Annotated in this window: 226 protein-coding genes, 1 tRNA gene, 2 pseudogenes and 1 riboswitch (1 of these 230 only partly in view); of the genes and pseudogenes, 119 read left to right on the plus strand and 110 right to left on the minus strand. The window is 70.7% G+C overall.

Annotated elements, in window-relative coordinates:
• Positions 1–449: the 5' portion of a PhzF family phenazine biosynthesis protein gene (locus IW248_RS21815; RefSeq protein ID WP_196928466.1), read on the minus strand. It extends 421 nt beyond the left edge of the window; the window shows 449 of its 870 coding nt (coding positions 1–449); it begins with the start codon at positions 447–449; the stop codon falls past the left edge of the window.
• Between the two features lie 33 nt (positions 450–482).
• Here IW248_RS21815 and IW248_RS21820 point away from each other — a divergent pair, with 33 nt between their 5' ends.
• The 3 genes from IW248_RS21820 to IW248_RS21830 all read left to right on the plus strand — a co-directional run bounded on the left by IW248_RS21820 (position 483) and on the right by IW248_RS21830 (position 3637).
• Complete coding sequence (locus IW248_RS21820; RefSeq protein WP_124819993.1) at positions 483–1769, plus strand: magnesium transporter MgtE N-terminal domain-containing protein; 1287 nt, start codon at positions 483–485, stop codon at positions 1767–1769.
• Entirely contained in the window at positions 1762–2412 is a 651-nt protein-coding gene (locus tag IW248_RS21825) for a DUF1003 domain-containing protein (protein ID WP_124819994.1), read from the plus strand. The genes IW248_RS21820 and IW248_RS21825 overlap by 8 nt, the downstream gene beginning before the upstream one ends.
• A gap of 76 nt (positions 2413–2488) precedes the next feature.
• Entirely contained in the window at positions 2489–3637 is a 1149-nt protein-coding gene (locus IW248_RS21830) for an Mrp/NBP35 family ATP-binding protein (RefSeq protein ID WP_124819995.1), read from the plus strand.
• Between the two features lie 107 nt (positions 3638–3744).
• Here the strand turns inward: IW248_RS21830 and IW248_RS21835 are convergent, their stop codons facing one another.
• Together IW248_RS21835 and IW248_RS21840 are read right to left on the minus strand one after the other, a co-directional pair.
• Positions 3745–4167 carry a twin-arginine translocase TatA/TatE family subunit gene (locus tag IW248_RS21835; RefSeq protein WP_196928467.1) on the minus strand — a complete coding sequence of 141 codons (423 nt, stop codon included), beginning with the start codon at positions 4165–4167 and terminating at the stop codon, positions 3745–3747.
• 76 nt (positions 4168–4243) lie between these two features.
• Entirely contained in the window at positions 4244–5716 is a 1473-nt protein-coding gene (locus IW248_RS21840; protein ID WP_372432764.1) for a S1C family serine protease, read from the minus strand.
• A gap of 299 nt (positions 5717–6015) precedes the next feature.
• Between IW248_RS21840 and IW248_RS21845 the strand changes: the two genes are divergently transcribed.
• Positions 6016–6585 (plus strand): O-methyltransferase, encoded by a 570-nt coding sequence (locus IW248_RS21845; protein ID WP_124820012.1) that lies wholly within the window; start codon positions 6016–6018, stop codon positions 6583–6585.
• A gap of 7 nt (positions 6586–6592) precedes the next feature.
• On the opposite strand, the gene IW248_RS21850 is transcribed toward IW248_RS21845, so the two are convergent.
• Complete coding sequence (locus IW248_RS21850) at positions 6593–8068, minus strand: leucyl aminopeptidase family protein (RefSeq protein WP_196930307.1); 1476 nt, start codon at positions 8066–8068, stop codon at positions 6593–6595.
• Between the two features lie 147 nt (positions 8069–8215).
• Positions 8216–8383: a DUF3117 domain-containing protein gene (locus IW248_RS21855; RefSeq protein ID WP_007455245.1), complete on the minus strand. Its 168-nt coding sequence runs from the start codon at positions 8381–8383 to the stop codon at positions 8216–8218.
• Positions 8384–8573: 190 nt separating this feature from the next.
• Between IW248_RS21855 and IW248_RS21860 the strand changes: the two genes are divergently transcribed.
• From IW248_RS21860 to IW248_RS21875, 4 genes are read left to right on the plus strand one after another with little or no spacing between them, the layout of a single operon-like run.
• Positions 8574–9392: a PaaX family transcriptional regulator gene (locus tag IW248_RS21860; protein ID WP_091394799.1), complete on the plus strand. Its 819-nt coding sequence runs from the start codon at positions 8574–8576 to the stop codon at positions 9390–9392.
• A gap of 4 nt (positions 9393–9396) precedes the next feature.
• Positions 9397–10188, plus strand: coding sequence for an enoyl-CoA hydratase-related protein (locus IW248_RS21865; RefSeq protein WP_124819997.1), 792 nt, complete (start codon positions 9397–9399; stop codon positions 10186–10188).
• Positions 10189–10247: 59 nt separating this feature from the next.
• On the plus strand, positions 10248–11546 hold the full coding sequence (locus IW248_RS21870; RefSeq protein ID WP_196928469.1) for a DUF1800 domain-containing protein: 1299 nt from the start codon (positions 10248–10250) through the stop codon (positions 11544–11546).
• 14 nt (positions 11547–11560) lie between these two features.
• Positions 11561–12802: a DUF1501 domain-containing protein gene (locus IW248_RS21875; protein ID WP_196928470.1), complete on the plus strand. Its 1242-nt coding sequence runs from the start codon at positions 11561–11563 to the stop codon at positions 12800–12802.
• Here IW248_RS21875 and IW248_RS21880 read toward each other — a convergent pair.
• The 4 genes from IW248_RS21880 to IW248_RS21895 all read right to left on the minus strand — a co-directional run bounded on the left by IW248_RS21880 (position 12799) and on the right by IW248_RS21895 (position 15225).
• Positions 12799–13422, minus strand: a complete 624-nt coding sequence (locus IW248_RS21880; protein WP_196928471.1) for a hypothetical protein — start codon at positions 13420–13422, stop codon at positions 12799–12801. The two genes, IW248_RS21875 and IW248_RS21880, sit on opposite strands and share 4 nt — an antisense overlap.
• Positions 13423–13435: 13 nt before the next feature.
• Complete coding sequence (locus IW248_RS21885; protein ID WP_196928472.1) at positions 13436–14017, minus strand: DNA-3-methyladenine glycosylase I; 582 nt, start codon at positions 14015–14017, stop codon at positions 13436–13438.
• A 78-nt stretch (positions 14018–14095) separates the two neighbouring features.
• A complete protein-coding gene (locus IW248_RS21890) occupies positions 14096–14593 on the minus strand; it encodes an SRPBCC family protein (RefSeq protein ID WP_196928473.1) in 498 nt (165 codons plus the stop codon).
• Positions 14590–15225, minus strand: coding sequence for a DivIVA domain-containing protein (locus IW248_RS21895; protein ID WP_196928474.1), 636 nt, complete (start codon positions 15223–15225; stop codon positions 14590–14592). The genes IW248_RS21890 and IW248_RS21895 overlap by 4 nt, the downstream gene beginning before the upstream one ends.
• Positions 15226–15381: 156 nt before the next feature.
• Between IW248_RS21895 and folP the strand changes: the two genes are divergently transcribed.
• Complete coding sequence (gene folP / locus IW248_RS21900; protein ID WP_196928475.1) at positions 15382–16251, plus strand: dihydropteroate synthase; 870 nt, start codon at positions 15382–15384, stop codon at positions 16249–16251.
• Between the two features lie 67 nt (positions 16252–16318).
• Here the strand turns inward: folP and ndhC are convergent, their stop codons facing one another.
• Positions 16319–16696, minus strand: coding sequence for an NADH-quinone oxidoreductase subunit A (gene ndhC, locus IW248_RS21905; RefSeq protein ID WP_124820007.1), 378 nt, complete (start codon positions 16694–16696; stop codon positions 16319–16321).
• Between the two features lie 129 nt (positions 16697–16825).
• Between ndhC and IW248_RS21910 the strand changes: the two genes are divergently transcribed.
• The 3 genes from IW248_RS21910 (at position 16826) to IW248_RS21920 (ending at position 21469) form a co-directional block, all read left to right on the plus strand.
• Positions 16826–18313 carry a hypothetical protein gene (locus IW248_RS21910; RefSeq protein WP_196928476.1) on the plus strand — a complete coding sequence of 496 codons (1488 nt, stop codon included), beginning with the start codon at positions 16826–16828 and terminating at the stop codon, positions 18311–18313.
• Positions 18314–18594: 281 nt separating this feature from the next.
• Complete coding sequence (locus tag IW248_RS21915) at positions 18595–20442, plus strand: 2-oxoacid:acceptor oxidoreductase subunit alpha (RefSeq protein ID WP_196928477.1); 1848 nt, start codon at positions 18595–18597, stop codon at positions 20440–20442.
• A complete protein-coding gene (locus IW248_RS21920) occupies positions 20435–21469 on the plus strand; it encodes a 2-oxoacid:ferredoxin oxidoreductase subunit beta (protein WP_124821747.1) in 1035 nt (344 codons plus the stop codon). The genes IW248_RS21915 and IW248_RS21920 overlap by 8 nt, the downstream gene beginning before the upstream one ends.
• Before the next feature lie 72 nt (positions 21470–21541).
• Here IW248_RS21920 and IW248_RS21925 read toward each other — a convergent pair whose 3' ends face one another.
• Both IW248_RS21925 and IW248_RS21930 read right to left on the minus strand, forming a co-directional pair.
• A complete protein-coding gene (locus tag IW248_RS21925; protein ID WP_196928478.1) occupies positions 21542–23302 on the minus strand; it encodes a trypsin-like serine protease in 1761 nt (586 codons plus the stop codon).
• 476 nt (positions 23303–23778) lie between these two features.
• Positions 23779–24423, minus strand: a complete 645-nt coding sequence (locus IW248_RS21930; RefSeq protein WP_231396396.1) for an FMN-dependent NADH-azoreductase — start codon at positions 24421–24423, stop codon at positions 23779–23781.
• Positions 24424–24505: 82 nt separating this feature from the next.
• Between IW248_RS21930 and IW248_RS21935 the strand changes: the two genes are divergently transcribed.
• A complete protein-coding gene (locus IW248_RS21935) occupies positions 24506–24985 on the plus strand; it encodes a MarR family winged helix-turn-helix transcriptional regulator (RefSeq protein WP_196928480.1) in 480 nt (159 codons plus the stop codon).
• Positions 24986–25040: 55 nt separating this feature from the next.
• Here IW248_RS21935 and IW248_RS21940 read toward each other — a convergent pair whose 3' ends face one another.
• Complete coding sequence (locus IW248_RS21940; protein WP_196928481.1) at positions 25041–26054, minus strand: potassium channel family protein; 1014 nt, start codon at positions 26052–26054, stop codon at positions 25041–25043.
• Between the two features lie 279 nt (positions 26055–26333).
• Here IW248_RS21940 and IW248_RS33755 point away from each other — a divergent pair, with 279 nt between their 5' ends.
• From IW248_RS33755 to IW248_RS22005, 13 genes are all read left to right on the plus strand, one after another.
• Entirely contained in the window at positions 26334–26831 is a 498-nt protein-coding gene (locus IW248_RS33755) for a helix-turn-helix domain-containing protein (protein ID WP_196928482.1), read from the plus strand.
• A 137-nt stretch (positions 26832–26968) separates the two neighbouring features.
• A complete protein-coding gene (locus IW248_RS21950) occupies positions 26969–27568 on the plus strand; it encodes a ClpP family protease (protein WP_196928483.1) in 600 nt (199 codons plus the stop codon).
• 85 nt (positions 27569–27653) lie between these two features.
• Entirely contained in the window at positions 27654–28970 is a 1317-nt protein-coding gene (locus tag IW248_RS21955; protein ID WP_196928484.1) for a M23 family metallopeptidase, read from the plus strand.
• Between the two features lie 202 nt (positions 28971–29172).
• Positions 29173–30093 carry an ABC transporter ATP-binding protein gene (locus tag IW248_RS21960; protein WP_196928485.1) on the plus strand — a complete coding sequence of 307 codons (921 nt, stop codon included), beginning with the start codon at positions 29173–29175 and terminating at the stop codon, positions 30091–30093.
• Complete coding sequence (locus tag IW248_RS21965) at positions 30090–30860, plus strand: DUF2705 family protein (protein ID WP_196928486.1); 771 nt, start codon at positions 30090–30092, stop codon at positions 30858–30860. The genes IW248_RS21960 and IW248_RS21965 overlap by 4 nt, the downstream gene beginning before the upstream one ends.
• A gap of 142 nt (positions 30861–31002) precedes the next feature.
• Positions 31003–31131 (plus strand): lasso RiPP family leader peptide-containing protein, encoded by a 129-nt coding sequence (locus IW248_RS21970; protein WP_196928487.1) that lies wholly within the window; start codon positions 31003–31005, stop codon positions 31129–31131.
• Between the two features lie 199 nt (positions 31132–31330).
• A complete protein-coding gene (locus IW248_RS21975) occupies positions 31331–33091 on the plus strand; it encodes an asparagine synthase-related protein (protein ID WP_231396397.1) in 1761 nt (586 codons plus the stop codon).
• Complete coding sequence (locus IW248_RS21980; RefSeq protein WP_196928489.1) at positions 33088–33366, plus strand: lasso peptide biosynthesis PqqD family chaperone; 279 nt, start codon at positions 33088–33090, stop codon at positions 33364–33366. Before IW248_RS21975 ends, IW248_RS21980 begins: the two co-directional genes overlap by 4 nt.
• Entirely contained in the window at positions 33363–33791 is a 429-nt protein-coding gene (locus tag IW248_RS21985; RefSeq protein WP_196928490.1) for a lasso peptide biosynthesis B2 protein, read from the plus strand. Before IW248_RS21980 ends, IW248_RS21985 begins: the two co-directional genes overlap by 4 nt.
• Entirely contained in the window at positions 33788–34726 is a 939-nt protein-coding gene (locus tag IW248_RS21990; RefSeq protein WP_196928491.1) for an ABC transporter ATP-binding protein, read from the plus strand. The genes IW248_RS21985 and IW248_RS21990 overlap by 4 nt, the downstream gene beginning before the upstream one ends.
• Positions 34723–35595, plus strand: a complete 873-nt coding sequence (locus tag IW248_RS21995; RefSeq protein WP_196928492.1) for an ABC transporter permease — start codon at positions 34723–34725, stop codon at positions 35593–35595. Before IW248_RS21990 ends, IW248_RS21995 begins: the two co-directional genes overlap by 4 nt.
• Entirely contained in the window at positions 35592–36083 is a 492-nt protein-coding gene (locus IW248_RS22000; RefSeq protein WP_307788130.1) for a MauE/DoxX family redox-associated membrane protein, read from the plus strand. The genes IW248_RS21995 and IW248_RS22000 overlap by 4 nt, the downstream gene beginning before the upstream one ends.
• Positions 36080–36790: a DsbA family protein gene (locus tag IW248_RS22005; RefSeq protein WP_196928494.1), complete on the plus strand. Its 711-nt coding sequence runs from the start codon at positions 36080–36082 to the stop codon at positions 36788–36790. The genes IW248_RS22000 and IW248_RS22005 overlap by 4 nt, the downstream gene beginning before the upstream one ends.
• On the opposite strand, the gene IW248_RS22010 is transcribed toward IW248_RS22005, so the two are convergent.
• The 3 genes from IW248_RS22010 to IW248_RS33570 are packed head-to-tail and all read right to left on the minus strand — an operon-like array spanning position 36762 to position 39348.
• Positions 36762–37454, minus strand: a complete 693-nt coding sequence (locus IW248_RS22010) for a response regulator (protein ID WP_196928495.1) — start codon at positions 37452–37454, stop codon at positions 36762–36764. The genes IW248_RS22005 and IW248_RS22010 overlap by 29 nt on opposite strands.
• Positions 37451–38623, minus strand: a complete 1173-nt coding sequence (locus IW248_RS22015; protein WP_196928496.1) for a sensor histidine kinase — start codon at positions 38621–38623, stop codon at positions 37451–37453. The genes IW248_RS22010 and IW248_RS22015 overlap by 4 nt, the downstream gene beginning before the upstream one ends.
• An 11-nt stretch (positions 38624–38634) precedes the next feature.
• Entirely contained in the window at positions 38635–39348 is a 714-nt protein-coding gene (locus IW248_RS33570; RefSeq protein WP_269155092.1) for a response regulator transcription factor, read from the minus strand.
• Positions 39349–41529: 2181 nt separating this feature from the next.
• On the opposite strand from IW248_RS33570, the gene IW248_RS22025 reads away from it, so the two are divergent.
• The 12 genes from IW248_RS22025 to IW248_RS22080 all read left to right on the plus strand — a co-directional run bounded on the left by IW248_RS22025 (position 41530) and on the right by IW248_RS22080 (position 48802).
• A complete protein-coding gene (locus tag IW248_RS22025) occupies positions 41530–41673 on the plus strand; it encodes a hypothetical protein (RefSeq protein WP_196930471.1) in 144 nt (47 codons plus the stop codon).
• An 82-nt stretch (positions 41674–41755) separates the two neighbouring features.
• On the plus strand, positions 41756–42631 hold the full coding sequence (locus IW248_RS22030; protein ID WP_196928497.1) for an FtsK/SpoIIIE domain-containing protein: 876 nt from the start codon (positions 41756–41758) through the stop codon (positions 42629–42631).
• Positions 42628–42837 (plus strand): hypothetical protein, encoded by a 210-nt coding sequence (locus tag IW248_RS22035; RefSeq protein ID WP_196928498.1) that lies wholly within the window; start codon positions 42628–42630, stop codon positions 42835–42837. The genes IW248_RS22030 and IW248_RS22035 overlap by 4 nt, the downstream gene beginning before the upstream one ends.
• Before the next feature lie 86 nt (positions 42838–42923).
• Positions 42924–43322: a DUF6197 family protein gene (locus IW248_RS22040; RefSeq protein ID WP_196928499.1), complete on the plus strand. Its 399-nt coding sequence runs from the start codon at positions 42924–42926 to the stop codon at positions 43320–43322.
• A complete protein-coding gene (locus IW248_RS22045; RefSeq protein ID WP_196928500.1) occupies positions 43319–43618 on the plus strand; it encodes a hypothetical protein in 300 nt (99 codons plus the stop codon). The genes IW248_RS22040 and IW248_RS22045 overlap by 4 nt, the downstream gene beginning before the upstream one ends.
• Positions 43615–44025, plus strand: coding sequence for an RRQRL motif-containing zinc-binding protein (locus IW248_RS22050; protein ID WP_196928501.1), 411 nt, complete (start codon positions 43615–43617; stop codon positions 44023–44025). The genes IW248_RS22045 and IW248_RS22050 overlap by 4 nt, the downstream gene beginning before the upstream one ends.
• The gene (locus IW248_RS22055) at positions 44022–44318 is read left to right on the plus strand and encodes a hypothetical protein (protein ID WP_196928502.1); all 297 of its coding nucleotides are present in this window, start codon (positions 44022–44024) and stop codon (positions 44316–44318) included. The genes IW248_RS22050 and IW248_RS22055 overlap by 4 nt, the downstream gene beginning before the upstream one ends.
• A complete protein-coding gene (locus tag IW248_RS22060) occupies positions 44305–45123 on the plus strand; it encodes a DUF2637 domain-containing protein (RefSeq protein ID WP_196928503.1) in 819 nt (272 codons plus the stop codon). Before IW248_RS22055 ends, IW248_RS22060 begins: the two co-directional genes overlap by 14 nt.
• Positions 45120–45383, plus strand: coding sequence for a hypothetical protein (locus IW248_RS22065; protein WP_196928504.1), 264 nt, complete (start codon positions 45120–45122; stop codon positions 45381–45383). The genes IW248_RS22060 and IW248_RS22065 overlap by 4 nt, the downstream gene beginning before the upstream one ends.
• Entirely contained in the window at positions 45383–47182 is a 1800-nt protein-coding gene (locus IW248_RS22070; protein WP_196928505.1) for a replication initiator, read from the plus strand. Before IW248_RS22065 ends, IW248_RS22070 begins: the two co-directional genes overlap by 1 nt.
• Before the next feature lie 25 nt (positions 47183–47207).
• Entirely contained in the window at positions 47208–47396 is a 189-nt protein-coding gene (locus IW248_RS22075; protein WP_030504500.1) for a helix-turn-helix transcriptional regulator, read from the plus strand.
• A complete protein-coding gene (locus tag IW248_RS22080; RefSeq protein ID WP_307788133.1) occupies positions 47393–48802 on the plus strand; it encodes a tyrosine-type recombinase/integrase in 1410 nt (469 codons plus the stop codon). Before IW248_RS22075 ends, IW248_RS22080 begins: the two co-directional genes overlap by 4 nt.
• A gap of 483 nt (positions 48803–49285) precedes the next feature.
• Here the strand turns inward: IW248_RS22080 and IW248_RS22085 are convergent, their stop codons facing one another.
• On the minus strand, positions 49286–49528 hold the full coding sequence (locus IW248_RS22085) for a hypothetical protein (protein ID WP_196928506.1): 243 nt from the start codon (positions 49526–49528) through the stop codon (positions 49286–49288).
• Between the two features lie 926 nt (positions 49529–50454).
• Here IW248_RS22085 and IW248_RS22090 point away from each other — a divergent pair.
• The 5 genes from IW248_RS22090 (at position 50455) to IW248_RS22110 (ending at position 54988) form a co-directional block, all read left to right on the plus strand.
• Complete coding sequence (locus tag IW248_RS22090) at positions 50455–50688, plus strand: hypothetical protein (protein ID WP_196928507.1); 234 nt, start codon at positions 50455–50457, stop codon at positions 50686–50688.
• A gap of 9 nt (positions 50689–50697) precedes the next feature.
• On the plus strand, positions 50698–51792 hold the full coding sequence (locus IW248_RS22095; RefSeq protein ID WP_196928508.1) for a WXG100 family type VII secretion target: 1095 nt from the start codon (positions 50698–50700) through the stop codon (positions 51790–51792).
• 109 nt (positions 51793–51901) lie between these two features.
• Entirely contained in the window at positions 51902–52069 is a 168-nt protein-coding gene (locus tag IW248_RS22100; RefSeq protein WP_196928509.1) for a hypothetical protein, read from the plus strand.
• Positions 52070–52922: 853 nt separating this feature from the next.
• The gene (locus IW248_RS22105; protein WP_196928510.1) at positions 52923–53399 is read left to right on the plus strand and encodes a hypothetical protein; all 477 of its coding nucleotides are present in this window, start codon (positions 52923–52925) and stop codon (positions 53397–53399) included.
• 407 nt (positions 53400–53806) lie between these two features.
• Positions 53807–54988, plus strand: a complete 1182-nt coding sequence (locus IW248_RS22110) for a Fic family protein (RefSeq protein ID WP_196928511.1) — start codon at positions 53807–53809, stop codon at positions 54986–54988.
• 194 nt (positions 54989–55182) lie between these two features.
• On the opposite strand, the gene IW248_RS22115 is transcribed toward IW248_RS22110, so the two are convergent.
• Complete coding sequence (locus IW248_RS22115; RefSeq protein ID WP_196928512.1) at positions 55183–55845, minus strand: HIRAN domain-containing protein; 663 nt, start codon at positions 55843–55845, stop codon at positions 55183–55185.
• A 334-nt stretch (positions 55846–56179) separates the two neighbouring features.
• Between IW248_RS22115 and IW248_RS22120 the strand changes: the two genes are divergently transcribed.
• Positions 56180–57073: a hypothetical protein gene (locus tag IW248_RS22120; protein ID WP_196928513.1), complete on the plus strand. Its 894-nt coding sequence runs from the start codon at positions 56180–56182 to the stop codon at positions 57071–57073.
• Between the two features lie 1019 nt (positions 57074–58092).
• Positions 58093–58362 (plus strand): helix-turn-helix domain-containing protein, encoded by a 270-nt coding sequence (locus IW248_RS33995; RefSeq protein WP_504739304.1) that lies wholly within the window; start codon positions 58093–58095, stop codon positions 58360–58362.
• On the opposite strand, the gene IW248_RS22130 is transcribed toward IW248_RS33995, so the two are convergent.
• Positions 58349–59593 (minus strand): helix-turn-helix domain-containing protein, encoded by a 1245-nt coding sequence (locus IW248_RS22130; protein ID WP_231396398.1) that lies wholly within the window; start codon positions 59591–59593, stop codon positions 58349–58351. The genes IW248_RS33995 and IW248_RS22130 overlap by 14 nt on opposite strands.
• A gap of 220 nt (positions 59594–59813) precedes the next feature.
• Here IW248_RS22130 and IW248_RS22135 point away from each other — a divergent pair, with 220 nt between their 5' ends.
• The 15 genes from IW248_RS22135 to IW248_RS22205 all read left to right on the plus strand — a co-directional run bounded on the left by IW248_RS22135 (position 59814) and on the right by IW248_RS22205 (position 68735).
• On the plus strand, positions 59814–60134 hold the full coding sequence (locus IW248_RS22135) for a hypothetical protein (protein ID WP_112681382.1): 321 nt from the start codon (positions 59814–59816) through the stop codon (positions 60132–60134).
• Between the two features lie 235 nt (positions 60135–60369).
• Entirely contained in the window at positions 60370–60798 is a 429-nt protein-coding gene (locus IW248_RS22140) for a DUF3307 domain-containing protein (RefSeq protein ID WP_196928515.1), read from the plus strand.
• 32 nt (positions 60799–60830) lie between these two features.
• Positions 60831–61013, plus strand: a complete 183-nt coding sequence (locus tag IW248_RS22145; protein WP_196928516.1) for a hypothetical protein — start codon at positions 60831–60833, stop codon at positions 61011–61013.
• 104 nt (positions 61014–61117) lie between these two features.
• Positions 61118–62056, plus strand: a complete 939-nt coding sequence (locus IW248_RS22150; protein WP_196930311.1) for a hypothetical protein — start codon at positions 61118–61120, stop codon at positions 62054–62056.
• An 81-nt stretch (positions 62057–62137) separates the two neighbouring features.
• Positions 62138–63007 (plus strand): FtsK/SpoIIIE domain-containing protein, encoded by an 870-nt coding sequence (locus IW248_RS22155; RefSeq protein WP_196928517.1) that lies wholly within the window; start codon positions 62138–62140, stop codon positions 63005–63007.
• Entirely contained in the window at positions 63004–63213 is a 210-nt protein-coding gene (locus tag IW248_RS22160; RefSeq protein WP_112681378.1) for a hypothetical protein, read from the plus strand. Before IW248_RS22155 ends, IW248_RS22160 begins: the two co-directional genes overlap by 4 nt.
• Positions 63214–63296: 83 nt before the next feature.
• Positions 63297–63737, plus strand: a complete 441-nt coding sequence (locus IW248_RS22165; protein ID WP_196928518.1) for a DUF6197 family protein — start codon at positions 63297–63299, stop codon at positions 63735–63737.
• Complete coding sequence (locus IW248_RS22170) at positions 63734–64036, plus strand: hypothetical protein (protein WP_196928519.1); 303 nt, start codon at positions 63734–63736, stop codon at positions 64034–64036. The genes IW248_RS22165 and IW248_RS22170 overlap by 4 nt, the downstream gene beginning before the upstream one ends.
• Positions 64033–64440, plus strand: coding sequence for an RRQRL motif-containing zinc-binding protein (locus tag IW248_RS22175; protein ID WP_372432719.1), 408 nt, complete (start codon positions 64033–64035; stop codon positions 64438–64440). The genes IW248_RS22170 and IW248_RS22175 overlap by 4 nt, the downstream gene beginning before the upstream one ends.
• Positions 64437–64598 carry a hypothetical protein gene (locus tag IW248_RS22180; RefSeq protein WP_196928520.1) on the plus strand — a complete coding sequence of 54 codons (162 nt, stop codon included), beginning with the start codon at positions 64437–64439 and terminating at the stop codon, positions 64596–64598. Before IW248_RS22175 ends, IW248_RS22180 begins: the two co-directional genes overlap by 4 nt.
• Positions 64595–65296 (plus strand): superantigen-like protein SSL4, encoded by a 702-nt coding sequence (locus IW248_RS22185; RefSeq protein WP_196928521.1) that lies wholly within the window; start codon positions 64595–64597, stop codon positions 65294–65296. Before IW248_RS22180 ends, IW248_RS22185 begins: the two co-directional genes overlap by 4 nt.
• Positions 65293–65559 carry a hypothetical protein gene (locus IW248_RS22190; RefSeq protein ID WP_196928522.1) on the plus strand — a complete coding sequence of 89 codons (267 nt, stop codon included), beginning with the start codon at positions 65293–65295 and terminating at the stop codon, positions 65557–65559. The genes IW248_RS22185 and IW248_RS22190 overlap by 4 nt, the downstream gene beginning before the upstream one ends.
• Complete coding sequence (locus IW248_RS22195; protein WP_196928523.1) at positions 65559–67364, plus strand: replication initiator; 1806 nt, start codon at positions 65559–65561, stop codon at positions 67362–67364. Before IW248_RS22190 ends, IW248_RS22195 begins: the two co-directional genes overlap by 1 nt.
• Before the next feature lie 19 nt (positions 67365–67383).
• On the plus strand, positions 67384–67590 hold the full coding sequence (locus IW248_RS22200) for an excisionase family DNA-binding protein (protein ID WP_196928524.1): 207 nt from the start codon (positions 67384–67386) through the stop codon (positions 67588–67590).
• A complete protein-coding gene (locus tag IW248_RS22205; protein ID WP_196928525.1) occupies positions 67590–68735 on the plus strand; it encodes a tyrosine-type recombinase/integrase in 1146 nt (381 codons plus the stop codon). The genes IW248_RS22200 and IW248_RS22205 overlap by 1 nt, the downstream gene beginning before the upstream one ends.
• Before the next feature lie 21 nt (positions 68736–68756).
• On the opposite strand, the gene IW248_RS22210 is transcribed toward IW248_RS22205, so the two are convergent.
• The 4 genes from IW248_RS22210 to IW248_RS22225 form a co-directional block, all read right to left on the minus strand.
• Positions 68757–68832: transfer RNA gene (locus IW248_RS22210), tRNA-Arg, on the minus strand.
• A 327-nt stretch (positions 68833–69159) separates the two neighbouring features.
• Positions 69160–69567: an arsenate reductase ArsC gene (locus IW248_RS22215; protein WP_124817007.1), complete on the minus strand. Its 408-nt coding sequence runs from the start codon at positions 69565–69567 to the stop codon at positions 69160–69162.
• A 17-nt stretch (positions 69568–69584) separates the two neighbouring features.
• Positions 69585–70676, minus strand: coding sequence for an ACR3 family arsenite efflux transporter (gene arsB, locus IW248_RS22220; protein ID WP_196928526.1), 1092 nt, complete (start codon positions 70674–70676; stop codon positions 69585–69587).
• 140 nt (positions 70677–70816) lie between these two features.
• Entirely contained in the window at positions 70817–71194 is a 378-nt protein-coding gene (locus IW248_RS22225; protein WP_196928527.1) for an ArsR/SmtB family transcription factor, read from the minus strand.
• An 84-nt stretch (positions 71195–71278) separates the two neighbouring features.
• Here IW248_RS22225 and IW248_RS22230 point away from each other — a divergent pair, with 84 nt between their 5' ends.
• The 4 genes from IW248_RS22230 to IW248_RS22245 all read left to right on the plus strand — a co-directional run bounded on the left by IW248_RS22230 (position 71279) and on the right by IW248_RS22245 (position 74096).
• Positions 71279–71428 (plus strand): hypothetical protein, encoded by a 150-nt coding sequence (locus IW248_RS22230; protein WP_196928528.1) that lies wholly within the window; start codon positions 71279–71281, stop codon positions 71426–71428.
• A gap of 350 nt (positions 71429–71778) precedes the next feature.
• On the plus strand, positions 71779–72105 hold the full coding sequence (locus IW248_RS22235; RefSeq protein WP_196928529.1) for an ArsR/SmtB family transcription factor: 327 nt from the start codon (positions 71779–71781) through the stop codon (positions 72103–72105).
• A complete protein-coding gene (locus IW248_RS22240; RefSeq protein WP_196928530.1) occupies positions 72105–72602 on the plus strand; it encodes a GNAT family N-acetyltransferase in 498 nt (165 codons plus the stop codon). The genes IW248_RS22235 and IW248_RS22240 overlap by 1 nt, the downstream gene beginning before the upstream one ends.
• Positions 72603–72677: 75 nt before the next feature.
• Positions 72678–74096: an FAD-dependent oxidoreductase gene (locus IW248_RS22245; RefSeq protein WP_196928531.1), complete on the plus strand. Its 1419-nt coding sequence runs from the start codon at positions 72678–72680 to the stop codon at positions 74094–74096.
• A gap of 307 nt (positions 74097–74403) precedes the next feature.
• Here IW248_RS22245 and IW248_RS22250 read toward each other — a convergent pair whose 3' ends face one another.
• The 5 genes from IW248_RS22250 to IW248_RS22270 form a co-directional block, all read right to left on the minus strand.
• The gene (locus IW248_RS22250) at positions 74404–75378 is read right to left on the minus strand and encodes a hypothetical protein (protein WP_196928532.1); all 975 of its coding nucleotides are present in this window, start codon (positions 75376–75378) and stop codon (positions 74404–74406) included.
• 6 nt (positions 75379–75384) lie between these two features.
• Positions 75385–76395, minus strand: coding sequence for a S1 family peptidase (locus IW248_RS22255; RefSeq protein WP_196928533.1), 1011 nt, complete (start codon positions 76393–76395; stop codon positions 75385–75387).
• Entirely contained in the window at positions 76392–76763 is a 372-nt protein-coding gene (locus IW248_RS22260; protein WP_196928534.1) for a CU044_2847 family protein, read from the minus strand. Before IW248_RS22260 ends, IW248_RS22255 begins: the two co-directional genes overlap by 4 nt.
• A 213-nt stretch (positions 76764–76976) precedes the next feature.
• Positions 76977–78359 carry a glycoside hydrolase family 6 protein gene (locus IW248_RS22265; RefSeq protein ID WP_196928535.1) on the minus strand — a complete coding sequence of 461 codons (1383 nt, stop codon included), beginning with the start codon at positions 78357–78359 and terminating at the stop codon, positions 76977–76979.
• Positions 78360–78577: 218 nt separating this feature from the next.
• Positions 78578–79972, minus strand: coding sequence for an aminotransferase-like domain-containing protein (locus tag IW248_RS22270; RefSeq protein WP_196928536.1), 1395 nt, complete (start codon positions 79970–79972; stop codon positions 78578–78580).
• On the opposite strand from IW248_RS22270, the gene IW248_RS22275 reads away from it, so the two are divergent.
• Entirely contained in the window at positions 79971–80942 is a 972-nt protein-coding gene (locus tag IW248_RS22275) for a DMT family transporter (protein WP_196928537.1), read from the plus strand. The genes IW248_RS22270 and IW248_RS22275 overlap by 2 nt on opposite strands.
• Here IW248_RS22275 and IW248_RS22280 read toward each other — a convergent pair.
• The 8 genes from IW248_RS22280 to IW248_RS22315 form a co-directional block, all read right to left on the minus strand.
• On the minus strand, positions 80923–82206 hold the full coding sequence (locus IW248_RS22280) for a CE1 family esterase (RefSeq protein ID WP_196928538.1): 1284 nt from the start codon (positions 82204–82206) through the stop codon (positions 80923–80925). The genes IW248_RS22275 and IW248_RS22280 overlap by 20 nt on opposite strands.
• A gap of 212 nt (positions 82207–82418) precedes the next feature.
• Positions 82419–83564, minus strand: coding sequence for an alanine racemase (locus IW248_RS22285; protein WP_196928539.1), 1146 nt, complete (start codon positions 83562–83564; stop codon positions 82419–82421).
• Positions 83561–85159, minus strand: a complete 1599-nt coding sequence (locus IW248_RS22290; protein ID WP_196928540.1) for an IucA/IucC family protein — start codon at positions 85157–85159, stop codon at positions 83561–83563. The genes IW248_RS22285 and IW248_RS22290 overlap by 4 nt, the downstream gene beginning before the upstream one ends.
• A complete protein-coding gene (locus IW248_RS22295) occupies positions 85156–86784 on the minus strand; it encodes an IucA/IucC family siderophore biosynthesis protein (protein WP_196928541.1) in 1629 nt (542 codons plus the stop codon). The genes IW248_RS22290 and IW248_RS22295 overlap by 4 nt, the downstream gene beginning before the upstream one ends.
• On the minus strand, positions 86781–87950 hold the full coding sequence (locus tag IW248_RS22300; protein ID WP_196930313.1) for an ATP-grasp domain-containing protein: 1170 nt from the start codon (positions 87948–87950) through the stop codon (positions 86781–86783). The genes IW248_RS22295 and IW248_RS22300 overlap by 4 nt, the downstream gene beginning before the upstream one ends.
• Before the next feature lie 104 nt (positions 87951–88054).
• Positions 88055–88753, minus strand: a complete 699-nt coding sequence (locus IW248_RS22305) for a hypothetical protein (RefSeq protein ID WP_196928542.1) — start codon at positions 88751–88753, stop codon at positions 88055–88057.
• Positions 88754–88777: 24 nt separating this feature from the next.
• A complete protein-coding gene (locus IW248_RS22310) occupies positions 88778–89446 on the minus strand; it encodes a DUF305 domain-containing protein (RefSeq protein WP_231396399.1) in 669 nt (222 codons plus the stop codon).
• A gap of 14 nt (positions 89447–89460) precedes the next feature.
• Entirely contained in the window at positions 89461–91338 is a 1878-nt protein-coding gene (locus IW248_RS22315; protein WP_196928543.1) for a sigma-70 family RNA polymerase sigma factor, read from the minus strand.
• Positions 91339–91660: 322 nt separating this feature from the next.
• Here IW248_RS22315 and IW248_RS22320 point away from each other — a divergent pair, with 322 nt between their 5' ends.
• Both IW248_RS22320 and IW248_RS22325 read left to right on the plus strand, forming a co-directional pair.
• Positions 91661–91846, plus strand: a complete 186-nt coding sequence (locus tag IW248_RS22320) for a hypothetical protein (protein ID WP_196928544.1) — start codon at positions 91661–91663, stop codon at positions 91844–91846.
• 227 nt (positions 91847–92073) lie between these two features.
• Positions 92074–92874, plus strand: coding sequence for an RNA polymerase sigma factor SigF (locus IW248_RS22325; RefSeq protein ID WP_196928545.1), 801 nt, complete (start codon positions 92074–92076; stop codon positions 92872–92874).
• A gap of 345 nt (positions 92875–93219) precedes the next feature.
• Here the strand turns inward: IW248_RS22325 and IW248_RS22330 are convergent, their stop codons facing one another.
• The gene (locus IW248_RS22330) at positions 93220–94719 is read right to left on the minus strand and encodes an MFS transporter (protein ID WP_196928546.1); all 1500 of its coding nucleotides are present in this window, start codon (positions 94717–94719) and stop codon (positions 93220–93222) included.
• Positions 94720–94852: 133 nt separating this feature from the next.
• On the opposite strand from IW248_RS22330, the gene IW248_RS22335 reads away from it, so the two are divergent.
• A complete protein-coding gene (locus tag IW248_RS22335) occupies positions 94853–95437 on the plus strand; it encodes a TetR/AcrR family transcriptional regulator (protein ID WP_196928547.1) in 585 nt (194 codons plus the stop codon).
• Here IW248_RS22335 and IW248_RS33900 read toward each other — a convergent pair.
• The gene (locus IW248_RS33900; RefSeq protein WP_196928548.1) at positions 95356–95901 is read right to left on the minus strand and encodes a MerR family DNA-binding protein; all 546 of its coding nucleotides are present in this window, start codon (positions 95899–95901) and stop codon (positions 95356–95358) included. The genes IW248_RS22335 and IW248_RS33900 overlap by 82 nt on opposite strands.
• A gap of 64 nt (positions 95902–95965) precedes the next feature.
• Complete coding sequence (locus tag IW248_RS22345) at positions 95966–96589, minus strand: NAD(P)-dependent oxidoreductase (protein ID WP_196928549.1); 624 nt, start codon at positions 96587–96589, stop codon at positions 95966–95968.
• 290 nt (positions 96590–96879) lie between these two features.
• Here IW248_RS22345 and IW248_RS22350 point away from each other — a divergent pair.
• Both IW248_RS22350 and IW248_RS22355 read left to right on the plus strand, forming a co-directional pair.
• Positions 96880–97612, plus strand: a pseudogene (locus IW248_RS22350) (transposase).
• Positions 97613–97619: 7 nt separating this feature from the next.
• The gene (locus IW248_RS22355) at positions 97620–98027 is read left to right on the plus strand and encodes a hypothetical protein (RefSeq protein WP_196928550.1); all 408 of its coding nucleotides are present in this window, start codon (positions 97620–97622) and stop codon (positions 98025–98027) included.
• Positions 98028–98052: 25 nt separating this feature from the next.
• Here IW248_RS22355 and IW248_RS22360 read toward each other — a convergent pair whose 3' ends face one another.
• The 10 genes from IW248_RS22360 to IW248_RS22405 all read right to left on the minus strand — a co-directional run bounded on the left by IW248_RS22360 (position 98053) and on the right by IW248_RS22405 (position 107827).
• Positions 98053–99120 (minus strand): DUF2855 family protein, encoded by a 1068-nt coding sequence (locus tag IW248_RS22360; RefSeq protein ID WP_196928551.1) that lies wholly within the window; start codon positions 99118–99120, stop codon positions 98053–98055.
• A gap of 90 nt (positions 99121–99210) precedes the next feature.
• A complete protein-coding gene (locus IW248_RS22365; protein ID WP_307788138.1) occupies positions 99211–100428 on the minus strand; it encodes a PP2C family protein-serine/threonine phosphatase in 1218 nt (405 codons plus the stop codon).
• 28 nt (positions 100429–100456) lie between these two features.
• On the minus strand, positions 100457–101947 hold the full coding sequence (locus IW248_RS22370; protein WP_196928552.1) for a glycoside hydrolase family 130 protein: 1491 nt from the start codon (positions 101945–101947) through the stop codon (positions 100457–100459).
• The gene (locus tag IW248_RS22375) at positions 101944–102996 is read right to left on the minus strand and encodes a glycosyltransferase (RefSeq protein ID WP_196928553.1); all 1053 of its coding nucleotides are present in this window, start codon (positions 102994–102996) and stop codon (positions 101944–101946) included. Before IW248_RS22375 ends, IW248_RS22370 begins: the two co-directional genes overlap by 4 nt.
• Positions 102993–104129: a glycosyltransferase gene (locus IW248_RS22380; RefSeq protein WP_196928554.1), complete on the minus strand. Its 1137-nt coding sequence runs from the start codon at positions 104127–104129 to the stop codon at positions 102993–102995. The genes IW248_RS22375 and IW248_RS22380 overlap by 4 nt, the downstream gene beginning before the upstream one ends.
• A 116-nt stretch (positions 104130–104245) precedes the next feature.
• Positions 104246–105250, minus strand: coding sequence for a glycosyltransferase family 4 protein (locus IW248_RS22385; protein WP_196928555.1), 1005 nt, complete (start codon positions 105248–105250; stop codon positions 104246–104248).
• Complete coding sequence (locus IW248_RS22390) at positions 105247–105420, minus strand: hypothetical protein (RefSeq protein WP_167492970.1); 174 nt, start codon at positions 105418–105420, stop codon at positions 105247–105249. Before IW248_RS22390 ends, IW248_RS22385 begins: the two co-directional genes overlap by 4 nt.
• A gap of 299 nt (positions 105421–105719) precedes the next feature.
• Complete coding sequence (locus tag IW248_RS22395) at positions 105720–106751, minus strand: medium chain dehydrogenase/reductase family protein (RefSeq protein WP_196928556.1); 1032 nt, start codon at positions 106749–106751, stop codon at positions 105720–105722.
• A gap of 89 nt (positions 106752–106840) precedes the next feature.
• On the minus strand, positions 106841–107398 hold the full coding sequence (locus IW248_RS22400) for a TetR/AcrR family transcriptional regulator (RefSeq protein ID WP_196928557.1): 558 nt from the start codon (positions 107396–107398) through the stop codon (positions 106841–106843).
• 96 nt (positions 107399–107494) lie between these two features.
• Positions 107495–107827 (minus strand): nuclear transport factor 2 family protein, encoded by a 333-nt coding sequence (locus IW248_RS22405; RefSeq protein WP_196928558.1) that lies wholly within the window; start codon positions 107825–107827, stop codon positions 107495–107497.
• Positions 107828–107936: 109 nt separating this feature from the next.
• Here IW248_RS22405 and IW248_RS22410 point away from each other — a divergent pair, with 109 nt between their 5' ends.
• Positions 107937–108446 carry a winged helix-turn-helix transcriptional regulator gene (locus IW248_RS22410; RefSeq protein ID WP_196928559.1) on the plus strand — a complete coding sequence of 170 codons (510 nt, stop codon included), beginning with the start codon at positions 107937–107939 and terminating at the stop codon, positions 108444–108446.
• A gap of 5 nt (positions 108447–108451) precedes the next feature.
• Here IW248_RS22410 and IW248_RS22415 read toward each other — a convergent pair whose 3' ends face one another.
• Entirely contained in the window at positions 108452–109333 is an 882-nt protein-coding gene (locus IW248_RS22415; RefSeq protein WP_196928560.1) for a helix-turn-helix domain-containing protein, read from the minus strand.
• 132 nt (positions 109334–109465) lie between these two features.
• On the opposite strand from IW248_RS22415, the gene IW248_RS22420 reads away from it, so the two are divergent.
• The gene (locus IW248_RS22420; RefSeq protein ID WP_196928561.1) at positions 109466–110338 is read left to right on the plus strand and encodes an oxidoreductase; all 873 of its coding nucleotides are present in this window, start codon (positions 109466–109468) and stop codon (positions 110336–110338) included.
• Here IW248_RS22420 and IW248_RS22425 read toward each other — a convergent pair.
• Positions 110335–111882 (minus strand): MFS transporter, encoded by a 1548-nt coding sequence (locus tag IW248_RS22425; protein WP_307788145.1) that lies wholly within the window; start codon positions 111880–111882, stop codon positions 110335–110337. The two genes, IW248_RS22420 and IW248_RS22425, sit on opposite strands and share 4 nt — an antisense overlap.
• A gap of 103 nt (positions 111883–111985) precedes the next feature.
• Here IW248_RS22425 and IW248_RS22430 point away from each other — a divergent pair, with 103 nt between their 5' ends.
• Both IW248_RS22430 and IW248_RS22435 read left to right on the plus strand, forming a co-directional pair.
• Positions 111986–112465: a winged helix-turn-helix transcriptional regulator gene (locus tag IW248_RS22430; protein WP_196928562.1), complete on the plus strand. Its 480-nt coding sequence runs from the start codon at positions 111986–111988 to the stop codon at positions 112463–112465.
• Between the two features lie 100 nt (positions 112466–112565).
• Positions 112566–113816: an HNH endonuclease signature motif containing protein gene (locus IW248_RS22435; protein ID WP_196928563.1), complete on the plus strand. Its 1251-nt coding sequence runs from the start codon at positions 112566–112568 to the stop codon at positions 113814–113816.
• A gap of 268 nt (positions 113817–114084) precedes the next feature.
• On the opposite strand, the gene IW248_RS22440 is transcribed toward IW248_RS22435, so the two are convergent.
• The 6 genes from IW248_RS22440 to IW248_RS22465 form a co-directional block, all read right to left on the minus strand.
• Positions 114085–114510: a hypothetical protein gene (locus IW248_RS22440; protein WP_196928564.1), complete on the minus strand. Its 426-nt coding sequence runs from the start codon at positions 114508–114510 to the stop codon at positions 114085–114087.
• Positions 114511–114743: 233 nt separating this feature from the next.
• On the minus strand, positions 114744–116966 hold the full coding sequence (locus IW248_RS22445) for a DUF8189 domain-containing protein (RefSeq protein WP_196928565.1): 2223 nt from the start codon (positions 116964–116966) through the stop codon (positions 114744–114746).
• Positions 116967–117012: 46 nt separating this feature from the next.
• On the minus strand, positions 117013–119100 hold the full coding sequence (locus tag IW248_RS22450; protein ID WP_196928566.1) for an alpha-galactosidase: 2088 nt from the start codon (positions 119098–119100) through the stop codon (positions 117013–117015).
• A complete protein-coding gene (locus tag IW248_RS22455) occupies positions 119097–119918 on the minus strand; it encodes a carbohydrate ABC transporter permease (protein WP_196928567.1) in 822 nt (273 codons plus the stop codon). Before IW248_RS22455 ends, IW248_RS22450 begins: the two co-directional genes overlap by 4 nt.
• Positions 119915–120835, minus strand: coding sequence for a carbohydrate ABC transporter permease (locus IW248_RS22460; RefSeq protein WP_124818439.1), 921 nt, complete (start codon positions 120833–120835; stop codon positions 119915–119917). Before IW248_RS22460 ends, IW248_RS22455 begins: the two co-directional genes overlap by 4 nt.
• A 1-nt stretch (position 120836) precedes the next feature.
• The gene (locus tag IW248_RS22465; protein WP_196928568.1) at positions 120837–122132 is read right to left on the minus strand and encodes an ABC transporter substrate-binding protein; all 1296 of its coding nucleotides are present in this window, start codon (positions 122130–122132) and stop codon (positions 120837–120839) included.
• A 159-nt stretch (positions 122133–122291) separates the two neighbouring features.
• On the opposite strand from IW248_RS22465, the gene IW248_RS22470 reads away from it, so the two are divergent.
• From IW248_RS22470 to IW248_RS22505, 8 genes are all read left to right on the plus strand, one after another.
• The gene (locus tag IW248_RS22470; protein ID WP_196928569.1) at positions 122292–123038 is read left to right on the plus strand and encodes an SDR family NAD(P)-dependent oxidoreductase; all 747 of its coding nucleotides are present in this window, start codon (positions 122292–122294) and stop codon (positions 123036–123038) included.
• A 35-nt stretch (positions 123039–123073) separates the two neighbouring features.
• A complete protein-coding gene (locus IW248_RS22475) occupies positions 123074–123784 on the plus strand; it encodes a FadR/GntR family transcriptional regulator (RefSeq protein WP_196928570.1) in 711 nt (236 codons plus the stop codon).
• A complete protein-coding gene (dgoD, locus tag IW248_RS22480) occupies positions 123781–124926 on the plus strand; it encodes a galactonate dehydratase (protein ID WP_196928571.1) in 1146 nt (381 codons plus the stop codon). Before IW248_RS22475 ends, dgoD begins: the two co-directional genes overlap by 4 nt.
• A complete protein-coding gene (locus IW248_RS22485) occupies positions 124920–125759 on the plus strand; it encodes a hypothetical protein (protein ID WP_196928572.1) in 840 nt (279 codons plus the stop codon). The genes dgoD and IW248_RS22485 overlap by 7 nt, the downstream gene beginning before the upstream one ends.
• 10 nt (positions 125760–125769) lie before the next feature.
• Positions 125770–126390, plus strand: a complete 621-nt coding sequence (locus IW248_RS22490) for a bifunctional 4-hydroxy-2-oxoglutarate aldolase/2-dehydro-3-deoxy-phosphogluconate aldolase (protein ID WP_196928573.1) — start codon at positions 125770–125772, stop codon at positions 126388–126390.
• Positions 126387–127328: a sugar kinase gene (locus IW248_RS22495; RefSeq protein ID WP_196928574.1), complete on the plus strand. Its 942-nt coding sequence runs from the start codon at positions 126387–126389 to the stop codon at positions 127326–127328. Before IW248_RS22490 ends, IW248_RS22495 begins: the two co-directional genes overlap by 4 nt.
• A 21-nt stretch (positions 127329–127349) precedes the next feature.
• Complete coding sequence (locus IW248_RS22500) at positions 127350–128231, plus strand: SMP-30/gluconolactonase/LRE family protein (protein WP_196928575.1); 882 nt, start codon at positions 127350–127352, stop codon at positions 128229–128231.
• Positions 128232–128331: 100 nt separating this feature from the next.
• Complete coding sequence (locus IW248_RS22505; RefSeq protein ID WP_196928576.1) at positions 128332–129435, plus strand: L-dopachrome tautomerase-related protein; 1104 nt, start codon at positions 128332–128334, stop codon at positions 129433–129435.
• A 22-nt stretch (positions 129436–129457) separates the two neighbouring features.
• Here the strand turns inward: IW248_RS22505 and IW248_RS22510 are convergent, their stop codons facing one another.
• Complete coding sequence (locus tag IW248_RS22510; RefSeq protein ID WP_196928577.1) at positions 129458–130213, minus strand: dienelactone hydrolase family protein; 756 nt, start codon at positions 130211–130213, stop codon at positions 129458–129460.
• A 163-nt stretch (positions 130214–130376) separates the two neighbouring features.
• On the opposite strand from IW248_RS22510, the gene IW248_RS22515 reads away from it, so the two are divergent.
• On the plus strand, positions 130377–130787 hold the full coding sequence (locus IW248_RS22515) for a hypothetical protein (protein WP_196928578.1): 411 nt from the start codon (positions 130377–130379) through the stop codon (positions 130785–130787).
• A gap of 57 nt (positions 130788–130844) precedes the next feature.
• Positions 130845–131228, plus strand: a complete 384-nt coding sequence (locus IW248_RS22520) for an SAV_915 family protein (RefSeq protein ID WP_196928579.1) — start codon at positions 130845–130847, stop codon at positions 131226–131228.
• Here the strand turns inward: IW248_RS22520 and IW248_RS22525 are convergent.
• From IW248_RS22525 to IW248_RS22560, 8 genes are all read right to left on the minus strand, one after another.
• Positions 131129–133138 carry an FAD-dependent oxidoreductase gene (locus IW248_RS22525; RefSeq protein WP_196928580.1) on the minus strand — a complete coding sequence of 670 codons (2010 nt, stop codon included), beginning with the start codon at positions 133136–133138 and terminating at the stop codon, positions 131129–131131. The genes IW248_RS22520 and IW248_RS22525 overlap by 100 nt on opposite strands.
• A gap of 103 nt (positions 133139–133241) precedes the next feature.
• Complete coding sequence (locus IW248_RS22530; RefSeq protein WP_196928581.1) at positions 133242–133922, minus strand: response regulator; 681 nt, start codon at positions 133920–133922, stop codon at positions 133242–133244.
• The gene (locus tag IW248_RS22535; RefSeq protein WP_196928582.1) at positions 133919–136468 is read right to left on the minus strand and encodes a sensor histidine kinase; all 2550 of its coding nucleotides are present in this window, start codon (positions 136466–136468) and stop codon (positions 133919–133921) included. The genes IW248_RS22530 and IW248_RS22535 overlap by 4 nt, the downstream gene beginning before the upstream one ends.
• Before the next feature lie 73 nt (positions 136469–136541).
• Entirely contained in the window at positions 136542–137423 is an 882-nt protein-coding gene (locus IW248_RS22540) for a potassium-transporting ATPase subunit C (protein ID WP_196928583.1), read from the minus strand.
• Positions 137423–139618, minus strand: a complete 2196-nt coding sequence (gene kdpB, locus IW248_RS22545; protein WP_196928584.1) for a potassium-transporting ATPase subunit KdpB — start codon at positions 139616–139618, stop codon at positions 137423–137425. Before kdpB ends, IW248_RS22540 begins: the two co-directional genes overlap by 1 nt.
• Positions 139619–139638: 20 nt before the next feature.
• Positions 139639–141294 (minus strand): potassium-transporting ATPase subunit KdpA, encoded by a 1656-nt coding sequence (kdpA, locus tag IW248_RS22550; protein ID WP_196928585.1) that lies wholly within the window; start codon positions 141292–141294, stop codon positions 139639–139641.
• Positions 141294–141383, minus strand: coding sequence for a K(+)-transporting ATPase subunit F (gene kdpF, locus IW248_RS22555; RefSeq protein ID WP_036390805.1), 90 nt, complete (start codon positions 141381–141383; stop codon positions 141294–141296). The genes kdpA and kdpF overlap by 1 nt, the downstream gene beginning before the upstream one ends.
• 439 nt (positions 141384–141822) lie before the next feature.
• Positions 141823–142863 carry a TRM11 family SAM-dependent methyltransferase gene (locus tag IW248_RS22560; RefSeq protein ID WP_196928586.1) on the minus strand — a complete coding sequence of 347 codons (1041 nt, stop codon included), beginning with the start codon at positions 142861–142863 and terminating at the stop codon, positions 141823–141825.
• Between the two features lie 72 nt (positions 142864–142935).
• On the opposite strand from IW248_RS22560, the gene IW248_RS22565 reads away from it, so the two are divergent.
• Positions 142936–143835 (plus strand): zf-HC2 domain-containing protein, encoded by a 900-nt coding sequence (locus IW248_RS22565; RefSeq protein ID WP_196928587.1) that lies wholly within the window; start codon positions 142936–142938, stop codon positions 143833–143835.
• A 37-nt stretch (positions 143836–143872) separates the two neighbouring features.
• Here IW248_RS22565 and IW248_RS22570 read toward each other — a convergent pair whose 3' ends face one another.
• Together IW248_RS22570 and IW248_RS22575 are read right to left on the minus strand one after the other, a co-directional pair.
• Positions 143873–144517: a TetR/AcrR family transcriptional regulator gene (locus tag IW248_RS22570; RefSeq protein ID WP_196928588.1), complete on the minus strand. Its 645-nt coding sequence runs from the start codon at positions 144515–144517 to the stop codon at positions 143873–143875.
• 194 nt (positions 144518–144711) lie between these two features.
• On the minus strand, positions 144712–145110 hold the full coding sequence (locus IW248_RS22575) for a VOC family protein (protein ID WP_196928589.1): 399 nt from the start codon (positions 145108–145110) through the stop codon (positions 144712–144714).
• Between the two features lie 99 nt (positions 145111–145209).
• Between IW248_RS22575 and IW248_RS22580 the strand changes: the two genes are divergently transcribed.
• The 6 genes and pseudogenes from IW248_RS22580 to IW248_RS33200 form a co-directional block, all read left to right on the plus strand.
• A complete protein-coding gene (locus IW248_RS22580) occupies positions 145210–146187 on the plus strand; it encodes a helix-turn-helix transcriptional regulator (RefSeq protein WP_196928590.1) in 978 nt (325 codons plus the stop codon).
• 186 nt (positions 146188–146373) lie between these two features.
• The gene (locus IW248_RS22585; protein WP_196928591.1) at positions 146374–147540 is read left to right on the plus strand and encodes an acyl-CoA dehydrogenase family protein; all 1167 of its coding nucleotides are present in this window, start codon (positions 146374–146376) and stop codon (positions 147538–147540) included.
• Positions 147530–148744: an acetyl-CoA C-acetyltransferase gene (locus tag IW248_RS22590; protein ID WP_196928592.1), complete on the plus strand. Its 1215-nt coding sequence runs from the start codon at positions 147530–147532 to the stop codon at positions 148742–148744. The genes IW248_RS22585 and IW248_RS22590 overlap by 11 nt, the downstream gene beginning before the upstream one ends.
• A gap of 14 nt (positions 148745–148758) precedes the next feature.
• Complete coding sequence (locus tag IW248_RS22595) at positions 148759–150924, plus strand: 3-hydroxyacyl-CoA dehydrogenase NAD-binding domain-containing protein (protein ID WP_196928593.1); 2166 nt, start codon at positions 148759–148761, stop codon at positions 150922–150924.
• Positions 150921–152051: a CaiB/BaiF CoA transferase family protein gene (locus IW248_RS22600; RefSeq protein ID WP_196928594.1), complete on the plus strand. Its 1131-nt coding sequence runs from the start codon at positions 150921–150923 to the stop codon at positions 152049–152051. The genes IW248_RS22595 and IW248_RS22600 overlap by 4 nt, the downstream gene beginning before the upstream one ends.
• 205 nt (positions 152052–152256) lie before the next feature.
• Positions 152257–152604 (plus strand): annotated as a pseudogene (locus IW248_RS33200) (SDR family oxidoreductase); the annotation flags it as partial.
• Between the two features lie 155 nt (positions 152605–152759).
• On the opposite strand, the gene IW248_RS22610 reads toward IW248_RS33200, so the two are convergent.
• Together IW248_RS22610 and IW248_RS22615 are read right to left on the minus strand one after the other, a co-directional pair.
• Complete coding sequence (locus IW248_RS22610) at positions 152760–153935, minus strand: cytochrome c oxidase assembly protein (protein WP_231396402.1); 1176 nt, start codon at positions 153933–153935, stop codon at positions 152760–152762.
• A 2-nt stretch (positions 153936–153937) separates the two neighbouring features.
• Positions 153938–154420, minus strand: coding sequence for a DUF2243 domain-containing protein (locus tag IW248_RS22615; protein WP_196928595.1), 483 nt, complete (start codon positions 154418–154420; stop codon positions 153938–153940).
• Between the two features lie 189 nt (positions 154421–154609).
• Here IW248_RS22615 and IW248_RS22620 point away from each other — a divergent pair, with 189 nt between their 5' ends.
• The 3 genes from IW248_RS22620 to IW248_RS22630 all read left to right on the plus strand — a co-directional run bounded on the left by IW248_RS22620 (position 154610) and on the right by IW248_RS22630 (position 157626).
• Complete coding sequence (locus IW248_RS22620) at positions 154610–155872, plus strand: DUF2786 domain-containing protein (RefSeq protein ID WP_196928596.1); 1263 nt, start codon at positions 154610–154612, stop codon at positions 155870–155872.
• Between the two features lie 147 nt (positions 155873–156019).
• Positions 156020–156376 (plus strand): YciI family protein, encoded by a 357-nt coding sequence (locus tag IW248_RS22625; protein ID WP_231397627.1) that lies wholly within the window; start codon positions 156020–156022, stop codon positions 156374–156376.
• On the plus strand, positions 156373–157626 hold the full coding sequence (locus IW248_RS22630; protein ID WP_196928598.1) for an RNA polymerase sigma factor: 1254 nt from the start codon (positions 156373–156375) through the stop codon (positions 157624–157626). The genes IW248_RS22625 and IW248_RS22630 overlap by 4 nt, the downstream gene beginning before the upstream one ends.
• Before the next feature lie 51 nt (positions 157627–157677).
• On the opposite strand, the gene IW248_RS22635 is transcribed toward IW248_RS22630, so the two are convergent.
• The 7 genes from IW248_RS22635 to IW248_RS22665 form a co-directional block, all read right to left on the minus strand.
• On the minus strand, positions 157678–159138 hold the full coding sequence (locus IW248_RS22635; protein WP_196928599.1) for an alpha/beta hydrolase: 1461 nt from the start codon (positions 159136–159138) through the stop codon (positions 157678–157680).
• 125 nt (positions 159139–159263) lie between these two features.
• A complete protein-coding gene (locus tag IW248_RS22640; RefSeq protein WP_124818382.1) occupies positions 159264–159533 on the minus strand; it encodes a hypothetical protein in 270 nt (89 codons plus the stop codon).
• Positions 159530–159877: an ArsR/SmtB family transcription factor gene (locus tag IW248_RS22645; protein ID WP_124818380.1), complete on the minus strand. Its 348-nt coding sequence runs from the start codon at positions 159875–159877 to the stop codon at positions 159530–159532. The genes IW248_RS22640 and IW248_RS22645 overlap by 4 nt, the downstream gene beginning before the upstream one ends.
• 163 nt (positions 159878–160040) lie before the next feature.
• Positions 160041–160214 (minus strand): CsbD family protein, encoded by a 174-nt coding sequence (locus IW248_RS22650; protein ID WP_196928600.1) that lies wholly within the window; start codon positions 160212–160214, stop codon positions 160041–160043.
• 74 nt (positions 160215–160288) lie between these two features.
• Complete coding sequence (locus IW248_RS22655; protein ID WP_196928601.1) at positions 160289–162535, minus strand: heavy metal translocating P-type ATPase; 2247 nt, start codon at positions 162533–162535, stop codon at positions 160289–160291.
• A 12-nt stretch (positions 162536–162547) separates the two neighbouring features.
• Entirely contained in the window at positions 162548–163483 is a 936-nt protein-coding gene (locus tag IW248_RS22660; protein ID WP_196928602.1) for a DUF8832 domain-containing protein, read from the minus strand.
• A gap of 13 nt (positions 163484–163496) precedes the next feature.
• Positions 163497–163706 (minus strand): heavy-metal-associated domain-containing protein, encoded by a 210-nt coding sequence (locus tag IW248_RS22665; protein WP_124818372.1) that lies wholly within the window; start codon positions 163704–163706, stop codon positions 163497–163499.
• Positions 163707–163801: 95 nt separating this feature from the next.
• On the opposite strand from IW248_RS22665, the gene IW248_RS22670 reads away from it, so the two are divergent.
• From IW248_RS22670 to IW248_RS22680, 3 genes are all read left to right on the plus strand, one after another.
• The gene (locus tag IW248_RS22670; RefSeq protein ID WP_030329541.1) at positions 163802–164098 is read left to right on the plus strand and encodes a metal-sensitive transcriptional regulator; all 297 of its coding nucleotides are present in this window, start codon (positions 163802–163804) and stop codon (positions 164096–164098) included.
• Between the two features lie 300 nt (positions 164099–164398).
• Complete coding sequence (locus IW248_RS22675; RefSeq protein ID WP_196928603.1) at positions 164399–165769, plus strand: YibE/F family protein; 1371 nt, start codon at positions 164399–164401, stop codon at positions 165767–165769.
• A 166-nt stretch (positions 165770–165935) separates the two neighbouring features.
• Positions 165936–166066, plus strand: a riboswitch (cyclic di-AMP (ydaO/yuaA leader).
• A gap of 4 nt (positions 166067–166070) precedes the next feature.
• On the plus strand, positions 166071–167090 hold the full coding sequence (locus tag IW248_RS22680; protein ID WP_196928604.1) for a coiled-coil domain-containing protein: 1020 nt from the start codon (positions 166071–166073) through the stop codon (positions 167088–167090).
• A 59-nt stretch (positions 167091–167149) separates the two neighbouring features.
• Here IW248_RS22680 and IW248_RS22685 read toward each other — a convergent pair whose 3' ends face one another.
• A complete protein-coding gene (locus IW248_RS22685; protein WP_196928605.1) occupies positions 167150–167878 on the minus strand; it encodes a carbonic anhydrase in 729 nt (242 codons plus the stop codon).
• A 226-nt stretch (positions 167879–168104) separates the two neighbouring features.
• On the opposite strand from IW248_RS22685, the gene IW248_RS22690 reads away from it, so the two are divergent.
• Both IW248_RS22690 and mycP read left to right on the plus strand, forming a co-directional pair.
• The gene (locus IW248_RS22690) at positions 168105–168440 is read left to right on the plus strand and encodes a helix-turn-helix transcriptional regulator (protein WP_124818364.1); all 336 of its coding nucleotides are present in this window, start codon (positions 168105–168107) and stop codon (positions 168438–168440) included.
• Between the two features lie 53 nt (positions 168441–168493).
• On the plus strand, positions 168494–169726 hold the full coding sequence (gene mycP / locus IW248_RS22695) for a type VII secretion-associated serine protease mycosin (protein ID WP_307788153.1): 1233 nt from the start codon (positions 168494–168496) through the stop codon (positions 169724–169726).
• 91 nt (positions 169727–169817) lie between these two features.
• Here the strand turns inward: mycP and IW248_RS22700 are convergent, their stop codons facing one another.
• The 3 genes from IW248_RS22700 to eccCa all read right to left on the minus strand — a co-directional run bounded on the left by IW248_RS22700 (position 169818) and on the right by eccCa (position 174601).
• The gene (locus IW248_RS22700; protein WP_030329555.1) at positions 169818–170096 is read right to left on the minus strand and encodes a WXG100 family type VII secretion target; all 279 of its coding nucleotides are present in this window, start codon (positions 170094–170096) and stop codon (positions 169818–169820) included.
• Between the two features lie 25 nt (positions 170097–170121).
• Entirely contained in the window at positions 170122–170430 is a 309-nt protein-coding gene (locus IW248_RS22705) for a WXG100 family type VII secretion target (protein ID WP_030329557.1), read from the minus strand.
• Positions 170431–170635: 205 nt separating this feature from the next.
• Entirely contained in the window at positions 170636–174601 is a 3966-nt protein-coding gene (gene eccCa, locus IW248_RS22710) for a type VII secretion protein EccCa (protein WP_196928606.1), read from the minus strand.
• A 165-nt stretch (positions 174602–174766) separates the two neighbouring features.
• On the opposite strand from eccCa, the gene eccD reads away from it, so the two are divergent.
• Positions 174767–176164, plus strand: coding sequence for a type VII secretion integral membrane protein EccD (eccD, locus tag IW248_RS22715; RefSeq protein WP_196928607.1), 1398 nt, complete (start codon positions 174767–174769; stop codon positions 176162–176164).
• Between the two features lie 9 nt (positions 176165–176173).
• Here eccD and IW248_RS22720 read toward each other — a convergent pair whose 3' ends face one another.
• Entirely contained in the window at positions 176174–177361 is a 1188-nt protein-coding gene (locus tag IW248_RS22720) for a type VII secretion protein EccE (protein ID WP_196928608.1), read from the minus strand.
• A 161-nt stretch (positions 177362–177522) separates the two neighbouring features.
• Here IW248_RS22720 and eccB point away from each other — a divergent pair, with 161 nt between their 5' ends.
• The 8 genes from eccB to IW248_RS22760 all read left to right on the plus strand — a co-directional run bounded on the left by eccB (position 177523) and on the right by IW248_RS22760 (position 184113).
• On the plus strand, positions 177523–179145 hold the full coding sequence (gene eccB, locus IW248_RS22725; protein WP_196928609.1) for a type VII secretion protein EccB: 1623 nt from the start codon (positions 177523–177525) through the stop codon (positions 179143–179145).
• Positions 179146–179191: 46 nt separating this feature from the next.
• Entirely contained in the window at positions 179192–179602 is a 411-nt protein-coding gene (locus IW248_RS22730) for a hypothetical protein (protein WP_231396403.1), read from the plus strand.
• Positions 179595–180890 (plus strand): WXG100 family type VII secretion target, encoded by a 1296-nt coding sequence (locus IW248_RS22735; RefSeq protein ID WP_196928610.1) that lies wholly within the window; start codon positions 179595–179597, stop codon positions 180888–180890. Before IW248_RS22730 ends, IW248_RS22735 begins: the two co-directional genes overlap by 8 nt.
• A 235-nt stretch (positions 180891–181125) precedes the next feature.
• Entirely contained in the window at positions 181126–181461 is a 336-nt protein-coding gene (locus tag IW248_RS22740; protein ID WP_196928611.1) for a hypothetical protein, read from the plus strand.
• Between the two features lie 154 nt (positions 181462–181615).
• Positions 181616–182434, plus strand: coding sequence for a hypothetical protein (locus IW248_RS22745; RefSeq protein ID WP_196928612.1), 819 nt, complete (start codon positions 181616–181618; stop codon positions 182432–182434).
• 33 nt (positions 182435–182467) lie between these two features.
• A complete protein-coding gene (locus tag IW248_RS22750; RefSeq protein ID WP_196928613.1) occupies positions 182468–182806 on the plus strand; it encodes a YkvA family protein in 339 nt (112 codons plus the stop codon).
• A 31-nt stretch (positions 182807–182837) separates the two neighbouring features.
• Entirely contained in the window at positions 182838–183245 is a 408-nt protein-coding gene (locus IW248_RS22755; RefSeq protein ID WP_196928614.1) for a pyridoxamine 5'-phosphate oxidase family protein, read from the plus strand.
• Between the two features lie 223 nt (positions 183246–183468).
• Positions 183469–184113, plus strand: coding sequence for a C39 family peptidase (locus IW248_RS22760; RefSeq protein WP_196928615.1), 645 nt, complete (start codon positions 183469–183471; stop codon positions 184111–184113).
• A 10-nt stretch (positions 184114–184123) separates the two neighbouring features.
• Here IW248_RS22760 and IW248_RS22765 read toward each other — a convergent pair whose 3' ends face one another.
• Complete coding sequence (locus IW248_RS22765) at positions 184124–185449, minus strand: terpene synthase family protein (protein ID WP_196928616.1); 1326 nt, start codon at positions 185447–185449, stop codon at positions 184124–184126.
• A 172-nt stretch (positions 185450–185621) separates the two neighbouring features.
• Between IW248_RS22765 and IW248_RS22770 the strand changes: the two genes are divergently transcribed.
• Positions 185622–186227, plus strand: a complete 606-nt coding sequence (locus tag IW248_RS22770) for a hemerythrin domain-containing protein (protein ID WP_196928617.1) — start codon at positions 185622–185624, stop codon at positions 186225–186227.
• A 64-nt stretch (positions 186228–186291) separates the two neighbouring features.
• On the opposite strand, the gene IW248_RS22775 is transcribed toward IW248_RS22770, so the two are convergent.
• Complete coding sequence (locus IW248_RS22775) at positions 186292–186462, minus strand: antitoxin (protein ID WP_231393380.1); 171 nt, start codon at positions 186460–186462, stop codon at positions 186292–186294.
• 213 nt (positions 186463–186675) lie between these two features.
• Here IW248_RS22775 and IW248_RS22780 point away from each other — a divergent pair, with 213 nt between their 5' ends.
• Positions 186676–187776 carry an AI-2E family transporter gene (locus IW248_RS22780; RefSeq protein ID WP_196928618.1) on the plus strand — a complete coding sequence of 367 codons (1101 nt, stop codon included), beginning with the start codon at positions 186676–186678 and terminating at the stop codon, positions 187774–187776.
• On the opposite strand, the gene IW248_RS22785 is transcribed toward IW248_RS22780, so the two are convergent.
• Positions 187777–188430: a dienelactone hydrolase family protein gene (locus IW248_RS22785; protein WP_196928619.1), complete on the minus strand. Its 654-nt coding sequence runs from the start codon at positions 188428–188430 to the stop codon at positions 187777–187779.
• Positions 188431–188623: 193 nt separating this feature from the next.
• On the opposite strand from IW248_RS22785, the gene IW248_RS22790 reads away from it, so the two are divergent.
• Entirely contained in the window at positions 188624–188818 is a 195-nt protein-coding gene (locus tag IW248_RS22790; protein WP_124817091.1) for a hypothetical protein, read from the plus strand.
• Between the two features lie 74 nt (positions 188819–188892).
• On the opposite strand, the gene IW248_RS22795 is transcribed toward IW248_RS22790, so the two are convergent.
• From IW248_RS22795 to IW248_RS22840, 10 genes are all read right to left on the minus strand, one after another.
• Positions 188893–191265 (minus strand): glycoside hydrolase family 65 protein, encoded by a 2373-nt coding sequence (locus IW248_RS22795; RefSeq protein WP_196928620.1) that lies wholly within the window; start codon positions 191263–191265, stop codon positions 188893–188895.
• The gene (locus IW248_RS22800) at positions 191262–192065 is read right to left on the minus strand and encodes an HAD family hydrolase (protein WP_196928621.1); all 804 of its coding nucleotides are present in this window, start codon (positions 192063–192065) and stop codon (positions 191262–191264) included. The genes IW248_RS22795 and IW248_RS22800 overlap by 4 nt, the downstream gene beginning before the upstream one ends.
• A 59-nt stretch (positions 192066–192124) precedes the next feature.
• Positions 192125–192589 carry a DUF4442 domain-containing protein gene (locus IW248_RS22805; protein ID WP_196928622.1) on the minus strand — a complete coding sequence of 155 codons (465 nt, stop codon included), beginning with the start codon at positions 192587–192589 and terminating at the stop codon, positions 192125–192127.
• Positions 192590–192652: 63 nt separating this feature from the next.
• Positions 192653–193663, minus strand: coding sequence for a hypothetical protein (locus IW248_RS22810; RefSeq protein ID WP_196928623.1), 1011 nt, complete (start codon positions 193661–193663; stop codon positions 192653–192655).
• Between the two features lie 94 nt (positions 193664–193757).
• Entirely contained in the window at positions 193758–195056 is a 1299-nt protein-coding gene (locus tag IW248_RS22815) for an ABC transporter ATP-binding protein (protein ID WP_196928624.1), read from the minus strand.
• A gap of 123 nt (positions 195057–195179) precedes the next feature.
• Positions 195180–197390 carry a bifunctional glycosyltransferase/CDP-glycerol:glycerophosphate glycerophosphotransferase gene (locus IW248_RS22820; protein WP_196928625.1) on the minus strand — a complete coding sequence of 737 codons (2211 nt, stop codon included), beginning with the start codon at positions 197388–197390 and terminating at the stop codon, positions 195180–195182.
• A gap of 15 nt (positions 197391–197405) precedes the next feature.
• Positions 197406–199466 (minus strand): DUF5941 domain-containing protein, encoded by a 2061-nt coding sequence (locus IW248_RS22825; protein WP_196928626.1) that lies wholly within the window; start codon positions 199464–199466, stop codon positions 197406–197408.
• On the minus strand, positions 199463–200209 hold the full coding sequence (locus tag IW248_RS22830) for an ABC transporter ATP-binding protein (protein WP_196928627.1): 747 nt from the start codon (positions 200207–200209) through the stop codon (positions 199463–199465). Before IW248_RS22830 ends, IW248_RS22825 begins: the two co-directional genes overlap by 4 nt.
• A gap of 1 nt (position 200210) precedes the next feature.
• On the minus strand, positions 200211–201038 hold the full coding sequence (locus IW248_RS22835) for an ABC transporter permease (protein WP_196928628.1): 828 nt from the start codon (positions 201036–201038) through the stop codon (positions 200211–200213).
• A gap of 72 nt (positions 201039–201110) precedes the next feature.
• Entirely contained in the window at positions 201111–202481 is a 1371-nt protein-coding gene (locus IW248_RS22840) for an L-serine ammonia-lyase (RefSeq protein ID WP_196928629.1), read from the minus strand.
• A gap of 361 nt (positions 202482–202842) precedes the next feature.
• Here IW248_RS22840 and IW248_RS22845 point away from each other — a divergent pair, with 361 nt between their 5' ends.
• A complete protein-coding gene (locus tag IW248_RS22845; protein WP_030486383.1) occupies positions 202843–203052 on the plus strand; it encodes a PspC domain-containing protein in 210 nt (69 codons plus the stop codon).
• Between the two features lie 193 nt (positions 203053–203245).
• Here IW248_RS22845 and IW248_RS22850 read toward each other — a convergent pair whose 3' ends face one another.
• The 7 genes from IW248_RS22850 to pdxH all read right to left on the minus strand — a co-directional run bounded on the left by IW248_RS22850 (position 203246) and on the right by pdxH (position 209426).
• Positions 203246–204151 (minus strand): DUF4230 domain-containing protein, encoded by a 906-nt coding sequence (locus IW248_RS22850; protein WP_231396405.1) that lies wholly within the window; start codon positions 204149–204151, stop codon positions 203246–203248.
• Between the two features lie 99 nt (positions 204152–204250).
• On the minus strand, positions 204251–205414 hold the full coding sequence (locus tag IW248_RS22855; RefSeq protein WP_196928630.1) for an acyl-CoA dehydrogenase family protein: 1164 nt from the start codon (positions 205412–205414) through the stop codon (positions 204251–204253).
• A 44-nt stretch (positions 205415–205458) separates the two neighbouring features.
• Positions 205459–205764 carry a type II toxin-antitoxin system VapB family antitoxin gene (locus tag IW248_RS22860; protein WP_030329612.1) on the minus strand — a complete coding sequence of 102 codons (306 nt, stop codon included), beginning with the start codon at positions 205762–205764 and terminating at the stop codon, positions 205459–205461.
• Between the two features lie 187 nt (positions 205765–205951).
• Positions 205952–206554 carry a nitroreductase family protein gene (locus IW248_RS22865; RefSeq protein ID WP_196928631.1) on the minus strand — a complete coding sequence of 201 codons (603 nt, stop codon included), beginning with the start codon at positions 206552–206554 and terminating at the stop codon, positions 205952–205954.
• Positions 206554–207483 carry an aldose 1-epimerase family protein gene (locus tag IW248_RS22870; protein ID WP_196928632.1) on the minus strand — a complete coding sequence of 310 codons (930 nt, stop codon included), beginning with the start codon at positions 207481–207483 and terminating at the stop codon, positions 206554–206556. The genes IW248_RS22865 and IW248_RS22870 overlap by 1 nt, the downstream gene beginning before the upstream one ends.
• An 18-nt stretch (positions 207484–207501) precedes the next feature.
• Positions 207502–208800, minus strand: coding sequence for an MFS transporter (locus IW248_RS22875; protein ID WP_196928633.1), 1299 nt, complete (start codon positions 208798–208800; stop codon positions 207502–207504).
• A complete protein-coding gene (gene pdxH, locus IW248_RS22880) occupies positions 208797–209426 on the minus strand; it encodes a pyridoxamine 5'-phosphate oxidase (protein ID WP_196930319.1) in 630 nt (209 codons plus the stop codon). The genes IW248_RS22875 and pdxH overlap by 4 nt, the downstream gene beginning before the upstream one ends.
• Before the next feature lie 278 nt (positions 209427–209704).
• On the opposite strand from pdxH, the gene IW248_RS22885 reads away from it, so the two are divergent.
• From IW248_RS22885 to sepH, 3 genes are all read left to right on the plus strand, one after another.
• A complete protein-coding gene (locus IW248_RS22885; protein WP_124817122.1) occupies positions 209705–210811 on the plus strand; it encodes a citrate synthase 2 in 1107 nt (368 codons plus the stop codon).
• A 205-nt stretch (positions 210812–211016) separates the two neighbouring features.
• On the plus strand, positions 211017–212144 hold the full coding sequence (gene serC / locus IW248_RS22890) for a phosphoserine transaminase (RefSeq protein WP_124817124.1): 1128 nt from the start codon (positions 211017–211019) through the stop codon (positions 212142–212144).
• Positions 212145–212329: 185 nt separating this feature from the next.
• Positions 212330–213406 carry a septation protein SepH gene (sepH, locus tag IW248_RS22895; RefSeq protein ID WP_196928634.1) on the plus strand — a complete coding sequence of 359 codons (1077 nt, stop codon included), beginning with the start codon at positions 212330–212332 and terminating at the stop codon, positions 213404–213406.
• 54 nt (positions 213407–213460) lie between these two features.
• On the opposite strand, the gene IW248_RS22900 is transcribed toward sepH, so the two are convergent.
• Positions 213461–214291 carry an alpha/beta fold hydrolase gene (locus tag IW248_RS22900; protein ID WP_124817128.1) on the minus strand — a complete coding sequence of 277 codons (831 nt, stop codon included), beginning with the start codon at positions 214289–214291 and terminating at the stop codon, positions 213461–213463.
• A 15-nt stretch (positions 214292–214306) separates the two neighbouring features.
• The gene (locus tag IW248_RS22905) at positions 214307–214972 is read right to left on the minus strand and encodes a DUF4097 family beta strand repeat-containing protein (RefSeq protein ID WP_196928635.1); all 666 of its coding nucleotides are present in this window, start codon (positions 214970–214972) and stop codon (positions 214307–214309) included.
• Between the two features lie 237 nt (positions 214973–215209).
• Here IW248_RS22905 and IW248_RS22910 point away from each other — a divergent pair, with 237 nt between their 5' ends.
• Positions 215210–215977, plus strand: a complete 768-nt coding sequence (locus IW248_RS22910; RefSeq protein WP_196928636.1) for a helix-turn-helix domain-containing protein — start codon at positions 215210–215212, stop codon at positions 215975–215977.
• A gap of 93 nt (positions 215978–216070) precedes the next feature.
• On the opposite strand, the gene IW248_RS22915 is transcribed toward IW248_RS22910, so the two are convergent.
• The 4 genes from IW248_RS22915 to IW248_RS22930 all read right to left on the minus strand — a co-directional run bounded on the left by IW248_RS22915 (position 216071) and on the right by IW248_RS22930 (position 220066).
• On the minus strand, positions 216071–216580 hold the full coding sequence (locus tag IW248_RS22915; protein WP_124817134.1) for a hypothetical protein: 510 nt from the start codon (positions 216578–216580) through the stop codon (positions 216071–216073).
• A gap of 87 nt (positions 216581–216667) precedes the next feature.
• Positions 216668–217951, minus strand: a complete 1284-nt coding sequence (locus IW248_RS22920) for an MFS transporter (RefSeq protein WP_124817136.1) — start codon at positions 217949–217951, stop codon at positions 216668–216670.
• Between the two features lie 72 nt (positions 217952–218023).
• Complete coding sequence (locus tag IW248_RS22925) at positions 218024–218473, minus strand: MarR family winged helix-turn-helix transcriptional regulator (protein WP_196928637.1); 450 nt, start codon at positions 218471–218473, stop codon at positions 218024–218026.
• Between the two features lie 114 nt (positions 218474–218587).
• Positions 218588–220066 carry an NCS2 family permease gene (locus IW248_RS22930; protein ID WP_196928638.1) on the minus strand — a complete coding sequence of 493 codons (1479 nt, stop codon included), beginning with the start codon at positions 220064–220066 and terminating at the stop codon, positions 218588–218590.
• Between the two features lie 88 nt (positions 220067–220154).
• Between IW248_RS22930 and IW248_RS22935 the strand changes: the two genes are divergently transcribed.
• Entirely contained in the window at positions 220155–220400 is a 246-nt protein-coding gene (locus IW248_RS22935; RefSeq protein WP_091395273.1) for a DUF2530 domain-containing protein, read from the plus strand.
• Positions 220401–220436: 36 nt separating this feature from the next.
• Here the strand turns inward: IW248_RS22935 and IW248_RS22940 are convergent, their stop codons facing one another.
• Positions 220437–221276 carry a DUF3027 domain-containing protein gene (locus IW248_RS22940; protein ID WP_231396406.1) on the minus strand — a complete coding sequence of 280 codons (840 nt, stop codon included), beginning with the start codon at positions 221274–221276 and terminating at the stop codon, positions 220437–220439.
• 88 nt (positions 221277–221364) lie between these two features.
• Here IW248_RS22940 and IW248_RS22945 point away from each other — a divergent pair, with 88 nt between their 5' ends.
• Both IW248_RS22945 and IW248_RS22950 read left to right on the plus strand, forming a co-directional pair.
• Positions 221365–222972: an MFS transporter gene (locus IW248_RS22945; protein ID WP_196928640.1), complete on the plus strand. Its 1608-nt coding sequence runs from the start codon at positions 221365–221367 to the stop codon at positions 222970–222972.
• Entirely contained in the window at positions 222969–223619 is a 651-nt protein-coding gene (locus IW248_RS22950; protein ID WP_196928641.1) for a futalosine hydrolase, read from the plus strand. Before IW248_RS22945 ends, IW248_RS22950 begins: the two co-directional genes overlap by 4 nt.
• A 13-nt stretch (positions 223620–223632) precedes the next feature.
• Here IW248_RS22950 and IW248_RS22955 read toward each other — a convergent pair whose 3' ends face one another.
• Entirely contained in the window at positions 223633–224511 is an 879-nt protein-coding gene (locus tag IW248_RS22955) for a helix-turn-helix domain-containing protein (RefSeq protein ID WP_307788162.1), read from the minus strand.
• Between the last annotated feature and the right edge of the window lie 470 nt (positions 224512–224981).

Genomic DNA, 224981 nt, shown 5'->3' on the forward strand with positions numbered 1-224981 from the left:
CGTGGGGCGGGCCCGATGTGGTCGTCGGCTACCAGCCCGGCAATCTCCAGCAACGGCTCCGGGTCCAACTCCGGCCCGAGGGTCGGGGCGCCCCCGGTCAGCGTCGCCCCGGACGCGGTCACCTCGATCGGCAGCACACCGGCCCCGCACTCCTGGGTGACCTGCCCCACACCGAACATGCCCCGCCGGCACGCGGTGACCGCCGCGCCGACGCTGGGGTGCCCCGCGAACGGCAACTCCTCCACCGGTGTGAAGATCCGGGCCCGGTAGGTGATGCCGACCTGGGTCGGCGGCAGCACGAACACCGTCTCGGAGAGGTTGAACTCCAGCGCGAGCGCCTGCATCTGCTCGGTGGCCAGCGCCTCCGCGCCGAACACCACCGCCAGCGGGTTGCCGGCGAAGGGGCGGTCGGTGAAGACGTCCACGATCTCGTAGGCCAAGGTCGACATGTTGATAAACCCTAGGCGCTTAGGCTGGTGCCCGTGAGCACGCCGAACCGGGTCTACATCGCCCGTCTCGCCGGAGTCGCCGTCTTCGACCCGAACGGCGACCAGGTGGGCCGGGTTCGTGACGCCGTGGCACGGCTCCGGGCGACCAAGCGTCCGCCCGAGGTGGTGGGCCTCGTCGCCGAGATGCCGATGCGCCGTCGGATCTTCCTGTCCATCAACCGGATCACCTCCATCGACGCGGACGCCGTCGTGCTCGGCTCCGGCACCCTCAACCTGCGCCGGTTCGAGAAACGCCAGAACGAGCTGCTGGTGCTCCAGGAACTGCTCGACCGGCGTGTGCAACTCGACCCGGGCGGCCAACCCGGCGCGGTCGTGGACGTCGCGATGGAGTGCACCCGGGGCGGCGAGTGGTCGCTGACCCGTGTCGCCGTACGCGAGCAGACCGGTCGGCTCAGCCGCCGCGGCCACCTGCACCAGGTCGAGTGGGACCGGGTGCGCGGGCTCAGCGGCATCGCCGACAACCGGGGTACGGCGAACCTGCTCGCCGTCCTGGAGGACATGCGCCCCGCCGACCTGGCCAACGCGTTGCAGGATCTGCCCGACGCGCGGCGCAACGAGGTCGCGGCCGCGCTGGACGACGAGCGACTGGCCGACGTGCTCAGCGAGCTGCCGGAGCACGACCAGGTGGAGATCCTCGCCGCCCTGGACCGGGAGCGGGCCGCCGACATCCTGGAGGAGATGGACCCGGACGACGCCGCGGACCTGCTCAACGAGCTGCCCCCGCCCGAGCAGGACGTGCTGCTGGACCTGATGGAGCCGGACGAGGCCGACCCGGTACGTCAGCTACTGAAGTACACCCCCGGCACGGCGGGCAGTGTGATGACCTCGGAGCCGGTCATCCTGCCGCCGGACGCCACCGTCGCCGAGGCGCTGGCCCGGATCCGGGAGCCCCAGCTCTCCCCCGCCGTCGCCGCGCAGGTCTTCGTGACCCGGGCACCGCAGAACACGCCGACGGGCCGCTACCTGGGCATGGTGCACTTCCAGGCGCTGCTGCGCGAACCACCGGCCGACCTGCTGGGCAAGGTGGTGGTCAACGACATCGACCCGCTGCGCCCCACCACGCCGCTGCCGGAGATCACCCGCCGGATGGCCACCTACGACCTGGTCGCCATGCCGGTGATCGACCGCAACAACCGGCTGGTTGGCGCCGTGACAGTGGACGACGTGCTGGACCACTCGCTGCCCCGGGACTGGCGAGACCGTGACGCCCTGGTCGCCCCGGGCACCGCGGACGTGGCGCTGGACGGCGCGGATGGCTGAGCAGCGGCGGGCGGAGCGGCTCGACCAGCCGCGCGAGCCCCGGGGCATCAAGCTGCCCCGGTTCGACGCGGAGGCGTTCGGTCGGTGGTCGGAGGGCATCGCCCGGGGCATGGGCACCGCGAACTTCCTCGTCGTCATGACGGTGGTGATCGCGATCTGGTTCGGCTGGAACACCCTGGCCCCGGCGAACCTGCGCTTCGACCCGTACACCTTCACGTTCCTGACCCTGATCCTGTCCCTGCAGGCCAGCTACGCGGCCCCGCTGATCCTGCTGGCCCAGAACCGGCAGGCCGACCGGGACCGGGTGGCCCTCGAGGAGGACCGGCGGCGAGCCACCGCGCAGAAGGCGGACACCGAGTACCTGGCGCGGGAGATCGCGGCCCTGCGGATCGCGCTGGGTGAGGTCGCCACCCGCGACTTCCTCCGCTCCGAGCTGGCCCGGCTGGCCGAGGAACTGGACGAGATGGGGCAACGCCGGCAGCGACTGGAGCGCCGCCAGCAGGAGAAGGACAGCCGGCAGGAGCGACGTGGCCAGCGGCCGACCGACGGTGTCGGCCTCGACGAACCCCGTGACGACCTGGACGGCGACTTCACCCGGGGCGCCCGGCCGGACGGCACCGGCCCGCGCCGGTCGGAGGGCTGACCAACTGGTCATCGATTGGCTCACACCGCCCCGGGCAGCGGCGGCAGCGGATGCCCCGCGACGTAGCATTGCGGGCATGTCAGCACCCGTGAGCACCGTCGAGGACGCGATCCAGGCCGCCCTGGCCACCGTCAACGACCCGGAGATCCGCCGGCCCATCACCGAGCTGGGCATGGTCCGCTCCGCCACGATCGGTGCCAGCGGCGTCGTACGCGTCGAGCTGCTGCTCACCGTCGCCGGCTGCCCGCTGAAGGACAAGCTGCGTAACGACATCACCGCCGCCGTCGCCGCGGTACCCGGCGTCACCGGCGTGGAGATCGACTTCGGTGTGATGACCCCCGAGCAGCGGCAGGGGTTGCAGTCGCAGCTGCGCGGCGGCGGCGCCACCGAGGAGCCCGTCATCCCGTTCGCCCAGCCCGGTTCACGCACCCGCGTGTACGCGGTGGCCAGCGGCAAGGGCGGCGTCGGCAAGTCCAGCGTGACTGTCAACCTGGCGGCGGCGCTCGCGGCCCGTGGGCTCTCCGTCGGGGTGGTCGACGCGGACATCTACGGCCACTCGGTGCCGCGGATGCTCGGCACGGAGGCCCGGCCCACCCGCGTCGAAGACATGATCATGCCGCCGCAGGCGCACGGCGTGAAGGTGATCTCCATCGGCATGTTCACCTCCGGCAACGCCGCAGTGGTGTGGCGTGGCCCCATGCTGCACCGGGCGTTGCAGCAGTTCCTGGCCGACGTCTACTGGGGCGACCTGGACGTGCTCCTGCTCGACCTGCCGCCGGGCACGGGTGACGTGGCCATCTCGCTGGCCCAACTGCTGCCCAACTCGGAGATCCTGATCGTCACCACCCCGCAGACCGCCGCCGCCGAGGTGGCGGAGCGGGCCGGCGCGATCGCCCTGCAGACCCACCAGCGGGTGGTCGGCGTCATCGAGAACATGTCCTGGCTGGAGCTGCCGGACGGCTCCCGGATGGAGATCTTCGGCTCCGGCGGTGGCACTGCCGTCGCCGAGTCGCTGAGCCGGACCATCGGTGCGCAGGTGCCGCTGCTCGGTCAGATCCCACTGGACACCCGGGTCCGCGAGGCCGGCGACGCCGGCAACCCGATCGTGCTGGCCGAGCCGGCATCCCCGGCCGCGCAGGCACTCGGCACGATCGCCGACCGGCTCGCCCTGCGCCGCGAGTCACTGCTGGGCAAGCCCCTCGGCCTCAAGCCCGCCGGCCGCTGACCACCACGAACACCCCTCAGCCCGTCGGCCACCGTTGGCCGGCGGGCTGAGTCGTCGTACGGCCGAGGCGGGTACGGGCCGGGCCAAGGCGCGGAGTACGGGGTTGGTCAGGTGGCGTCGTCGTAGCTGACGCGAGGGGCTGGCGCCGAGGGGCTGCTGGTGGCCGTGCCGGAGCGGGCCTCGTTCGACCGCAGGTCGGCGGCGTTGGCCACGTCCTTCAGGTCGTTGTGCACGCCGCTGACGTCCGCGCGCAGGTTGTCGTAGACGCCCTGCAACGGCTTGCGGATCGCCGCCTCGTCCTCCTCGCTGAGGAGGTGCTTGCGGATGAACGCCTTCGGGTGCAGGTCTTCCAGCTGGATGTCGGTGCCCAGCTCGCGGCTCAGGTCACCGGTGGCGTTGCGGGCCATGTTGCGCAGGTTGCGCACCAACCGCAGGCCGTCGGTGATCACGGCGGGGAGCCGGTCGCCGAAGATCAGCAGCGCCAGGAGCAGCAGCGCACCGATCTCCCACCAGTTCAGGTTGTCGAGCATCCTGCGGGCCTCCTCTCGGCGTCAGCAGCAAGACTACGCACGCTGGACTGCTTTCGGGCAAGGGGTGCGCCGCTGTTCACTTCGCGTCCGCGGCGAGAGTTACCGAGGTGTTCTGCCGGGTGGTGCCCCGCCGATACTCGACGGTCACGACCGAGCCCGGCGCGTACTTGCGGACCAACGCGGTCAGGTCCGTTGGCTCGGTCATCGGCCGCCCATTGATCTTGAGGATCACGTCGCCGACCTTCAGCCCTGCGCCGTCCGCGGGGCCGGACGGCTCCACCTCGGCCAGCCGCAGGCCACCCCCGACAACCCCGGTCGGGCCGTCGGCTCGGGCGCCGATCACCGTACGCCGGGCCTTGCCGGTGCCGATGATGTCCTGGGTCACCCGCTTGGCCTGGTTGATCGGGATGGCGAAGGCGAGCCCGATGTTGCCCGCTTCCTGCCCCTCGGTGACGAGTGACTTGATTGTGGAGTTCACCCCTACCACCCGGCCGGCGCCGTCGACAAGCGGGCCGCCCGAGTTGCCGTGGTTGACCGCGGCGTCGGTCTGAATGGCGGCGTAGTAGCGCACCGGACCGCCCGGCTCGCCGGCCTGCATCGTCCGGTCCAGGGCACTCACGATGCCGGCGGTGACCGTGTTGGCCAGCGACAACGGCGAGCCGATGGCGAGCACGGGGTCGCCGACCGCCAGCGCGTCGGAGTCACCGAACTCCACCGGCCGTAGCCCGGGACGACTCACCTTGATCACGGCGATGTCCGACTCCGCGTCCTGCCCGACGATTGTCGCCGGCGCGGTGCTGCCGTCGTTGAAGACCACCGAGGCCTTGCCGGTGCCACCGGCCACCACATGGTCATTGGTGATCACATGGCCGTCGGCGGTGGCGATGAACCCGGAGCCCTCACTGGTCCCGCCGAGGCTGCTCACCCGCACGGTGACAACGCTGGGTAGGACTCGCTCGGCGACCCCGGCCAGCGACTCCGGTTTGCGCTGCGCCAGTGCCGGCACCTCCGCGGGCGCACCACCGAGGACGGCCGCGCCAGCCCCGCCGCGTACCGCGAACGCGTAGCCCAGCGCACCACCGAGGGTGCCGGCCAGGAGCGCGGTGATCACCGGGATGAGCAACAGGTGGCGCAGTGTCGGCCTGCCCGGCGCATCGGGATCGGTGACCGGCTCGGGCTCGGTGCCGGGGGCCACCACCCCGGGCACCACCACCGCGGTCGGCGCCGACGGGTCGCGCCAGGGGTCGGCGAGCGCGTCCGACCACCAGGGCGACGCGTCGGCCGAGTTGGACCCGCCCGCGGCCGGTCCCGGCCAACCAGGTGCCATCCCACCGGGAGACGCCGGCCCGACCGGAGGCGCCATCCCACCGGGAGACGCCGGCCAACCAGGTGCCGGCCCGCCGCCTGGCGGGGCGAGGGGCGTGTGGTCAGCCCCCGGCATGGTCGGCGGCCCCACCGACGGGGCTCCTACCCCGGGCGGTCGCGCCGGAGCCGGAGTCTCACCGCCCCGGCGCCAGTCCCAGCCGTCGGTCACGTCGGTGCCTCCCAGTCCGTCCCCGGATCCCGCGCCGCGTCGCCCGGCCACGGGCCGGTCTGGTCGCGGCTGACGGGATACCGCCTCCAGGATTGCACGGATGTACGCGGTGCAGTCAGCGGTTGCCCCGGTGATCGCTTCCGGTGGAGGCGCGGCTGCGCCCCGCGACGGTCGCCTCTACGCTCACAGTGCCAACCCGCCCCCGCACCACGCACCGCCCCCGGAGGTGCCCCATCGCCACGGTCGCCGGTTCCGGCAGTTCGACGACGCAGGCTCAGCAGTTCGCCGAGTCGTACGTCACCGAGGACCTCGTTCTGCGTACCGCCCGCAGCCTGGCCCGGGAGGTGGGCCTCGACGCGGTCACCCCCGGCGCGGGAGCGGCGCTGCGGCTGCTCGCCGCCGCCGGCAATGCCCGTGCGGTGGTGGAGATCGGCACCGGCACCGGGGTGAGCGGGGTCTGGCTGCTGCGCGGCATGCGCGCCGACGGCGTGCTCACCACCATCGACCTGGAGGTGGAGCACCAGCGGATCGCCCGGCGGATCTTCGCCGAAGCGGGTTTCGCGGCCGGGCGCACCCGGATCATCACCGGCCGGGCGCTCGACGTGCTGCCCCGGCTCGCCGACGGTGCGTACGACCTGGTCTTCGTGGACGCGGAGGCGACCGGCTTCCATGCCTGCGTGGAGGCGGCGCTGCGGCTGTTACGCCCGGGTGGCGTGCTGGCGCTCAACGGCGTGCTGGCCAGTGGCCGGATCGGCGACCCGTCCGCCCGGGACGCGGAGACGGTGACGGTTCGCGAGACGATCAAGGCGGTCCGGGAGTCGGAGCACTGGATCCCCGCGCTGCTTCCGGTCGGGCATGGGCTGCTCGCCGCGGTGAAGTGCTGACCGGACCTCAGTGAACGTCGGCCAGCCAGCGCAGCAGTGACCGGACGCCCCAGCCGGTGGCGCCGCGGCTGACCTCGGCCTGGTCGCCGTCGGCCCAGGACGGGGCCGACATGTCCAGGTGCAGCCAGCGGTCTCGTAGTTCGCCGGTGAACTCGCGCAGGTAGAGCGCGGCCAGCACCGACCCGGCACCCTGCGTCGGTGCGCTGTAGAGGTCGGCGATCTCGCTGCCGAGGTACTCGACGTAGTCGGTGTGCAGCGGCATCCGCCACGCCGACTCGCCGGCCGATTCGGCGGCCGCCAGCACGCCGGCGGCCAACTCGTCGTTCTCGCTGTACAGGGCGGCGGTGCGCTTGCCCAGCGCCACCGAGTTCGCGCCGGTGAGCGTGGCCAGGTCGAGAAGCAGGTCTGGTTCGAGCTGCTGCACCGCGTACGCCAACGCGTCGGCGAGGACCAGTCGACCCTCGGCGTCGGAGTTGGTCGTCTCGCTGGTCGTGCCGCCGTAGTGCCGGATGACGTCGCCGGGGCGGAACGCCGAGCCGCTGACCATGTTCTCGGCGAGCGGGGCCAACGTGGTGATCCGGACCGGCAGCCGCAGCGCGGCGGCGCCCAGGGTGGCGGCGACGACCGCGGCCGCGCCGGCCATGTCCTTGCGCATCAGCTTCATCGCCGCCACCGGCTTGATCGAGATGCCGCCGGTGTCGAAGGTGATGCCCTTGCCGACCAGCACCACGTGGGTGCGCGCGTTGGCGGGGTGCCAGTCCAGTTCGACGAGCCGGGGTCCGCTGGCGGAGCCACCGCCCACGGCGAGGATCCCGCCGAAGCCCTCGGCGGCGAGTTCGGCTGGGCCACGGACCCGCAGCCGCAGGTCCGGAAGGTCGGCCGCGGCGGAGGCCACCTGGTCGGCGAACCACTGCGGGGTCTTCACCGAGGAGGGGGTGTTGGTCAGGTCCCGGGCGAGATGGGTCATCGCGGCAGTGGTCCGGGCCGTGGCGACGGTGTCCTCGTACGCGGTCGGGTCGGCGAGCAGCAGGTCGACGCCGCTGAGCGTCGGCCGGTCGCCGGCCTCGGTGAGTCGGAAGCGGTACGGGGCGAGCAGCAGCCCCTCGGTCAACCCGCGAATCGCGGCCGAGGTCACCTCGGCCGGCAGCGCGATGGTGATATGCGTCTCAGCTGCGTTGGAGCGGGCCAGGGCCGCCCCGGCCGTCCGCCAGGCCGCCTCGTCCCCGTCACCGATGCCGAGCAGCTGCAGCCGGCCGGGGGTACCCCCGGGGCGCAGCTGGGTGTGGATCTCGCCGGTTCGGCCCGTCAGTCGGGCCGCCGACACCAGCGCGACGGCCTCGTCGGCCGTGCCGTCCGGGGCCGCCACGGCTGTCGGCATCGGCTCGGCCGAGGTGTCACCCTCCGCCGTCGATTCGGCGGGCCGGACGGGCAGGACGAGGGCGTCGAGCCGGTCAGGCTCGGCGATCAGACGGATGTCGAGCACGCGGAACCGTACCTCCAGGAAAGTGTCGCGGACCGGAGGCGAACCCACCTGCCCGCAGCATTGAAGACCCTGAGCCACCGGCGATTCCGGTGGCTCAGGGCCCAAAGAACGTTCCGGGCGGCGTGAGCCGCCCGGAGCACTCCTCACTCAGCCGGCCGCTGCCTTCAGTGCATCACCGAGCGCGTTGGCCTCGTCGGGAGTCATCTCGACGACGAGCCGGCCACCGCCCTCCAGCGGGACCCGCATGACGATGCCCCGCCCCTCCTTGGTGACTTCCAGCGGACCGTCGCCCGTCCGCGGCTTCATCGCCGCCATGTTGTCTCCCCTCAGACCTACACCAGGGTCGGTGGGTTGCCCCACAGCCACTTCGTCACGACCACCCGCAACGGTCACGGGGGTGTCGACCAACGATTTTCCCTGATGAACACCGCCGGACCCAAACCGGAGCAGCATTGATGTAACAGCATCTAGCTTATCTTGAGAAGGCCTGTCACAATGTGCGGTCATGCAGGCACGGTCGGCACTCTTCGACCTGTACGGCGACCACCTCCGTCCGAGGGGTGGCCGGGCACCGGTTGCTGCCCTGGTCAAGCTACTGGCGCCGCTGGGAATCGCACCGCCAGCAGTTCGCACCGCCGTCTCCCGGATGGTGCGTCAGGGCTGGCTCGAGCCCCTCCGGTTGGTCTCCGGACCGGGATATTCGATCACACCGAAAGCTGCCCGCCGACTCGACGAGGCAGCGGCCCGGATCTACCGGACCGGCCGGGTCACCTGGGACGGCCGGTTCGATCTGCTGGTGTTGGAGGCTCCGGGCTCCCGGCGGGACCGCCAGCGGCTCGCCGCCAACCTGAGCTTCCTCGGTTACGGGACGCTCGACGAGCAGACCTGGGTCGCCACCCGCCCCGCGGAGGACGTCGACCTGCTCCTCGCCGAGACCGGCATCCGGTTCGAACGGTTCACCGCGTCACACTTCTCCGGCACCCCCGGCGCGATGGGCGTGGTCCGACGAGCCTGGAACCTGGCCGAGATCGGCCGCGCCTACGAGCGGTTCGTCGCGGACCAGCGCCCGCTGCTCGCCGCGGTCACCGTGCGCAGCAGCGACGAGGAGGCGTACGCGACGCGGTTCCGCCTCGTGCACGCGTGGCGTACCTTCCTCTTCCAGGACCCGCAGCTGCCCCCGGCGCTGCTGCCCGAGCGGTGGCCCGGCACCGCCGCGGCCAGTTTCTTCGACCGGCACGCGGCTCGCCTGCGCCCGGCCGCCGACCGGTACGTCGAACAGTGCCTCGACGCCGGCAACCGCATCGTCCGACAGAAGGGTCGTTAGACACGTGACCGAGCCGCTGCTGGTCGACCGGACCGATGCCGTCGTCACCCTCACTCTGAACCGGCCGAACGCGATGAACGCGCTCGACGTGGCGCTCAAGGAGGCGCTGCGGGACGCCCTGGCCGAGTTGGAGACCGACAGGTCCTGCCGCGCGGTCGTCCTGGCCGGGGCCGGCGGGTCGTTCAGCGCCGGTCAGGACCTGCGCGAGCACGTGTCGACGCTGGAAAACTCGTCCAGTGACCCGCTGGGCACCGTGCGGGCGCACTACAACCCGATCGCCGCCCGGCTCGCCAACCTGCCCAAGCCGGTGATCGCCGCGGTCCGTGGGATGGCCGCCGGGGCGGGCGCGTCGCTGGCGTTCCTCGCCGACATCCGCATCGGCGGTCCGACCACCAGCTTCCTGATGGCCTTCGCCAAGGTCGGTCTCGCCGCCGACACCGGCGCCTCCTGGACGTTGCCCCGACTGGTCGGCCACGCCAAGGCTGTGGAGTTGCTGATGCTGGCCGAGCCGGTCCGCGCCGAGGAGGCCTGCCGGTTGGGCCTGCTCAACCGGTTGACGGACGACGACGAGCAGGTGTTGCCCGTCGCCCAGGAACTGGCCGCCCGCCTCGCCGCCGGCCCGACCGTCGCGTACGGGGCGATCAAGCGGCAGCTCTCCATCGCCGACGCCGGCACCCTCGCCGACGCCCTCGCCGCCGAGGCGCAGGCCCAGTCCATCTGCGGCGCCACCGCCGACCACCGAGCGGCCACCCTCGCCTTCGTCGGCAAGCAGAAACCGGTCTTCGAGGGACGCTGAACGCGATCCGGACGTCGCCCTTACCGTCCTCGAACAGGGGACGCCTAGCGTCGGCCGGTATGAGCGATCGTGAAGCGGTGGCGCACCTGCTGCGCCGGGCCACCTTCGGGCCGACCGCCGACGAGGTGGACGCGGCCGAGCGGGCCGGGCCGGCGGCGACCCTGGACCGGGTGCTCACCCGGTCCGGCGCGGACCGGGGCGCGGCGGCCACGCCGCTCCCGGCGCTTGCCCCCGACCCGTACGCCGAGCTGACCAAGGACTCCAGCCGCGAGCTGCGGCAGCAGGCCAACGCGGAGCGCCGCAAGCAACTCCAGCAGGTCACCGAGTGGTGGCTGGACCGGATGGTGGCCGCCGAGGACGGGCTGACCGAGAAGTTGCTCTTCTTCTGGCACGGGCACTGGGCCACCAGCGCGCAGAAGGTCAAGTCGGCGCGGCTGATGCTGGGCCAGTTGGAGACCCTGCGCCGGCACGGCCGTGGGCCGCTGGGCCCACTGGTCGCGGCGATGGTGCGCGACCCCGCCCTGATCGTCTGGCTGGACGGGCAGAAGAACACCCGCAAGGCACCGAACGAGAATCTGGCCCGCGAGTTGATGGAGCTGTTCACCCTCGGCATCGGCGCGTACAGCGAGGCCGACGTGAAGGCCGGCGCGCGGGCCCTGACCGGCTGGGTGGTCGACCGGCGCACCGGTGCGGCCCGGATCGAGGCCCGGCGGCACGACCCCGGCGAGAAGAGCATCCTCGGGCAGAGCGGCCGGTTCGACGCCGAGGCGTACGCCGGTCTGCTGGCCGCCCAACCGGCGGCGGCGACCTTCGTGGCCGGGCGGCTCTGGTCCCGCTACGCCGGCTCCGACGCCCCGCCCCCGGGCGGTCTGGCCGGCGCGAACACCATCGCGACCCTGCGCGCGATCTTCTCCGCACCGGCCTTCGCGCAGACCCGGGGCACGCTTGTGAAGCAGCCGGTGGAGTGGCTGGTCGGTGCGCTACGGCAACTCGGCATCCGACCGTCCGCTCTGCCCGAGCAGCAACGCAAACAACTGCTGGCCGGCCTGAACGCGCTGGACCAGGTGCCGCTGCGTCCACCCAGTGTGGGCGGCTGGCCGGCCGGGGCCGCCTGGCTGACCACCTCGTCGTTGCAGGCCCGACTACGGACGGCCGGGGTGCTCGCCGCCGCCACGGCACCAGCGGCGCTGGCCCGGCTGACCGCCGCGCCCAGCGCCGGCCGACCGGACGCGCTGGCCCGACTGCTTGTGGTCGACGGCTGGGGGCCGCGCACCCGCGCCGCCCTCACCCCGCTGGCCGGTGAGCCCCGCAAGCTGCTGGCCGCCGGCCTGGTCAGCCCCGAATACACAGTCAGCTGAGCGGAGGAGTCGACATGGACAGCCTGACCCGACGCAGGTTCCTGCTGACCAGCGGGGTGGTCGGCGCGGGCGCGCTGGCCGCCGGGGCCGGCGCGTACAGCCTGCGGGACCTGCTGGACACCACCGGGGACCGGGACCCGCAGTCCCGCACGCTGGTGCTGGTGACCCTCTACGGCGGCAATGACGGCCTCAACACTGTCATTCCGTACGGCGACCCGGCCTACCGGGCGGCGCGCCCCGAGCTGGCGTACCCGGACGGGGAGGTGCGGCGGTTGGACGACGACTTCGGCCTCAACCCGGCGCTGGCCGGCCTGCACCAGCGCTGGTCCGGCGGTGGGCTGGCGATCGTGCGGGGGGTCGGCTACCCGAAGCCGGACCGCAGCCACTTCCGGTCGATGGACATCTGGCACACCGCGCAACCGGACCGGCCCGGCAACACGGGCTGGCTCGGGCGGTGGCTGGACGGAGCCGGTGGTGACCCCCGGCTGGCGGTCTCCTTCGAGCCGGCGCTGCCGCCGCTGCTGGCCGGGGCCCGAAGCGCCGGCGCCGCTGTGCCGGTGACCGACCGGAAGGCCGCCAAGGGGCTTCCCGCGGAGACGCTCACCGCGTTCTCCGCCGCGGAGGCGGGCGAGTCGCCGGCCCGGGGTCGCGCCGCCGCCTGTTTCGCCGACCTGCGGTCGGTGGACGAGATGATCCGCCAGGTACGCGACTCCGCCGACCCGGACACGGCGGACCCGGACGGCGAGCAGGCCCCCGCGACAGCCACCGGCGGGGCACGCACACCGCTGGACGCACAGCTCGACCTGGTCGCGCAGTGTGTCGAGGCGGGAGTGTCCACCAGGGTCTTCTCGGTGTCGCTGGGCGGCTTCGACACGCACGCCGACGAGAAGCAGTTGCAGGCCGTCCTGCTGGGGCAGTTGGACCGGGCGTTGACCGGGTTCGCCGACCGGATGAGTCGCACCGAGGCCGGCCGGAAGGTGGTGGTGGCGGTCTACTCCGAGTTCGGCCGTCGGGTACGGGCCAACGCCTCGGACGGCACCGACCACGGCACCGCCTCGGACGTGCTGCTGCTCGGCGCGGGCGTCCGTGGTGGCTGGCACGGCGCACCACCGAGCCTCACCGACCTCGACGACGGCGACCTGAAATACACCACCGACTTCCGGGATGTCTACGCCACGCTGCTGGAGCGGGTGCTGGACACCGACCCGGGGCCGGTCCTCGCCGACTGGCGGGGACGAGTGGAGAAACTTTTTTAGTCGTCCTCTTCCGGGTCCTGGTTGGCCTGCTCGCCCAGCACGAACGCCTGCATGGCCAGCTCGTCACCGGCCGGCGACACGAAGGCGGGCAGCTCACGCGGCCCCAACTCCTGCACGTAGGACCAGAACAGCCGAACCGCCTCGGCGGGCGTGCCGGCCTCGATCGGCAGGTCGAGGCTGACCAGCCAGGTGCGCCGCGCCGGGGGCGGGCCGAGCCGGTCGGCCAACGCCCGGAAGGCCGCCGGCTCCAGTGCGGTGACCGGCCCGTCGAGCGTCAGCAGGTCGGCCGGCACCGGCTCGTCGAAGGCCCGTCGGGTGTACGCGACGACGAGCGTCCCCGGCTCGACCGGGGACTGCGGGTCGTCCGGGTCTTCGCGGTGGCGTCGACCCGGCGCGGTGACCCGGCCGAGGGCCACCAGCCGTGGCGGCCCGTCGACCAGCACGGCCACCTGGTCTCCCGGCCCCGGCCGGGCGACGTCGGTCAGCGCGGTCAGCTCCAGCGTGTCGTGGTGCACGAGCCGCTCGGCCTCGTAACGCTCGGCGGGCAGCAGCACCGCCCAGGTGCCCGCCCCGTCGGCGTTGCCGGCCGCACCGGCCCGGTGCGCGGTCTCGGTCGTCATGCCTGCCATCTCATCACGCCGCCGGTGGGAGGGTGACGTGACAGCCGACGATGTGATCGTCGACCATTCCGGTGGCCTGCATCAGCGCGTACGCGGTGGTCGGGCCGACGAACCGGAAGCCGCGCTTCTTGAGTGCCTTGGCCATCGCCGTCGACTCCGGGGTGATCGGCGGGAGCTCGGCGAACGAGGCGGGGCGAGCCGGCCGGGGCTCCGGGGCGAAGGACCAGAGCAGCGCGGACAGGCCCTCCGGCAGATCCAGTGCGGCGCGGGCGTTGGCGATCGCCGCCTCGATCTTGGCTCGGTTGCGGACGATGCCGGCGTCGGCGAGCAACCGGGTCACGTCGGCGTCGTCGTAGCGGGCGACGGTCGGGAGGTGGAACTCGTCGAAGGCCAGCCGGAACGCCGGACGCTTGCGCAGGATGGTCAGCCAGGACAACCCGGACTGGAACGCCTCCAACGTCATCCGCTCGTAGAGCGCGTCGTCGCCGCGCAGCGGCCGCCCCCACTCGGTGTCGTGGTAGATGGCGTAGTCGGGGGTGCTCGACCCCCAGGCGCAGCGAGGCAGCCCATCGGCACCGATCACCAGGTCAGTCACCTCGTACACGCTAGGGCATCCGTCCGACACCCCATCGCCACCGGCGGCCGTGATGACGCGGCGCACCGGGCCGCACAGTCAGGGCAGCCGGCCCTGCTCGACCAGACGGGCAAACCTCTTCAGCGCCTGGGTGAGGCCGAGCTTGGAGCCGGGCCAGAGCACCGGCCACGCCAGTCGACCGGCCCGACCGCCCGGCAGGTGGAACCACTCGTGCCAGACGACCTGGGTGCGGTCCCGACCCAGTTGGGTGCAGCGCAGCACCCCCGGGCCGCGCAGCAGTTGGCCGTAGTGCACCACACCGATCTCGTACGGCTCGTCGACCCGGACCACCCGCATCTCGTCGCGCAGCGTCGCCCGGCCGAGCGCGGTCACCGCCTCGATCCGGCTGCCCTCGCGCCCGTCGCCCTCGACCACGCGGACCCGGGTGAACGGAATCCAGTCGGACTGACGTTCCCAGGCGAGCAACGCGGCGAAGACCCGCTCCGCCGGGGCGTCGACGATCACCGTGGCGGTCACCTCACCGGCACCGGGTCGGGCCGCCTCCCGAAGATCGTCGGCGCCCTCCGAATCGGTCACGCCGACTCCGACCGAACCACCGCGTCGCGCTGCTCGGTGCCGTCGGCGGGCCGCGCACGATCGGCCGACTCGTCGTCGGCGGGGGTGGCGGCAGGCGCCACACCATCGGAATCCGCCGGGGACGAGGTGGCGGCGGGCAACGAGCCGGGGGTCGTCGAGCCGACCGGGGCCGAACCCGCCTCGCCGGTCAGCGGCGCGTCTTTGCCCGGCTCGACCGCCGTACCCGGCTCTGCTGCCTCGCCCGGCTCCGCCGCTTCCGCGGTCGTCGCCTTGCTGGCGGACTGCTCGCGGGCCTGGCGCAGCACGTCCGCGTCGTCGGTGCGCCCCTCACGCAAGGCGATGACCTCCGACTCCAGTACGCCGATCAGCTCGGACTTGTAACCGATGTCGTAGGCGGCACGGCGCATCGCCTGATCGACCTGGTCCATCCGGTACCCGCGCAACCCGGTGTCGAAACGGACCGCCCCCACATCGGATTCGCGTAACGGGCGGGTGCCCGGCAACGCCACGGCCTGCGAATCCGGCTCGGCTGGCACCAGGCCGGGATCACGGCCGCTGACCAGCACCGTCACGCCGAATATCACCGCCGCGACGGTCAACGCCACGACCAGGAGGAGCAGAAGCTGACCCATGTACTGATCGTGGCATGGCAGCCGGCCGGGAGCGACCCCGCCACCCGCCCCGATCACGATCGGCGCCGACGCCCGCCCGGAATTGCGGACGGACGACCGACTAGCGTCGGGACCGGCCGACGCGGCGGCGACGGCGCGAACTTCCAGGAGGCGGGCATGGCCGGGGCGCTTCGGCTGGGTGGGCGCACGTTCGCCCCCGGCGAGCTGGTGGTGATGGCGATCATCAACCGCACGCCGGACTCGTTCTTCGATCGGGGGGCGACCTACGCCGCCGACAACGCTCTGCGGGCTGTGGAGCGGGCGGTGGACGAGGGCGCGGCCATCATCGACATCGGCGGGGTCAAGGCCGGGCCCGGTGCGGACGTGGGCGTCGCCGAGGAGATCCGGCGCACGGTGGACACCATCGCCGCCGTCCGGGCCGCGTTCCCGGAGGTGGTGATCTCGATCGACACCTGGCGTGCCGAGGTGGCGACGGAGGCCGTGGCGGCCGGCGCCGACCTCCTCAACGACACCTGGTCGGGCGCCGACCCGACGTTGGTCCGGGTGGCCGCGCAGACCGGCGCCGGCCTGGTCTGTTCGCACGCCGGCGGCCTGACGCCGCGGACCAGGCCGCACCGCGCCGCCTTCACCGACGTGGTCGCCGACGTGGTCGCGACGGTGACCGGGCTCGCCGAGCGCGCGGTGGCGGCAGGGGTACGCCCCGACGGCATCCTCATCGACCCGGCGCACGACTTCGGCAAGAACACCCGGCACTCGCTGGAGATCACCCGCCGACTGGACGAGCTGACCGGGAGCGGCTGGCCGGTGCTGGTGGCGCTCTCCAACAAGGACTTCATCGGCGAGACGTTGGGCCTGCCGGTGGCCGAACGGCTGGAGGGGACGCTCGCCGCGACGGCGGTCTCGGCCTGGTTGGGCGCCCGGGTATTCCGGGCCCACCAGGTCGGCCCGACCCGCCGGGTGCTGGACATGGTTGCCTCGATCCGAGGCGACCGCCCGCCCACGGCGACCCGCCGCGGGCTGGCCTGACCGGTTGTCGCCGTGGGCGACCGCGAACGGCCGGACGGACCGACACGATCGCCGGAGGCCGCGGCGCTCAGGTCCAGCGGAGGATGTTCCTGCGCCAGGCGTAGAGGATGCCGAGCGCGAGCACCGCCACGAACACCGCCATCTCCACCACCGTCACCAGACCGAAGCCCGGCCGGTCGAAGACCACCGCCCAGGGGAAGAGGAACACCGCCTCGACCGCGAACAGCACGTACAGGTAGGCGTACACGTAGTAGCGGATCTGCATCTGCGCCCAGTCGCCGCCGACCGGGTCGAGCCCGCACTCGTAGCTGGCCCGCTTGCCCGCCGGGTCGGCCGGACGCGCCGGGCGTAACACCCGGTTGGCCGAGAACGCCGTAACGAAGAAGAGAACGCTGGCGAGCAGCAGGAGCCCGAGCGTCGCGTACGAGCCCAGGTATCCGGTCACAGTCGGCAGCCTACCGTCCGCCCGAACGGGCCGTCCCAAACACGTTACGGATTTGTTTCCAGATGGGACTAGTGCACTGGGGCAACTGTTACCGAATATTGGACACCCACCCATGTCACCGGAGGACAGATGGCCCGCGTGAAGGCATCGCCCGGTAACCGGGCGGAGGGGCGGCGTTCCACGCCCCTGCTGGCGACCGCGCTCGTGCTCGGCCTGCTCGCGGCGCTCGCCGTGGGACCGGCCTGGGCCAGCGCGGCCGCACCGGACGCGGACCCGGTCGTGACCTCGGCCGAACCGGTCAACGAGCCGGGAGACGGAGGGCCACCGACCACGCCGGCGGAGGAGCCCACCCCGACCGAGGCCCCGGGCGGCGAACCGGTGCCGACCGACCCGGCCCCGGAGACCACCGCCCCGCCACCGGAGACGACGCCACCGGCGCCGGTGACCACCGCCCCGGAGATCCCGCCGGCGCCGACCACCAACGCGCCCGCGCCGGGCGGCACCACCCGACCGCCCAGCCCGACGCCCCCGGTGCCACCGACGGCGCCGCCGGTCCCACCGGCCCCGCCGACACCCCCGGCTCCGCCGGTCCGCCCGCCCGCGCAGGGTTCGGTGCCGCCGCCGCAGAACCCGCTGGGCGTGCAGGTCACCACCGGCGACGTCACCCTCACCGAGGCGTACTGGAACGCGGCGAGCACGGCCGCCACCCTGCAGGTCACGGTGCACAACACAGGTACCACCGCGCAACGGATCCGACTCTCGTACACGCTGCCCGCCGGGCTGACCGACGCCGGCACGAAGGGCTGCGCCGCCGCCGGTGGTGGCGCGTACCGCTGTGGGGCCTGGACCGCCGGGGCTGGCGTCCGGTTCAGCACCGTGCTGCGCCTGCGGGTCGCTGGCACGGCGTGGAAGCAGATGCCGCTCAGCGGCTCCGTCCAGGTCGTCGCGGACGCGCCGGCAGTGGCCGGGGAGGCGACCGACGACCAGGGCTTCGCGGTGCTCATCCCACCTGGCCCGCCGGTGCCCGGGATCGCGCTCGCCGCCGACGAGGTGGCCTTCGACATCAGCGGCAGCCCCAGCACCCTCACCCTCCGGCTGGGCAACACCGGCACGGTGGACGCCGCCGGCCGGGTCGAGGTCGTCCTACCGGCCGGGGTGACCGTGCCGACCCCACCGCCCGGCTGCGTTGCCGTCGACCCGACGCGTACCCGCTGCGACGCCGGCCTGGTGCTGGCGGGGGCGACCGCCGAGGTGCAACTGCCGGTGGAGGCGACGCCGCAGGCCCAGCGGGAAGCGCCGTTGTCCGGTGCCGTGATCGGTCAACTCGATCCACGCAGCGGCCCGACCCGTCGGGTGCAGATGAGCTTCCGGATCACCGCCGCTGCCGCCCTGGCCACGCCGGTGGTCTCGCCGCCCGCGCCGACCGGCTCGCAGGGCGTACTCCCCGCCGGTGCCGCGACCGGAGACGGCGGGTTGACCTCGGTGCAGCGCACCGCGGTCATCCTGATCGCGGTCTCCGCGCTGCTGGTGGTGCTGGCTCTCACGCTGACCATGACCTCGCTGCGCCGCCGGTTCGGCGGTCCACCGGCCGAGCCCACGCTCAATCCCGCCGACTGATCGGCGGACGACCCCGGCAGCGCGCGGCCGGGGTCGTCGGCGGGGGCCCGGTGGTGATCTGAATTACGGCGGGCGGGGCGTAACACCGCAAAGGTGGGCATTTATCGTCTCTATCGGGTCCCAGTCGGCGGACCTCCAGCGATGGTTAGGGCTCCCTTAGACGTAGGCTCTCAGATGAGGAACGACAGCGGCCGGACCAGCCTGGGGCGGTGCGGTGAAGCGTTGCGTCAAGGAGGTTCCGTGGCCGGGCAAGCCCCGCAGTCGCGAACGAAGGTGGCACAGTGACCAAGCAGATCCGTCAACTCGACCGGGTGGTCATCCGGTTCGCCGGTGACTCCGGCGACGGCATGCAGCTGACCGGCGACCGGTTCACCTCGGAGACGGCGCAGCTCGGCAACGACATCTCCACGCTGCCAAACTTCCCCGCCGAGATCCGGGCGCCCGCCGGCACGTTGCCGGGGGTGTCGAGCTTCCAGGTGCACTTCGCCGACTACGACATCCTCACACCGGGTGACGCGCCCAACGTGCTGGTGGCGATGAACCCGGCGGCCCTCAAGGCCAACCTGGCCGACCTGCCGCGCGGCGCGGACATCATCGTCAACACCGACGAGTTCACCAAGCGCAACCTGGCCAAGGTCGGTTACCAGGCCAGCCCACTGGACGACGACTCGCTGGCCGGCTACGTGGTGCACCCGGTGGCGCTGACCTCGATGACTGTCGGCGCGCTCGCCTCCCACCAGGTGTCCAAGAAGGACGCCGAGCGCTCGAAGAACATGTTCGCGCTCGGCCTGCTCTCCTGGATGTACTCCCGGCCATTCGAGTCGACGCTGCGCTTCCTGGAGCGCAAGTTCGCGTCCCGTCCGGAGCTGGTCGCCGCGAACGTCGCCGCCTTCAAGGCCGGCTGGAACTTCGGCGAGACCACCGAGGACTTCGCCGTCCGCTACGAGGTCAAGCCGGCGAAGATGAAGCCGGGCACGTACCGCAACATCACCGGCAACGCGGCGCTCTCGCTGGGGTTGGTCGCCGCCGGGGTCCGCTCCGGGCTGCCGGTCTTCCTCGGCGCGTACCCGATCACGCCGGCATCGGACATCCTCCACGAGCTGAGCAAGCACAAGCGCTTCGGCGTGATCACCGTGCAGGCCGAGGACGAGATCGCCGCTGTCGGCGCCGCGCTCGGCGCCTCCTACGGCGGGTCCCTCGGTGTGACCACCACCAGCGGCCCCGGCGTGGCGCTCAAGAGCGAGACGATCTCGCTCGCGGTGGCCCTGGAGCTGCCGCTGGTGATCGTGGACGTGCAGCGCGCCGGCCCGTCGACAGGCATGCCGACCAAGACCGAGCAGGCCGACCTCAACATGGCGCTCTACGGACGGCACGGCGAGGCGCCGGTCGCGGTGATCGCGCCCCGGTCACCGTCGGACTGCTTCTTCGCGGCACTGGAGGCGGCCCGGATCGCGCTGACCTACCGCACCCCGGTGATCCTGCTGTCCGACAACTACGTTGCCAACGGTTCGGAGCCGTGGCTGCTGCCCGACGTGGAGTCGCTGCCCGACCTGCGGGTCGAGTTCGCCACCAAGCCCAACGGCGACGACGGCACCACCTTCCTGCCCTACCTGCGTGACCCGGAGACCCTGGCTCGGCCATGGGCGATCCCTGGCACGGCGGGCCTGGAGCACCGGATCGGCGGTCTGGAGAAGGCCGACAAGACCGGCGACATCTCCTACGACCCGGCCAACCACGACTTCATGGTGCGCACCCGGGCCGCCCGGATCGAGACCATCCCGGTGCCGGACATCGAGGTGGAGGACCCGGACGGCGACGCTCGGGTGCTGGTCCTCGGCTGGGGCTCGACGTACGGGCCGATCGGCGCGGCATGCCGCGGCGTACGCCAGCGCGGCCTCTCCATCGCCCAGGCGCACCTGCGGCACCTGGCACCGATGCCGGCCAACCTCGGTGAGGTGCTCCGCTCGTACGACAAGGTGGTCATCCCGGAGATGAACCTGGGCCAGCTGGCGCATGTCATCCGGGCCCGCTACCTGGTCGACGCGATCAGCTACAACCAGGTCCGCGGCCTTCCGTTCACGGCCGCCGAGCTGGAGACGACGCTGGAAGAGGTGCTGAAGAATGTCTGAGCCTGTCGCCGTCAAGCTCACCGCGAAGGACTTCAAGTCCGACCAGGAGGTGCGCTGGTGCCCCGGCTGCGGTGACTACGCGATCCTGGCGGCCATCCAGCAGTTCATGCCGGAGCTGAACATCCCCCGGGAACGCACCGTCTTCGTCTCCGGGATCGGCTGCTCGTCCCGCTTCCCGTACTACATGAACACGTACGGCATGCACTCGATCCACGGCCGGGCCCCGGCGATCGCGACCGGCCTGTCGGTGTCCCGGCCGGACCTTTCGGTCTGGGTGGTCACCGGCGACGGCGACGCGCTCTCCATCGGTGGCAACCACCTGATCCACGCGCTTCGGCGCAACGTCAACCTCAAGATCCTGCTGTTCAACAACCGGATCTACGGTCTGACCAAGGGCCAGTATTCTCCCACCTCCGAGGTCGGCAAGATCACCAAGTCGACTCCGGCCGGCTCGGCGGACGCCCCGTTCAACCCGCTCTCGCTGGCCCTCGGCGCGGAGGCCAGCTTCGTCGGCCGGACCATCGACTCCGACCGTAAGCACCTGCAGTCGGTGCTGCGGGCCGCCGCCGAGCACGAGGGTTCGGCGTTCGTGGAGATCTACCAGAACTGCAACATCTTCAACGATGGGGCGTTCGAGCAGCTCAAGGACCCGTCCACCCGGGACGACTACCTGATCCGCCTGGAGCACGGCCAGCCGATCACCTTCGGGGCCGACGGGCAGTTCTGCGTGGTGCACCCGCCGGGTGGCTTCGGCCTGGAGGTCCGGGACACCAGCTCGGTCCGCCCGGAGGAGATCGTCGTGCACGACGCGACGGTCAACGACCCGGCGTACGCCTTCGCGCTGTCCCGGCTGCCCGGCCTGGACCTGCGCAACACTCCGATCGGGGTGTTCCGCTCGGTGGACCGGCCGTCCTACGACAGCGTGGTGCAGGCTCAGCTCGCGGCCGCCAAGGCGACTGTCACCGAGACCCCCGAGCAGCAGCTCGCCGGCCTGCTGGGCAGCGGCGACACCTGGACGATCATCTGACGCCCGAAAATGGGACAGGGCCCGCAACCGTTCGGTTGCGGGCCCTTCCCGTTACTGCTGCGGACAGCCTGGTCAGAAGACCAGGTTGAAGACTCCCCAGCCGGTGCCGATGACCCCGCCGCTCGAGTCGATCCACTGGCCGTAGCCGTTGGTCGTGTAGAGCCGCATCCGGCCACTGCCGTCGACGCCGAGCATGTCCATCATGTTGTCGCCGCTCCAGTCGCCCGGAACCATGATGTTCTTGAAGCCCTGCCAGCCGCTACCGATCTTGGTGCCGAGCGGGTTGGTCCAGCCGCCCTTGCTGTCGGACTGGTACATCTTCAGGTCGCCGGTCGAGGTACGACCGATCAGCACCTCACGCCCGTCGCCCTTCCAGGCCCCGGGGGTGAGGAACAGGTTGAACCCGTTCCAACCGTTGCCGATCTTGGTGCCCAGCGGGTTCTCCCAGCCGCCATTACCGTTGCTGGTGTAGCGGATCAGGTCGCCGTTGGACTTGCGCACCAGAAGGCTCGGCCGGTTGTTGCCCAGCCAGTTGTTCGTCACCATGAGCGCGGTGAAGCCCTGCCACCCGGTGCCGATCTTCTTCGCGCCACCGACGAAGTTGCCCTTGCCATCGGTGTTGTAGATGAACAGCTCACCGTTGGGCTTCATCGCCATGATGGACGGCTTCTTGTCGCCGTTCCAGTTGTAGACGCGGAAGACCCGGCTGTAGATGTTCCAGCCCGCGCCGATTTGCTGAACCCCGTAGAAGCCGCCGTACCCGTCCTTGGAGAAGCCACTGCCGTACCACAACGCCAGGTTGCCGGCGGCGTCGCGGGCGAGCAGGTCGGTGTGACCGTCGCCCGTCCAGTCCGCGTTGACCAGCGACGGACGGGTGAGGTCCGCCTTGATGGAGTTGTTGTAGTAGCTCAACCGCTCGTAGTAGCCGGGCGACGAACCACACGGCCGGAAGCCCCAGTCGGTGATGCCGACCTGGACCCCGTTGACGAGCAGCGGACCGCCGGAGTCACCCCCGCAGGTGTCGCTGCTCGGCGTGGCGTCGGTGCCCGCGCCAGCACAGATCATCCGGTCGGCGAGGTAGAGCCCGGCGACGTTGCAGTCCTCGTTGGACCGCATCGGAACAGTCGCCTTGCGCAGCCGGCTGTCCGGGTTCTCGTCGTCGGACGCGGTGACGCCGTAGCCCGCGATCTGGGCCTGCGTACCAGCCACGTACGGAGTCTGGTCACCCTGGGCGCTCAACGACACCGGCTTGTACACGCTGGGCAGGTTCTGCTTCAGCGTGAGGACCGAGACGTCGTCCACGATGGGCGCGGTGTCGGGGTTCTCGTACTGCTCGGCGATGTTCCAGCCCGGGTGGGTCCAGGTCGAACCAACCTCGGCGACGAACCCGCTGCCACCGACGAGCTGGCCGTTGCTGTCGACCAACCGGTCGTTGCCGGCGATGACCCGAGTCGCCCCGGGCCCGTCGGCGGTGCAGTGCGCGGCCGTCAGCACCTTGTTGGGGGCGATGATCGTGCCGGTGCACCAGTACCAGTAGAAGTCCGGGCCATCCTGGAAAGTGGTGACGATACCCACGATGTACGGGAACTCGGAGGCGCTCGCCAGGGCCCCCTGGAAGACCTTGGGGGAGGCACCCGTACCGGACTGGAAGGTCCGGCCCTGGGCGCCCGGCTTGGGAAGCGTGAGCTTCCCCTTGTGCAGGTTCGGCAGCTTGCTCAACCGGTCCGGTCGCTCGCTGCTCGCCACGTCGTACGCGCCGCCGCCGGCGGGGGCGGCGCTGGCACTGGTCGTGGGTGCCACGGCCGCCACGCCCGTGAGAGCGAGGCCCGCCATGACGCCGGCGTACCATCGCCGCCGGGCTCCTGCGGATGTTGCCACTTCAGCCACTGATTGCTTCCCGTCGTTCGATTAACGAGGCACTCGGAACTGCCCGGGATGACCTGCGTGGGACGCGACGGGGTGAACGACAAACCGCACCAGGGCGAGTCCGCCCGGCTCTAGAAGCTTTCCCCGTCGTGCCTGCGCCAACGACGCTGCACCGGCAAGTCCCGGCAGCGACACCCATTGACAGCTCTAAGCCGGGACACCGTAGCAAGGGTTCGATCGGGAAGCTGCCCGGTAACGAGGTTTTTCCATGATCCGCAACCAGGCCGCGACGAACCGGCGGGGTCAGCGCAGCCGCGACTCATCCGGACGGGTTGCGGCTCCAGCCGCCTGGTGCTCAGAAACTGGATGTCCCGCCCCGGAGGGGTGGCCGTTCCGGTGTGGAGCGGCCGCCCTCCGGGCGACGAGCGACGAGGGACGACTGGTCAGCGGGCGGCGCCGGCCGGCTGCCAGAGGTTGTCGATCTCCTTCTCGGCCGCCGTGAGACTCGCCTCGTGCAGCGGGATCAGCTCGGCCATCGCCGGCACCGACGGCGCCAGGGTCAGCTCGGCGCTGATGAAGCGCGGCTGCATGCCGGTCATCGACAGGCCGTGCGGGAGCCACGGCTCGGCGTGGTCCCAGCCGGAGCGCGGGGTGCCCTCGCCGTAGCCGCCGCCCCGGGTGGCCAGCACCACGAACTCGCGTCCGCCGAGCAGGCCCTCCTGGGTCGTCGGGTCGAACGACAGCCCGGGAACGATCAGGTGGTCGACCCAGGACTTGACGCTGCTGGGCGCGCCGAAGTTGTAGAGCGGCAGGCCGAGCAGCACCACGTCGGCCTGCTTCACCTCGTCGACCAACCGCGCGCTGAGCTCCCAGGAGTCACGCTGGGCCGGCGTGTGCTGGTCCGGAGGCGTCATCCGCGCCAGCCCGCCCTCCGCGTCCAGGTGCGGTAGTGGCTCGGCGCCCAGGTCCCGGTAGGCCACGGTGCCGTCCGGGTGGGCCGCACGCCATGCGTCGACCGCGCGGGCGGTGAGCCGTCGGCTGATCGACCAGTCACCACGGATGCTCGAGTCAATATGCAGCAGGTGCATCATTCCTCCTCTAGGAATCGTCTGTGCAGCACCAACTATTTATAGCAGGCCGATGTTCCGTCAAGTCGGTAGACTGGGTCACATGTCCGCGCAGCCGCTCGACTCCTCAGAGCACCGCTCGGGCGCACTCCTGGACCATCTGGCCCGGCGGATGCGGCTGCGGTCGGAGTCGGTACTGGCGCCACTGGGGCTGCGCCCCCGGCACCTGGTCGCGCTCACCGTGCTGCGCGCCGGCGGCGGCACCGGTCAACAGGCGCTCGCCACCATCCTGGAAATGGACAGCACCAACATCGTCGGGCTGCTCAACGACCTGGAAGCCAAGCAGCTGATCGAGCGGCGGCGCTCCCCCGAGGACCGTCGCCGACACGTCGTCGAGCTCACCGAAGATGGGACGAAACGCCTCAGCGAGGCCGAATGCGCCCTGGCTGGCGCCGAGGACGAGGTGCTGGGCGCACTGGATCCCGCCGAGCGGGAAACCCTCTACAAGCTGCTCAGCCGGGCCTCCACCGGCACGTCGATCAACTGCACCGAGGCGATCTGCGCCACCGACGACACCTGCTGACGCGGCGTCACCTCAACGACCGAGCGGCCAGGCCCGCCCAGCAGTGGCGGGACGATCAGGCGTTCGTGGCCGACTGGGGGCGGTCGTCGCGTACGTGCACCAGCATGTCGCCGGTCTCGATCACCGCGCCGGCCCGGTCCGCCAACGTGACCACCTTGCCCCGCCGCACCAGGGCGATCACCAACGACTCCAGCTCGCGCGGCGAGCGACCCACCTCGTCCCGCTCCGCGGAACGCATCGCCAGCGCCATGCCCTGACCGGGAGTGAGCAGATCTTCCACCACGTCGATCAACGGCGGCGCCGAGGTGGACAGGCCGAGCAGCCGGCCCGCCGTGGCCGAGGAGACGATCACGTGGTGCGCGCCACTCTGCTTGAGCAGCGGGGCGTTCTCCGCCTCCCGTGCCGCCGCGATGATGCGGACCTGTCCGGCAGTGAGCTGCCGTACCGTCAGCGCGACCAGCACCGACGCGTCGTCACTGTCGGTCGCGATGATTACGGCCTTGGCGTTCTTGACGTGCGCCTCGTTCAGCACTGATGAGCGGGTCGCCGAGCCCTCGATCGCCACCAGCCCAGCGGAGGTGGCCTGCCGCAGGGCTGCGGCGCTGCGCTCCACCACCACGATCCGCGAGCGGTCCAGACCGTTCTCCATCAGGGCGGAGACAGCGCTGCGCCCCTTGGTGCCGTAGCCGCAGATGATGACGTGGTCCTTCACGGCTCTCCTCCACCGCGACAGGCGACGGCCGGTCCGGTACTGCTCGGTCAGAACTTCCAGGGTGGTGCCGACCAGGATGATCAGGAAGATCACTCGGGCCGGGGTGATGAAGAGGACGTTGACCAGCCGGGCCGACGGCGCGGCCGGAGTGATGTCCCCGTAGCCGGTGGTCGAGAGCGACACGACCGCGTAGTAGAAGCAGTCGAGCAGGGTGAGGCCGTCCTCATTGACATCGCGGTAGCCGGCCCGGCCCAGATAGACAGCGGCGACCACGGCGAAGACCAGGCCCAGGGCTGCGGCGAGCCGAAGGCTCAGCGCGCTCAGTGGGCCCCGGCGCTGCGCGGGAAAATGGATCACTGTCGGACCTGCTCCCCCACCGTCGCCTGCACGCCCACAACATAGCGGGTACACCGTCGATCGGACGGCCGGGTCGCGGCGGACAACCGGCACGGCGCCCGCACCCGACTACCGGACGGTGACACTGGTGGCCGAGCCGCCCACCTGGCACACCCACCTGCGTCGGTGACGTGTCGGGCCCGCGCCGGGCGGCGGCGCGGGCCCGCACGGGCAGCCGGCGGGTCCGGCAGCGGGCATGATGGGGATGTTCCCGACGACGACCGCGAGAGTGAGGCCCGCATGTCGTTACTGCGACGAGTGATCGGCGGGGTGCTGCGCCGGCACCGCCAACGTCAGGGCCGCACGCTGCGCGAGGTGGCCGCGTCTGCCGACGTCTCCGTGCCCTACCTCTCCGAGGTCGAGCGGGGCCGCAAGGAGGCCTCGTCGGAGGTGCTCGCGGCGATCTGCCGGGCGCTCGGCATCAGCCTCGCCGACCTGCTCGGCGAGGCCCGCGACGACATGCGCCGGGTCGAGCCCCGCCTTCCGGCCGCGCCGCGCGCCGCGCTGACCCACCTGGAGCGGGTCGACGCGACCCGGCGCGAGATCGGCAACGCCACCCTGCTGGTGGGTCCCCGCACCAGCGGGTTCGTCCTGCACCAGGGAGCAGGGTTCAGCGAACCCACCCTCGGCGTCGACGCGTTGGCCTCCGCTGGCGGCTCGCGCCCCGGTCCGCGTACCGCCGCCCTGGCTGACGGCGCAGAGACCCGGCTGGGCCTGCGGCGGCTGACCGCCGCGTAGGCCGCGCCGGTTCTGCCGTCGGCGGATCTGCCGGCGGCAGAATCACTGGGCCAGCCACCGCCGTCGCCCGCACGCTCAAAAGGCCGGTCCACCGGGCGGTCCCCGCCGCCCGCCGGCGCGGTGGAAGGCGGCGGCACATGATGAGGTACGGCGCACAAATGCTGGAGAGCGCGCAGCCAACCTTCGGTGACCATGTGTTCGAGCGGCTGCTGCGGGAGCGGATCGTCTTCCTGGGCACCGAGGTGACGGAGGAGTCGGCCAACCAGATCTGCGCGCAGATCCTGCTGCTCGCCGCCGAGGACGCCGACCGGGACATCCACCTCTACATCAACTCGCCGGGCGGTTCGGTGAGCGCGGGGATGGCGGTCTACGACACGATGCGCTACGTCCACAACGACGTGGCGACGCTGGCGCTCGGGTTCGCCGGCTCGATGGGGCAGTTCCTGCTCTGCGCGGGTACGGCCGGCAAACGGTACGCGCTGCCACACTCGCGGATCATGATGCACCAGCCGTCCGGCGGAATGGGCGGGACCGCCGCCGACATCACCATCCAGGCGGAGAACATGCTGCACGTGAAGCGGACGATGCAGGAGCTGATCGCCCAGCACAGTGGACGATCCCTCGACGAGATTCAGCGGGACTGGGACCGGGACCGTTGGTTCACCGCCGAGCAGGCCCGGGAGTACGGCCTCATCGACCAGGTGATCACCCGAGCCGATCAGCTGCCGACGCTCTGATCAACGTCTGGTGGCCGCGGTACCGCTGGACCACCCCCACCCATTAGCCTCCGTGGATATCTTGGCGGGCGCAGAAGGAGTGGGAATGACGGACAGTTACGAAGGCAGCTGCTGCGGCGACGACACGACCACCTCCGCCGTGAGTCGCCGCACGATGTTGCGCGCGGCGGTGCTGGGGGCGGGCGCCATCGGCACCGGTGGCCTGCTGGTTCCCGAGGCCGCGCAGGCCGCGCCGGCGATCTACAACCCGTTCGGCGCCTACCCGATCACCGACACCTGGGAGGGTCACCTCAGCCGCGGATCACTCGGCGGCATCGACTTCGGGATGGGGGTGGGCACGGCGTTGCCGGCCTGCGGCGCCGGCACCATCCAGAACATCCCGAACAACGGCACGGGCGGGCACACCGTCACGATCCAGCACGCGGACGGGTACCGCAGCCAGTACCTGCACCTGTCGCAGTTCCTCCTCGGCAACGGCGCCAGCGTGGGCGCGGGCACGATCGTGGGCCGCTCCGGTGGCGCCGCCGGCGCACCCGGCTCGGGCAGCTCGACGGGCCCGCACCTGCACTGGCACATGATCGACCCGTCCGGCACCCGGATCAGCCCGCTGGTCTTCATCCAACAGAACCCCGCCGACCAGCCCCGTCAGGTGTTCGAGGCGGCCAGCAACGCCGGCTGGCGTGCCCTGCCGGTCGCCGGCAGCGCGGGCGCGGTGACCGGCACGGCGACGACCGCGATCACCCTGGGATCCACGAAGATCCTCTACACCCTCAACGGCGGCCGGATCCACGAGGCCGCCAGCAACGCCGGCTGGAACAACCTGTGGACCGGCATCCACGGCGCACAGGGCACCGCCCTGGCCGCGCTCAACCTCGGCGGGGTGAAGCACATCTACAACGTCGTCGACGGGTACGTGCACGAAGCCGCCAGCAACAACGGTTGGCGCAATCTCAACACCGGCATCGGCGGCGCGAGCTCGTCCTCGATCTCGGTCATCGCGCTGAACGGCGTCAAGTACATCTACAGCATTGTCGGCGGCTACGTTCACGAGGCGCACAGCGCCAACGCCTGGCGGAACCTGAACACGGGCATCCCGGCCTCGGCGGTAGCGGCGATCAGCCTGGGCACCACGAAGATTCTCTACACCCTCAACGGCGGCCGGATCTACGAGGCCGCCAGCAACGCCGGCTGGAACAACCTGTGGACCGGCATCCACGGCGCACAGGGCACCTCGCTGGCCGCGCTCAACCTCGGCGGGGTGAAGCACATCTACAACGTCGTCGACGGGTACGTGCACGAAGCCGCCAGCAACAACAGTTGGCGGAACCTGAACAGCGGGGTCCGTGGGACCCGGGCCGCAGCTCTGGGGCTGGATGGCGTCAAGCTCATCTACGCCGCCTGAGTCGCCCTCCGCGCCGCGAGCCCTTCGGGGTTGATGGGGCTTCGCGGCGCGGGGCACCACTTTTGTGGAGCCCGCGCAACGTGCCGATCACGTGTGGTGATCGCGCTGGCGTGCCGAGAGGAAGCGCACAGCTGCTCAGCCATGGGCATTGTCAAACCGTGGTCTGACGCGGCGGACAGGGCCCCGCCGGCAGGCTGAGGGCATGATCGAGGCGACTGAGCTGACCAAGCACTACGGTGCCAAAACTGCCGTCGACGGGCTCACGTTCACGGTGACGCCAGGGCGGGTCACCGGCTTTCTCGGTCCCAACGGGGCCGGGAAGTCCACCACCATGCGGCTCATGCTGCAACTGGACCGGCCCACGTCGGGGCACGTGAGAATCAACGGCAAGGAGTACGGCGAACTGACCGAGCCCCTACGGCAGGTCGGTGCGCTGCTGGAGAGCCGGGCGGCACACCCTGGGCGATCCGCGTACAACCATCTGCTCAGCCTGGCGGCCAGCAACCGCATCCCGCGGCAGCGCGTGCGTCAGGTGATCGAGATGGTCGGGCTGGAGAGCGTCGCCGGCAAGCGGGTTCGAGGGTTCTCGCTGGGCATGACACAGCGGCTCGGGTTGGCCGCCGCGCTGCTCGGCGATCCGCCGGTGCTGCTGCTGGACGAGCCGATCAACGGGCTTGATCCGGAGGGTGTCCGCTGGATCCGCCAACTGTTGACGGGATTGGCGGCCGAGGGGCGCACCGTGTTGCTGTCCAGCCATCTGATGACCGAGATGGCGGCCACCGCCGATCATCTGATCATCATCGGCCGGGGACGCATGCTCGCCGATATCTCGACCAGCGAGTTCGTGGCGCAGCACGCGGGTTCGTACATCCGGGTGCGCTCGCCCGAGGCGGCGAGCCTGCGCAGCGCCCTGACCACCCGCGGGATAGAGGTGACCGAGGCGGGAGAAGGCGTCCTGCACGCGATGGGCGCCGAGCTTGAGCAGGTCGCTGCGGTCGGCCGCGACGAGGGCCTGATAATCACCGAGCTCACGCCCTGCACAGCCTCGCTCGAGGACGCGTTCATCAAGTTGACAGCCGATGCCGTCGAGTATCGCGGTGGGATCACGGAGGCAAGCCGGTGAGCAGCAACACGGTACCCGCAGTCCTGCACTCAGAATGGATCAAGGCACGGTCAACGGTGGGCAGTCTGGTGACGCTGCCACTGGCGCTGGTCATCAGTCTCGGTCTGGCGCTCGCGGGTGGCCTGTCCACCCGCAACGCCATCGACAGCGGCAGCGCCATGCTGGCCTCGGACTTCAACCCCATCAACTCGGGGTTCAACGCCCTCCTCTACGCCAATTTGGCCTTCGTCGTGTTCGCGGTGCTCGTGTTCAGTTCCGAGTACACGACCGGGATGATCCGCGCCTCGCTGGCGGCGGTGCCCACCCGGGGCCTGTTCTACCTGGCCAAGCTATTGGTCGTGGCGGCAGTCGCGCTGATCGTCGGCGGGGCGGCCGTGATCGCATCTTTCCTGATCACCCAAGCCGCGTTGGGACCACACGGGGCGAGCCTGTCCGACCCCGGGGCCATGCGGGCCGTGCTCGGCGGAGTCGCGTACGTCGTACTGATCAACGTCTTCTCGGCCGCGGTCGCGGCCCTGCTCCGCAGCACCGCACTCGCGTTGGGCATCCTCATGCCGCTGTTCTTCGTGGTAGGGCCCGCTCTCGGCACGATCTCCGGCACCAGGCCGGTGGCGCAATTCCTCCCGGACCAGGCCGGCATGCGCGCGATGCGGGTGACCGCCGAATCAGGCGACCTGACGGCCGGACAGGGGATCCTCGTGCTTCTGCTGTGGACGCTCGCGGCGGCGGCGGCCGGGTACTGGTTGATCCGTCGGCGTGATGCATGACAGATGTCCCCTCCGCATAGACACAGTTCGACTGAGTCCTCTTTCCCATTTCGCCGGGCCCTTGGCACTCGTAGCGTCTAACCCGGGCCTCCACTGAGACCCACCGCCGGCGGAAAAGTCCAGCATTACCGAGGGAGAGAGCATGAACCAGAACGAGTACGTGGCGCCTTCGATCACCGACCTGGGCGATTTCACCGAGCTGACCCTGTGCACCCCGTGGGGCGACTGCCGTGACTTCCTCGGTTGCGCCCGCGCGCCGATCTGCATCTGATCGCAGTCAGGGCCGCAGCTGCCGAAAGAGCAGCTGAGGTGCGTCTGAGCAGTTAGCAGGCCGTCGGCGGCCGGCTCGTTTCCGGCCGGCCGCCGACGTGCGGGTCACTGCGGAAGAAAGGGCGTCTCGCCTCGTGGAATTCGTCGTCCTGCCGGACCGGGATTGCGTCGCGGAAAGGCTCACCTCAACAACGGGGAAAATGGTCGCGCACGCCTCCGGGCGGCCATGGCTCATCGGACAATGGCAGTCCGACGAAATCATCGTCCTGGCTGCCGGAAACACCCGGCTCGCCATCGCCGGCCGGACCGCGATCCGGGAGTCGGAGGTAACGCGGGCACTGGCCGCTGTCAGGATGCCGTCCGATCTGGACGAACTGGCGCGGCGGATTCCGGGAGCGGTCCATCTCCTGCTCTCGCAGAACGGCACCACCCGCTCGCAGGGAACGGTGTCGACCGTACGACAGATCTTCCACGCGACCGTCGACGGCGTCACGGTGGCATCCTCGTCCATCGCCTCGCTGGGTCGGCTCGCCGGCGCCAGGATCGACCCGGAAGCGCTCGCGTTGCGGCTACTGTCGCCACTCGGCGCACCGTGGCCGCTCTCACAACGGACGTTCTGGGCCGGGATCCAGGCTGTACCGGTCGGTCACTGGCTGGCAGTCGACCGCGCCGGGTCGGCACGGACACACCGCTGGTGGCATCCTCCGGAGCCGGTCAGGCCGCTGGACGAGGCGGCGTCCGAGGTGCGGGAGTCGTTGTCCAGGGCGATTGCCGGTCGCGTGCCGGGCGGCCGAGTGGTCACCGCGGACCTTTCGGGTGGCCTCGACTCGACAAGCGTCGCTTTTCTGGCCGCCGCGGCCGGCGCCGACCTGACCACCTTTCATGTGCAACCGCTCGACCCGGCCAACACCGACACCGTCTGGGCGGAGCGGGCCGCCGCGGCCCTTGCCGGCGCAAGACACCGGGTCGTACCCCGCAGCCGTCCGGCGAACCTCTTCCAGGTCGACGTCGAGCAGGGCACCGGCGCGGGGCAGTGGGAGGGGCCGCAACTGTGGATCGGCGGCTGGGCGCACCTTGAGGACCTGGAGCGACGCGTCACGGCCGAGGGATCCGATCTGCACCTGATGGGGTTCGGCGGCGACACCCTCTTCGGGGCGATGCCCGCGCACCTGTGGTCGCTGGCCCGCCGGCACCCGCTGCGTGCCCTGCCGACGGTCCGCCGGTCCCGACTGCTCAATCGCTGGTCCTGGTCGGCCTGTCTGCGGGGGCTCACCGACCGGTCGACGTTCGCGCAAGCCGTCGCCGCGCTGCCCGCGCAGATCGACGCGCCGCCCCCACGTCCGCCGCACCTGGACCTGGGCTGGGTGCCGCCGGTACGGATCCCGCCCTGGGCGACGGCCGCCGCGGCGGAGACCGTACGGGATGCCCTGCGTACGGCAGCGGCCTCCCAGCCGCAGCCCCTGGATCCCGACCGGGTACGCCACCAGGTCCTGGAGGCGATGGCGTTCGAGGGTGCACTCCTGCGCCAGATGCGTGCGGCCACCGGACCGAGCGTGGAATGGGACGCGCCGATGCTGGACCACCAGGTCGTCGAGGCGGCGCTGTCGGTCCGGATCGCGGACCGGAGCGCTCCCGGGCAGTACAAGCCGCTGCTCACCGCCGCCATGCGCGGACTCGTGCCGGACGCGATCCTGGACCGTCCGGACAAGGGCGAGTTCAGCGCCGAGATGCACGAGGGACTACGCCGAAACCGGCAGACCCTGCTGGAGCTGTGTGACGGGTCCCTGCTGGGCGAACTCGGCCTCATCGACGTGGCCGCGCTGCGAGCCCGTCTGCTGAACCCGGGGCCGGTCGCTCATCACCTCACCATTCTGCAGAACACCCTTGCCTGCGAGAGCTGGCTGCGATCCTCGGCCGTGGCGTCCGCGCGGTCCGGACGGAAGACTGGAGTGCTGCGATGACCCTGTCGCTACGCCGTGACGTCGTGCTCAACGAGGTGGACGACGGACTGGTCCTGCTGGACGAACGAACCGGCCGCTACTGGCATCTCAACGGCACGGCCGAGCAGATGCTGCGTGAACTCCTCGCCGGGCACTCGCCGGCCGAGACCGCTCACCGGCTGACCGCCGTCCCGGCCAATGACGCACCGGTCGACGACGAATTCCGAAACCGGGTCACTGCCGACGTGCAGGCGTTCGTCGACGGCCTCGTGCGAGCCAAGTTGGTGACCACATGAGCATGCCGGTCACTGCGGAGCGTTCCGTACGGCTCACCGCCGGGCAGCGCGTCGTCGCGCTGGCGGCGGTCGGTGTGGCCCGTCCACTCGCTGCGCTGCCTCCGCGCCGGTTACGTCAGGCGCTGCGGCTGCTCAGCAGGGGTGCGCGTCCTGGCCGATTCGAAGAGACCCTGCACGCCCGGTCCGCGACGGTGACCGTCAGCACCCGCTGCGCCGGGCTCGGCTGCCTACAGCGATCGGTGGCGACGGCACTGATCTGCCGACTTCGGGGCCGGTGGCCGGACTGGTGCACCGGATTCCGCACCAACCCGTTCGGGGCGCACGCCTGGGTCGAGGTGGATGGCCGACCGGTTGGAGAGCCGGCGGACGTGGCGCGTTTCGTGACCGTGCTGGCCGTACGGTGCCCGGAAGGGACAACGACGTGACAGCGATCGCCGTACGGAATCTCGCGAAATGGTACTCCGGCAGCATCGCGGCGGTCGCGGATCTCACCTTGGACGTCCCGACGGGTTCGATCTTCGGTTTCCTTGGCCCCAACGGTGCGGGTAAGACCACCACCATCAGCATGCTGGCAACGCTGCTGCGGCCGACCGCCGGCACCGCCGAGGTAGCCGGTTTCGACATCCGCCGGCACCCGGACGACGTGCGGCGCTCGATCGGCATCGTCTTCCAGGAGTCCACGCTGGACCCGGACCTGTCCGCCGAGGAGAATCTGCGCTTCTACGCCAGCCTCTTCGGCATCGGCGGCCGCGCCGCCCGGGGCACCATCGCCGACCTGCTCACACTTATGGATCTGAGCGATCGTCGGAAGTCACCGATCCGGACCTTCTCCGGCGGGATGCGTCGCCGGCTCGAAATCGCGCGGGCCCTGCTGCACGCGCCGAAGGTCCTGATCCTGGACGAGCCCACGACCGGGCTCGACCCACAGACCCGGATCCTGATCTGGGACCAACTGCGCCGCTTCCGCGCCGAGTACGACCTGACGGTCTTCATGACCACGCATCACCTCGAAGAGGCTGAGCACTGCGATCGCATCGCGATCATGGACCACGGCGATCTGGTCACCGAGGGCACACCGGCCGAGCTCAAGGCCGTGGTCGGGGACGACCTGGTGGAGATGCGCACGGAGAACGACGAGGCCGCCGCCGCCAGCATCCGCAAGCAGTTCGACCTGGACGTGGTCGTCGGGGATCCGAACCTCCGCATGCGGGTTCGCGACGGCGCCGCCCTGGTGCCCCAGTTGTGCGCGGCGATCCCGGTGCCGGTGATGTCGGTGACCGTCAGACCGCCGAGCCTCGACGACGCGTTCCTGCACTACACGGGCCGCACCATTCGCGAAGAGGAAGGGCCGCGCAAATGACCATCACCCACGCGGATCGAATGCCCGTCGCCTTCGTCCCGGCACAGCCGCTCGACACCCGTGCGGCCGGAGTACGCCGCAACCTCGGGGCGATCGGCATGCTCTGGCGCCGCGAGGTCATCCGGCTCACCCGCAACCGGCTTCGCGTGGTGATGGGTCTGGTGACTCCGCTGATGTTCATCGTCGTGCTGGGCACCGGGCTCGAGGCGGTGGGCGGCGATGCGGTGGTCATGGAGCACTACCGGACGTTCCTGTTCCCCGGCATGCTGATGATGGCCGTCCAGTCGCCCGCGATGGGTGTCGGCATCTCCATCGTCTGGGACCGGCAGAGCGGTTTCCTGCGGCAGACTCTCGCCGCCCCGGTCCGGCGGATCAGCCTACTGATCGGTCTCTGCCTCGGCGGTGCCACGACCGGCGCGCTCTATGCGTTCCTGGTGCTGCTCGTCGCCCCGTACGCTGGCATGAGTTACAGCCCGGGCCTGCTGCTCGGTCTGGCCGTGGCCGCGCTCATCGCCTTCACGTTCACCGCGTTGGGCATCCTGGCCGCGGTGACGATCCGGTCTGTCGACACGTTCGAGGTCGTGGTCAGCCTGGCGCTGACGCCACTGCTCTTCCTGTCCGGCGCGGTGTTCCCACCGAACGGACTGCCCGGCTGGCTGGGCACGCTGGTGCTGATCAACCCGCTGACCTACGCGATCGACGCGACCCGCCGGGTCCTGCCCGGCGACTTCTTCCTCGACGGCATGTCACAGTCTCCGCAACTCTGGGGATGGACGCCTCCGGTCTGGGCCGAACTGCTGATGATCACCACGTTGGCTCTGGGCACCCTCTCGGTGGCGGCCCACCGCTTCGCCAAGGCCCAGCAGTGATCCGGTCGGCCTGGCTGACGACCGCGGCGCGCGCCGGGCTGGCCGCGGTGTGGCTCGTCGCCGGTGCGGCCAAGGTCGGTGATCTGGCCGCCTCAGGCCGCACGGTCAACGCCTACCGCATCCTGCCGTACGAGGCGGCCACCGCGTTCGGCGCGATGCTGCCGTTCATCGAGCTGGCCCTGGGCGTGTTGCTCCTGCTCGGGCTGGGAACGCGCCTGGCCGCCGGGATCTCGGCCGTCCTGCTGATCGGCTTCATCATCGGGATCGTCTGGGTGTGGGCGCACGGCTACCGGATCGACTGCGGATGCTTCGGGGGCGGCGGTGACCTGGCCGCCAACCAGCGCCCCACCTACCTGCTCGACCTGCTGCGCGACGGCTTCTTCCTGCTACTCGCCGGATTCCTGACAGCTCGGCCGGCCGGCCGGCTGGCGATCGACAACTGGCTGCAGGCCACGCCCGTGGTCGCCGGCCGAACGGGGTTCTCATGACAACCAGTCGCACTCCGACACCAAGCGCGGCTGTGGCCGCACAGTTCGCGGCCGATCGGCGCCGACGGCGTGCGTTCTGGTCCGCCACGATCGTCGTGGCCGTCCTGCTCACCGCCGGCACCGTCGGCTACCAGCGTTTTCAGAGTCAGTCGGCCGAGCCGGTCCGGTACCCGGCGGGGACCGCGGCGCATGGCGGCACCGGCGTGGCCCGCGGCAGCGGCCCGGTCACCATCGACGTGTACGCCGACTTCATGTGCCCCAACTGCAAGCGATTCGAGGATTCGACGGCGACCATGCTCGACGGTGCCGTAACGGCCGGCCAGGTCACGGTGGTCACCCACCCCGTCGCCTTCCTGGACCGCATGAGCCAGGGCGCGAAGTATTCCACCCGGGCCGTGGCCGCTGCCGGGTGTGCCGCCGACGGCGGCAGGTTCACCGAGTACGTCCGGATGCTGTTCCAGCAGCAGCCGGCCGAACAGACCCCGGGGCTCACCGACGACCGGCTCGTCACGCTCGGCCGGGACGCCGGACTCCCCGAGGGCTTCGCCCAGTGCGTGCGTGACGGGACGTACCGCGGCTGGGCGGCACACGTCAGTGAGCGGGCTGCCCGCGACGGCGTGATCGGTACGCCCACGGTCAAGGTGAACGGCGAGGTGACGGCGGCGGACCCGACCGCGGTCAGAGCGGCCCTCGGCGATGCCGGCTGACCTCGGACCGCGCGCCGGCGCTGACCAGCCCGTTCTCGTACGCGGCGATCACCAGCTGGGCACGGTCGCGAAGGTCGAGCTTGGCCAGGATCCGGTTGAGGTGCGTCTTCACGGTGGCCATGCTGATGTGCTCGCGGTCGCAGATCTGCGTATTGGACAGACCGTTGGCCACGAGCGTCAGGATCCCCCGCTCCCGGTTCGTCAGGACCGCCAGGCGGTCCGTGCCGGAAGTGGCCTCGGCCGCACTGAACCGGGCGATCATCCGCCGGGTGACGCTGGGAGCGAACAGCGCGTGCCCGCCGGCAACCACGCGGACGGCTGTCAGCAGGTCCGCGGGGGCGATGTCCTTGAGCAGGAAACCGCTCGCGCCGGCGCGCAGGGCCGAATAGACGTACGGATCCAGGTCGAACATGGTCAGGATCAGAATCCGAGCGCCCGCGGTGGCCTGGTCGCCGGTGATCAGGCGGGTGGCCTCGATGCCGTCGGTGTGCGGCATGCGTACGTCCATGAGAATGACGTCGGGCCGCTCGCGACGTGCCAGCCGGACCGCGGCCGCACCATCCGCCGCCTCCCCGACCACCGTGCACTCCGGATCGGAGTCCACAAGCATGCGGAAGCTGTCGCGCAACATCGGCTCGTCGTCGGCGATCGCCACCCGGATCACCGCTGGCCGCCCGCTGGTGCGTACGGGAGCTTGACCTGGACCTGGAAGCCGCCGGCCGCGAGCGGACCGGCCGTCATCTCGCCGTCGTGCATCTCCACCCGCTCCCGCATGCCGGCCAGGCCGAACCCATCAGCCGTGCCCCGGCGGACCGGCCGTCCGTCCCTCGGCCCGTCGTCCGCGACCTCGACGAGAAGCTCACTCCCGGTGCTCCGGACCGTGAGGCGGCAGCGGGTCGGCCCGGCGTGCTTGATCACGTTTGTCAGGGTCTCCTGGACGATCCGGTACGCGGTCAAGGACACGCCCGACGGGATGTCGTCCTGCTCCGGCAGCTCGCTCTGGACGGCCAGGCCGGCCTCCCGTGCGCGGCCCACCAGAGTCGGGACGTCGTGCAGGCCAGGAGACGGGCCACGAGGCTCGTCGCTGTCCCGTAGAAGCCGGAGGGCTTGCCGCATCTCGGCGAGCGCCTCCCGGCTGACCTGCTCGATCACTTTGAGCGAGACCAGAGTCTCGGCCGGCCGTTCCCGAGCAAGGTGCCGGGTCACGGCGGCTTTGACCGCGATCACCCCGAGGTTGTGGGTCACGATGTCGTGCACCTCGCGGGCAATTCGCAGCCGTTCGTCGGCGACCGCTCGTTCGAGGCGGTCCGCGGCCCGCCAGGCCGCGTACGCCCGCCGCTGCGCGATGGCGATCCCGGCGGCCCAGGAGGCGCCGACGAGGGCAAGGCCGGGCAGCAGTGTGCCGAACCGGCTTTGCCACGGTTGCGGCGACCCGGTGGCGACGGCCAGGAACATCAGCACCACGCTCGACGACGCGATCACCAGCCAACTGCGACGGCTCCGATGACCACCGATGGACGCAGCCGTGTAGGCGGTGAAGGCCAACGCGAGCAGCGGGTCCGGCAGGATCCCCAGTGAGAGGCCGACGATCGACGCGAGGGCGACGCCGGCGAAAACCGGCATCGGCCAGACCCTGCGGACTGCGGTCGGCAGCGCGATGAGGGAGACCAGCAGGGCGTGCAGCCAGTCGGGAAGCGCGCTCGATCGGGACAGGGCCGTCAGGTAGACCGCGGCGAGCAACCCGGCGACGACGAGGTCGACGGCGACCAACTCGCTGTGGGTTAAGGGCCGGACCGGCAGTCGGGTGCCCTCTACCACTCCCTTCGGGTGCACGAACAACCCTTCTAGGCGAAGTCCCCGGAGAGACTCATCAATTTGCGTGCCACCAACGCCGCTCGGAGCCGATCCTGCACGCCGAGCTTGAAGAATATTCGACTGAGGTGGTTTCGGACAGTGCGCTCGGAGATGTTCAGTCTCCGCGCAATACCGCGATTGTTTTGACCGTCTGCCAATAACGCAACCACCTCGCGTTCCCGGTTCGTGAGCGAGTCCAGTAGGCCCTTCGCGGACGACGGCGCGCGATTCATATCGTGCCCGGCCAGCGCGGCCAGACGTGATGCCGCCGAACCGGTGATTCCGGTGCCGCCGCGCGCCACGAGACCGACGGCCAGGCATAACGAGTCGAAGTCAGCGTTGTTGCCGAAGTAGCCTCGCGCCCCGGATCGCAGACAGCGGACCATCTCGTCATCGCTCTCCGATCCGGACACCACCATGACATGGGTGCCGGAACCGGCGGCGACCGCCCGCACGGCAGTCTCGATCGCGCTATCCACCTGCGCAACGTGCAAGATCAGGACATCCACGGGGCAGCCGGCCCAGGCGTCCCCGTCGACCAACTCGGCCATGGATGTGACGTGCGCCACCACCTCGACATTCCACTGCTGAGAGAAAAGTTTGTTCAACATCCCGGACAACAGCGGATGGACATCTGCGATGGCCACCGACACTGATCTTTCATCGCCTTTCTCGGCGGCGATCAACGGGCGCGCAGAACTCATCCTTTTCCCCCGTCAAGCATCGAGGTTCCCTGACAAGCATCGAGCTGACTCCGGGAGCCTAGCATCGAACACGGAGAATGTGATGCCCGATTACGCTGAGTCGCCATGACGAAGAGCCCAAAAATATGCAGCACCGGTGCTTAAAGTCGCCGCCGAAGCTGAACGCCCACTCGGCTCTTAACATCCGGGGGACCGTCGGTCTGCCGTCCGCATTGCCTGGAACGACCACGTGCGCGATCCCTGATATCCCATCGGATTCGCGGGTATTGACGCAGAGGCGTCGATAAGGGACCTGGTCGAGCGGTGCGACTCCGAGAAGCAGTCCGGCCGCGACACGGGCCGACTCAAGTTCAGCCAGGCGCGAGCCATCGGGTCACCGTGTCACTGAAGACCACCTCTTAGGGCAGACCTCGGATGCCTTCCGCAGTCGCGCCAAGGCCGCGAGCCCGAGCCAGCTCGGCCAGCCATGACCAAGGATGCTCCTGCTCCTCTGCGCACCCTTCGTCGTCGGGAAGCACGGCGTTCAGCACGGCTGGCTCAGGAGCAGTAGAGCCTTCCCCGGCGGATGCCCCATGACACCTAGGCAGCGCCGGGTGCAGGACCTCGTTCTCCTGCTCCAGCTCCTTCGTGCCTGGGAGGCCGCCGATGACGCTCGGCGCATCGGCAACCGAGCCCATGCCGTCGGGAAGCTGTCGCGATCGAGGGGCCGCTGTTGGTGCTGCTGCAGGATGAGCCGTTCGAGACCGGCATCCGGCTGGGCCGGAGCGTTGACCACTACAGCCAGGTCACCGTCCGGACCAACCGCTACTCCGGCGCGCTTGGTCGGCCGGCAGGTTCGGGGCTTCAAACGGCGGCTATGGGTGGCATCTGGCCGCGCAGGTAGGCCAATCGAAGCTGGAGCCCACCCGCAGCCCAGATGGCGTTTTAGCTGATTTTCGAGGTGCCCCCGGCAGGATTCGAACCTGCGACACACGGTTTAGGAACGGTTTAGCGGCTGCTGGGCCATCTGCCGCCTCACCAGGGGATTCGCGTGAAGGCTCCGCCGTGATGTGCTTGATCGTTCCGCGTATGTTCCGGATGACTCTCTACCTGGCTAGCCCTTGAAGTTTGCAACCGGCGCGGCTACCGTCCGGCGAATGCCAGATGATCCACTTGATTCAGGCAGGCCGCGCGAAGGGCTAGCCCGGGGCCTGCGTGCGATGCTCATCTGGACCCTCATCGGGCTGCCAGCGATTGGGGTCCAGTACCTCGTCTGGGATGCGACTGGCGGCTACTGGCTCGGGTATCTGGCGGGTTCCGTCCTGCCGGTGGCGGTGACGCCATGGCTCGCCCCTCGGGTTTCCTACCGACGTCGGGATGCACTGATCACTGCGATCGCGTGGCCGTACATGGCGGGTGTGATCGCGTCTCGAATGGCGTTGCTGCCATACCGGAACTGGGCTCCCCGGACAGACGAGGTGCGGCGCTCGCGCTGGCACCACAACCCGCGATACGCCGGCTACTGGTGGATCTCCCAAAACCCGTCACCGTGGCCGCCGAAGAAGTGACAGGCTTGCGCCCCGGTGCGCCGTCAAGCGTGTGTCCACCCTGCGGACAAGGAGCAGGCGAGCTTGACTCCTTCGTCCCGAAGGAACCACCAGCCGGCTATGAGGTGCGCCAGTCGCTGGGCTGAGCTGTCTGAACCGTCCACCGCAGTCCACGGACGTCCGGCCTTGCCCGCGCCTGTCGTCACCCAGCTGGTCACCCAGGCCCGAGTGTCAGACGTTGAAGCGGAACTTAGACCGGCTCGGCCGTGACCTGCGGCGACCTGGTCGGCTTGCTGGTGGCGCCCCTTCGCGGGTTGCCGTCGCTGCTGGCTGGTTGCCGACGTTTGACGGTGTCTTGTGCCCCCTGGGTGCCCCGAGCGGGTCCGCCACAGCCCGCCGTCCCCGGCGTTCAGCACACAGAGTTCAGGAAGGCAGTTGCGCTGGCAACACGAGAGGCCGCCTGCCAGGACAAGGACTGGACCCCTTGCAGGGCTTGCGGTTAGTCATTCCGTGCATGTTCTGGATCTTGCCTAACCGCCATGTCGGTTGCTCACCCCTGGCGGCCGGGCCCGCCATGACCGGGGTTTTGGTGCGCCACCTTCCGTCCTCGCCCAACTTGAGTAGACGCAAGTCGCGAGGAATGGGATTCCCACACGTGACCGCTCCGACGATCACCCTTCCGGCCCAGGGCAAGCCCGCCGGCAAGAAGCCGGCCTCGGCTACGACGGCCAACGGCAGCAAGCCCGCGGCTTCGTCCGTGTCGTCCGTGGAGGACGACGACACCTCCGACTGGATCTGACTCCTACCCACCCCGGGACGCGAGGAGCCATGGCGGCTCGTTCGTGTGGCTTCTCGCGCCCACAACGCCCAGGAGGGCACCCATGACCACCACGATTCCCACCACTGCTGAGGCGGTGCCGGTGGGTCCTGGCCTGTCGATGTTCGACCCGATCTTCATCGGGATCGACGAGTTCGGCCAGCCCGTCTACCTGGACGTCATCTACCGCAACCTGCTCACCGCAGGCGAACCCGGCGGCGGTAAGTCCGGCCTCATCAACAACATCTGCGGCCACGCCGCCCTGTGCGACAACACCCGCCTGGTGCTGTTTGACGCCAAACTCGTCGAACTCGGCCCCTGGCGCGACCTCGCCGACGCGTTCATCGGCCCCGACATCGACCAGGGCATCGACGTCCTACGTCGCCTCCTGGTCGTCGCCACCAACCGCTACGCCTGGCTGCTGGCCAACCGGCGCCGCAAGCTCGCCGACGGCGACGGCATGTCCGTCATCGTCACCATCATCGACGAACTCGCCATGTTCTCGACCGTGCTCGGCACCAAGCAGCAACAGGAGGAGTTCTCCACCCTTCTACGAGGGCTCGTCTCCCTCGGCCGGGCCTGCGGCATGCCCGTCGTCGCCGCCACCCAGCGCCCGAGTTGGGACATCATCCCCGCTTCGCTGCGGGACTTGTTCGGCTACCGGGCCGCGTTCCGGTGCACCTCGCTGAACAGCTCGAACATCATCCTCGGACAGGGCTGGGCCGAGCAGGGCTACACCGCCTCCGACATCTCACCCACCAACCAGGGCGCGGCCTACCTCCTGGCCGAAGGCGGCGTCCCCCGCCGCATCAAAGCGGCCTACCTCACCGACACCGACATCTACAACATCGCCGACTACGCCGCCTGGACTCGCCGCCCTGTCGGCACCAGCGCCAGCACCCCCACGGTCGACCCCACCGAGTGGGAGATGGCGGCATGACCACCCGCGAACGCGCCTATGCCAAGGCCAACAACCAACGCGCCGCCCAGTTCACCGAGCTGTGGGTCATCGGCCGTCCTGAGGACATCGCCGTCATGGTCCGCGCCGCGTCCGCCAGCGGCCGACTTGTCTACCTGTCCTCGCCCAGCCCGATGGGCGGCGACGACAACCGCCAACGCCGCTACCTGCGACTGCGCACCCACTGATCGGCCGACAGGACCGGACGACGCCTGGCAGCAAATGCCGGTCCTGCCGACCTCCCACCAAGCCCTTTCGAAAGGACGTGGCTGCCATGAAGGCTACCCACAACCCACCCACCACAGCAGCGGTCACACCGGCCGACCTGCTGCGGATGGCCGCCCTATACGTGCGCCGGCACGGCTGGACCCAGGGCGACTACTACACGATCGTTTTCGACGCCGCCACTCCACGGGCCTGCGTCTCCGGCGCTATCGCCATGGCTGCCTACGGCACTGCCACCGACTTCCCGTTTGGTGTCGACCGTCCCGAGCGGCCCGACTTCCGTACCGCCTTGGGCGTCCTGCGGGACTTCCTCGACCTGAGTTGCACCTCCCGCCTATTCGGGTGGAACGACAAGCCCGGCCGCACCGCCGACGACGTCATCAACGCACTCACCGCCGCCGCTGACCAGTGGGACTCCCTCCACACGCAGGGAGGCGACAACCGATGAGCACCGTCAAGAAGCCCTTGACGCCACGTGTGCCCCGGCAAAAGCGCCGGACCGTAGTCGAGAACGACGAGTTCGCCGCGTTCGGCCGCCGGATCATCCGCGCCCACGGTCGCCGCGTCGCCACCGGCGATGTGGAAGCACTACGCGACCTGGTCGCCCTCTCATCGGTCATCGATGACGCCATCGGTGAAGCCGTGATCGGCCTCCGAGCGTTCGGCTACTCCTGGTCGGAGATCGGTTCCCGGCTCGGGATCTCCAAGCAGGCCGCCCAGCAGCGCTGGGGAGACAAGCCATGACCGACCTTCGCAGCGTCGACCTCGACAACCTGGCCGATCGCACCGGCATCCGGGTCGAGTTCTACGACCCGCTGGGCACCCGCTACGGGTTCCCCACCTTCCCCTACCACTGCGCCCCTGACGGCCTGGCCACCGTGCGGCAGCTCCGCGCCGCCGGCCTTCGCCCCAACGGCCAAAACCCCATCGCGCAGATCTATTGGCGGCACCGCAACAACCGGCGAGTCGCCTACCTCTACCGCCTCGACATGGCCGCGCCCAAGCGCACCGCCACGCCCGCGCAGCGGGAGGCCATCGCCAAGGCGCTTCGCGCCCGCCGGACCTGCCGCGTCTGCACCCAGGTCAAGCCCTACTACATCCCCCGCCGCTACGGCGAATGCCTCGACTGCCACGAAGGGAACCCGTCGTGAGCTTCCACCTATCTGACCCCTGCCTGTGGTGCATCGAGGGCAGCTCGCCCGCCGGCATCCACGACATCCTCGGCCCGGTCTACAAGCCCTGCCCCGTCTGCCTCGGAGCCTGCGCCCTCTGCGAGGGCGACGGACTGTTCCCGGCCGACTTCGCCTGCCTGCCCTGCTTCCGGGAGCAGCTCGCCGCCCAAGGGCTGACCCCCATCATGTGCGCCCACTGCTCCGGCGTGGTCGACCTCATCCCCCTCGACGCCATCCCGGCCCCGGAGGTGACTCCCCATGGCCAGCACTGACCCCGCTGCCGTCACCGAGCAGTTCGCCGCCGAGTACGCCCGCAACGCCGTACCGACCATGCTCAAGGCGATCGGCTCCATCAAGCGGTACAACCGCTTCGTCCTGCTCGGTGCGCTGCTGACCAGCTACCTGCACCAAGCCCACTACCTGTGGACCCAAAACGCCGGCTACTTCGCCTACCTCGTACCACTGATCTTCGACGCCGCGATGGTGTCGATGCTGACCGTCGTCCGCACCTCCGGCATCGCCAAAGACGCCAAACGCGGAGCCATGGTCGTCTTCGCCGCCGCCGCCATGCTGTCGGCCACCATCAACTTCGCCTCCCCAGGCAGCCTCGGCCTCCGCCTGGTCTTCGCCCTGGTCGTCGTCCTCGTCATCGGCGTCGAACTCGTCGCCGGACGCATCCGCCCCGACTTCGCCGCCATCCAAGCCGAAGCCGCCGCCCTCCTCGCCGCCGTCAACGACCTCACCGAAACGACACCAGCCACCGAGCCGACCAACACCCCGACCGTCGACACCACCCCGGATCCTGCTCCGGTCGTCGACACCCCGCCGGCACCTGCCGCCATCACGGCACCCGCCTTCACCCCGATCCCGGCCGCCCGGCCCGAGGTCCCGGCGCACCTGATGCCCACCGCCCGATTCGTCATCGGACGCCACGAACAGAGCACCGGCCGACCCATCACCACCGACGAACTCGCCGGCCTGCTCTCCGTCACCCCGGACATCGCCCGGGAACTGCTGCACACCATCACCGGCCACACCCCGGCCGTCAACGGCACCCCCGTCGGTGGTGCCCGATGACCATCCACGTCGTCGACATCGACTACACCTTCCACACCTGCCCGGCCTTCGCCGAGCCACACATCTACGACACCCGACGCACCGTCATCGACGTCATCCCCGGCGGACCCTGCCGGACCCCGGTCACGATCCGCTGCGGCGACACCATCGCCACCATCGCGTGCCACCGGCACGAACCGGCCGACCGCCAGTGCGGCGCCTGCCGCATCATCGTCACCCAACACACCATCACCAACCGGCACCTCTCCGAGGCTGCCTGATGGTTTCGACGCTGGACCTCACACCCCGCGCTTCGGCCCGGGGTGTGGGCTCGAACGCCGACACCATCACCCCCCACGTCGGCTACACCGCCGCCGGCTCCGCGTTCACCCGCGCCCAACAACCCGACTACTTCGGCTGGATCGAACACGTCCGCGCCGCCGCCGGCTGCACCCGCCCCATCCGCCTCGCCGGCCAACTCCTCACCGTCGAACCCGCCACCGGCCGACTCCTCGACGCCCGACACACCGACGCCATGCCCGACGCCGCGATCTACAAGGCGTGCGGCAACCGCCGCGCCACCGTCTGCCCCACCTGCGCTGGCGTCTACCAACGCGACGCCTACCAACTCCTGCGCGCCGGCCTCGTCGGCGGCAAAGGCGTCCCCGAAACCGTCTCCCGACACCCGGCCGTGTTCGCCACCTTCACCGCCCCGTCCTTCGGCCCCGTGCACGTCCGCGCCGTCAAGCGGCACACCTGCGCCAACCGCAAACGCTGCGACTGCCGACCCGACCCCTGCCACGCCCGCCGCAGCACCGACCCCACCGCCGGCCTGTGCACCCACGGCCGCCCGGCCGTCTGCTGGGCACGCCACGAACCCGGGGACCAGGTGCTCGGCCAGCCGCTGTGCCTGGACTGCTACGACCACGACCACCAGGTCGTATGGAACGTGTTCGCAGGCGAACTGTGGCGACGGACCAAGCAAGCCGCGGAACGCCACCTCGCCCAACTCGCCCGCCGACGTGGCATCCCGCCGGCCCGGATGGTCACCGCCTCGGGCAAGGTCCGCACGGTCGCCCCGGTCCGGCTGTCCCACGGCAAAGCCGCCGAGTTCCAAGCACGCGGCGCAGTCCACTTCCACGCCCTGGTGCGCCTCGACGGCGTCGACCCCACCGACCCCACCGCCGTCATCCCACCACCGCACGCGTTCACCGCCGCCGACCTCGACGACGCCATCCGCCACGCCGTGGGCCACGTCAGCTACACCACCCCCACCCACCCCGACCGCCCCGAAGGCTGGTCAATCGTGTGGGGCGACCCGACCAAGGGCCTCGACATCCGACCCATCAGCCTGACCGGGACCGGTGAGGTCACCGACGGCATGGTCGCCGGCTACCTTGCCAAGTACGCCACCAAGAGCACCGAGGTAACCGGGCACCGCTCCGTCAGGCTCGACGCCGACTCCATCGGCGACTACGCCGACCCCGACGGCGACCACACCGCCCGCCTCATCGACGCCTGCTGGCGACTCGGCCGACCCACGAGCACACCCGTCCCGCTCTCGCAGCGGCCCCGGGATCACCGACCTCGGCCCGGCTTTGTGCAGCGCTGGGAATGCCCCGACTGCGTCACCCACACCCGCTACGCCGCCTGCCCCGTCTGCATCGCCGAACGTCAAGCCAGCCTTGACGCCGAACCGGCGAAACCAGCCACGGGCAACCCCTACGCCCGGCTGCGCCGCTGGGCACACATGCTCGGCTTCGGCGGCCACTTCCTCACCAAAGCCCGCCGCTACTCCGTCACCTTCCAACTCCTGCGCGACACCCGCGTCACCTACCGACGCAACGACGACCAGGACCAGGACGTCACCGACCCCATCAAGGCCGTCGACCACCTCGACGACACCACCCTGATCGTCGGCACCCTCACCTTCGCCGGCGTCGGCTGGCACACCACCGGAGACGCACTCCTCGCCAACACCGCAGCCGCCATGGCCCGCGCCCGACACGCCACCGGCCGCGAGGAACTTGCTCACGAACTCGGCATCACCCCGGCCGGCTCCACCCCGGTCGCCGCTTGATTCGACAGGAGGAAGGACTCTGACCGTGGATGACGACCTGATGACCGTTCCGGAGGTGCTCGCCGCGCTCAACAACGTGTCCCGCCGGACGTTTTACCGGTGGCGCGAACTCGGCATCGCTCCGGCCTGCATCCGGCTTCCCAACGGAGAGCTTCGGATATCGAGGAAAGACCTCCGAATCTGGCTGGAACAGCGGCGCGAGGTGGCGGCGTGAAGTCTCGTCGCGTCCGCATCTGGGCGATCAAAGCCAACGCCGGGGCTGGCGGGTCGAAGAAGGCCAAGCGGTCGTACACCGTCCGGTGGGTGGTGGCTGGCCGCGAGAAGTCCCGCACGTTCGTCACGAGAGCACTGGCCGACAGCTTCCGCTCCGACCTGATGCAAGCCGCCAACCGGGGCGAGGCATTCGACATTGACACCGGGCTACCCGACTCGATGACGGAAACCCCGGCGGCTACGACCTGGCTGGACTTCGCCAAGAAGTACGCCGACATGAAGTGGGCGGGCGCTGCGGCCAAGTCGCGAGACAGCATGACCGAAGCGCTCGCCGCCGTCACAGCGGCACTCGTCAAGGACGCCACCGACCGACCGCCGGTCGAGCTGCTTCGCCAAGCGCTGCGTAACTACGTCCTGCCGCCGCCAGCTCGTGGCCTGGACATGCCGCCGCACATCGCTGACGCGGTGCGCTGGCTGCGCCACGCTTCCCTGCCGCTGCCTGATCTCCGCGAAGCGGGGACCGTTCGGAGTGCCCTCGACGTCCTGGTGGTGAAGCTCGACGGCAAGCCGGCCGCCGCGACCACCGCGCGTCGTAAGCGGTCGGTGTTCTACAACGCGCTTCAGTACGCGGTCGAGCTGGAAGAGTTGGAGTTCAACCCGATCGACAAGCTTCGCGTGCGGTCGCAGCGCAAGAAGATCGCCGAGGTCGTCGATCGTCGGGTGGTCGTCAACCAGCGCCAAGCGCTGGAACTGCTGATCGCTGCCACCTACGTTGGCCAGCGAGGTCGGAAGGCGAAACGTGGTGAGCGCCTGGTCGCGTTCTTCGCCTGCCTCTACTTCGCCGCCCTCCGTCCAGCAGAAGCGTTGGCGCTGCGAGAGCAGGACTGCGACCTACCCGAGAACGGATGGGGTCGGCTGACGCTGGCCAAGAGCCGACCCCAGGCGGGCAAGCGGTGGACCGATAGCGGCGAGGTTCACGACGACCGAGGGCTGAAGCATCGAGCCGAGGATGAGCCGCGTAACGTACCGATCCCGCCCGCGCTTGTGGCGATCCTGCGCGCCCACATCGAACGGTTCGGGTTCGCGAAGGACGGCCGCCTGTTCCAGAGTGAGCGGGGCAACGTGGTTGCGGCCTCGACCTACTCGCGCGTCTTGGATGAGGCGCGTCGACTGGCGTTGACGCCGCGCCAGGTTGACTCTCCGCTTGCTGGTCGGCCGTACGACCTGCGGCACGCCGCCGTGTCGCTGTGGCTGAACGCTGGTGTGCCGGCAACCGAGGTAGCCGACCGGGCCGGACACTCCGTGGACGTACTACTGAAGGTCTACGCCAAGTGCATCGACGGCGCGGAGGCAACCGTCAACGAGCGGATCTCTGAGGCTCTGACCGGCGTGGCCTGGCCCGCATGATGTTCGCCGTTCCGGATCTTGCTTCGGCCGTGTCGCCTGACCTGGGCAGATGCCTTCAAGGTCATTCCGTACCTGTTCCGCGACCTGCGACAAACGACGGCTTCCGGTGACCTACGGTTGCACACCTGTTCTAATCGAACAGTGTGCGTATCGCCAGCTCGAACGGCGTTTCGGCTGCATAACGAGGTGCCCCCGGCAGGATTCGAACCTGCGACACACGGTTTAGGAATCCTCTGATCCTTTGCCGGCTCGGGGCCTCAGCCTGTGGCTGGCGCTGGTCGACGAGGTCAGGACGCCGCCATCGTTGACCGCTGCTACCCCTCGGTGTCCGTCGTATCGGGCACGTAACGGGCACGAGTTGGCGAGGTGGCGAGCCGCGCTGCATTTGGTGTGGGCGACGGCAGGCCGTTGTGTGCCACCCGCGATCCCGGGGCAGTGCCCTGCTCTGCGGTAACAAGGCAGGGCACTGCTTCTCGGGTTTCGCTACTGGACGAGCCTGTGAAGCCTGTTGGCCACTACCAGGCCGGTCAGAACCAGAGTGACGACGCCGCAGGCGACTCCCAGGGCGATGCTGGGGCCGAACCCTAGTGCGGGGTTGGTCTGGACAGCCGTGGTCAGACCGGTGACCACAGCAGCGAGCAACCCGACAATCAGCGTGATCACGAGGATGAGCAAGTCCCGCTGCGTCAAGAGGTATCGGTCATGGTTTGTTGCTCCGTCGTCCACGGATTCTGCCTGCCGTGGGATGCGTCGGGGACTACTACGGCTGGACGCAGAGACAGGGCGCGCCGACTCTCGCCGGCTGGGGGCATTCTTAGTCATGTTTCCTCGATGTGAACGATTATCAAATTGGCTGTAGGCAGTAGGGACGGTTGACCTCGGACCCGTGAGAAACCCGCCTGGGAGGGCACTTGCCGGTTACCGCCGCGCACGTGCGACGGGCATCTCACTCCCGCTAACGAGGATTTCCATTCAAGGTCACGGCACAGCCCCAGTGCGACATGCCACTCACACAACGTGTCCGTTGTCCGTCGCACGTACCGCTCAAAAACGGACTCGTCGACCCAAACTTCGTCACTCTGAGTAACCTTGAATCTTTCATGAAATGTGACTACTCAGTTGATAACTGTCGATATTTTGCATCGGCAACCAAGTTCGAAATCACAGGAGCGACGTACCCTGACCTGGAGTTAAACCGAATAAACTTAGGCTTGCATCGATGCCTCGGAAGTGACTTACGAGTAGGATACTCAAGGCGTGAGACGCCACCCCCGAGCAGAGAGCGCGTACCGAAGTAGAAAAGGCATCGTTATGAGTAACGAGATGTGAGCCATGGCTTGAGTAGGCGCACACCTCGGACTGAACGGCCCTCTGTTACCGCAGAGGGTCGTTCGCGTGGAACCAACTCTCGTGGTGCGGCTCCCCGCCCGTGAGCACGGCCTCGTTCGGGCCGGCCTGCGCAGATGGCACGTCGGCGGCCTCACGCAGGGCAGCGGCAGTGTGACTCTCGTTGTATCTTCGGCGGCATGAGTGGGGGCCGGAGGTCAGGCAGCCGTAACAGGCGGCGACAGGTCAGCGAGGATGAACGCGCTGCTGCGGCGGAGGCTTACCGCACGTCGGTCTCTCGTCTGCAGCACACCGCTCACCGAAACATGCGGCAGACCGTCGCCTACGCCACAATCTTCGTCGCGGTCATGGCCACCTGGATGATCTTCATCGGCCAGCCCACGCCGACGACGTTCCCGTGGTACGCGATCTCCATCCTCAGTGGCGCGTTCGGGCTGTCCACCTACGTCGTGCGCGAGCCACGCCCGCGGCTCTACGTGCTCGCCGCCGCCGTCGTCTTCGCCGTCGTGGGCGTGACCGGCATCTTCCTCACGGACTAGGCGGCACCGATGACGCTGTCTGTCGAGCCGCAAGCTTTGGTCGGCTTCGCCAGCCAAGTCGACCGTGCCGCCGTCGACGTGTGGGCAATGCGCAGCTACCTCTACCGTCACGCCGACGTCGCAACCGGTGGCGAGCAGATTGAGATCGCCAAAGCCGCGCACGAGCAGGCGGTGCAGGCCATCAACGGCACCCTCAACCGACTCGCCTGCCTCCTAGAAAACTCCGCCCCCGAGCTGAGGGCCGCCGCGGCCTACTACCGCACAACCGACCTGGCCAACGCCGACCGCCTTGACCGCACCCTCCCGCCAGCAAGCGACCGGTGCATCACCACCCTTGAACTGGAACTGGCGAACAACCCCTGCGCCCCCGCGAACTTCGTCGACGTCCGCGACGTACGCGGCCACCTCGACACCCCGGGCGACCCAGACAAGCCCGCGAACTCGCTCGGCTGGATGGACTACATCAGCCCAGCGAGCTGGCTCAACGAGGTGTTCAACCACGTCTTCGGCTTCGACCCCATCGGCAGACTCCAAAGCGAAGTTTCCGGCGACTGGGAAGCCCTGGCCAAGATGGCACCCGTCGTCGACAACATCGGAGGCGCCCTCCATGACTTGGCCTACAACGTCCAGGCCGGCACCACCACCCTGCACCCGCTCTGGCACGGCGTCGCTGGCGACGGAGCCTTCCGCTACTTCACGACCACCGCCAACGCCACCGCCGACCTCCAAACTCCCATGTCCGCCATCAGCAAGGCTTACCGGGAGATGGCCGACGCTGTCTGGTCCGCCGGGGAAGCCCTCGGCGGCGTGGTCAAAAGCCTCATCGACGCCGCCATCATCACCGGCCTCGCCGCCGCTGCCGGCACCGCCACCTCGGCTACCGGCGTCGGCGCCCTCGTCGGCTACGGCGTTGCAGCCGCCGAAGTCGCCAACATGTTCCGGCTCTGGGCCGAAGCAACCAAGCTTTGCCAACAGATCGCCGCCGCCGTCCTCGCCTTCCGCGCCGTCCTCACCCGTGAACTCAGCGGCCTCGACACCGTCGCCCTCCCCGCACTCCCCGACGGCGGCCGATACGACCACCCCCTCGCCGACGCGAAGGCATGAGCACGTGGACTACCTAGAAGACATCACCGGCGGCGACGAGAACCGAACCCGCGCCCTACGCCGGATCCTGGACCAGCTCGCTCACAGCAATAATCCCCTACTCCGCGAGATGGCCACCGCCGTCCAACAAGGCCAACTCACCCTGCGCGAGGCAGCCACCAGCCCGACCTACGGCACCGAGCTAACAGCGCCCTTTCAAACCTTCTGGAACGCCCACCAGCAGATGACCCCGGACGAGCGCAACGACCTCGCCTCCCGCTCCCGACTGCCAGAGTGACGCCTCGTTGTGAGCTCGGTGCACCGCGTCCGTGCATGTCTGGCGACGGCCACACGCTCAAAACTTCGTCCGCCCCAGCGCTCGTCAGCTCGCCGCCGTCCCGCGACGTTGCTGTCGACAGCAGTACCGCCGATGGCGTAGCCGACCGTTAGTGAGGGAGCGGAAGAGCAAAGCTTGAGCGGGTTATACTTTGTTAGCTGACCTCGTCCTGCCTGGTCTAGGTCTGGCGGCCTGTTCGAAACGGGCCTCGCGTTCGTAGTCGTTGGCCTTCTCACCTTCGTTGCTCCCCTGCTGAAGCACCTGGCAAGCGGTCACAACAGCCGCACTCGTTCAGTAGGACGGAAGAGGAGGGCGACCATGGGTGAAGCGGCTCGCAAGATCGCCTCTGGCGTTTTGACCACTGTCTACGCCATCGGTTGCAACGCGGCAGGATCGGCTTTCCTGGCCTGGACCAGACAGGATGAGCAGCAGCAAGAAATGCGTGGGCAACAGCCCCACCAGTTCAACAACTACAGGTAAGGCAAGCGACCCACCGCAGGTCACTTCCTCGCTTACGCTGCGCTACCTGCGCAAAGGTTGTCGCCAATGGTCAGCGTCGGTCGGCGTTGTCCGACGCTTCACGGCCTGGTGACGGCCTGGCCTTGACCGGCGTGCCTGCCCTCCCATCGTCCGTTCGGAGTTCGCCGTGCCGAGATGGTCGGAATTGGTAATGCCGCTCATCACGGTGGTGGGCACCCTAGCGGGCGTCGGTCTCGGAGCGTGGTGGCAGGGACGCAGTTCGCTACGGCTTCTTCGTGAGCAATCCCGGGAGACCTGGTCGGTACGTCAGCACCAGGTCCGTCACGAACAGACTATGAAGCTGTTCGACGACAAACGAGCATCATATGTACGTCTCTTCGCCGCTGTGGATCAGCTCGCCGCTTCGTACAGCGACTTGCAGCCTTGGCCGACCGACCTTGAACCGGAGTCGGGCGAGGCCAACTTCGTGAGTACTTTAGAGCTGCCCCAGGGGCGGAGGGGCGACATGACCCCGGAAGAGAGATCGACGGACGCCGCCTCAGAGGTTGACGAGGTGCTAGCCATCATCGAGCTTCTTGCGCCCCTGCCTGTATACGAGGCCGGGGTGACCTACTCCACCGCTGCGATGAGCAACGGGCCGCACCTCTCTTCTGCCTTCTCAATCTTCGTCGACTGCGTGCGCTATGACCTCGGCATCGACGAGGCGCTACCACCCGGCTGGAAGCGGCATGACGTCGCCAAGACGCCGAACGAGTCTAGTCAGCCGACCGCAAGGGGGCCGCGGCGATGGCCTCGCAGCCGGCAGCCCTAGCGATCCTTGGCAGCTTGAGCGTTGGTGCGAGGTCGCAACAAACCCTGTGCGCGGCACAGCTGACAGCGCCGGATCAGATGCAGTCCGCCAAGCTTGCTCCTAGCGGTGGGCAGTACTCCCGGGTGCCAGCCAGGCGGGCAGGACTCACATAACCCCAACGATGCTTGGCTTCTCACTAGCTTCTGCCAACACGACCGCATGAACGCTTGGCAAGACGCTCTACATGCCAACGACACTTGGCCTACCACACCCTCCTGCCAAGACAACCGCGTGAACGCTTGGCAAGACGCCCTACATGCCAACGAAACTTGGCCTACCACACCCTCCTGCCAACGCGACCGCCGACACGCTTGGCATGACGGCATCTATGCCAAGGATCCGGGGGCTTTCGTTGCTATAGTGCCGGCATGGAGGCGGCAAACTACCAGAAGACGTTGTTTGGCTACCCAACGCGACGTCCTGGCGATAAGTGGGCTTTCACCTACTATCGACCCGAAATGATCCCACGTGATCTTACCTTCGAGACAGACACTGTGTTGCTACTGTCGGAGGCCGACAATGCTCTAGGCCACCTACAGGGCCTCGGACGCCTCATTCCGCAGCCTGAACTTTTGGTGGGTCCCTTCCTAACACGTGAAGCGATCGCTAGCTCACGTATTGAAGGAACCAAAGCGTCGCTGTCAGATGTTTTGAAGGCAGCCGAAGACGTTTCTGAGAAAACCGACGACATTGCAGAAGTCGGACGCTACCTTTCAGCAACCCGAGCCGGGCTCCAGCTAATCAAGGAACTCCCTCTCTCCGTCAGACTCATCAAGGCGGTGCACGAGATTCTGATGGAAGGAGTTCGCGGGGAAGAGCGGCTGCCCGGAGAGATTCGGCATTCTCCCGTCTGGATCGGCGGATCAACTCCAAACAACGCGATCTTTGTGCCACCCTTGCATGACCACCTGCCCGAACTCCTCACGGACTGGGAGCGGTTCGTTAACGAACGTAGCCGACTCCCATTGCTTGTACGTAGCGCACTCATGCACTATCAGTTCGAAACGATCCACCCGTTCTTGGATGGCAACGGCCGTATAGGCCGCCTCTTGATCGTGCTTCAGATGATCGCCGAGCAGCGACTCACTTCGCCTCTCCTCTACCTTTCGGGCTACCTTGAAACCCACCGACGTGAGTACTATGACCACCTGCAGGCAGTGCGTGAGACGGGCGCCATCCAAAGTTGGATCCAGTTCTTCTGCCGAGCGGTTAAAGAGCAGTCGGAAGACGCCGTCGCACGAGCAGCTCAACTCGTAGAACTTCGTGAGAAATACTACAAGCAGGCGGGTGACGACCGATCGCGAGTCAACATGCTGATTCCGCTGATGTTTCAGAATCCCTTCATGACTGCGAAACGCGTACAAAGCGCCGTCGGAGGAACCCCGCAAGGGGCGCGGAATCTTTTGGAAAGAGCGGTGGAGTACGGATGGCTTCAATTCATGGGAGCACAAGGGCGTGGCGGTAGGCTCTACTATGCCGCAACAGAGGTTCTTGAAGCGATCGAGTCACCCACGACGTATGAACGGCCGCAGCCAACGTACGGTGCCTAACCCCTATCGGCCGATGCCATCCCGATGGCCCTATGGATGTCAACCGGTGACCCCTTGACCCCAGGCAACGATCAGGACTCGTCGACCTGCCCTAACCACGCCCTGGGCTGGCATCCGCGTCCTTCATCGTCCGCCGCCGTCCACGTGTGTACGCCGTGATCGTCACCGATTTAGTCACTCAGCCTGGTTGTCGGTCACCGCTCGTGCGCGGGATGGGGCGCGTCTGTCGGACGAGGACTCAGCACGTGCCGCAGCACCTCGGAGCTCGCTGCCAGGATGGCGACCTGATCGCATGCCAAGCCGGAACGGGTTCCCCGGATTGAGATGGCCTCGATTTCGGCACCCGAGTCAATCAGCTTCGCCAGCGTTCGCGCCTTCTGCTTGTTGACGTACGCGGCCATGTGCTTCCCCGTGGCGTCGTACACTGCCACCGCGTTTCGATCGTAGGGGTTTTCCGGCTCGCGAACGAGCCGCACCGGCTCGCCGGGGTAGAAGTTGCCAGCCCGGCACTCGGCCTGGTGGTGAGCCTCGCCGCGAAGCTGGGAAACGTACATACCTGCACGGGCAAGTCGGTGATCCGTCGGCCCGACGAGAAGGCCAGTACCGTCCTCGCAGAGCCGCAAGACCTGCTCACCGCCCGTGTCCCGGTAAGGAATCAGGCGCAGCGTCGGTAGACCCGTCGCACCGATGAATCGATCAGAGTTGCCGTCCTGCGGCACATACCACCTGTCCGGCAGGCCGTCGCGCTCTCCCGCCTGGCTCGCTACGGCATCGACCGGTGTTGCGCGCTGCGGGGCTTCTTGGCTCCCATCGTTCGGCCGGACGGTCTTCCGAAGCAGCTTGTCCATGAAACCCATTTGCACACACTGTCAGTCGACGCCCCTGCCCTCTACCCGAGCCCTCTGCCGCGTCGGATACCCGACGGTCACGCACCGCCCCACCCATAGTCGGGCGATGTTCAAGATCGCTGCCGGTTTCCTGCCGTCGAAGAAACCCACGTGTCCCCACTTGGCTTCCCTGCTACCAGTTCGACGTATAGCAAGCAGTCGATGTCGTTGGGTTATTATGATCCACTACGCAGATCCGAGGCACCTTCCAGAGGGCCGACCTTCTGTCAGGTGGACGACAGTCCACCCACTACCCACGGCCGCAGGGCAGCCGTTGTTGCAATCTGCGTCCACAATCTTGGGCATGATTCCCCACCACCGCCCCGCCAGTGACCCGGTCCACCGGCCACCTCCGAGGCGTTTTGAGCGTGTGGGAAGCGCGGAGACTGAGGCAACGAACGCGCCTACGTTTGGCAGGCTCGGCGGTGAGGGGTGGTTGGCGGGCCTTCTCACCCTCCTCCCAGTAACTCTTGCAGGATTGTCCCTCCTTGCCGCCTCCAATGGGAACGTCACTGTATTCAAAACACTCGTCACAACCCTGAACGTTCCTGCCATCCTCATCACCAGTTACGTAACTGCACTTCCGGTTTTTCTCCCCGTAGCTTTCGCCGTTCACGCCTTTTTTCTTATGGTTCGCGCCGGCCTGTTGGCTAACGTGAGGAGAGATCGTCGAACATTCTCATTCTGGATGTCGTTCATTATAGTCGACGTCATGTTTATTCCGCACGGGGTCCTTGATTGGATCATTATCTCGATTGCCGTCGCAAGTGGCCTGACCTTCGTCATAATCGTGCCACAATTCATGATGAATCAGGGGGGCGCGATTCGGGAGATCTTGTCAAGTGCGGCCGACAGACACGCAAGGGGTATGGCCAGAGAGTTGTTGAGAGACGTACCTCTGGCGGCAGTAGTCGCCCTCCTCCTGACTCAGATGGCGCTCCTTAACGGCATGTGGCTCCCTCCGGAGGTAATTGCGATAAAAGGTCAGTCACCGATCAGCGCAGGATATGTTTTGCAGGAGAGCGAGAATGAACTACTCATATACTGGGCAGACGCCAGGGGCGTCCAGCGGTATCGCGCTGATCGAATCGAATACAGACAGATATGTGAAATGAAGCCCCACAACACGTATTCCCTGGTGCCCAATCAGTCTCCTCGTCCACGTCAACAGCCATGCCCTCTGCCCGATCGCCATTAGCCGCCAAAAACGTTGACTGAGACTCAATGGTTGTCGTTGCCTGCTCAGTGCTGCCACGCCCCTAGTCGACGGCGCTTCGCCGCCCACCAGGACTGCCGCACGTTCCACAGCGCTGCCACCCTGCTCTAGCCGGCGGCAGCAGCCCCGAGCGGTGTTGCCATCCCGTCTGCCGTCGACCCGCCCTCCTGGGGAGCGGGCCGCCGCCCGGCCCGCCACGTCAAGACGGCCTTGACGCAAGTTCGGACGCTGGCGGGTCGGGCGGTGGTCTGCTCGGCTTGCCCGGGTCGTCGGCAGGCGGGACGGCCTGCGCAACCACCCACGGACCGCAATGCGCCGACGGGGTTGCAACCATCTCGGAGCCCGAGCGCCCCCGCCGGAGGCGCAGCGAACCGCAACCCAGCGACCGCCGCCAGCTCGCCGACGCGGCCGGCGTGCGCTCCCCTACGCCGCGCGGGCTCGTGGCCGCGCGGCCCGGCCGGCTGCCGGCCCACCACCTCACTCGTCAACGGCCTGTCGTTCTGCGGCGGCCCCTTGGGCTTCCCGCTTCCGCGCCAGCCGCCGGGCGTGTTGCGTGGCCGGAGTCGGAGCGCCAGCGGAGCGACGGGACGCGCGCCCAGGCGGCGGCGCGTGCGGCCCGTTCAGGGCCGCCTTGAAGACGTACAGAAACTTTGAACCACTTCGCCGGCAGTCCGGCCGCTGGCCTCACTCCGGCGGTTGCGTGGCTGCGTCACGCGAGTGCTCACGCCAGGGACTCCCGTCAGCCTGGACGAGACGCCGCACCATCCGACGTGCCTCGTCCTCCGTGTCGAACTCCCATCGGAGCACCCTGCCCGTCTCGGAGTCGCCAGCCCTGGCGATGACGTGCCAACGCACCTCCCTAGCAAGCCACACGTCACGTCGGGTCAGTCGTCCCCACACGCCGTTCCACCAACGCGTGACCAGCTCCTTCGTCACGTGAAGATCGTACACATGTTCGACAGGCGGAAGTGAGAGGCAGCCCAGGAGCAAGGAATGTCAGAATGAAGGGCGTGGGAGCTGGCCCAGATACAACCGCGGAGTGGTGGACGACCTCCGACGTGGCCGCGTACCTCGGGGTCAAGGTGGCAACCGTGTCCAACTACCGGAAGCGGGGCCAGATGCCCGAGCCCGATGCGACAGTCGGTCGAACCCACATGTGGCGCCCTACCCGCGTTGTGTCCTGGCACGAGAGCCGACCGCGTCCCGGAGTCGGTGGTCGCCCCAGTCAGGTCAGCAAAAGCGAGAGCGAACCCGAAGTCAGCTCGGGCTGAGGGTCCGCACCTCGTCCAAGTACGACAGGGCCTCCGGCTCGTTCGGGTACCGCTCGCGCATTAGCGTCGCCAACTCCCGGGAGCACATCAAGAGAGACGGCAGCGACTTGCGGTCGCCGTCCAACGCCCGACGCCCGTGAGCGACCGCCAACTCAAGGTCCCCTGACCGGGCAGCGACTACCCCGAGCGTGACCCGCGCCTCTGCGATCCGCATCGGCTTACGCTCGGTGCCATCCGGGTCCATCGACGAGCGGATGACCTCGGCGGCGTACATCTCCGCTAGGCGATCCTCACCTGCCAGCCGGTAGCAGTCCATGGCGTAGAAGTCGAACTTTGCGGGATCCACGACGAAGTGGTGATCCGTGTTCTCGGGATACGGCAGCGATTCAAGCAGCGTCCGGCCCTTGTCTAGCGCCATTTCGACTTGCCGCCTATCGCCGAGTCGAGCCCACGCCTTGGCGCGCTGGCCAGCAAGCTGCACGGCGGCACTGCTGTTGGCCGCGATCGACTCGCCAGCCTCCGCCGCCGCGATGACACCTCGGTAGTCGCCCTGTGTCAGCGCGTACCAGGCTCGCATCTCATAAGCCCATCCTGAGACAGCAGTGTTTCCAGCTTCCTCGCCGAGCGTCAATGCCGCCTTGCGCGTTCCCTCAGCGATGCGGCGTAGCCCCATGTCGTACTCGACGCAGCCAACGAGCAACGCGACCCATCCCGCAAGGGTTAGCACCTCCTGGTGCTGAGCGAGGGTAAGCCGGCGGTCCATCAGCGCAGTGATCCGACGCAACCAGGCTCGCCCCTCGACACGAAGCTGATCGGACGACATGTACGGATACTCGCTGCAAAGCCGGTCGGCGGTGATGCGCAGGGCTTCCAACGTTGCGTTCGATACGTCAGAGGTCCGCAGGCGAGCAAGGATTTCCACGGTTTCCATGCCCGTGCCGGCGATTAGTTCAACATCGGCGTCATGCCGAACGGGCGGCGGAAAGAAGGCCGCCGTGACAGTCCCGAACGTTTTCGCGATCAACGACCTGTAAAAGCTGTCGGGCTCCGAGCTGCCGGCCTCCCACCTTTTCCAGTTCCGCAGGAGCGTGCTGTCCGCCGGCAACTGCTCGCTGGCATGCACTCTCATGGCGCGCACAGCCTCGCCCTGCGACCAGCCCCGAGCGGTGCGCTCGGCCCTGAGCCGCGATGCCCAGGCTGGTCGATCGAGGTCAGCAGCAACGTCAGCCATACAGCCAGTATCGCCCGACACAGGGGGACATGGCGAGGGGACTTTGACCTGTCACCGTAGTGACACCTGTCGTTCCAACGCACTCAAGGTCATCGTTATTGGTGTCAGCGAGACACCGGAAAGAATCCGGCGAGAGTCTGGCGCAGTACCAACTGAGTTGGTACTTTGATTGCAAGGCAGTCGTCCAACAAAGGATGCGCCTAGACCCAGGAGGTTTGTTGTGAAGCTGTACGTGGACACCCAGAGCAAGCAGGTCCAGGTGACGAAGGACCCGGAGCCGAAGAACGACCAGAACGGCAACCAGCGGTCGGAGAAGAACACTGGCCGGCTCATGTGGTCGACCCAGGTCTTCGTGCTCGACGAGACTGGCGGCGAGATCATCACCATCACCACGGCGGGTGAGAAGCCGGGCGTGACGGTGGGACAGCTCGTCGCTGTCGAGCAGTTGGAGGCTATTCCGTGGGCGACCAACGGGCGTAACGGCGTCGCGTTCCGTGCGATCACGCTGAAGCCGAAGGCTGGTAACTCGGCGGCTAAGTAGGTCCCTCGCTCACCGCACTGTGTGAGCCCTGGTGTCTGACGCACGAAAGCGGCCCGATGGTCCGCTGATCCATCTCTGATTCGTCCGGAAGCGGTTCTGGTTCGCACGTTTCCGGCCGGTGATCACGTCAGGTGGTCACATCCCACAAGGCACGGGGTCGGTACTGGCTCGCATACCTGCCGACCCCGTCTGCCTTTCCAACCTGTCTGCCCTCGTCATAGGGAGTGGTTGTCTCATGCTCGTTTCCGCCATCGTGTTCGCCGTTGTCGCGGCGACCCTCTACGCCGGCCACCAGCTGGCCGATCACGTTCTTGGCCAGTCCGACAAGCAGGCCGCACACAAGGCCGCCCCTGGTTGGGACGGCTGGCGTCACCTGTTGGGCCACGTGATGGCCTATCACCTCGTGGTGGTGGTCATGCTCGCCATCACCATCGCCGCCCTGGACCTGCCCGTCACCGCCCTCGGGCTTGCCGCTGGGCTCGGCTTCTCCGCCGTCTCGCACGCGTTTCTTGACCGGCGGTGGCCGGTGCGCTGGCTGCTCACTCACACGGGAAGCGGCGACTTCGCCGACCGTCAGACCCCGATCTGCGGGATGTACCTGGCCGATCAGTCCCTACACGCGGCGTGCCTCTGGGCGTCCGCGCTGCTCATCGCCTGCCTCTGAACCCCTCACTCTGAGCAAGGGAGATCCCTGCCATGGGCAAGAAGTACCTGTTCAGCGAGGACACCACCGGTCGTGTCCGTGAGGTCAAGGTCGACCCGAAGCACCTGGACAAGCAGCTCCGCGAGGAGCGCGCCGCTGGGCGCACCCCAACCGTCCTCGACGAGGACGACCGCATCCGCTTCGGCCTGCTGGGCAACAAGCTGCGCGACCGCTGACCTCGGTCAGCTCTAGGAAACGAGCGCGGGGCCGGTACTGGCTCGCAACCTGCCGACCCCGCTCTCTCCAACCCATCCAACCCAGTCTCTTGGGAGGACGTGTCATGTCCAAGTCTAGCCCTCGCCGCTTCGGTGGCAGGTCAACCGGAACGGTGACGGTCATCGAGGCCAAGGTCCACCGTTCCTCCGCGCGTAACGCCCGCATGGCGTTCATCCTCACGGCGGTCATCGTCGGCCTCCTCTCGGCCGTGGTGGCCGCTTCCTCCATCCACCCGATCCTCGCCGTCTTCATCGGCGCCCTGATCGGCGTCCCGACCGGTGGCCTCGTCTGGCTGCTCGTCCGGATCTGGCCGGTAATCCGGCTGCTGTGGTGGTGGACCCCGGAAACCATCCTCGGTGCCCTGCTGCTCACCGCCTGGGTGCAGCTCGCCAACCACACCCCAACCCTGGTGACCCTGCCCGTGGTCGCCCTGCTCGTCGGCGTCCCCGCCGCCATCCGCCCGGTCCGCCGCCAGGTCAAAGCCTGGACCTGGTGCCTGATCGTCCGGCACCGGCTACGCGTGTGCTTCGCGCAGTTCATCATCGCCAACCAGTCCGGCAGCCTCCCGCTGATCCTCTGGGCTAAGCCCACCCCGGTCGGCGAACGAGTCTGGGTCTACCTGCGCCCCGGCCTGTCCGAGAAGGACTTGGAAGGCCGCCTCGACAAGATCGCGGTCACCTGCCACGCCTCCACCGTGCTCATCGAGCGCGCTTCGGAGAACAACGCCGCCTACTTGCGGTTCGACATCAAGCGCCGTGAGGTGCTGACCGCTCACGTCGGTTCTCCGCTGGTCGACGTGATCGACCCTGCGGCACCGGTCTCGGCATCGCCGTTGACGGTCCCCACCGCGCTGGACCTGCCGGACGTCGAGGCTCCGACGATCAGGATCCCCGCCCAGGGCAATCCCGACAGCAAGAAGCCGGTCGCAACGACGGCCAACGGCAGCAAGCCCGCGGCTTCTTCCGCGTCGCCCGAAGCGGACGACGTCTCCGACTGGATCTGACCCAACCCAACCCGGACGCGAGGAGCCACGGCGGCTCGTTCGTGTGGCTTCTCGCGCCCACAACGCCCAGGAGGGCACCTCATGACCACCACGATTCCCACCACCGCCGCTGCGGTTCCGGTGGGTCCTGGCCTGTCGATGTTCGACCCGATCTTCATCGGGATCGACGAGTTCGGCCAACCCGTCTACCTGGACGTCATCTACCGCAACCTGCTCACCGCAGGCGAACCCGGCGGCGGTAAGTCCGGCCTCATCAACAACATCTGCGGCCACGCCGCCCTGTGCGACAACACCCGCCTCGTGCTCTTCGACGCCAAACTCGTCGAACTCGGCCCCTGGCGCGACCTCGCCGACGCGTTCATCGGCCCCGACATCGACCAAGCCATTGAGGTGCTGCGTCGCCTCCTGGTCGTCGCCACCAACCGCTACGCCTGGCTCCTGGCCAACCGGCGCCGCAAGCTCGCCGACGGCGATGGCATGTCCGTCATCGTCACCATCATCGACGAACTCGCCATGTTCTCCACCGTCCTCGGCACCAAGGCACAGCAGGAAGAGTTCTCCACCCTCCTGCGAGGGCTCGTCTCCCTCGGCCGCGCCTGCGGCATGCCCGTCGTCGCCGCGACTCAGCGCCCCTCGTGGGACATCATCCCCGCCAGCTTGCGGGACCTGTTCGGCTACCGGGCCGCGTTCCGGTGCACCTCGCTGAACAGCTCGAACATCATCCTCGGTCAGGGCTGGGCCGAGCAGGGCTACACCGCCTCCGACATCTCACCCACCAACCAGGGCGCGGCCTACCTCCTGGCCGAAGGCGGCGTTCCCCGCCGCATCAAAGCGGCCTACCTCACCGACACCGACATCTACAACATCGCCGACTACGCGGCCTGGACCCGCCGCCCCAGCGGCACTAGCACCCCGGCGGTCAACCCCACCGAGTGGGAGATGGCGGCATGACCACCCGCGAACGCGCCTATGCCCGCGCCAACAACCAGCGGGCCGCCCAGTTCACCGAACTGTGGGTCACCGGCAGTCCTGAGGACATCGCCGCTCTGGTCCAGGCCGTCGCCCGCAGTGGGCGACTGGTCTACCTCTCCGCACCGACGCAGATGCCGGGTGACGACAACCGGCACCGCCGCTACCTGCGGCTGCGCGCCCGATAGCCGGTCGACAGGACCAGTCAACGCCTGCCAGCAACCGCTGGTCCTGCCGACCTCCACCAACGCCCCGAAAGGACGTGGTTGCCATGAAGGCTACCCAAAACCCACCCACCACCGTTCAGGTCACACCTGCTGACCTGCTGCGGATGGCTGCCCTCTACCTACGCCGGCACGGCTGGCACCAGGGCACCTACTACGCCAAGAACCCCAACACGCTCACCCCGCCGGCCTGCGCCGCCGGGGCCATCGGCATCGCCTGCGCCGGACACACCGTCGAGCACTTCTCCCAGCTCGACCCCGACGCCCTCGCCGACTACCTCGCCGTCCTGGGCGTGTTCGTCGACTACCTCGACACCACCGCGCCCATGTTCTTCATCGACGAGGACGGCTACCTCCTCGACGAGCACACCTCCCCCTACTCGTGGAACGACGACCCGGCCCGCACCGCCGAGCAGGTCATCACTGCTCTTGAGGCGGCTGCCAACGAGTGGGACTCCCTCCGCACCATCGGAGGTGAGATCCGATGAACACCGTCAAGAAGCCCTTGACGCCCAACCTGCCCCGGCAACGGCGTCGGGACGTCGTTGAGAACGACGCCTTCGCCTCGTTCGCTCGGCGTATCATCCGCGCCCACGGTCGCCGCGTCGCCACCGGAGACGTCGAAGCTCTCCGCGACCTCATCGCCCTGTCCGCCGTCATCGACGACGCGATCGGTGAAGCCGTGATCGGCCTTCGCGCCTTCGGCTACTCCTGGGCTGAAATCGGCTCCCGCCTCAACATTACCCGTCAAGCCGCCCAGCAGCGCTGGGGCGGTGACAAGCCATGACCGACCTACGCAGCGTCGACCTGGACAACCTGGCCGAGAGCACCGGCATCCGGGTCGAGTTCTACGACCCGCTCGGCACCCGCTACGGGTTCCCCACTTTCCCCTACCACTGCGCACCCACCGGCCTGGCCACCCTGCGGCAACTCCGCGCCGCCGGCCTCCGCCCCGGAGGACACGACCCGGTCGCCCAGATCTGTTGGCGACACCGCAAAAACAGGCGGGTCGCCTACCTCTACCGCACCGACCTCGCCAAAGCGAAGCGCACCGCCACCCCCGCGCAGCGGGAGGCCATCGCGAAAGCGCTGCTCGCTCGCCGGACTTGTCGGCACTGCGGCCAGGTGAAGCCCTACTACATCCCCCGTCGCTACGGCTGCTGCCTCGACTGCCACGGAGGCCCCCGATGACCGTCCTCTTCCCCTGCCCATGCGGCGACTACTACTGCGCCGACAACATCCCGCTGACCACCATCGACCGCAGCGACTGCTGCCAGTACTGCGGCTTCTTCAACTGCGACGTCTGCGGCTGGACCGCCCTCACCCCGACAGGGGGTGACCAGCAGTGAAGCCCACCGCTGGAACCCGTCTGGAGGGCCTGGTCCTGGTCCTCATCCTCATCATCGTCGGCGGCTCCGCCGGGGCCGCCTCATTCACCCACGTCCACGACTGGACCATGGCCAACAGCCCCGACAACACCCCGGGATGGTTCGGCTGGGCCAACGCCATCATCTCCGAACTCGTCCCCATCGCCGCCCTCCTGACCATTCGCCGACGCCGCCGCACCGGCGCTCCCATCGGCTATCCGATGGTCCTGCTCATCGCCGCCGCCGGCCTCTCCCTGGCCGCACAACTCGCGGTCGCCAAGCCCGGCCCGTCCGGGTGGCTCCTGTCCGCCGTTCCCGCGTTGGCGTTCATGGCCCTGGTCAAACTCGTCCTCGCCCCCGGACCCACCGCCCAGCCCATGACAGCCCCCTCTGAGCCGGGGCAGCCGATCCGCGTCCAGGTGGCCGAGCAGGTCACCACCGAGCCGACACCACCGGCCGCCATCACCCCAGCACCCGAGCCAACCCCGGCCGTCACCGTGCCGGCCTCGGAGCCGGTCGACGTCCCCGCCCACCTGCTGCCCACTGCCCGCTTCGCGGCCGTGCAGCACGAACAGGCCACCGGTCAACCCATCACGCCCGCCGAGCTGGCCGACCGCCTCGACGTCAGCACGGTCGTCGCCGGGAAGCTCCTCGCCACCATTCCCCGGGGTGCCCGATGACCATCGTCTTGGTCGACATCGAGCAGGTCACCCACACCTGCCCCGCCTACCCCGACGTCCACCCGTTCGACATCCGCCGAACCCTCATCGACGTCATCCCCGGTGGTCCCTGCCGGGCACCGGTCACCATCCGCTGCGGTGACACCACCGCCCTGATCCAGTGCCGTCGGCACGAACCGGTCAAGCGCCAGTGCAGCGCCTGCCGGGTCATCGTCACCGAACGCACCATCACCACCCGCCACCTCACCGAGGTACGCGGCTGATGGCCTCGACGCTGGACCTCACACCCCGGACCGCTCTGGCCCGGGGTGTGGGCTCGAACGCCGACACCATCCCCGTCCACGACTACACCGCCGAAGGCTCCGCCTTCACCCGCGCCACCCGCCCGGACTACTTCGGATGGCTGGAACACGTCCGCGCCGCCGCCGGCTGCACCCGACCCATCCGCCTCGCAGGAAGTCTTCTCACCGTCGAGCAGAGGACCGGCCGGGTCTTGGAGCAGCGGCACACCGACGCCATGCCGGATGCCGCGATCTACACCGCCTGCGGCAACCGCCGCGCCACCGTCTGCCCCGCCTGCGCCCATACCTACCAACGCGACGCCTACCAACTTCTACGCGCCGGCCTTATCGGCGGCAAAGGCGTCCCCGACACGGTCACCCAGCATCCAGCGGTGTTCGCGACCTTCACCGCGCCCTCGTTCGGCAGCGTGCACGTCCGAGCGGTGAAGCGGCACACCTGCGGTAACCGGAAGCGTTGCGACTGCCGGCCCGACCCGTGCCACGCCCGCCGGGCCACCGACCCCACCGCCGGCCTCTGCCCCCACGGTCGACCGGCCGTCTGCTGGGCCAGGCACGAGTCCGGGGACCAGGTGCTTGGGCAGCCGTTGTGCCTGGACTGCTACGGCCACACCCACCAAGTCGTGTGGAACCTCTTCTCGGGCGAACTGTGGCACCGCACCAAGCAAGCTGCGGAACGATGGCTCGCCAAACTCGCCCGCCGCCGGGGCATCCCCCGCGTCCACGTCGTCACCGCCTCCGGCAACATCCGCAAAGTCCCACCCGTGCGGCTGTCACACGGCAAGGTGGCCGAGTTCCAAGCACGCGGGGCCGTGCACTTCCACGCCCTGGTCCGCCTCGACGGCGTCCACCCCGACGACCCCACCGCCGTCATCCCACCGCCGGCCGCATTCACCGTCGCGGACCTCGACGACGCGATCCGGGCCGCCGTCGAGCAGGTCGCCTTCACCACCCCGACCCACCCCGACCAGCCCGATGGTTGGTCGATCGCTTGGGGTGACCCGGGCAAGGGCCTCGATATCCGGCCCATCAGCCTTACCGGAGACGGTGAGGTCACTGACAGCATGGTCGCGGGCTACCTTGCCAAGTACGCCACCAAAAGCACCGAGGTAACCGGGCACCGCTCCGTCAGGCTCGACGCCGACTCCATCGGCGACTACGCCGACCCCGACGGCGACCACACCGCCCGCCTCATCGACGCCTGCTGGCACACCGGCCGACCCACCAGCACCCCGGTCCCGCTGTCCCAGCGACCCCGGGACCACCGGCCCACACCAGGTTTCGGGAAGCGCTGGGATTGCCCCGACTGCGGCACCCACACCCGCTACGCCGCCTGCCCCGTCTGCGTCGCCCAGCGTCAAGCAGCCCTTGACACCGAACCGGCGGAACCAGCGACGGCCAACCCTTACGCCCGGCTGCGCCGGTGGGCGCACATGCTCGGCTTCGGCGGCCACTTCCTCACCAAAGCCCGCCGCTACTCCGTCACCTTCCAACTCCTGCGCGACACCCGCGCCATCTACCGGCGCCACGAGCACGAGCACCAGGCCGACGAGCAACCCGGCACCCTCCGCGCCGTCGACCACCTCGACGACGACACGACGCTCGTCCTCGGCACCCTCACCTTCGCCGGAGTCGGCTGGCACACCACCGGAGACGCACTCCTTGCCAACACCGCCGCCGCCCTCGCCCGCGAGCGACGAACCACCGGCCGCGAAGAACTCGCCCACGAACTCGGCACCACCGATCACCTGCAACCCATCGCCGCATGACTAGCTGAGGGGAGAGACCATGGACAGGCTGTTGACCGTTGAGGAAGCCGCCGCGCTACTCGGGACTACTGATCGATTTCCACGCCGGCTGATCGCTGAGCGACGAGTCGCCTTCGTCAAGCTCGGCACGCACGTCCGCATCAGAGAGAGCGTCCTCAACGCTTACATCGCCGAATCAACCGTCGAACCGCTCTCGGTTCGCTGGCGTAACGGGGAGGTGGCGTGATGGCCCCTCGTAAGCGCCGGTTCGGTCGGATCCGCAAGCTGCCATCCGGGCGCTATCAGGTTCGCTACCTCGGTCCTGACGGGCTCGACCACCCTGCGCCGAGCACGTTCCGCAGCAAGGCAGAGTCGGAACGGTTCCTGAGCATCGTTGAAGCCGACATCGCCCAGGGGCGGTGGATTGCTCCGTCCGCCGGCCGGACGACGATCGGTGAGTGGGCCGAACTGTGGTTCAGTGCGGCGGAGTCAGGGTGGAAGCCCAAGACCGTGCACACCTACCGGTCGGTCCTGGACCGCCTCATCGTTCCGCACCTCGGCCGTACCCAGCTCTCGATGCTCCGACCCATCGCCGTAAGCAAGTGGGTCGGGAAACTGTCGCAGACGCTGAGCGCCTCGCAAACGCGGCAGGCATACCGGTTGCTGGCTCAAGTCATGGCCTCGGCGGTCGACAACGGCATGATCCCATCGACTCCCTGCCGTGGTGTGCGGCTGCCCCGAATACCGGAGGCGGATCCGCGCATCCTTACCGTCGAGGATGTCGGCCGTCTGGCCGCAAACTGCGAACTCGGTGACCGGGTCCTAGTCCTGCTGTTGGCATATGGCGGGCTGCGCATCGGTGAGGCGCTACCGCTGCGCCGACGACACATCGACACGGCAGAGGGCCGAGTAGTCATTGCCGATGCGGTCAGCGAGTTGCCTGGCGGCCCTGTCATCGATACACCTAAGAACCACCAACGGCGGGAACTGCTGGTGCCCGCATTCGTCGCGCAACTCGTCGAAGAGCACCTTGCCACGCTGCCCGACAACCCCGACACCTTCGCCTTCCCTGGTCGGCAGAAGCACACTGCCCACCGGCAGCAGAGCTACCACGGATTCCGGCGTCGCTTCGTCCAGGCCATCGCCGCCGCCGGCCTCGACGACGTGACCCCGCACGACCTGCGGGCCACCCACGCGAGCTGGGTGGCTGACTCTCACGGTGTGCTCGTTGCTGCCCGTCGGCTCGGACACGCCAACGCGAGCGTCACCACACGGCACTACGCCCGCGCGATTGACTCCCGAGATGCTGAGGTCGCCGCTCACCTGGACAACCTCGGACGGGCACGATCGGGCACGCATCGGGCACGGAAGTCGCGCAAGAGCGAAGATTGATCGGTGATCAAGGCTCTGACCTGGTGCCCCCGGCAGGATTCGAACCTGCGACACACGGTTTAGGAAACCGATGCTCTATCCCCTGAGCTACGGGGGCGCGAGTGGTCAGTGTAACGACCTGCGGGTCAACCCGAGTTGGCAGGGAGTGACCCGCGTTGACCTGCGCTGTCCGGCGGACCGCCCCGGCTGACTGCCAGAGGACAGCCTCAATGTGATCCCGAGTGATCTTGGTGGGCAGGGTGCAGCGGCCGGCGCGGTCGGGACGTCGGCGGTGGGGGGCCACGTACGAGGGCCTGGAAGCCGAGATCCGCCGCCGTCCGTAGAAATCCATCCGTCGATCAGCGCAGCGGCGCTGCGCTATGTCCGTTGGGTGTCGTGCACGTGCCGGGTCAATCCGCACCCCATGGGGGCGGATGCGTGTGACTCAGGGGACGGGGATGAGGTCGGTGAGGAGTGCCTGCACCCGGGCCCGGATCTCGTCGCGGATTCCGCGAACGGCATCGACGCCCTTGCCGGCGGGGTCGTCGAGTTTCCAGTCCTCGTAGCGCTTGCCGGGGAAGACGGGGCAGGCGTCCCCGCAGCCCATGGTGACGATGACGTCGGACGATTCCGCGGTCGCGTACTCCAGCAGTTTCGGGGTCTGGTCGGTGATGTCGATGCCGACCTCGCGCATGGCCTGCACGGCGGCGGGGTTGACGGTGTCGGCGGGGGCGGAGCCGGCGGAGCGGACCTCGACGGTGTCGCCGGCGAGGTGGCGTAACCAGCCGGCGGCCATCTGGGAGCGGCCGGCGTTGTGGACGCAGACGAACAGGACGCTGGGCTTGTCACTCACTGTGGTTCCCTTACCGGTTAGGCGGATGGCGTGGACGTGAAGTAGCGGCGGCGTGCCCAGAGCGAGACGTAGACGAGTCCGACGAGGACGGGTACCTCGATCAGGGGGCCGACGACTCCGGCGAGGGCCTGGCCGGAGGTGACTCCGAAGGTGCCGATCGCGACGGCGATGGCGAGTTCGAAGTTGTTGCCGGCGGCGGTGAACGCCAGGGTGGTGGTGCGTGCGTAGCCGAGGCCGATGGCCCGGCCGAGGGCGTAGGAGCCGGCCCACATCAGGGTGAAGTACACCAGCAGGGGCAGCGCGATGCGGACGACGTCCAGGGGCCGGCTGGTGATCGCGTCGCCCTGCAGCGCGAACAGGATCACGATCGTGAACAGCAGCCCGTAGAGGGCGGCCGGGCCGATGCGGGGTAGGAAGCGGGCCTCATACCAGTCGCGGCCCTTGGCGCGTTCGCCGAGCCGGCGGGTGAGGTAGCCGGCGACCAGCGGGATGCCGAGGAAAATGAGTACGTTACCGGCGATGTCCCACGCTGACACGTTCAGCTCGGCCCCGGACAGCCCCAGCCATTGGGGGAGCACGGAGAGGTAGAACCAGCCGAGCAGACCGAAGGCGACAACCTGGAAAACGGAGTTGAGCGCGACCAGCACCGCCGCGGCCTCACGGTCGCCGCAGGCGAGGTCGTTCCAGATGATGACCATGGCGATGCAGCGGGCCAGACCGACGATGATCAGACCGGTGCGGTAGGCGGGCTGGTCGGCCAGGAAGATCCAGGCCAGGGCGAACATCACCGCGGGGCCGACGACCCAGTTGAGGACCAGCGAAGAGATCAACAGCCGGCGGTCGCCGGTGACGGTGTCGAGCCGGTCGTAGCGGACCTTCGCCAACACCGGGTACATCATGATCAGCAAGCCGACCGCGATCGGTAGCGAGATCCCGTCGATCTGCACCGCGTCCAGCGCGCTGTTCAGCCCGGGGATCAGGCGACCGAGGAGAAGGCCGGCGACCATCGCCAGCCCGATCCAGACCGGCAGGAACTGGTCGAGTCGGGACAGGCGGCCGACGACGGCGCTCTCGCCCGGGTCGGTGTCAGGGGTGGTTCGGGTGCTCACTGGCACTCCCGTCGGTTCTCGGTCGCGTCTGTCATGCCGGGTGGGCGACGCGGGGGTGTCAAATGACGGTTGGGTGGCGGGCGCGGGGTAGTCCGCCCACGTCGCCACCGCCCTGGCCGGCCCGGGTCGCCGCCCAGGCCTCAGACCACGGCGGCCGGTTCGACGCTGAGCAGTCCGGCGAGCTGGCGCAGGATGGCCGGCCGGGCCCGGTAGTACACCCAGGTGCCGCGGCGTTCGGCATCGACGAGGCCGGCCTCCCGCAGCGTCTTGAGGTGGTGCGAGATCGTCGGCCCGGTCAGGTCGAACGCCGGGGTCAGGTCGCAGACGCACGCCTCCCCGCCCTTCGCCGAGGCGATCATCGACATCAGCTGCAACCGCACCGGATCGCCGAGCGCCTTGAACGCCGGCGCGAGCACCGCGGCGGTCTGCGCCGGCACCCGGCTCTGCGCCAGCGGCGGGCAGCACGGCGTGTCGGCGGTGAGGTCGATGACGGGAAGCGACCCGGCTTGCTTTGACATGCCTCTAGGTTGACAGGTGTCTAAGCAGCGTGCAACTCTCTGATTCGACGAACGTCAAGACAGACGTCGTGGGAAGGGGTCGTCATGTTCGGCGCGGCACGGCGTTCAGCGCAGGCCCGAGCGGGAGCGCGGTTCTGTGACTCCTGCGCTCGGGTGTCCACCTCGGCACAGCGGGCGCAGCGGCGCTACGACCAGGTCCGTGACACCGCCTACGCCCTGATCGGCGTCCGGTAGCCCCCTGATCGAAAGGTTGTGTGATGAGCTAGAACACCCAGACCGGCCCCGCGACGGCGGGCGGATTCGCCGGTGATCCGGGCGCCGCCCTGACCGTGACCGGCTCCGGTTCCTGCTGCGGCAGCCCCGCGCAGGCGGTCGGCTCGATCCTCCCGCCCGCCGGGCAGTCGCCGACGACGGGACCGTGCTGCGGCAGCCAGCAGGCCGCCGAAGCGGACACCCCGGACCGCGTCGACCCGCAAACCCTGAAGGCGATCGCCCGCCTCGTTGTCGCGACCGTCGGCCTCGCCGCTTTCGTGCCCGGTACACTTCCATCGCCAATCGGCGATAAACGATAGAAGGGGTGGGGTGTGGACGAGTTGCTCGACCGGAGCACCGCGCAGCAGTACGCGTCGTGGTTCCGGGCCCTCGCGGACCCGACCCGGGTCCAGATCGTCGAGTACCTCGCCCGCCACGCCCGGCCGATGAGCGTCGGCGAGATCGTCGCCGCGATCGGCCTGGCCCAGTCCACCGTCTCGCAGCACCTGAAGATCCTTACCGAGGTGCGGTTCGTCCTCGTCGAGGCGGTCGGCACCGCCCGGCACTACCGGATCAACGACGCCTGCGTCGACTGCTTCCCCTCCGCCGCCGACGTCGTCATGGGCCGACCCGCCCCCCACCCGAACGGAGCCTGCTGATGGCCGAGATCACCGTTCGCCCCATGACGGCCGGCGACGCCGCACGGGTGCTCGCGATCTACCAAGCGGGTCTCGACGGCGGCGACGCCAGCTTCGAGACCACGGCGCCGACCTGGGCAGAGTTTGACGCAGGCAAACTGCCCGCGCACCGCCTCGTCGCTGTCGGCGACGACAGCATGGTGATCGGCTGGATCGCCGTCTCACCCACCTCCGCCCGCGCGGTCTACGCCGGCGTGGTCGAGCACTCCGTCTACGTCGACCCCGCCGCCCGAGGCCGCGGCGTCGCCCGCCTCCTGCTCGACGCCCTGATCGCCTCCACCGAAGCCGCCGGCGTCTGGACCATCCAGTCCGGTGTCTTCGGCGAGAACACCGCCAGCCTCCGCCTGCACGAGCGCGCCGGTTTCCGGGTCATCGGCGTACGCGAGCGCGTCGCCCGCCACCACGGGCGGTGGCGCGACGTGATCCTGCTGGAACGCCGCAGCCCAGTCATCACCTGACCAACCCTCCACCCCGCCGCACCGCCGCCGTCCACCTGCTTGATTCGACAACTCTCGACACAGAGGAGATACCTGATGAACGCCCTGGATGACCTGCCCGTCGCGGTGATCGGCGCCGGCCCGGTCGGCCTGGCCGCCGCTGCGCACCTGAACGAGCGTGACCTACCGTTCCTCGTCCTGGAGGCCGGCGACACCCCCGCCGCCGCGGTGCGGCAGTGGGGACACGTGCGGGTCTTCTCCCCGTGGCGCTACAACATCGACCCCGCCGCCCGCCGCCTGCTCGACGACGCCGGTTGGGTCGCCCCCGACCTGGAGGCCCTGCCCACCGGCGCCGAGTTGGCCGACGACTACCTCCAACCCCTGGCGGAGGTGCCGCAGCTCAAGCCGCACCTGCGCTACGGCGCCCGCGTCGAGGCGATCAGCCGCCTCGGCCTCGACCGCCTGCGCACCGCCGGCCGCGACAGCACGCCGTTCCTCGTTCGCCTCGCCGACGGCCAGGAGGTGCTCGCCCGCGCGGTCATGGACGCCTCCGGCACCTGGAGCAACCCGAACGTCCTCGGCTCCTCCGGACTGCCCGCTCGAGGTGAGCGCGACGTCGCCGGGTATCTGGAGCACGCGCTGCCCGACGTCCTCGGGACCGACCGGGACCGGTTCGCCGGCCGGCACACCCTCGTCGTCGGGGCCGGCCACTCTGCCGCGAACACGCTGCTGTCCCTGGCCGAGTTGGCCGAATCCACGCCAGGCACCGAGGTGACCTGGGCGATCCGCACCGCCTCACCGGCGCGCACCTACGGCGGCGGCGACGCCGACGCGCTGCCCGCACGCGGCGCGCTCGGCTCCCGGCTACGCGCGCACGTCGACGCCGGCCGGATCCGCCTGCTCACCGGGTTCGCCGTGCACGCCCTCACCCCCACCGACGGTCGGGTCAGCGTGGTCGTGCGTCACGCCGACGGCGGCGAAGAGCAGACCACAGTGGACCGCATCGTCGCGGCCACCGGCTTCCGCCCCGACCACTCCATCGCCGCCGAACTACGCCTCGACCTTGACCCGGTCATGGGCGCCACCCGCGCCCTGGCCCCGCTGATCGACCCCAACGAGCACTCCTGCGGCACCGTGCCCCCGCACGGCGTGGACGAGCTCACCCACCCCGAGTCGGGGTACTACGCCGTCGGCATGAAGTCCTACGGGCGGGCGCCGACGTTCCTGATGGCCACCGGCTACGAGCAGGTCCGCTCCGTCGTCGCCGCCCTTGCCGGCGACTGGGCCGCCGCCCGCGACGTCCAACTCGACCTCCCAGAGACCGGGGTGTGCAACAGCAGCCCGGACGAGTCCGCCGACACCGACGGCTGCTGCGGGCCGGCACCGGCCGCCCAGAACTCCGGACGGGGCCTGGCCACCGGCATCTCCGGCGGGCTGCTCGCCGCACCCTTGAGCCTGGTCAGCCTCGATGCCGCACCCGCCGAGACGCAGACCGGCGGCTGCTGCGCCAGCTGATGCACACCACCATCACGGTGCCCGCCGACCCTGTTGTCAGCGGGCACCACCGGTGGCGCATCGTCGCCGCCCTCGCCGTCACCTCCACCATCGCACTCGCCGCCGCCGACATGCGGAGCGGAACCACCACAGGCAGGCCCAGTGAACGGGAGTCGCCGAGAAAAGCGCGAGTTGCTCCGTAACGCGGTGCTCAACACCGCCCTCACTGCCGACCCGGACGAAGACCAACGTTGGTGGTCACGGCGCTAGCGTCCTCAGCCTGCGGGCCTGCCCGCTTGCACCGAACGCCAGCCACCGCCGGCGCTCGTCACTCCGGGCCGAGCGGCGGTAGCGGAGGGAGGCTGCTGGGTACGCTCGTCTGCCCTGACATGCCACCGTTGTGGCGGCGTAGGTATTCCCGAAGGGTATGGATCATGCCCTCCGTGGTCGAGCCCGAGACGCCCTCGATGTGGAGTTGGTCTGTGGCGGAGATACCCATCACCAGCTCGATGGCCGGCCGTCCTGCGACCATGAGCCGTAGGGTCTGCCTGCCGGTCACGTGCACGATGCTCCCGCTGGCGGTGGCGATCGGGATCGCCGTCGGTGTCTGCGGCATCGGTTGGCCGGGGGGCGGCGCCGCCTGGTTTCCAGGCGGGAGGAAGAAGTTCACCCGGTCACTGGCAGTCTCCAGCCCGTCCACGCTCTGCAGGTGGTATTCCTTCGTGGCGTCGCTGACCGTCGCGCCGGTGCGCATGTCGAGGGTGGCCTCGTAGGTCAGAAGCCGATAGTTCGACAGGTAGACGACCAGGATCTTGTAGAGCGAGGCGCGCAGGACGCCGTCAGCACCGCGAGCGATCTGGTATGGGACATCCGGCGGGAAGCCGTGGAAAACCAGGAGGTCCTCACCCCACTTGAGGGTGACTTCGCCCGGGTGGCGGTTCAATCGCCGACGGCCGGCGTCCGCTGCGTAGTTCTCACCCTCCTGCAGCCAGCCGTCCATTTGACTGTCGGAGGCGCGAGGAAAGGCCGCGGCGATTCCGGAATTGTAGGCCGAGTACGTCCCGGCGAGTTTGATCCCGCCGAAGATGACGGCCGCACCACCGCCGAGGAAGCCCAGGCAGCCGAGGCATGCCAAGCCTGCCAGGCCACTGTCGGCGGAGGCACCGATGAGCGACAGGACGCCGACGACAAGGAGAAGGCCGCCGCCGCCGAGCGCGATCAGGGCCCCGACGTACGAGGGTTTCTGCGGCACCAGGTTGAAGTATTTGTGTACCAGCTCTTGCCTACTGTGGTTCTGCGTCATGCCATCTCATCCCATGGATCGCCGATAGAGACTGCGCCAGGTCAGACACTCCGTCGCCGGGACGTGGCTGACGATTTCGATCGCGTGGCCGGTCGACACGTGGCTTGCGGTCAGCTCGTGGTGGCCACCGCGACCTGACACCGGCAGACTGCGCAGGCCGTAGTAGTCCTCCCGGACCAGCGCCAGGAGCGCCTGCGCGTGCGCCGAGCCGGAGTCGAGGCGGCATGCTTCGCCCAGCAACCGCTCGATGCCGTCGATGACCTCGCCGGAGTGGTTCGCCGGGCGGACGCCTTGTAGCAGCACGATCGCCCAGTAGTAGTACAGATCCGAGCTGCGGCGGTGCCTGCTGTGCAGATCGGGAAGCCGATCGCGAGCCGCGGTGTAGCGCCGGGAATTGAGGGACCGCAGCACGGCAACGAAGTCGGGGTCTCCCGAGAGTGGATCGGCGAGCACCGCGGCGAGCCATGGCGCGCTCGCGGCGATGGTGTCGTTTGGAATGACCCAGGCCGATCGCTCCGAGAGCGACCTGTCCGCGCTGACGACCATGCCGACCACGAGTCCCGTGCCCACGTCCGTAGCGGCACCGCCGCTGAAGCCGGGCTCGACCCATGCCGTGTGGCCATGGACGGCGTCGATCTGGATCCACTCGCCGGTGCGGCTCGGGCCTGACACCCGCGCTTGACTTCGACGCCCTTCCCGGCCGCGGTCGGGGAGCCCAAAGAGATCGAGGACCGTTCCCGCGGTGGGCCGATTTGCCGGTCCCATTGGCGCGACGGCGTCCGCCGGGTGACCGGCAATGTCGATCGTGGCGATGTCCGGAATTGGGTTGACGTGCTTGTCGTACGCGCTGGGGACGGCTACCGCACGGGTGCCGGGCAGCGAGGCGACCCGACAATGCCGCTGCCCGCGCCCGATGAGGTGGGCGCAGGTGAGTGCGCGGGTCGGCGTGACAGCGAAGCCACATCCCGTGGCCTCACCGATCACCTCCAATCGCCACACCTCATCGGCAGCGGTCATGGCTCGCGGATGTCCGTGGAACCATCGCGCCGCCAGAGCAGCTCAACCGAGATGTTGCCCTCGACGGCCGAGCGGGCGATCACAGCGCCGACCTCGGTCGTCAACTTCACACCGAATCCGATCTTGATCTCGTCGGGACTCGACGCTTTGCGCAGATCGGCGAGTACGGCTTCGGCCGCATCGCGAATATGAGTCAGATTCGATTCGAAGAACTCGCGTGCGTCCCGAACGCCATTTACCCGCCTGCCGGCGGGAGTCGAGCCGCGCCGCTCCTCCTCCACCTCGACAATGACCGAGGTGCCATCACGGACAACAAATCTGACCAGCTCGGTTTCCGGCATCGATCCCCCAGAGTCGAGATCGACCATACCAAGATGGACGGTCGTCCATGACGCCCGAAAGTCCACCTTCGACAAACACATGGCTGTCCGACGCGAGGCGTTGGGCTCGTCTGCACCCAGACCAAAGTGCTGCCCGCCGCCGAAGACGGACGCCAACGCCCCCGGTCCGTACCGCAGGACAGGGACGGGCCCGGCGCGGAGTGTGGTTTCTCCGCGCCGGGCCCGCCGCATCGGTTGGGGTCAGCTGGTCGCGCAGGTGGCCGTCGTGCTCGGGCCGGTGCCGGTGCCCTGGAAGCCGAAGCTCGTCGACTGCCGGCCGAGGACCCGCCCGTTGTAGCTCACGTTGGTGAACCCGACGGTTCCGCTGGTGCCGCTGGCCTGGGCGCTCCAGGTGCTGGTAACCGCGCCGCTGGGCAGCGCGACGGTCACGGTCCAGCCGTTGATGTCCGACATGCCGGCGGTGACCGTCACGCTCGCGGTGAAGCCACCGGCCCACTGGTTGACAGCGACCGACGCGTAGCAGCCGTCACCGGCCGGCGGCGTGGTCGGCGGCGTGGTCGGCGGCGTGGTCGGAGGGGTCGTCGGCGGGGTGGTCGGCGGCGTGGTGGGCGGCGTCGTCGGCGGGGTCGTGGTCGGCGGATTGGGCGCGCCGTTGGCCAGGCTGAAGGCCAGGTCGGGCTGGAACGAACCGGCCGTGTAGCGGCAGCCGTCCGCCTCTCCCGGCGGCTTTACCCAAAGGTACGCGTCGATGTTTCCGTCGCCGGTGTTGGTCGTCGGGTACTGCCCGATACGCCGGTCGGTGTTGTCGTCGCCGCACCAGTCGCCGCTGGCGCCCCCGTTACGGCTGGTGTCGATGACCTGGCGCTTGCCCGAGATGCCCATGCCGTTGAGCGCGGAGATGACCGCGCGGCCGAAGTTCGCCTCGTTGGAGGTCGAGTTGTAGTTCGACACGTTGGTGAAGAAGCCGTCGGCGTACTGCACGCCGGCCGCCCGGAGCCGGTTGGCCGTCTCACCCGCGCTGTTCCAGGTGGAGTGGCCGCCGTCGAGGTACACCTTGGCGTTGGGGTTGCCCGCCTTGATGGTCCGGGTGGCGGTCGAGATCGCCTGGTTGCGCGCATTGATCTCGGCGCTGCTCAGGCACGTCAGTAGGGCGAGCGAGTCGGTCTCCAGGATGATGATGACCGTCTGGTTGCCCAGTCCTCTGGCGAAGTTGGACACCCACGTCTGGTACTGGTTGAGGTCCGGCGCGCCACCGGCGCTGGCCCCGCCGCAGTCCCGGTTGGTGATCTCGTACACCGCCAGCACCGGGATCTGCTGAGCCGCGTTGGCGGTGCCGATGAACCCGGAGACCTCGGACTGCACGGTCGAGGGGCTGAAGTTTGCGAACCAACGGGCCTGCGGCTGACTCGCGATCTTGTCGCGGATGACGGCGGCACGCGAGTCGCCGGGGTTGGCGGCGACCCAGCGGACGACGGCCGAACTCGGGTCGCGGTAGAGCGATCCGGAAAGCGTGCCGGCGGAGGCGCTGCTGACGGCGAGGCAGACGCCGACGGCTGTGGCGCCCGCGATGGCCGCCACGCTGACGGCCGCCGATCTGCGGCGAAGCGAGGAGAGGATAGCCACGACGTGTTGCCTCCAGATCACATTGACGTTTCTAAGTTTGTGGGAGCGTTCCCATGGACGGTAGCGGAGGCACGCACCGCTGCCAAGGTGTACAGACCCGTCGATGGCTCGGATACCCGAGTTTGTGTGCCAGGGCCGCACGGGGCCTGCGTGGCGCGGCCGCCGCCTTCGCGCGGATCGAAACCCGCCGCGCCCCACCAGTCGGTGCCCGGTGGACGCTATCGCCGGTCGAGTGCCGCGGCGAGCCGGCGGACCGCCTCGTCCATCAGCTCTGCCGGGGCCGCGGCGTAGGTGAGACGTAGGTGCGGCGCCGGAGCCTCGGCGGCGTACCAGGGGCGGCCGGGAAAGACGACGACACCCTTGGCGGCAGCGGCGGCGGCCAACGCCACGTCGTCCGTGCCGTCGGGCAGCCGGACCCACAGGTGCAGTCCGCCGCGGGGAATGCTCTGCGGGGTCAGCGACGGCAGGTGCCGCGCCAGCGCGGACAGCAGCGCCGCACGGCGGGAGCGCAGCTCGTTTCGCAGTGTTCGGCGATGCCGGGCCCAGGCCGGTGCGGTGACGAACTCCAGCGTGGCCTGCTGCAGTGGCCCGGCGACGAAGAAGTCGTCGAGCAGTCGTGCAGCCCGCAGTCGGGTGCCGGCCGGGCCGCGAGCACCGATCGCGGCGATCCGCAGGCCCGGTGCGGCGGACTTGGTCAGCGAGCGCAGGTAGATGACGTGCCCGTCCGGGTCGTCCGCGGCCAGTGGCGGTGGCGGCTCGCCGTCGATGGTCAGGTCGCGGGCGTAGTCGTCCTCGATCAGGAACGCCCCGTTGTCGCGAACCGTGGCCGCGACCGCGGCTCGGCGCTGGACGGCGAGCGTCGCGCCGTGCGGATTGGCGTAGAGCGGCTGACAGTAGAACAACCGGGCGCCGGTACGGGCGAACGCGCCGGCGAGCTGGTCGGGCTGCACGCCGTCGACGTCGGCGGGCACGGGTACCAGACGCAACCCGGCCGCGCGCGCGGCGGCCAGCGCGCCCAGATAGGTCGGGGACTCCACGAGCAGGGTGTCGCCGGGCGTGGTCAGCGCGCGCAGCGTCGACGACAGCGCGGCCTGCCCGCCCTGGCAGATCACCATGTCGTCGGGGCGCAGCCCCGTGCCGGTCTCGCGGGCGAACCAGGCGCGCAGATCTCCGCGCCCCTCGGCCGGGCCGCGCTCCCAGGAGGAGGGCTGCCGGGCAGCGCGGGCCAACGCCGCACCGAGCGGACCGGCAGGCTGGAGGTCCGGCGCCAGATAGCCACCAGAGAGCGGTATAGCCCCTGCGGGCGGTAACGCCAGTAACGCCTGCATCTCCTCCTCGCCCGGCCGGCGGGGACCGAGCGCCACCGTCTGCCACGACAGGTCCGGTGCGCTCCGTTGCTCCGGCCGACTGGCCACGAACGTGCCCCGGCCCGACCGGGTCTCGATGAGCCCCTGGGCCACGAGCTGTCGGATCGCCGCGGCGACCGTGACCGGGGAGGCGTGGTGGCGGGCGGTCAGCTCGCGCACCGAGGGCAGGCGCGCGCCGGGTGCCGCCCGGTCGATCAGCCTCCGCAGATCCTGCACGACAGGATCAACAGCGTTACTGTTACCCATGACGGCACAGAGTAGCGCTACTCACCCCACGGCAGTAACGGCGGGACGGGCGGCCGGCCTCGCCCTCGGCGCACTGGGAGTGCTCGCCTTCAGCATGTCGCTGCCGGCCACCCGCGTCGCCGTGCAGGATCTCGACCCGTGGTTCGTCGCCTTCGGCCGGGCGGTCGGCGCGGCGCTACTGGCATACGCGTACCTGCGGTTCACCGGTGCGCCGCCGCCCACCCGCGGGCAGTGGCGGCGGCTCGCGATCGTCGCGCTCGGTGTCGTCGTCGGCTTTCCGCTGTTCACGTCGCTCGCGCTCACCACGCAGACCTCCGCGCACGGCGCGGTCGTCATCACCGTGCTGCCCGCCGTGACGGCCGTCTTCGCGGTGCTGCGATCGAACGAGCGCCCGCCGCCGTTGTTCTGGATCGCCAGCGGCGCCGGACTGCTGTCGGTGCTCACGTTCCTCGCCGCCAGCGGCGCGGTGCACGGTGCCCCGTCCCTGGCCGACCTGTTCCTGCTGGCGGCGGTCGTGCTCTGCGGCCTCGGGTACGCCGAGGGCGGGGTGCTCGCCCGCGAGCTCGGCGGCGCCCGGACGATCTGCTGGGCGTTGCTGCTCTCGCTGCCCGCCACGGTTCCCATCGCGGCCGTGGCGGCCGTCGCCCGTCCCCCGCAGGCGGACGCCGTTGTCTGGTCGGCGTTCGGCTACCTCACCGTGATCTCGATGTTCCTCGGCTTCTTCGCCTGGTACGCGGGTCTCGCCCGAGGTGGCATCGCCAAGGTCGGCCAGATCCAGCTCGCCCAGCCGGTGCTGACCCTGATCTGGTCGGCGCTGCTGCTCGGCGAGACCGTCACACAGGCCTCGGTCGTGTCGGCGGTGGTGGTGCTTGCCTGCGTCGTGCTGACCCAGCGCACCCGTGCCGGCAGGGCCCGGAGTCAGTTGACCCCGGGCCCTCGTCCTGCCCCGGTCAGGGGCTCGTGCAGGTGACGTTGCTGGGTGCGGTGGCGCCGTTGCCCGTGGCGGTGAAACCGAAGTTGGTCGAGGCGCTCGGGCCCACTGTGCCGTTGTAGGCGGCGTTCTTGACGGTGACGCTGCCGGTGGTGCCCGTGTTGGTGCCGCTCCACAGGCTGCTGATGGCCTGGCCACTGGCCAGGGTCAGACCCACGGTCCAGCCGTTCAGGGCCGTGGTGGAGTTGTTGGCCACTGTCACCTCGGCCTGGAAGCCACCCGGCCAGGTGTTCAGCGTCCGGTAGGTGGCGGTGCAGGCGCCGGGTTCGCCGGTGGGCGGCGGAGTGGTCGGCGGGTCCGTGGGCGGATCGGTCGGCGGCGGGGTCGTCGGAGGTGTGGTCGACTCGAACTGGCTGAAGAACCTCCAGATCTCACCCGAGGTCCAGGTCCGCGAGTCGTTGGGGCTGCCCGACCCGTCGACCGGGCTGGGGGTGTGGTCCCCGTCGAACGCCGCCCACTGCACCGGGTAGCCGGCTCGGCAACCCGAGTAGGCGGTGGTGATGTGGGTGAGGCTGCCCCGGCTCGGCTCACGCGGGCTCTGCGCGGTACAGCCGTTGTTTCGCACGAACGTGTCGCGCAGCTGTCGACCCTGGGAGATGTTCAGCACGCTGTCGTAGATGCCGTGGATGCCGAAGTAGGCGACGGGCTGGGTGCCCCCGTTGCACCCGCTGAGGTTGGCGCCGGACAGCACGGTGACCGCGCGGATGATCGTGGGCCGGGCACAGGCCACCGCGTAACTCATCGCCCCGCCGTAGCTCCAGCCCAGGGCGAAACGCTGGGTGGTGTCCACGCAGAGGTCATTCTCGATCTGCCGGGAGATGTCGTCGAAGAGGGTCAGGTCCCGACCGTTGGTGTTCGCCCAGCCGGCGTTGAGACCCTGCGGGGCGACGAAGATCGTGCTGTTGTTCGACAGCGGCTGGAGCCCGTAGTAGCCGGCCGAGGTGACGTTGTTGGCCGAGCCGTTCAACCAGTGGAAGCCGAAGATCAGTCGGTACGGGTGGTTGCGGTCGTACCCGTCCGGGATCCGCAGGTTGTACGTACGACTCTGTCCGCTGCTCTGGATCGTTCGCGTTCCGCTGGCGAGGGTGGGGGCCTTGCCGCAGCCGGCGGTCGCCGCGAGGGTGCCGTTGGTGGCGGCCACCGCCGTCGCACCGAAACCGCCGCTCAACACGCCGCCGGTGGCGGCCGCGAGGAGAAGCGCCGCGGCCGTGATGGATGGGAGGAAGAACCTACGTCTCAGCATTGCTTGGGCTCCTTGCCGTTAGACGACCAACAGTGGTCGCCTGGCATCAACGGGGGGCCCGGACTGGTCACCGACCGGAAGGGCGGCGGGAGGGCGGGGCCCTCGGCGCGTCTTCGTCGGCTGGCTCGGGTGACCGGGAGCGTGCCCTTCACTCCCGGATCGAAAGATAGCATGTTATCGATAACAGGCCGAGCCAACCGAGCCTCTCGTGCTCACGTCCCGAACGGCCGGGCCGCCCACTCGGCGGCGACTTCCCGCAGGTCACCGGTGCGAAAATGCGGAGGCTCGTGCAGCAGGAAGTCACGGTGGCTGATGTTCCAGGCGTACGCCCCGGCCATGGAGAAGGCCAGCACGTCGCCCACGCCGATCGGCCCGGCGGTGGCCGACCGGGACAGCACGTCCTTCGGGGTGCAGAGTTGCCCGACCACGGTGACCGGCCCGCCGTCGGTACGGGGACCACCCGCAGCACGTCGGGGGTGCACGGTGAACGGCTGCGAGTGCCCCTTCGCCGCCGGTGTCCGCAGATGGTGCGTCCCGCCGGCCACCACGACGAACCACTCGCCGTACGAGCGCTTCACGTCGATGACCTCGGTGAGGTACGCCCCACAGTGGGCGGTTACCGACCGGCCCGGCTCGATGCGCAGTCGCACTCCCGGGTGCCTGTCGACGACGTTCGCCAGGGCCCGGCCATAGCCCTCCCAGTCGAAGCGCGCGGCCGGGTCGGTGTAGTCGACGGTCATGCCTCCGCCGACGTCGACCTCGGCGGCGTCGACCTCGGCCACTGCCCAGTCGACCACGGCGGCGGCGACGGTCGCGGCGAGCGGCGCGTCCAGACCGCTGGCCAGGTGGGCGTGGATTCCGCGTACGTCGATGCCGGCGGGCGGGCGGCGGGCGCACGCGACGGCGTCGGCCGGGTCCATGCCGAACGGGCTGGGCCCACCGCCCATGACCAGGCTCGCGCCCGGCGCGTCGACCGGCAGGTTCACCCGCAGCAGCACCTGGGCCGACCGGCCCGCTGCGGTGGCCAGCGCGCCGAGTCGCGCCAGCTCGGTGGGCGACTCGACGTGGATGCGACGCACCCCGGCGGCGAGAGCGGCGGTGAGGTCCGTGTCGGTCTTGCCCGGCCCGGCGTACGCGGCCGGCGCCCGCCCCGGCAGTACCTCGGCCAGCCTCCGCAGCTCACCCCGACTCGCGGCCTCGAACCCGTCGACGATCGGAGCGAGGGTTCGCAGCACACCGGGATCCGGGTTGGCCTTGACCGCGTAGAGCAGCTCGACCGGCCGGGGCAGCGCCGCCCGGATGGCTCGGGCCTGCCCGGCCAGCGCGTCGAGGTCGTGGACGTAGACCGGTCGGGTCATCGTGACCCAACCAGCGGGTTCGGCACCGGCACGAACGGTGCGGCCCGGTCGGCGTCGCGCCGCCACCGGACCAGCAGGTTCGCCTTGGCCAGCAGCGGCTCCCCGGTCAGCAGCGCGCGCAGCTCGGCGGGATCGCCGAGGTCGGCGGCCACCGCCTCGACGACGGCCCGCAGCTCCTGCCACAGCCGCCGTTCGATTCCCGGCCGCGCGTCGGCGAGGGCCCCGCTGATCCCACCGAGGTGGTTGACGAACAGGCAGTAGACGATCCGGCGGTGGGCGGCCCGGGGACCGTAGCGGACCTGCGCCGGGACGCCGTCCGGCCAGGCGCCCCACCGGTCGGCGTCCAACTTCACCCCCTCCAGGTCGCGCAGCAGCATGCGTACCGGGCGGCGATCCCGGTCGAGCACGACGACCACGTTCTGCAGGTGCGCCTCGTGCACGACGCCGTGGCTGAGCCAGCTGCGCAGCACCGCCGGCACCAGCAGGGCGACGTACGCGCGCCACCAGGCCACCGGATCCGGTGTCACCAGCGGCGTCGCCGCCAGCGCCGCCGCCAGCACCGGGGTGTCGCCGGGACGCAGGTGCGGGCGCAGACCGGCGCGCAGGATCGTCCCGTACGCCTCGTCCGGGCCGGGGACGTCGACAGTGCGGTAGGCGGGCTCGGCGAGCAGCCCCACCCCGTCCGGCAGCGGCACCCGGGCCAGCAGGTCGGTCAGCGCCACCGCGCCGGTGAGTTCGTAGCGGGCGTTCTTGCGCAGGCAGTTGGTGATCCGCACGTGCAGGCTCGTCTTCACGAACAGGTCGGCCTCGGGGGCGTAGAGAGTTCGGACGCTCGCCGTGGGTCGTACCGGCACACCGGCCGCCCCCAGGTCGCGCAGCCGTGGGTGGGTGGGCGGGATCAGCGACAACTGCCAGGGGTGCACCGGCAGGACGCGGTGCCCGCGCGGGGGCCGAGGCGGGTCGAGGGCGGCCACCAGCGGATCGAACGGCCCGGCCTCGGCGATCAGATCGTCAGGTACGGCGAGCCAGTGCAGCCGGAACGCGGTGCGCAGCTCCGGCGCGTACGCCCGCCAGCTGTCCGGGTCACCGCTGCGCCACTTCGGGGTGGGGTGGTGCGGGTGGCCGAAGACAAGTGACTGCTCGGAGTCGACGTACGCGTCGATGGCGGGCTCACCGGTGGGGGTGGGATTGTCGGCCGGTCGGTCGGCCAGGAGCCGGGCCACGGTGTCCCGGCTGGCCCGGACCTGCTCGACGAACTCGTTGTTCGTCAGGCCGGTACGACTGGCGAGTTCCGCCGCGACAAGAGCGGCCAGCCCGTCCGCGTCCAGGTCCTCCCACCGTCCGCCGCCGATCTTCCGTTGCACCGGCCCGGTGTAGCGGTGCGCGCCGAGCGGCGAGGCTCGCGCGACCTCGCAGCGCACTGTGACGTCGAGGTGCCGCAGCAGCAGCCGTACGGCGCCGTCGACCACGGCCGGGGTGCCGTCCGGCGGGGCCAGCTCGCGCAGCAGGCAGCCGAAGACGGCGTGGGCGGCGGCCAGGTCGGCGAGCTGACCGGCGTCGGTGACCGGCCGGGAGCGCAACTGCGCGCTCGTCATCGTGTCTCCCGGAGGTAGTTCGGGCCGGTACGCAGGTAGTACTTGTTGATGTCGGCGCAGCCCAACCGCTGTTTGGGCAGCAGCGTGCCGGCGGTGAGCATCGCCTTGATGGGCAGCCGGGTGGCGTGCAGGACGCGCTCGGTGAAGGTTCGCGCCGCCGGTCCGTCGCCCCACCGGTCGCGGGCGGCGGCGAGCCGGGGCACCAGCGCCTCGGCGGGTGACGGCACGGGCAGCCCTCTGGCCGCCAGGGCGACCAGTGGCGCGGCCGCGGCCAGGTGCAGGGTGATGGTGATGAACACGTCGGCCAACTCCTGCGGGTCACGCGCCCACATCCGGTCGTCGTGCAGGGTGAGCCCATCCGGGCCGTCGTGCCGCGCGTCCAGCCGGGCGCCGTCGTTGTCCTTGTAGAGCAGGCCGACCGTGCCGTCCGGATGCACCAGCAGGTGGATGTTCTGCGGGTGCGCCTCCAGGGCGATCCCGTGGCGTAGCCAGAGGAAGACGTGCCAGTCGAGCAGCAGGTCCAGGTAGGACTCCAGCAGTGATACGGGCCGGTCGGGGCTGATCCGTTCGAGGACCGTGCCCGCCACCGGGTCGGCGGCGGCCAGTGCCGCGACCGGCACCACCTGGACGCCGGCCAGGTCGCGCGGGAATCGGCGCAGCAGGAAACCGCGCCGCTCGTCGCCGTCGACGTGCGCCCAGGTGCTCTCGTCGGCGTGCCGGATCCGACCGGCGAAGGTGGGTTCGCCGGCGGCGATCCGGTCGAGCAGTGCGGCGACGGCCGCGCCGTCGGCGAGCGAGCCCGGTTGCAGCGTGCGTCGGTTGCGCGCGCCGAGACTCGCGGTCGGCAGCGGCAGTTTGAGGTGCACGTACGGGTCGTGGTCGAGTGCCACCGTCCGCATGGACAGGGTGGGTCGCACCGGGGTCACCGGCAGGTCGGTCACCGGAAGCGCGTCGCGGGCCACGGTGATCGGATGTGCTGGCAGCAGCAGCTGATCCGGTCGCGGCGCGTGCGGCCACCACGGTGGGAGTTCGCCCGCGAGCCGGACGTCCTCGGCGGGGACGGCGTACCAGCGCAGCGCGAAACGGGGGGCGTGCTCCGGGGCGTACCGGAGCAGTTCGTCGTCGCGGAGACCGTGCCGGCACCGGTCGGTGGGGTAGACGGGGTGGCCCTGGTGGGCGGCGAGCACGTCGTCCAGGAGCGCCGACGGCAGGCCGCCCGGGGTGCTCGCGCGTTCGGCGGCCACCTCGGTGAGCACCCGCTGCCGGTTGCGGGCAGCGAGCCGTCGGGCCCGCAGGTCGGCGCGACACTCGACGCCGAAGTCCCGCCAGCCGGCCTCGGCCTCGGCGTTGTCGCGCGGGGCGAGCAGCGTCAACAGCCCGTCCACCGTCTCCGTACGCTGCGGGTCGCCGTCGTCGACCACCAGCAGCACCATCGGCGCGGCACTGCGCAGGGCCTGCTGGAACCCGTCCACCCGGACCGGGATGCGCAGCAGGCCAGCGCGGTGCGGCACCTGCCACCAGTCGGGCCCGTCCGCTCGGCCGGCGCTGAACAGACCGAGGTGGTCCTCGCGCAGCAGGCCGTCGAGCACCCGGGCGAAGACCTCCCGCTCGCAGTCGTCGCTCACTCGGCGATGGTCCACTGGAGGTCGCCGCGGAGGGCGGCCAGCGAACGCCGGACGGTGGCCTCGTCGGGGCCGATCCCGTGCAGTACGGCGAGGTAGTCGCGGTTCGTGCCGGTGTGTTCGGCGGTACGGCCCACCTCGCGCAGCGGATGGCAGCCCAGCCGGACGTCGCCGTGAACGGTGTCCAGCGGGCCCGGTGCGGCGACGAGTCGGCCGGACCGGTCCGCGCAGACGTACTCGACCCGGGCGTAGCGGTCGACGGTGTCGGGCAGGCCGAGGGCGGTCAGCGGTTCGCCGAGGTGCAGCCGGATGACGTGCTCGAACAACGGCACACCGAGCAGTTCGGCGAGGATCAGGTCCATCCGGTCGCCGATGAGGCGGTAGTTCACCTCGATGAGCCGGACCCGGCCGTCGGAGATGACGTACTCGGTGTGGCAGGCGCCGAAGCCGACGCCGAGCGCGTCGAGCCGCGCCCGCAGTTGGGTGCGCGTCCGCTCCGCCGGGGGCGACCAGGCGAGGGTCTCCTCGGTGAAGGTCGGTGGCGGGCCGAGGCCGGTGTGCCACCCGCCGAGGGAGGCCAGCTCGGTGCCGTCGCCGAGGGTTTCGAAGGTCCGCAGCTCACCGTCGAGGTACTCCTCGACCACCAGTGCCACGTCGGGCCGTCGGCCACGGATCTCGGCCACCCGGGCGACCAGTTCGGCGTGGTCGGCCACCAGGTACGCGTCCTCACTGGCAACCCCCTCGCGGGGTTTGACCACCGCGGGGAACACCTCGGTCGGCACCTCCGGGGCGGCGCCGGGGTCGATGGTGACGGTGCGTACCAGATCGAGGCCCGCAGCGGCGATCGCCCGGCGGGCCGCGGCCTTGTCCTTGCAGAGACGGGCGGCGTCCGGGTCCTTGCCGGGCAGGCCGAGCTTTCGGGCGGCGATCGCGGTGGCCTCCTGGAGATGGTCGCTGTTGGACAGTAACGCCACCGGTCGGGTCGGTGCCGCCGCCGCGACCACAGCGGCCGCGTCGCGAACCGCGCACCTCGTCACCCGCACGTCCGCCGGCCATTCGGCGGGCCGGTCGGTCAGCACGGTGGCCGGCAGCCCGAGCGACGCCGCCGCCGGGAGAAACCCGTCCAGGACGGCGTCGGTGGGGTTGAGCGCGGTCAGGTAGAGCCGCATGCCGCCTCCGTCGACTACCACGATGAGACGATTAGGGTAGCCTACCCTTATTGAGAGGTATGGTGCCCGGTCGGCGGGTGCCGGACCGACGCGACAGGCGACCGTCAGCCGTTAGCGTTCCAGAAGCCGACGAGGGTCGCGGTCCACCACGCGATCTGCGAGATCGTGGCGGCGGCGACGCCGGGCAGCAGGGCGGACAGAGGCGGACGGCCCCGCACGGCCACGAGTCGATCCCGCACCCGGCCGAGGAACAGCCCGTTGATGCCGACCACCAGCACGGCGAGCAACTTGACCCAGACCAGCCCGGACGACGTGTCCGGGCCGAGGACCGCCCCACTGGCGAGCAGACCCACCAGGCCCAGCCAGATGAGCAGGTGCGCGCCGCGCGCGGCGGTCAGCACCGTGCCGAGCGGTTCCCGGCGCAGCAGCCAGCGGAGGCTGAACCAGTCCACCGTCAGCACCGCGCCGAAGCCCACCACGAGGCAGGTCAGGTGGCAGAAGAGGGCGACCATCCGCGCACCCGGCGAGAGGGTGACGTGCGGCGCCACGAGGATCGCGAGCAGCCACCCGAGACCGACCGACACTACCGAGGCGACGACCGCGGCGCGGCCGGCGGCGCGACGGTGACCACCACGCCAACCTACCGCCGGCGTCGAGGTGTCCGCGTCGGACGGCGGTGCGCTCCGGGGCCGGTGCGTCGCGCGCCGGGCCGGGCGGGCGACGTCCGACGTGACGGCACGGTGGGCGGGGCGGGACGCCCGGGACGCGGGACGAACGTCGGCGCGCAGGTCAGACGTCCGCATCGGCCGGCCCTCTGGACGGCATGCTCAGCCACCCGGTGCAGCTGTGGGCGCGCCGGGCCGGTCGTCCAGCGTGCGCAGCTCGGCGGCCCGCGCCTGCTGCATCCGGCCGGCGAGCGCCTTCAGCTCCGGGCTTCCCCCGGCGTTCTGCTCACCCCGGCACAGCACCACAGTCTGCGTGAGGTGCGCCCGGATCAGGGCAGCCGCCCGGGACGACACCTCGGCGCCGGACGCGGCTCGCAACTCGGCGAGGCTGGCATCGGTGACCATGCCCGGCATCTGATGCCCCTCGTGGATGTTCAGCTCCGGCACGTTGCCGGCGGCCAACAGCCCCCGCAGGTCCCGCAACTCCGCCTGATGAGCCTTCCGAAGTTCGCCGAGAAGAGCCCGCAGCGACGGATCCGCGTCCGCCGGTCGGGCGTCGAGCTGGTCGATCAGCGCGAGGGCGCCCTCGTTCATCGGGATCAGCAGTTGGATGAAGGCGTCGTCGGTGCCGTTGAGCACCACCGGCGCGGTCGGCACCGCGGCGGCCGACGAGGCGGTTGCCGACGAGGGCACCGGCGCCTGCTCGGTACGGCCCCAACGCTGGGTGAGACCGACGGTCAACGCCGTGGCGACCAGGGTCACGACGACACCGGCCAACCGTCCGACCCGGACGTGGGACCCCTGGCGCTCCGCCATGATCTGCTCGTCCATCCGTTCGCCAGTGCTCAACGGGCGGCTTGGAAGGCGCGGCCGACGACTGTCGCCTCGGTCCCGTCGCTGAACAACCCGGACCGGTCCTTGTCCGTGGCGGGTAGACCGAACCAGGCGTAGCGCTGCAGGTAGGAGAGCTGGCCGAGCATGGCGGTGGCCGCCGTCAGGAAGGCCGCCTGCTGCTCCTGACTGGGGAACTGCGGACCGCCCCCGGCGAAGCGGATCAGCGCGAACTCGGTCAGCCAGATCGGCTTCCGGTACCGCTGGTAGACAGCCTGGAGGTACTGCCGGAGTTGGGCCACCGCGGCGGCGGTCGTGAAGTCGGCGCCGAACCAGTGCAGCGTGATGAAGTCCACCCGGTGGCCGCGGGCCTCGGCGCCGGTCATGAACCTGTCCAGCCAACCCTGCGGGTCCGGACCACCCCAGGCGACCGCCGGGCTGCCCAGCCTGCTGCCCGTCGCCATCAGCTGCGGCCACAGGTCCAACGCCTGCTCGACTGTCATGTTCGCCTGCTCGGGCATGTCCGGCTCGTTGAAGGTGAGCAGGTACGGTCCGGCGGCCTTGGCTCGAGCCAGCTCCGCGGCGGTGACGTTCTCCGCGCTGCGGATCATCGGCACGAACGTCGCACCGCGCGGAGTGCTGATCCCCGGATGCTGGGTGCCCCACGTGTAGTACCAGCCGGCCTTGGAGTTCGCCAACGCCTGACTCGCGCCGGCGAAGTTCCAGACCCCGACGCCCTTGCGCGCGGAGCTGACCACCGGCGCGACCGGAGCTTTCGACGAGGGCCGTGCGCTCGGCGAGGGCGCGACGCTCGGGGTGACGACGGCGCTGGGCGCCGCGGGCGGCGGCGCCGCCCACGAGGGTGCGGACGGCTCGTCCGGCAGGATCACCACCGCCATGGTAATGGCCAGGACGGCGGCGGCCACACCGGCGGCGAGGGACGGTACGAGGCCACGGGGCCGGTTCAGCGCGAGGTCGACGACGCTCTGGCCACCGCCCGCGTCGGTGGCGCCGGGTGGTGTCGGCCCGGCGGCGGGTCCGGGCGTCGGGCTCGGGGGCGCGACGGCCTGCGCGGCGGCTGCCGGGGCCGCCGCATGCGGCAGGTGGGCGCCGAGACCCGCCGGCAGCGGCAGCAACGGCAGGCCGGCGAGCAGCCGGTCGATCGGCAGAAGCGTGGTGCCCAGGCGTCCGCAGAACGCGCAGTCACGGACGTGTCGAGCCAGTCGCTTGCGCCACAGCGAGCTGGGAATGCCGTCCCACTCGGTGGTCACGGCGCCCAGATCCGGGCAGCCAGGGCGGGCGCGGAGCGCGCGTACGACGCCACGGGCGCTCTGGATCTGCTCCTTCATCCGGTGGATCCGCACCGCGACGTGCCCGGGTGACAACCCGAGCGCGTCGGCGACCTCGTTCCGGGTGATCTCGCCGGTCTCCTCCAGCCACCACAGCGAGAGCAGCTCCTGGTCGTCCGGGTCGAGCCAGCGGGTCGCCTCGGCGACCTCGCGTCGTTGGTCGGTGAGGCCGAGCCGGAGAATCGTCATCCCCGCGAAGTCGGAGGCGGGGTCGGGCACGTTGTGGATCACGTCGAGCCCGGCATCGCGGTTCAGCGCGACGCGCCGACGCGTCTCCCAGTCACGCACCTGGCGGATGGTGATCGCCACCAGCCAGGACCGGTAGGCCGCCGGGTCGTTGAGCGCGGGCAGGTACCGGATCACCCGTACCAACGTCTCCTGGACCACGTCGTCGACGTCGGCGTGCCCGCGCAACGCACGGCCGACGATGTTGTAGACCAGCGGGAGCGAGGCCGCGACGACGTCGTCGAGAGCGCGCTGGTCGCCCTGCCTGGCCGCGACGACCAACCCGACATCGGGCAGTGCTCGACCGGCTGACGACATCTGTCTCACTCCTCGTGTGCTGATCCGCGCGGCGCCCACGCTGGGTGTGCTGACCCGCCCTCAAGATCGGAGACTCGCGGCAGCGGGTGGGATTACAGAATTCCCGGGCCGCTGGTTCGCCACAAGCGGAGCGGGTCCGTCGGCGGCGCATACAGGTCGACCGCGCCGGGTATGGTGCGGGGTGTCGGTGTCGCCGGGCGTTCGCCCGTGCACAGGACACCAGCATTCGAGCGCCAGCGTGTGCGCCGAAGCGTCATCAGGTCGCACGGCCGAGGTTGCCGAGGCCCCAGACGCACCCCTTCAGTAGAGACAGGATCCCTGCATGACATCGAACGACAGTGGTCGACCCGCCCTGTTCCTCGCCACGTCGCACGGCGACGGGCCGGACGGACCGGCGGTGACCTTCGACAGCAGCGAGGAGGCCATGCGGCAACTGCGCCACCCGTTCGCGGTGAAGCCGGCCCAGCCGGCCGCGACCGCTGTCGACGCCTCGGAGCAGCGCGGCTGATCCCGCCCGCTCCCTCTCCAAACGCCTAACCTCATACTTTCGGCTAGAAAATAGTCGGCCTTTCGGGTAGTGTCGGGTCATCAAGTAGACGACATGACGCGGTGGCGAGGCCCGTGCTCGTGGCCCTGCGACAGCGCACCTTCGCCCGTACGTGCGCCCCGGCGACAGCCGGTTCGGAGACCCTTCCGGTCGACTCGATTGACGGGCCTGCGGGAAGGACCACCCACATGGCCACCATCGTCGACAACGCCACCAGCACCGATCAGCGGAGCAGCGAGCAGAGCCCTGACGACCTCCTCGCCGCCCTGGCAGCGACCCCGGCGGACGACCCCCGCCGCCCAGCGGTGCGGGACCGCGCCATCGAGGCGTGGCTGCCGCTCGCCCGGCACCTCGCGCGCCGCTACGGCGGACGCGGCGCACCCGACGACGACCTGGCCCAGACCGCCTGCGTCGGCCTCATCAAGGCCGTTGACAACTTCGACCACGACCGAGGTGTCGACTTCAGCGGGTACGCCATTCCCACGATCATCGGCGAGATCAAGCGGTACTTCCGGGACCGCACCTGGGCGGTGCGCGTCCCCCGTCGCCTCCAGGAGCTGCGCCTGTCGATCACTGCGGCGAACAGCGCCCTGACCCAGAACCTCGGCCGCTCGCCTACCGTCGCCGACATCGCGTCCTACCTCGACGTGTCCGAGGAGACCGTCCTGGAAGGGCTGGAGGGTGCGCGCGCCTACCGGGCCACGTCGCTGTCCACCCCGACCGGGGCTGACGGCAGCCGGGAACTCGGGGACACCCTCGGCGACGACGACCGCGCGTTCGATCTCGTCGAGATCCGGGTCGCCCTCGGTCCGGCCCTCGCCACGCTGCCGGAACGCGAGCGCCAGATCCTGAGCCTGCGCTTCCACGGCAACCTGACCCAGGCCCAGATCGCCGACCGGATCGGCGTCTCGCAGATGCACGTGTCCCGGCTGATCACCCGCTCGTTGGCTGCGCTGCGCCTCCAGCTCACTCCGGACATCGCCGCCTGAGAGGGCGGTCCGGGAGGTTATGTCCGTTCCGGGTTGAGGGTGAATGACCGGGTTGGCTCTCGGTCAGGATCTGCCGGTTGACCAGGCGTTTCAGCTTGGCTCGGACACCTTCGGTGTCTTTGGGTTCGGTGTCATGCGGCAGATACGCCCACTGACACCCGGTCCGGTTCTGATAGAAGCCCCAGCGACTCCATCGGCAAGCTCGGGCGTCGTGATACATGTGGCGGCCACCGTTTCTGCCGGACAGGAACCGTTGTGTACCGGACTCCAGCAGCTCACTTCGACACCGCCACCAGCCCGTTGTCCGCATACGTGTCGCCGAAGGAGCGACACCGCAGCGGCGTGTCAGCCGATGTGTGCGGGCGCCGCGTCCTCGGTGCGCTGCTGGGGGCTTGCGTTGAGCGTGGCGACGGTGATGACCAGCGCGGCCAGCAGGAAGCCGACGGCGGAGGCGAACGCGACGGTGTAGCCGTGGGTGAGCGCGTCGGCCGCCCGCTGGATCAGGGGCTGGTCGCCGCTGGCCAGGCCGCGGAAGAACGCGACGTCGGCGTGCGGCAGTTTGTCATCGGCGGCGCTGGTGGAGACGGCGGCCAGGACGGCCAGGCCGACGGCGCCGCCGATCTGCTGGGCGGTGTTGAGGATGGCCGAGGCGATGCCGGTGTCGTTGCGGTCGACGCCGGAGATCGCGCCGAGCGTCATCGGCAGGAAGCTGGCGCCGAGGCCGAGGGCGGTGATGAACATGGCCGGCATCAGGTGGGTGAAGTACGACGAGGACGGTTCGAGCAGGCTGAACCAGAGCATCCCGCCGGCCGCGACGACCAGGCCGGGGCCGGCGAGCGTGCGTGGCGCGAACCGGCCGGCCAGGCGTGAGCCGATCCCGGCGGCCATCCCCATGCCGAGGCTGAACGGCAGATAGGCGAACCCGGCACGAACCGGGCTGTAGCCCTTGACCTGCTGCATGAAAAGCGACAGGAAGTAGAAGGTGGCGAACATGGCCGCGCCGATGAACAGCATGGTGACGTAGGACCCGGCCCGGTTGCGGTTACGCAGCAGCCGCAACGGCAGCAGCGGGTGCCGGTTCCTGCGCTGCGAGCGCAGAAAGGTGATCAGCAGGATTGCCGCGACGGTGAACATGCCGAGGGTGACGGGGTCGGTCCAGCCGCGGTCGCCGCCCTGGGTGATGGCGTAGACCAGGGCGGTCAGGCCGCCGGTGGCGGTGGCCGCGCCGCGCACGTCCAGTTCGCCGTGCAGCTTCTCGCCGCTGGCCAGCACGCGGGCGCCGAGCAGTACGAGCACGCCGATCGGGACGTTAACGAACATCACCCAGCGCCAGCTCAGGTAGTCGGTGAGCACGCCGCCGAGCAGCAGGCCAACGGTGGCGCCGAGCCCGGACATCGCGGCGTAGACGCCCATCGCCCGATTACGGGCCGCACCCTCGGCGAACGTGGTCGCGATCAGCGACAACGCGGTCGGCGCGATGACGGCCGCGCCGAGGCCCTGCAGGACCCGGGCGGCGATCAGCAACTCCACGCTCGGGGCCAGGCCGCCCAGCAGGGACGCGCCGGCGAACACTGTCAGGCCGATCCGGAACACCCGCCGTTTGCCGTAGAGGTCGCCGGTGCGCCCGCCGAGCAGCAGCAGCCCGACGAAGGCCAGGACGTAGGAGTTGACGATCCAGGACAGGCCGGAGGCGGACACCTCGAGGTCCTTCTGGATGCTCGGCAGCGCGATGTTCGTGATCGTGCCGTCCAGCACGACCATCAGCTGCGCGGCCGCGATGACGATCAGCGCGAGGGCCGGATGGGTGGAGATGCGCGGCGGAGCCGATTGTGCGGGGACGGACATCAGAAACTCCAGAACTAGACGGGTGTTGAGTTTTCGTGAGGCCGCGACAATATCTCAACGGTTGTCTAGTTTTTCAAGTAGGGGTGTGCCGGCTTGTACGATCGGACGCCGACGTACGGAAGGGTGCTGCACGATGACCGAGGCCGCCGCAGAGGCGCCGCAGGGTGAACGCAAGGGCGAGCGCACCCGGCGGCGCATCCTGGAGGCCGCTCGCGCCCTGTTCGCCGAGCTCGGCTACGAGCGCACCACGATCCGTGGGATCGCCGCGGCAGCCGAGGTCGACAAGTCGTCGATCCTGCAGTATTTCGGCAGCAAGCAGCAGCTGTTCCGGGCCGCGGTGCACTGGCACATCCCGATCGCGGAGCTGACCGCCGACGATCCGGCGCAGAGCGTGCACAACTTCATGCACGGCATGCTGAGCAGCTGGGCCGCCGACCCGAACAGTCCGATGGCGGTGCTCGTGCGCGCGAGCATGACCAGCGAAGAAGCCGCCGAACTGCTGCGGCGTCACATCACCACCGAGGTCGTCGACGCGATCGCCGCGACCGTCGACGATCCGGAGGCCCACCTGCGCGCTTCCCTGGCCGGCGCCATGATGATGGGCATCGCCGCGCAGCGCTACCTGCTGCGGATGCCCTACATCGCCGACGCCGACCTCGACGACGTCCTGCGCCTGGCCGGCCCGGCCATTCGCAACGTCATCGCCCCGCCGGCCTGACGCCTACGCGTCGGCGCCGAAGATCGCCGGCACCTGCTCGGCTGCAATGATGCTGAAAGCCGTCTGCCCGAACTGCTCTCGCTCGCCCTGTCGGCAGGTGCGCGACGGCACACCGCATCATGAAGTACTCCCCCCGGCTCGCAGCGTGGCGTGCCGGGGCAGCGGCTGGCTTCATCGAGGCGTACAGGTCCCTGACCACGTTCCGCGAGGCCGCCGTCCGGGTTCAACAGACCACGCGCCTTCATCCAGAGGCAGCCGCAGCCGATACAGCCGACGAGCTGATACTCAAGGTTCTCGATGAAGCGCCGGCGGCCCTCCAACTCCCGTTTCCAATCGCGAGACATGCCCTCAATCCCTCTGGGTCGGCGCCGGCCGATCGGCAGCGTCGCGACGATCTCCGCGACATCGGCAAGGTGAATGCCGAGTCGCCGAGCAACGAGGATCAGCGAGACGCGGCGCAGCATGTGCCTGCGGTGAGACGCTGGTTGCCCTCACTGCGCTCTGCGACGATCAGCCCCCACGATGAGATCAATAGGTCAGCGTCGGGGCAGCCTTGCTCCACCGGCTGGTGTCGAGTTGGTCGAGCAGGAAGTTCGCCAGATCGGCGCGGCTGAGCCGCGACCCACCGGGCGGGTTCTTCCCGTCCTCGACCCGGAACGTCCCGGTGGCCGGCTTGTCGGTGAGGTAACCGGCGCGGACCAGAGTCCAGTCGAGCCGGCTAGACCGCACGATGTCCTCCATCACGCCCATGTCCTCGTACAACTCACGCAGGAACAGCGGAATCATCAGCCGGAACCACCAGGGCAACCCGGGGTCCTTAGGCTCCACCCCGCCGGAGGAGACGACGATCAACCGCTGCACCTGAGCGTCCTGCAGCGCAGTGACTACCGCCTGGCCACCCTTGGAGTAGATGCCGTTCGGATTCCGGGCCGTGCTGCCGATCGCGGAGATCGCCGCGTCGTGCCCGACAGCGATCTCCCGCAACGGGCGGCCACCGGCCAGCACGTCGGCGGGTTGCAACGCGAGATCGGGATGTGACAGCAGCCCGTCGAGGTGGCGGGCCACCGCGGTCACCTGGTACCCGCGGTCGAGCGCGCCGGAGACCACGAGGCGTCCGGTGCCGCCGCTGGCCCCGAAAACGATCAGCTTCATACGAATTCCTCAACCTGGTGGGTTCGTCGCAGGCAGGTCCCGGCAAGGGCGGAAGCCTCACCGGCAACCCAAAAACTAGACAAGCGTTGAGATATTAGTCAGGCAGTTCCGGAGAAGCAACCCGGCGCTCACCGCAGGCAGCGACATCACCCAGAGTGAGCTGATCTACACCCGAGCGCGCTGCTGCACTGGGGGCGGTTTGTGAGCTTTCTGTAGTTTGTCATCGCTCGATGTCGTGACCTTTGAGCTGCGCCGATGTCTGGTTGGTGGGCATGCTGGTTGAGCAGGTCATGGACGAGCGGAGGGCGTATCCCAGCGATCTCACCGATGAGCAGTGGGCGGTGGTGGGCCCGTATCTGGACGCGTGGAAGGCAAAGCATCCGTCGGCATGACCTGCCGCCGAAGTCCGCGACGTACCACTACTTCCCGTTGTGGCGTGACGACGGCACCGACCAGGCCATTCACGATCTGCTGCGCTGCCAGGTGCGGGAGAGGGCCGGCCGCCGAGAGGACCCGTCCGCGATCATCTTGGACACCCAGTCGATCCGGGCCGCGAACCATGTTCCGGCCGCCACGACCGGCAAGGACGCCGGGAAGAAGGTGCCAGGCCGTAAGCGAGGGCTGGCCGTCGACGCTCTGGGACTGATCATCGCGGTGGTGGTGACCGCGGCGTCGGTCACCGACACCGTGATCGGGGTGCGCCTGCTGGACAAGGTCGTCGAGCACACCCCGACCGCCACTCGGGCGTGGGTGGACGCCGGGTTCAAGCACGACCTGGGCATCCATGGCGCTGTGCTCGGTGTCGACGTCGAGGTGGTCAAGCGATCCGACACCAAGCCCGGGTTCGTGCCGATCGCGAAAGGGTGGGTCGTCGAGCAGGTCAACGGCACGTTGATGCTGCACCGGCGCCTCGTGCGTGAGTACGAGAGTCGCCCGGAGTCATCGGTATCGCGCACGTTGTGGGCCTCGGCAGCCAACCTCGTGCGCCGGCTGACCGGCACGAGCACACCGTCCTGGCGGTGACCTGGGCGTGAATACCACGACCGTTCTCGACCTGATCGCCGCCCATGAAACGGCCGCGTCGGCTGCCCGCGACGAGTTACTCCAGCAGCAGGCCAAGCTTGCTGCCGAGGCGGCCGCCATCGACGCGGAGCTGGCCGACCTGGCCACCACCCGTCAGACGCTGACCAAGATCCTCGAAGACGAGATGACCTCATCCGAGCCGGCCGTCATCAGCGAGCCATACCAGCAGATCCTCGCCGTGTTCACTCCCGACCGCGGTGGCCTGCGCGCCAAAGACGTATGCCGCGTACTCGGCATCGGCACCGAACCCAAAGACACCGAAGGCGTCCGAGCCAAGCTGAAACGCCTGGTCAACCGGCAGATCCTGACCGAGAGCCAACCCGGCCCATTCACCCTTAACCCGGAACGGACATAACCTCCCGGACCGCCCTCTGAGCTGATCAGAGTTGGACGACGTGACCCACCCGTGGCGGCGTACGACCAGCGAGAACGTCGAGCCACGCGTGCTGGAGCGCCGCCGGCCCGGTGCCCACCCGAACGTCGAGCCACCCGCTCACGACGGCGGTGAACCGTTGCCATGCCTCGGTGAACCGCTGGTCGAGCCCGTCGCGGCCCCAGTCGTTGCTGCGCTTGCGCATCTGCACCGGCGCGAAGAACACCTCCTCGGCGGCGTCGGCGTTCGGCGTCTGGTTGGTGAGCCCGACCGCGATGTCCCGGAGGAGCCGGTCGCCGAGGCGTCTCCGCAGGGCGGCCCGGGTCGAGGGCGCGCCGGACAGGTCGAGGTAGGCGGTCGGGACCACGTCGAGGGCGTCGATGTCGTCGTACGACACGACCTCGTCGTAGCAGCCGAGCGACCGGGTGAAGGCCAGGTTGCCGGGTGAGGTGAGGCCGACCAGGCGCGGTCCGCGCCGGTGCAGCTCGAACGCGGCGGCGTACGCGGTCTTGCTCGACGCCGATGACACCAGCAGCGCCTCGGCACCGTAGAAGTCGTTGTCGGCCACCTGGTCGGCAAGCATGAACGAGGTGAAGAACAGCGGCCGGAACAGGATCAACAGATCCTCCTGGTCGCGCTGGTACGCAGGGTCGCCGGTGGTCGCCCGGTACGCGTTGTACGGCGAGGGCAGCTCGGCCCGGTGCGGGCTCGCCTCGCGGAATCCGGACGCGTCCACCCGGTCCGGCCGTACGACGAGGTGACCGGCGGGCGGGAGGTAACCGTAGATCCGTTGCCCCACCTCGACCCCCGCCACCGCCGAGGCGACCACCTCGGCGAAGCCCCAGAGCGGCGGCAGGCCCCACTGCGGCCCGAGCCCCTGGACCGCCGGCGGGAAGAACTGCCAGTAGCGCATCGAGTCGCCGAGCACCGCGTAGGTCACGTTGTTGGCGGTGAGGCCGACGCGGTCCACGCGCAGCAGCGCCTCGCCGTCGGCCACGGCGGGGATGGTGCCATCGACGAGCGTGGTCTGCCCGAGGTCGTCACGCGCCACGGCGAAGGTCCATGAGTCAGCCATGAGGTGACGCTAGACAGCCTCACAATCGGAGACAAGTGCACTGCGAGTGCAAAATCCCACTGCGGCGCGGTCGGGGTCGCGGCGGCGCGGTTACGGGCCGGTGGTGGCGGCGAGGTCGCGGAGGTGTGCGAGCGGCAGGTGCGGTGGCTGCCACTCCACGAAGAGGGCCGTCGCGTCGTCGTCGAGCTGGGCGTCCTGGTAGCCGACGACCGCGCGGACGAGCCGACGCATCGTCTCCGGGCTGGGCAGCCCGTCATTGAGGGCACGGTTGACGAAGTCGACGAGCCGGTCCAGCCCGAACTGCTCCCCCTCGGCGCTACGGGCGTCGGTGATGCCGTCGGTGTAGGCGAGGATGCGGTCACCCGGGTGCAGATTCTCCTCGTGCACCCGCGGTCGGCGGGGGGACAGGTGGCCCAGGCCGAGCGGCAACACTGTCGGCCCCGGAAGCTCCCGAACGGCCTTGCCGTCACGCAGCAACATCGCACCGGGATGCCCCGCGTTGATCATGCTGAGACGACCGGTCCGACGGTCCAACTCGATGAGCAACCCGGTCGCGAAGAAGTTCGGGTGCTCGGACCGCACCCACCTGTCGATGCTGATCGCCGTATCGACCAGATCGAGGCCACACCGACGGGCGTTGCGGTACGCGCTGACCACCAACGAGGCCAGGGTGCTGGCCTTGATGCCGTGCCCACAGGTGTCGAAGAGCCCGACGCTGAGCACGTCACCGTTCAACGCGTAGTCGAAGATGTCGCCGCCGACGTCGTAGCACGGTTCGAGGATGGCGGTGACCACCAGGTCGTCGGTGGCGAAGGTCAGCGGCGGGAGCAGGCCCCACACGATCTCGGCCGCGACCTGCATCGGCATCCGCCGCCGCATCCGCTCGATCACGTCGCCGTAGAGCCGGCGGTTGACCAGGATCTGGGCAATGTTGACCGCCACCTCCCAGGCCGGACCGTCCATCGCCTGGTCGGCGGCGGCCGGCGAGACGATCTCCAGTACGCCCATCCGCTCGCAGCCGAGCAGCAGTGGCACCCACACCCGGTCCGGGTTGTCGGGCGCACGCTGGATGTCGAGGGTGGTGAACGCCCGGCCGGCGAGCGTCGTCTCGATCGGCAGCTGGTCCCGGTCGAGACCCGCACCGAGCAGCGGCACGAGGAGGGTCTGCGTGTAGTCGGCCAGATAGATCACGATCTCGCTGGCATCGATCCCGGGCGCCGCGCGGGCGACCAGCTGCGACACCTCGTCCGGGCCACCCCGGGGCGCGTTGAGCTGCAACCAACGCACCACCTCGCCGACGTCGCCCACGCCCACCTCCCCCTGTCCAGCGGTGAGGCTACCCCGCCCCAGCGCATTCTCCGCCCGCCCCGACCATCGCGCTGAGGAGCGCGGACAGCGGCACGGTGGCGAATCCCACCCGGGCGTCACTCGCCCCGTACGGCACCCACAGCTCACCGTCGTACACGAGAGCACCGCAGGAGTAGACGACGTTCGGTACGTACCCGTCCCGGTCCTTGTCGTCGGGGGCGAGAAGCGCACCGGGCAGGTGCGCGACGACCCGCTCCGGCGTGTGCAGGTCGAGCAGGAGCGCACCGATCGCGTACCGACGCATCGGCCCGACACCATGGGTGAGCACGAGCCAGCCGACGTCGGTCTCGATCGGTGATCCACAGTTGCCGACCTGGATCAACTCCCAACTCTCGTCCGGTGCGTGCAACGGAGTCGGGGCCTGCCAGCGGTTCTCGCCGTCGAGGGCGGTCAGGCCGATGGTCTCGCCGTCGGCACGGCACAGTGCCAGGTGCCGGCCGCCGACGGTACGCGGAAACAACGCGAGCCCCTTGTTCCGGGCACCCGGACCGCGCATCGGGGTCATCTCAAACTGTCGCAGGTCGTCGCTGGCCAGCGCGCGGGTGGCGATGTTCCGGCCGTCGTAGGCGGTGTAGGTGGCCCGGTACACAGGTCCGGATTCATCGACGAAGCGGACGAACCGCGCGTCCTCCATGCCGTTGCTCTCCGCCGGGGTGGCCGGCCAGAGCACCCGTTGGTGCAGGACCGTGTCGGCGGGGAAGGCCGTGGCGTAGCTACCGGCGTTGGTGCGACGCAGTTGTTCGACGGTCCCCAACCCGGTGCTACGGGAGAGCAGATCGGGTGGCAGGTTGCCGAGCACCCGCTCGAAGGCTGCCTCGTCGTACCACTCGGGCAACGCGTCCAGGACCGTGGCCGCGACCTCGTTGTCGCAGTCCTCCTCGGCCAGGCCGGCAACGAGCAGGTCCCGGCGGTGCCGTACGCCCGTCCGCTGCCCGACGGCCAACGGTCCGGTCCGTTCGGCGATCGTGAGCTGTCTCCCAGGTCCGACGATCGCGGTGGCGAAACCGATCGAGGACACGTGACCCTCCCCGACCTGGCGCAGGCTGATGGCGACGCGCAACTGCCCGGGGTCGAGACCGGTCTGGTCCGGGTGGGCCACCATCGACGGGTTGCACAGGGCGGCGGCCTCGACGGCGTACTCGTGGCTGAAGTAGGCGCCGACCAGCAGCCGGCTGTTCGGCGAGAGGTCCCGGGCCCGCGCGGCGCGGTGTCGGACCAGGTCGTAGTGGTGGCGGAAGGTGTCGGCCAGGTCGCGGTGCCGGGCGCCGAACCGGTCGAGGGTGTCCCGCAGCAGCCGGGTGGTCTCCTCGTCGTCGAGGTGCGCGACCCGGTCGATGAGCGCCTGCGCGCGGGTCCGTACCACCGCGGCATCCTCACCCGGCACGAAGAGCTTGATGATGACGCGGCGTGGATCCGGGGTGAGGATGACGTCGTGCCGGACGGCCAGAGACCCTGTCACGACCACCGCCGGGCGTGCTGCAGGGTGGAGATGAGCGCGAGGGTGGACTCGGCCCCCTGGTTGAGGTTGGGCCCGTGCGCGGTCAGCCCGTCGTAGCCACCGCCGGTCGCCGGGTCCCACATCGGCGTGCCGAGGTCGTTGTCGCCGAGGAACCACCCGACGGCCTGCCGCACCCCGTTGTCCCACTCCGGGTCCCCGGTGACCGTGGCGGCGGTGGCGCAGGCGTCGGCGAGGGCGGCGACCTCGATCGGCTGCTGGTCGTGGTGCAGTCGTACGCCGCCGTGCCGCCATCCCCCGACCGGAACGACAGACAGCCGTCCGCCGCGGAACTGGACACCGCGCAGCCAGGTCAACATGCGCAGACCGTCGTCGAGAGGCGGGCCGCCCTCGCGAAGCTGGCTGGCGGCGATGACCACCTCGGCGAGGGCCGCGCTCGCGTAGGTCAGCTCCGGTGATGGCCACGGCCACCGCGGGTCCGGACCGGCCCGGCCGATCGTGCTGGCCGCGTCCGCCAGCAGCGACGCCGCGGCGACGTGGCCCGGGTGACGACGAAGCACCTCGGCCGCGCCGAGACCGGCGAAGGCCATCGTGTGTGGGGCCTTGGTCCGCCGGGTCGCGCCCCGGCTGAAGGCGACAAGCGCCTCCTCGCGTACCCATGCGGCGGGGCTGCGGGCGACGGCCGTGCCCAGGCCCCACAGAGCGCGACCCCACCAGTCGCCGAGCCCTGGTTCGTCGACCCAGCGCCGGTCGTACCCGAGTCGGTTGTGGAACGCGCCGCCGGCGTCCTGCGCGTGGGTCAGGAACGCCAGGTATCGCTCCGCCAGCCGGAGCAGTTCCTCGCTCGGCTCCGGCTCGCGGCTGACGACCACCAGGCCACGGGCCACGTCGTCGGTGCAGTAGCCGTGCTCACGCCGGACGATGGCGTGCCGTGCGTGCTCGAACAGACCGGTGTCGTCGCTCAGCCGGGCCAGGTGCGCGAAGCTGGGCGCGGGTGCCGTCACCCAGCGCCCACCCGTCGACGTCCGGGGGCGTCCGGTGGTCGCCGTCACGCCGGCACCGCTGCGACGGCGGGCGAGCGGGCATCGACCAGCTCTTCGGCGAGGGCGCCGTAGCGGGCCGCGACCGCAGGCCAACTCAGGTGCGCGGCCAGCGGACGAACCCGCCCGGCCAACCGGGCGGTCAGACCCGGTTCGGTCAGTACCCGCCGGATCGCCTTGGCCAGTGCCGCCGGGTTCTGGTGGGGTACGACCAGACCGGGCCCACCGGTCAGCAGCTCGACGGCGTGCGGGAACGCCGTCGCCACGACGGGCACCCCGGCGGCCACCGCTTCGATGAGCACACCGGAGGTGACCTGTTCGCGGGAGTCGTAGGGCAGGACGACCACGTCGGCGGAGCGGATCAACCGGCCCAGCGCCTCCTGGTCGTGGTAGATGTCCTGGTAGTCGACGGCGTGTGCGACGCCCAACTGGGCGCCGAGCTGGTGCAGCCCCGCCCGGTACGCCTCACCGTGGTGCTCGATCACCTTCGGGTGGGTCCGTCCCGCCACCGCGTAGGTCGGAGTCGGTTCCAGATCCTGCAACCGGGCGAGGGCCCGCAACGACCACTCGATGCCCTTGCCCGGCCCGAGCAACCCCCACGTCAGCAGGTGCGGGCGGGTACGCCGGTCGACGGGTACACCGGCGAGCTCGGCCGCTCCGTGGGGGATCACCGTCACCTTGCCCGCTGGCACGGTGTACCCGACGAGCAGCCGGTCGCGGGCCGTGTCGGTCATCGTGACGACCGCCCCGGCGGTCGCCACGATCTGCTCCAACAGGGATCTCTGCCGGGCCGAGGGCTGGCTGAGCACTGTGTGCAGGACCACGATGCTCGGCACGCTGAGCCGCCGCAGCAACGGCAGCACCTCCTCGCCGTCGGTGCCGGGGTAGATGCCGTACTCGTGCTGGACGATCGCCACGTCGTACGCGTTCAGGGCGGCCGCCGCCTCCCGCCAGCCGGCCGGGTCACGCGCCGACCAGGTGTGCACCACCCCGGGCACGGGCCGCTGGTCGTCGCCGTGATCGGTGACCCGGACGATGCCACCGCGGGTGCCGTCGGCGGTCAGCTGGGCGGCGAGTGCGGCGTTGAACGTGGCCAGTCCGCACCGGGTCGGTGGGTGGGTGCTGAGGAATCCGTAGCTGGGCATGAACGTCGGGCCTTCCGGTTGTCGGCCACCGCAGAGGTACGGGGTGAGCCTCACGCGGGGACAGCGCACGCCGGTCAGCGTGTGTGACCGGCGGAACGAAGAGCGGTGCGGTTCGGTCAGTTGCCGACGAGCTGGTCGTAGACGGCGAGATAGTCGGTGACCATCCGGTCCGCGCTGAAGCGCTTCAGAGCCCGCTCCCGACACTCCACCCGGTCGAGGCCGCCGACCCGGGTGATGGCCTCGACGGCCTGGTCGACGGTGGAGACGAGGAAACCCGTCACCCCTTCGTCGACGACCTCGGGCATGGACCCCCGCCGGTAGGCGACGACCGGGGTGCCACAGACCATCGATTCCACGACCGACAGCCCGAACGGCTCGTCGAAGTCGATCGGGTGCAGCAGTGCGGTGCTGTCACCCAGCACCTCGGCACGCCGCCGCGGACCCACCGAACCGAGGAAGACGACCTGGTCGCCATCGATGTGTGGGGCGACCTGTTCGGCGAAGTACTGCTCGTCCTGCACGATCCCGCAGATGGTCAGGGGCCGGCCGGCGCGGCGGGCGATCTCGATCGCGGTGTGGGTGCCCTTGTCCCTGTGGATCCGGCCGAAGGCGGCCAGCCCAGGGCCGGCCTGGCTGGTGAACGGCAGTCCGCCGACGTCGACGCCGTGGTACACCGTGGCCACGTAGTCGAGCTCCGGCGCCCGGTCGGCGTCGGAGATCGACACGTACGACGAGCGGGCTCGGCCGTAGGCGGGCAGGATCCCCGCGCCGGAGAAGCCGTGCACTGTGGTCAGCAGCGGCGCACGGCAGTGTTCCGCGAACGCCAGGGGCAGCCAGTCCAGGTGACTGTGCACCAGGTCGAACTGCGCCGAGCGGGCCATCGCGTGGGAGACGTGCATCGCCTCCCACACCCGGCCGTCCAGGTCCGGGTCGTCCGCGTACCCCCGTGGGCAGACTCCGTCGAGCTGGGCGGACGTGACGGAGTCAAGTGTCGCGAAGAGCGTCACGTCGATCCCACGACTGACCAGCCCCTCGGCGAGCAGGCCGGTCACCTGCTCCCACGGGCCGTAGTGGTGTGGGGGCGTACGCCAGGCGACCGGTCCGAGCAGCGCAATCCTCAAGGGGATGACGCGTCGACGAGATCAGCTGGGTTGAGGTTCAGGGTGGCGAGCAGCCCCGAGTGCTTGGCCGGGTCCACCCACTCGGGCAGTTCGCGCTCGACCCAGGCGGCCCGGGCCACCTGACCCCGGTCACGAAGTGCGGTGACGATCCGGTCCCTGGCGATCCTCATCTGGTACTCCCCTGGCTAAGGTGTTCAAAACGATCATTCGCACGGACAGTGGTGTGCACGTGCAGTCGGATCCGGACCACCAACCGTTCCGACCGCGATGGCGGGCGAAACTGACGGCCGGGACGTGGTCGGCGATCGGCCAACACCACCAGCGAGTCGCGGCGACGGGGATGACGTTCGGTAACGCCCCTGATGGGCTGGTGGCGACGGCGTCTGGCGGCCACCGGGGTCCCGGGCGACATGTTCACCGTACGCCCTCGCGGCGGTCCGCCGCACCAGCGCCCTGGACGGACCGGAGGTCAGGGCTCCAACACCACCTTGCCGGCCCGGCTGCGATTCTCGGCGAACACAAGCGCGGCGGAGACCTCGCTGAGGGGGTAGCGGGCGGCGATCTGCGGAACGATCACTCCCTGCCGCAGCAGGTCGAGCACGATGCCGAGGTCGGTGCGCAGGCGACGGCGGAACGCGGCACGACGGGTGAGCTGACCTGCCCAGAAGTTGTAGAAACCGGCCCGGTGGCCGTTCGGCAGCGTGTTCCAGGTGTAGAGGCGGGCCAGCAGCTTCACGAAGACCCACACCACCGACTGCCCGGTGCCCACGGCGGCGGCGTTGCCGTAGACGACCAGTTTGCCGCCGGGGGCGAGCAGGGCGTACGAGGTGCGTACGCCCGGGCCGGCGACCGGGTCGAAGACGGCGTCGACGCCACCCGGCGACAGCTCGCGGACCCGAGCGGCCATGTCCGGGTCGCGGTAGTCGAGTGGTTCGACGCCGAGTTCGCGCAGCCCGGCGTGGTGCCGTGCGGCGGCGGTGCCGATGACCCGCAGGCCGAGGTGTCGGCCCAGCTGCACGAGCACGCTCCCGACGCCGCCGTTCGCGCCGTGCACGAGGATGGTCTGCCCGGCCTTCAGGTCGGCGTCCCGCAGCATCTGCCAGGCGGTCACCCCGTTGACGACGACGGTCTCGGCCGCGGCGGGGTCCAGCCCCACGGGTACGGGGGTCAGGGCGTCGATGTCGACAAGCGCGTGCGTGGCCCAGGCGCCGGTCTTGGTGACCGCCGCCACCCGGGTGCCGACCAACGTGTCGTCGCCGCCGGGACCGACCGCCCGGACCGTGCCGACGAGGTCGTACCCGGGCACGAACGGGAACTTCGGCTGGCCGGGGTAGAGCGCGTGGCGCATCTGCTGCTCGGCGAACGAGATGCCGGTGGCCTCGACCTGGACGAGCGCCTGTCCCCGGGCGGGGACGGGCATCGCGCGACGGTGCAGCAGGAGGCCGTCGGGCTCCACCACGCCGGGCAGCACCACTTCGGTGATCGTCGTGTCGGTGGTCATCAGGGTTCTCCTTTGTTTGTAAGTGCGCACTCACACACTTGTCGGGTCCAAAGAGTGGGCCGCCGAAGCGGCCCAGCATCGGGGGTCGGTCAGGGGTTACTCGGTCCGGGGTGGCGAATGCCGGCGGTCAGGGCGCGAGCCCAGGGCTCCGGGACCTGCTCCAGGCCGGCGGTCACGATCAGGTGGCACAGCTGGCCGTACGCGAAGAACTGCTGCACCTGCGCGTCGCTGGCTCCGGCACGACTCTGCACGAAGGTCGCGACCCGCCGGTAGCCGGCCCGCACCGCCTCGGCGACCTCCGGGATGTCCGTGACGGCCTGCGCCTGCACCTGGAAGAGCAGAAGATCACGATCGGCGATCAGTTCCGCGTACGCACCGCCCATGGCGTCGAGGATCTCCTCCGGGCTGTCACCCGCGGCACGCTCGGCACCCGCCTCGATCGCGTCGGCGATCCGGTCGAAACACGCTCCGGCCGCCGCCACGAACAACCCGAGCTTTCCGGAGAAGAGCCGGAAGACGTACGCCTCGGAGATGCCGGCGGCCGCGGCCACTGCGGTGACCGGGGTGGCGTGGAAGCCGGCGCGCGCGAACACCGACACCGCGGTGTTCAGGACGGTGACCCGGCGGGCCTCGGCGGTGGATCGCATGTTTGTAAGTGTGCACTCACAAACAAGTGCCGTCAAGCCCACTGCCCAGTCGCAGTCCGGTCGCCCAGCCCGGTCGCCCAGCCCGCCGCTTGGTCGTCAGGGCGCGATGCGCAGCATCCGGATCGCGCTGTCGTCGTAGTCGCTGAAGCGGTACCGGAGGCCGGCGAACGGGCTGCCGGGGAAGTCGCCGGTGATCGTCGCCGTCACGACGGTGCCGGCGGGAGTGTCCTCGACGTCGGTGATCTCGTACGACACCAGCGGCACGGCACGGCGCCACTGGCGGATCGCCTCAATGCCCCGGTGTTCGGTCGACTCGTCCTCGACCACGGCGTCCTCGGCGAAAAGGGCGAAGTAGTCCTCGGAATCGGGCTGGCCGGCGAGCTCGAAGTAGCGGCGAATGATGGCCGGCGCGGCCTGGGTGGCGGTCATGGCTTCGCATCCCTCTCCGACGTGGCTCTGCACCCGTCGTCGTATAGTTACTTCTGAAACAGCACCTACTAACTTCGACACTAGCATCCACTCGGGAGAGGGCACGGTTGTGGCCGGAAAGATCCGCTTGGAGGACCGCGAATGCCCGCTGTCCAGCGCGCTGGGCCACGTGGGCGAGTGGTGGACGCTGCTGATCCTGCACGACGCCTTCGACGGCTACACCCGGTTCGATCAGTTCCAGGCCAACCTGGGCGTCTCGTCCAGCATCCTGACCAGCCGGCTCAAGACCCTCACCGGTCAGGGGTTGCTGGAACGTCGCCGTTACCAGACCAGGCCCGACCGCTACGAGTACGTCCTCACCGACCTCGGCCGCAGCCTGCGGCCCGTCGTCGTCGCCCTCGCCGCCTGGGGCAACTCACGCCTCGACCCGAGCGAGCGCAGCATGATCCTCGTCGACCGGACCACCGGGGTGGAGGCCGACCCGGTGATCGTGGACCGCAACACCGGTCGCCCGCTCGACGACGCCGACTTCGTGTTCGCCGCCGGCCCGGCCGCCAGCGAGACCATGCGCAAGCGCTACGAGCACATCCCCACCCGGGCGGCCGCGCACCGGCCCTGACCGGCTCACTCCAGCGGATAGAGGCGGGCCGAGTCACCGGGACGGACGCTGTCCGCCACGTGGTCAGCAGTGCTGGCGGCGATCGAGCCGAGCAGCGCCAACGAGCGGGCGGACTCCGTACCGGGCTCGGCGTGGTAGATCACCAGCAGCTGCCCGTCGGCGCCCGCCACCGCGAGCTTGTCGCAGTACAGGTCGAGGTCACCCACCTCAGGATGGTGCAGCCGACTGACGATGCCCTCCCGTCGACGCACCTCGTGGCGCGCCCACAGCTGCCGAAAGCAGTCGCTCTTGAGTGACAGCTCCCCCACCAGCGCCGTCAACCGCGGGTCGTCGGTGGCCCCGCCCGAGTCGGCACGCATCTGCCCCACCACGCTCTGCATCGCCTGCCGCCAGTCGCGGAACAGCTCCCGCTCGGCCTGGTCCAGGAACACCGCGCGGAGTCGGTTGGCGCCGGGGGCGAGATTCGGCGACAGTGCCCTCGCCATCGAGTTCGAGGCCAGGATGTCGAGGTAGCGATTCTGCACGAAGGCCGGCATGGAGAGCTGCCGCAGCAGGTGCAGGATGCTGGCCGGCACTCGCTCGACGGCCGGTCGGGCCGCCCGCCGCGACCGCGTACGGCTCAACCCGATCATGTACGCGGTCGCCTCCGGATCCAGTCCCAGCACTCCGGCCAGGGCGTCGAGGACCTGCACCGAAGGGTGCCGCTCGCGACCCTGCTCCAACCGGAGGTAGTAGTCGGCGCTGATACCGGCCAGCATCGCCACCTCCTCGCGCCGCAGCCCTGGCACCCGGCGCAGGCCCACGCCCGGGCCCAACCCGACGTCCTCGGGCCGGGTCTGCTCCCGGCGGGCACGTAGGAAGTCGCCGAGCGGGTTCGTTGCGTCCATGCCACCGACGGTAGATCGCCGGGCGGCCCGGTGACTGGCTGTGTCACTACCAGGAACAGCTCGCCCTGCCGCCTGGGCGGCTCCCGGCGCACAGTCGACGTGTACCCACTGCGATCACGGATAGAGGATGAGATGAGCGAGAACCTTCCCGGCGGTGCCCTCACCCCCGCTGACGGCCTCACCCTGAGCCGAATGGGCTACGGGGCGATGCAGCTGGCCGGGCCCGGTGTCTTCGGCCCGCCCCGCGACCGCAAGCAGGCGCTGGCCGTGCTCCGTGAGGCCGTCGACTTGGGCGTCCGACACATCGACACCAGCGACTTCTACGGGCCCGTGGTGGTCAACGATCTGATCCGCGAGGCGCTGTTCCCGTACCCCGAGGATCTGCACCTGGTCACCAAGGTCGGCGCGCGACGTGGCGCCGACCGCTCCTGGATCCCGGCTCTGGAGCCGGACGACCTCAAGGCCCAGGTACGGGAAAACCTGGAGCACCTCGGTCTGGACGTTCTCGACGTGGTCAACCTGCGGGTCGGCATGGCGGAGGGCGCCGGCGACGCGCCGCTCGGGGCGCAGTTCGCCGCCCTGGCGGAGCTGCGACAGGAGGGGCTGATCCGGCACCTCGGGCTCAGCAACGTCACGCTCGCCCAGCTCACCGAGGCCCAGGCCATCGCGCCGGTGGTCACCGTGCAGAACCTCTACAACCTCGCCAACCGGCAGGACGACGCCCTTGTCGACAGGTGCGCGGAGGAGAACATCGCGTTCGCGGCGTTCTTCCCGCTCGGCGGGTTCACGCCGTTGCAGTCCGACACGCTCGACGGCGTGGCCGCCCGGCTGGGTGCCTCACCGCAGCAGGTCGCCCTCGCCTGGCTGCTCCAGCGGTCCCCCACCACCGTGCTGATCCCCGGCACCTCCAGCGTGGCGCACCTGCGGGAGAACATGGCGGCGGCCGACCTGAAGCTGCCGGCCGACGCGATCGCGGAGTTGGACGCGTTGGCTCCTAGCGCCTAGTGCTGGTGCGGCCGGTTGCGGATGAGGGTGAGCGCGAGCACGGCGGTGACCAGGAAGACGATGCCGTTGATCCGCAACCCGGCCTGGACACCGGAGGTCAGTGCCTCGGCGATCGCCGCCCGGACCGGTTCGGGCAGCGGCTGGTCGCCGTTGGCGCCGGAGGCCACCGCCGCCTGCACGGCGGTACTGGTGGGTTCGCCGACCTGGTGCGCGGCGAGTCGGTCCGGCAGGTCGGCCACCATCGTGGTGGTGAGCAGCGTGCCGAGCACTGACGAACCGAGCACCGAGCCGACCTGCCGGGCGGCGTTGACCGCCCCCGAGGCCATGCCGGCCTGGTCGGGCGCGACGCTGGCCAACGCCGCCGCCGTCGCCGGGGCGACCACCAGCCCGCTGGCCGCCCCGAACAACGCGAACAACGCCCAGCGGTGACCGAACGACGTGGTCGGCCCCTGGTTCGCCAGAGCGAAGCTCGCCACCGCACCGAGGACCAGGCCGAGGGTCAACGGCGCTTTGAATCCGGTACGACGGATCGCGCGACCGGCACCGAAGGCGACCAGCACGTAGGCGCCGAACAGCACCAGCATCCGCCAGCCGGTATCCAGCGGGCTGAGCGCCTGGGCGCGTTCGTGGAAGAGGACCAGCAGGATCGCCACGCCGGTGAAACCGAACAGCGACACCGCGCCGACGACCATGACAGCGCTGAACGACGCGGACCGGAACAGCCGTACGTCGAGCATTGGCGCGCTGGTCCGCAGCTCGACCAGCACGAACGCGACAAGCGCGACGGCCGCGACGACCCAGGCCGCCGACACCACCGGGTTGGTGTGGCCGACCTTGCCGCCCTGGATCAGCGCGTAGACGGCGGCCGCGATGGCGACGGTGCCCAGCAGCAGGCCGGGCACGTCGAGACGGGCGGCGCTCGGCCGGGACTCGGCCACCCCGACGACGGCGACGACGAGGGTGATCAGGCCCAGCGCGATCGTCGACAGGTAGACGCTGTGCCACTGGTAGTGCCGTAGCAGGAAGCCGGCGATGAGTGGGCCGATCGCGAGCCCGATGCCGGACGCCGCCGACCACGCGGTGATGACCTCGGTCCGTCGGTGCGGGTCGGTGAAGGTCGCGCCGAGGATCGCCAGGCTGTTCGGCAGGATCAGTGCCCCACCGAGGCCGGCGACCAACTGCCCGACGATCACCCACGCGACGCTCGGAGCGCCGGCCACGACGGCTGCGCCCAGGATCATCGCGACGACCCCGGCACCGAACATGCGCTTACGCCCGTAGCGGCTGCCCAGGGTGGCCGCGGACAGCACGACGCTCGCCACCATCAGGGTGTAGGCGCTGGGGATCCAGACCAGAGTGGTGGGGTCGACCCCCAGGTCCCGCTGGATCGTGGTCAACGCGGAGACCGTCGCGGTGATCTGCAGGAACGTGATCATCGCGCCCAGGCACATGGCGATCAGGGTCACCGGGCGGGAGCCGCGGAAGGCTGAGCGGTCGGTGGCGGCCGCTCCGGACGGGGTCGGGGCCGTGGTGCTGGTGGTCACTGAAGATCCTTCAGGCTGGTGGTCTGACTTCCGTATGCGTAAGTCAGCACGATCCAGTGAAGCACCTGGCTAGCCTTCATGCAAGTCAGGTACGCTGGAGGGCATGGAGGACCTACGAGACGATCGCGACTCCTGGACGAGCGAGAACTGCTCGGTGGCCCGGGCGATGGACATCGTGGGCAGCAGGTCGACGGTCCTGATCATGCGCGAGGCCCTGCTCGGCACACGCCGCTTCGACGACTTCGTCCGCCGAGTCGGCGTCGGCGAGCCCGCCATGGCCGCCCGACTCAAGGAGATGGTCACCGCCGGGCTGCTCGAACGATTCCCCTACCGGGAGCCGGGGCAGCGCACCCGCCACGAGTACCAACTCACCCACAAGGGCCGCGAACTCCTGCCCGTCATCACCGCACTGCGCAACTGGGGCGACACCTGGGCCGCCACCGACACCGGCCCGTCCATCGTCGCCACCCACCACGACTGCGGCGAGCCGATCCGCGCGGTTCTCCGCTGCGCCGCCGGCCACGAGATAGCGGACGGCGACATCGACATCATCGCCGGCCCGGGCCTCGTCCGGCGCGACTGACCCTCCGCGCCACGACCGGACCGGCACCTCACGTCGCGTGCCGTCACTTCTATCGATCATGGTGACTGGAAGTGTCGTACACCTGTTCTAACCTCGGGGCATGGTCGAGGAGTTGGCGCAGGCGGATGACGTGGTCGCGGCCTGCGTCGACGCCCCCGCCTGGCCGCTCCCGGAACATGACCTGATCGCCGCGCTCGACGCCGCGCACCGTCTTCAGCAACGCCTCGCCGCCGTCACCCTCACCCTCATCCGCGAGATCGACGGCCGCGGCACCGCCCACACCCAAGGAGCCTCCTCCACCGCTGTCTGGCTCCGCGAACGCCTCCGGCTGACCGTTCCCGCCGCCCGCCGCCTGATCGACCTCGCCACCGCCCTCGACACCGGCAACCCCGGCATCCGACAAGCGCTGGCTGATGGCGCCATCAGCCAGGACCAGGCCCGGGTCATCGCCGACACTGTCGACACCGTCAGCACGTCGGCCGACGCCGTGACCGCCGACAAAGCGGTAGGTGTGCTCGTCGGCTGGGCCGCACAGTTCGACCCCACCCACCTGCGCAAGCTCGGCACCCGCATCCTCGACCACGTCGCCCCCGACATCGCCGACGCCGCCGCCCAAGCCGCCCTCGACGCCGAAGCACGCCGCGCCACCCGCGACCGCCACCTCACGTTGTCCGAGCAGACCGACGGCCGACTGCGGCTCACCGGCACCCTCGACGCCGAAACCGCCAGCCTGCTCCGCGCCGCCATCGACCCGCTGAGCGCACCCTCCGGGCCCGACGACCAGCGCTCCGCCGCGCAACGTCGCCACGACGCCCTCGCCGACCTCTGCCGGCTCACCCTGCGCACCACCGAACTACCCGAACACGGCGGCGACCCCGCGCAGATCGTCGTCACCACCAGCTACGACGGGCTGACGCGACAACTGAGCAGCGGCGCCCTCGACACCGGCCTCGGCCTCACACCCGAGGCCGTGCGTCTGCTGGCCTGCGACGCGACCCTGCTGCCCGCCGTCCTCGGCGGCGCCGGCCAGGTCCTCGACGTCGGCCGACAACGCCGCCTCATCACCGGGCCGCTACGCCGCGCCCTCGTGCTCCGCGACCGCGGGTGCGCCTTCCCCGGCTGCGACCGACCACCCCGCTGGTGCCACGCCCACCACATCCACCACTGGGCCGACGGCGGCACCACCAGCCTGGCCAACGCCGTCCTGCTCTGCGGCCACCACCACCGACACCTGCACCACAGCGACTGGACCGTCCACCTCAGTGGCGACGGCCACCCCGAATTCGTGCCGCCCGCCTGGCTCGACCCCGAACAACTCCCCCGCCGCAACCACTACCACCGACGAACGTAGGAACAGCCGGCCGAGAACGATCACCCCTCAGCCGGCCAACCACATCCGCACTCGGGTCACAGTGAGGGGACTTGATCTCGGCGGCCGGGCCGGCCGTGACGCGCCCCTCGCCCGGGCCGCCCTGCGCCAATGCCGCGACCTCGTCCCGGCCTGAACCGGCCTGACGGATGGTGCGGGGTGGGGGACCGCCCGGTACGTCTCCAGAGGTCTGCGGCAATACCGGCTCGGTCGCCGCGCCGGGTGCCGCGCAACAGCGGCCCGACCGGTGTCAGCGGACGATCCGCACCACCTGTTCGGCCTGGGCGAATTCGCAGTTCGCCCCCGGACAGGCGGAGATCGACGCCAGCAGCAGCGCCTCGCCGGTGCGGAACGGAACGCCGGCGACATCGGCCTGGAAGAGCGCCGACAACGGCTGTGCCTGACCGGTACAGGTCCAGGCAGGGTACTGCGGTTCGGACGCGTAGGCGATGCGGTTGCCGACCGCCTGGGTGATTCTGGCACGCACCTCTCCGGAGGCGCCCTCGTCACAGGTCACCACGTAGTCCAGGCGCACACCGGCGCCCTTGGCCACCAGGGTCACCGAGCTGATCTGGAGGGTGGGGGTGGCGGCGGCCGCCGGAGCGGCGCCAGCGAGCACGAGCATCGGCAGCACGAGGGCCAGGGTCATCGCGGTCAAGCGGCGGGTGCGTGGCATTGGACGGGCTCCGTCTCCGGGTGGCCCCGCCCGCCCGGAGTGGACGGAGGACGACCGAGTCATATCATCGACCGCAGTCACTGGCTCAGTCAACGTCCCGGACGCGCTGACCTCGACCTTCCGGTCGCGGGCCCACCAGCCCTCCCAGCGGCGGGGCAACCGGGGTGGCGGGGCAGGGAAACCGAGGTGGCGGGCCGCCGCCGCAACCTGGCCGGCGGCCCGCCACCCGCGGATCAGAGAACGATCTGGTGTACCCGGTCGTCCACGCCGCGTACCGTCAGCCAGGCGCTGCCGTTGGCACCGGCGGCGGCCCCGGGCGCACCCCGGAACGCGTCGGTGGCGAACTCACCGCGTCGGAACCAGCCGCCCCAGGCCCCGTCGGCCAGGTTGCGCTGCCAGAGCCGGTTGTCGGCGGCCAGCGCGAACAGGTACACCCGGCCGGAGGTGGCGAGCAGTGTCGGGCTGCCGCTGGTGGTGCCGCCCAGGTTGGTCCAGGCCGACCAGGTGGTGCCGGTCCGGCTGCTCCACCACACCTCGTCGGTGCGGCTGCGGACCGCCACGTGCAGCACACCGGCGTCGTCGACGACAGCGCTCGGCCGACCGTAGAACGGCCGGTTCTCGGGAGTACCGACGCCGGTCCAGCCGGCGCTCGGCGTACGCGACCAGAGCTTGCCGTCGGCGCCGCGGGCGACCATCGTCCACTGTGTCGGGTTGGTCCAGGCCACAGTTGGCGCGTCGGTCAGCGTGCCACCGAGGCTGCGCCACGGTCCCCACCTGCCGGCCACGTAACTGCGCTGCCAGGCGGCGTTGTCGGTGCCGCGGACGAAGACGTCGAGCCGCCCGTCGGCGGAGCCGTACGCCGCCGGCTGGCCGAGAATCCGGCCGCCGACCGGGCCGCCGAGGGAGGTCCACCGGCTCCCCCAGGTCGTACCGGAGCGGGTGTTGACGGCCAGCGCACCGGAAGCGTCGCGGACGAAGGCGGTGGCGTGGGTGTCGTCCACCCGGACCAGCGCCGGGCTGGCGCTCGCGGTGCCACCGAGGTCGGCGCCGGCGACCTGGTCGGTGCCGGTCAGGCCGAGCATGGCCACCCCGTGCGCCGGCACCTCGACGGTGTACGAGCCGGTGAACCGCTGCTCGCCGGGGGTGCCCGGCTGGGCGTCCAGGGTGGATCGGGACCACAGGTCACGGACCTTCACCGACCCGCCGAGGGCGACGTCGGCGAAGTTCACGGTGATCTGCTGGGCGGTGTCGTGCCGGTTGAGCAGCGCGACGGCCCGCTTGCCGGATCCGGCGAGCACCTTGCTCCAGACCTGCGCGTCGGTGCCGGTGTCGGCGACCTTGACGCCCTGCCGGACCAGTGGGTCCTGGTCCACCGCGATGATCTCCGGGTTGGTCAGCGCCGAGATCATCTCCTTCGGCAGGCCGCGCGGGTCGGAGCCGATCACCAGCGGCGCGGCCATGATGGCCCACATGCCGAGCTGCGTCTTCGACTCGTCCAGGCTCAACTCGTACCCGCCGTCGGGCAGCGGGCGCATCGGCAGCAGGTAGTCCGGGTCGTTGTAGTGCCCCGGTCCGGTGGCCGCCGGGTGGTACGCGTTGACGTCCATGTTGCGCAGCACCCACGGGTACGCCCACTGCGGGGTCGGGTCGGTGAGCCCCACGTCGGTGTAGGTCCGCCAGGAGTCGGCGATGGTGGGCGCGTACGTGTAGCTCCAGGTGGAGAGCTGCTCCGGGGTGTACGGGCCACCGCCCCAGTCCGAGCTGACCGGGTTGCAGATGTTGAGCAGCATCGGCCGGGGCGACTGGCGTACCGCGTCGGCCAACTCCCGGAAGGTGGTCTCCGGGTCGAGGCCGGCGGCCCGGCCGCAGAGCCAGTCGGCCTTCAGCGCGTCGAAGCCCCAGCCGGCGAACTGGGCGATGTCCGCCCGGTAGTGGCCGTTGCTGCCGAGCCCGCACTGTCCCGGCAGGTACGGGCCGGCGTCGGTGTAGATGCCGGCCTTCATCCCCTTGCTGTGGATGTACGCGGCCAGCGCGGCCATCCCACCGGGGAAGCGGGCCGGGTCGGCGACGAGGTTGCCGGCCTCGTTGCGCGGGGTGGGCGCCGCCCAGTTGCCGTCGATCCAGACGTAGGTGTAGCCGGCATCGCGCAGACCACTGTTGACCATGTAGTCGGTGACCGACCGTACTTCGGCCTCGGTGGGGTCGCCACCGAGACCGAAGTAGGTGTTCCAGCCCTGGTAGGGCGTCGGGGCGAGCCCGCTGTTGAAGAAGGTCGGCGCGCCCTGGTCCTCCGCGCCGGTAGCCGCCGGGGCGTGGCCGGGATGGCCGGGATGGCCGGGCCCGTGGCCGACCTGCGGTGGGTCGGCGTGGGGTGGGCCGGCCATCGCCGGCATCGGGCTGGCCAGGCCCAGGCCGAGCACGGCCAGGGCAGCGGTCAGCTGTCGGTTCAGGCGCATGGAGGTACTCCTGTCCCTCGGGGGTGGGGGTGGTGGTGCTCCGAACTCAGTCGCGGGTCAGCACGATGAGGTCGGCGTCGTGGGTCGCGCTCCACTGCACGGGCAGGCCGACGGCGGCGAGGTGGCTGCCGGAGTAGTGCCGATCGCCGTGCGAGTAGCGGGCCGTCGGGTCGAGGCCGCGCAGGGGCAACCGGGCCGGGCGGGACGGAAGCAGCCCGGCCCCGTCGAGCCGGCCGGTGTGCCAGGCCAGCACGACCACCCGGCTCTCGTCCGGCGCGGTGTACTGCACCGCACAGCGGGCCTGGTCGGGGCCGCCGATCAGGTGCACCTCGCCGTGCGTGACGACGTCCCGGATCTCCTTGTAGCGGGCGATCCAGCCGGCCGCCTCGGCCCGCTCGGCCGGGGTCCACGCCCGGATGTCCGCGCCGATGCCGAGCACACCTGCCATCGCCAGGACGAACCGGAACGCCAGCGACCGGGGGCGACTGTCGAACAGGCCGGGAGCGTCGGTGACCCAGGAGCTGAGCAGGTGCGGGGCGTTGGCGTGCAGGAAGCCGTACTGGATGGCCAGCCGGTCCAGCGGCCCGGTGTTGTCGCTGGGCCAGAAGACGTCGGCCCGGGCGGCCATCGCCAGGTCGGTCCGCGCGCCCCCGCCGGCGCACGCCTCGATCAGCACCCCTGGGTGGTCCCGACGCAACCGCTCGTAGATCCGGTGCAGGTTGGCGACGTGCGCGCCGTCCAGGTCGAGCGGGCCCATCCCGCCGGACCGGCCCGGCTCGGTACGCGGCCTGTTGAAGTCCCACTTCAGGTAGTCGATGTCGTACCGGCGCAGCAGGCCGTCGACTGTGGAGTGGACGAACTCGGCGACCTCCGGCCGACCCAGGTCGAGCAGGTACTGGTTGCGGACCGGGGTGAGGGGCCGCCCGTCGACGGAGTAGACCCAGTCCGGGTGCTCGGCGTACAGGGACGACTTCGGGTTGACGCACTCCGGTTCGACCCAGAGCCCGAAGTTCAGCCCGAGCGCGCGGACGTCGGCGATGAACGCGTCGAACCCGGCCGGGAACTTCGCCGGGTCGGGCCTCCAGTCGCCCAGCCCGGCGGTGTCGTCGTTGCGGCCGACGAACCAGCCGTCGTCCACGACGAACGTCTCCACGCCCAGCTCGGCGGCGATCCGGGCGAGCGCGAGCTGGCTCTGTGCCTCGACGGCGAAGTACGTCGCCTCCCAGGAGTTGTAGAGCACCGGGCGTCCGGTGAGCCGCTCCCCGGCCAACAACCGCTGGTGGGTGTGCCAGACCCGGGCCAGCCCGTCCAGGCCGTCCGGGCTGTACGCCCCGGTGACCACCGGCAGGGTCAGCCGCTCGCCCGCGGCAACCTCCAGCGGGCCGTCGACCAGCTGACGGCCGACCCGTACCCGGGTCAGGCCGCCGGTGTCCCGCTCGGCGCTGATCTCCCACGAGCCGGTCCAGGCCAGAGCCATCCCCCACGCCGGACCGGCCGGCTCTGCGGTGTCGCGCACGGCCAGCCAGGGCACGTGCAGATGCCCGGGTACGCCTTGGGAGCTGCCGATGCTGAACGTGCCGTGGCCCAGCTCGACGTGGGCGAGCTGGAACTCCTGCGACCATTGCCCCCACTGGTGGCTGAGCAGCGCGCCGTGCGGCGTCGGTACGCAGAACCCGCCCGATCCGGCCCGGACCACCCGCAGCGCGTCGGTGCCGTCGTTGGTCAGCTCGACCCACCGCTGCACCACGTCGGTGCCGACGGGCACCCGGTAGTGCACTGTGGCACGCAGCCCGGTGACCGGGTCGGCGAACTCGACGGCCAGCTCACGCTGGTCGGCGTCGATCCGCGCGTCGGTGTGCACGAAGCCCACCCGGCGCTGCCCGTTCGAGGTCTCGATCACCAGGTCGGTGCCTGTGAACGGGCGGTCGGCGTCGGTGGCGTACTCGATGGGGGCCGCGTCCCCGGCGGTGAGGAACGGGACCGGGCCGTCGTAGGCGACCGGCGAGGGCCCGTCGGAGACGCCGTGCGGCCCCCACGCGACAAGTTCCAGCCAGCGACCGTGCGCGGGCACCCGCACTGTGTACTCGGTGTGCGTGCCCCGCAGCGTCCAGCGCTGCCCGGCCTCGGCGGTCACTTGACCGCTCCGAGCGCCAGGCCGGAGACGAAGTGTCGCTGGAAGCGGAGGAACACCGCGACGGTGGGGACGGCCGCGATGACCGTACCGGCGGCGATGACGTTCCAGGACGAGACGAACTGTCCCTGGAGGGCGAGCAACGCCGGGGTGACCGGCATGTTGTCATCGGTACGCAGCACGGTGATCGCCCAGAGCAGGTCGTTGAAGATCCAGGTGAAGGAGAGCGCCCCGAGAGCGGCCAGCGCGGGTCGGGTCAGCGGCAGCATCACCTTCGTGAAGATCTGCCCCGTGCCGGCACCGTCGATGGTGGCCGCCTCCTGGATCTCACCCGGCAGGTCCCGCATGAAGCCGTGCAGGACGAAGGTGTAGAAGCCGAGCCCGAAGCCGACCTGCACCGCGATCAACGCCCAGAGCGTGTCGTACAGGCCGGTGAGCTCACTGAACTTGGCCACCGGGATGAGCAGGATCTGCGGTGGGAGCAGGTTGCCGGCGAGCATCAGCAGCAGGATCGTCCGCCGGCCGGGGATCCGGAAACGGCTCAGCGCGAACGCGGCCATCGCGGCCAGCCCCAGGCTCAACGCCACCGACGGGACGGTGACCAGCATGCTGTTGATCAGAGCGCGCAGCTCGCCGCCGTCGGTCCACGCCTGCCGGTAGGTGTCCAGTGTGAAGGAGTGGGGCAGGCTGCCCACGCCGTGTGCGGCGATGTCGTCGAACGACCGGGTGGACATCACCACCACCCAGAGCACCGGGCCCAGCCAGAGCAGCGAGAGCAGGATCATGCCGGTGTGGAAGGCCCCGGTACGGAGCTTGTTCATGACGCTTCCTCCCGGAACGCGCGGACCAGGTAGCCGAGGATCACGGCCAGCGCGAGCACGAAGATCACGACAGCGATCGCCGAGGCGTAGCCCAGCCGCAGGCTCTGGAACGCGGTCGAGTACATGTAGGTGCTGAGCAGCTCCGACGAGTGGTACGGCCCGCCCTTGGTCAGTGACCAGACGATGTCGAACGAGCGCAGCGAGTCGATCACGATGACCGACAGCACCACGGCGTTGACCCCCTTCATCTGCGGGATGGTGACGTGCCACAGCCGCTGCCAGGAGTTGGCGCCGTCCATCCGGGCCGCCTCGTGCAACGCCGGGTCGATCGCCTTCAACCCGGCCAGAAACAGCACCATCACGTACCCGATCTGCCGCCACAGCGCGGGCAGGATCACCGCGTACAGGGCGGTCTGCGGGTCGGCGAGCCAGGGCCGGATCAGTTGCTCCAGGCCGACCGCCCGCAGCAGCGTGTCGGCGATCCCGTCGGGCTGGTAGAAGACCCGCCAGACCAGCGCGGTCACCACAAGTGAGAACACCACAGGGGTGAACAGCGCGGCCCGATAGAAGCCGACGCCGCGCCGCTCCTTCTGCAGGACGAGCGCCATCCCGAAGCCGCCCAGCACGGAGAGGCCGCCGAAGAGCACGAGCCAGATCACCGTGTTGACCAGCGCACCCCGGAAGGTGGCGTCGCCGGCCAGCTCGACGTAGTTGTCGGTGCCGACGAAGGTCGGCGGTGTCATCCCGTCCCAGCGGGTGAGGGAGAACCAGAAGCCCTGGATCGCCGGCCAGAACACCCAGACGCTCTCGACCGCGAACGGCACGAGGACGAACGCCACCAGCAGCGGCGACAGTCGAGCCGACCGTCGCCGCCGCCGGGTGGGGGTGACCGAAGTCGTGGAGATCGTTGCTGTCACGTCAGCCCTTGAAGACCTTCTCGGCGCCGGCCTGCCACTCCCGCAGGATCGCGTCGATCTGGTCCGGCTTGTCGATGAACTTGGTAAGCGCGGTGTCCGCGGTCGGCTGGAGTGCGTCGCTGGAGTCGCGGTTGAAGAACTGGGTCAACTCCTTGGCCTCGTTCAGCATCGCCTTGCCCTTGACCACCAGCGGCGAGTCCGACGCCTTGGCCTTGGGGTTGGCCGGCAGCACGATGCCGGAGCTGGCCTTGACGTACGCCTCCTGGGCCTCGACCCCGGAGAGGTAGCTGAGCAGGGCCTTGGTGCCGGTCGGGTTGGCGGTCTTCGCGCTGGCGAAGAAGCCGTCGGTCGGCGCCTCCTCGGCCAGCGGCACCGCCGGGTCGATGATCGGGAACCGGAAGAAGTCCAGGTCGCCGAGCGCGTCCTTGGGTGCCGCGTCGGCGAAGAACGTGCCGATCAGGAACATGCCGGTCTTGCCGGCCAGCAGAGCTGTGGTCGCCTCCTGGAACGGGTACGCCTTGCCCTTGGGATCGAAGTAGGGCAGGGCCTCGCGCCAGCGGGTGAAGACCGCCTTGACCTTCGGGTCGTCGAAGCGCTGCTTGCCGGCGAGCAGCTCGCGGTGGAACGGCGCGCCGTTGATCCGGATGTTGAGGTAGTCGAACCAGGCCGAGGCCACCCACGGGGTGTCGCCGAGGCCGATGCCGATCGGCGGGACGCCCTTGCTCTTCAGCGTCTCGCACAGCGCCAGGAACTCGGTCCAGGTCTTCGGCTCCTGTACGCCCCACTTCGCGAAGTTGGACTTGCGGTAGAAGAAGCCCCACCAGTAGTTGTTCATCGGCACGAAGATCTGCTTGCCGCTGGCGTCGGTGGAGAGGGTGCGCAGCGACTCGGGGTAGTCGTCCAGCGACTTCCAGACCTCGGAGACGTCCAGCAGCAGGTTCTTGCTGGCGTAGTCGTTGGCGACCGAGCCCGCGTACCAGGTGTAGAGGTCCGGCGGATTGGCCGAGGTCAGGTAGGTCGGCAGCTGGGTCCGGAAGGTCTCCGAGGCGATCGTGTTGAGGCTCGCCGTGCCCTTGCCCTGCGCGTTGAAGGTCTCGATCAGCTTCTCCATCGCGGCCTTGGCCTGCGGCGAGGAGAGGTTGGACTGGATGGTGACCGCGCCCGAGCCATTGCTCGTCGTCGGCCCGCTGGCGGAGCTGGCGCACGCGCTGAGGAACGAGCTGGCGCCGAGCGCGCCCAGGCCGGCGAGCCCGAGGTGGCCAAGGAATCGCCGGCGACCGGGGTCGAAGTCGCTCACGGAGGTATCCCTTCCTTTACGACACTCAGCGTCACCACGCGATGTGTCGTCCATGTGAATGCTGTGACGAGAAGGTTGCATCGACCCTCGCCGGCTGTCAAGATATCTTCGTAATTAATGATTAGACGAGACCAAGGCGAGGGTCAGGTGGATCAGCCTATGCGCCGGCTTGAGGGCAAGAACGCGCTGGTCACCGGCGCGATGGGTGGGATCGGCGCGGCCACCGCCCGGCGGCTCGCCGCCGAGGGGGCAGCTGTCGCGCTGCTCGACGTGGCCGACACGGCACCGCTTGCCGAAGAACTGACAGCGCGAGGCGACCGCGCACTGTCCGTAGTGGGCGATGTCAGCGACGAGGCCGACTGGACGGCCGCCGTGCGCGCCGTACGGGAACGCCTCGGCCCGGTCGACATCCTGGTCAGCACCGCGTACGCCGTGCGGGTCGCCCCGGCCCACGAGACCAGCCGACAGTCCTGGGACCACCAGCTCGGCGTCAGCCTCACCGGCTCGTTCCTCGGCGTCCGCGCCTGCCTGGACGACCTGCGGGCACGCTCGGGCGCGGTGGTGCTGATCTCCTCGGTGCACGCGCTGGTCGGGTTGCCCGGCCGGCCCGCGTACGCCGCTGCCAAGGGTGGCCTGCTCGCGCTCGGCCGCCAACTCGCCGTGGAGTACGGCCCGCAGGTCCGGGTCAACACCGTGCTGCCCGGGCCGATCCTCACCGCCGCCTGGGCCGACGTGTCCGAAGAGGACCGGCAGCAGAGCATCGCGGAGACCGTCGCCAAGCGCTTCGGCACACCGGACGAGGTGGCCGCCACTGTCGCCTTCCTCGCCTCGCCGGACGCCGCCTACATCACCGGCGCGAGCCTCGTGGTGGACGGTGGCTGGACAGCGGTGAAAGCCTCGGCCTGAGAGATCGATACCGACCAGCGAAAAGGCCAGGAGCATTGGCACAGTACGCACGCCGCGGCGTCCACGGGCAGACCGTCGAAGCGATCGCCCGTCGCATCCTCACCGGCGAGATCGCCGCCGGCGCGACACTGAACATCGTCGCGTTGCAGGAGGAGTTCGACGTCAGTCTCACGGCGCTCCGCGAGGCGCTGAAGGTCCTCTCGGCCAAGGGCATCGTCGACGCCCGGCAGAAGCGCGGCACCTTCGTCCGACCCCGCGCGGACTGGAACCTGCTCGACGGTGACGTGATCCGCTGGCAGTTCGCCGAGGGCACCGACCAGCGGTTGCTCGACCAACTGCACGAGGTGCGCGCCATCATCGAGCCCGCCGCCGCACGGCTGGCCGCCACCCGCGCCACCGAGGACGACCTGATCGCCCTCGACGGAGCACTTGCCGAGATGGCCCATGCCAACGGTGATCCCGCCGCCGCCATCGCCGCCGACCTCGCCTTCCACCGCGCGCTGCTCACCGCCACCCACAACGAGCTGCTGGAGCGGATGGAGGTGGTGATGGAGACCGGGCTCGCCGAACGGGACCGTCTGGTGCACGGCGGCACCCCGCACGACGACCCGGTGCCCAGCCACCGCGCGGTGGTCGACGCGCTGCGCGACCGGGACGAGACGGCGGCCGAGACCGCGATGCGTCAGTTGCTGGACAAGGCCGTCCGCGACGTCGAGAAGGTACGGGGACGAAGGGGCAGTCAGTGAAGATCGAGCGGATCGAGACCTTCCTGGTCGCGCCACGGTGGTTGTTCTGCCGGGTGGAGACCGACGACGGGCTGGTCGGGTGGGGTGAGCCGGTGGTCGAGGGCCGCGCCGAGGTGGTGCGCAGCGCCGTCGAGGTGCTCTCCGAATACCTGATCGGCGCCGACCCGTTGCGCATCGAGCAGCACTGGCAGGTGCTCACCAAGGGCGGCTTCTACCGGGGCGGCCCGATCCTCTCCAGCGCGGTCGCCGGCCTCGACCAGGCGCTCTGGGACATCGCCGGGCAGGCGTACGGCGCACCGGTGCACGCGCTGCTCGGCGGGCCGGTGCGCGACCGGGTACGGATCTACTCGTGGATCGGCGGGGACGAGCCCGGCGAGGTGGCCGACGCCGCCGCCGCGCAGGTCGCCGCCGGCCTCACCGGGGTCAAGATGAACGCCTGCGGGCGGCTCTCGCCGATCCCCACCTCGGCCGAGGTGGACGAGGTCGTCGGCCGGGTGGCCGCCGCCCGCGAGGTGCTCGGCCCCGACCGGGACATCGCTGTGGACTTCCACGGTCGCGCCGGAATGGCCGCGGTCCGCCGGATCCTGCCCGAGCTGGCCGCCCTGCGCCCGTTCTTCGTGGAGGAGCCGGTCCTGCCCGATCAGGCTCACCACCTGCGCGACATCGTGGCCAGCACGCCGATCCCGGTGGCCACCGGCGAGCGGCTCTACGGTCGCTCCGAGTTCCTCGGCCCGTTGCAGGCCGGGGTCGCCGTGGTCCAACCGGACCTGTCGCACGCCGGTGGGATCTCCGAGGTCCGCCGGATCGCCGCGCTGGCCGAGACGTACGGCGCGCTGCTCGCCCCGCACTGCCCGCTCGGCCCGATCTCCCTGGCGGCCAGCCTCCAGGTGGCCTTCGCGACACCGAACTTCCTGATCCAGGAGCAGAGCATCGGCATCCACTACAACGCCGGCTCGGAGTTGCTGGACTACCTGGTCGACCCGGAGCCGTTCCGGTTCGTGGACGGGCACATCGCCCGCCTCGACCGGCCCGGGTTGGGCATCACCGTCGACGAGTCGGCCGTCCGCAAGGCCGCCCAGACCCCACACGCCTGGCGCAACCCGGTCTGGCAGCACGCCGACGGGTCGTTCGCCGAGTGGTGACCGGCGCGCGGCCGGTGGCGCTGCGGGTGGCGTACGACGCGGCGCACGGCGGTCGGTGGACGAGCCTGCGCGGCGGTGGCCGGGAGTGGCTGTGGCACGGCCCGGAACCCGGCCGGCACGAGGTACGCCCCGACGACGCGTTCGTCGACGCCGGCGGGCTGGAGGAGTGCCTGCCCACAGTGCGCGGCGAGCCCGACCACGGCGAGGTGTGGTCGCGGCCGTGGCGCAGCGCCGGCCCCGGAACCGTGGTCATCGAGCGGCCGACGTTCACAGTCGACCGCCGGATCACCGACTCCGGCGGTGTGGTGGTGGCCGACTACCGGCTGGCCGCCGACCCCGGGCACCGGTTCGTCTGGGCCGCGCACGCCCTGCTGGACCTCTCCCCCGCCGCCCGTCTCGACGCGCCCGCCGGCACCCCGACCCGGCTGCACCCGGAGGCCGCCGCGCACCTGCCACCGGGCAGCTGGCCCACCGGCGACAGGTGGTTGACCGGGCCGTGGCCGGCCCCCGCCGGGCTGACCCTGGACACGTTCGGTCCGGACGACGGGACCGCGCTCGGCGCGGTGCTGCTCGACTGCCCCCGGGTCCAGGTGATCGACGGCGCCGACCGGCTCACCATGGAGCTGGAGTGCGCGGACCAGCCCCGCAGCACCGCGCTCTGGCGCAACCTGGGCGGCTGGCCGGTCGACGGCCCCTACCGCAGCGTCGGCGTCGAACCGATGCTCGGCGCGGCCTTCGACCTGGCCGACACCGGCCCCGACGACGCGGCGGTCGTGCCGCCCACCGGCGAGGTCACCTGGCGACTCACCATCTCCGCCCACCGCATCCCCTGAGGACACCGTGATGAACCTGCTCGACGAGTTGCGTACCCATCGACTGCTGGCCATCGTTCGCGGCCCGGACCCGGCCGCCGCGCTGACCGCCGTGCTCACAGTGGCCGAGAGCGGCGTCGCCCTGGTCGAGGTCTCGTTGACAAGCGCCGACGCGCTCGGCGTCCTCCGCCGCGCCCGGGCCGCTCTCGGGCCCGACTTCGCCCTGGGCGCGGGCACCGTGCTCAGCGCCGAGGACGCCCGCGCGGCGGCCGACGCGGGCGCCGGTTTCCTGGTCACCCCGGCGATCGCACCGAGCCTCGCCGAGGGTGGCCGGCTCGGTCTGCCGGTGCTCGCCGGTGCCCTCACCCCCACCGAGGTGGTGCGGGCCACCGACGGTGGGGCCGCCGCGATCAAGCTCTTCCCGGCCTCCCTCGGCGGGCCCGACTACCTCGGCGCCCTGCGCGACCCGTTCCCCGGTACCGCGTTCGTGCCGGTCGGTGGGGTCGACGCGGACAGCGCGCGGCGCTACCTCGACCGGGGGGCGACAGCAATCGGCGTCGGTTCCCCGCTGCTCGGCGACGCCGTCCGAGGCGGCGAGCCGGCGGCGTTGCGCGAGCGCGTCGCCGCCTTCCTCGCGGCGGTGCGGCCGTGACCGACCTGCTCACGCTCGGCGAGACGATGGCGGCGTTCCGCACCACCGGCCCACTGCGGCTGGGCGGCACCGCCGGGATCTCCGTCGCCGGCTCCGAGTCGAACGTGGCGATCGGCCTGGCCCGGCTCGGCCACCAGGCTGCCTGGGTCGGTGTCACAGGCGCCGACGAGCCCGGCGAGCTGGTCCGCCGTACGCTGCGCGCCGAGGGCGTCGACCTGACCTGGTCCCGGGTCGACGCGACAGCCCCGACCGGGCTGATTCTCTTCGAGAACCGGGTCGCCGACATCAACCGGGTCACCTACCACCGCTCCGGGTCGGCCGGCTCCCGGCTGGGCCCGGCCGACGTCACCCGGGCCTTCGACGCGCCCGGACCACCACCCCGGCTGCTGCACGTCACCGGGATCACCTGCGCGCTCGGCGTCGAGCCGTACCAGGCGGTGGTGGAGGCCGTCCGGCGCGCCCGCGCGGCCGGCGGCACGATCTGCCTGGACGTCAACCACCGCAACCGGCTCTGGTCGGTCGCGGAGGCGGCCGCCGCGCTGCGCCCACTACTGCCCTCGATCGACCTGGTGATCGCCTCCGACGACGAGTTGGCAGTGCTGACCGACGCGACCGACCCGGCCCCGGCGCTACTCTCGGCCGGAGTCACCGAGGTCGTGGTCAAACACGGCGCCGGTGGGGCGACAAGCCACAGCGCGAACGGCACCATCCACTGTCCGGCCCGGACGGTGCCGGTGGTGGACACCGTCGGCGCGGGCGACGCCTTCGTCGCCGGGCTGCTCTCCGGCTGGCTCGACGGCGTCGACGCCCCGACCCGACTGGACCGGGCCGTCACCACCGGTGCGTTCGCGGTCGCCACCCGGGGCGACTGGGAGGGCCTGCCCGATCGGGCCGAGCTGGCGCTGCTCGACCACGGCCCCGGCGGTACGGTCCGCTGACGATCCTTTGGGAGGAACACCATGGAGCTGACCGAGCCGACCGTCTGGAGCACCGACCGGCTGGAGTTGGGTGAGGGCCTACGCTGGGTCGACGACCGGCTGGTCCTCGTCGACCTGCTGGCCGGGCGACTGCTGGAAACCGACGGCAACGCCCCGACCCCACTGCGGGAGCTGCGCCGCCTCGACGTGCCGCTCGGCGCAGTCGCCCCGGTGGTCGACCGACCCGGTGAATGGCTGGCCGCCGCCGGGACCGGCGTCACGGTGCTGCCCGCCACCGGCGACCCCCGACCGGTCGCCGAGCTGGTCGCCGACGCGTCCGAGCCGACCCGGATGAACGACGCGGTCGCCGACCCGCACGGCCGCTTCTGGGCCGGCAGCATGACGTACGCGATGGTGCCCGGCGGGGGCACACTGTTCCGCCTCACCCCGGGTGCCGAGCCGGTCCCCGCGGTGACCGGGCTGACCATCCCGAACGGGCCGGCGTTCGACGCGGACGGCACCACCATGTACCTGGCCGACACCCCGCGCGGCGAGATCGACAGGTTCACCGTCGACCCCGCCACCGGAGACCTGCGCGGGCGGGAGCCGTTCCTGCGGCTCACCCCCGCCGACGGCGGCCCGGACGGCATGACGGTCGACGCGGCCGGCCACCTCTGGATCGCGCTGTGGGGCGGCTCCGCGGTACGCCGCTACCGGCCCGACGGCACCCTCGACCGGGAGATCCGGCTACCGGCCAAGCAGCCGGCCGGCATCTGCCTGGGCGGCCCGGACCTGCGGCGACTCTTCATCGGCACCGCCCGGGTGGGGCTGGACACGGCGGGCCCGCAGGACGGTGCGCTCCTCGCGGTGGACGTCGCGGTGCCCGGCCTGCCCGCCGCGCGCGCCGGCGCGCCAGCGAGCTGACCGGAGGCATATCGGACGCCGAGGCGGGAACAACCGCACCGAAGCGCGGTAACAGCCGACCGGTAGGGAGCGAGCCGATGAGCACCGTGGGACGGACGTCATGAACGGGCCGGTCGGCGACGAGCCGATGGGCGAGCTGGAATTGGTGCACACCTTCACCGGCCCGATGCCGACCGGTGTGAGCGTCTCGCACCGGGGCCGGATCTTCGTCAACTTCCCGAAGTGGGGCGACGAGGTGCCGGCCACAGTCGTCGAGCTGCGCGACGGCCAGGAGATGCCCTACCCCGACCAGGCGTGGAACGACCCGTCCGGCGACGACGACGCCGGCGCGTTCGTCTCGGTGCAGAGCATCGTGGTGGACCCGGCAGACCGGCTCTGGGTGCTGGACACCGGCAGCCCGATGTTCCAGCCCACGAAGCCGGGCGGCCCCAAGCTGGTCCGGATCGACCTGGAAACCGACACGGTCGCCCAGGTGATCACCTTTCCGACGGACGTGGCGCCGCCGACGACGTACCTCAACGACGTCCGCTTCGACCTGCGGCGGGGCGAGTCGGGGGTCGCGTACATCACCGACTCGGCGGCTTCCGGGCCGAACGGGATCATCGTGGTCGACCTGGCCAGCGGGGCCTCCTGGCGGCGGCTGCACGACCACCCGTCCACCAAGGCGGAGCCGCTGACGACGTTCCGCCCGGTGGTCGAGGGCCGACCGTTCCTCGAACGGCCGGCCGACGGGCCACCGAAACCACTGACAATGGGCTCCGACGGCATCGCCATCTCCGCCGACGGCGATCGGCTCTACTACTGCCCGTTGGCGTCCCGGCACTTGCACAGCGTCTCCACCGAGGCGCTGGCCGACCCCGGCGTCACCCAGGAGGCGGTCGCCGCGACAGTGGTCGACGAGGGCGAGAAGGGCACCGCCTCGGACGGCTTGGAGAGCGACGACGCGGGGCGGCTCTACCTCACCTCGTACGAGCACAACGCGGTGCTGCGTCGACTGCCGGACGGCGAGTACGAAACCCTGGTGCACGACCCGCGACTGCTCTGGCCGGACACCATGTCGGTGGCCACCGACGGATACCTCTACGTCACCGCCAACCAACTGCACCGGCAGCCGCAGTACCAGCGCGGCAAGGACCTGCGACGCAAGCCGTACGCGCTGTTCCGCACCCGCATCGACGCCGGCCCGGTGCTGCTCCGCCCCTGAGCGGGTGACGCTGTCGCCGCGCTCAGCTGACGGGCAGGGTGCGGTCCAGGAGGTCGAACAGGGCGGCCCAGTGACGCTCGGTGGCCTGCTCGTCGTACGCCGGGGTGTCGGCCATGGTGTAGCCGTGGTGCGCCCCGGTGTACACCTCGGAGCGGTAGCGCACTCCCGCGGCGTCGAGCGCCTTCTCCAGCGTGGCGATCTGCTCGGGCGTCATCGACTGGTCGGCGTCGGCGTGCCCGAAGTACAGCTCGCCGGTGATCGAGGCGACGCCCAGGTGTGGGCTGTCTGGTGCCTCGGTGACGATCCGCCCTCCGTGGAAGCTGGCAATCGCGGCGATGCGGTCCGGGTGGGCCTCGATGGCCCGTAGCGCGTTCGTGCCGCCCATGCAGTAACCGGTGATCGCGACCGGGCCCGGCCGGACGTCGTCGCGGGCGGCCAGGAAGTCGAGGAACGCTGCGGTGTCCCGGCTGATCACCTCGGGGGTCAACGCGCCGACCAGCGGCATGATCTTCTCGAAGAGCGCGGCGCGCTGGTCGGCCTCGCCGAGGCGGGACAGGTCGAACAGCGGTGCCCGACCGGCCCGGTAGAACAGGTGGGGCGTCAGCACCAGGTAGCCCCGGGCGGCGATCCGCTCGGCCATCTCGACCAGGCGCGGGCGCGGCCCGAAGGCGTCCATGAAGAGCAGCACCGCCGGGAACGGGCCGTCGCCGTCCGGTCGGGTCAGGCTCGCGTCCGCCACTCCGTCGCTGGTCGGGATGTCCACCGTCGTCGTCAGCACTGTGCCTCCTCGTACGCCGATCTTGGTCCGTTCGGAACGTTACTCGCCGTATCGGCGTGCCCGGCGGGCAGCCGCGTGAACGCGGCGTCAAGAAATGGCGGTGACCCGTCGAAACGGCGTATCGACCGGTGCTCCGCCGCCGCGCGGTGGTGACGATGGGTCCATGAGTCCTTGGCGGATGACACGCTGGGAACGCGGCGAGCCGCCGCCCGGCACCGACACGGCCAGCGAGCCCGGCGAGCCCGCGACCAGAGCGGACGAGCCGGAGCGGCGGCACGAGGCGCTGGTCAGCGTCCGGCTCGGCCCGTCCGCGCCCGGCAGCCACCTTGTGGAGTACCTGCGCCACGAGCCGTGCGCCGTCGCGGCGTGGTGGATCGCCGCCGACGTCGACGCCGTGGTCCGCCTCTCCGCCGACAACATCACCGTGCTGCACCGAGCCGTGGCCGACCTGCGCCTGCGCGCCGGGGTCGAGGTGGCGGAGGTCAACTACATCCTGCGCGCGCTCGACCTGACCACCCCGGCCGACAGGCGTACCGCGAAGGAAAGCCATGCCTGGGTGAGGTCCGCGGCATGAGCCGCTGCACCGACGCCCACCGCTTCCGTGACACGTGTGGAAAGGACCAACCGAACCATGGACGAGGCCCCGATAATCTTCGCCGTTCCGGTGCGCGACCTGCCGGGACGGTTGGTGCGGACGGTGCGGACCGGCCGTTCGCCGCAGGGGCAACGGGTGGGCATCGCCTTCACCCGACCGGAGCTGCTGGTCGCCGCGATGGGCGCGGACCAGCAGTGGGTAGAGCTGTGCGAGTCCGCACTGCGGGGCATGCTGCGCCCGCTCGGCATCGACCGGATCCAGGTCGACCCGCTGCTGGTGGCGCCGCCACTCGACCGGGTGGATCCGATGCCTCGCGTCGATCAGGCACGGACGAAGCGGACCGCGTCGGCGACCACGAAGCCGTTGGTGTCTTCGGTACGGATCAGCACGCTGCCGTCGGTGCCCGCCGTGAACGGGTAGGTGCCCAGCGCCATCCACTGGCCGCCGGCCTGCCGCTGGTCCACCGTCCGGGTGATCAACCCCCCGGAGTACGCGATGTCCACAGGCACGTTTGTCGCCCGGTTCGGATCCGCGGTCCAGCGCAACTGCACGGTCCACGACCCGGAGGTGGGCAGGATCGGGCGGAACCGCAGCCGGTTGACGCCCTTGGCGGTGTTGCCGTCGTGCTCGTAGTCGGGGCCGTAGTAGCCGCCGATGCTGGTGCTGCGCAGCCACGTCCCGGCCCGGGTGATCCCGCTGGTCGACGCGTTGTCCAGGATCACCTCGCTGGTGGAACCCCACTCCAGCACGGCGCCGTCCTGGCGTAGCCGGGCCTGGAGGGCGGGCACGGAGACGGCCTGCACGGCGAGGTTCCCGGTGAGCGCCAGGGACGCCGCGGTGGCCGCCGCCTGGCCGAGGATCATGAACACGGGTTCCATCCGGATCGAGCCGTACGCGATGTGGCTCGACGAGAGGCAGACCGGCACCACCAAGTTGGCGCACTGGGCCTGGTGCGGAACGATCGCGCGGTAGCTCACCGGGTACGGCGCCGGTACGCCGATCTGCACGTCCCCCTCGTTGCGCACCTTGCCGTCGACGACGACCCGCTGACAGTTGTGCGAGTCCATCGTGTAGCTGGCCAGCCCCACCGAGTCGCTGGCGCGTACCCGGCCCCGGCAGTCGGCCTCGGTCATCACGTACGCGGAGACCATCCGGCGGGCCTCGCGGATGTAGAGCATCGGCGGCCAGCCACCGGTGCTGGTGAACTCGTCCACGGGCAGCCCCCACCGGGCGGTCGAGTCGCGGACCGACGCCGGCAGTCGGGGGTCGTTGGCCAGGAACCACATCAGCCCCTGCTGGTAGGTGCGGTGCTCGGCGATGATGCTCTCCCGCGCCGCCCAACTCGCCGTCGGGTACGCGTAGTTGAAGCCGATGTTGTCGGTGGAGACGGCACCGTTGTTGTTGGAGTCGGTCTTCCCGCCGCCGATCGAGTGGGTGGTGAAGTACGGTCCGGCGTAGCCGGCCTGGATGTGCCGCAGCAGCAGCTCGTACCGGATCGGGTCGTAGCCGGACGGTTTGCCGAACGGGATCCGGTTGGCTGTCTGGGTCAGGCACATCCGGAAGCAGTACGCCTGGATCTTGTCGTCGCCGCTGCCCTGCGGGGCGAGTGGGGCGGCGGAGATGCCCGGCAGCAGGCCGCTGGCGGGCGAGCCGGCCGTGACGTACGGGTCGATCGGGTACGCGAACTGGTGGGTGTTGCGCGACTGCACCCCGTTGATCGTTTCGCCGTAGGTGTCGTTGGACTCCCGTCCGACGGTGAACCCCACTCCGGCCATGGCCAGCAGATCGCCCTCGTAGGTGGCGTCGACGAACACCCCGCCCCGGTAGATCGACCCGTCTTCGGTGCGCAGCTCGGTGATCCGGTCGCCGGTGCGACCGATACCGGCCAGCCGGGCGTCGATGACCACCGGGACGCCCGCCTCGGCCAGCATCTCGGCGAAGACTGTGGCGGCGACGTGCGGTTCGAAGGTCATCCGCAGCGGCGACGTCGGCGTGAGGGTTCCGCCGTGGTACTTCACGTACACCCGGCGGTAGAACTCGGCGGCCAGCCCACCGATGGACGCCTGGACGCCGGTGTCGGTGGCGCCCAGCCCGGCGGTGCTCAACCCACCGACGTGGCTTGTGGGTTCCACCACCACTGCGGTGCGGCCGAGCCGGCGCATGGTGATCGCGGCGGCCAACCCGCCGGAGGTGGCGCCGTAGACGACCAGGTCGGCGGTGGTGACGGCGGCTCGGGCGGGGCCGGCCCGGAACGGGTCGGTGAGACCGGCCAGGACGAGGCCGGCGCCGCCGGCGGTCAGCAGCCGACGACGGGACAGGTGCAGAGACACGGCGGGGCTCCCGAGGGGTAACCGGTGAGGGGGACGGTTACAGAAGCACGCCGCTGCCGCTGCGAACGAGATTCTTCAATCTCTGCCGGCGGGTGTCAACGGTTCACGGCCGGTAGCGGTAGCCCATTCCCGGCTCGGTGACGAGGTGGCGGGGGCGGGCCGGGTCGTCCTCCAGCTTGCGCCGCAGCTGGGCCAGGTACTGCCGCAGGTAGTTCGTCTCGTTCTGGTATTCCGGCCCCCACACGTCCTGCAGGAGCTGACGTTGACTGACCAGCTTGCCGGGGTGACGCAGTAGCTTCTCCAGCACGCTCCACTGGATGGGGGTCAGCTTGACCTCGGTGCCGTCGTCCTTGCGCACGCTGTGGTCGGCCAGGTCGACTGTGTGCTGACCGATCCGCAGTGCCGGCACCGCCTCGCTGGGCCCGCCGAGGCGGCGGGTCACCGCGCGGATCCGGGCCAGCAACTCCTCCACCCCGAACGGCTTGGTGACGTAGTCGTCAGCACCCGCGTCGAGTGCCGCGACCTTGTCCTCGCTGCCGGCCCGACCGGAGAGCACGATGATCGGCACTGTGGTCCAGCCGCGCAGGCCCCGGATCACCTCGACGCCGTCGATGTCGGGCAGGCCGAGGTCCAGCACCACCAGGTCGGGTGGGTGGCTGGCGGCGGCCTTCAACGCGGCGGCGCCGGTTTCGGCGACGTCCACGTCGTACCGGCGGGCCCGCAGGTTGATGCGCAGGGCACGCAGGATCTGCGGTTCGTCGTCGACGACCAGGATGCGCGTCATTCCCGCGGCCCCTCCGAGGTGTTCTGCGCGGCCGGCAGCCGCAGCACCATGGTGAGCCCACCGCCGGGGGTGGTCTCCGGGGTGATGCTGCCACCCATCGCCTCGGCCAACCCCCGGGACAGGGCAAGACCGAGACCGACGCCGGTCTGGTTGTCGCGGTCACCGAGGCGTTGGAACGGCAGGAAGACGTGCTCCCACTGGTCCTCCGGGATGCCCGGCCCTCGGTCGATCACCCGCAGCTCGACCTGACCGGCGTGGGCGCTGGCGGTGATCGTGGGCGGCTGTTCGGGTGGGCTGTACCGCAGCGCATTCGCGACGATGTTGACAAGCACCCGTTCCAGCAGGCCCGGGTCGGCGGTGGCGGCCGGCAGGTCGGCCGGGATGTCCGTGCCGACGGTCGCGGCAGCCGGGCCAAGTTCGTCCAACGCCAGGGGTACGGCGTCCTCCAGGCCGATCGCGGTCGCCGAGATGCCGAGGACACCGGCCTGGAGCCGGCTCATGTCCAGGAGGTTGCCGACCAGCCGGGCGAGGCGGTCCAGCGACTCCTCGGCGGTCTCCAACAGCTCCTCGCGGTCGGACTCGTCGAACTCGATGTCGTGGCTGCGCAGGCTGGTCACTGCCGCCTTCGCGGACGCCAGTGGCGTACGCAGGTCGTGGCTGACCGCGGCGAGCAGCGCGGTGCGCATCCGGTCGGCGGCGGCGAGAGGTCGGGCGGTGGCGGCCTCCTCGGCGAGCCGTTCCTGGCGCAGAGCGACGGCGGCCTGGGCGGCGAACGCCTCGACGATCCGCCGGTCGGCGGCCTCCAGGCGCCGGCCGCAGAGCACGACGGTGATCCGCTCGTCGACAGGTACCGCCGTCTCACCGCCTTCGGGAGTGCAGGCCGGGCCCTCGCCGACGCTGGCCACGACGCTCCAGGCGTGCTCCTCGCGGGCCCGGTCGGGGCGCCCGCTGGCGTCCTCGGCCAACTCCAGGACGCTCACCGCGCGCAGCCCGAAGGTCTCCCGGAGCTGTTCCAGCAGTGCGGGAAGGGGACGTTCGCCGCGCAACACACCGCCGGCGACGGTGGCGAGGGTCTGCGCGTCGGCGGCGGCGCGGGCGGCCTCCCGGGTACGCCGGGCGGCCACGTCGACGACCCAGCTCACCGCCAGCGCCACGGCGACGAAGACGGCCAGGGCGAGCAGGTTGTCGGCCTCGGCGATGGTCAGCGTGCGGAAGGGCGGTGTGAAGAACCAGTTGAGCAGCAGCGAGCCGCCGAGCGCGGCGACCAGGGCCGGCCACACCCCGCCGACCAGCGCGACCCCGACCACCCCGGCGAGAAACAACAGGATGTCGTTCGTCAGCGTCAGGTCGGGCAAGGTCTTCAGCAGCACTGTGAGCAGCGGCATGCCCAGTACCGCCAGGCCGAAGCCGAGCAGCCGGCGGCGTCGGGACAGCGCCGCCGGCACGGCCGCCGCCCGGCGACCCTTGCCGGCCTGCCGGTGGGTGACCAGGTGCACGTCGATCGAGCCGGAGAGCGCCGTGGTGGTCACCCCGACACCCCGGGCGAAGATCTGCGCGAGGCGACCACGTCGACTGGCCCCGAGCACCAACTGGGTGGCGTTCACACCCTGGGCGAAGTCCAGCAGCGCGGCCGGCACGTCGGTGCCGAGCACCTGGTGGTACGTGCCGCCCAGGCTCTCCACCAGCACGCGTTGCCGGGCCAGCTGGGCCGGGTCGGCGCCGGCCAGGCCGTCGCTGCGGGCCACGTGCACGGCGAGCAGGTCGGCGCCCTTGCTGCGGGCGGCGACCCGGGCGGCCCGACGGATCAGCGTCTCGCCCTCCGGGCCGCCGGTCAACGCGACCACCACCCGTTCCCGGGCCTCCCAGGTGGCGGCGATCCCCTGCTGGCTGCGGTAGCGGTCGAGCTGATCATCGACCTTGTCGGCCAGCCAGAGCAGCGCCAGCTCGCGCAGCGCGGTGAGGTTGCCGACCCGGAAGTAGTTGCCCAACGCGGCGTCGATCTTGTCGGGTCGGTAGATGTTGCCGTGCGCCATCCGCCGACGCAGCGCCTCCGGAGTCATGTCGACCAGCTCGACCTGTTCGGCGGCGCGGACGATCTCGTCCGGCACTGTCTCCCGCTGGGTGGTGCCGGTGATCTGCGCGACGACGTCGTTCACCGACTCCAGGTGCTGCACGTTGACAGTGGACAGCACGTCGATCCCCGCGTCGAGCAACTCCTGGACGTCCTGCCAGCGCTTGTCGTGCCGGGAACCGGGCACGTTGCTGTGCGCCAGCTCGTCGACCACAGCGATCTGCGGCCGGCGGGCCAGCACCGCGTCCAGGTCCATCTCGGTGAACTCGGCGCCCCGGTAGTCCATGGTCCGGCGGGGCACCTGCTCCAGGTCGCCGAGCATCGCTGCGGTGTGTTGGCGGCCGTGGGTCTCCACGAAACCGATCACCACGTCGGTGCCACGCGCGGCCCGCCGCTGGGCCTCCTCCAACATGGCGTACGTCTTGCCGACGCCAGGGGCGGCCCCGAGATAGATGCGCAGTTCTCCGCGTGGCACGGGGACCATCCTCCCTGGTCAGATCGGCGGGCGGGGCCGCGCCCGGTCGGCACGGCCCCGCCCGCGAGGGTGCTCAGCGTGCGGCGAACTGCTTGTCGAGCGCGAGGTTGAGCTCCAGCACGTTGACGCCGGGTTCACCCATGAAGCCCAGCCCACGCCCGTCGGTGTGCTCCTTGACCAGCTCGCGGACCGCCGCCGGGTCCGCGCCGCGCTCCCGCGCGACCCGGTTCACCTGCAACTCGGCGTACGCCGGGCTGATCTGCGGGTCGAGGCCGCTGGCGCTGGCGGTTACCGCGTCGGCCGGCACCGCCGGGTCGGCGGGCGCGTCGCCCCGGATCGGGGTGACCACCCCACCGGCGGCCACGTAGTCCTCGCCGGGCTGGGCCAGCTCCACAGTCACCCCCTCGTAGGTGGGGACGAACGGAGTGGCCGGGGCGGCCTGGTTGACGCTGACCACCCGGGTGACCGGACCGGTCAGACCGTCGGCGCGGAAGACCGCGAGCACGGCGCCCACCCCGTCGTCGGTGCAGAACGGGCGTCGACCGTCGACGCCGTTCAGCTCGCCGACCTCCTTGCTGCGCCCGCACACCTGGGTGAGCAGGCTCTCGCTGGACTCCTCCGGGTCGGTGGCGATGGTGTCGACGACGCTCTCCGGCCCGAGGTTGCTGGCCGAGGTGGACGTCGGGTCGTACCCGTCGCCGGCGGCGGAGGGTCGGGACTGGAAGTACCGAGCGACCGGGTTGCCGTCCGCGTCGGTGAAGGACTGACCGATCAGCGCGCTGCCGACAGTCGTCCCGCCCGAGGTGATAAGCGATCCGTCGGTCTTGTGGTTGAGGCCGGGTAGCTGACCGACAGCTACCAGGGCCAGCGGGTAGACCAGGCCGAGCAGCACCGTGAAGACGAGTACGGCGCGCAGCGCGGCGAGGTGTTGGGCGATCCAGGTGGGTAGACGCATCACGAAATCCCCGGGATGAACTGGATGAGCAGGTCGATGAGCTTGATCCCGATGAACGGCACGATGATGCCGCCCAGCCCGTACACCAACAGGTTGCGGCTGAGCAGCTTCGACGCGGCGGCCGGCCGGTACCGCACGCCCCGCAGGGCGAGCGGGATCAGTGCGATGATCACCAGGGCGTTGAAGATGACAGCGGACAGGATCGCCGACTCCGGGCTGGACAGCCGCATGATGTTCAGCGCGTCCAGGCTCGGGTAGAGGCCGGCGAACATGGCCGGGATGATCGCGAAGTACTTCGCGATGTCGTTGGCGATGCTGAACGTGGTCAGCGCGCCACGGGTGATCAGCAACTGCTTGCCGATCTCCACGATCTCGATCAGCTTGGTCGGGTCGGAGTCGAGGTCGACCATGTTGCCGGCCTCCTTCGCGGCCGACGTGCCGGTGTTCATGGCCACCCCGACGTCGGCCTGCGCGAGCGCCGGCGCGTCGTTGGTGCCGTCACCTGTCATCGCGACCAGCCGGCCACCCTCCTGCTCCCGCTTGATCAGCGCGAGCTTGTCCTCCGGCGTCGCCTCGGCCAGGAAGTCGTCCACCCCGGCCTCGTCGGCGATCGCCTTCGCGGTTCGCGGGTTGTCACCGGTGATCATCACGGTTCGGATGCCCATCCGGCGCATCTCGTCGAACCGCTCCCGCATGCCGGACTTGACCACGTCCTTGAGGTGGATGACGCCAAGCGCGCGGGCGGGCTCACCGTCGACGTGCTCGGCGACCACGAGTGGGGTGCCGCCGGTGCCGCTGATCGCGTCCACGATTTCGCCGACCTGCTCGGTCGGGTGACCGCCGTTCTCCCGTACCCACTTCATCACCGCGGCGGCGGCGCCCTTGCGGACCCGGCGGGCCGTGCCCACCGCGCCGGCATCGACGCTGGCGTCCGGGGTGAGGTCGACGCCGCTCATCCGGGTCTGCGCGGTGAACGGTACGAAGGTGGCGTGCGGCATCACGCCGGGTTGACGCTCGCGCAGCCCGAACTCGTTCTTCGCCAGGACGACCACCGAGCGCCCCTCCGGGGTCTCGTCGGCCAGGCTGGACAGCTGCGCGGCATCGGCGAGCGCCGCGGGGTCGACCCCCTCGACAGGTACGAACTCGGCGGCCTGCCGGTTGCCCAGCGTGATGGTGCCGGTCTTGTCCAGCAGCAGGGTGTTGACGTCACCGGCCGCCTCGACGGCCCGGCCGCTCATGGCCAGGACGTTGCGCTGCACCAGTCGGTCCATGCCGGCGATGCCGATGGCGGAGAGCAGCGCGCCGATGGTGGTGGGGATCAGGCAGACCAGCAGCGAGATCAGCACCACGCCTGTGACGCCGGAGTCGGTGATCGCCCCGCTGTTCGGCGCTGCCGCCTGGTACGCCTTGGAGAAGATAGCCAACGGCTGGAGGGTGACAACGGCCAGCAGGAAGATGACAGTGAGCGCGGCGAGCAGGATGTTCAGCGCGATCTCGTTCGGCGTCTTCTGCCGGTTGGCGCCCTCGACCAGGGCGATCATCCGGTCGATGAAGCTCTCCCCCGGCTTCTGGGTGATCTTCACGATGATCTGGTCGGAGAGCACCTTGGTGCCGCCGGTGACCGCGCTGCGGTCGCCGCCGGACTCCCGGATGACCGGGGCGGACTCGCCGGTGATGGCCGACTCGTCGACGCTGGCGATGCCCTCCACGATGTCGCCGTCGCCCGGGATGATGCCGCCCGCCTCGACGAGCACCACGTCGCCCTGACGGAGGTCCGGTGCCGGCACCGCCTCATCGCGGTAGGTGTTGGCCCGAGCACCCGGCTTCCAGTCGATCAGCCGGGTGGCGATGGTGTCCTTCTTCGCCTGCCGCAGGGTCGCGGCCTGGGCCTTGCCCCGACCCTCGGCCACCGCCTCGGCCAGGTTGGCGAAGACCACTGTCAGCCAGAGCCAGATGGTGATCGCCCAGGCGAACACCGACGGGTCGATCACCGCCAGGACTGTGGTGAAGGCCGCGCCGACCTCCACGATCAGCATCACCGGGTTGCGCCACAGCGTGCGGGGGTCGAGCTTGCGTACCGCGTCCGGCAGGGACCGGATCAACTGCTTGGGGTCGAGCAGGCCCCCGCCGATCCGGTTGCCCTGGGTAGCGGGCGTGCCGGCGAGTTGCTCTGTCGGGGCGGACGTGACGGACATGTCCTCGTTCCTCATGGTGGTCAGAGCCCCTCTGCCAGCGGGCCGAGGGCCAGCGCGGGCAAGAAGGTCAACGCGACGAGGACCACGGTGACGCCGACGACCATGCCGATGAACAGCGGTCGGTGGGTCGGCAGCGTGCCCTCGGACGCGGGGGTGGGTGCCTGGCGGGCCAGCGAGCCGGCCAACGCGAGCACGAAGATGAGCGGCAGGAACCGGCCCAGCAGCATGCACAACCCGAGCGCGGTGTCCCACCAGGTGGTGTTGACGGTGATGCCGCCGAACGCGGAGCCGTTGTTGTTGCTGGCCGAGGTGAACGCGTACAGCACCTCGGAGAGGCCGTGCGGGCCGACGTTGAGCGCCGTCGAGTTGTTGCCCGTGGCGAACGCCGCAGCCGTACCGACGAGCACCAGGATCGGCGTGATCAGGAAGTAGAGCGAGGCGAACTTGATCTCGCGCGACCCGATCTTCTTGCCCAGGTACTCGGGAGTGCGGCCCACCATCAGCCCGGCCACGAAGACCGTGATCACGGCGAGGATGAGCAGGCCGTAGAGACCCGAACCGGTGCCACCCGGCGCGACCTCGCCGAGCATCATGTTGACCATCGTCATCATGCCGCCGAGCGAGGTGAACGAGTCGTGGAACGAGTTGACAGCACCGGTCGAGGTGAGCGTGGTGGCGGCGGCGAAGGTGGCCGAGTTCGACACGTCGAACCGCACCTCCTTGCCCTCCATCGCCGCACCGACCGCCTGCGGCACCGTGCCGTGGCCGGCCAGCTCGAAGATGTTGGTGATGGCGACGCTGAGGAACGCGAGGATGCCCATCACCGCTGCGATGGCGTAGCCCTGCCGGTTCTGCCCGACCATCCGGCCGAAGACCCGGGGCAGGCTGAACGGGATCAGGAAGATCAGAAAGATCTCCAGCCAGTTCGTCCAGCTGGTGGGGTTCTCGAACGGGTGCGCGCTGTTGACGTTGTAGAAGCCGCCACCGTTGGTGCCCAGCTCCTTGATCACTTCCTGGCTGGCGACCGGACCACCCGTGATGGTCTGCGTGCCGCCGGTCAGCGTGCTCACGTCGGTGCCGCCGGAGAGGTTCTGCACCACGCCGCCGATCATCAGCGCGATCGCGCCGAGCACCGCGATCGGCAGCAGGATCCGCAGCACGATCCGGGTCAGGTCGACCCAGAAGTTGCCGAGCTGCCCGGTGCGGCTGCGGGCGAAGCCGCGTACCAGCGCGACAGCCACCGCGATGCCGACCGCCGCCGAGACGAAGTTCTGCACGGCCAGGCCGGCCATCTGCACCAGGTGGCCCATCGTCGACTCACCCGAGTACGACTGCCAGTTCGTGTTGGTCACGAACGACACTGCCGTGTTCCACGCGCCGTGCGGCACCACCGGGTCGAACCCCAGCGACAGCCACAGGTGGTTCTGCACCCGCTGGAACAGGTACAGGAACAGGATCGAGACCGCGGAGAACGCCAGCACGCTGCGGGCGTACACGCCCCAGGTCTGCTCGGCCGCCGGGTTGACCCCGACCAGTCGGAAGATGCCCCGCTCGACCCGCGACTGCTTCGTGCCGGCGACCGCCCGGAACATGTAGTCGCCGAACGGCTTGTAGACGGCGACGAGGGCCGCCACCAGCGTCACGATGAAGATGACGCCCGCTGTTGTCATGGTCATCAGAAGCGCTCCGGAAACAGCAGGGCGAACACCAGGAACGCGCCCAGGACGATCGCGAGCACCAGACCGACGGCGTTTACCGCGTTCACAGCTTTTCCACCGCCCGGACCACCAGGGCGAGCACTGCGAACAGCGCCACCGTCAGGATCACGAACACCACGTCAGACACGCTGACTCCTCAGCCGGAAAGGTTCGTCGCGACCGCCTTCCGGTCGCGCCGGGCAATCAAAGCCCCACCAACCGCCGGACGGCAGCTGTCATAACGCGACCATGACGGAGGCAAACCTTTTCTTGACGTGGTTTTCACATCTGCACACTGAACAGGTGAAATGCGGCACAGGCCCTCGGTGGGCCGCGAGGTCGAGACCGGGTTGTCCGCCCTTTGCTCTGCACCCGCGGAGGCGACACTCACGGTCTGTAGCTGGTGCCTCCGCGGGTGCAGAGCAAAGGGGGGATGCAGGGAGAGAGGCCATGCGCGACCCGGACGGGGTGGCTCTATGGCGCGGCGGGGCGGAGGTGCGAGGCCGTTCAGGCCGGGCGGCGGGCCACCAGCACGTCGCGCATGATCGACTGGTCCACCCGGTGCCGCAGCGCACGGTAGGGCTCGGCGTCGACCACTGTCAGGCCGGCGTCGGCCAACGCCGCCGCCGCGTCGTCCCGGCTGGCGACGTGGGTGTTCCAGGAGACACCGAGCGCACCGCCGGGGCGCAACAGCCGGGCCCAGACCGGCGCGGCGTCCGCGAGCAACGCCAGCGGGTCGCGGGTCAACCCCTGCCCAGCGGTACGACTGCCGTGCTGCACGCCGTACGGCGCGTCGGCGACGACCAGGTCCACGGTCTCCGGGCGGAAGAACTCCGCCGAGCGGGCCGTGTCGGCGTTGACCACGTCCAGCAACTGCGTCTGGCCGGCCTTGTGCTCCTCGCGGGTCGGCGCCAACTCGATCCGCAACCGCCGGCCGACCACCTTGCGCTCCCGCCGCACCGGCCCCGACTCCAGCACCCGGTGCTTGACCCGCTTCTGCTTCAGCCAGGTGGTGATGAACGCCCGGTACGCCTCGACGTCCTTCTGGTCGCGCTCGATCCCGGCGGCGTCGAAGCCGTACATCAGCGCCTGGTTGAGGGTGGTGCCCCGACCACAGAGCGGGTCGAGCACCCGGAACCGGCGGCTGGTCATCTCGGTGGCCCAGTCCGAGGCGAGCAGTGTGACGTTGAGCAGCAGCTTGGTGAACTGCTCGTTGGTCTTGCCCGGGTACTTCTGGATGGTGAGCAGATCGTCGTCGTAGCGGTCCAGGCGGCTCCACTCGATCGGCCGCAGCAGCTCGCCCACGATCTCGAACAGCGCGTACCCGGCGGACAGGTTGCCCAGGACGGCCAGGTCCCGCTCGGTCAGCCCATCCCCGCTGAAGGTGACGTAGGACGCGCCTCCGACCACCTCGGTGTCCAGCTCGCCGATCCGACCGTCCAGCGCCGAGCGGCCGAAGATCTCCAGCTCGGCCCGGGTGAGGTCGACGGCGGCGCGGGCGTACACCCGGTTGGTGGCGGGCAGGATCAGCAGGCCGTAACGCGTCATGATCCGGCGAGTATTCCACAACCAGTCACGGTTGCCGGGAACCGGAGCGGCTGCCGGAGCGACTACCGATACATGGGGTGTGAGCAGTGGCGGGAGGTCCTGTCCGCGCAGCTGGACGGGGAGGAGACCGCCGCCGAACTGACGGCGGTGCAGGGGCACCTCGACGGGTGTGCCGAGTGCCGGGCCTGGTTCACGGCGGTGGCGGCGGTGACTCGTCGGGTTCGTACCCGATTGGTCGTTGAGGTCCCCGACCGGACGGCGGCGATCCTGGCCGCCACCACGGCGGCGCCGGCCCACCGGTCGCGGTGGCGGCGCCTGGCCGGAGGAGGTCGGTTGGCAACCGGGCTGCGCTCGGTGTTCGGGCGTGGTGGGTCGGTCGCCGGACTACGCGCGGCGTTCGGACGTGGCCCGCTCGTCGCCGGCCTGCGCTCGGCGCTCGGGCTGCTCGGCGCGGTGCAGTTGGTGCTCGGCCTGGCCCAGGTGGGCCGAGGCGCGACAGCCGACCACCTGCACCCCACCGGCCAGCACCTGTGGCACGAGTCCGCGGCGTGGAACGTGGCAGTGGGCGCGGGCTTCCTGTTCGTGGCGCTGCGCCGCAGCCCACCCGCCGGGCTGCTGCCGATGCTCAGCGCGTTCGTCGGCACGTTGCTGCTGCTGTCGGTCAACGACCTGGCCACCGGATCGGTGGGCGGGGAACGCCTGATCAGCCACGGCTTCCTGGTGGTCGGCTATTTGATCACCGTGCTGCTGTCCCGGCCCGGTCTGCGCCCCGGCGGGCCGGTACCGCAACGGCAGCCGACACCGTCCCGCTGGCGCTTCGGGGCCGACGAGGTGGACCGGCCGCTGCGGGTGGTACGCCCCGAGTCCTACCCGGCCCAGGCCGCCGACCGTTACGCCGCCCCGGCGGCGCGTACCGGCCCGGCCACTCCGGCGGCCCGTACCAGCACGGCCGACGAACGGCGCGCCGCCTGAGGGTCGGCGGCCCGGCGGAACGCTCGGCCCACGGCGCTCAGCGCTCTGGTCGCGTCGGCTCGCGGTCGGCAATGACCTGCGGAATGACCTGTTCGACGATGGTCAGCAGAGTCGTGGTGAGCAGCAGGTGCACCTGAGCGCGGGTCAGCACGCCGCGCTGGAGCCATTCTCGGGCGGTCGACGTCGCCAGCCCCCCGTACGCCCGGACCATCCCGCGCAGCTCCTCGCGGTGCTCCGCCTCGCCGGCCAGCCCGACGGCGACCAGCATGCGGTCCGCGGCGACCTCCTCGGCCTCGGCGAGCACCCGCTCCACGTCGGCGTCGCCGCCCATCCCCCGGGCGGTGACCGCCGCCAGCCACGAGGTGCTGTGCCGGGACACCACGTCGAGGAACCAGGTGACGCTTGCGTCGACACGGGTCCGCAGATCCCCCTTGGGCAGCCGCTCCAGGGCAACCTCGGGGATGGTCACCATGACCCGTACGACCTCCAGGTAGAGGTCCTTCTTCGCACCGAAGTAGTGATTGACCAGGCCGCGAGCGACACCAGCCTCGCGGGCGACGTCGGTGGTCGACACGTCCGCGTACGGGCGCTCGCCGAACAGCCGGACCGCGCAGGCCAGGATCTGCCCACGCCGGGCGTCCGGCTCCAAACGGCGGCGGCGCGGAGCGGTCTCGACACTCATCTGCCCGACCCTATCGACAGCTCACCGATCGGCCGCCGTTCCTCACCTTGATCACTTGATGCTCAGCAGTCGTCAGCGCTGCGTCCGAACTACTCAGCATCAAGTGATCACCGCACGCCCCGGCGACGCCGGACCACGTGTCGTCCCAGATGGCTGGGTCTGCCGGCTTATGAGCCAAGGCTGCGCCAACCTGGTCAGCGGCCGAACTTCTCGATCGCGTCGGGGGTCACCGGGGTGAAGAAGTTGACCAGGTTGCCGTCGGGGTCGCGGAAGAGCAGGGCTCGGTTACCCCAGGGCATGGTCGTGGGCTCGTTCACGAAGTCCTTCACCACGTTCTTCAGCTTCTCGTAGAGCGCGTCCACGTCTGCCACGAGGAACTCGATGATCACGGTGTGGTTGTCGGCCGGGCGGGCCGACCCTGGCGCGAACAGTGGGACGGTGCGGGTACTGCCGATCGCCAGCGTGCCGTGGGCAGTGCGCAACTCGGCGAAGTCCTCGTTGCCCCGGGCCGCCTGCACGCCGGTGATCTTCTCGTAGAAGCCGACCAGGCGGTTGATGTCGTCGGTGATGATGCGGATCGAGACAAGATCCATGTCTTCTCCCTGCTCAGTACGGTCGGGACCGGTCTGTCGTCAGCACGTTAGCCCGAATACTGGACAGATCTGGTCCAGTATTCGGGCTAGGTTCAGACCATGGCACGACCGACAGCCCAGGTGCTCGCACTGCTGGGGCTCTTGCAGTCCGGCGGCGTCCGGACGATGGCCGAGCTTGCCGAGCGCCTCGGTGTCGAACCGCGCACGGTGCGGCGCTACGTGAGTCACCTGGTCGACCTCGACGTGCCGGTGGAGTCGGTGCGCGGTCGCTACGGCGGGTATCGGCTCGCCGCCGGCTATCGTCTGCCGCCGCTGATGTTCAGCGACGACGAAGCCTTGGCGGTCCTACTCGGCCTGGTTGCCGGCCGCCGTGCCGGGCTGGCGACGGCTACAGGTACGGCGGGTGAGACTGCCGCCGCGAAAATCCGGCGCGTCCTGCCTTCGCGGATCGCGGACCGGCTGGACGCCGTACTCCAGTCCCTCGCCTTCACCACCGAACCCGACGACTTACCCGCGCCGCAGACAGACGTACTACTCACGGTCGCCGAGGCGGTCCGCCAGCACCGGCCGATCTCACTCCAGTACACCTCGCGCAACGGCAGGCGTAGCGTCCGCGCTTTGCATCCGTTCGGGCTGGTCAACCATGCCGGCCGGTGGTATGTCATCGGGGCCGATCCGGATGTCGGTGAGGATCGAACCCTTCGGCTCGACCGCGTCGCGGGCGCGAGAACGCTGCCCGGCTCGTTCGAGCCGCCCGCCGGGAACGATCCCGCAGGGCAACTCCTCACCTCGATGGCACAGGCGCCGTACCAGCATGCGGTGTCGTTGCGGATACAAGGAACACGTGAGCAGATCCGCAGGCAGCTACCTGCCAGCATCGCCGATGTGCGAGAGGGCGCGGACGAAGGCTGGCAGGACGTGGAGATCCGGGCAGAAAAGCTCGACTGGTTACCCACTGTGCTCGCCGCGCTCGACCTGCCGTTCGTCATCGAACGCCCGGACGAACTCCGCGATCGTGTCGTCGCACTCGCCGAGCGGTTGGCGGCCTCCGGACGACGTGAGTCGACCCGCGGCTAGTCGCCCGACCGGCCGGCCGTCGTCCCTCACCTTGCGCGCGCCTGATGACGGAGTCAGTTCTCGCAATCTTGGACACTTTCCGTTAGCTCGTAACGGAAACTGTCCAAGATCTCCGCGCACCCGGTGACGGGGGCAGCCGATCACGACTTATTGACATGCCGCCAACAGCGCGCGAGGGTGGTGCACATGCCGACTCCCCCGCCCGACGGCTCCCCCTCACCCTGGCGCGAGCCGGAGCATGACGATCTGGCAGACCTGGCCCGCACCTTCTTCACCAAGGAGGTGTTGCCGCACGACGAGCGTCTGCAGGCGCAGGGCCACCCGGACCGCGAGCACTACCGGCGCGCCGGGGAGTTGGGGCTGCTCGGCCTGTCGGTCCCGGAGGAGTACGGCGGTGGGGGCGGAGGGTTCACCCACGAGGCGGTGCTGCTGCACGAGCAGGCGTACGCCGGGGAGAGCAGCCTCGGCCTGGCCGTCCACAGTGGCATCGTCACCGGTTACCTGGTCGCGTACGGCAGCGAGGAGCAGAAGCGACGCTGGCTGCCCGGCCTGTGCAGCGGTGAGCTGGTCGGCGCCATCGCGATGACCGAGCCGGACGGGGGCTCCGATCTTCAGGCGATGCGTACCCGGGCGGTCCGCGACGGCGACGACTATCTGGTGACCGGCGCGAAGACGTTCATCACCAACGGCGGTCTGGCCGATCTGGTCATCGTGGCCGTGAAGACCGACCCCGAGCAGCGGGCGTCCGGCGTCTCGCTGCTGGTGTGCGAGGTGGGTGGCGACCCGGCGGGGTTCCGGCGAGGCCGACTGCTGTCGAAGATCGGGCTGCACGCCAACGACACTGCGGAGTTGTTCTTCGACGAGTTCCGGGTGCCGGCGGCCAACCTGCTCGGCGGCGCCGAGGGGCTGGGCTTCGTCCAGCTCATGCAGCTACTGCCGCAGGAGCGGCTGGTCATCGGCGTCGGCGCGGTCGCGGCCATGGAACGGGCGGTCGCGCTGACCGTCGCGTACGCCAAGGAGCGCACCGCCTTCGGCAAGACCCTGATGGGTCACCAGAACACCCGGATGGTGCTCGCCGAGTGCGCCACCCGCGCCCGGGTCAGCCGGGTCTTCCTGGACGACTGCATCGTCCGGCACACGCGTGGCGACCTGGACGTGGCCACCGCGGCGATGGCGAAGTCGTGGCTCACCGACGGGCAGTGTGAGGTCGTCGACAGGTGCCTTCAACTCTTCGGCGGCTACGGCTACACGACGGAGTACCCGATCGCCCGGATGTACGCCGACGCACGCGTCCAGAAGATCTACGGCGGCACCAACGAGATCATGAAGGAGTTGATCGCCCGTGCCCTCTGAGGCGTACGTCTATGACGCGGTCCGCACCCCGCGCGGACGCGGCCGGGACACCGGGGCGCTGCACGGGGTCAAGCCGATCTCCCTGGTGGTCGGTCTGATCGACGCGCTGCGGGAGCGCAACCCCGGCCTGGACGTTGGCCGGTTGGAGGATCTGCTGCTCGGCATCGTGACCCCGGTCGGTGAGCAGGGCGGCGACCTGGCCCGGGCGGCCGCGTTGCTGGCCGGGCTGCCCGACCAGGTGGGCGGGGTGCAGCTCAACCGGTTCTGCGCCTCCGGGTTGGAGGCGGTCAACTCCGCCGCCGCGCGGATCCGCTCCGGCTGGGAGCATCTGCTGCTCGCGGGTGGTGTCGAGTCGATGTCCCGGGTGCCGATGGGCTCCGACGGCGCGGCCTGGGCCACCGATCCGCAGACCGCGCTGGCCACGTCGTTCGTGCCGCAGGGCGTCAGCGCCGACCTGATCGCCACCCTGGAGGGCTTTACCCGCGACGATGTGGACGGCTACGCGCTGCGGTCGCAGGAGCGGGCCGCCAAGGCGTGGGCCGGCGGGTACTTCGCCCGCTCGGTGGTGCCGGTCCGCGACGGCAACGGGCTGGACATCCTCACCGTCGACGAGCACCCGCGCCCCGAAACCACCCGGGAGGCGCTGGCCAGGCTCACCCCGTCCTTCGCCACGATGGGCGCGGCGGCCGGCTTCGACGCTGTCGCGTTGCAGAAGTTCCACTGGTTGGAGGCGATCGAGCACGTCCACCACGCGGGCAATTCGTCAGGCATCGTGGACGGCGCCGCGCTGGTGCTGATCGGCTCGGGCGACGTCGGTCGGGACCTCGGCCTCACCCCGCGCGCCCGGATCGTCGGCGCGGCGGTCAGCGGCGCCGACCCGACACTGATGTTGACCGGCCCGATCCCGGCCACCCACAAGGCGCTCGCCGTCGCCGGGTTGACAGTCGACGACATCGACCTGTTCGAGATCAACGAGGCCTTCGCCGCGGTGGTGCTCAAGTACGTCAGTGACCTGGGCCTCGACCCGGACCGGGTGAACGTCAACGGCGGCGCGATCGCGCTCGGCCACCCGCTCGGCGCGACCGGAGCGATGCTGCTCGGTACGGCGTTGGACGAGTTGGAGCGCCGCGACCTGCGCCGCGCCGTGGTGACCCTGTGCATCGGCGGCGGCATGGGCGTCGCCACAGTTCTCGAGCGCTGCTGACCCGGAGGACGACAATGACCAACACCATCCGGTACGACCGCGGCGCCGACGGCATCGTCACGCTCACCCTGGACGACCCCACCCAGTCCGCCAACACCATGAACCGGGCGTACGCCGCCTCGATGAGCGCGGTCCTCGATCGGCTGGAGGCCGAGCCCGATCTCGTCGGGGTCATCGTGACCAGCGCGAAGTCGACCTTCTTCGCCGGCGGTGACCTGCCCGAGATGATCCGGGCCACCCGCGCCGACGCGCCCGACCTGGCCGTCCTGCTCGGCACCATCAAACGGGACCTGCGCCGGCTGGAAACGCTGGGCCGACCGGTGGTCGCCGCGGTCAACGGCTCGGCGCTCGGCGGTGGCCTGGAGATCGCGCTGGCCTGCCACCACCGGATCGCGTTGGACGCGCCCGGCAGCCGGCTCGGGCTGCCCGAGGTGACCCTGGGCCTGCTGCCGGGGGCGGGAGGTGTCACCCGGACGGTACGGATGCTCGGCCTGGCCGGCGCGCTGACCACTGTGCTGCTCACCGGTCGGCGGATGCGCCCAGCCGACGCCCTGTCCGCCGGGTTGGTCGACGAGGTGGTCGCCACGCCGACAGAGCTGCTGAAGCACGCTCGGGCCTGGATCGCGGCGAACCCGCACCCGGCACAGCCGTGGGACCGGCCGGACTATCGGATGCCGGGCGGCACCCCGGCCAGCCGCTCGCTTGCCGCACAGCTGCCCGCGTTCCCGGCGACGCTGCGCAAGCAGCTCAAGGGCGCCCGGCTGCCCGCGCCCGAGGCGATCCTGGCCGCCGCCGTCGAGGGCGCACAGGTCGACCTGGAGACCGCCCTGACCGTGGAGACCCGGCATCTGATCGGCCTGCTCACCGGGCAGGTCGCCAAGAACATGATCGGCGCGTTCTTCTTCGACCTGAAGGCCGTCAACGGCGGCGCGGCCCGACCGGCCGATGTGGACGTCCCGCCGGTACGCCGGGTGGCGGTGCTCGGAGCCGGCATGATGGGCGCGGGCATCGCGTACGCCTGCGCCAGCGCCGGGCTGGACGTCGTGGTCAAGGACGTCACGCCGGAGGCCGCCGGCCGGGCCCGGGAGCACGCCGAGCGGTTGCTGACCCGCGCGGTACGCAAGGGCCGCGCGACCGAGGCCGACGCCCGCGCCGTCCTGGACCGGATCACCACCACCGACCAGGTGGACGCGCTGACCGGCTGTGACGCGGTCATCGAGGCGGTCTTCGAGGACCCGGCGCTGAAGAAAGCCGTGTTCGCCGAGGTGTTGCAGGTGCTGGCGCCCGACGCGCTGCTCGCCTCCAACACCTCCACCCTGCCGATCACCGGACTGGCCGCCGGGGTGGACCGACCGGCGGACTTCATCGGCATGCATTTCTTCTCTCCGGTGGACCGGATGCCGTTGCTGGAGATCGTGGTGGGCGAACGGACCGGGGACGTGGCGCTGGCGCGGGCGTTCGACCTGGGCCGGCGGATCGGCAAGACCCCGATCGTGGTGAACGACGGCCGGGGCTTCTTCACCAGCCGGGTGATCGGCCGGTTCATCGACGAGGCGGTCGGCATGGTCGCCGAGGGTGTCCCCGCCGCGTCGGTGGAGCAGGCCGCCCTGCAGGCCGGCTACCCGACCGGGCCGCTGGCGCTGGCCGACGAGGTCAGTCTCACGCTGATTCAGCGGATCCGCCGTCAGTTCGAGGCGGCCAGCGAGGAGTTCCGACCGTTGCCGGCGCACCGGCTGGTGGACGAGCTGGTCGACGCGTACGACCGGTCGGGACGCGCCACCGGACGCGGCTTCTACTCCTACGACGACGGCGCCCGGGGCCGGTTGTGGCCCGGTCTCGCCGACCTGACCAGCGACGCGGGTCGGGCGGTGCCGTTCACCGACCTCCAGGAGCGGATGCTCTTCGCCGAGGCGCTGGACGCGCTGCGCTGCCTCGACGAGGGGGTGCTGCGCACCGAGACCGACGCCAACATCGGCTCGATCTTCGGCATCGGTTTTCCCGCCTGGACGGGAGGGGTGATCCGCTACGTCCGGCAGTACGCGGGCGGCCCGGCCGGCTTCGCGGCCCGTGCCACCGAGTTGGCCGACCGCTACGGCGACCGGTTCACGCCCCCCGCCGACCTGGTCGACCGGCTCGCCGCCTCGGCCGACGGCCCCGCCGCACCGGTGGGGGTCGCGTGACGGCGACGCGCGGTGGGCCGCTGGCCGGGGTTCGGGTGGTCGAGCTGGCCAGCCTCGCCCCGGCGCCGTTCGGCTGCATGGTGCTCGCCGACCTCGGGGCGGACGTGGTGCGGGTGGACCGGCCGGGCGCCCCGGGAGCGGGCCGGCTTGCCGCACCGACCAGCGGTCCGTTGCAACGCGGGCGGCGGGTCACCGCGCTCGACCTGAAGTCCCCGGCCGGGGTGGCGGACCTGTTGCGCCTCGTCGAACGCGCGGACGTGCTGGTCGAGGCGTACCGGCCCGGGGTGGCCGAGCGGCTCGGCTTCGGCCCGGAGGTGTGCCAGGCCCACAACCCCCGTCTGGTGTACGCGCGGATGACCGGCTGGGGTCAGGACGGCCCGCTGGCAGCCCGCGCCGGGCACGACATCGACTACATCGCGGTGGCCGGGGCTCTGGAGCCGCTGGGACGGGCCGGCGAACGCCCGTACGCGCCGATGAACCTGCTCGGCGACTTCGGCGGCGGCGGCATGCTGCTCGCCGTCGGGGTGCTGGCCGCGCTGCTGGAACGGGAGCGCTCCGGCATCGGCCAGGTGGTCGACGCGGCCATGGTGGACGGCTCGGCGCTGCTCACCTCGTTCCTGCACGGGCTGCTCGGCACCGGCCTGTGGGCCGCCCCGCGCGGGCGCAACATGTTCGACGGCGGGGCGCCGTTCTACGACACGTACGCCACCGCCGACGGTGGATTCATGGCCGTCGGCGCGATGGAACCAGCCTTCTACGCCGTACTCCTCACCGGCCTCGACCTCGCCGACGACCCGGACCTGCCCGCCCAGTACGACCCGAGCGGCTGGGACGAGTTGCGCCGCCGGTTCACTGAGCGGTTCGCCGAGCGCACCCGGGACGAGTGGACGGCGGTCTTCGCCGACCTGGACGCCTGTGTCGCTCCGGTGCTCGCCCCCGGCGAGGCGCACCAGCACCCGCACAACGCCGCCCGGGGCACGTTCGTCGAGGTGGGTGGCGAGATCCAGCCAGCACCAGCGCCCCGCTTCGACCGCACCCCGACCGACCGCCCAACCCCGGCACCAGATCCGGAGCGGGAGGTCCAACCGGTCGAGGAGATCCTCACCGCCTGGCCGCAACACCCCTGACCTGGCGCGTGCAGGCGCGCCGACGGCCCGGCCCGCCAAAGCGGTGGCTGGTAGCGTTGACGACCTCACGATCCGCAACCTCCCGTCCAGCGGGAGGCGCAAGATCTCCGCTTTCCTGCTGGAGGGTCTTGCCATGGCTGAAACCGATCGGGTGGCGGCTGCCTCACGCACTCGCCTGCTCCTGCTGACCGCTGTCAACGCCCGGATGGACGCGGGCAGCAGCCCCACGGGGATTGTCGGGCGGAGCCTCGCGCGGCAACTGCTGGACGCTGGTGACCGGGTGCGTGTTCTCGCCGAATCCGACCAGGTGGATGGCTGGCCCGACGGGGTCGAGGTCGTCGAGGGATCCATCACCCGGCCGCTCGAGCACGTCCAGGTCTACGACGACGTCGACGGCGTCTTCCTTGCCGGAGCCTCGCCGACGACGGTGCGGGATGCCCTGGATCTCGCCGGTGGTGCCGGTGTGCGGCGAATCGTCGTGCTGTCCTCGCACGGGCCGGAGTACGAGGAGAGGTACCCGCCCGAGACCTGGTTCTGGCTGGCGATCGAGCGGGCTGTCGAAGGCTCCGGGATGCAGTGGGTACACATCCGGCCGTCGGCGGTGATGGGCGCGGTGATCGAGGGCACCTATCCGGCCACCGGATCGGACTGGCCAGAGACGATCAGGGGCGAGGGCACCGTACGGGAGGCGCACCTGGACGGCGGGCACTACCCCTTCATCCACGAGGACGACCTCGCCGCTGTCGCGTTGGCGGCGCTGCGTACCGACGACCATGTCGGCGCTGTCCTCGAAGCGGTCGGGCTGCCGATCAGCAGCCGTTCGCGGGTGGCGAGCATCGCCAGAGCGGTCGGTCGCGACATCGTCGCCATCGAGGTGACGCCCGACCACAGCCGCGCGAGTTGGCGGCGTCGCGGCTGGCCCGACAGCGGTATCGACGTGACCCTGTACGCCCTTGAGGAGTACGGCACGAGGCTCGCTGACCTCACCCAGTGGACGCTCGACCAGCGGCCGACAGTGCGCGAGATCATCGGCCGCCCGCTACGCGACTTCGACGGCTGGGCGGTCGAAAATGCTCGATTGTTCCGCTGAACGCGCCGCAACCGGGGTGGGCGCCGACGGCCAGGACGGTTGTACCAGGTGGCGAAGACGGCCACAGCCAGGAGCAGCTCTGCCAGGTCGCCGCCGTAGTACATGAGTTGGGCGGCCGCGCGGAACGCTTCCGGGTCCCGGTCGGCGAGGCCGGGCGGGAGGGTTTCGGCGTGCGCGTACAGGTACTTGGCCAGCACGGCGTGGCCGGCCGCCGCGCCCAGTAGCGCACCGATGCGTACCGCCAGGCCGGGGCGACGCGGCGCCGGGTCCGGCCCGGCCAGGGACCAGGCGAAGAGATAGCCGGCGGCCACATAGTGCAGGTGCAGGGCGTGGTGCAGCGCGGAGTGCCGTTCGGCCGCCGCGTACAGCGGGGTGAGCAGCACCAGCGCCAGCCCGCCGGTGCTCAGCAGCGCGGCGGTGACCGGGTGGGCGAGCAGGTGCAGCGGGCGGGCGCGCAGCAGTCGGCCGATCGCCCGGCGTACCGGTGGTGGGGCGACCCGCAGCAACAGCGTCACCGGGGCGGCGAGCACCAGCCCCAGCGGGGCCAGCATGCCGAGCAGGAGGTGCTGCGCCATGTGCCCGCTCGGGTTGTCGGGGAGTTGGGCCAGCGGCCCGACGGCAACCGCCAGCAGGGCGCAGCCGACCAGCCAGGAGGCGGTGCGGCGGTGGTCCCAACCCCTGGGGTCGCGGACGGCGGCCAGCACGTAGCCGGCCGCCAGCAACACGACCGGGAACAACGGGGACCAGGCCGACCCGGCCGTGCCGTGCCCAGCGTGCGCCAGCTGCCCGGCCATCGTCATCGGGGACCGGCGCCGCGCCGGCGGGACCGGGCCCACCACAGGACAGCGACGCCGGCCAGCAGCAGGACCGCGCCGGCCACGTTCCACACCACGTCGTACGGCACCAGGTGTACGCCGTAGCGGATCTGGTGCAGCCGGAGCACCTTGTGGTCGACGAGCCCGTCGAAGAGCTGGAATCCTCCGGCGCCGAGCAGGAAGCCACCCCAGGCCAGTCGGCTCGACAGGGCGCGGCGACGACGCAGGTCGGCGAACCAGAAGAACCCGCCCACCAGGGCGATCACCTCGGCGGCGTGCAGCAGCCCGTCCGAGAGCAGCGCCACCGAGGGGGTGGAACGGTCGTAGAAGTGGTGCCAGGCGAGAAGCTGGTGAAAGACGATCTCGTCCACCGCGGCCATGATCGCGATGCCGATCAGGACGCCGACGAGGGTGGAGGCACGAACGTCGGCGCTGCGTGTCCTCGGCAGGCTCGAATCGACCACCACACACCTCGCAGTCAGTCCGGATCAGGTCACAAATACCCCGAACCGCACGAAACATGCCGAGCCGAACCGGCGGGAAGGCGCAATGGGCCGGTGGCACATCCCCGTTTCGTGACTCCCGGGCCACTGACGGCATGATCATGGAGCCTGGAGGGGCAGCGACAGCCAGATCCCGAGAAGGAGGTGCCCGTGCCGGACGCGGACGAACTCGTCGCCAACGCGCTCGCGGCGGTGCGCGGCACTGACGTACGGCAGGCCGAACGGCAGCTGGACCAACTGATGGTCGGCACCGGCGCTGCGGACGGCACCACGGCGGTGGACGCGGCGCTGCTGCGTCGCCTGGTCCGCGGCCTGGGCCAGCTCTGGCCGCGCGGTTGGCAGCCGGTCGACGTGGACCGGATCACCGGTCGGCGGCTCGACGCCCGCGCGGCCCGGCTGGTCCGGCACGCGCTGGCCGCCCAGCGGCGCGACCAGGCAGAGCCGGTCCCCGCCTGGTGGGACGACCAGCTACGCGAGCTGGCGGCCACCGAGGGTGGTGCCGAGCGGAGCGTGCTGAGCGGCTGGGCGACCAGGGAGGGGCTGGACCGGGCCGACGCGCTCCGGACGGCCGTGGACACTCTCGCGCTGGTGGAGAGCCTGCCGCCGATCGCTGTGCTGCGCCCGCCGCCGGGCACCAGCGGCGCGGCACTGCCCCGCACGGCCGGCACGGCTCGCAGCGGGTCGCCGATGCTGGACCGGGTACGGGCGCTGCTGGCCAAGGCCGAGTCGACCACCTTTCCCGCCGAGGCGGAGGCGCTGACCGGGAAGGCCCAGGAGCTGATCGCCCGGCACAGCATCGACGAGGCGCTGCTGGCCGCCGGGTCCGAGCGCGGGGACGTGCCCGGCGGTGTACGCCTCAGCACCGACGCCCCGTACGCGGGCGCCAAGGCGCTGCTGGTGCAGGAGGTGGCGGCGGCGAACCGGTGCGAGGCGGTCTGGTCGGACGATCTCGGCTTCGCCACAGTGCTGGGCTGGCCGGCGGATCTGGTGGCGGTGGAGTTGCTCTACACGTCGCTGCTGGTCCAGGCCACGGCGGCGATGCTGCGGGGGCGGGCCGAGCGGCGGCCGGGGTCGGGGCGGCGGACGAAGGTCTGGGACGAGTCCTTCCTCAATGCGTTCGCGCTGCGGATCGGTGAGCGGCTGCGGGCGGCCACCGAGGCGGCGACCGACGCGGCGGATCGGGCGGCGGCCGAGACGGCCGGCGCGGAGCGGCTGTTGCCGGTGCTCGCGGCGCGGGGCGAGGCGGTCCGGGAGCGGCTGGACACGCTCTTCCCCGGCGTCACCCGGCACCGGCTCAGCGTGCGCGACGCCGAGGGTTGGTCGTCCGGCACCTCGGCCGCCGACCGGGCCTCGTTGGACGTCGGCGGCGGCCGGAAGCCCCGACAGGTGCCCGGCCGACCCGATCCGCGCTGAACCATCCGGCGTGGGAGCACCCCCGGCGGGCGTTTCTGCGATTTTCTTCGGTACGCGGTAGGGATCGGGGGAACGACTCCGACCCTCCGGTGAGCCGCGCCCCGGTCGGGGTGCGACCAGAGCCTGAGGAGCATCGCCGTGAAGTACATGCTGCTGATCTGGAACCGGCCCGGCTTCACCGAAGGGCTGAGCGAGCAGGATCGCACCGCCCTCTTCGGTGAGGTCGACGAGATCATGAAGGAGCTGACCGAGACCGGCGAGCTGATCGGCGGCCAGGCGTTGGCCAACCCGTCGCAGACGTTGACGGTCCGGCTCGTGGACGGCAACCCCGAGGTCCTCGACGGCCCGTTCATGGAGAGCAAGGAGCAGTTCGCCGGGTACCTGGCCGTCGACTGTGACAGCCCGCAGCGGGCTGCCGAGATCGCCGCCCGCTGGCCGGACGTCCGGTACGGCGGCGCGATGGAGGTCCGCCCGATCATGGACGAGGCCGGGACGGAGATGTGACCGAGGACCGGACGGTCGAGGATCTGCTGCGCACCTTCGCGCCGCAGGTCCTCGGCCTGCTGGTCCGTCGGCACGGACAGTTCGACAGGTGCGAGGACGCGGTCCAGGAGGCGTTGCTCGCCGCCGCGACGCAGTGGCCCGGGCAGGGCGTACCGGACAATCCGCGCGCCTGGTTGCTCACCGTGGCCACCCGCCGGCTCACCGACGAGTGGCGCAGCGAGAGCGCGCGCCGGGACCGCGAGGTGACGGTGGCGCGGCGCGAGCCGGCGTACGCCGGGGTGGCGCCGGCGGCGGACGCGGAGCCCGCCGTTCCGGCCGACGACGACACCCTCATGCTGCTGTTCCTCTGCTGCCACCCGGCGCTGCCCGGATCGGCGCAGGTGGCGCTCACCCTGCGGGCGGTCGGTGGTCTCAGCACCGCCCAGATCGCCCGCGCCCATCTGGTGCCCGAGGCGACGATGAGTCAACGGATCCGGCGGGCCAAACAGCGGGTCGAGGCCGCCGGGGCACGGTTCACCATGCCCGGGCCGGCCGAGCGGGCCGAACGGCTGGGGACGGTGCTGCGGGTGCTCTATCTGATCTTCAACGAGGGCTACACCGCGTCCAGTGGCCCGGACCTGCGCCGGGCCGAGCTGACCGGCGAGGCGATCCGGCTCGCTCGCATCCTGCGCGGGCTGCTGCCCGACGACGGTGAGGTGACCGGGCTGCTGGCGCTGATGCTGCTGACCGACGCGCACCGGGCGGCCCGGGTGGGGTCGGACGGGGAGTTGGTGCCGCTGGCGGAGCAGGACCGTTCCCGGTGGGACGCCGCCGCCGTCGCGGAGGGGATCGCGCTGATCACCGAGGCGTTGACCTGGTCACCGCCCGGCCCGTACCAGCTCCAGGCGGCGATCGCGGCCGTGCACGCCGAGGCGTCGACGGCGGCGGAGACGGACTGGCGGCAGATCGTCGCGCTCTACCGACTGCTGGCCCGGATCGCGCCGAACCCGATGGTCACCCTGAACCAGGCGGTGGCGGTGGCCATGGTGGACGGGCCCCGCGCCGGACTCGCCCTGCTCACGCCGTTGGACGCCGACGAACGCACGGCCGGGCACCACCGGCTGGCCGCCGTCCGGGCTCATCTGTTGGAGCTGGCCGGGGAGGTCGGCGCGGCACGGGAGGCGTACCTGGCCGCCGCGCGGGGCACCACCAGCCGGCCCGAGCAGCGCTACCTGGAGGTGCGGGCGGCCCGGCTGACCGGGCAACCCTGACGGCTGCCGACCGCCGGGCGGCCCAGACCACCCGACGGTCGGCAGCGGCGGTCACACCTCGGGTTCGACGGCCGGGCAGCTGGCGCCCCGGGCGGGCACCACCTGATCGATCAGGTAGGAGTCGACGGCCCGTTCCACGCACGGGCTGCTGCTGTAGCTGCCGTGTCCCCACCCCTGGTAGGTGAGCAGCGCGCCGTGTCGGCCCAACTGTCGCGCCACGTTGCGCGCCCAGCCGTAGCCGCTGGCCGGGTCGTGCACGGTGGCGGCGATCAGCAGCGGCACATCGGTGCGGACCCGTAGCCGATGCTGCGGGTTGGCCACCGGCGTCGGGGTGCCCAGGCAGGTGACCAGGGCGAACAGCGCCGGCGGGTAGCGCAGGTCCGGCGCGAGCCGGGCCGCCCGGCGCAGATGTCCGACGTACTCCCGGTAGTCGCGGACCGGCAGGCTCCAGTCCTGACAGAAAACCGCGAAGGGGTACGGAGCCACGGCCTGGTCCGCCAACGGACGGACGCTCGGCGTGGTGGCGGCGCCCTCCAGTCGGACGATCCACTCGGCCAGCCCCGGCCACCGCCAGGTGTCGTAGAGCTTCTTGTGGGCGAGGCGGCTCAACTCGAACGGGGCGAGCGCCGCTCCGCCGCTGTCCGGGTCGGTAAGCGAGCCACGCTCGGCCCGGGTGTGCAGCCCGGCCCAGCTGGCACGGATGTCGCGACCGTGCAGGACGCAGTCGGCCGAGCGGGCGCACCAGGCCAGGAACTCGTCGAACGCGCCCTCGGCGGTGGCGGCCTGGGTGTCCAGGAAGGCGCGGGTGCCGAGGCTGTGGTCCATCGCGGCCTCCAGCACCATGGCCCGGACCCGGTCGGGGTACAGCTCGGCGTACCGCTGCCCGAGCAGTGTGCCGTACGAGCTGCCGTGGAAGGTCAGTTGCCGTTCGCCGAGCGCGACGCGGACCGCGTCCAGGTCGCGGGCGGCGCTTGTGGTGTCGACGTGGTCGTAGATTGCCCCGGTGCGGGCCCGGCAGTCGGCCCGCAGCAGCGCGTTGTTGGCCAGGACGGCGTCGAACTGGGCCTGGTCGGCGATCAGCTGTGGTTGCCGGACGAGCAGGTCCCGGGCGCAGACCACCGGGTGGCTGTCGCCGGTGCCGCGTGGGTCGAAGCTGACGATGTCGAACCGGGCACGCAGGTCGGCACTGAACCGGGAGCTGCCGTTCACCACCCGGTCGACCCCGCTGTCGCCCGGCCCGCCGGGGCCGAAGACCAGCGCACCTTCCCGGGTGGCCGGGTCGGCGACCCGGCGGGCCAACGCCAGGTCGAAGCGCTCCCCACCGGGTCGGTTCCAGTCCACCGGCAGCGACAGGGTGCCGCACTCGGCGGTGGTGTCCGTGGCGCAGGGCCGCCAGTCGATCGTCGGGGCGGGCTGTGGTCGGGCGGCGGCCGGGCTCGCCGGGGTCAGGCCGGCGGCCGTGAGGGCCAGGGCGACCGCCCAGCCGACTGCGGATTTGCGTACGCGCAGCATGAGGTGCTGTCCTCTCCTCGAAGGAGCGTTGCCTGTGAAACTCGCCCACTGGGCGAGGTGATGCTGCTTCCACCCGGGCCGTCGAGTAGCCGCTCGACGGCCCGGGGCCGCTCTCGTCCGCCGGGTCAGTCGACCTCGCGCAGGACGCGTTCGAGCGTGGTCATCCGGGTTTCCATCCCGCCCAGCCGGCCATCCATCGCCGCGAGCAGTCGGGTGTTCTCCGCCTGGGCCTGAGCGGCCGTCTCGGCGAGCCGGCGGTAGTCGTCCGCGCGGGCCGCCTCGTACCGTGCCCGCCGGGTCTTGGCGAGTTGGACGACGGTCACCGTGACCACGCTGATCAGGAAAGCGAAGATGCCGATCGCCCCGACCACCTCGGTCCAGTCGTGCTCGCTCATCGCTGTGCCCCCGGCTGCTCGCCCGAGTCGGGCACGGTAAGCGTCTCGACCGCCGCCGCGATGACTGCGGGGGTGAGTGTGAGCACGAACGGCTCCACCTCGTAGTAGTTCATGGCCTTCCCGTCCTCCGACAACTCCAGGCGGGCGGTGACCAGCCCGGCCGCCGCCAGCTTCCGTAGGTGGACCTGCAACAGCGCCCGGCTGATGCCCAGTTGCCGGGCCAGCCCGCTGACGTACGCACGCTCGCGGGCCAACGCGGCGACGACCCGCAGCCGGTGCGGGTTGGCCAGGGTGGCCAGCACCCGGACCAGGTCGTCGCCGGTCGGCGGCGGAGCGGTGCTCATAACCAGCCCTTGCACATGCCAAGGAAAGTTAGCAGGTGCCGCCGTGCGGCGCTACGGGACGGAAGCGGAATCAGGGGGATCTCAGGGGCGACGAAAAGGACCACACACACAGCACGCCGGGCCGGTGATGATCACCGGCCCGGCGTGCGGGTTACGTCGTACGTCAGCTCTTGAAGGCGTCCTTGATCTTCTCGCCCGCCTGCTTGAGCTTGGAGGTGGACTGGTCAGCGCGACCCTCCGCCTCCAGCTGCTCGTTGCCGGTGGCCCGACCGGCGCCTTCCTTCAGCTTGCCGGTCGCGTCCTCGGTGGCGTTGTTGATCTTGTCGTCGATACCCATTGCCAACCTCCATTGCAAGCGTCGCTACGACCACAGAGGTACCCCCGCCGTCGCCGGCCCAACCATTACCCCTGTCACAGATCGGCAGCGGCCGAGCGAAAGCGACGCAGGCGCAGGCTGTTGGCCACCACGAAGACCGAGGACAGCGCCATCGTGGCACCGGCGATCATCGGGTTGAGCAGCCCCGCGGCGGCCAGCGGCAGGGCCGCCACGTTGTAGCCGAACGCCCAGAACAGGTTGCCCCGGATGATGCCGAGCGTGCGTCGGGACAGCCGGATGGCGTCCACCGCGGCGTCCAGGTCACCCCGGACGAGGGTGAGATCGGCCGCCTCGATCGCCACGTCGGTGCCGGTGCCCATGGCCAGCCCCAGGTCGGCCTGGGCCAGCGCCGGGGCGTCGTTGACCCCGTCACCGACCATCGCCACCGACCGCCCCTCGGCCTGGAGCCGCTTGATCACGTCGACCTTCCCGGCCGGCAGCACCTCGGCGATCACCTCGTCGATGCCCACCTCGGCGGCGACCGCGCGAGCCACTGTGGTGTTGTCCCCGGTCAGCAGGACCGGGGACAGCCCCAGCCCGCGCAGCCGGGCCACCGCCGCCCGGCTGCTCGGCCGGACCACGTCGGCGACCGCGAGCACGCCGCGGGCCCGTCCGTCCCAGCCGGCGACGATCGCCGTACGGCCGGCGGCCTCCGCGTCGCGCACGGCCCACTCGACCTCCGGCGGTACGTCGATCTCGTGCTCGCGCAGCAGCCGGACCCGGCCGACCAGCACGGTCCGCCCGTCGACAGTGCCGGTGACACCCAGCCCTTCGAGGTTGCCGAAGGCGGTCACCGGGGGCAGCGCGCCCTCGTCGCTGGCAGCGGCGGCGACCGCACGGGCGATCGGGTGCTCGGAGGCGGCCTCCACCGCCCCGGCGAGCCGCAGCAGCTCGGCCCGGTCCACACCGCTGGCCGGCACCACGTCCACCAGTGTCATCCGGCCGGTCGTCACGGTGCCGGTCTTGTCGAGCACCACAGTGTCCACCCGGCGGGTCGACTCCAGCACCTCCGGGCCCTTGATCAGCACGCCGAGCTGGGCGCCCCGACCGGTGCCGACCAGCAGCGCGGTCGGTGTGGCCAGGCCGAGCGCGCACGGACAGGCGATGATCAGCACGGCCACGGCGGCGGTGAACGCGGCGGTCGGGCCGGCCCCGGTGCCGAGCCACCAGCCGAGCGTGCCGACGGCGAGGGTGATGACGATCGGCACGAAGACCCCGGAGATCCGGTCCGCCAGCCGCTGCACGGCTGCCTTGCCGCTCTGCGCCTGCTCCACCAGGTCGGCCATCCGGGCGAGCTGGGTGTCCGCGCCGACCCGGGTGGCGGTGACGATCAGCCGCCCACCCGCGTTGATCGTGGCGCCGACCACGCCGTCACCCGGGGCGACCTCGACCGGCACCGACTCGCCGGTGAGCATGCTGGCGTCGACCGCGGAGGTGCCCTCGTCCACCACCCCGTCGGTGGCGATCTTCTCCCCGGGGCGGACCACGAACCGGTCACCGACGACCAGCCGGTCCACCGGGATCAGGGTCTCCACGCCGTCGCGCAGCACCGCCACGTCCTTGGCGCCGAGGTCGAGCAGGGCACGCAGGGCGGCGCCGGCGGTGCGCTTGGACCGCGCCTCGAAGTAGCGACCGGCCAGGATGAACACGGTCACCCCGGCGGCCGCCTCCAGGTAGATGTTGCCGGCGCCGTCGGTGCGGGTGATGTCGAAGCGGAACGGGTGCGTCATCCCGGGCATGCCCGCGTCACCGAGGAAGAGCGCCCAGAGCGACCAGCCGAACGCCGCCAGGGTGCCGAGCGAGACCAGCGTGTCCATGGTGGCCGCGCCGTGCCGCAGGTTGGTCCAGGCGGCCCGGTGGAACGGCAGCCCACCCCAGACCACCACCGGGGCGGCCAGGGTCAGCGACAGCCACTGCCAGTAGTCGAACTGCCAGGCCGGAACCATGGCCAGCAGGACCACCGGCACGCTCAGGGCCACCGAGACCCAGAGCCGGGTACGCGGGCCCCGCAACGGGTCCACCGGGGGTTCCGCGCTGGGCGGGGCCGGCAGCGCCGCCGTGTAACCGGTCTTCTGGACGGTCCCGATCAGGTCGTCCGGCGTGACGCCGTCGGCGTACCGGACTGTCGCCTTCTCGGTGGCGTAGTTGACTGTGGCGCTCACCCCGTCCATCCGGTTGAGCTTCTTCTCGATCCGGGCGGCACACGCGGCGCAGGTCATCCCGCCGATCGCCAGTTCGATCCGGTTCGGCGCCTCGGGCAGCGGTCTGCTGGTGGTGGTCATCGTCTGGTCCCGTCAGTTGTGTCCGTGCCCGGGGGTGCCGTGGTCGGCCTCGCCGGTCGGTGCGGGCCCGCTCGGGGTGGGGACGTCGCCGGTCGGGGCAGCGCCGGCGACCACCGTGAACTCGGCCGTGTGCACCCGCCCGCCGTGTTGGAAATCGAGATAGAGGCGGTAGCTGCCGGACGAGGGCACCTCGGCGAGGAAGGTGACGGCCGGACCGGGCCGGGTGCGCCCGTCGCCGGGCGTCCCGTCCGGGTGCACGTGCAGGTACGCCAGATCACCCCGGCGCAGTGCCACCAGGTGCCCGTACGCGCCCAGGTAGGGCTCCAGGTCGGTGACCGGCTGCCCGTCCCGGCTGACGGTCAGGGTCAGCGATGACGTGCGGCCCGGCTGCGGCGCACCGGTCAGGGTGACCGTGTAGCCGTCGACGGTGGTGCTGGTCGCCGGGGCGGGCAACTGCCGTTCGGTCAGCTCCCCGGGGACCGTCACGTCCACGCCGAGGGTCAGCGGCTCGCCCCCGGTTGGCGTGAAGTCGGCGAACGCCCGCCACTGCCCGGGGCCGGTCAGCGGGGAGTCGACCCGCCAGGTGCCGTCCGGGGCCAGGTCGGGGTGGACGTGACGGAAGCCGGAGAGGTCCCGGCGGGCGACGATCAGGTGCATCAGCTTGTCGTGCGCCACCTCGTACCGGGTGACCGGGCGGCCGTCCGGGCCGGCGATCCGGAAGGCGAACTCGCCGGGCGGGGCGTCGACCGGTTCGAGGGTGTAGCCGCGTTCGGAGACGAGCAGCCCGCCGGGGATCCGGTCTGTCGTCCCGCCGCGCTCGTCCGCCGACGGGGCGGCGGCGGCGACCGGGGCGGGGTCGGGGTCGACGACCCGGCCGACCCCGTACGTCGCGCCGAAGACCGCCGCCAGGCCGACGGCGAACCCGGCCAGTCTCGTCACCGTACGCACGCCGGCCCTCCGATCACGCGTCGACGAGGTCGTAGCCGGCCTCGTCGACGGCGGCCCGGACGACCGCGGTGTCCAGCGGCTGGTCGCTGCTGACGGTGACCCGGCCGGCCGCGAGGTCGACCTGGACCTCACGCACGCCCGTGATGGCGCCGACCTCGGCGCTCACCGCGCTGACGCAGTGCCCACAGGTCATGCCCTGCACCTGGTACGTGGTGTTGACCATCGGATCGTCTCCTTTACGGTACCGGTACCCCGTGGGGGTATCTCATCCGACCACGACCGTACCATACCCCCTGGGGGTACGCTATCCTGGTCGGCATGACCGCACCCACCCCGATCCGCGGATACACCGCCAGCAAGGACCAGCTGCTCGCGCGGCTCCGCCGCGTCGAGGGGCAGGTCCGGGGCATCGAGAAGATGGTCGACGACGACCGCTACTGCATCGACGTGCTCACCCAGATCTCCGCCATCCAGGCCGCCCTCGACAAGGTGGCCCTCGGGCTGCTCGACGGGCACGCCCGGCACTGCATGCACGAGGGCGCCGCCGAGGGCCGGGCCGACGAGATGGCCACCGAAATGATGGCGGCGGTCGGCCGGCTCATGAAGCGCGGCTGACGGCCCCGGGACCGCCGTGCGGGCGGTTCGACCGCCCGACACCCCGCCACGACCTGCAAGCCCCGGGTCGGCTGGCTAGCATCTCCCACGATGGCCTTCCGTATGCCGCTGCACAGTCGGGCACCGGCGACACCACCATGTGGCGTCGCCTCCGGCCGACCGGGCCGAGCACTGACCGTCCGTGATCAAGCGTTGATCAGGCAGCGATGCGCCCCGCCGTCCGCCGCGTTTCCCACCGAAACGGTGAACCGCCCGGCCCGCTGACCCGTACCACGCACCGGATCGTTGGGAGTTCCCGCCTTGGCCGCCGACCACACTCACTCTGCTCCGTCCGCCCCACCACGGGTGCGACGGATCCTCGTCCTGACGGTCGTACCCCTCTTCGTCGCCACCGTGCTGGCCGCGGCGCTGCTCTGGCCGCGCGGCGGGTCACCGCAGACCGATGGTGGTGCGGACGTGCCGCGCTACCCCGGCACCGTCACCCGGGTGGTGAGCGAGCCGTGCCCGCCGGTGCCGTCGGTTCCCGAGGGCACACCGAGGGTCGGCGACGGGCGGTGCGGCACTGTCGACGTCCGGGTGGACGACGGGCCGACCGCCGGCCAGCAGGTCCAGACACCGGTGCCCGACGGACCCGGCGCACCCCGGGTCGAGGTCGGCGACGAGGTCATCCTTGTCGAACTCGCCGACCCGACCGATCCCACCACCAGCAACTGGAACATCGCCGAGCACCAACGCGGCACCCCGATGGTGTGGCTGGCGGTGGTCTTCGCGGCCGCGATCGTCGCGTTCGGTAGGTGGCGAGGTCTGGCCGCGCTCGCCGGGCTGGCCGCCAGCTTCGCCATCCTGCTCACCTTCGTGCTGCCCGGCATCGGCGCCGGCCGGTCACCACTGCTGGTGGCGGTGGTCGGCGCGGCCCTGATCATGTTCGTGGTGCTCTACCTGACCCACGGGGTCACCGCACAGACCTCGGTCGCGGTGCTCGGCACCCTGGGCAGCCTGGTGCTGACCGGCGTGCTCGCCACAATCGCCACGGCCGCGACCCACCTCACCGGCTTCGGCAGCGAGGACGCCACCACCCTGTCGATGTTCCAGGGCGACGTGGACCTGCACGGTCTGCTGCTCGCCGGAATCATCATCGGATCGCTCGGTGTGCTCGACGACGTGACGGTCACCCAGGCGGCCACCGTCACCGAGCTGGCGAACGCCAACCCCGGCCTGACCCGGTTGCAGCTGTACCGTGCGGCCACCCGGGTCGGCCGCGCGCACATCGCCTCCACAGTCAACACCATCGTGCTGGCGTACGCGGGCGCGTCGCTGCCCCTGCTGCTCCTGCTCACTGCCGACTCGCGGCCGATCGGGCAGATCCTCACCAGTGAGTTCCTCGCGCAGGAGATCGTCCGCAGCGCGGTCGCCACCCTCGGTCTGATCGCCGCCGTGCCGCTGACCACCGGGCTGGCCGCAGTGGTGACCGCCGCCGGCCGCACCGATGCGACGCCGTCCACCGACGCCCCCGCCCGGCGACCCCAGCCGGACCGCAGCGAGGCACTTGCCGCACTCAGCTCACCGCGAACGGTCGGCTCCGACGAGCCGGACCAGCCGCGGATCGCACCCCCATCCCAGGCCACCGACAGGTGGCCGGAGTCGAACAGGAGCACGGATACGGCATGGTGACACTCCTCAGCGTGACCAGATCGGGCATCCACCCTGAGAACCACGTCACTGGTCACTCAACGCTATGGCGAAATGACGCTTTTGGTCGGCATCCAGGCGTAGCTCACCCGGTCGACTCTCGGGTAACCTCGCTGCCGGTTACCGATGAAGGCGCGAAGCGGCGCCTGCGGTGCCACCGCCCAATCGCCAACCGGCGAGCCGGGGACCCAGGTACCTGGGGTGAATCCGCGTCAGCGGTAGGGGCCACTTCCGCCCCGAACCCGTCAGCTAACCCGGTCGGCGGTCGACGGAAGGGAACATTGTGACGGCACCCCTACGCCGCTGGTTGACTCCCGTGGTGGCCGTGATCGCCGCACTGACCGTGCTCGCCGGGCCGCTCCCGGCGCACGCCGCCCCGACGACTCCCACACCGTCCGGGCACGAGGAGGACGGCGAGCCCAAGCTGCTCAACGACGTCATCGAGCAGGCCAACCGCGACTACTCCGCCGCAAAGTCCAAGCTGGACAAGTCCAAGAAGCGGCAGGGCGAGTTGGCGGCGGAGGTCGACCGGGCAAAGGCCGACCTGGACGCGTTGGCCCCGCAGGTCGCGCAGATCGCCGCCCAGGCGTACCGGACCGGCCGGATCGGCGCGGTCGCGATGCTGCTGGAGAGCGATGCGCCCGACTCGTTCGTCCAGCGCGCCGGGATGCTCGACGAGATGAACATGGTCAACGAGAAGAAGCTCTCCGAGGTCAACGAGGTGAAGGCCCGCGCCGAGCAGGCCAAGCTGGCCCTCGACACCGAGGTCCGGGAGCAGCAGAAGCAGACCGCCCTGATGGCGAAGCGCAAGAGCGAGGCCGACAAGGCGCTCTCCCTCGTCGGCGGCAAGGGTTTCACCGGCGGCCTGGTGGATGCCACCTCCAAGGTCGCGAAGATCGGCCCGGGTCGCACGGCCGACGGTGACTGGAAGCCCCAGTCGTGCAGTGAGAACGACCCCACCACGTCCGGCTGCATCACGCCGCGCACGCTGCACGCGTACAAGGAGGTCAAGGCGGCCGGCTTCAACCGGTTCGTCGGCTGCTACCGCCCCGGCGGGCCGTGGGAGCACCCGAAGGGCCGCGCCTGCGACTGGTCGCTACAGAGGAGCGGCTTCGCCCCGTGGCACAACAACGACACCCGGACGTACGGCAACAACGTCGCCGCGTTCCTCATCCGTAACGCCGACCGTCTCGGCATCTACTACGTGATCTGGAATCGGCAGATCTGGTTCCCGGCCACCGGCTGGAGCTCGTACAGCGGACCGTCGAACCACACCGACCACGTCCACATGTCGCTGCTCTGACCCGCACGATCCCCGGTCGAGGGCCGTTCCGCGCGTGACGCGGAGCGGCCCTCGTCGCGTCAGACGGTGGCAGGGGCAGCCGGGTCGGTCGATTCGGTCGGGGCGTCCAGCGTCGCGAAGCCAGCCGGCACGGCGGCCACCGGGCGCACCGCTCCGGCGGCCAGCCGGTAGGACACGCCCACCACCGCGCACCGCCCCCGCGCCACCTCCTCGGCCAGCACGGGGGACTGCCCGAGCAGCGTCTCGACGGTCTGTGCGATGTGGATGTCGACGATGCCGTCGATGTCGTCCACGCCCTCGGCCTCGGCCCGGCGCAGGCTGGGCAGCACGGCGTCGACCACCGCGCGCAGATGCCCACTCGGTGCGGTACCTGTCGCCGCGGCCTCTCGGGCGGCCTGCACCGCACCGCACGAGTCGTGGCCGAGCACCACCACCAGCGGAGTGCCGAGCACGGTCACCGCGTACTCGACACTGCCGAGCACCTCGGGCCCGGCGGTGTGTCCAGCCGTGCGGACCACGAACAGGTCCCCCAGCCCTCGGTCGAAGATGATCTCGGCGGCCAGCCGGGAGTCGGAGCAGCCGACGACCACCGCGAACGGGTGTTGCCCGTCGGCCACGGCGGCGCGGCGCCCGGCATCCTGGTTGGGGTGGCGGGGGGCGCCACCGACGAAGCGCCGGTTGCCGGCGACCAGCTCGGCGTACGCGAGGGTCGGCTCGCTGAGCACGGACGCCCGGTCGGTGATCCGCTGCGAACCCGGCTGACCGCCGACGCTCCCGGTATGACTCATCCCGCACCTCGTCTCGACGCGTCTGACCTGGTCAAGCCGGCTCGCCGCCGGCCGGGTGGCGGGCGCTGGCTCGTGCTCCACCGTCACACGCACCGTAAGATGCGTCAAGGTATGCGTGATTTAGATTTCATACGTTGACCCCCGGTCGCCCCCTGGGCAACCGTGACGGGGCAGGGCGGACCAGACTCTCCCGAGGGCAGGCGGACATCCCGAAAGGCGGTCAACGATGGCGAGCACGGTGACGGGCGACACCGACGGCGGGCGGAACTGGACGTTCCTCACCAATCACGGGCACGTCCTGCTGGCAATCGCCCGCGACCCGACCGCCCGACTGCGTGACGTCGCGGCCGAGGTCGGCGTGACCGAACGGGCCGCGCAGGCGATCGTGGCCGACCTGGAGGCGGGCGGTTACCTGCACCGCACCCGGGTCGGGCGACGCAACGAGTACACCCTCAACCCGGCCGGCCGCTTCCGGCACCCCGCCGAGGCCGACCGGCAGGTCGGCGACCTGCTCGCGCTCTTCGCCGACACTCCCACCAGGAAGGCACAGCAGCAGGCCTGAGCCTCGTTACCCGGGGGCCGCTGCCCGACCCGTCACGGCGGTAACCTTTGCGGGTGCGCGAATGCCCGCCGTTGAGCGCGACCCGATCCCGACGTGCCCTCCGCGGCGTCCTCAGTGGAGCGCTGGCGGCCCTGCTCGGTGCCGGCCTGGTGGCACCACCCTCCCCTGCGACCGCGGCACCACCCCTCTGCGGCCCCAGCGGCGTCGTGAGCCTGACCCAGATGCCGTGGGCGCAACGCCGGCTGGAGCCGTCCTCGGCGTGGCCGCTGTCCCGGGGCGCCGGGGTCACGGTGGCCGTGATCGACTCGGGAGTCTCCGCCGCGCACCCGCTCCTCAAGGGGCAGGTGCTCGAGGGTCGCGACTTCAACGGCCTGACGGCCCGGCAGGGCCAGTGCGACGAGGCCGGGCACGGCACGCTGATCGCCGGCATCATCGCGGGCCGGGAGGGCACCGTCGTCCCCTTCAGTGGCATCGCCCCGGCCGCCCGCATCCTGCCGATCCGGGTCCTTCAGCAGCTCGGGGCGGTCAACAACCCACAGCTTCCCGCAGAGATCGCGGCGGCCATCGACTGGGCGGTCACGCAGGGCGCTGACGTGATCAACCTGTCCCTGACGACAATTCCCCGCCCCGAACTGACGGCGGCAGTCGAGCGCGCGCTGGCCAAAGGGGTGGTCCTGGTCGCCGCGGCCGGCAACCGGTCGGAAGATTCCCAGAACCTGCCGGGCTACCCGGCCGCATACCCCGGGGTGATCGCGGTTGGCGGAGTGGACGAGCAGGGCAACCACGTCGGCACCTCGATCAGCGGCGACTACGTCGACATCGCGGCGCCGGGGATGAACATCGTCGGGCCGGCACCCGGCAACAGCGGCTACCGCACCGTGCCGGAGGGCGGCACCAGCTACGCGGCCGCGTACGTCTCAGGAGTCGCCGCGCTGGTGCGGGCCGCCTACCCGAGTCTCAACCCGCAGCAGGTCGCCGATCGGCTGAAGCGCACCGCGGACAACCCACCCGAGGGTCAGAATGCCGACATCGGCTACGGGATGGTCAACCCCTACCGGGCGGTGTCGAGCCTGCTCGGCACCCGGGCGAACCCGCCCGCCGGTGCGCTCCCGGCACCCGCCGTGCGGGACGACCCGCTGAGCTGGCAACGCCCCGCCGCGATCTGGGCGGCGGTCATCGGCGCCCTGCTCGCCGGCCTGCTGCTGGTCGCGCGACCGATCATGGCCCGGGGCCGCCGACGCGCCTGGCGCCCCGGCCGACACACCGACGCACCGACTGCCGGCTGAGCGGCGCACCGCGGCGCGGTGCCGACGCCTACACCAACACAGAGCGGCTCCGGGCCGGGTGAACCGGACCGGAGCCGCTCGTGCGAATGCCTCAGCTCCACACCTTGGAGTTGCTCATCTCCGTGGTGAGGTAGTTTTCGCGGGCGATGCCCACGGCACCGCCGATCTCGTTCAGGATCCGGTTGATGTCCCGGACCGCCGCGTCCCACTTCGCCTGGTGCTGCTCGTAGGCAACCCGGTCCTCGCCGTCCCAGTGCAGCTTGGTCAGCATCGACCGCAGCGTGTCAAGCTTTTCCTCGAGGGTCTTCGAGATGGCCTGCATCTGCTGGTTGCTGCTCTCGAGGACCGCATAGTCAACTTTGATCGTCACGATTTCCTCCTCTGCCGGCTGCGGATCACGGGTTGAGAGCAGAGTGGAACTTGTCCAGCATCTGCTGCTGCTCTTCGTCGTTGACCTGGTGCGTCGTACCCGACTTGTCGAGCAGGTCAGCGATGCTGTCCATCGCCGTCAGCAGTTTGACGGTGTCCTCGTTCCAGCGCGTCATCAGCGACTGGAAGCCCGTGGACGCCTGACCCTTCCACGCGATGGCCAGGTCGTCGACGACGTTCCACAGCTTCTTCAGCTCGCCATCGACCTCGCTGCGCGTGGACCGCACGTCACTCGCGGCGGTATGCAGAGTCGCAGCTTCGACCTCGAACGCCATGCTTCACACCCTTCCGTCTGTTGTGGTGGCGGCTTCGCCGCACCCCTCCCCCGCGGCAAGGCAGCAACACCCCACCGACGGACACTCCTGTGAAGACCGTAGCGGAACCTGTCCAGCCCTCGCAGCCCTGACCGGGGACGTTCGATGGATGGTGGTGAATCGGACCGAGAAGGCCCACCACCACCTACCGAACGACCGACCGCGCTCAGGCCGGCTCAGACCAGGCGGTCTGAATCAGCTGCTGGCCGTCGCGACGGCGCACCAGGGTGCCCCGACCGGGCGGTTGCGGGCTCGGTCGCAACGTGCCGAAGACCGCGCCCTCCTCCCGGTTGCCGGACATCAGCAGGCCCGGCGAGTCCAACTCACGCAGCCGTTGCAGCACCGGCTCGTAGAGTGCCCTGGACACACCGCCGACCCGACGCGTGACGATCAGGTGCAGACCGATGTCGCGGGCCTGCGGCAACAGCTCCTGCAGGGCGCTGAGCGGGTTGCTGCCGCCGGAGGCCACCAGGTCGTAGTCGTCCACCAGGATGTACAGATCCGGACCCTTCCACCAGCTCCGATCGCGCAGCTGGGCGGTGGTCACGTCCGGGCCGGGAAGTCGGTTGGTGAGCGCGCTGCGGATCGACCCGAGCCCCTGGGCGAACGCCTGGTTCGACGGGGCGTAGTCGAGCAGGTGGTCACCCTCCACCGCCCCCAGCAGGCCACGCCGGTAGTCGGCGATCACCAGCCGGGCCTGCGCCGGCGTGTACCGCTCGGTGATCCCCCGGGCGATCAGGCGCAGCAGGTTGGTCTTGCCGCACTCCGCGTCGCCGAAGACCGTCAGGTGCGGCTCGTTGGTCAGGTCCAGGTAGACCGGCGCGAGTGCCGACTCGTTGACACCGACCGGGATCCCCGGCGCCGACCGGTCGATGATCCGGGCCAGCTCCGCCACCGGCAGTCGGCGCGGCAGCAACCGCACCTTCGGCGCCGGGCGGCCCGGCCAGTTCGCCGCCACGTGCCCGGCCAGGGACAGCGAGGCCTCGCTCAGATCCTCGATGTCGCGACGACCGTCGATCCGCGAGATGGCGGTGAGGAAGTGCAGCTTGTCGCGGGTCAGGCCCCGACCGGGCGACTTCTCCGGCACGTTGTTCGCCGCACGGCGGTCGATCTCGGACTCCGACGCGTCGCCGAGGCGCAGCTCCAACTTGGTGCCGAGCAGGTCCCGCATGTTGATCCGGATCTCCGCCCACCGCACGGCGGTGAGCACCACGTGCACACCGAAGCCGAGGCCCCGGTTGGCCAACGTGGTGATGGTCTGCTCCAACTCCTCGTACTCCTGGCGCAGTGTGTTCCACCCGTCCACCACCAGGAACACGTCGCCGAACGGGTCGTCCGCGAACTCACCAGCGGCACGGCGACGGCGGTAGCTCGCCACCGAGTCGATACCGTGCTGGGCGAAACGACTCTCCCGTTCGTCCAGCACGGCGACCACCTCGGCCACCGTCCGGCGGACGGCCTCGACGTCGCGCCGACCAGCCACCCCGGCCAGGTGCGGCAACCGCTCCATGCTGCGCAGCGCGCCCCCGCCGAAGTCCAGGCAGAAGAACTGCACCTCGCGTGGCGTGTGCGTGAGCGCCAGCGAGGCGAGCAGCGTACGCAGCATCGTGCTCTTGCCACTGAGCGACCGACCGACGATGACCACGTTGCCGCCGGCCCCGGCCAGCTCGACCATCATCGGGTCCCGGCGCTGCTCGTAGGGGCGGTCCACGACGCCGACCGGGACGGTCAGCCGCCCGCGCCCGGGCCAGGACGCGGTGCACAGCCCGTAGGTCGGGTCGACCGCCAGCGGGCCGAGCAACTCACCCAGGCCGGGCGGGTCGGCCAGCGGCGGCAACCACACCTGGTGAGCCGGGCGGCCCCGGCCCTTGAGCTGGTCGATCAGCACGTCGAGCATCGCCACGGCCTTGCCGTCGGCCGGCTGCTCCGGCTCCGGGGCGGTGTCCACCGGCACCTGCGGGACCTGCGCCGGAACGAAGTCGAGCCCGTACGGCACGATCCGCCGCTGCACCAGCGCCTGCGAGGCGGATGCCTGCTGCCCCGGTGCCCGATACGCCCCCGACACGTACGCGGCCCGGAACCGCAGCATGGTGCTGGTGTCCGTCTTCAGGTAGCCGTGGCCCGGCGCGTTCGGCAACTCGTACGCGTCCGGTACGCCGAGCACGATCCGGCTCTCCACGGCGGAGAACGTGCGCAGACCGATCCGGTACGACAGGTGCGTGTCGAGGCCCCGCAGCTTGCCCTCCTCGAGGCGCTGGCTGGCCAGCAGCAGGTGCACGCCGAGGGACCGACCCAGCCGGCCGATCATCACGAACAGGTCGATGAAGTCCGGTTTGGCGGCGAGCAGTTCGCTGAACTCGTCACAGATGATCAACAGGCTGGGCATCGGAGCCAGCGGCTCACCTGCCGAACGCGCCTTCTCGTACTCGAAGCGGGAGACGTAGTTGCCGGCCGCCCGCAGCAGCTCCTGCCGGCGCACCATCTCGCCGGCGAGCGCGTCGCGCATCCGGTCGACGAGCGGCAGCTCGTCGGCCAGGTTGGTGATCACCGCGCTGGTGTGCGGCAGCGCCTCCAGCGAGGCGAAGGTCGCGCCGCCCTTGAAGTCCACCAGGACGAAGTTCAGTTCCTCCGACGAGTGGGTCACCGCCAACGCGGCCACCACAGTACGCAGCAGCTCGCTCTTGCCGGACCCGGTCGCGCCGATCACCAGGCCGTGCGGGCCCATGCCCTCGTGTGCCGACTCCTTGAAGTCGAGCTCGACCACGTTGCCGTCCGGGCCGACACCGAGTGGGATGCGCAGCCGATCGCGGTGACCACGCGGACGCCAGGTGTTCTGCACGTCCACCGCCGCGGCGTCACCGACGCCGAGCAGGTCCGGCAGCTCCGTGCTGCGGGCCAGCGGCTCGTCGCCTCCGGTCTGCTGCTGGGAGAGCCGGTAGGGGGCGATCTGTCGGGCCAGCCCCTCGACGGCCTCGGCGCTGAGCCGGTCGGGCCGACCCAACGTCGACGACGAGCTGCCCCGGACCAGATCGAGTGAGTCTCCGTCGCCCACGTCCAGGCAGAGCAGCCAGCGGCCGGCGTCGCGGGGCACCGTCCCGGAGAGGTCGATCACGGTGGCGCCGAGCAGCCCCGGGCCCACCAGCTGGCAGGTCGGTGAGATCTCCCCGCCGTCGATCACCACGACCAGGTGCGGGGCGGTGGTCAGCGGCTTGGCCTCCGGCGCGAACCGGGGCCGCCCGGCCAGCTCGGCGGCGAGCGACGCCTCGGCCTCGGCCAGGCTGGCGAAGACCAGCCGGCGCGCGCCGGCCGCGTCGGTACGACCGCTGTGGTGGGCGTGTGGCAGCCACTTCACCCAGCCCCAGGCCGACTGCCGGTCGGGTGCGGCGACCACTGCGATCACCAGGTCGTCCGGTGCGTGGAAGGTGGCCAGCTGCCCCAGCGCAGCCCGGGTCAGGTCGAGCACGGGCTCACGGTCGCCACGCAGCACCACCCGGCTGAACGCGCGCACCGACAGCGCCGTCGGTAGTTCGGGCACCGTGGAGTGTGCACGGACGAACCGGCGCAGCGCGATGGCGCTCATCGGCTCCAGGTCCTCCACCGGCTTCGTCTCCGGTGGGACGATCTCCACGGCGAGCCGCTGCGGGCCGAGGGCGATCCGGGTCTCACCGAAGTCGTCCTCGGTGATCCGCCGCTCCCAGAGTCGCCGGGACGCGGCGATCGACCAGAGCGCGTCGGGCTCCGGGTGCCGCCAGGCCATCGCGGCCCGCTGCTGCTCGGCGGCGCGCCGGGTGCGCTTGCGCATCTGCGCCAGGTAGCGCATGTAGTCACGGCGATCGGCGTTCAGCTCGGCCTTGTCCTTGCCACCGCTGTTGGCGAGCGAGCCGATCGCCATGCCGAGCATCGAGACACCGAACAAGCCACCGGCGACGTAGGTCATCATGCCGCCGCCCTTGCCGGCATACAGGAACGCCATGGCACCGACCCCGCAGAACATCGGCAGGATCATGAGCAGCTGCCCCATCCCGCGGGGTGTCGGCTCGGGCAGCTCGGGAGGCGACTCCAACAACACCTCGCCGCGCGGCAGGGCCGGCCCCGGCTGACGCGGGAGCCGGCGGAACACCACAGTGCTCACGGCTGTCTCCTCCCCAGAAGCGGCCCTGATGACGTGCGGCCGCGGAACACCGCCCGCGGGTGGGCATCGTACGTGCCGTCATCGTAGGTAATCTGCCGTGTGCGCGGTGGACCCGGACCGCAGCATCACAGACAGCCGATCACAGACGCACACCTGGAGGCCACTGTGGCGACGAAGACGGCGACCGGTGGTCTGAGCCGGATCACCATCGTGGCTCCACGTACCCGAATGGATCTGGCGCTGCCGTCGGACGTTCCGATGGCGGATCTGCTCCCCACCCTGCTGCGCTACGCCGGCGAGGACATGGCCGACGAGGGTGCCCGGCACGGCGGCTGGGCACTGTCCCGGTTGGGTGGTGCGCCACTCGACGGTGGTCGTACCGCTGCGCAGCTCAGTGTCCGGGACGGTGAGGTGCTCTACTTCAACCCCCGGTCGGAGGCCGCGCCGGAGATCGTCTTCGACGACGTGGTGGACGCGGTCGCGACCGCGACCAACCAGCGCCCCGGCGCCTGGCAGGTCGGTGCGACCCGCTCCTTCGCGGTGATCTTCGCGGCGGCGGCGCTCGGCGCCGGCGCGCTGGCCGCCCTCTTCGCCGGCCCGCCGCACCTGCCCGGCGCGCTGGCCGCGCTGCTGGTCGCGGTGGCGCTGTTGGTGGGCGCCGCGGTGCTGTCCAGGGCCGCCGGTGACAGCGGTATCGGCGCGGTGCTGGCCCTGGTCGGCCTGGTGCACGCGGCCACCGGCGGCCTGCTGCTGCTCGCCGACGATCGAGCGCTGACCCAGTTGGCCAGTCCGCATGTCCTGCTCGCGGCGACCGCCGCGCTGGTGGCCGGCGCGGTGGCCGTGCTGGCGGTCGGCGACCGGTACCCCCTCTTCTTCGCCGCGATCGGGGTCGCGGCCGCGACCGGCCTGGGCGCGATCCTCTGCCTGGTCCTCGGCCTCGACGCGGCGGCCTCCGCCGCCGTGGTCGCGGCGGTCGCGTTCGGCGTGGTGCCGGCGCTGCCGATGATGGCCTACCGGCTCGCCCGGCTCCCGGTGCCGTCGATCCCGACCGGTCCGGAGGACCTGAAGACCGACAGCGAGTCGGTGGACGGTCGGCAGGTGCTCCAGCAGAGTGAGCGCGCCGACCAGTTCCTGGCCGGTCTGCTGTGGACGGTGTCCCTGCTCGTGCTGGGCGCGCAGTTCGTGCTGGCCCTGGACGGGCGCCTGCCGGCGGTGCTGCTGTGCCTGGTGCTGGCCCTGCTGTCGCTGCTGCGGGCTCGCCCCCTCCTGGGCCGGGCCCAGCGCACCCCGGTGCTGCTGGCCGGCACCGTGGGTCTGGGCCTGGCCGCCGCGGCCACCTTCGCGGGTGGGTCGCTGCCGGTACGGCTCGGCCTGATCCTGGGCGGGCTGATGCTCGCCGCCGTGATCAGCCTGATCTACGGTCTGACCGTCGCCGGCAAGCGCATCTCGCCGGTCTGGGGCCGCCTGCTCGACATCGCCGAGATCCTGCTCATCATCTCGCTGGTGCCGCTCGCCTTCTGGGTCTGCGGTCTCTACGGCTGGATCGTCAACCTCCGACCCTGACCGCACCGGTCAGCGCGACCGCGGACCGGTGGAGACGCCCAACGCCGACGCGACCGGGGCTGCGGCGTAGACGCCCGGAGCATGCTGACCGTCCATCGGCCGGGTGGACGCGCCCACCCGATCGGCGACCTCGCGCACCACCTTGACCAGGGCCTCGACGTGGTTGTCCATCGCCGCGACCCGCAGCAGCGGTGCCGCCACCCGGCCGTCCGCCGAGACGCTCACGGCCACCGTGTGCGACGGCGCCGAGGTGGCGGTGATCGCGTCCACGAGGGGGCCCAGCGGCGCGTCGGACCGCCCTCGCAGAGCCATGACGCGGTGCGTCCAGCCGCCGCCGCGCAACCCGTGCCAGCTCTCCGCCGGCGACTCGGGCACCAGGTCCAGACCAGCGGCCGAGACGATCGCCGCGCGTAGTTCCTCACGGCCCAACGGGCGGTGGGACAACCCCGCCGAGGTCAGCGCCTTGCCGAGGCGGCCGATCCCGGCGGCCACCGTCCGGTGCACGCCGGTCAGCCCACCGCCCCGGCTCACCGCCTCGACCCGGGCGTCCCGGACGGTGAGCCGCACCGCCACCCAGACGGTCCGGTGTGCCGCCGGTGGAGCACCGGGTGCCGGGTACCAGACCAGCGTGTGCGCGACGACCTGGGCCCGGGAGACCGGGGCGTTGAAGTCCGCGAGCACCCCCAGCGCGCGGTCCACCGCGGAGGCGTCGACGGAGCCGACCGCCGCGCCGGTGGCGGACTGCAGGGCGACGGCCGCGAACCAGCCCTGGTCGTCGCGCCCGATGCCGAGCCGGGTGCCTCGGTCGGTCAGCTCGATAACACTCAACTCCGGGGCGAGCGCAGCCAACCGCGGGTCGGTCGCCGTGCCGCTGGCCAGCACGGCCGACGCCCGCTCGCCGCGTCGCCGCAGGCGTCGGCGCAGCAGCAGGTCCTCGAACCACCACCGGCCACCTCGACGGGCGAAGGCCGCCAGGACGACGAGCAGCGCCGCCGCGCCCACCGCGGCGAGCACCCAGCTGGGTCCGGCCGTGGCGGCCCAGACGCCGACCACGCACAACTCCAGCACGACGAGTTGCCCGACCAACACGGGACCGACCCGTCCACGGCCGGGCCGTTCGGCCGGCGGCGCCGACCGGGTCGGTACGTCGACAGGGTCCGTGACCGCTCGGGCGGGTGGCGCCTGAACCTGCGTCATCGCTGACTGTCCCTCCTGCACGGTACGGCTCTGCGCCGGGTCGGTCCGGTGCCGGCCACGAGCGGTGGTCCCAAGGAACCACCGTCGGCCCCTTATCGTAGGGAAGCCCGCGACGGCACCTCGACCTGATCGTCGCGGAAACACCCCGCCGGAGGTAAGTCATGCGGACCCGCCGCGATCAGGTGCAGGCGTACCGCTTCGTCACCCGCCGCATCGTCTCCGCCTTGCTGTCGGGCGATCCGGAGACCACCAACCTGCCGATGCGACGGCTCGGCATGGCCGTCTTCGGCAGCGTCCTGACCGCGGCCATCGTGCTCGGTGGGGTGGGCGCTTACGGCCAGTTGACCGGTGGCGCGGCGCCGCTGGACGACAACACCCTGGTCATCGAACGGGAGACCGGCGCGACGTACGTGTTCATCGAGGGGAAGCTGCACCCGACGCTCAACTACACGTCGGCGCGCCTCATCGTGAACGACGCGAGTGCCGCGGTGCGGACGATGTCCCAGGCGTCGCTGCGGGACCGGCCCCGCGGCGTCACAGTCGGCATCGTCGGGGCACCTGACGCACTGCCGGACCGCAAGTCGCTGACCGGGCTGCCCTGGTCGGTCTGCGACGTGCCCGACCCGGTCGACCGGCAGCGGTCCAGCACCCGGCTGGTGATCGACCGTGCGCTGCCCGGTGGCACGCCGCTGGGCGACCGGGCGGTGCTGGCCTCGGTGGACGACCAGCGGTACCTGATCGCCAACAACACAAGGCTCCAGCTGCTCGACCCGTCCCGCACGATCACGGCGCTGCGGATGGCCGGCACCGACCGACTCGAGATCGGGCAGCAACTGCTCAACGCCGTGCCGGCCGGGCCGCCGCTGCGCAGGCCGTCGCTGGCCGGTGAGGGCGAGCCCAGCAGCCGCAAGGTGGGCGGGCAGTCGTACGACGTCGGATCGGTGTTCAAGGCAGCCGGGCGGCACTACGTGCTGACCCGGGACGCTCTCGTGTCGATCAGCGAGATCACCGCGTTGCTCCTGATCAGCAACGGCGGTCGGATCACCGACATCACCCCGAACCAGGCCAGCGAGGCGTTCGAGGAGCGGCGGATCGAGGAGGAGGGGGTGCCCCCGACGATGCCCGCTCTCTACCCGGCCCAGCCCGGTCAGACGACGCTCTGCGCGACGTACCGGAAGGGCAGCGCGGGCGGCCCGCCGACCACCACGATGGAGGTCTTCGACCGGGTGCCGGACGAGCTGACCGACAGCGATCCGGGGTTGGTGCCGGTGCGCCAGACCAGGCGCGACGCCGTACGCACGGCCGAGGCGGTGCTGCTCCCCGGCGGCAAGGGTGTCATCGCGCAGGCCTCGCCCGGTGCCGGAACCAGCGGGTCCGGCGCCGCCGGGTCGACGATCTACCTGATCAGCCCGCAGGGCATCCGGTATCCGCTCGGCTCGGCGGCGACACTTGACGTACTCGGCTACGGCGGGATCACTCCGCTGGCGGTGCCCGGCTCCCTGCTCGCACTGATCCCGACCGGGCCGACTCTGGACCGCGAGGACGCGTTCGCCGTCTTTGCTCCGGACGGACCGGCACCGGCCGCTCCGTCGCCGAGCGCGCCGCGGTCGGGCTCACCGTCGCCGGCGTCGCCCTCGGGCTCGTCGTCCGCAGTGCCACCGTCCCGGTCGTCGTCCTCCCCGCCACCGTCGGGCTCGACACCGTCGACTCCGGCCAGTGGCGCCCCGTCGAGCGGCGGGACCGGCGGCGGGGGGTCCACCGAATCGACAGACGCCGACGGCTGAGCAGCTTCGACGGGTCGCCCGGAGTCGCACGGGTGGACTAACCTGGATGTCGCTGACGGTTGTCAACCAGAACGACGGGGATGTTGCCATGGCCGGGCGTACGGAAGTCGACCTGTTGTCCCTTGAGGACTTCCACGAGCACCTGGCGTCGCGGTTGAGCCAGGCCGAGTCGGTGCTGCGCAAGCTCAACACCGAGATGCAGTGCCGGCCTCCGGCGTTGGGCTCGTTCCTCGACGCCACCGACAACGCGCGTCGCTACAGCGAGGTGCACCAGTCCTATGTCGACCAGGCCGAACGGATCCGACAGGCGGTGCTGGCGGCACAGCAGGCGACCAGCACGATCCTGAGCAACTACCGCACCGCCGAGGCGCGTAACGCGGCCAACTCCGACGATGTCACCGCCGCGCTGACCCCGGTCGACCGCGCGTTGCAGCCGAAGGAGGACGGGCGTGTCTGAATACACCCAGCGCTACCAGGGCAACAGCCACCAGCAGCTGTACGACGGCCTGATGGCGGGCAAGCCGGAGCAGATCGAGGGCGTGGCCACCCAGTGGGCCGAGCTCAAGGGCATCCTCGACGGCCTCGGCCGGGAGCTGAGCGGCGACCTCGACAAGCTCGCCAACACCTGGACGGGTTCGGCAGGTCAGGAGTTCCACCGGCGGCTCAGCTTCATCGTCGCCCACACCAACGCGTTGGGTGAGGGGATGGCCGGCATCAAGCAGGGGTTGACCATGATGGCCGACCATCTGCGCGCCGCCCACAAGCAGGCCGAGAGCCCGGAGGAGACCGACGACAACGACAAGGCGATCGGCGGCGCGATCAAGGGTGGCGCGGTCTTCGGTCTGACCGGTCTGATCGTCGGGGGCATCGCGGGTCACCAGCAGGACAAGGCAGAGCAGGAAAAGGCCCACCAGCGGATGGTGAACCTGGTGGCCGACCTGGCCAGCAGTTACGACATCTCCGCCTACGACCGGGTGGTCGACCCGCCCCCACCGGACCCGGATACTCCGAACACCGCCCGCAAGGATCCGACGACACCACAGAGTGTCTCGGCCATCGCCAGGGTGACCGGCGGTCCCAACACCGGCGCGGACACCGGGCACACCGGCGACGCGACCATCTCGTCGCCCGACCGCGTTGCCCAACTGCCCGGCGACGGGTCAGCGCCGGGCGAGGTCGGCTCGGGCACCGGGGGCAGCCCGGCTGTCGGCGCCGCTCCGATCGGCGCTGGCAGCGACCTCGCCGACCGCGGCACCTCCCTCGCCGGAGCGGACCCACTTGTCGGCGGCGCGCTGCTCGGTGGGGGTGCCGCCGGGCTGGTCGGCCTGTCCGGGCCGGCCGGCGCGCCCGCCGGGGCGAGCACCGGCCCCGGCCTGCTCTACGCAGGGCAGGGCGGGTCACCGGCCGGCGGGGTGTTGCGCAGCGGCGCGCTCGCCGGCTCGGGCAACGCACCCCCCACCTCGGCTCGACCGACCGGCGGTGGTGCGGCCCCGGCGGAGACCCGCGCCGCCAACGGGGTCGGGCGCAGCATCGACGGCCAGCGCGGTGGGAGCGGCGGACGCCCGGCCATGACCGGTGGCAACGCCCGACCGGGGTCCGGCGGCGGCCGTCCCGGTGTCCTCGGCGGGCAGGGTCGAGCGCAGGACGACGACTCCGACGAGCGGCTGACCTGGTTGACCGAGGACGAGATGGTGTGGCAGGGCGACGAGAAGGCCGCACCCCCGGTGCTCGGCACCGGCGACTGACCACGGCCCACCCTCGGCGCGCCCGCACCACACCCGGACGATGCGCGGTGCCCCCGATCGGACCCGATCCGGTCGGGGGCACCGCCGTTCCCGGGCACCGATCGACGGCGTCCACAGTGCGCATGGTGGTGGCGGTCACGCCCGCGCGGTCCTTCGCCGTGCTGCGATACGCCAGGACGGGCGATAGGTTGGTCGGGTGTCGTCCGCAGCGTTTGCCCGCCCAGCTCGGTGGGCTGTGCTGCGGTCACTGCGGGAACTGACCCGCCTGGCGGTCACCGCGCTGGTGCTCGCGGTCGGCCTCGGTGCCGCTCTCGCCGCGACCCCACCGCCCGCCCCCACGCAGCTCCGGCCCAGTGCGGTGAGCAGCCGGGTGGCAAGTGTCCGCCCCGACGCCGGCCCGGCCGTCGAGCGGGCCGGCCAGCCCACTGTCGCCCCGCCGGCAGGCACGCGCGATGCCGCCACGGCCGATACCGCCACGGCGACCGGTCCGGTCGCGGCGGGCCTGGTGCACGCCCCGGCCATCGATCCCGGCCGTGGCACTCCTACCCGACGCGGCCCGCCCGCCCCCTGAGCCAGGCCCGGCGATCCCCGGGGCCCGATCCCGGCTGATCCCGTACGGCACCTGAGTTCGCCGTCGACGGGACGACCCCGCCACCGGGCCGACCGGTGCTGCCGCGCCTTCCTGCCGCCCGTCGATACCCGCCTTCGACCGCGAGGTGCTGATCATGCAAACCATCCTCTCCGCCGTCCTGCCAGACCTCTCCCGGGCCGCCGTCATCTGGCTGAGCCTGCTCGGCGTGGTCGCCGTCGCCGTCTCCGCTCTCCTGCTGCGACCCGGCCGGTTCCGCTTCGATCCGGGCTCCCGGATCCGTCGCGCGGCCATGCCGAGCCAACTTGAGCAGGCGCAGGAGGAGCGGGAGCAGAGCCGCTACGCGCAGGAGGTCGCGGTGGCCGCGGAGCGGGCGACCACCACCGTGCGGCGCCGCCGCGCGGAGTGGGTGGCCGCGCAGGAGGAGGTCGAGGCGGCCTGGTTGGCGTACGAGGCGGCCGAGGCCGGCGTGCGGCGGCTCGACGCGGCGGCCGCGATGCCGCTGCCACACACCGCACGCACCCCCGCCGAGTACGCGGACCGCGAGCGCTACCTGCACCGGGCGGCGCTGGACGCGTACTGGCGGCGGGAGCTGTCGGTGGAGCAGCTCAGCGACGTCTTCGCGCACCGCGACGGCTGGGACCCGCGACTGCACCCGGTCGAGCAGGAGCTGGTGCTCCAGCGGGCGATCCGGGACAACCTGGCGGCCAAGCACGCCGCGGCCCGCGAGCGGGAGCAGACCGCGTGGCGGGCGGCGGAGTTGGCGGTGGCCGCGGCTCGCAGTCTGCGCGAGGAGGCGCACGCCGCGACCGGTCGACGGGTCGCCGAGTCGGCGTCGGTGCTGCCGCTCAGCGAGGTTGCCCGACCGTTGGGCGCGCAGACCCGGGAGAACGTCGAGCAGACCCGGGAGAACAAGGTGACGGCTCGCGGTCGTGCGACGGTGCCCGCCTTCTGAGCCGAGCGGGGTCGGGTGGGTTAGCGTGACGGCATGTCCCGACAGGCGTGGGTCCTCGTGGTGGTCGCCGGCATCCTGGCGCTCGCCACACTTGTCGGTGCCGTGGTGCTGGCGGTGCGGGTGGTGCGTACGCGGCGGATGCTGACCGGGCTCGGCGCGGGCGGCAAGGTCGCCTTCTACGGTGCGCTGATCTACACGATCTTCCCGGTCGACGTGCTGCCGGACCCGATCTACCTGGACGACATGGGGGTCCTTGCCGCCGCGTTGATCTACCTGACCCGGCTGGTGCACAAACGTCGGGCGGCGGGTCGGCAGTTGCCCGGTCAGCCGGACGCCCTACCGGATCGGGACCGCGCGCGCCGCGTGCCATGATCAAGGTCGGTTCGGCGGACAGGGGACGGGCATGACTGGCGATCATCGGTTGGACGTGCACGATGACCGTGTTGTCGCCTTCTGCGCAGAACGGCACCTCGCGACCCTGACCACAGTGCGTGCGGACGGCACCCCGCACGTCGTACCGGTCGGCGTGACTCTCGACCCGGCGGCCGGGCTGGCCCGGGTCATCACCTCCGGCGCCTCCCGCAAGGCCCGTCAGGTGGCGTCGGCCGGCGCGGCGGGCGCGGCGGTGGCCGTGTGCCACGTGGATGGCCGCCGCTGGTTGACGATCGAGGGCCGGGCGGTGCTGCGGTCGGATCCGGCCGCCGTGGCGGAGGCGGAGCGACGGTACGCCGAGCGGTATCGGACACCACGCCCGAATCCGGAGCGGGTGGTCATCGAGATCACCGTGACCGGGCTGCTGGGGAGCCTCTGAGCTGACCGCGCGTCCCCGACGTCCGGTTCGGCAGGGCAGGGACACCGCGCAACCCCCGGCGCCCACAGCCGGCGGAATTCTCCGTGGAGCAGAGCGGTTACGCCCTCGGTACGCCCAGGGCCGAGACCACAGATGGTCGGCCCCCGTGTTGCGCCGAGCGCCATTCCCGGTGCTGCCGCCCTCCGCCGGCCGGAGGCGCCAACCCCCGAACGGAGACTCGACAATGAACCCGATCGTCCAGAAGAGCGGTCTGTCAGTCGTCGGCCTGCTGGTCGCCGGCGGTTGCGCCCTCGGCCCGGCGGTGGCCGCGCAGGCCGCCCCGGTGCAGGCCGCGCAGGCCTCGGCGAACCAGAACGACCGACACGCCGAACGGATCCTCGGCGTCGACTACCAGGCCCAGCCGAACTTCTACTACTGCGGTCCGGCCGCGACCCGGATCGCGTTGTCCGCCCAGGGCAAGGCGCTCTCCCAGGACGAGGTGGCCCAACTGCTCGGCACCACCGAGGCGGGTACCCCCTCGGCCCTGGACACCACCCGGGTGCTGAACGAACTGACCGGCGGCAAGTACCGGACCACCGAGATCCGTGATTCGGTGGCCCGCCCCGACCAGGTCGAGCAGCTGCGCCGCGACGTGCTGGCCGCTGTCGACGCCGGCCGGCCGGTGGTCGCCAACATCAAGGGCACGACAGTGGACACCGACGGCAACCCGCACTCGTACGAGGGCGGCCACTACCTGACCCTCGTCGGCTACCGCGACGGTGGTGACACGATCCGGGTCGCCGACCCGGCAGACCCCGCGTTGGGCGAGTACTGGATGAGCCTGCCGAAGATCGCCAACTGGATCGCCGAGCGCGGCTACTCCTCCTGACCCTGACGGTTCACCGGGCCGGTCTCTCCCGTGCGGGGAGGCCGGCCCGACCGTCGTTACGGGTCCGGGCGGCGAGGTGCGCGCGTCGACGGGCGCGGGCAGCCCGCGTTGGTCGGGCCCGGTGCAGGTGTCGCCGGACCGGCGGGTGGATCTCCGCTTCCCCGGCACCGGTTGCCCGGCGCACGATCCGATTCGCGTCGTCGGGTTCAGAACCGGCCGCCCGGAGCAGATCACTGGCCGCGGTGCGCAGTCCGGTGACGAGGGACTCGCCGAACGACCTGACCCCGCTCGCGGAGGCCCGCCCGGCCAACTCGGCGCACTCCTCGACCAACCGGCGGGTCCGCTGAGGGTCCTCACCGACCCTGCACTCGGAACGCATCTCCGCCACCGCCTGACCCAATCGGCTCATCGCGTCCGGCAGCTCCGGCGGAATCGGCTCGTCGTACTGCAAGGCGGTGGTCGACCAGCGGGCCATGGCACGAGTGTCCAACAGCAACCGCTCCAGGTGGTCCGCGCTGCGGGCGTACCTGTGGTACTGCTGCCGGCGGTGCCAGCGAACCGGAGCGATCGTCACCACCTCCTCGGCGCCGCTCAGCGCATCGTGCAGCCGACTCAGATCGCCCTCGGTGCCCCGGAGCCGCTCCAGGACCTTCAGGGTCCGGTCGCCGTCGCGCTCGCGCATCGCCTGGGCCAGCTCGGCGAGTTGCTCGCAGAGGACCGCGAAGATCGGGGCCGCGGCCCGGTCCAGCACTCGCATCGGGTTGATCGGCAGCAACAGCGCGACCACCACCAGGCCGACCGCCCCACCGACGAGCGCGTCGAAGATCCGGGGCAACTCCAGGCCACGTTCCATCGGGGCCAGTGTCGCGATCAGCACTGCGGTACCGCCGGCCTGCCCGACCAGCGGACCACCCTTCCCGGCCACCAGCAACGCGGCGGCGATGGCAAGTGCGACCACTGCGCCGGTCTGCCACGGACCCGAGCCCAGCAGGAAGCGCAGCGTGTCGCCGATGATGATGCCAAGGCCGACGCCGCCCAGCAGCTCGAAGGTGCGCCGGGCCCGCTGCCCGATGGCGGTGGCGATCGTGCCGACGGCGGCGGCGGGAGCGAAGACGTGCGACCCGGGGCCGAGCAGGTTCTTGGCGAGCAGGGCGGCGATCGCCGCGGCCAACCCGGCCTGGACGGAGATCACCAGGGTGACCTCCCACTGCCGGGCCCGGATCCGGCCGGCCTGCCCGCCTCGGTGCCGCGCCTGCCGCACCTGCCGAACCGTCCGCTCGGCGGTCTCATCGAGCCGCGACTGATCACGGTCGGCGGGTGGGTGGTCGTCGGCCATGGGGGCGGATACCCCGGCGACGGCAGGGCAATCGCGGCGGGGTCGGCACCACCGCCACCACAGCCACCACCGCCACCGTCGAACACATCGTCACCCGTAGGTTTGTGCAGCCCCGTGGGGGTACCAGAGCCTCACACCTCCCACCGATCCGCAACCGGTAAGGGGCCGTGACATGACCAACCCAGCAGCCGCCGACGACCACGACGCCGTCGACATCCTGGTCGCCGATCATCGTGAGATCGAGGCAGTCCTCGTCGAGTTGGCGACCCGGCGGGGCACCCCCGAGCACCGCCGGCACCTCGTCGACGTGGTGATCGCCGAACTCGTCCGCCACACGGTGGCCGAGGAGGCGTACGTGTATCCGATCGCCCGCAAGGCGCTGCCCGACGGCGACGAGATCGCCGACCGCGAGATAGCGGAGCACGCCGACGCTGAGCGGACCATGAAGGAGTTGGAGTCCACCGAACCGTCCGACCCCCGCTTCGACGAGCTGCTCGCCCAGCTGACCAGCACCGTCCGACACCACGTGGCGGACGAGGAGAAGGAACTCTTTCCGCGGCTACGCGCGGCGACGGCCCGGGAGGAGTTGGTCGAGGCTGCCGCCAGGGTGACGGCGATCAAGGACATCGGGCCGACCCGGCCACATCCGGGGAGCCCGGACAACCCGCCGGCAAACAGGCTGCTCGCCCCCGGCATCGGTCTGGTCGACCGGCTGCGCGACGCGTTGAGCGGCCGACCCACCTCGATGGACGAGCTACGCGACAGGCAACAGCGCTGACCCGCGTACCGTCCGCTCCTCCCGGGCCGCCGACAGCTCGGCGGCCCGGGCGGAGCATGGCGGGTCAGCGGACCTGGTCGCCCTCACCGGTGCGCGCCTGGGCCTGGTCCACGCCCTTGTCGATCTGATCGCCGTACTTGCCGCCGGTGCGTTTGTCGGCCATGTCGCCAGCCTTCTCCGCACCCTGGTCGACCTGCTTGTCATGCTTGTCCGCGAAGTCCTTGGCCTTGTCCATGAAGTCACCCACGACGTTCCTCCTCGGTCCGGTCCGTCCCCTTCGCGTTCCCTCGGCCCGACACCGCAAACGCCGTCGCTCCGGAGGCAATTGGCGAACACCCGCCCGCGTCACTCCGGCCGACGTACGATCCGCGCGGGCGACGGCCGGCGATTCGGGTGTCGGGGGACGACCGACCGGGTACCGACCTCGTCGAGATCGAGGAGGACCGACATGGCCGCAGAGGACCCCGGACCGACAGGCGGCCCCGGGCCGCGCCAGACCTGGGCGGCGCTGCCCTGGCTGGTCCGAACCGCGGTGTCGTGGAGCGCCTGCCTGGTGGTGGTCGCCGCCGGGCTCTACCTGCTGGGCCGGATCGCCGTCCTGTTGGCGCCGCTGGCCATCGCTCTGGCCGCCACCATCTTCCTCACCGCGCTGCTCGATCCGGTCCTGCTTCTGCTGCGCCGGTTGCGTCTGCCGGCGGCGCTGGCCGCGCTCTGCACCGTACTGCTGCTGCTCGGCATCCTGGTCGGCGTCGGCGCCCTGGTGTGGAATCTGACCGCCAGCCAGTTCGATCAGCTCAGCCAGGAGCTGACGCAGGGGGTCGAACGCAGCCGGGACTTCGTGACGTCCACCCTGCCGGTCAGCGAGGCACAGCTGGACCGGCTGGTCGACCAGGCCCGGGAGGGGCTCAGCGGCAGCTCTCCGGACCCGGTGGCCGGCGCCCGGACCGCCACGGAGGTGTTCGGCTCCGCACTGCTGGCTCTGGTGCTGCTCTTCTTCCTGCTCAAGGACGGCCGGTCGATGTGGCACTGGGTGCTGTCCCGGGTGTCCGGCCCGACCCAGCCGGTGCTGGCCGAGGCCGGCAGGAACGGTTGGCAGACGTTGGGCGCGTACAGCCGGGGCACCATGTTCATCGCCGCGATCGACGCGCTGGGCATCGGGCTGGCCCTCGTGGTGCTGCGGGTGCCACTCGCCCTGCCGCTGGCATTGATCACGTTCCTCGGCGGGTTCGTGCCGATCATCGGGGCGACGGTGGCCGGCGCGGTGGCGGTGCTGGTGGCGCTGGCCGCGAACGGTCCCACCACCGCGCTGCTCACCCTCGCGGCGGTGATCGCCGTGCAGCAGATCGAGGGCAATTTGCTGGAGCCGCTGGTCATGAAGCGGCAGGTCCGACTGCATCCGGCGGTGATCCTGGTGGCGGTCACCGCGGGCACGCTGATCGCGGGCATCGCTGGCGCCTTCGTCAGCGTCCCGATCACCGCCGTCCTCTGGCGCGTCATCGACACCGTCCAACAGCGCCGCTCGGCCTCGGCCCTCCTGCCCGCGGACTGATCATCGGCTGAGGTGCGTGGTGAACCAGGCGCCGGCCTGGTCGGCGACCTGCTCAAGGGTGCCGGGCTCCTCGAAGAGATGGGTGGCGCCGGGGATCACCCGCAGCTCGCCGACCTCCCCCAACTCGGCCAGCGCCCGTTCGTTGAGCGTGATCACCTCTTCGTCCAGCCCGCCCACCAACAGCAACGTCGGGGTACGCACCTGGGCCAGCGCGTTCCCGGCCAGGTCCGGCCGACCACCTCGGCTGACCACGGCAGCCACCCGGTCGGCGCGGGACGTCACCGCGACCAGGGCAGCGGCGGCACCCGTACTGGCTCCGAAAAGGCCAATCGGCACGTCACCGGCAGGACGTTCGACGGCGAGCCAGTCGACGATCCCGGCCAGCCGGCTGGCCAGCAGCCCGATGTCGAAGCGCAGTTCCGCGGTTCGCGCGTCCACCTCGTCCTCGGCCGGGGTGAGCAGATCCGCCAGCACCGTGCCGAGCCCACTGTCGTTCAGCGTCCGAGCCACCGCTACGTTGCGCGGGCTGTGCCGGGAACTGCCGCTGCCGTGCGCGAACAGCACCACGCCCACCGGCTGGGCGGGCAGCGTCAGGTCGGCGGGGAGCTGAACGTCCCCGATCGGAATCGTCACAGTGCCGCGCTGCTCGTCCATGCCCCCACCTCCGCGTGCTCGCCGGTGGTCCGGGTACCCCACCCGCCGCCCGGCACGCACGCGGCGGCGGCCTCACTCCGCAGCGCGTGGGCACGCCGCCGGGCCGCGTTTGCCCGATGGGGCGTCGGGTACGCGACGAGCGACCGCAGACCGTGTCGGCGCAACCGCGCCCCGACGGATCGCGAGGATCGCCATGGCCAAGCAGCAGATTTCCCGGCAGCAGCAGCTGACCGAGCAGGCCCAGCGTGAACAGGACGCCGAGCGCAATCAAGACTTCGGGGACCAGGATTTCGGGGACCAGGCCGCTTCGGCGCGGCTGCCCGACGATCCGAAGGCGGCGACGCCCCGGGACGCGATCGGGCGTCCGTCCACCGGCGAGCCGGTCTGACCTACACGGGACCGGCGAGCCGGTCTGACCCACCGGCGTGGGCGGGCGGGGCGGGAACATTCCCGCCCCGCCCGTCACTGTTCGCGTTCGGGCAACCGCAGCAGCGGAGACCGGCCCGGTGGCTGCTCGGGCGGAGGGCCGGTCGGCTCGGCCGGCGGCACCGGGACCGTCACCGGTTCGTCGCAGGTCACCCGCAGCATCTGGTCGTGGTGGCGCAGCTCCACCGCGTCGTCCGGGCCGCCGTGGCGCAGCGAGTATGTCGTCTGGTGCGGCCGGACATCCACCCGCAGGGAAAGCCCGCGCCACTGGAGCGAGAACTCCAACCGGCTGAGTCGGCTGGAGAGCCGGGGGGCGAAGGACAGCTCGCCGTCGTGGTCCCGCAGACCACCGAACCCGCTCACCAGGGCGAGCCACGCGCCGGCCAACGACGCCATGTGGACGCCGTCGCGGGTGTTCTCGTTGAGGTCGTGCAGGTCCATGAGCGCGGCCTCACGCAGGTAGGTGTGCGCGAGTTCCGGATGGCCCACCTCGGCGGCGAGCACCGACTGGGTGCAGGCCGACAACGACGAGTCGCGTACGGTGCGGCGCTCGTAGTAGAGGAAGTTGCGCACCTTCTCCTCGGGCGTGAAGGCGTCCCCCCGCCAGTGCATGGCAAGGACGAGGTCGGCCTGCTTCACCACCTGCTTGCGGTACAACTCGAAGTACGGGTAGTGCAGCAGCAACGGGTACTTCTCCGCCGGGGTGTGCGTGAAGTCCCACTCCTGGAGTCGGGTGAAGTCCGCCACCTGCTGGTGGACGTCGAGTTCCTCGTCGTAGGGCACGTACATGGAGGTGGCGGCGTCCCGCCAGCTCGCGGCCTCCTCGTCGGTGACCCCGAGGTGGAACGCCTCGTCCCGGTAGCGCATCACCACGTCGGCGGCGGCGAGCAGGTTCCGCTGCGCCATCAGGTTGGTGTAGATGTTGTCGTTCTTCACGGCGGTGTACTCGTCCGGGCCGGTGACGCCGTCGATGTGGAACTGCCCGTGCCGGTCGTGGTGGCCGATCGAGCGCCACAGCCGGGCGGTCTCCACAAGCAGCTCCAGCCCGATCTCCCGTTCCAGCTGGGTGTCCCCGGTGACCATCACGTAGCGGCGCACGGCGTCGGCGATGTCGGCGGCGATGTGGAAGGCGGCAGTGCCGGCCGGCCAGTATCCGGATGATTCCGGGCCCTCGATGGTCCGCCAGGGGAAGGCGGCGCCCCGGAGGTTGAGCGTCTCGGCGCGTTCCCGCGCCGAGTCCAGCGTGCTGTGCCTCCACTGCAACGCGCTGCGCACCGCGCTCGGCTGGGTGTACGTGAGCACCGGCAGGACGAACATCTCGGTGTCCCAGAAGGCGTGGCCGTCGTAGCCGGGGCCGGTCAGCCCCTTCGCCGAGATCGGCCGCTGCTCGGCGCGCGCGCCGGCCTGCAACACATGGAAGAGACCGAAGCGGACGGCCTGCTGCACCTCCGGGTCGCCCTCGACGAGCACGTCGGAGGCGTCCCAGAACGTGTCGAGGTAGTTGCGCTGCTCCCGGTGGAGCCCGTCCCACCCGTCGAGCCGGGCGCCGGCCAGCGCCGCGCCGACCTGGTCGCGCAGCGCCGGCAGGGACCGACGGCTCGACCAGCTGTACGTCAGATACTTGATCACCCGCAGCTTCTCGCCGGGCTTGAGCACGCAGGCGATTGTGGTACGCACCCAGTCCTGGTATCCCTCGGACTCGATGGTGGTGTGGTCCGGGCCGTGCACCTCGTGCTCCATGGCGGCGGCGACCCGCAGACCGGAAACCTTGGTGCGGTGGATCAGCTGACCGCCGTCGGGGGTGGTCAGCTCTTCCTCGGCCTGGAGCGGCGACTCCAGGACCGCCGCGACCCGGGGGTCCTTGCTCTGCGCGGGCAGCGACTCGTTGGCCACCAACTCGGACTGCACGATCAGCCGCAGCGGGCGGTCGACGGCCTCCACCTCGTAGCTGATGGCGGCCACGGACCGCTGGGTGAACGAGACGAGGCGGGTGCTGCGGACCTTTACCTCGCGGCCGGCGGGCGAGCGCCAGTGCAGCTCCCGGTGCAGAGTGCCGGCCCGCAGGTCGAGGATCCGCTCGTGGGCGAGCAGCTCTCCGTAGCGCACGTCGAGCGGTTCGTCGTCGACCAGCAACCGGATCAGTTTGCCGTTTGTGACGTTGACGATGGTCTGCCCGGACTCGGGGAAGCCGTAGCCGGCCTCCGCGTACGGCAGCGGACGCAACTCGTAGAACGAGTTGAGGTAGGTGCCGGGCAGGCCATGCGGCTCACCCTCGTCAAGGTTGCCCCGCAGCCCGATGTGCCCGTTGGAGAGCGCGAACACCGACTCCGACTGGGCCAGCACGTCCATGTCCAGCCGGGTCTCCCGGACGTGCCACGGCTCGACCGGATAGGCGCGTTCACGAATCATGCGGGGCCTCGTTCGGCGGCGAGCGGGTCGGTATCGGTGCGGGTCGGCGCCGGCGGGTCGGCGACGTCGAGCAGGTCGGCGAGGTCCTTCACCACGATGTCGGCGCCGTGGGCGAGCAGTTCGTCAGCCTGCCCGACCCGGTCGACGCCGACCACGTAACCGAAGCCGCCGGCGCGACCGGCGGCCACTCCGGAGAGCGCGTCCTCGAAGACGGCGGCCTGTGTCGGGTCGACGCCGAGCAGCCTGGCCCCGGCGAGGAAGGTGTCGGGGTGTGGTTTGCCGCGCAGCCCCTCAGCGCGGGCGACGAGTCCGTCGACCCGGGCCTCCAGCAGCGGCTCGAACCCGGCGGCGGCGACCACCTCACCCCCGTTCGCGCTCGCGGTGACCACGGCTCGGCGGAGCCCGGCGGCGGTCGCCGCCTTCAGGTACCGCACCGAGCCCGGATAGACCTCGACGCCGGCGGTACGCAGCTGGTGCAGCAGCAGGACGTTCTTGCGGTTGCCGAGGCCGTTGACGGTCTCGGCCTCCGGCGGGTCGTCCGGGCCGCCCTCGGGCAGCACGATCCCGCGGGAGGCGAGGAACGTCCGGACGCCGTCGGCCCGGGGTCGGCCGTCGACATAGCGGTTGTAGTCCGGGCCCGGATCGAACGGTTGGAACGGCTCGCCGGAGACCGTGGCGCGCTGACGAAGAAACTCGTCGAACGTCTGTGTCCAGGCGGCGTTGTGTACGCGGGCGGTCTGCGTCAGCACACCGTCCAGATCGAAGAGACAGGCGGTCACGTGAGCAGGTAGGCCCAGCACGGTACGAATCTATCCACCCTGCTGGGCCCGCAAACCCGTTTCCGCCGCCCTGAGGCGTTTCAGTTCGGTCGCAGCGTCCAGATCACGGTCATCGCCGCTGTCGGCTTCCCGTCCTCGGTGGCGATTTCCACAGCGATGGGGAATTCCGGGCGCTGACCGGCCTCCAGCTCCTCGATCACCTCGACTGCCGGCCGGCCGAGTCGCGCGGTGGCCAGCACCGGACCCATGGCGAGTTTCCGGTAGGCGATCTCGGCCCGGACGGCCAGCGGCACGGCTCGGTCGAGCAGCTGACCGAAGGCGGCAAGCACGACCGCGCCGGAGGCCGTCTCGCCGAGTGTGAACATGGCGCCGGCGTGCGGTCCGCCGATGTGGTTGTGGGTGGCCGGCGAGTCGGGCAGCCGGACGACTGCCCGCACGCCGCCCTCCGCCTCGGGTGCCACCTCGACGAACTCGAGACCGAGCGTACGAGCGAACGGCACCGCTTCCAGCATGCCGGCCGCCACCTGGCGGGAGTCGATAGTCATGGCCCGACGTTACTCATCGGTAACCAGGCCGGCAACCAGCAACTCTCGCCGGCGGCGGCATGCTCAGAGGTTGGCGATGGTGCGCAGGATCTCCGCGTAGAAGTTGCCGTCGATGCTGCGGAAGAACGCGAAGTCCTGGCCCGGGTCGCCGAAGAACGGACGCAGCGTCCAGGCCAGTTGGGTGCCGACGAACCCGAAGAGCAGGATCCAGATGTAGAGCAGCGTCATGCTGGCCGGCCGTTGCGCCGGCTCGCCGCCTCGGGCGGTACGGCCGTCCCACGGGCGCTGCGCCACGTAGCCGGGCGGCAGCATGCCCGGCGGGAACGGGGCGCCGGCCGGCTGCCCGGCCCCCTGAGTCGGAACCTGGGCCGGAGCCGGCGCTGTCGTCACGGCGCCGTTCGGCGTCGACTCGGCCACCGCGGCTCCGGCCGGCACGGCGACCGGTTCGGCGCTCTGGCCGGTGGCCGCTGCCGCTGCCGGCGTCGCCCCGACGGCCACCGCGGCCGGCACGGCCTGGACCGGCGCCTGGGCGGCGGCCTGCTCGCCCACCTTGGCGTTGGCGGCCTCCGGCGCGAGCAGGCCGTGGTCGTTGAGCACCTGCATCCCGCTGGTCAGGAAGCGCAACCCGACAAGCGCCGACAGGGTCAGGATCGCCACGTTGAGCAGCTTGAAGAACCCGTAGTCGTTGGCGGTGATCAGAAAGAAGAGGCTGATCGGCGCGAACGCCACCGCGAGCATCGAGGTGACAGTGATCGCCACCATCACCAGCGCCAACGACTGTCGCACCGAGAGTCGGGCGCCGAAGACCAGGTTAAACAGGTAGAGCGTGGGCAGGCAGATGGCCAGCGTGACCAGGAACAGCAGTGGCAGCTTCAGCGCCGAGGTCAGTGCCATCAGCGGACTGTGGAAGAAGCCCAGCACCGCCCCGTAGCAGGCCAACGCGATTGCGGAACTGGTCAGCATCCGCCCGGTCAGGGCGTTGAGGTCACGCTCGGCCACGATCTGCTGCCAGATGCCCTCGCGATCCCGCAGGATGCGCTCGATGACGAGCGGGCTGGGACGGTCACCCGACACGGGTGCACCCCTCTCGGTGGACTTTCACAGTGGACTGGGTGGGCAGACGGTAGGACACGGGGTGGCGAGCCCGCCACCCCGCTCCGGCGCGTCGTCAGCGCCAACCCACGTCGATCCGGTCGCCGCGCTCGTCGAAGAAATGCAGCGCGTCCATCCGCACCGAGACGGCGAGCGGGTGACCGGCGCTGACCGCCGGGTACGGCGCCAGCCGCACCGCCAGCTCCGCCGGGCGTCGGTGGTGCCGGCCCGGATCGGGGAGCACGCTGGTCTGGACGCCGCTGGCCGGCGGCTCCTGCGCCTCCACCGGCTTGCCGGTGAGCCGCTGCATCACCGAGCCGAACCGGCGCAGGCCGCGCTGGCCGACCGGCGGCGGTTCGAGCGGTGCGCCCATCTCGTCGACCACGATCGCGGTCGCGCCGATGTCGAGGAACGCCAACGACTCGTGCCCGTGGTGCTCCAGGTAGCGGATCCGCCCGCGCAGCACGTCGCCGGGGCTGTCCGGTGCGACCGGGGTGAGCGCCTCGGCCCGCATGCCGACCACGATCCGCTCACCGTGGTAGTGCGCCACCGCCCGACTGCGGATGTCGTTCCAGGGCAGGTAGAGCGACTGGTCACCGAGGTTGAGCGTGACGTACCGGTCGAGGTGGACGTAGACCGACGCCTCCAGCAGGTTCATCCGTGGGCTGCCCAGGAACGCTGCCACGTAGAGCGTCGCCGGTCGGCCGTACACCTGGGTTGGTGTGCCCACGTCCTGGAGCACGCCGCGGCGCATGATGGCCACCCGGTCGGCCATGGTGAGCGCCTCGGCCTGGTCGTGCGTGACGTAGACGGTGGTGACGCCCAGCTCCCGGGTCAGGCCCGAGATCTCCGCCCGCAGCTCGGCCCGGAGACCGCTGTCCAGGTTGGACAACGGCTCGTCCATCAGGAACAGGCCGGGCCGGCGGACGATCGCCCGGCCCATCGCGACCCGCTGCCGTTGCCCGCCGGAGAGCTGACCCGGCTTGCGGGCCAGCACGTCGCCGATGCCCAGCGCGCTCGCCACGTCACTGACCCGCTCACCCCTCGGCTCGGGCTCGATCCCGGCCAGCCGCAGCGGAAAAGCGATGTTGTCGCCGACTGTCATGTGCGGGTAGAGCGCGAAGTCCTGGAAGACCATGGCGATCTTGCGGTCCCGTGGGGGGAGGTCGTTCGCCAACTCCCCGTCGAGCATGACCGCGCCGGTGGTCGGGTCCTCCAACCCGGCGATCATTCGCAGCACCGTCGACTTGCCGCACCCGGACGGCCCAAGCAGCACCATGAACTCGCCGTCGTTGACATCGAGATTGATGCTGTCGACGGCAATCGTGCCATCCCGGAAAACCTTGGTCACATCCTTGAGCGTGACGGTGCTCACCGTCTTCCCCCTCAGCGCGTCGGCCGAACCCCACAAGACTGTGACCAGGATCATGGGTTTGTGACATCGGGTAAACGTCTCATGTTCGGTCGATGACGCTGCTATTAAACGACAGAAGTCCGATCAACAGCGCGTTGACGGCTCGCCCGGCTCTCCGAGGAACACCCGGCGCACCACCCGCTCCGCCGCCCGCCCGTCGTCCATCGTGCAGAACCGGGCCCGGAAATGCTCGCGGGCCTTCTCCGCCGCGTCCGAGCGCACCGCGTCGGTACGGAACAGGTCGAGCAGATCGGCGAAAGTGGACGCCACCGACCCCGGCGGTTCGGCCGTCACGTCGAAGTAGACCCCCCGGGCCAGCTGGTACGCCTCCCAGTCCGGGGTGTAGAGCACGATCGGCCGGTCCAGCACCGCGTAGTCGAACATGGCCGACGAGTAGTCGGTGACCAACACGTCCGCCACCAGGTAGAGGTCCTCCACCCGCTGGTGGCCGCTGACGTCGCGAACCCGCTCCCAGTCCTTCGGCTGGCCGGGACGTCGATCACGGTCGTGGAAGTAGTGGCTGCGCATCAGCAACCGGCCCGAATCGCCCAGCGCCTGGACGAACCGGTCCGGGTCGAACGGCGGCCGGTAACCGGGCAGGTGCTCGCGGTGCGTCGGGGCGTACAGGACGACATGCTCGTCGGGGTCGAGGCCGAACTCCGCGCGGAGTCGGCGCACCTCGTCCGGGCCGGCGGTGACCAGGCGGTCGTTGCGCGGGTACCCCACCTCCAGGGTGGTGTACGTGGCCGGGTACGCCCGGTCCCACATCTGGGTGGAGAAGCTGTTGGCGCTGACGCTGTAGTCCCAGCGGTCCACCCGGCGCAACAGCCCGGCGAAGTCCATCCGGCCCGCGCCGATCGGGTGGCGCTGCTGATCCAGCCCCATCACCTTGACCGGCGTGCCGTGGTGGGTCTGCACGTGCACCTGTTCCGGTCGCTTGCGGACGAAGTCCGGAAAGTTGACGTTGTTGACCAGCCACCGGGCGCGGGCGAGCACCCGGTAGTACGCCGGCGTGCCGGCCACCACGTACTCCACCCCGGTCGGCACGGCGTCCACCCGGTCCCGGCGCACCACCCACACCCCGCGCACCTCCGGCGCCAACCGGCGGGCGACCTCGTAGATGGCCGCCGGGTTGCAGGAGTATCCCCGGTACCAGTACGCGGCGTACACCGCGAGCGTCGGGTCGACCGGCCGCCGCAACTCGGCCCGGTAGTACTCGCGCAGCAGCCCGTCGCGGGTCAGCCGGGCACCGCGCCGGGCGACCGGGCCGACAGTGCGCCGAGCGGTGCGGGCCCGCCGGCGGGCGGCGTCGCGTGCCCGGCTGGCGGCCCGCAACGCGCTGAAGGTGCGCCACCGGCCGGACGCGACGAGCTTGTGCTTGATCCCCTCGACCCCGTCCGGCACCGGATAGCCGCCGGGCGGCAGCCAACGCTCGTAGTCGGCGGTGATCTGCGCGAAGAACGCCTCCCGCAGCTCCGGCGCGATCCGCTGACCGTTGCCGAGCACGGTCAGGTAGTGCCAGATCATCCGTTCGAAGACCGCCGGCCGCAGGGCCTCCGTCGCCGGCCCCCACGAATCCATCAGGTGGAAGACCCGGTGCCACTGCGGAAAGACCTCGAAGTGCCGGTCACCCCGGGTCCGGGTGATCGCGCCGGCACGGCGTTGGCGGTAGTTGACACAGACCCGGTCCAGTACGCCGATCCGGTGCGCGGCCATCAGCACCGGGTAGCTGAACGAGACGTCCTCGTACCAGCCGGGCGCGAAGCGCAACCCCAGGTCGACGAGGAACTCCCGCCGGACCAGTCGGTTCCACGCGGTGTGCAGCAGATGCATCGCCCGCGGCCGGTCCCGCAACCGAAACGTGCCCGGGCCCGGTGCCTCCGGAAACACCTCGGCCATCGCGCTGCGGGTCGCGGTGTCGTTCCAGTGGGCGCGGACGTGGTCGACGAGCAGGACGTCCGGGCGGGTGACCCGCAACCGCTCGGCGACCTCGGTCAGGCACTCCGGAGCCAGCCAGTCGTCACCGTCGAGGAACCACACGTACTCGCCGACGGCCCGGTCCAGCCCGATGTTCCGGGCCGGACCGAGACCGACGTTCTCCGCCAGCCGGACCGAACGGACCCGCTGGTCGCGGGCCGCGTACTCGTCGATGATGTCGCCGCTGGCGTCCGGCGAGCAGTCGTCGACGGCGATCACCTCGATGTCGGTCTCCGGCTGACCGAGGATGGAGTCCAGGCATTCCCGCAGGTATCCCTGCACCCGGAAGGCCGGCACCACGAAGCTGATCAGGGTCATCCGGCCGTCCCTCCGTCAGCGCGGCACGGCACCTCCAGCGCCCGCCGGCGCCACCGACGCCCGCGCGCTACGGGCCGGTCGCACGAACCAGGCCAGGACGGCGCTCACCACGAAAACCACGAGAAGGTACGCACCGAGTGTAGCCAGTCCGATACCCGCAATTCCGGCGATCGCCGCGAGGGCCAACAGCACCGAGCGGCCGTCCCAACCCAGCGTCGCCGCGTGCAGAGGCGGTGCCACCTGCCGCTTCTCCAGCCGGGCGGTCAGGTCGTAGTGGTGCACGGTGAGCACGAAGACATACCCGAAGATCAGCCAGCCGGGTGCCCCGCCGACCACCCCGACCGCGATGGCGAACAGGTACTCGGCGGCCCGCAACGCGGCGGGCACCAGCCAGTCCAGCGGACCGTTGTGTGCCGCTCCCGCGCCCAGCCCGGCGACGAGCAGCACCAGCAGCGCCACCGGCAGCGCCCAGCGCAGCCCCTCGGGCGTGTCACTCAGCAACGCCCCGACCAGTAGCACCGCCGGGCCGAGCGCGGCGATCACTGCCAGGGTCAGCGGCCCCATCGGGCGGACCACCGGCAACCAGCGGGCCAACGGCCCGTCGTCGCGGTGCAGGGTGGCGTCGACAGTGTCCAGCACCGGCACCCACATCCAGCGGGCCCGCAGCGTCCGCAGAGCCCCGGTGTACGCGAACGCCAGCACCCCCCAGACCAGCACGGCGATCAGGCTGACCAGCGGGTTGAACAGCGCCACTGTCACCGCGATCAGCGCCCACCGCTCACCGATCGGGAAGACCACTGTCCGCTTCAGCCAGTACGACACCGACCCGGTGTCCGCCTGCACCCGCGTCGACGCCGCGTTGAGCCGGTCACCGATCCCGCCGCTGGCGCTCGTCGCCGTACGCGGCCGACGGGCCGCCTCGTCGTGCAGCACCCCGTACCAGGTGTCGGTCATGTGCCGGACGGTCTGCAAGGTCATCGCGGCGATCGCGAGCGCCCACCCGTTGCCCAGCCCGGCGTGGCTCACCCCGAAGCCCAGCCCGGCGTAGACCAGGTACTCCTTGGCCCGGTCCGCCATCGTGTCCAGCCAGCCGCCCCAGGCGCTGAAGTGCCGGGTGTAGCGGGCCAGCTGGCCGTCCACGCAGTCCAGCACGAAGCCGAGGTAGAGCAGCACCGCGCCAGCGACCAGCGCCCGTCGCCCACCGGCCCCGAACAGCACCGCCGCGCCCAACGCGAAGAGCACCGAGATCACCGTCACCCCGGTCGGGGTGAGCCGGAGCCGGGCCGAGAGCCGGACCACGAGCGGCGACCAGGTGCTGACGAAGTAGGTGGAGAAGAAGTCGTCCTTCTCCTTCACCGACAGCCGCAGCTCGGCCCGGTCCTCGTCGACAGCTGTCACCGCCGCCTCGGCAGCGGTCAGCCCGGCCTGGTCCTCGACCCGGTGGGCGACGAGCAGGCGTACCCGCTGAGCGAAGATCAGGGTGCCGAGCGCCGCGAGGCCCGCGAAGAGCCGGTCCACGGCGGACCCGGGGCCACCGGCCGCGACCGACCCCCCGGACCCGGCCCCGCCGGTCGCCGGCAGCGGCGCCACGTCGCCGGCCGGGCCGATCGGGGCGGCGACGGGGAGCAGCCCGGACGCGGCGGCCCGGGCGGCGGCCGCGAGGGTCGGCAGGTCGTCCACGCCGACCCGCAGCGCGCCGCCGAACACGCCTGTGGCGTCCCCGTCAAGGGCGTCCAACGCGCCGGCGTCGACCACCTGGCCGCGTTCCTCCCGCACGGCGGTCCGACCGGGCACCGGCGGGTCGCCGAGCACCAACGCCACAGTGGGCCCCACCGGGCTGGTGGCCAGGTGCCGCAGTACGGCGGTGTGCGCGACCAGGTCCGTGCCGGTGATCAGCACGGGCGCGGTCGCGGTGGCGACCAGGTCGGTCAGCTCGTCGAGGTTGGCGGCGAAGCGCACCTCGTTTGCCCCGGCCTGGCGCAACTGGGCGGCCAGGCGGTCGGCCAGTGGCTCGCCGGTGGCCGTGGTCAGGCCCGCCGCGGGCCTCCCGGCGGCGAGCACGATCGCGAGCGTCACCGCGGGACCGCGGCGTGGTACGCGTCGAGCGCCTCGGCGATGGTGCCGTCGAGCGTCAACCGGCCCGCGTCGAGGTACAACCCCCGACGGCAGAACCGGGTCAGGTCCTTTTCGTTGTGTGACACCAGCACCAGCGTGCGCCCCTCCCCGAGCAGACGATCAATCGTCGCGTAACACTTCTTGCGGAACTCCGCGTCCCCGACCGCGGTCACCTCGTCCATCAGCAGGATCGGGTGCGGCAGGTGCGAGATGATCGCGAAGCCCAGCCGCACCTTCATCCCCGACGAGTAGTGCCGCACCGACGTGTCGATGGCCCGTTCCACCTGCTCACCGGCGAACTCGACGATGTCGTCGAAGTGCCGCTTCAGGTAGCTCGTCGACAGTCCGTGCAGCCCACCGACCAGGTGCAGGTTCTCCCGCCCGGTCAGGTCGTTGGAGAAACCGGCGGACAACTCCAGCAACGGCGCCACCGCGCCGTGCACCCGGATGCCGCCCTCATCCGGAATGAGCACCCCGGCGATCAGCCGCAGCAGGGTGCTCTTGCCGGTGCCGTTGCGACCGATCACCCCGACCGTCTCGCCGGCCTGGACGGTGAACGACACGTCCCGCAGCGGCCAGAACTGGCCGGGCAGCGCGCCACGGCCACCCCGGTGGATGAACAACTCGCGCAGCCGCAGCTGACGGCGACGGTTGCGGACGAACCGGATGCCCAGGCCCTCCGCCTCGATGATCGGCGCGGCCACGTCAGAGCTCCTTGAGCACGGCGGGCTCCAACCGGCGGAACGACCACCAACCGGCGGCCAGCACCAGCAGACTGCCGACGATCGTGGTGGCGAGCAGCCGGGCGTCCGGGAACTCGTCCGGATACCAGATCGCGTGGTGCAACTGGAAGATCCCGACCAGCGGGTTCAGCTCGTAGACCACCTTCAGCCAGCCGGGTAGGCCGGACTCCCGGACCAGGCTGAGCGGGTAGATGATCGGCGTGGCGTAGAAGAGCACCCGGATGATCAGCCGCATCAACCGTTCCACGTCGCGCATCAGCACGTTCCACGCGGACAGCAGCAGGGCGAGCCCGGTCAACAGGACGGCCTGGACGGTCACCGCCAGCGGCAGGGAGAGCAGCGACCAGCCGGGGTGGATCCGACCGTGCACCGCGTAGATCACCGCGATGGCGATCAGGATCGGCAGGCCCGCCGCGTACTCGGCGAACCGGCCGGTGACCCGGCCGATCGGGAAGACCTGCCGCGGCACGTTCATCGTGGTGATCAGCCGGGACTGGCCGGTCAGCGCATTCGTCGCCTCGCTCAGCGCCGAACTGGTCCACATCCAGGCGAAGATGCCGGTGATCAGGAACAACGGGTACGACCCGGCCGCCTCACCGAGGTGCCGACCGGTGTCCCGGGAGTAGAGCACCCCGAAGACGAACCAGTAGATGGCGCCCATGCCGAGCGGCTCGATCAACGACCAGAAGTAGCCCAGCACCGACTGCTGGTACTTGACCGCCAGATCCCGCCGGACCAGGATGCGCAGCGAGTTGCGGTGCGACCACAACGCCGCGACGCCAGCGGTCACCGCGAGCCTCCCGCCTCCTGAAACGGACGACAGGTTAGCAGTCGGTGAACGATTGCCCCGAATCGACCGGACTCAGCACTCGATCACGTTGACGGCCAGACCGCCACGCGCCGTCTCCTTGTACTTGACCTTCATGTCGGCGCCCGTCTCCCGCATGGTCTTGATGACCTTGTCCAGCGACACCTTGTGCACCCCGTCGCCGCGCAGCGCCAGCCGGGCGGCCGTGATCGCCTTGATGCTAGCCACCGCGTTGCGCTCGATGCAGGGGATCTGCACCAGGCCACCCACCGGGTCACAGGTCAACCCGAGGTTGTGCTCCATCCCGATCTCGGCGGCGTTCTCCACCTGCTCCGGGGTGCCACCGAGCGCCTCGGCCAACCCCGCCGCCGCCATCGAGCACGCCGAACCGACCTCACCCTGGCAGCCCACCTCGGCGCCCGAGATCGACGCGTTCTCCTTGAACAGCACACCGATCGCGCCCGCCGTCAGCAGGAACCGCACCACGCCCTCGTCATCGGCGCCCGGCACGAACCGGGTGTAGTAGTGCAGCACCGCCGGAATGATCCCGGCCGCGCCGTTTGTCGGCGCGGTGACCACCCGGCCGCCCGCCGCGTTCTCCTCGTTGACAGCGAGCGCGAACAACGTCACCCAGTCCATCACGTGCAGCGGGTCGGCCGACCCGGCCTCCGCCTCCAGGCCACGCCGCAGCTCCGCCGCGCGCCGCCGAACCTTCAACCCCCCAGGGAGTACGCCGTCCCGCTCGCAGCCACGCTGCACGCACTCCTGCATCACCCGCCAGATCTCCAGCAGACCGGCCCGGATGTCCGCCTCACTGCGCCAGGACCGCTCGTTGGCCAGCATCACCTCGCTGATCGACAGCCCGGTGCGGGTCGTGACGTCGAGCAGTTGCGCCCCGGTCAGGAACGGGTACCGCACGACTGTGCTGTCCGGCTTGATCCGGTCCGCGCCGGCCGCCGCCTCGTCCACCACGAAACCGCCACCGACTGAGTAGTAGGTGCGGCTGCGCAACTCGGCACCGGCCCCGTCGTACGCCACGAAGGTCATCCCGTTCGGGTGGTACGGCAACGACCTGCGGCGGTGCAGCGTCAGGTCCCGATCCGGATCGAAGTCGATCTCGTGCGCGTCCAGGATGTTGAGCCGCCGCTCGACCCGGATCCGCTCGACCCGAGGACCGACGGTGTCCGTGTCGACAGTCTCCGGCGACTCACCGGCCAACCCCAGCAGCACCGCCGGACCGCTGCCGTGGCCATGCCCGGTGGCACCCAGCGAACCGAACAACTCGGCCTGCACCCGCGCCGTGTCCGTGAGCAACCCGTCGGCCTTGAGCCCGCCAACGAACGTACGCGCGGCCTGCATCGGCCCCACCGTGTGCGAGCTGGACGGCCCGATACCGACGCTGAAGAGGTCGAAAACACTGATCATGGCTGCGCTTCCTCGCCGTCGTCCCGGCGTACGGGACCCGGCCGGGTCGTGACCACCGGTCTGGCGGCCCCGCTCGTGACCGTCCGGGGTATGGGGTGCCGGCCCTCCGGGGTGTGGAAGGCCGATCAGCCAGCCTACCCGCCCAGCTCACCGCCCATCCGGTCCGGGACGTGAACACCCGACCACCGTCCCCCACCCGCGCGGCCGGGCGGTTCGGGGAGGCGTCAGCGGGGTGCTGCCCGGGTAAAGCACCTACGGGTCCACGGGTCGCCGCTCATCCTCGGGACCGAGGGCGAGGTGGTCATCCCTTTCTACCGTGGATTGCAGACGCGGCGCACCGCCGCAGAGTGGGAGTACGACGATGAGTCGCAAACTGGTCCGGCCCCGCGAGGGGCGCATGATCGCCGGTGTCTGCGCCGGCCTCGGACGGCGGTTCGGCATGTCGGCCGGAATGGTCCGGCTGCTGTTCCTGCTGTCGCTGCTGCTGCCCGGCACGCAGGTGATCGTCTACCTGATCCTGTGGGTGCTGATGCCGAACGAGGACCGCTACCTGGCCTCCACCGGCCACTGACCCGCCCTCCCCCCGGGTCACGCCTCACCCCGGGGCGGCAACTTCGGGGAAGTTGCTGCCTCAGGGGCGCTGGAGGGACCAACATCCCGGAAGTTGCGCGGATCTTGGGCAACGGCGCGCCGGGCAGAGACGGAAGCGCCCGCTCCGACGGAAGTCGGGGCGGGCGCTTCGGCGTACCAGGGGGTGGGGTAGGTCAGGGGGCTATGTAGGTGACGGTGATCTGCTGGTACCCGAGGGAGCGGAGCAGCCCCTCCAGCATCTTGCGGGTGTTCTCCTCGGCTCGGGCGGAGAGCCCGCTGTCCCGGGCGGCGGCGGTGATCCGGTCCTCGGCGAGCTGGTAGACCTGCTGCTGCCGGTTGGGGTCGTTGCCCACCAGGTCACCGAGTCGGTTGAGCAGACCGCGCTCCTCGGCGAAGACGTAGCTCTTCTCCATGTCGAGGTTGGTCTCGCCGAGCTGCGGCGCGGGCAGCTTGATCTCGACGGACTTGCCGTCGGCGGACTGGACGACGGCACCCTCAGCGATCTTGGTGAAATCGACGTACGCCTCGACGCTGCCGGCGCCGACGAACAGGGTGCGCTCGTTGAGCAGGAAGTCCGGAACGTTGCGCCTGTCGTTCTGCGTGTCGACAACGACCTGGAAGTTGCCTTCGGCGGCCACGTAGCGGCTGAGGTCCTGGATCGACTTCAGCAGCGGTGGCTGACTGCGGTCGGTCTGCTCCTTGGCGAACGGGTTGCGGAACTCCGGCAGGATGCCCGTCGCCTGAATGCCGAGTAGCACGACCACGGCCAGCGCCGCGGCGCCGAGCAGCAGGAGCAGACCTCGCGCTGCCCCACCGCCACCACCACCGGGGCCACCACCACCGGCGGGGCCATCGCCACCGCCCGTCGGACCACCGGGCCCACCGGGGCCGCCAGGGCCACCGGGACCGGTAGGGCCACCGGGACCGGTAGGCCCACCGGGACCCGCAGGCCCGACGGGGTCGCCGGGCGTATCCGCGGCCCACTCGGGTGTCGCGGTCGACCGCGCCTTGAGATCGTCACCGGTCGGGTAACCGGGGAACTCCCTCGTGGGCTCGTTGCTGCCAGCGTCGCGGGCCATCACGCTCACCGTCCTCGTCAGACACGTCGTCTGTCAATGACGGTACGGCCCCGATACGACAGCCGCGCGGCGAGCGCCAGGAAGCGACAAACGAGCAGGTCAGGCGAATGCGGAGAGCCCGGTGAGCCGCTGCCCGATGACCAGTTGGTGGATTTCGGAGGTGCCCTCGTAGGTCAGCACGCTCTCCAGGTTGTTGGCGTGCCGCATCACCGGGTACTCGCCTGAGACACCGTTGGCGCCGAGAATGGTGCGGCACTGCCGGGCGATGGCCAGCGCCTCCCGCACGTTGTTCAGTTTGCCCACGCTTACCTGCTCGGGCCGCAGCCGCTGGGCGTCGGCGAGCCGGCCCAGGTGCAGCGCGAGCAGCTGCCCCTTCACCAACTCGACGGCCATGTCGGCGAGCTTCGCCTGGGTGAGCTGGAAGCCGGCCAGCGGGCGACCGAACTGGGTGCGGGTGGTCGCGTACGTCAGTGTGGTTTCCAGGCAGTCGCGGGCCGCGCCGACCGCGCCCCAGACGATGCCGTAGCGGGCTTCGGTGAGGCAGCTCAGCGGCGCCTTGAGCCCGACCGCCTCGGGCAGTTGGGCGTCGGCCGGGAGCCGGACGTCGTCGAGCACGATCTCGCCGGTCACCGACGCGCGCAGCGACATCTTGCGACGGATCTCCCGGGCCGTGACGCCGGGCGTGTCCATCGGTACGGCGAAGCCCCGTACGCCGTCGTCGGTGCGCGCCCAGATCACCGCGACGTCCGCGATCGGGGCGTTGGTGATCCACATTTTCCCGCCGGTGAGCACCCAGTCGTCGCCGTCGCGGCGGGCCCGGGTGGCCATCGAGGCGGGGTCTGAGCCGTGGTCCGGCTCGGTCAGGCCGAAGCAACCGATCGCCTCACCGGTGGCCATCGACGGTAGCCAGCGTTGCTTCTGCTCCTCGCTGCCGTAGCGCCAGATGGCGTACATGGCGAGCGATCCCTGCACGGAGACCAGGGACCGGAGGCCGGAGTCGCCGGCTTCCAGCTCCTGGCAGGCCAGCCCGTAGGCGACAGCGGAGGCGCCTGCGCAGCCGTAGCCGGTGAGGTGCATGCCGAGCAGACCGAGCTTGCCGAACTCGCGGGCCAGCTCCCGGGCGGGCACCCGGCCGTCCTCGTACCAGTCGGCGACGTGGGGTCGCACCCGGTCGTCGACGAGCTGGCGGACGACGTCGCGGATCTGCCGCTCCTCCTCGGTGAGCGACGGGTCCAGGTCGAGCAGGTCCAGCGCAGCGGTCATGGACGTCACCCTAACGAAGGTTCAGCGGGCGAAAGAAGGGCTCGTCACTCGATCGGCTCGGAGAGCACCAGCACCCGCGCGTGGATCTGGTTTCGCTGCTGGAGGGCTGCCCGCAGCGCCCGGTGCAGCCCGTCCTCCAGGTAGAGCCCGCCGTTCCACTGCACGACGTGCGGGAAGAGGTCACCGTAGAAGGTGGAATCCTCGGCGAGGAGTTTGTCCAGCGCCAACTCGCGCTTGGTGGTGATCATCTGATCCAGGCGCAGTGGTCGCGGCGGGATCTCCGCCCACTGCTTGAGCGTCAGATTGTGCTCCGGATAGGGACGCCCGTCCCGGACCGCTCTGAAGATCACGACGGCACGCTCCCCTCCCCGTGGCCGGGCCGACCGACGGCGCCGAGCCGGGCCGCGGCGGGCACCGCGCGGCGCGGCACCGATGACCGTGCCAGCCTAGCCGCCCAGCGCACGCTGCGTTCTGCTCCCTGATGTCAGTTTCGCTATCGCTCGTCCGATCCCCAACCGGACGAACGGGGCGTCGGTGTCAGTTCCACCGGCCGCGGCGCACGACCTCGTCCATCGGACGACGCCCACGGCGCAACGACGGTGACCGATGGTCGGCCGCCCGGTAACCGATTGTGACGGCACCGATGGGTTGATACTCCGTCGGCACGCCGAACGCGTCCCGGTAGGCAGCGATCCGCTGCGGCGGAAGGCCGAAGAAGCACGCCCCGAGCCCCTCGTCCACGGCGGTGAGGAGCATCAGCAAGGCGGCGAAGCCGGCGTCCACGTGCCAGTACGGCACCGGCCACCGATCCGTGGACTGGTCCGTCCAGCCCTTGTCCGGCTCCGCGTACCGCCGCAGGTAGGCCGACTCGTTGGCGTGCAGCACCACGATCAGTGGCGCTCGGCGCATACCCGCGAGCCAGCGTTCCCGCCCACCGCCATCGGGGGTGGTGGCGGCCCAGAACCGTTCCCGGTCGGCCGGCTCCTCCAACACCAGGAAGCCCCAGCCCTGGGCGAAGCCGGCCGACGGCGCGCGGACCGCGTGGTCGAGTAGCCGGTCCACCACGTCGGGCGGGACCGGACGGTCCGGGTCGTAGTTGCGCACCATCCGCCGACGGCGGACGACCTCGGCGAACTCCATCAGACGCCGGGGCGGATGCCCCAGGCACCTCGCCAGGTAGTGCCGGGCTTGAGCGTGAGCAGATCCTTGCCCGACCGGAACGCGTCAGGTGGGCAGGTCATCGGCTCGACCGCCACCGAGCGGCGGTGCCGCTCGCCGGTGAGGGCGTCCCCGGTGAACACCTGCCACCAGCCGAACTCGGCGTCCGCCCAGATGCTCACCCCGGCCGAACCGTCGGGGGCGGAGAGGCTCACCGACGAACCGCCGTCGGCATCCCGGATCACCTCGCCGAAGCAGGAGTCCAGAACGGCGGCGCCGATCCGGCGGGGGCTGGTCCAGTCGTACTCGGTGCCGGCCACCGGCGTCACCCCCACCGGCAGCAGCCGACCGTCCACCAGCACCCGGCTCCGGGTGGGCAGCCGCAGCACCAGGTCGTCCACCGCGACGCCCGGAAGTTGCAGGTACGGGTGCACTGAGAAACCGAACGGCGCCAGCTCCCCGCCGATGTTCGTCACCTCGTGCTCGGCGCGCAACCCGTCCGCGTCGACGCTCCACCGGCTGCGCAGCCGCAGCGGCCACGGGTAGCCGAGCTGCGGCGGCAGGTCGTAGCCGACCGTCACGGCGTCCGCCGACTGCTCCAGCAACTGCCACGGCACCCAGTTGACCAGCCCGTGGATGGCCACGTGCCGCTCCGGCTCGGTCAGTGCGAGCTGGTGCGTCCGGCCGCCGAACGGGTAGCGACCATCGCGGATCCGGTTCGGCCAGGGTGCCAGCACCTGCCCGGTGCTGCCGGGGCAGACCTCGTCGGTCTGGTACCCGTCGACCAGGTCGACACCGTCGTGCCGGTACGCCCGGAGCCCACCGCCGACCTCCACGATGACGGCCTCGTGGCCGGCGGCGGAGATGGTCCACTGGGCGCCGGAGAACGGGCGCGGATCAGGGCTTTCCATGCCGGCGACCCTAACCGGTCAGGTCCGGTCCTCGCTCGACGCCGTCGCCGCCCGGTAGCGCAGCAGCGCCGGGAACGCGACAGCGAGCACCACCACGAGCACCGCGGAGGCGAGCCCACCGGCCACCCAGGCCACCCCGCCGCCGAACCCGGCGGCCATGGTGCCGGCGCGCAGGTCGCCCAGGCGTGGGCCACCCGCCACCACTACCGTGTTGACGCCCTGCAGTCGGCCGCGCATCCGGTCCGGTGCGTATACCAGCAGCATCGACTGACGCAACACGGCGCTGATCAGGTCGGCGGCGCCGGCCACGGCGAGCAGCACGACCATCAGCCAGAGCTGGTGCGCCAACCCCGCCGCGGCGATCGCCAGACCCCAGCCGACCACCGCGAGCACCAGGCCGAGCCCCTGCCGGCGGAGCCGGCCGATCCAGCCGGAGGTCAGCCCACCGATCATCGAGCCGATCGCGATGGCGCTGTAGAGCAGGCCGACCGAGCCACCGCCGCCGAAGCGTTCGTGCGCGATCTCCGGAAAGAGAGCCCGTGGCATGGCGAGGATCATCGCGATCAGGTCCACCCCGAAGGACAGCAGCAGGACCGGGGTGGTGGCCAGGTAGCGGAACCCGTCGACGACGCTGGCCAGACCGGCACGCCGGGCCTGACCGTCGGCGGTGGGCTCGGGCGGGAGCGAGGGCAGCCGCAGCGCGGCCCAGAGCATCGCTGTGAACAGCACCGCGTCCAGCCCGTACGCGATCGGGAGGACCACGGTGGTGTCCGGCGAGGCGGAGAGGATCAGGCCGGCGGCGAGCGGACCGGCGACCGAGGCGGCGGTGAAGGTCGTGTAGTTCAGGGTGGTGGCGGACGCCACCAGGTCTTCCGGCACCAGCCGGGGCAGCATGGCGCTGCGGGCCGGCGAGCTGATCGCGAAGGCCACCGACTGCAGCGCCATCAACGCCAACAGCAGCACCGGGCTGCCCACGTCCAGCAGTGCCTGGACCAACAGACCGAGGGTCGATGCCCAGAGCAACAATGAGCCACCGAGCAGCACCGCGCGCCGATCGCGGGCGTCGGCGACCGCGCCGCCCCAGAGCCCGAAGACCAGCAACGGTACGAAGGCAGCCACTCCCAGCAGGCCCACCCAGAACGAGTCCCGGGTCAGGGCGTACATCTCCACAGGTACCGCGACGGCGGTGAACTGGAAGCCGAACATCGCCACGGTGTTGCCGAGCCAGAGCCGGCGGTAAGCCGGAACCCGCAGCGGGCGCACGTCGATCGCCCAGCGGCGCGCTGCGCGCGGCCGGGTCTCCCGCACACCCGTCACGGCGCCAACCGCTCGACGGTCCAGCCACAGTCGTCGAGGCGACGGAAGCGGAGCCGGTCGTGCAGCCGGCCGGCCCGACCCTGCCAGAACTCCACCGACTCGGGTTGGACCCGCAGCCCGCCCCAGTGCGTCGGGGTCGGGATCTCGACCTGGTCGGCGAACCGCTCGGCCGCCTCCTGGTACCGCTCCTCCAGCACCGCCCGGCCCGACACGACCTGGGACTGCGGGCTGGCCCAGGCGCCCAGTTGGGAGCCGCGCGGCCGGCTGGCGAAGTACGCCTCGCTCGTGGCGCGGTCGACGTGCGCGACAGGCCCGGCGACCACCACCTGGCGTTGCATGGGAAACCACGGAAAGACCAGGCTGGCGTACGGGTTGGCGGCCGCCTCGACGCCCTTGCGCGACAGGTGGTTGGTGAAGAAGACGAAGCCCTCCGGGTCGTACCCCTTCAGCAGCACCGTCCGTCCGCTCGGCCGGCCCGCCGAGTCGGCGGTGCCCACCACCATGGCGTTCGGTTCGGACAGCCCGAAGGCCACCGCGTCGGCGAACCAGTTGTCGAACTGGGTGTGCCAGTCGACGGCCAGGTCAGCCTCGGTCAGGCCCAGGTCCGCGGCGTACTCGTTACGCATCGCAGCCGGGGCGGGTGTGTCACCCGTCACGTCCCCACTCCTTCTCGGGGGCCCAACCAACGCCCTCCCGCGCTGGCCAGCCCACCCTGCCCAGTCTCACTGAGCGGGGCGGAGAATGCGCGCCCGGGGATGTCGCGTGCAGCACAGTCGCAGCGGGTCGCGTATCCCTTACTCAGCAGGCAGTATGTTCCGAACACATCCCTGAGGGTCGCCTAAGGCGCTCGGCCGATCGGGCCGGATGAGCGATCGGGCGCACCGACCAGATCCAGGAGAGCGACATGGCCGATTTCAAACCCGGGCTGGAGGGCGTCGTCGCCTTCGAGACCGAGATCGCCGAACCTGACCGTGAGGGCGGCGCGCTGCGCTATCGCGGAGTCGACATCGAGGATCTGATCGGTCAGGTGTCGTTCGGCAACGTGTGGGCACTGCTGGTCGACGGCCGTTTCGGGCCGGGCCTGCCGCCGGCGGAGCCGTTCCCGGTGCCGGTGCACTCCGGTGACATCCGCGTCGACGTGCAGTCCGCGGTGGCCATGCTGGCCCCGTACTGGGGTCTCAACCAACTGCTGGACATCTCCGACGAGCGGGCCCGTGAGGATCTCGCCCGGGTCTCGGTGACCGCGCTCTCCTTCGTCGCCCAGTCCGCCCGCGGCCTCGGCCTGCCGGCGGTGCCGCAGAAGGAGATCGACAAGGCGCAGACCATCGTCGAGCGGTTCATGAAGCGCTGGCGCGGCGAGCCCGACCCACGGCACGTCAAGGCCGTCGACGCGTACTTCATCTCGGCCGCCGAGCACGGCCTGAACGCGTCCACCTTCACCGCTCGCATCGTCGCCTCCACCGGGGCGGACGCGGCGGCCTGCATCTCGTCGGGCATCGGCGCCCTCTCCGGCCCGCTGCACGGCGGCGCCCCGTCCCGGGTGCTCACCATGCTGGAGGCGGTGGAGCGCAGCGGTGACGCGGAGGGCTACGTCAAGGGCGTCCTCGACCGCGGCGAGCGGTTGATGGGCTTCGGCCACCGCGTCTACCGTGCCGAGGACCCGCGCGCCCGAGTGCTCCGGCGCACGGCCAAGGAGCTGGGCGCGCCGCGCTTCGAGATCGCCGAGGCGCTGGAGAAGGCCGCCCTCGCCGAGCTTCAGGCCCGCCGCCCGGACCGGGTGCTGGCCACCAACGTCGAGTTCTGGTCGGCCGTCGTGCTGGACTTCGCCGAGGTGCCGGCGCACATGTTCACCTCGATGTTCACCTGCGCACGGATGGGCGGCTGGAGCGCGCACATCCTGGAGCAGAAGCGCCTCCAGCGGCTGGTCCGCCCGTCCGCCCGCTACATCGGCCCGGAGGCCCGCAAGCCGTCCGACGTCGAGGGCTGGGCGGCCATCCCGCACGGCGTCTGAGCGGTAGGAAAGGGCCCCTCCTCGACGCCGGGCGTCGGGGAGGGGCCCTTTCGACGCCCGGTCGACGGCTGCCGGAGCCGACTGTGGCGAAGGACTCAGACCGACCGCCGGGACCCCGCCCATCGCGGTCCGGCCCGGGTGCGAGGATGGGGGCCGGCAGTGTCGCCGGGCCCGCCCTCGCCCTTGCGGAAGGATCTTCAAGACCGTGGCTGACGCACCGATCATCCGGATTCCCGATGAGATCAAGCCCGCCGACGGACGCTTCGGCTGCGGCCCGTCCAAGGTTCGCCCGGCGGCGGTGTCCGCTCTCGCCGAGGTCGCGACCACCTACCTCGGCACCTCCCACCGGCAGAAGACGGTCCGGGACCAGGTGGCCCGGCTGCGCTCCGGCATCGCCGAGTTCTTCTCGCTGCCCGAGGGCTACGAGGTGGTGATCGGCAACGGCGGCACCACAGCGTTCTGGGAGGTCGCCACCTTCGGCCTGATTCGCGACCGGGCGCAGTTCGCCAGCTTCGGCGAGTTCGGCGCCAAGTTCGCCAAGTCGGTCAAGGACGCCCCGTTCCTGGGTGAGCCGACCGTCCGCAAGGCCGACGCGGGCAGCGCACCGACCCTGGTCGCCGAGTCCGGCGTGGACGCGTACGCGACGCCGCAGAACGAGACCTCGACCGGTGTGGCCGTCCCGATCAGCCGGGTGGCCGGGGCCGACGAGGGCGCGCTGCTGCTGGTCGACGCGACCTCCGGCGCGGGTGGCCTGGAGGTCAACGTCGGCGAGACCGACGTCTACTACTTCGCTCCGCAGAAGTGCTTCGGCTCGGACGGCGGTCTCTGGCTGGCCCTGATGTCCCCGGCCGCACTGGACCGGGCCGCCGAGATCAAGGCGTCCGGGCGCTACATCCCCGCCTTCCTCGACCTGGTCACCGCGATCGACAACTCGCGGCTGGAGCAGACCTACAACACCCCGGCGCTGGCCACCATCTTCCTGGCCGCCGAGCAGACCGACTGGATGAACGCGCAGGGCGGTCTGGCCTGGGCGTCGAAGCGCACCGCCGAGAGCGCCGCCACGGTCTACGGCTGGGCCGAGCGGTCCAGTGTGGCCACTCCGTTCGTCACCGACCCGGCGCTGCGCTCCAACGTGGTCGCCACCATCGACTTCGCCGACGGGGTCGACGCCACGGCGATCGCCAAGGCGCTGCGCGCCAACGGCATCGTGGACACTGAGCCCTACCGCAAGCTCGGTCGTAACCAGCTGCGGGTGGCGCTGTTCCCGGCCGTCGAGCCGGCCGATGTCGAGGCGCTGACCGCGTCCATCGACTACGTGGTCGAGCGACTCTGACGTTCGTCACGGTCGGTGTCCGTCGGAGCCTCCACGGACACCGACCGTAGTCATCGCCGCAGCTCAGTCACGACATGCGGGGTGTCGCTTCCCCCACCCTGAGGCAGATGCGCGTACGGTGGTCCGAGACGCCTGGGTGGCCGACTCGTGGCGTGCGGCCAGCGAAGCGGGACGGAGGCAACGCTATGCGCCCAGTACGCTTCGTCGCCCTCTCCGAGGACGGCCAGGCCCTGGTGCTCGCCGACGAGGTGGGGCGACTTCTCGCCCTGCCGATCGACGAACGCATCGCCGGCGTGATGCACCCCGAGCCGGGTGCCCCACCGCTCGCGGTGGCACCGACCACCGCCGATCCGATTCCCTCACTGTCTCCTCGGGACATCCAGGCCCGCATTCGCTCCGGTGAGTCCGCCGAGGATGTCGCCCGCATCGCCGGGGTGCCTGTCGACCGGGTGCTGCGCTACGCCGGCCCGGTGCTCCAGGAGCGGGCGATGCTCGCCCAGCACGCCCGTCGCACCCGCCTCAAGGGTGCGGAGAAGCCCACCCCGCTCGCCGAGGTGGTCAACGGTCGGCTGAGCCAGCACGGCATCGACACCGAGAAGATCTCCTGGGACGCCTACCGGCGCGACGACGGCACCTGGCGGATCATCGCCACCTGGCCGTCCGGCAAGGCCACCGCGCAGGCCATCTGGGACATGGACAAGGCCCGGCAGGTGGTCACGCCGCACGACGACATGGCGCAGTACCTGTGCGCCGAGCGGCCCACGCCGATCCTCGGTCAGGAGCCGGCACCGGAGCGGACGGGGCACGGCCTGCCTGGTCCGTCGCGTGGCGAGCCGAGCCGTGGTGGGCACGGGTTGCCTGCCGCGTCCGAGCACCCGCGCCCCGGCCGCGATCCGATCCGGGCTGGCCGGGACGCGCTGCTCGCCTCCCTGGACCGCCCGCTCGGCGGCTCGTCGGGTCGTGGCCTTGAGCCGCGTACCCCGGCTGCTCTTGCCGGGTCCGACGCGCCTCGGCAGCGGCCCGTCGCTGGGGGTGCCGCCGCGCTGCTCGGCGGCGGCCAGGGGTCGGCCTTCGACGACGACTCGGACGCGCCCAAGGAGGTGCCGGCCGTGCCGTCGCTGGCGGTGCTGCGACCCCGACGGACGGCCGCCGCGGCGGCCTCCGGCGAGTCCACCGACGCCAACGGCAAGCCCCGCAAGCGGCTGCCGAGCTGGGACGACGTGCTCTTCGGCAGCGGCCCGGCCGCCCGCGAATCCTCCTGACGCTTCGCGTTGACGGGTGACAGTGCGCCACCCGTCAACGCGAGTGTCCGGACCTCACCGAGTGTCTCCGGCGCCTTCGCGACGAGGGGCGGCGACCCCGCGTACGGCGTCGGCGACGGCCCGGAAGTCCTTCTTGAGGATCGCGCCGTGGTTGCTGGCGACCTTCGCGCCGATCGTGATGTTCGGGTTGCGGGCGGTCACCGCGTCGAGGCTGGCCCGGATCTGTTCCTGCTCGTCACCCCGGCTGCCGAGGGACGTCCCGGAGGCGACCACGTACCGCACCGGGACGGTGATGGCGTCCAGCACCGGCCCCAGGTCGCGCTCGCGGGAGAGTTCGCCGAGTTCGATGTTGCTGTCCGCCATCTGGTCGGCGTTCATTCGTGGGGTCAGGCCGGTCGGGCGCAGCAGCGGCATGAACAGGTTCATCCGTCGGAACATCTTGCGGATCCGCTGCGCCATGGCCTCGTCGAGCCAGTCGTGCGGGAACGCGCCGTCGACCAGGACCGCGCCCAGGGCGCGCTCCGGGTTCCGGTTGGCCCAGTGTGCCCCGACCACCGCTCCGTAGGACCAACCCACGAGCACCGCCTGGTGTACGCCCCGGGCGGCGAGAACGGCGTCGACGTCCCGGACGGCCGCCTCGAACGAGTAGTCGGCTGAGCGCTTCGACTTCCTGCCGCGAGCCCTCTCGTCGTAGGTGATGTGCCGGAACCCGGTGCCCAGGTCGGTGATGACCCGCCGCCAGTAGCCCTGGGTGGCGAACTGGCCGTTGAGGTAGACCACGGGGGTGCCGGGACCGCCGGTGTCGGTGACGGCCAAGGCCGTGTCGTCGACCGACACCATGCCGGTCCACGCCGTACTGGTCGAGGACATGCTGTTGTTCGTCATCTCGATCCGTCCTTTTCAGAGGCTGCGGGCGTGGATGTCGCCCTGCATGGTGCTGGCGTGGATGTCGAGCTCGGTGGTGCCGTCGTTCCTGAGGGCGTTGCTGACGCGGCCGTGGCCGGTGCCAGCGTCCAGGGCGGCCGAGATGCCGGCCGCCGCCGCGACCGAGATGTCGCCGGACTGGGTACGGAGGACGACTTTGCCGCGCATGGCCTCGCCGACAGTGATGTCACCCCGGGCGGTGCTGATCTCGGCGGGGCCGTGGAGCCGGCCGACCTCGACGTCGCCGTCGATCGCGGTGAGGCGAACGCTCGCCGCCTCGTCAATCTTGATTTTCCGGTACGCCCCGTCGAAGGCGACGTCGCCGAGGCGGCCGACGCCCCGAAGCTCGGCGCTGGCGGTCCTGGCCTCGACATGGGAGTCGGCGGGCACCCGGACGGTGACCTCCACAGAGCCGGAGGGTCCGAAGAGCTTGTTGATGGGACGTGCGGTCGTGATTCGCAGGACGCCGTCGGCATAGGCGACGCTGGTCTGCTCGGCGGCCCTGGTGTCGCTGCTCTTGGTGGGGTCGGCCGGGAGGATCTCGACGGTGGTGTCGGCGCGGTCCGCGGCGATGAGCTGGATGCGTCCGGCGGGGATGTCCAGGACGGCGGAGATGGGGGCGGGGGTGTCGAACGTCTGCATCGTGCTCTCCCAGGTTGGCGCTTGTTTCTGATGTGGGAAACGCTACGTTGCTTTCCAATTTTCGCAACAACCTTGTTGCAGCAGTTCGGTGTTTTCGCTGTTCAACCTCGTAAAGTTGTTGCAACGACCCTGAATCTAATGCAACGCGACCCCGGTCTTCGTTGCATTGGCATGTGGGTTAACGCTATGGTGACGGGGTCGGGGCGGCCGCCCTACGGGACCACGAGGGGGATCGCGATGCCGGGAGGCAGGCTCAGTCAGCAGGAACGCCAGCAGATCGCGCTGGGGCTGGCCGACAGCCTCCCCTACGCCGAGATCGCCCGACGCCTCGACCGTCCCACCTCAACAGTCACGCGTGAGGTGATGCGCAACGGCGGCCCCACCGGCTACCGCGCCGACCTGGCCCACCACGCGACCGAGCGCCGCGCCCACCGGCGCAAGCCAGTCCCCTCCCGTACGGCCGAGGCGGCCCGCCGACCAGACGGACGCGACGCCCAGGCCATGGCCGACTACGAGGAGACGTTCACCACCGTCCTCATGGCCTCCGGTCTGAACAAGATGGGGGCCCGAGTGTTGACCAATCTGTTCCTCACCGACTCGGGCAGCCGCACCGCGTCTGAGCTCGCCCAGCGCCTCCAGGTCAGCCCGGCGTCGATCTCCAAGGCGATCACCTTCCTGGAGAGCCAGAGCCTCGTCCGCCGCGAACGCGACGAACGCCGCCGCGAGCGTTACGTCGTCGACGACGAGCTCTTCTACCAGGCGACGATCGCCAGCGCTCGGGCCAACGACCATCTCGTCGCGACCGCACGCCAGGGCGTCGCCCTCCTCGGCGCGCACACCCCCGCCGCCGCCCGTCTGGAGAACATCGCCCGCTTCCTCGACTTCATCAGCGAGAGCATCACCCGCTCCGCCGAACAGGCCCGCGAGGTTCTCCGCAGCAGGCCTGCCACCGCGACCAGCCCCGTGCCACCGGGTCACAGCGACCAGGCGGCGATCCGTTCCTAGCGCGGTCGGCCGCCGGGGTGGCTACCCGTCCAGGCTTGCCCGGTCGGCCTGGACGGGCGGACCGCGACGAAGAGTCGCACAGCGTGTGGCCGGTCAGCGGTGCCGCTGCCGAAGCCCCGCTCGGGCCGCCGGAAGGGCCAGCCCGGCGGCGTGCAGCACGCCCTCCACCCGGACCCGCTCGATCTCCTGATCGACGCCCTCCAGCTCGGCGAGGTGCTCGGTGATGCCGAGGGCGCGGCAGGCGAGGCGAAGCCGGTCGTCGTACGCCTGGAGCAGCGCGCTGTGCCAGACCATCGATCGGCCGGTGCCGCCGACCCGCTGACCGCCGAGACGGCGCAGGTCCGCGGCGAGCTGCTCCAGCGGCCGACGGTCAGTGCTGTCGAACTCGCTGAGGTCGATGTCCCGGGTCAGCGCGTCGGCCTCGACGGCCCGGTCGAGACGGGCGATCGTGCGCTTCTCCCGTCGGCGGTCACGCCACTCGGACCAGCCGCAGACCACCCGGTCGAGGATCTCGTCGTAGCAGAAGAGCAGCGCGAATGCCGCCGGCAGACTGGCCACGGCGAGGAACGCCAGGGCCAGCATCAGCGCACGTCCGACTCCCACGTATCGACGCTAAGCCCCACCGTGCCACCCCGCCAGCGATTTGGCCGCATCCGCGCAACGGGACGCGGCCAGCGCCGGTGGTAAACCTCAGCAGTCGGTGGAGGTGACGTAGAAACGGGGCATCGGCAGCACCCGGAAACGCAGCCGGGCGCCGGAGTGGCGCAGCTGCCAGGTGAGGGCGATCAGCGCGGCGGCCAGCGAGATGAGCCCGCCCATCCAGATGCTGGCACCGGCACCGTAGTGCTCCGCGACCCAGCCGATCAACGGCGCGCCGACCGGGTTGGTGCCCAGGAACACCAGCACCCACAGGGCCATCACCCGCCCCCGGAAGGCCGCGTCGACGCCCATCTGGATCCGCTGGTTGGCAGCCTGCGCGAAGAACACCATGCTGAAGCCGGTCGGCACCAGCAGGGCCACGACCAGCCAGTACGCCGAGGAGAGGCCGACCATGGTGCCGAAGCTGGCGCAGGCGATCGCCGCACCGAGCACCACCCACACCGACGGGCGGCTACGCCGACCGGTGCCGCTGAGCGCGCCGCCGAGCGCGCCGACGGCCAGCGCCGTGCTGAACAGGCCGAAGGAGGCAGCGCCGGTGTGGAAGACCGTCTTCGCCAACGCGGCGAGGGTGAGCTGGAAGTTGAAGAGCGACATGCCGATCACCGACATGATCGCCATCGGCAGCAGCAGGTCGGGGCGACGCCACACGTACCGCAGGCCGTCGACGACCCGGGCGGACGCCCGCTCGTCGCGCGGCAGCAGTGCGTCGCGGTGCAGGTCGGCCGTACGCATCCGGACCACGTTGACCAGGGGCGCGATGGAACTGACAGCCGTGAAGAGGAAGACCGGGCCCACGTCGAACGCGGCGATGGCCAGGCCGGCGACGGCCGGGCCGACGATCCGGGCGGAGTTGAACACGGCGGCGTTCAGCGACAGCGCGTTGGGCAGCAGCGGCGTGCCGACCAGTTCGGAGACGAACGCCTGCCGGACCGGAGTCTCCACGGCGTTAGCCGTGCCGAGCAGCGCGGCGAAGGCGAAGACGTGCCAGAGCTGCACCAGGTCGGTGAGGACCAGCAGGGACATGCCGAGCGCCAGCAGGCTCCAGAAGGCGTTGGCGGCGAAGAGCAACACCCGCTTGTCGTACCGGTCGGCGAGCCGGCCGGAGAGCAGGGTGAGCAGGAGCACCGGGGTGAACTGGCAGGCGGTGACCACGCCGAGCGCGGTCGCCGAGTTGTTGGAGAGCTCGAGGACGAGCCAGTCCTGGGCGATGAACATCATCCAGACGCCGATCAACTTGATCAGCTGCCCGGATGCGAAAAGGCGGTAGTTGCGGACCTGTAGGGACTGGAACATCGTGCTCAGCTTCGCCTGCACTCTTGGTGCGCCTCCTCCGGACGTACGCGTCATCGACAGGTGACGGCACGGACCCGGTGGCGCGGGTGCGGCTCAGGCGCGAGCGAGCTGCTGGAGAATCTCGGCGGCCCTCTGCAGGGTCTCCCGTTCGTCCTCGTCGAGTGCGGCCAGCCGGTGGGCCAGCCACTCGTCGCGGGCCCGCTCGAACTGGTCGAGCACGGCCTGCCCTCCTTCGGTCGCCGCGAGGATGACCTGCCGGCCGTCGGTCGGGTGGGGTGTCCGCCGCACGAGGCCGCGGTCTTCCAACTTCCCGACGATCTTGGTCATCGTCGGCGGCTGCACCCGCTCCACGTCGGCCAGCTCCCGGGGTGTCATCGTGCCCGCCAGCCGCAGGCTGGTGAGCGCGGAGACCTGGGTGACCGTGAGGTCGCCGACCGGTCGGGCCTGTCGGACCCGCCGGTTGAGTCGGGTGATCGCATCACGCAGCTGGGGAGCCAGCTGCGCCGGTGGCACGCGTTCCGCCGTCACCGTCCGCTCCGTCACAGTAGTTAGCTTAACTAATGAGCATGGCTAACGAGATCCGTTATGACCAGGCTCACGAGGGGCTTCAGATCGTACGGGCGGGGAATCCTGATCGACTCCCCGCCCGGACGTGTCTCAGAGCACCAGGGACTCGATCGGCCCACGCAGGAAGTACAGCACGAACAGCGCGGCCACCCCGTACAGCAACGGGTGGACCTCCCGGGCCTTGCCCCGGGCCAGCTTGACCACCACGAAGGTGATCAGACCTGCGCCGATCCCGTTGGAGATCGAGTAGGTGAACGGCATCAGCACGATGGTGAGGAACGCCGGAATGGCGATCTCGTAGTCCGACCAGTCGATCGTCCGCACCGCTGTCATCATCAGGAAACCGACCACCACCAGGGCCGTCGACGCCGCCTCGAACGGCACGATTACGACCAGTGGCGCCAGGAACATCGCGAGCAGGAAGAGTGCGCCGGTGACCAGGTTGGCCACGCCGGTCCGCGCACCCTCCGCGACACCGGCGGCACTCTCGATGTACGACGTGTTGCTGGAGGTGCTGGCCGCACCGCCGGCCGCCGCCGCGATCGAGTCGACGAGCAGGATCTCCTTGGCCTTCGGCGGGGTGCCCTGCTCGTCGAGCAGGTCACCCTCCTGGCCGACCGCGACCATCGTGCCCATGGTGTCGAAGAAGTCCGTGATCAACAGCGTGAAGATGAACATCAGCACGACCAGCCAACCGGCCCGGCCCCACGAGTCGAGCACGTTGAACTTGCCGAGCAGCGACAGGTCCGGCAGGTCGACCACCGTCTTGGGCAACTCCGGCACGTTCAGCGACCAGCCCTTCGGGTTGGGCTGTCCGTTGACGAACGACGGGCCGATGTTGCCGATCGCCTCGACGATCACCGCCAGCACCGTCGAGGCGAGGATGCCGATCAGGATCGCGCCCTTGACCCGACGGACCACCAGCACCAGCGTGATCAGCAGGCCCACCACGAAGACCAGCATCGGCCAGCTCACCAGCTTGCCGCCGATGCCCAGGCCGACCGGAACCGTGGTGTTGGCGGCGTCCGGGATGCGCCGGACGAAGCCGGCGTCCACCAGGCCGATGATGGTCAGGAACAGGCCGATGCCGACCCCGATCGCGGTCTTCAGCTGGGTCGGCACCGAGCGGAACACAGCGGTCCGCAGACCGGTCAGCACCAGCACCGCGATGATCAGACCCTCGATCACCACCAGGCCCATCGCGTCGGCCCAGGTCATCTCGGGGGCGATCTCGTACGCCACCAGGGCGTTGACGCCCAGACCGGCGGCGAGGGCCAGCGGGAACCGGCCGACCACACCCATCAGGATGGTCATCAGACCGGCGACCAGCGCGGTCGCGGCAGCCAGTGCGGGAATCGGGAGGCTCTTGCCGTCACCGTCGACGGCGCCGCCCAGGATCAGCGGGTTGAGCACCACGATGTACGCCATCGTGAAGAAGGTCGCCAGGCCACCGCGTACCTCACGGCTCAACGTCGAGCCACGGGCGGAGATCTCGAAGAACCGGTCGAAACCGTTACGCGGATGAGCGGGATTGGGAGGTGTGCCGTTCTCGGGCGGCGCTACTGCCATCAGGTCCTCGCAGGTGATCTTCCAGTTGTCGCGCGCATCGTCCCAGATCGTCGGTGGGCAGGGGAAGCAGATCCCGTACGCTTGCCGAATGCCGAACGAGCAGCCACCGCGGCCCGCACCACTGGATCCGCCGATGGTGCCGTTCGCCCTCGCCGGGTTGATCGCGTGGGCGGTGGCCGGGCTGGTCCTGCTGATCTTCTTCCGGGGTTGGCTGACCGACCACGGTCACCAGAACTGGCTCTGGACCTGCCTCGCCGGTTTCCTCTGGGGCTTTCCGGGCCTCGCCGTGATGATGCGGCACGACGCCAACCGACGCCGCCGCCGCGCGAGGTGACCTGGCCACCGCGCCGGAGCACTCCGGCGCGGACGATCAGGAGTGCCCGTACGGCTCCGCCGGCTCAGCGGCCTCGACCGAGCCCGGGGCCCGGCTGACCGACATGGCCTCCACGGCGCTGTCGTCGTACACCGTGGGCAGTTCCTCGACAGCGGTCTCGGCCGCCTCGATCAACGTCTCGGAGTGAGCGCCGCAACCGTGATCGGCGCTCACCACCCGGCCGTCATCGGGGGCGTAGAAGTTGCCACACGCCCCGAATGCCTGCCGCATCGCACCGGCCAGCGGCAGGTAGAAGCCGCAGGTGCCGCAGCGGGCGGCGGTCGGAGCGGCGGTCGAGATGGCCGCGGCGGGGCCGTGGTCACCCTCGTACCAGCGCTGCGCCGTGTCGATGCGCCCCTCCCGGGAGAGCACACGGGCGCGCCCAAGACCCAACTCCCACGCCGTCTCCTCGACCGCCGGGTCGTCGGAGAGCAGGTAACCCGGGACCAGTCGATCGTCGTCGGGGGAGGTCGGGAGCAGGTCGCCCGGGCCCAGATCGCCCGGCTTGAGACGCTCCTGCCAGGGCAACCAGCCGGGCGCGAGCAGCGCGTCCGGGCCGGGCAGCAACACCGTCTCGCAGATGGTCACCGTCTTGCTGCGTGGCACCCGGGTGACGGTGACGGCCCAGCGCCAGCCGTTGTAGCCGGCGAGGCGGCATTCGAAGTAGTGGGTGACCAGCCGATCACCCTCGGCCACGACCTGCAGGTGGTCGCCGACATCGTCGGCGTCCACCTCGGTGATGCCTGCGCGGGCCACCTCGACGGCGGCGGCGCAGACCTGGTCGAGACGGGCGGCGCGGGTGGAGGCGGGCCTGGTCACCTCACCATTGTTCCCCATGCGCCTCGCAGGGGTGACAGGGACTCCCGGGGAACCTTTCCCAGCGGTGGTGCGGCGTACCCGGATCGGATGGGCGAGGATGGTGCACATGCCGTCGTACTCCCGCTCCGGGCGATCCGTCCTCGGTCGGACCGTCGGCACCGGCATTCGCGCCATCCGCCTGCTGTTGCGCGGTTCGGTGGGCAGCGGCCGCTGGGTGACCCGCCGGGCCGGTCGGGCCCGCGCCCGGGGCGCCGGCGGCGAGGTCGGCATGGTTCGCCTGTTCGACCTGCACGCGCTCTCCTGTGCCGGTGACACTCTGATCGCCATTGGTCTGGCCGGCACGATCTTCTTCAACGTGCCGCTCGGCGAGGCCCGCAGCAAGGTCGCCCTCTACCTGCTGGTGACCATGGTGCCGTTCGCGATGCTCGCCCCGGTGGTGGGCCCGCTGCTGGATCACTTCCGGCACGGCCGGCGGTACGCCCTGGCCGCGACGATGCTCGGCCGCGCCTTCCTGGCCTGGTTGATCTCCGACTACATCCACGGCTTCGGGCTCTATCCGGCCGCGTTCGGGGTGCTCGCGCTCTCCCGGGCGTACGGCGTGGCCCGCTCCGCGGCGGTGCCCCGGTTGTTGCCGGAGGGCCTCGGCCTGTCCCAGGTGGGTGCCCGGGCCAGCGTCTACGGCACGGTCGCGGGCGCGCTGGTGGCGCCGATCGGGTTGGCCGCGTTCTGGTTCGGGCCGCAGTGGCCGCTACGGGTCGCGTCGGTGATCTTCCTGGTCGGCATGGTGATCTCGCTGCGGCTGCCACCGAAGGCCGACTCGGAGCCACCGGAGCGGGTCCCCCGGCCACTGCGCGCGCTGGGCCGTCGCCGTGGCGACCGGCCGCTGGGCCGGGGCCGACCGTCCGGCCGGCTGGTGATCGCCACCCTGATCGGCGCGGCGACGCTACGCGCGCTCTACGGCTTCCTGCTGCTCTTCCTCGCCTTCGCGATCAAGAAGGGCGACCTGACCACTGTCGTGTTCGGTCGGGATCTGGGCGCCGAGTGGGCGTTGGGTGTGGTCGGCGGCGCGCTCGCGGTCGGCACCTTCCTGGCCACCGCCATCGGCACCCGACTGCGCATCCATCGGCCGACCGCCATCCAGTCCAGCAGCATGATCATCGTGGCCGGGGTGGCGGTGCTCGCCGTCATCCAGTTCTCGCTGCTGATGGTCGCCCTGCTCTGCCTGGTCGCCGCGATGGCCAGCGGGATAGCCAAGCTGGCCGTGGACGCCTCGATCCAGGAGCGCATCCCGGAACGGTTGCGGGCCAGTTCCTTCGCCCATTCCGAAACAGTGCTGATGCTCGCCTTCGTCGCCGGCGGCGGGCTGGGGCTGGTGCCGTTCGATGGTCGGATGGGCATCGCCGTGGCCGCCGGGGTCGGCGTACTGGCCGCGATCCGAGGTGTACTGGCCGCCGCCCGGCTGCGCGGCGAAAAGCTGGCCGGCCGGCCGCTCGGCGACGACGAGCTGACCGAGGCCGAGCTGGCGGACGAGCCCGGAGACCCCGCGCCCACATCACCGGCACCGGCACCGGCCCAGAGCAGCTCCCCGCAGCACGACGACCCGAGCCTCGCCCCGCCGGGCTACCACATCTACCGCCCGTCGTCGGCGGTTGGCGGCCCGGGAGGCGGGGCCGACGACGAAACCCGGCGCGAGTCCCCCGGCTCACTCTCGTGACCGGTCTGCTGGTGGTGACGGCGGTTCCCGCCGAGGCGGACGCGGTCCGCGCCGGGCTGACCGACCGCACCGTGACCGTCACCCCGATCGGTGTGGGCCCGGCCGTCGCCGGTGCCGCCACCGCCCGGCTGCTGGCGCTGGCCGAGGCCGCCGGCCGCCCGTACCGTGCGGTGGTCAGCGCCGGTGTGGCCGGCGGCTTCACCGGCCGGGCCGAAGTCGGCGACACGGTGCTCGGCACCGCCAGCATCGCCGCCGACCTGGGCGCCGAGTCGCCCGACGGTTTCATCCCCGTCGACGAGCTGGGCATGCCGCTCGCGATGCTCGGCGCCGGCAGCAGAATGCCGGCGGACCCGGGCCTGCTGGCGGCACTGCGGGCCGCCCTCCCGACGGCCACGGCCGGCCCGGTGCTCACGGTTAGCACCGTCACCGGCACCACCACCAGCACCGACGAGCTGCGCCGGAGGCATCCGGAAGCGGTCGCCGAAGCCATGGAGGGGTACGGCGTGGCGATCGCCGCGGCGCAGGCCGGGGTGCCCTTCGCCGAACTACGCACCATCTCCAACCCGATCGGCCCCCGCGACCGGGACGCCTGGCGGCTGCACGAAGCCCTCGCCGCCCTGACCGCGGCAGCCCCGGCGCTGCGCTGACCGGGCGGCGCGCTCAGGAGAAGCAGCGTTTGCCACGGTGGCCCAGGCGCAGTGCGGCTGGACGGCGTGCCTCGATCTCGAAGCCGCACGCCCGCAGCAGGTCGGTGCCGGATCCCTCGGCGATTGCGGCCGCGTCGTCGATGCCCGCCTCGCGCATCCCGGTCACCAGTGCGGTCACCAGCCGACGCCCAAGCCCCAACCGCCGGTACCGGGCATCAACGAGTACGCCGTCGAGCACCATCTCCCGCTCCGGCTGGTCCGGATGCCACTCCCCGTACTCCAGAAACGGGCTGCGCTCATGGGCCCGCAGCTCACCAACCAGTTGCCCGTCGGGAAGCTCGGCGACGTACCGCCAGCAGGTGGCCGGCAGGTCGCTACCGGTCACCCGACGCACCTGCGTAGTCCGCCGGACCTCGGCACCCCACCGCCGGTTGTCGCGATAGCGCCGGTTCAGCTCGTAGGCGGCCGGTGGCAGCGGAAGTGGATACCGCTCAGGCGGCAACCGGTACCACTCCGCCCACCAGGCGCCGGGCCAGTCCCGAGGCTCGTGGACCGGCCAGACGTCCAGGTGAGCCGGGTACCGGCGGCCTGCCTCGTCCCGCATGTCGTCATGCGGGACCGGCGTGGGTTCGCTGACGCCGGAGATCAATGGTGGGACGCCAATCGCCACCTCCCCACCTGCCGCCCGCACGAGGCGCTCCACTGTCCGGAATCGGGGATCGACCGCCCGCCCCGACTCGATCCGGGCCAGCGTCGGCTGCGGCACCCCGGATTTCTCGGCCAACTGCCGCTGACTCAGATCGGCCCGCCGACGCAGTGCACGGAGCGCCGGGCCGAGATCGGCTCCGTCGGCTCCGTCGGCCTCGTCGATGTGGTCACTCGCCTCGGTCACAGTCCGATGTTCCCGACTCGTCAGCGAGCTATCAACACCCTTCGTCTGGCTGTGGATAACCCTGTGGACAACCCCTCCGACCGGTGGATGACCTACTTCTGCGGATCCCTTTGGAGCTGAATCGTTTGCGGCATCACCACTTTCTCGGGCCCCGCCGCGGTCCAGCCGCTCCCAGCTCCCAGCCCTCAACCTTCGGCTCGCAGCCCTCAACCGTCGGCTCCCAGCCCTCAGACCTCGGCCGTCAGCCCTCAGCTCCAGCACTCAACCCTCGGCCGTCGGCCCCCAGCCCCCGACCGTCGGCCCCCAGCCCCCAGCCCCCGACCCTCGACCGGCGGCCCTCAGCCCCCAGCCCCCGACCCTCGACCGGCGGCCCTCAGCCCCCGACCCTCAACGCCAGCGCCCGGCCTCCGGCCCCGGCTCTGAACTGCTGGCTTGCGGGCTTGCGGGCCAGGACCCAGCTCCGGACCACG

It is taken from the genome of Micromonospora ureilytica, assembly GCF_015751765.1.
Classification (GTDB): domain Bacteria; phylum Actinomycetota; class Actinomycetes; order Mycobacteriales; family Micromonosporaceae; genus Micromonospora; species Micromonospora ureilytica.

Coding starts and splice junctions, on each gene's coding strand:
- IW248_RS21825 (WP_124819994.1), top strand. CDS start 1,762: ATGGCTGAGCAGCGGCGGGCGGAGCGGCTCGACCAGCCGCGCGAGCCC.
- IW248_RS21830 (WP_124819995.1), top strand. CDS start 2,489: ATGTCAGCACCCGTGAGCACCGTCGAGGACGCGATCCAGGCCGCCCTG.
- IW248_RS21835 (WP_196928467.1), bottom strand. CDS start 4,167: ATGCTCGACAACCTGAACTGGTGGGAGATCGGTGCGCTGCTGCTCCTG.
- IW248_RS21855 (WP_007455245.1), bottom strand. CDS start 8,383: ATGGCGGCGATGAAGCCGCGGACGGGCGACGGTCCGCTGGAAGTCACC.
- IW248_RS21860 (WP_091394799.1), top strand. CDS start 8,574: ATGCAGGCACGGTCGGCACTCTTCGACCTGTACGGCGACCACCTCCGT.
- IW248_RS21870 (WP_196928469.1), top strand. CDS start 10,248: ATGAGCGATCGTGAAGCGGTGGCGCACCTGCTGCGCCGGGCCACCTTC.
- IW248_RS21875 (WP_196928470.1), top strand. CDS start 11,561: ATGGACAGCCTGACCCGACGCAGGTTCCTGCTGACCAGCGGGGTGGTC.
- IW248_RS21880 (WP_196928471.1), bottom strand. CDS start 13,422: ATGACGACCGAGACCGCGCACCGGGCCGGTGCGGCCGGCAACGCCGAC.
- IW248_RS21895 (WP_196928474.1), bottom strand. CDS start 15,225: ATGGGTCAGCTTCTGCTCCTCCTGGTCGTGGCGTTGACCGTCGCGGCG.
- folP (WP_196928475.1), top strand. CDS start 15,382: ATGGCCGGGGCGCTTCGGCTGGGTGGGCGCACGTTCGCCCCCGGCGAG.
- IW248_RS21910 (WP_196928476.1), top strand. CDS start 16,826: ATGGCCCGCGTGAAGGCATCGCCCGGTAACCGGGCGGAGGGGCGGCGT.
- IW248_RS21920 (WP_124821747.1), top strand. CDS start 20,435: ATGTCTGAGCCTGTCGCCGTCAAGCTCACCGCGAAGGACTTCAAGTCC.
- IW248_RS21925 (WP_196928478.1), bottom strand. CDS start 23,302: ATGGCGGGCCTCGCTCTCACGGGCGTGGCGGCCGTGGCACCCACGACC.
- IW248_RS21930 (WP_231396396.1), bottom strand. CDS start 24,423: ATGCACCTGCTGCATATTGACTCGAGCATCCGTGGTGACTGGTCGATC.
- IW248_RS21935 (WP_196928480.1), top strand. CDS start 24,506: ATGTCCGCGCAGCCGCTCGACTCCTCAGAGCACCGCTCGGGCGCACTC.
- IW248_RS33755 (WP_196928482.1), top strand. CDS start 26,334: ATGTCGTTACTGCGACGAGTGATCGGCGGGGTGCTGCGCCGGCACCGC.
- IW248_RS21950 (WP_196928483.1), top strand. CDS start 26,969: ATGATGAGGTACGGCGCACAAATGCTGGAGAGCGCGCAGCCAACCTTC.
- IW248_RS21955 (WP_196928484.1), top strand. CDS start 27,654: ATGACGGACAGTTACGAAGGCAGCTGCTGCGGCGACGACACGACCACC.
- IW248_RS21960 (WP_196928485.1), top strand. CDS start 29,173: ATGATCGAGGCGACTGAGCTGACCAAGCACTACGGTGCCAAAACTGCC.
- IW248_RS21970 (WP_196928487.1), top strand. CDS start 31,003: ATGAACCAGAACGAGTACGTGGCGCCTTCGATCACCGACCTGGGCGAT.
- IW248_RS21975 (WP_231396397.1), top strand. CDS start 31,331: ATGGTCGCGCACGCCTCCGGGCGGCCATGGCTCATCGGACAATGGCAG.
- IW248_RS21980 (WP_196928489.1), top strand. CDS start 33,088: ATGACCCTGTCGCTACGCCGTGACGTCGTGCTCAACGAGGTGGACGAC.
- IW248_RS21985 (WP_196928490.1), top strand. CDS start 33,363: ATGAGCATGCCGGTCACTGCGGAGCGTTCCGTACGGCTCACCGCCGGG.
- IW248_RS21995 (WP_196928492.1), top strand. CDS start 34,723: ATGACCATCACCCACGCGGATCGAATGCCCGTCGCCTTCGTCCCGGCA.
- IW248_RS22005 (WP_196928494.1), top strand. CDS start 36,080: ATGACAACCAGTCGCACTCCGACACCAAGCGCGGCTGTGGCCGCACAG.
- IW248_RS33570 (WP_269155092.1), bottom strand. CDS start 39,348: ATGAGTTCTGCGCGCCCGTTGATCGCCGCCGAGAAAGGCGATGAAAGA.
- IW248_RS22030 (WP_196928497.1), top strand. CDS start 41,756: ATGACCACCACGATTCCCACCACTGCTGAGGCGGTGCCGGTGGGTCCT.
- IW248_RS22035 (WP_196928498.1), top strand. CDS start 42,628: ATGACCACCCGCGAACGCGCCTATGCCAAGGCCAACAACCAACGCGCC.
- IW248_RS22040 (WP_196928499.1), top strand. CDS start 42,924: ATGAAGGCTACCCACAACCCACCCACCACAGCAGCGGTCACACCGGCC.
- IW248_RS22045 (WP_196928500.1), top strand. CDS start 43,319: ATGAGCACCGTCAAGAAGCCCTTGACGCCACGTGTGCCCCGGCAAAAG.
- IW248_RS22050 (WP_196928501.1), top strand. CDS start 43,615: ATGACCGACCTTCGCAGCGTCGACCTCGACAACCTGGCCGATCGCACC.
- IW248_RS22060 (WP_196928503.1), top strand. CDS start 44,305: ATGGCCAGCACTGACCCCGCTGCCGTCACCGAGCAGTTCGCCGCCGAG.
- IW248_RS22065 (WP_196928504.1), top strand. CDS start 45,120: ATGACCATCCACGTCGTCGACATCGACTACACCTTCCACACCTGCCCG.
- IW248_RS22070 (WP_196928505.1), top strand. CDS start 45,383: ATGGTTTCGACGCTGGACCTCACACCCCGCGCTTCGGCCCGGGGTGTG.
- IW248_RS22090 (WP_196928507.1), top strand. CDS start 50,455: ATGCGGCAGACCGTCGCCTACGCCACAATCTTCGTCGCGGTCATGGCC.
- IW248_RS22095 (WP_196928508.1), top strand. CDS start 50,698: ATGACGCTGTCTGTCGAGCCGCAAGCTTTGGTCGGCTTCGCCAGCCAA.
- IW248_RS22100 (WP_196928509.1), top strand. CDS start 51,902: ATGGCCACCGCCGTCCAACAAGGCCAACTCACCCTGCGCGAGGCAGCC.
- IW248_RS22105 (WP_196928510.1), top strand. CDS start 52,923: ATGAAGCTGTTCGACGACAAACGAGCATCATATGTACGTCTCTTCGCC.
- IW248_RS22110 (WP_196928511.1), top strand. CDS start 53,807: ATGGAGGCGGCAAACTACCAGAAGACGTTGTTTGGCTACCCAACGCGA.
- IW248_RS22115 (WP_196928512.1), bottom strand. CDS start 55,845: ATGGGTTTCATGGACAAGCTGCTTCGGAAGACCGTCCGGCCGAACGAT.
- IW248_RS22120 (WP_196928513.1), top strand. CDS start 56,180: ATGATTCCCCACCACCGCCCCGCCAGTGACCCGGTCCACCGGCCACCT.
- IW248_RS33995 (WP_504739304.1), top strand. CDS start 58,093: ATGAAGGGCGTGGGAGCTGGCCCAGATACAACCGCGGAGTGGTGGACG.
- IW248_RS22130 (WP_231396398.1), bottom strand. CDS start 59,593: ATGGCTGACGTTGCTGCTGACCTCGATCGACCAGCCTGGGCATCGCGG.
- IW248_RS22140 (WP_196928515.1), top strand. CDS start 60,370: ATGCTCGTTTCCGCCATCGTGTTCGCCGTTGTCGCGGCGACCCTCTAC.
- IW248_RS22145 (WP_196928516.1), top strand. CDS start 60,831: ATGGGCAAGAAGTACCTGTTCAGCGAGGACACCACCGGTCGTGTCCGT.
- IW248_RS22150 (WP_196930311.1), top strand. CDS start 61,118: ATGTCCAAGTCTAGCCCTCGCCGCTTCGGTGGCAGGTCAACCGGAACG.
- IW248_RS22155 (WP_196928517.1), top strand. CDS start 62,138: ATGACCACCACGATTCCCACCACCGCCGCTGCGGTTCCGGTGGGTCCT.
- IW248_RS22160 (WP_112681378.1), top strand. CDS start 63,004: ATGACCACCCGCGAACGCGCCTATGCCCGCGCCAACAACCAGCGGGCC.
- IW248_RS22165 (WP_196928518.1), top strand. CDS start 63,297: ATGAAGGCTACCCAAAACCCACCCACCACCGTTCAGGTCACACCTGCT.
- IW248_RS22170 (WP_196928519.1), top strand. CDS start 63,734: ATGAACACCGTCAAGAAGCCCTTGACGCCCAACCTGCCCCGGCAACGG.
- IW248_RS22175 (WP_372432719.1), top strand. CDS start 64,033: ATGACCGACCTACGCAGCGTCGACCTGGACAACCTGGCCGAGAGCACC.
- IW248_RS22180 (WP_196928520.1), top strand. CDS start 64,437: ATGACCGTCCTCTTCCCCTGCCCATGCGGCGACTACTACTGCGCCGAC.
- IW248_RS22190 (WP_196928522.1), top strand. CDS start 65,293: ATGACCATCGTCTTGGTCGACATCGAGCAGGTCACCCACACCTGCCCC.
- IW248_RS22195 (WP_196928523.1), top strand. CDS start 65,559: ATGGCCTCGACGCTGGACCTCACACCCCGGACCGCTCTGGCCCGGGGT.
- IW248_RS22200 (WP_196928524.1), top strand. CDS start 67,384: ATGGACAGGCTGTTGACCGTTGAGGAAGCCGCCGCGCTACTCGGGACT.
- IW248_RS22205 (WP_196928525.1), top strand. CDS start 67,590: ATGGCCCCTCGTAAGCGCCGGTTCGGTCGGATCCGCAAGCTGCCATCC.
- IW248_RS22225 (WP_196928527.1), bottom strand. CDS start 71,194: ATGTCAAAGCAAGCCGGGTCGCTTCCCGTCATCGACCTCACCGCCGAC.
- IW248_RS22230 (WP_196928528.1), top strand. CDS start 71,279: ATGTTCGGCGCGGCACGGCGTTCAGCGCAGGCCCGAGCGGGAGCGCGG.
- IW248_RS22240 (WP_196928530.1), top strand. CDS start 72,105: ATGGCCGAGATCACCGTTCGCCCCATGACGGCCGGCGACGCCGCACGG.
- IW248_RS22245 (WP_196928531.1), top strand. CDS start 72,678: ATGAACGCCCTGGATGACCTGCCCGTCGCGGTGATCGGCGCCGGCCCG.
- IW248_RS22250 (WP_196928532.1), bottom strand. CDS start 75,378: ATGACGCAGAACCACAGTAGGCAAGAGCTGGTACACAAATACTTCAAC.
- IW248_RS22255 (WP_196928533.1), bottom strand. CDS start 76,395: ATGACCGCTGCCGATGAGGTGTGGCGATTGGAGGTGATCGGTGAGGCC.
- IW248_RS22260 (WP_196928534.1), bottom strand. CDS start 76,763: ATGGTCGATCTCGACTCTGGGGGATCGATGCCGGAAACCGAGCTGGTC.
- IW248_RS22275 (WP_196928537.1), top strand. CDS start 79,971: ATGACGGCACAGAGTAGCGCTACTCACCCCACGGCAGTAACGGCGGGA.
- IW248_RS22270 (WP_196928536.1), bottom strand. CDS start 79,972: ATGGGTAACAGTAACGCTGTTGATCCTGTCGTGCAGGATCTGCGGAGG.
- IW248_RS22280 (WP_196928538.1), bottom strand. CDS start 82,206: ATGCTGAGACGTAGGTTCTTCCTCCCATCCATCACGGCCGCGGCGCTT.
- IW248_RS22285 (WP_196928539.1), bottom strand. CDS start 83,564: ATGACCCGACCGGTCTACGTCCACGACCTCGACGCGCTGGCCGGGCAG.
- IW248_RS22290 (WP_196928540.1), bottom strand. CDS start 85,159: ATGACGAGCGCGCAGTTGCGCTCCCGGCCGGTCACCGACGCCGGTCAG.
- IW248_RS22300 (WP_196930313.1), bottom strand. CDS start 87,950: ATGCGGCTCTACCTGACCGCGCTCAACCCCACCGACGCCGTCCTGGAC.
- IW248_RS22305 (WP_196928542.1), bottom strand. CDS start 88,753: ATGCGGACGTCTGACCTGCGCGCCGACGTTCGTCCCGCGTCCCGGGCG.
- IW248_RS22310 (WP_231396399.1), bottom strand. CDS start 89,446: ATGGACGAGCAGATCATGGCGGAGCGCCAGGGGTCCCACGTCCGGGTC.
- IW248_RS22315 (WP_196928543.1), bottom strand. CDS start 91,338: ATGTCGTCAGCCGGTCGAGCACTGCCCGATGTCGGGTTGGTCGTCGCG.
- IW248_RS22320 (WP_196928544.1), top strand. CDS start 91,661: ATGACATCGAACGACAGTGGTCGACCCGCCCTGTTCCTCGCCACGTCG.
- IW248_RS22325 (WP_196928545.1), top strand. CDS start 92,074: ATGGCCACCATCGTCGACAACGCCACCAGCACCGATCAGCGGAGCAGC.
- IW248_RS22330 (WP_196928546.1), bottom strand. CDS start 94,719: ATGTCCGTCCCCGCACAATCGGCTCCGCCGCGCATCTCCACCCATCCG.
- IW248_RS22335 (WP_196928547.1), top strand. CDS start 94,853: ATGACCGAGGCCGCCGCAGAGGCGCCGCAGGGTGAACGCAAGGGCGAG.
- IW248_RS33900 (WP_196928548.1), bottom strand. CDS start 95,901: ATGCTGCGCCGCGTCTCGCTGATCCTCGTTGCTCGGCGACTCGGCATT.
- IW248_RS22345 (WP_196928549.1), bottom strand. CDS start 96,589: ATGAAGCTGATCGTTTTCGGGGCCAGCGGCGGCACCGGACGCCTCGTG.
- IW248_RS22360 (WP_196928551.1), bottom strand. CDS start 99,120: ATGGCTGACTCATGGACCTTCGCCGTGGCGCGTGACGACCTCGGGCAG.
- IW248_RS22380 (WP_196928554.1), bottom strand. CDS start 104,129: ATGCCCAGCTACGGATTCCTCAGCACCCACCCACCGACCCGGTGCGGA.
- IW248_RS22390 (WP_167492970.1), bottom strand. CDS start 105,420: ATGAGGATCGCCAGGGACCGGATCGTCACCGCACTTCGTGACCGGGGT.
- IW248_RS22395 (WP_196928556.1), bottom strand. CDS start 106,751: ATGACCACCGACACGACGATCACCGAAGTGGTGCTGCCCGGCGTGGTG.
- IW248_RS22400 (WP_196928557.1), bottom strand. CDS start 107,398: ATGCGATCCACCGCCGAGGCCCGCCGGGTCACCGTCCTGAACACCGCG.
- IW248_RS22405 (WP_196928558.1), bottom strand. CDS start 107,827: ATGACCGCCACCCAGGCCGCGCCGGCCATCATTCGCCGCTACTTCGAG.
- IW248_RS22415 (WP_196928560.1), bottom strand. CDS start 109,333: ATGGACGCAACGAACCCGCTCGGCGACTTCCTACGTGCCCGCCGGGAG.
- IW248_RS22420 (WP_196928561.1), top strand. CDS start 109,466: ATGAGCGAGAACCTTCCCGGCGGTGCCCTCACCCCCGCTGACGGCCTC.
- IW248_RS22430 (WP_196928562.1), top strand. CDS start 111,986: ATGGAGGACCTACGAGACGATCGCGACTCCTGGACGAGCGAGAACTGC.
- IW248_RS22435 (WP_196928563.1), top strand. CDS start 112,566: ATGGTCGAGGAGTTGGCGCAGGCGGATGACGTGGTCGCGGCCTGCGTC.
- IW248_RS22440 (WP_196928564.1), bottom strand. CDS start 114,510: ATGCCACGCACCCGCCGCTTGACCGCGATGACCCTGGCCCTCGTGCTG.
- IW248_RS22445 (WP_196928565.1), bottom strand. CDS start 116,966: ATGCGCCTGAACCGACAGCTGACCGCTGCCCTGGCCGTGCTCGGCCTG.
- IW248_RS22455 (WP_196928567.1), bottom strand. CDS start 119,918: ATGAACAAGCTCCGTACCGGGGCCTTCCACACCGGCATGATCCTGCTC.
- IW248_RS22470 (WP_196928569.1), top strand. CDS start 122,292: ATGCGCCGGCTTGAGGGCAAGAACGCGCTGGTCACCGGCGCGATGGGT.
- IW248_RS22490 (WP_196928573.1), top strand. CDS start 125,770: ATGAACCTGCTCGACGAGTTGCGTACCCATCGACTGCTGGCCATCGTT.
- IW248_RS22500 (WP_196928575.1), top strand. CDS start 127,350: ATGGAGCTGACCGAGCCGACCGTCTGGAGCACCGACCGGCTGGAGTTG.
- IW248_RS22505 (WP_196928576.1), top strand. CDS start 128,332: ATGAACGGGCCGGTCGGCGACGAGCCGATGGGCGAGCTGGAATTGGTG.
- IW248_RS22515 (WP_196928578.1), top strand. CDS start 130,377: ATGAGTCCTTGGCGGATGACACGCTGGGAACGCGGCGAGCCGCCGCCC.
- IW248_RS22520 (WP_196928579.1), top strand. CDS start 130,845: ATGGACGAGGCCCCGATAATCTTCGCCGTTCCGGTGCGCGACCTGCCG.
- IW248_RS22530 (WP_196928581.1), bottom strand. CDS start 133,922: ATGACGCGCATCCTGGTCGTCGACGACGAACCGCAGATCCTGCGTGCC.
- IW248_RS22540 (WP_196928583.1), bottom strand. CDS start 137,423: ATGCGTCTACCCACCTGGATCGCCCAACACCTCGCCGCGCTGCGCGCC.
- kdpB (WP_196928584.1), bottom strand. CDS start 139,618: ATGTCCGTCACGTCCGCCCCGACAGAGCAACTCGCCGGCACGCCCGCT.
- kdpA (WP_196928585.1), bottom strand. CDS start 141,294: ATGACCATGACAACAGCGGGCGTCATCTTCATCGTGACGCTGGTGGCG.
- IW248_RS22560 (WP_196928586.1), bottom strand. CDS start 142,863: ATGACGCGTTACGGCCTGCTGATCCTGCCCGCCACCAACCGGGTGTAC.
- IW248_RS22565 (WP_196928587.1), top strand. CDS start 142,936: ATGGGGTGTGAGCAGTGGCGGGAGGTCCTGTCCGCGCAGCTGGACGGG.
- IW248_RS22570 (WP_196928588.1), bottom strand. CDS start 144,517: ATGAGTGTCGAGACCGCTCCGCGCCGCCGCCGTTTGGAGCCGGACGCC.
- IW248_RS22575 (WP_196928589.1), bottom strand. CDS start 145,110: ATGGATCTTGTCTCGATCCGCATCATCACCGACGACATCAACCGCCTG.
- IW248_RS22580 (WP_196928590.1), top strand. CDS start 145,210: ATGGCACGACCGACAGCCCAGGTGCTCGCACTGCTGGGGCTCTTGCAG.
- IW248_RS22585 (WP_196928591.1), top strand. CDS start 146,374: ATGCCGACTCCCCCGCCCGACGGCTCCCCCTCACCCTGGCGCGAGCCG.
- IW248_RS22595 (WP_196928593.1), top strand. CDS start 148,759: ATGACCAACACCATCCGGTACGACCGCGGCGCCGACGGCATCGTCACG.
- IW248_RS22610 (WP_231396402.1), bottom strand. CDS start 153,935: ATGGCCGGGCAGCTGGCGCACGCTGGGCACGGCACGGCCGGGTCGGCC.
- IW248_RS22625 (WP_231397627.1), top strand. CDS start 156,020: ATGCTGCTGATCTGGAACCGGCCCGGCTTCACCGAAGGGCTGAGCGAG.
- IW248_RS22635 (WP_196928599.1), bottom strand. CDS start 159,138: ATGCTGCGCGTACGCAAATCCGCAGTCGGCTGGGCGGTCGCCCTGGCC.
- IW248_RS22640 (WP_124818382.1), bottom strand. CDS start 159,533: ATGAGCGAGCACGACTGGACCGAGGTGGTCGGGGCGATCGGCATCTTC.
- IW248_RS22645 (WP_124818380.1), bottom strand. CDS start 159,877: ATGAGCACCGCTCCGCCGCCGACCGGCGACGACCTGGTCCGGGTGCTG.
- IW248_RS22650 (WP_196928600.1), bottom strand. CDS start 160,214: ATGGGTATCGACGACAAGATCAACAACGCCACCGAGGACGCGACCGGC.
- IW248_RS22655 (WP_196928601.1), bottom strand. CDS start 162,535: ATGACCACCACCAGCAGACCGCTGCCCGAGGCGCCGAACCGGATCGAA.
- IW248_RS22665 (WP_124818372.1), bottom strand. CDS start 163,706: ATGGTCAACACCACGTACCAGGTGCAGGGCATGACCTGTGGGCACTGC.
- IW248_RS22670 (WP_030329541.1), top strand. CDS start 163,802: ATGACCGCACCCACCCCGATCCGCGGATACACCGCCAGCAAGGACCAG.
- IW248_RS22685 (WP_196928605.1), bottom strand. CDS start 167,878: ATGAGTCATACCGGGAGCGTCGGCGGTCAGCCGGGTTCGCAGCGGATC.
- IW248_RS22690 (WP_124818364.1), top strand. CDS start 168,105: ATGGCGAGCACGGTGACGGGCGACACCGACGGCGGGCGGAACTGGACG.
- IW248_RS22705 (WP_030329557.1), bottom strand. CDS start 170,430: ATGGCGTTCGAGGTCGAAGCTGCGACTCTGCATACCGCCGCGAGTGAC.
- IW248_RS22720 (WP_196928608.1), bottom strand. CDS start 177,361: ATGACGCAGGTTCAGGCGCCACCCGCCCGAGCGGTCACGGACCCTGTC.
- eccB (WP_196928609.1), top strand. CDS start 177,523: ATGCGGACCCGCCGCGATCAGGTGCAGGCGTACCGCTTCGTCACCCGC.
- IW248_RS22730 (WP_231396403.1), top strand. CDS start 179,192: ATGTCGCTGACGGTTGTCAACCAGAACGACGGGGATGTTGCCATGGCC.
- IW248_RS22745 (WP_196928612.1), top strand. CDS start 181,616: ATGCAAACCATCCTCTCCGCCGTCCTGCCAGACCTCTCCCGGGCCGCC.
- IW248_RS22750 (WP_196928613.1), top strand. CDS start 182,468: ATGTCCCGACAGGCGTGGGTCCTCGTGGTGGTCGCCGGCATCCTGGCG.
- IW248_RS22755 (WP_196928614.1), top strand. CDS start 182,838: ATGACTGGCGATCATCGGTTGGACGTGCACGATGACCGTGTTGTCGCC.
- IW248_RS22760 (WP_196928615.1), top strand. CDS start 183,469: ATGAACCCGATCGTCCAGAAGAGCGGTCTGTCAGTCGTCGGCCTGCTG.
- IW248_RS22765 (WP_196928616.1), bottom strand. CDS start 185,449: ATGGCCGACGACCACCCACCCGCCGACCGTGATCAGTCGCGGCTCGAT.
- IW248_RS22770 (WP_196928617.1), top strand. CDS start 185,622: ATGACCAACCCAGCAGCCGCCGACGACCACGACGCCGTCGACATCCTG.
- IW248_RS22775 (WP_231393380.1), bottom strand. CDS start 186,462: ATGGACAAGGCCAAGGACTTCGCGGACAAGCATGACAAGCAGGTCGAC.
- IW248_RS22780 (WP_196928618.1), top strand. CDS start 186,676: ATGGCCGCAGAGGACCCCGGACCGACAGGCGGCCCCGGGCCGCGCCAG.
- IW248_RS22785 (WP_196928619.1), bottom strand. CDS start 188,430: ATGGACGAGCAGCGCGGCACTGTGACGATTCCGATCGGGGACGTTCAG.
- IW248_RS22790 (WP_124817091.1), top strand. CDS start 188,624: ATGGCCAAGCAGCAGATTTCCCGGCAGCAGCAGCTGACCGAGCAGGCC.
- IW248_RS22795 (WP_196928620.1), bottom strand. CDS start 191,265: ATGATTCGTGAACGCGCCTATCCGGTCGAGCCGTGGCACGTCCGGGAG.
- IW248_RS22805 (WP_196928622.1), bottom strand. CDS start 192,589: ATGACTATCGACTCCCGCCAGGTGGCGGCCGGCATGCTGGAAGCGGTG.
- IW248_RS22820 (WP_196928625.1), bottom strand. CDS start 197,390: ATGACCCTGATCAGCTTCGTGGTGCCGGCCTTCCGGGTGCAGGGATAC.
- IW248_RS22840 (WP_196928629.1), bottom strand. CDS start 202,481: ATGATCAGTGTTTTCGACCTCTTCAGCGTCGGTATCGGGCCGTCCAGC.
- IW248_RS22845 (WP_030486383.1), top strand. CDS start 202,843: ATGAGTCGCAAACTGGTCCGGCCCCGCGAGGGGCGCATGATCGCCGGT.
- IW248_RS22850 (WP_231396405.1), bottom strand. CDS start 204,151: ATGGCCCGCGACGCTGGCAGCAACGAGCCCACGAGGGAGTTCCCCGGT.
- IW248_RS22855 (WP_196928630.1), bottom strand. CDS start 205,414: ATGACCGCTGCGCTGGACCTGCTCGACCTGGACCCGTCGCTCACCGAG.
- IW248_RS22865 (WP_196928631.1), bottom strand. CDS start 206,554: ATGGAGTTCGCCGAGGTCGTCCGCCGTCGGCGGATGGTGCGCAACTAC.
- IW248_RS22870 (WP_196928632.1), bottom strand. CDS start 207,483: ATGGAAAGCCCTGATCCGCGCCCGTTCTCCGGCGCCCAGTGGACCATC.
- pdxH (WP_196930319.1), bottom strand. CDS start 209,426: ATGCGTAACGAGTACGCCGCGGACCTGGGCCTGACCGAGGCTGACCTG.
- IW248_RS22885 (WP_124817122.1), top strand. CDS start 209,705: ATGGCCGATTTCAAACCCGGGCTGGAGGGCGTCGTCGCCTTCGAGACC.
- sepH (WP_196928634.1), top strand. CDS start 212,330: ATGCGCCCAGTACGCTTCGTCGCCCTCTCCGAGGACGGCCAGGCCCTG.
- IW248_RS22900 (WP_124817128.1), bottom strand. CDS start 214,291: ATGACGAACAACAGCATGTCCTCGACCAGTACGGCGTGGACCGGCATG.
- IW248_RS22905 (WP_196928635.1), bottom strand. CDS start 214,972: ATGCAGACGTTCGACACCCCCGCCCCCATCTCCGCCGTCCTGGACATC.
- IW248_RS22910 (WP_196928636.1), top strand. CDS start 215,210: ATGCCGGGAGGCAGGCTCAGTCAGCAGGAACGCCAGCAGATCGCGCTG.
- IW248_RS22930 (WP_196928638.1), bottom strand. CDS start 220,066: ATGGCAGTAGCGCCGCCCGAGAACGGCACACCTCCCAATCCCGCTCAT.
- IW248_RS22935 (WP_091395273.1), top strand. CDS start 220,155: ATGCCGAACGAGCAGCCACCGCGGCCCGCACCACTGGATCCGCCGATG.
- IW248_RS22940 (WP_231396406.1), bottom strand. CDS start 221,276: ATGGGGAACAATGGTGAGGTGACCAGGCCCGCCTCCACCCGCGCCGCC.
- IW248_RS22945 (WP_196928640.1), top strand. CDS start 221,365: ATGCCGTCGTACTCCCGCTCCGGGCGATCCGTCCTCGGTCGGACCGTC.